This is a genomic window from Streptomyces yerevanensis, assembly GCF_000716805.1.
Classification (GTDB): Bacteria; Actinomycetota; Actinomycetes; order Streptomycetales; family Streptomycetaceae; genus Streptomyces; species Streptomyces flaveus.
The window spans coordinates 1-193,796 of record NZ_JNWJ01000013.1 but is presented as its reverse complement, the minus strand read 5'-3'; the positions used below and the strand labels follow the sequence as shown (position 1 = coordinate 193,796).

General features: G+C 69.7%; 158 protein-coding genes, 5 tRNA genes and 5 pseudogenes. 63 read left to right on the top strand and 105 right to left on the bottom strand.

Going from position 1 to position 193,796, the window contains the following annotated elements:
- The first annotated feature begins 1,484 nt into the window (after window positions 1-1,484).
- A complete protein-coding gene (locus OP79_RS56415; RefSeq protein WP_051744696.1) occupies window positions 1,485-3,704 on the top strand; it encodes a serine/threonine-protein kinase in 2,220 nt (739 codons plus the stop codon).
- Between the two features lie 1,154 nt (window positions 3,705-4,858).
- Here the strand turns inward: OP79_RS56415 and OP79_RS16350 are convergent.
- The 3 genes from OP79_RS16350 to OP79_RS16340 form a co-directional block, all read right to left on the bottom strand.
- Window positions 4,859-4,932 (bottom strand) — tRNA-Ile (locus OP79_RS16350).
- A 167-nt stretch (window positions 4,933-5,099) separates the two neighbouring features.
- Window positions 5,100-5,172 (bottom strand) — tRNA-Asn (locus OP79_RS16345).
- A 5-nt stretch (window positions 5,173-5,177) separates the two neighbouring features.
- A tRNA-Asn gene (locus OP79_RS16340) sits at window positions 5,178-5,250 on the bottom strand.
- 148 nt (window positions 5,251-5,398) lie between these two features.
- Here OP79_RS16340 and OP79_RS16335 point away from each other — a divergent pair.
- The 4 genes from OP79_RS16335 to OP79_RS16320 all read left to right on the top strand — a co-directional run bounded on the left by OP79_RS16335 (window position 5,399) and on the right by OP79_RS16320 (window position 11,259).
- Complete coding sequence (locus tag OP79_RS16335; RefSeq protein ID WP_033320955.1) at window positions 5,399-5,707, top strand: hypothetical protein; 309 nt, start codon at window positions 5,399-5,401, stop codon at window positions 5,705-5,707.
- 246 nt (window positions 5,708-5,953) lie between these two features.
- On the top strand, window positions 5,954-7,405 hold the full coding sequence (locus OP79_RS16330; RefSeq protein WP_033320919.1) for an FGGY family carbohydrate kinase: 1,452 nt from the start codon (window positions 5,954-5,956) through the stop codon (window positions 7,403-7,405).
- A gap of 192 nt (window positions 7,406-7,597) precedes the next feature.
- Window positions 7,598-9,331, top strand: a complete 1,734-nt coding sequence (locus OP79_RS16325; protein ID WP_033320918.1) for an ABC transporter ATP-binding protein — start codon at window positions 7,598-7,600, stop codon at window positions 9,329-9,331.
- Complete coding sequence (locus tag OP79_RS16320) at window positions 9,331-11,259, top strand: ABC transporter ATP-binding protein (RefSeq protein WP_033320917.1); 1,929 nt, start codon at window positions 9,331-9,333, stop codon at window positions 11,257-11,259. Before OP79_RS16325 ends, OP79_RS16320 begins: the two co-directional genes overlap by 1 nt.
- A gap of 45 nt (window positions 11,260-11,304) precedes the next feature.
- Here OP79_RS16320 and OP79_RS16315 read toward each other — a convergent pair.
- From OP79_RS16315 to OP79_RS16295, 5 genes and pseudogenes are all read right to left on the bottom strand, one after another.
- Window positions 11,305-12,632: pseudogene (locus OP79_RS16315) on the bottom strand (RNA polymerase sigma factor).
- A gap of 126 nt (window positions 12,633-12,758) precedes the next feature.
- Window positions 12,759-14,663, bottom strand: coding sequence for a DNA primase (dnaG, locus tag OP79_RS16310; protein WP_033320915.1), 1,905 nt, complete (start codon window positions 14,661-14,663; stop codon window positions 12,759-12,761).
- A gap of 46 nt (window positions 14,664-14,709) precedes the next feature.
- A complete protein-coding gene (locus tag OP79_RS16305; RefSeq protein WP_033320914.1) occupies window positions 14,710-15,975 on the bottom strand; it encodes an NAD(P)/FAD-dependent oxidoreductase in 1,266 nt (421 codons plus the stop codon).
- Window positions 15,976-16,234: 259 nt separating this feature from the next.
- Complete coding sequence (locus OP79_RS16300) at window positions 16,235-17,590, bottom strand: deoxyguanosinetriphosphate triphosphohydrolase (protein WP_033320913.1); 1,356 nt, start codon at window positions 17,588-17,590, stop codon at window positions 16,235-16,237.
- A gap of 218 nt (window positions 17,591-17,808) precedes the next feature.
- A complete protein-coding gene (locus OP79_RS16295; RefSeq protein WP_078491820.1) occupies window positions 17,809-18,711 on the bottom strand; it encodes a sirohydrochlorin chelatase in 903 nt (300 codons plus the stop codon).
- A 174-nt stretch (window positions 18,712-18,885) separates the two neighbouring features.
- On the opposite strand from OP79_RS16295, the gene OP79_RS16290 reads away from it, so the two are divergent.
- Window positions 18,886-19,626: a SanA/YdcF family protein gene (locus tag OP79_RS16290; protein ID WP_078491819.1), complete on the top strand. Its 741-nt coding sequence runs from the start codon at window positions 18,886-18,888 to the stop codon at window positions 19,624-19,626.
- Between the two features lie 13 nt (window positions 19,627-19,639).
- Here OP79_RS16290 and OP79_RS16285 read toward each other — a convergent pair whose 3' ends face one another.
- The 5 genes from OP79_RS16285 to OP79_RS16265 form a co-directional block, all read right to left on the bottom strand.
- Window positions 19,640-20,734, bottom strand: coding sequence for a fatty acid desaturase family protein (locus OP79_RS16285; protein ID WP_033320911.1), 1,095 nt, complete (start codon window positions 20,732-20,734; stop codon window positions 19,640-19,642).
- A gap of 147 nt (window positions 20,735-20,881) precedes the next feature.
- Entirely contained in the window at window positions 20,882-21,085 is a 204-nt protein-coding gene (locus OP79_RS16280) for a cold-shock protein (RefSeq protein ID WP_033320910.1), read from the bottom strand.
- Window positions 21,086-21,383: 298 nt separating this feature from the next.
- The gene (locus OP79_RS16275) at window positions 21,384-22,151 is read right to left on the bottom strand and encodes an enoyl-CoA hydratase-related protein (RefSeq protein WP_033320909.1); all 768 of its coding nucleotides are present in this window, start codon (window positions 22,149-22,151) and stop codon (window positions 21,384-21,386) included.
- Window positions 22,152-22,175: 24 nt separating this feature from the next.
- Window positions 22,176-23,495, bottom strand: a complete 1,320-nt coding sequence (locus OP79_RS16270; protein WP_033320908.1) for a ferredoxin reductase domain-containing protein — start codon at window positions 23,493-23,495, stop codon at window positions 22,176-22,178.
- The gene (locus tag OP79_RS16265) at window positions 23,495-25,093 is read right to left on the bottom strand and encodes an amino acid adenylation domain-containing protein (RefSeq protein WP_033320907.1); all 1,599 of its coding nucleotides are present in this window, start codon (window positions 25,091-25,093) and stop codon (window positions 23,495-23,497) included. The genes OP79_RS16270 and OP79_RS16265 overlap by 1 nt, the downstream gene beginning before the upstream one ends.
- 349 nt (window positions 25,094-25,442) lie before the next feature.
- Between OP79_RS16265 and OP79_RS16260 the strand changes: the two genes are divergently transcribed.
- Complete coding sequence (locus OP79_RS16260) at window positions 25,443-27,668, top strand: molybdopterin oxidoreductase family protein (RefSeq protein WP_033320906.1); 2,226 nt, start codon at window positions 25,443-25,445, stop codon at window positions 27,666-27,668.
- Window positions 27,669-27,770: 102 nt separating this feature from the next.
- Here OP79_RS16260 and OP79_RS16255 read toward each other — a convergent pair whose 3' ends face one another.
- The gene (locus OP79_RS16255; RefSeq protein WP_211270807.1) at window positions 27,771-30,260 is read right to left on the bottom strand and encodes a CBM35 domain-containing protein; all 2,490 of its coding nucleotides are present in this window, start codon (window positions 30,258-30,260) and stop codon (window positions 27,771-27,773) included.
- Between the two features lie 167 nt (window positions 30,261-30,427).
- Between OP79_RS16255 and OP79_RS16250 the strand changes: the two genes are divergently transcribed.
- The 3 genes from OP79_RS16250 to OP79_RS16240 all read left to right on the top strand — a co-directional run bounded on the left by OP79_RS16250 (window position 30,428) and on the right by OP79_RS16240 (window position 34,529).
- Window positions 30,428-31,453 (top strand): LacI family DNA-binding transcriptional regulator, encoded by a 1,026-nt coding sequence (locus OP79_RS16250; RefSeq protein WP_033320904.1) that lies wholly within the window; start codon window positions 30,428-30,430, stop codon window positions 31,451-31,453.
- Between the two features lie 71 nt (window positions 31,454-31,524).
- Window positions 31,525-33,717, top strand: a complete 2,193-nt coding sequence (locus OP79_RS16245) for a glycoside hydrolase family 36 protein (protein WP_078491818.1) — start codon at window positions 31,525-31,527, stop codon at window positions 33,715-33,717.
- Between the two features lie 194 nt (window positions 33,718-33,911).
- Window positions 33,912-34,529 carry a Uma2 family endonuclease gene (locus OP79_RS16240; RefSeq protein ID WP_033320903.1) on the top strand — a complete coding sequence of 206 codons (618 nt, stop codon included), beginning with the start codon at window positions 33,912-33,914 and terminating at the stop codon, window positions 34,527-34,529.
- A 93-nt stretch (window positions 34,530-34,622) separates the two neighbouring features.
- Here OP79_RS16240 and OP79_RS16235 read toward each other — a convergent pair whose 3' ends face one another.
- Window positions 34,623-35,087 (bottom strand): DUF6069 family protein, encoded by a 465-nt coding sequence (locus tag OP79_RS16235; RefSeq protein WP_033320902.1) that lies wholly within the window; start codon window positions 35,085-35,087, stop codon window positions 34,623-34,625.
- A gap of 198 nt (window positions 35,088-35,285) precedes the next feature.
- Between OP79_RS16235 and OP79_RS57025 the strand changes: the two genes are divergently transcribed.
- Entirely contained in the window at window positions 35,286-37,409 is a 2,124-nt protein-coding gene (locus OP79_RS57025) for a CdiA C-terminal domain-containing protein (protein WP_245685345.1), read from the top strand.
- 9 nt (window positions 37,410-37,418) lie between these two features.
- Complete coding sequence (locus OP79_RS16225) at window positions 37,419-37,796, top strand: hypothetical protein (protein ID WP_033320901.1); 378 nt, start codon at window positions 37,419-37,421, stop codon at window positions 37,794-37,796.
- Window positions 37,797-37,969: 173 nt separating this feature from the next.
- Here OP79_RS16225 and OP79_RS16220 read toward each other — a convergent pair whose 3' ends face one another.
- On the bottom strand, window positions 37,970-38,308 hold the full coding sequence (locus tag OP79_RS16220) for a hypothetical protein (RefSeq protein WP_033320900.1): 339 nt from the start codon (window positions 38,306-38,308) through the stop codon (window positions 37,970-37,972).
- A 131-nt stretch (window positions 38,309-38,439) separates the two neighbouring features.
- On the opposite strand from OP79_RS16220, the gene OP79_RS16215 reads away from it, so the two are divergent.
- Entirely contained in the window at window positions 38,440-38,790 is a 351-nt protein-coding gene (locus OP79_RS16215) for an iron chaperone (protein WP_033320899.1), read from the top strand.
- A gap of 12 nt (window positions 38,791-38,802) precedes the next feature.
- Here the strand turns inward: OP79_RS16215 and OP79_RS16210 are convergent, their stop codons facing one another.
- From OP79_RS16210 to OP79_RS51725, 5 genes and pseudogenes are all read right to left on the bottom strand, one after another.
- A complete protein-coding gene (locus tag OP79_RS16210; RefSeq protein WP_033320898.1) occupies window positions 38,803-39,219 on the bottom strand; it encodes a gamma-glutamylcyclotransferase family protein in 417 nt (138 codons plus the stop codon).
- The gene (gene cutA, locus OP79_RS16205; RefSeq protein WP_211270806.1) at window positions 39,216-39,542 is read right to left on the bottom strand and encodes a divalent-cation tolerance protein CutA; all 327 of its coding nucleotides are present in this window, start codon (window positions 39,540-39,542) and stop codon (window positions 39,216-39,218) included. Before cutA ends, OP79_RS16210 begins: the two co-directional genes overlap by 4 nt.
- Window positions 39,543-39,789: 247 nt before the next feature.
- Window positions 39,790-40,032 (bottom strand): hypothetical protein, encoded by a 243-nt coding sequence (locus OP79_RS16200; protein ID WP_033320897.1) that lies wholly within the window; start codon window positions 40,030-40,032, stop codon window positions 39,790-39,792.
- Window positions 40,029-40,277 carry a hypothetical protein gene (locus OP79_RS16195; protein ID WP_078491826.1) on the bottom strand — a complete coding sequence of 83 codons (249 nt, stop codon included), beginning with the start codon at window positions 40,275-40,277 and terminating at the stop codon, window positions 40,029-40,031. Before OP79_RS16195 ends, OP79_RS16200 begins: the two co-directional genes overlap by 4 nt.
- Window positions 40,278-40,376: 99 nt before the next feature.
- Window positions 40,377-40,754: pseudogene (locus tag OP79_RS51725) on the bottom strand (ATP-binding protein); the annotation flags it as partial.
- Window positions 40,755-40,951: 197 nt separating this feature from the next.
- Between OP79_RS51725 and OP79_RS16185 the strand changes: the two are divergent.
- Both OP79_RS16185 and OP79_RS51720 read left to right on the top strand, forming a co-directional pair.
- Window positions 40,952-41,839, top strand: a complete 888-nt coding sequence (locus tag OP79_RS16185; RefSeq protein ID WP_245685344.1) for a helix-turn-helix domain-containing protein — start codon at window positions 40,952-40,954, stop codon at window positions 41,837-41,839.
- On the top strand, window positions 41,836-42,045 hold the full coding sequence (locus tag OP79_RS51720; RefSeq protein ID WP_342669523.1) for a DUF397 domain-containing protein: 210 nt from the start codon (window positions 41,836-41,838) through the stop codon (window positions 42,043-42,045). The genes OP79_RS16185 and OP79_RS51720 overlap by 4 nt, the downstream gene beginning before the upstream one ends.
- A 133-nt stretch (window positions 42,046-42,178) precedes the next feature.
- On the opposite strand, the gene OP79_RS50435 is transcribed toward OP79_RS51720, so the two are convergent.
- The 3 genes from OP79_RS50435 to OP79_RS16165 form a co-directional block, all read right to left on the bottom strand.
- On the bottom strand, window positions 42,179-42,802 hold the full coding sequence (locus tag OP79_RS50435) for a hypothetical protein (protein WP_051744694.1): 624 nt from the start codon (window positions 42,800-42,802) through the stop codon (window positions 42,179-42,181).
- A gap of 152 nt (window positions 42,803-42,954) precedes the next feature.
- On the bottom strand, window positions 42,955-43,392 hold the full coding sequence (locus OP79_RS16170) for a hypothetical protein (RefSeq protein WP_033320896.1): 438 nt from the start codon (window positions 43,390-43,392) through the stop codon (window positions 42,955-42,957).
- 255 nt (window positions 43,393-43,647) lie between these two features.
- A complete protein-coding gene (locus tag OP79_RS16165) occupies window positions 43,648-44,412 on the bottom strand; it encodes an IS5 family transposase (RefSeq protein ID WP_033320945.1) in 765 nt (254 codons plus the stop codon).
- Window positions 44,413-44,640: 228 nt separating this feature from the next.
- Between OP79_RS16165 and OP79_RS58270 the strand changes: the two genes are divergently transcribed.
- Window positions 44,641-44,805, top strand: a complete 165-nt coding sequence (locus OP79_RS58270; protein ID WP_211270805.1) for a hypothetical protein — start codon at window positions 44,641-44,643, stop codon at window positions 44,803-44,805.
- Between the two features lie 77 nt (window positions 44,806-44,882).
- Here the strand turns inward: OP79_RS58270 and OP79_RS16160 are convergent, their stop codons facing one another.
- The 3 genes from OP79_RS16160 to OP79_RS16150 all read right to left on the bottom strand — a co-directional run bounded on the left by OP79_RS16160 (window position 44,883) and on the right by OP79_RS16150 (window position 47,499).
- On the bottom strand, window positions 44,883-45,932 hold the full coding sequence (locus OP79_RS16160; protein WP_033320895.1) for an LLM class flavin-dependent oxidoreductase: 1,050 nt from the start codon (window positions 45,930-45,932) through the stop codon (window positions 44,883-44,885).
- A 145-nt stretch (window positions 45,933-46,077) separates the two neighbouring features.
- Window positions 46,078-46,758, bottom strand: a complete 681-nt coding sequence (locus tag OP79_RS16155) for a Clp protease N-terminal domain-containing protein (protein ID WP_245685343.1) — start codon at window positions 46,756-46,758, stop codon at window positions 46,078-46,080.
- Between the two features lie 129 nt (window positions 46,759-46,887).
- Window positions 46,888-47,499, bottom strand: coding sequence for an NADPH-dependent FMN reductase (locus OP79_RS16150; RefSeq protein ID WP_033320894.1), 612 nt, complete (start codon window positions 47,497-47,499; stop codon window positions 46,888-46,890).
- 314 nt (window positions 47,500-47,813) lie between these two features.
- Here OP79_RS16150 and OP79_RS16145 point away from each other — a divergent pair, with 314 nt between their 5' ends.
- From OP79_RS16145 to nirD, 5 genes are all read left to right on the top strand, one after another.
- A complete protein-coding gene (locus OP79_RS16145; protein WP_033320893.1) occupies window positions 47,814-48,362 on the top strand; it encodes a hypothetical protein in 549 nt (182 codons plus the stop codon).
- Between the two features lie 112 nt (window positions 48,363-48,474).
- The gene (locus OP79_RS16140; protein ID WP_033320892.1) at window positions 48,475-49,095 is read left to right on the top strand and encodes a class F sortase; all 621 of its coding nucleotides are present in this window, start codon (window positions 48,475-48,477) and stop codon (window positions 49,093-49,095) included.
- Between the two features lie 545 nt (window positions 49,096-49,640).
- On the top strand, window positions 49,641-50,855 hold the full coding sequence (locus OP79_RS16135) for an NAD(P)/FAD-dependent oxidoreductase (RefSeq protein ID WP_033320891.1): 1,215 nt from the start codon (window positions 49,641-49,643) through the stop codon (window positions 50,853-50,855).
- Complete coding sequence (nirB, locus tag OP79_RS16130; RefSeq protein ID WP_033320890.1) at window positions 50,855-53,437, top strand: nitrite reductase large subunit NirB; 2,583 nt, start codon at window positions 50,855-50,857, stop codon at window positions 53,435-53,437. Before OP79_RS16135 ends, nirB begins: the two co-directional genes overlap by 1 nt.
- On the top strand, window positions 53,434-53,793 hold the full coding sequence (nirD, locus tag OP79_RS16125) for a nitrite reductase small subunit NirD (protein WP_033320889.1): 360 nt from the start codon (window positions 53,434-53,436) through the stop codon (window positions 53,791-53,793). The genes nirB and nirD overlap by 4 nt, the downstream gene beginning before the upstream one ends.
- Before the next feature lie 6 nt (window positions 53,794-53,799).
- On the opposite strand, the gene OP79_RS16120 is transcribed toward nirD, so the two are convergent.
- The 3 genes from OP79_RS16120 to OP79_RS16110 all read right to left on the bottom strand — a co-directional run bounded on the left by OP79_RS16120 (window position 53,800) and on the right by OP79_RS16110 (window position 57,829).
- Window positions 53,800-54,726 (bottom strand): oxidoreductase, encoded by a 927-nt coding sequence (locus OP79_RS16120; RefSeq protein ID WP_033320888.1) that lies wholly within the window; start codon window positions 54,724-54,726, stop codon window positions 53,800-53,802.
- Between the two features lie 197 nt (window positions 54,727-54,923).
- Window positions 54,924-56,996 (bottom strand): SulP family inorganic anion transporter, encoded by a 2,073-nt coding sequence (locus OP79_RS16115; RefSeq protein WP_425428573.1) that lies wholly within the window; start codon window positions 56,994-56,996, stop codon window positions 54,924-54,926.
- Between the two features lie 218 nt (window positions 56,997-57,214).
- Window positions 57,215-57,829, bottom strand: a complete 615-nt coding sequence (locus OP79_RS16110; protein WP_033320887.1) for a carbonic anhydrase — start codon at window positions 57,827-57,829, stop codon at window positions 57,215-57,217.
- Between the two features lie 291 nt (window positions 57,830-58,120).
- Between OP79_RS16110 and OP79_RS16105 the strand changes: the two genes are divergently transcribed.
- The 7 genes from OP79_RS16105 to OP79_RS16075 all read left to right on the top strand — a co-directional run bounded on the left by OP79_RS16105 (window position 58,121) and on the right by OP79_RS16075 (window position 63,633).
- Window positions 58,121-59,080, top strand: coding sequence for a response regulator transcription factor (locus OP79_RS16105; RefSeq protein WP_245685342.1), 960 nt, complete (start codon window positions 58,121-58,123; stop codon window positions 59,078-59,080).
- The gene (locus tag OP79_RS16100) at window positions 59,077-60,591 is read left to right on the top strand and encodes a sensor histidine kinase (RefSeq protein WP_033320886.1); all 1,515 of its coding nucleotides are present in this window, start codon (window positions 59,077-59,079) and stop codon (window positions 60,589-60,591) included. The genes OP79_RS16105 and OP79_RS16100 overlap by 4 nt, the downstream gene beginning before the upstream one ends.
- 43 nt (window positions 60,592-60,634) lie before the next feature.
- Window positions 60,635-60,970 (top strand): hypothetical protein, encoded by a 336-nt coding sequence (locus tag OP79_RS16095; RefSeq protein WP_033320885.1) that lies wholly within the window; start codon window positions 60,635-60,637, stop codon window positions 60,968-60,970.
- 218 nt (window positions 60,971-61,188) lie between these two features.
- The gene (locus tag OP79_RS16090) at window positions 61,189-61,623 is read left to right on the top strand and encodes an LAETG motif-containing sortase-dependent surface protein (protein ID WP_033320884.1); all 435 of its coding nucleotides are present in this window, start codon (window positions 61,189-61,191) and stop codon (window positions 61,621-61,623) included.
- A 390-nt stretch (window positions 61,624-62,013) separates the two neighbouring features.
- A complete protein-coding gene (locus tag OP79_RS16085; protein WP_033320883.1) occupies window positions 62,014-62,613 on the top strand; it encodes a sulfite oxidase-like oxidoreductase in 600 nt (199 codons plus the stop codon).
- Complete coding sequence (locus OP79_RS16080) at window positions 62,583-63,338, top strand: ferredoxin reductase (protein WP_033320882.1); 756 nt, start codon at window positions 62,583-62,585, stop codon at window positions 63,336-63,338. Before OP79_RS16085 ends, OP79_RS16080 begins: the two co-directional genes overlap by 31 nt.
- A gap of 1 nt (window position 63,339) precedes the next feature.
- The gene (locus OP79_RS16075; protein ID WP_051744693.1) at window positions 63,340-63,633 is read left to right on the top strand and encodes a DUF6510 family protein; all 294 of its coding nucleotides are present in this window, start codon (window positions 63,340-63,342) and stop codon (window positions 63,631-63,633) included.
- A gap of 165 nt (window positions 63,634-63,798) precedes the next feature.
- Here the strand turns inward: OP79_RS16075 and OP79_RS16070 are convergent, their stop codons facing one another.
- The 3 genes from OP79_RS16070 to OP79_RS16060 form a co-directional block, all read right to left on the bottom strand.
- Window positions 63,799-64,407, bottom strand: coding sequence for a GPP34 family phosphoprotein (locus OP79_RS16070; RefSeq protein ID WP_033320881.1), 609 nt, complete (start codon window positions 64,405-64,407; stop codon window positions 63,799-63,801).
- 453 nt (window positions 64,408-64,860) lie between these two features.
- A complete protein-coding gene (ppdK, locus tag OP79_RS16065) occupies window positions 64,861-67,611 on the bottom strand; it encodes a pyruvate, phosphate dikinase (protein ID WP_051744692.1) in 2,751 nt (916 codons plus the stop codon).
- 429 nt (window positions 67,612-68,040) lie between these two features.
- Complete coding sequence (locus OP79_RS16060) at window positions 68,041-69,258, bottom strand: ROK family protein (protein ID WP_033320879.1); 1,218 nt, start codon at window positions 69,256-69,258, stop codon at window positions 68,041-68,043.
- Window positions 69,259-69,404: 146 nt separating this feature from the next.
- Here OP79_RS16060 and OP79_RS16055 point away from each other — a divergent pair, with 146 nt between their 5' ends.
- Both OP79_RS16055 and OP79_RS16050 read left to right on the top strand, forming a co-directional pair.
- The gene (locus OP79_RS16055) at window positions 69,405-70,934 is read left to right on the top strand and encodes an MGH1-like glycoside hydrolase domain-containing protein (RefSeq protein WP_106972403.1); all 1,530 of its coding nucleotides are present in this window, start codon (window positions 69,405-69,407) and stop codon (window positions 70,932-70,934) included.
- Complete coding sequence (locus OP79_RS16050) at window positions 70,931-72,865, top strand: amylo-alpha-1,6-glucosidase (protein ID WP_033320878.1); 1,935 nt, start codon at window positions 70,931-70,933, stop codon at window positions 72,863-72,865. The genes OP79_RS16055 and OP79_RS16050 overlap by 4 nt, the downstream gene beginning before the upstream one ends.
- A gap of 207 nt (window positions 72,866-73,072) precedes the next feature.
- Here OP79_RS16050 and OP79_RS16045 read toward each other — a convergent pair whose 3' ends face one another.
- The 5 genes from OP79_RS16045 to dusB form a co-directional block, all read right to left on the bottom strand.
- Window positions 73,073-74,476 carry a UDP-glucose dehydrogenase family protein gene (locus tag OP79_RS16045; RefSeq protein ID WP_078491815.1) on the bottom strand — a complete coding sequence of 468 codons (1,404 nt, stop codon included), beginning with the start codon at window positions 74,474-74,476 and terminating at the stop codon, window positions 73,073-73,075.
- Between the two features lie 238 nt (window positions 74,477-74,714).
- Entirely contained in the window at window positions 74,715-75,890 is a 1,176-nt protein-coding gene (locus tag OP79_RS16040; RefSeq protein ID WP_033320877.1) for a right-handed parallel beta-helix repeat-containing protein, read from the bottom strand.
- Complete coding sequence (locus OP79_RS16035) at window positions 75,877-77,799, bottom strand: right-handed parallel beta-helix repeat-containing protein (RefSeq protein ID WP_245685341.1); 1,923 nt, start codon at window positions 77,797-77,799, stop codon at window positions 75,877-75,879. The genes OP79_RS16040 and OP79_RS16035 overlap by 14 nt, the downstream gene beginning before the upstream one ends.
- Window positions 77,800-77,999: 200 nt before the next feature.
- The gene (locus OP79_RS16030; protein WP_051744691.1) at window positions 78,000-79,232 is read right to left on the bottom strand and encodes a glycosyltransferase family 2 protein; all 1,233 of its coding nucleotides are present in this window, start codon (window positions 79,230-79,232) and stop codon (window positions 78,000-78,002) included.
- Window positions 79,233-79,861: 629 nt separating this feature from the next.
- Window positions 79,862-81,016: a tRNA dihydrouridine synthase DusB gene (dusB, locus tag OP79_RS16025; RefSeq protein ID WP_033320876.1), complete on the bottom strand. Its 1,155-nt coding sequence runs from the start codon at window positions 81,014-81,016 to the stop codon at window positions 79,862-79,864.
- A gap of 104 nt (window positions 81,017-81,120) precedes the next feature.
- On the opposite strand from dusB, the gene OP79_RS16020 reads away from it, so the two are divergent.
- Entirely contained in the window at window positions 81,121-82,566 is a 1,446-nt protein-coding gene (locus OP79_RS16020) for an MFS transporter (RefSeq protein WP_033320875.1), read from the top strand.
- 5 nt (window positions 82,567-82,571) lie between these two features.
- Here OP79_RS16020 and OP79_RS16015 read toward each other — a convergent pair whose 3' ends face one another.
- Complete coding sequence (locus OP79_RS16015; protein ID WP_051744699.1) at window positions 82,572-83,465, bottom strand: helix-turn-helix transcriptional regulator; 894 nt, start codon at window positions 83,463-83,465, stop codon at window positions 82,572-82,574.
- Window positions 83,466-83,527: 62 nt separating this feature from the next.
- Here OP79_RS16015 and OP79_RS16010 point away from each other — a divergent pair, with 62 nt between their 5' ends.
- Window positions 83,528-85,009, top strand: coding sequence for an MFS transporter (locus OP79_RS16010; protein ID WP_106972402.1), 1,482 nt, complete (start codon window positions 83,528-83,530; stop codon window positions 85,007-85,009).
- A gap of 105 nt (window positions 85,010-85,114) precedes the next feature.
- Entirely contained in the window at window positions 85,115-85,321 is a 207-nt protein-coding gene (locus tag OP79_RS16005) for a hypothetical protein (protein WP_033320872.1), read from the top strand.
- An 11-nt stretch (window positions 85,322-85,332) separates the two neighbouring features.
- Here the strand turns inward: OP79_RS16005 and OP79_RS16000 are convergent, their stop codons facing one another.
- Window positions 85,333-86,229: an AraC family transcriptional regulator gene (locus OP79_RS16000; RefSeq protein ID WP_033320871.1), complete on the bottom strand. Its 897-nt coding sequence runs from the start codon at window positions 86,227-86,229 to the stop codon at window positions 85,333-85,335.
- Window positions 86,230-86,341: 112 nt separating this feature from the next.
- Here OP79_RS16000 and OP79_RS15995 point away from each other — a divergent pair, with 112 nt between their 5' ends.
- Window positions 86,342-87,373 carry an aldo/keto reductase gene (locus OP79_RS15995; RefSeq protein WP_033320870.1) on the top strand — a complete coding sequence of 344 codons (1,032 nt, stop codon included), beginning with the start codon at window positions 86,342-86,344 and terminating at the stop codon, window positions 87,371-87,373.
- Window positions 87,374-87,407: 34 nt separating this feature from the next.
- Here the strand turns inward: OP79_RS15995 and OP79_RS15990 are convergent, their stop codons facing one another.
- The 4 genes from OP79_RS15990 to OP79_RS15975 form a co-directional block, all read right to left on the bottom strand.
- Window positions 87,408-87,992, bottom strand: coding sequence for a TetR/AcrR family transcriptional regulator (locus tag OP79_RS15990; protein ID WP_033320869.1), 585 nt, complete (start codon window positions 87,990-87,992; stop codon window positions 87,408-87,410).
- Between the two features lie 26 nt (window positions 87,993-88,018).
- A complete protein-coding gene (locus OP79_RS15985; RefSeq protein WP_033320868.1) occupies window positions 88,019-89,023 on the bottom strand; it encodes an aldo/keto reductase in 1,005 nt (334 codons plus the stop codon).
- Window positions 89,024-89,172: 149 nt separating this feature from the next.
- Window positions 89,173-90,114 carry a DUF4394 domain-containing protein gene (locus OP79_RS15980; protein WP_033320867.1) on the bottom strand — a complete coding sequence of 314 codons (942 nt, stop codon included), beginning with the start codon at window positions 90,112-90,114 and terminating at the stop codon, window positions 89,173-89,175.
- A 388-nt stretch (window positions 90,115-90,502) separates the two neighbouring features.
- Window positions 90,503-91,885, bottom strand: a complete 1,383-nt coding sequence (locus OP79_RS15975; protein ID WP_033320866.1) for a glycine--tRNA ligase — start codon at window positions 91,883-91,885, stop codon at window positions 90,503-90,505.
- A gap of 208 nt (window positions 91,886-92,093) precedes the next feature.
- Here OP79_RS15975 and OP79_RS15970 point away from each other — a divergent pair, with 208 nt between their 5' ends.
- Genes OP79_RS15970 through OP79_RS15955 form a run of 4 tightly spaced genes read left to right on the top strand, consistent with a single transcriptional unit; the run spans window position 92,094 to window position 95,330 of the window.
- The gene (locus OP79_RS15970; RefSeq protein WP_033320936.1) at window positions 92,094-93,083 is read left to right on the top strand and encodes a metal ABC transporter solute-binding protein, Zn/Mn family; all 990 of its coding nucleotides are present in this window, start codon (window positions 92,094-92,096) and stop codon (window positions 93,081-93,083) included.
- Between the two features lie 60 nt (window positions 93,084-93,143).
- The gene (locus tag OP79_RS15965) at window positions 93,144-93,926 is read left to right on the top strand and encodes a metal ABC transporter ATP-binding protein (RefSeq protein WP_033320865.1); all 783 of its coding nucleotides are present in this window, start codon (window positions 93,144-93,146) and stop codon (window positions 93,924-93,926) included.
- A gap of 19 nt (window positions 93,927-93,945) precedes the next feature.
- A complete protein-coding gene (locus OP79_RS15960) occupies window positions 93,946-94,842 on the top strand; it encodes a metal ABC transporter permease (RefSeq protein ID WP_033320864.1) in 897 nt (298 codons plus the stop codon).
- Between the two features lie 59 nt (window positions 94,843-94,901).
- The gene (locus OP79_RS15955; protein ID WP_033320863.1) at window positions 94,902-95,330 is read left to right on the top strand and encodes a Fur family transcriptional regulator; all 429 of its coding nucleotides are present in this window, start codon (window positions 94,902-94,904) and stop codon (window positions 95,328-95,330) included.
- A gap of 161 nt (window positions 95,331-95,491) precedes the next feature.
- Here the strand turns inward: OP79_RS15955 and OP79_RS15950 are convergent, their stop codons facing one another.
- The 4 genes from OP79_RS15950 to OP79_RS51705 form a co-directional block, all read right to left on the bottom strand.
- Window positions 95,492-96,343, bottom strand: a complete 852-nt coding sequence (locus tag OP79_RS15950) for an isoprenyl transferase (RefSeq protein ID WP_033320862.1) — start codon at window positions 96,341-96,343, stop codon at window positions 95,492-95,494.
- 40 nt (window positions 96,344-96,383) lie between these two features.
- Window positions 96,384-97,130 carry a DNA repair protein RecO gene (gene recO / locus OP79_RS15945; RefSeq protein WP_033320861.1) on the bottom strand — a complete coding sequence of 249 codons (747 nt, stop codon included), beginning with the start codon at window positions 97,128-97,130 and terminating at the stop codon, window positions 96,384-96,386.
- A 177-nt stretch (window positions 97,131-97,307) separates the two neighbouring features.
- A complete protein-coding gene (locus OP79_RS15940; protein WP_033320860.1) occupies window positions 97,308-97,934 on the bottom strand; it encodes a DUF1266 domain-containing protein in 627 nt (208 codons plus the stop codon).
- Between the two features lie 275 nt (window positions 97,935-98,209).
- Window positions 98,210-98,464: a hypothetical protein gene (locus tag OP79_RS51705; RefSeq protein ID WP_425428572.1), complete on the bottom strand. Its 255-nt coding sequence runs from the start codon at window positions 98,462-98,464 to the stop codon at window positions 98,210-98,212.
- Window positions 98,465-98,552: 88 nt separating this feature from the next.
- Here OP79_RS51705 and OP79_RS49740 point away from each other — a divergent pair.
- Together OP79_RS49740 and OP79_RS15925 are read left to right on the top strand one after the other, a co-directional pair.
- A pseudogene (locus tag OP79_RS49740) lies at window positions 98,553-99,385 on the top strand (helix-turn-helix domain-containing protein).
- On the top strand, window positions 99,367-99,645 hold the full coding sequence (locus tag OP79_RS15925; RefSeq protein WP_033320859.1) for a DUF397 domain-containing protein: 279 nt from the start codon (window positions 99,367-99,369) through the stop codon (window positions 99,643-99,645). The pseudogene OP79_RS49740 and the gene OP79_RS15925 overlap by 19 nt, the downstream one beginning before the upstream one ends.
- A gap of 9 nt (window positions 99,646-99,654) precedes the next feature.
- Here the strand turns inward: OP79_RS15925 and OP79_RS15920 are convergent, their stop codons facing one another.
- The gene (locus OP79_RS15920; protein ID WP_033320858.1) at window positions 99,655-100,410 is read right to left on the bottom strand and encodes an AraC family transcriptional regulator; all 756 of its coding nucleotides are present in this window, start codon (window positions 100,408-100,410) and stop codon (window positions 99,655-99,657) included.
- A gap of 55 nt (window positions 100,411-100,465) precedes the next feature.
- On the opposite strand from OP79_RS15920, the gene OP79_RS15915 reads away from it, so the two are divergent.
- Window positions 100,466-101,038, top strand: a complete 573-nt coding sequence (locus OP79_RS15915) for a class I SAM-dependent methyltransferase (protein ID WP_078491814.1) — start codon at window positions 100,466-100,468, stop codon at window positions 101,036-101,038.
- A gap of 237 nt (window positions 101,039-101,275) precedes the next feature.
- Here OP79_RS15915 and OP79_RS49735 read toward each other — a convergent pair.
- Window positions 101,276-102,906 (bottom strand): annotated as a pseudogene (locus tag OP79_RS49735) (IS200/IS605 family accessory protein TnpB-related protein).
- 301 nt (window positions 102,907-103,207) lie between these two features.
- Between OP79_RS49735 and OP79_RS15905 the strand changes: the two are divergent.
- Together OP79_RS15905 and OP79_RS15900 are read left to right on the top strand one after the other, a co-directional pair.
- Window positions 103,208-103,660, top strand: a complete 453-nt coding sequence (locus tag OP79_RS15905; protein ID WP_033320856.1) for an SRPBCC family protein — start codon at window positions 103,208-103,210, stop codon at window positions 103,658-103,660.
- Window positions 103,661-103,900: 240 nt separating this feature from the next.
- A complete protein-coding gene (locus tag OP79_RS15900) occupies window positions 103,901-104,353 on the top strand; it encodes an NUDIX hydrolase (RefSeq protein ID WP_033320855.1) in 453 nt (150 codons plus the stop codon).
- An 87-nt stretch (window positions 104,354-104,440) separates the two neighbouring features.
- Here the strand turns inward: OP79_RS15900 and OP79_RS15895 are convergent, their stop codons facing one another.
- Together OP79_RS15895 and OP79_RS57005 are read right to left on the bottom strand one after the other, a co-directional pair.
- On the bottom strand, window positions 104,441-104,920 hold the full coding sequence (locus tag OP79_RS15895; protein WP_033320854.1) for a protein-tyrosine phosphatase family protein: 480 nt from the start codon (window positions 104,918-104,920) through the stop codon (window positions 104,441-104,443).
- A pseudogene (locus OP79_RS57005) lies at window positions 104,917-105,023 on the bottom strand (GntR family transcriptional regulator); the annotation flags it as partial. The pseudogene OP79_RS57005 and the gene OP79_RS15895, both read right to left, overlap by 4 nt.
- 205 nt (window positions 105,024-105,228) lie before the next feature.
- On the opposite strand from OP79_RS57005, the gene OP79_RS15890 reads away from it, so the two are divergent.
- The 5 genes from OP79_RS15890 to OP79_RS15870 all read left to right on the top strand — a co-directional run bounded on the left by OP79_RS15890 (window position 105,229) and on the right by OP79_RS15870 (window position 112,091).
- Window positions 105,229-106,857, top strand: a complete 1,629-nt coding sequence (locus OP79_RS15890; protein WP_033320853.1) for an ABC transporter substrate-binding protein — start codon at window positions 105,229-105,231, stop codon at window positions 106,855-106,857.
- A gap of 181 nt (window positions 106,858-107,038) precedes the next feature.
- Window positions 107,039-108,001: an ABC transporter permease gene (locus OP79_RS15885; protein WP_033320852.1), complete on the top strand. Its 963-nt coding sequence runs from the start codon at window positions 107,039-107,041 to the stop codon at window positions 107,999-108,001.
- Complete coding sequence (locus OP79_RS15880) at window positions 108,001-110,022, top strand: dipeptide/oligopeptide/nickel ABC transporter permease/ATP-binding protein (RefSeq protein ID WP_106972401.1); 2,022 nt, start codon at window positions 108,001-108,003, stop codon at window positions 110,020-110,022. The genes OP79_RS15885 and OP79_RS15880 overlap by 1 nt, the downstream gene beginning before the upstream one ends.
- 8 nt (window positions 110,023-110,030) lie before the next feature.
- Window positions 110,031-111,131, top strand: a complete 1,101-nt coding sequence (locus OP79_RS15875; RefSeq protein WP_051744689.1) for an oligopeptide/dipeptide ABC transporter ATP-binding protein — start codon at window positions 110,031-110,033, stop codon at window positions 111,129-111,131.
- A 24-nt stretch (window positions 111,132-111,155) separates the two neighbouring features.
- Window positions 111,156-112,091, top strand: a complete 936-nt coding sequence (locus OP79_RS15870) for a dihydrodipicolinate synthase family protein (RefSeq protein ID WP_033320850.1) — start codon at window positions 111,156-111,158, stop codon at window positions 112,089-112,091.
- A 282-nt stretch (window positions 112,092-112,373) separates the two neighbouring features.
- Here OP79_RS15870 and OP79_RS15865 read toward each other — a convergent pair whose 3' ends face one another.
- The 5 genes from OP79_RS15865 to leuA all read right to left on the bottom strand — a co-directional run bounded on the left by OP79_RS15865 (window position 112,374) and on the right by leuA (window position 119,205).
- Window positions 112,374-113,045 (bottom strand): response regulator transcription factor, encoded by a 672-nt coding sequence (locus OP79_RS15865; RefSeq protein WP_033320849.1) that lies wholly within the window; start codon window positions 113,043-113,045, stop codon window positions 112,374-112,376.
- Window positions 113,042-114,313, bottom strand: a complete 1,272-nt coding sequence (locus OP79_RS15860) for a sensor histidine kinase (RefSeq protein WP_078491813.1) — start codon at window positions 114,311-114,313, stop codon at window positions 113,042-113,044. The genes OP79_RS15865 and OP79_RS15860 overlap by 4 nt, the downstream gene beginning before the upstream one ends.
- Before the next feature lie 55 nt (window positions 114,314-114,368).
- Window positions 114,369-116,456, bottom strand: coding sequence for an MMPL family transporter (locus OP79_RS15855; RefSeq protein ID WP_078491812.1), 2,088 nt, complete (start codon window positions 116,454-116,456; stop codon window positions 114,369-114,371).
- A gap of 143 nt (window positions 116,457-116,599) precedes the next feature.
- Window positions 116,600-117,310 carry a TerB family tellurite resistance protein gene (locus OP79_RS15850; RefSeq protein ID WP_033320848.1) on the bottom strand — a complete coding sequence of 237 codons (711 nt, stop codon included), beginning with the start codon at window positions 117,308-117,310 and terminating at the stop codon, window positions 116,600-116,602.
- Window positions 117,311-117,483: 173 nt separating this feature from the next.
- Window positions 117,484-119,205, bottom strand: coding sequence for a 2-isopropylmalate synthase (gene leuA / locus OP79_RS15845; protein WP_033320847.1), 1,722 nt, complete (start codon window positions 119,203-119,205; stop codon window positions 117,484-117,486).
- A 419-nt stretch (window positions 119,206-119,624) separates the two neighbouring features.
- On the opposite strand from leuA, the gene OP79_RS15840 reads away from it, so the two are divergent.
- The 4 genes from OP79_RS15840 (at window position 119,625) to OP79_RS15825 (ending at window position 123,120) form a co-directional block, all read left to right on the top strand.
- Complete coding sequence (locus OP79_RS15840) at window positions 119,625-120,692, top strand: M4 family metallopeptidase (RefSeq protein WP_033320846.1); 1,068 nt, start codon at window positions 119,625-119,627, stop codon at window positions 120,690-120,692.
- Window positions 120,693-120,754: 62 nt separating this feature from the next.
- Window positions 120,755-121,021 carry a protealysin inhibitor emfourin gene (locus tag OP79_RS15835; protein WP_033320845.1) on the top strand — a complete coding sequence of 89 codons (267 nt, stop codon included), beginning with the start codon at window positions 120,755-120,757 and terminating at the stop codon, window positions 121,019-121,021.
- 46 nt (window positions 121,022-121,067) lie between these two features.
- Window positions 121,068-122,414: a GH1 family beta-glucosidase gene (locus OP79_RS15830; RefSeq protein ID WP_211270804.1), complete on the top strand. Its 1,347-nt coding sequence runs from the start codon at window positions 121,068-121,070 to the stop codon at window positions 122,412-122,414.
- A 229-nt stretch (window positions 122,415-122,643) separates the two neighbouring features.
- Window positions 122,644-123,120 carry a hypothetical protein gene (locus OP79_RS15825; RefSeq protein ID WP_033320843.1) on the top strand — a complete coding sequence of 159 codons (477 nt, stop codon included), beginning with the start codon at window positions 122,644-122,646 and terminating at the stop codon, window positions 123,118-123,120.
- Window positions 123,121-123,234: 114 nt separating this feature from the next.
- Here OP79_RS15825 and OP79_RS15820 read toward each other — a convergent pair whose 3' ends face one another.
- Complete coding sequence (locus OP79_RS15820) at window positions 123,235-123,573, bottom strand: P-II family nitrogen regulator (protein WP_033320931.1); 339 nt, start codon at window positions 123,571-123,573, stop codon at window positions 123,235-123,237.
- 116 nt (window positions 123,574-123,689) lie between these two features.
- On the opposite strand from OP79_RS15820, the gene era reads away from it, so the two are divergent.
- On the top strand, window positions 123,690-124,658 hold the full coding sequence (era, locus tag OP79_RS15815) for a GTPase Era (protein ID WP_211270803.1): 969 nt from the start codon (window positions 123,690-123,692) through the stop codon (window positions 124,656-124,658).
- 51 nt (window positions 124,659-124,709) lie between these two features.
- Here the strand turns inward: era and OP79_RS15810 are convergent, their stop codons facing one another.
- The 15 genes from OP79_RS15810 to OP79_RS15740 all read right to left on the bottom strand — a co-directional run bounded on the left by OP79_RS15810 (window position 124,710) and on the right by OP79_RS15740 (window position 143,236).
- Window positions 124,710-125,057 carry a cytidine/deoxycytidylate deaminase family protein gene (locus OP79_RS15810; protein ID WP_033320842.1) on the bottom strand — a complete coding sequence of 116 codons (348 nt, stop codon included), beginning with the start codon at window positions 125,055-125,057 and terminating at the stop codon, window positions 124,710-124,712.
- Between the two features lie 41 nt (window positions 125,058-125,098).
- The gene (locus OP79_RS15805) at window positions 125,099-129,541 is read right to left on the bottom strand and encodes a cation-translocating P-type ATPase (protein WP_033320841.1); all 4,443 of its coding nucleotides are present in this window, start codon (window positions 129,539-129,541) and stop codon (window positions 125,099-125,101) included.
- Between the two features lie 96 nt (window positions 129,542-129,637).
- Window positions 129,638-129,997, bottom strand: a complete 360-nt coding sequence (locus OP79_RS15800; RefSeq protein WP_033320840.1) for an MmcQ/YjbR family DNA-binding protein — start codon at window positions 129,995-129,997, stop codon at window positions 129,638-129,640.
- Complete coding sequence (locus OP79_RS15795; protein WP_033320839.1) at window positions 129,994-131,301, bottom strand: hemolysin family protein; 1,308 nt, start codon at window positions 131,299-131,301, stop codon at window positions 129,994-129,996. The genes OP79_RS15800 and OP79_RS15795 overlap by 4 nt, the downstream gene beginning before the upstream one ends.
- Entirely contained in the window at window positions 131,298-131,795 is a 498-nt protein-coding gene (gene ybeY, locus OP79_RS15790; protein ID WP_033320838.1) for an rRNA maturation RNase YbeY, read from the bottom strand. Before ybeY ends, OP79_RS15795 begins: the two co-directional genes overlap by 4 nt.
- Window positions 131,796-131,808: 13 nt before the next feature.
- A complete protein-coding gene (locus OP79_RS15785) occupies window positions 131,809-132,861 on the bottom strand; it encodes a PhoH family protein (protein ID WP_033320837.1) in 1,053 nt (350 codons plus the stop codon).
- Window positions 132,862-133,016: 155 nt separating this feature from the next.
- Window positions 133,017-134,129: a carbohydrate kinase family protein gene (locus OP79_RS15780; RefSeq protein ID WP_033320836.1), complete on the bottom strand. Its 1,113-nt coding sequence runs from the start codon at window positions 134,127-134,129 to the stop codon at window positions 133,017-133,019.
- A gap of 108 nt (window positions 134,130-134,237) precedes the next feature.
- Complete coding sequence (locus OP79_RS15775; RefSeq protein WP_033320835.1) at window positions 134,238-135,230, bottom strand: adenosine deaminase; 993 nt, start codon at window positions 135,228-135,230, stop codon at window positions 134,238-134,240.
- A gap of 20 nt (window positions 135,231-135,250) precedes the next feature.
- On the bottom strand, window positions 135,251-136,156 hold the full coding sequence (locus OP79_RS15770; protein WP_033320834.1) for a ribonuclease Z: 906 nt from the start codon (window positions 136,154-136,156) through the stop codon (window positions 135,251-135,253).
- Window positions 136,157-136,172: 16 nt separating this feature from the next.
- Window positions 136,173-136,526, bottom strand: coding sequence for a histidine triad nucleotide-binding protein (locus OP79_RS15765; protein ID WP_033320833.1), 354 nt, complete (start codon window positions 136,524-136,526; stop codon window positions 136,173-136,175).
- A 109-nt stretch (window positions 136,527-136,635) separates the two neighbouring features.
- The gene (locus OP79_RS15760) at window positions 136,636-139,935 is read right to left on the bottom strand and encodes a S41 family peptidase (protein WP_483855333.1); all 3,300 of its coding nucleotides are present in this window, start codon (window positions 139,933-139,935) and stop codon (window positions 136,636-136,638) included.
- Window positions 139,936-140,177: 242 nt separating this feature from the next.
- Window positions 140,178-140,573: a nuclear transport factor 2 family protein gene (locus tag OP79_RS15755; RefSeq protein WP_051744697.1), complete on the bottom strand. Its 396-nt coding sequence runs from the start codon at window positions 140,571-140,573 to the stop codon at window positions 140,178-140,180.
- Window positions 140,574-140,697: 124 nt separating this feature from the next.
- Window positions 140,698-141,540 (bottom strand): helix-turn-helix domain-containing protein, encoded by an 843-nt coding sequence (locus OP79_RS15750; protein WP_033320832.1) that lies wholly within the window; start codon window positions 141,538-141,540, stop codon window positions 140,698-140,700.
- Window positions 141,541-141,717: 177 nt separating this feature from the next.
- Entirely contained in the window at window positions 141,718-142,626 is a 909-nt protein-coding gene (locus OP79_RS15745) for a GlxA family transcriptional regulator (protein ID WP_033320831.1), read from the bottom strand.
- 10 nt (window positions 142,627-142,636) lie between these two features.
- Window positions 142,637-143,236: a cysteine hydrolase family protein gene (locus OP79_RS15740; RefSeq protein WP_033320830.1), complete on the bottom strand. Its 600-nt coding sequence runs from the start codon at window positions 143,234-143,236 to the stop codon at window positions 142,637-142,639.
- 76 nt (window positions 143,237-143,312) lie between these two features.
- Here OP79_RS15740 and OP79_RS57000 point away from each other — a divergent pair, with 76 nt between their 5' ends.
- Window positions 143,313-143,666: a hypothetical protein gene (locus tag OP79_RS57000; RefSeq protein WP_051744688.1), complete on the top strand. Its 354-nt coding sequence runs from the start codon at window positions 143,313-143,315 to the stop codon at window positions 143,664-143,666.
- A 247-nt stretch (window positions 143,667-143,913) separates the two neighbouring features.
- Here the strand turns inward: OP79_RS57000 and OP79_RS15730 are convergent, their stop codons facing one another.
- From OP79_RS15730 to hrcA, 4 genes are all read right to left on the bottom strand, one after another.
- On the bottom strand, window positions 143,914-144,660 hold the full coding sequence (locus tag OP79_RS15730; RefSeq protein WP_033320829.1) for a 16S rRNA (uracil(1498)-N(3))-methyltransferase: 747 nt from the start codon (window positions 144,658-144,660) through the stop codon (window positions 143,914-143,916).
- Window positions 144,660-145,742 carry a nitronate monooxygenase gene (locus OP79_RS15725; protein ID WP_033320828.1) on the bottom strand — a complete coding sequence of 361 codons (1,083 nt, stop codon included), beginning with the start codon at window positions 145,740-145,742 and terminating at the stop codon, window positions 144,660-144,662. The genes OP79_RS15730 and OP79_RS15725 overlap by 1 nt, the downstream gene beginning before the upstream one ends.
- A gap of 283 nt (window positions 145,743-146,025) precedes the next feature.
- The gene (gene dnaJ / locus OP79_RS15720) at window positions 146,026-147,162 is read right to left on the bottom strand and encodes a molecular chaperone DnaJ (protein WP_033320827.1); all 1,137 of its coding nucleotides are present in this window, start codon (window positions 147,160-147,162) and stop codon (window positions 146,026-146,028) included.
- A complete protein-coding gene (gene hrcA / locus OP79_RS15715; protein ID WP_033320927.1) occupies window positions 147,163-148,179 on the bottom strand; it encodes a heat-inducible transcriptional repressor HrcA in 1,017 nt (338 codons plus the stop codon).
- Window positions 148,180-148,405: 226 nt separating this feature from the next.
- Here hrcA and OP79_RS15710 point away from each other — a divergent pair, with 226 nt between their 5' ends.
- Window positions 148,406-149,143, top strand: a complete 738-nt coding sequence (locus tag OP79_RS15710) for an MBL fold metallo-hydrolase (protein WP_033320926.1) — start codon at window positions 148,406-148,408, stop codon at window positions 149,141-149,143.
- A gap of 28 nt (window positions 149,144-149,171) precedes the next feature.
- On the top strand, window positions 149,172-149,975 hold the full coding sequence (locus OP79_RS15705; RefSeq protein WP_033320925.1) for a DUF3097 domain-containing protein: 804 nt from the start codon (window positions 149,172-149,174) through the stop codon (window positions 149,973-149,975).
- Between the two features lie 428 nt (window positions 149,976-150,403).
- Here OP79_RS15705 and hemW read toward each other — a convergent pair whose 3' ends face one another.
- On the bottom strand, window positions 150,404-151,636 hold the full coding sequence (gene hemW / locus OP79_RS15700; RefSeq protein WP_033320826.1) for a radical SAM family heme chaperone HemW: 1,233 nt from the start codon (window positions 151,634-151,636) through the stop codon (window positions 150,404-150,406).
- 36 nt (window positions 151,637-151,672) lie between these two features.
- Entirely contained in the window at window positions 151,673-153,592 is a 1,920-nt protein-coding gene (locus OP79_RS15695; RefSeq protein WP_245685339.1) for an ATP-binding SpoIIE family protein phosphatase, read from the bottom strand.
- 210 nt (window positions 153,593-153,802) lie between these two features.
- On the opposite strand from OP79_RS15695, the gene OP79_RS15690 reads away from it, so the two are divergent.
- Both OP79_RS15690 and OP79_RS15685 read left to right on the top strand, forming a co-directional pair.
- Window positions 153,803-157,888, top strand: coding sequence for a HAMP domain-containing protein (locus OP79_RS15690; protein WP_245685338.1), 4,086 nt, complete (start codon window positions 153,803-153,805; stop codon window positions 157,886-157,888).
- An 18-nt stretch (window positions 157,889-157,906) separates the two neighbouring features.
- Complete coding sequence (locus tag OP79_RS15685; protein WP_033320824.1) at window positions 157,907-158,479, top strand: response regulator; 573 nt, start codon at window positions 157,907-157,909, stop codon at window positions 158,477-158,479.
- A 234-nt stretch (window positions 158,480-158,713) separates the two neighbouring features.
- Here OP79_RS15685 and OP79_RS15680 read toward each other — a convergent pair whose 3' ends face one another.
- Together OP79_RS15680 and lepA are read right to left on the bottom strand one after the other, a co-directional pair.
- Window positions 158,714-160,600: an AMP-dependent synthetase/ligase gene (locus OP79_RS15680; RefSeq protein WP_033320823.1), complete on the bottom strand. Its 1,887-nt coding sequence runs from the start codon at window positions 160,598-160,600 to the stop codon at window positions 158,714-158,716.
- Window positions 160,601-160,876: 276 nt separating this feature from the next.
- Window positions 160,877-162,745, bottom strand: a complete 1,869-nt coding sequence (lepA, locus tag OP79_RS15675; RefSeq protein ID WP_033320822.1) for a translation elongation factor 4 — start codon at window positions 162,743-162,745, stop codon at window positions 160,877-160,879.
- Window positions 162,746-163,029: 284 nt separating this feature from the next.
- On the opposite strand from lepA, the gene rpsT reads away from it, so the two are divergent.
- Window positions 163,030-163,296, top strand: a complete 267-nt coding sequence (gene rpsT / locus OP79_RS15670) for a 30S ribosomal protein S20 (protein ID WP_033320821.1) — start codon at window positions 163,030-163,032, stop codon at window positions 163,294-163,296.
- A 344-nt stretch (window positions 163,297-163,640) separates the two neighbouring features.
- On the opposite strand, the gene holA is transcribed toward rpsT, so the two are convergent.
- The 9 genes from holA to leuS all read right to left on the bottom strand — a co-directional run bounded on the left by holA (window position 163,641) and on the right by leuS (window position 175,934).
- Entirely contained in the window at window positions 163,641-164,636 is a 996-nt protein-coding gene (holA, locus tag OP79_RS15665) for a DNA polymerase III subunit delta (RefSeq protein WP_033320820.1), read from the bottom strand.
- 72 nt (window positions 164,637-164,708) lie between these two features.
- Complete coding sequence (locus tag OP79_RS15660) at window positions 164,709-164,954, bottom strand: hypothetical protein (RefSeq protein WP_078491810.1); 246 nt, start codon at window positions 164,952-164,954, stop codon at window positions 164,709-164,711.
- An 87-nt stretch (window positions 164,955-165,041) separates the two neighbouring features.
- Window positions 165,042-165,923: a YceI family protein gene (locus OP79_RS15655; RefSeq protein WP_078491809.1), complete on the bottom strand. Its 882-nt coding sequence runs from the start codon at window positions 165,921-165,923 to the stop codon at window positions 165,042-165,044.
- Window positions 165,924-166,092: 169 nt separating this feature from the next.
- Window positions 166,093-166,920: an arylamine N-acetyltransferase family protein gene (locus OP79_RS15650; RefSeq protein ID WP_033320922.1), complete on the bottom strand. Its 828-nt coding sequence runs from the start codon at window positions 166,918-166,920 to the stop codon at window positions 166,093-166,095.
- Between the two features lie 118 nt (window positions 166,921-167,038).
- The gene (locus OP79_RS15645; RefSeq protein WP_211270802.1) at window positions 167,039-169,735 is read right to left on the bottom strand and encodes a ComEC/Rec2 family competence protein; all 2,697 of its coding nucleotides are present in this window, start codon (window positions 169,733-169,735) and stop codon (window positions 167,039-167,041) included.
- Window positions 169,732-170,817 (bottom strand): ComEA family DNA-binding protein, encoded by a 1,086-nt coding sequence (locus tag OP79_RS51015; protein WP_033320818.1) that lies wholly within the window; start codon window positions 170,815-170,817, stop codon window positions 169,732-169,734. The genes OP79_RS15645 and OP79_RS51015 overlap by 4 nt, the downstream gene beginning before the upstream one ends.
- 225 nt (window positions 170,818-171,042) lie before the next feature.
- Complete coding sequence (locus tag OP79_RS15635) at window positions 171,043-171,888, bottom strand: DegV family protein (RefSeq protein ID WP_033320817.1); 846 nt, start codon at window positions 171,886-171,888, stop codon at window positions 171,043-171,045.
- Between the two features lie 231 nt (window positions 171,889-172,119).
- Window positions 172,120-172,908, bottom strand: a complete 789-nt coding sequence (locus OP79_RS15630) for a hypothetical protein (RefSeq protein WP_033320816.1) — start codon at window positions 172,906-172,908, stop codon at window positions 172,120-172,122.
- 149 nt (window positions 172,909-173,057) lie between these two features.
- On the bottom strand, window positions 173,058-175,934 hold the full coding sequence (leuS, locus tag OP79_RS15625) for a leucine--tRNA ligase (RefSeq protein WP_033320815.1): 2,877 nt from the start codon (window positions 175,932-175,934) through the stop codon (window positions 173,058-173,060).
- 535 nt (window positions 175,935-176,469) lie between these two features.
- Here leuS and OP79_RS15620 point away from each other — a divergent pair.
- Window positions 176,470-177,843, top strand: coding sequence for a ferric reductase-like transmembrane domain-containing protein (locus OP79_RS15620; protein ID WP_033320814.1), 1,374 nt, complete (start codon window positions 176,470-176,472; stop codon window positions 177,841-177,843).
- Window positions 177,843-179,468, top strand: coding sequence for an NADH-quinone oxidoreductase subunit NuoF family protein (locus OP79_RS15615; RefSeq protein WP_033320813.1), 1,626 nt, complete (start codon window positions 177,843-177,845; stop codon window positions 179,466-179,468). Before OP79_RS15620 ends, OP79_RS15615 begins: the two co-directional genes overlap by 1 nt.
- Before the next feature lie 92 nt (window positions 179,469-179,560).
- Here the strand turns inward: OP79_RS15615 and OP79_RS15610 are convergent.
- From OP79_RS15610 to OP79_RS55995, 10 genes are all read right to left on the bottom strand, one after another.
- Window positions 179,561-179,633 (bottom strand) — tRNA-Ala (locus OP79_RS15610).
- A gap of 144 nt (window positions 179,634-179,777) precedes the next feature.
- Entirely contained in the window at window positions 179,778-180,011 is a 234-nt protein-coding gene (locus tag OP79_RS15605) for a hypothetical protein (protein WP_010986886.1), read from the bottom strand.
- Window positions 180,012-180,014: 3 nt separating this feature from the next.
- Window positions 180,015-180,188: a hypothetical protein gene (locus tag OP79_RS53910; RefSeq protein WP_106972398.1), complete on the bottom strand. Its 174-nt coding sequence runs from the start codon at window positions 180,186-180,188 to the stop codon at window positions 180,015-180,017.
- Between the two features lie 274 nt (window positions 180,189-180,462).
- Window positions 180,463-180,535 (bottom strand) — tRNA-Ala (locus tag OP79_RS15600).
- Window positions 180,536-180,695: 160 nt separating this feature from the next.
- On the bottom strand, window positions 180,696-181,394 hold the full coding sequence (locus tag OP79_RS15595; RefSeq protein ID WP_373302142.1) for a histidine phosphatase family protein: 699 nt from the start codon (window positions 181,392-181,394) through the stop codon (window positions 180,696-180,698).
- On the bottom strand, window positions 181,391-181,834 hold the full coding sequence (gene rsfS, locus OP79_RS15590; RefSeq protein WP_033320812.1) for a ribosome silencing factor: 444 nt from the start codon (window positions 181,832-181,834) through the stop codon (window positions 181,391-181,393). The genes OP79_RS15595 and rsfS overlap by 4 nt, the downstream gene beginning before the upstream one ends.
- 105 nt (window positions 181,835-181,939) lie before the next feature.
- Window positions 181,940-183,694 carry an LCP family protein gene (locus OP79_RS15585; RefSeq protein WP_033320811.1) on the bottom strand — a complete coding sequence of 585 codons (1,755 nt, stop codon included), beginning with the start codon at window positions 183,692-183,694 and terminating at the stop codon, window positions 181,940-181,942.
- A gap of 25 nt (window positions 183,695-183,719) precedes the next feature.
- Entirely contained in the window at window positions 183,720-184,382 is a 663-nt protein-coding gene (nadD, locus tag OP79_RS15580) for a nicotinate-nucleotide adenylyltransferase (RefSeq protein ID WP_033320810.1), read from the bottom strand.
- A 47-nt stretch (window positions 184,383-184,429) separates the two neighbouring features.
- On the bottom strand, window positions 184,430-184,594 hold the full coding sequence (locus tag OP79_RS56000) for a hypothetical protein (RefSeq protein ID WP_033320809.1): 165 nt from the start codon (window positions 184,592-184,594) through the stop codon (window positions 184,430-184,432).
- A gap of 173 nt (window positions 184,595-184,767) precedes the next feature.
- Window positions 184,768-184,923, bottom strand: a complete 156-nt coding sequence (locus OP79_RS55995) for a hypothetical protein (protein ID WP_033320808.1) — start codon at window positions 184,921-184,923, stop codon at window positions 184,768-184,770.
- Between the two features lie 100 nt (window positions 184,924-185,023).
- On the opposite strand from OP79_RS55995, the gene OP79_RS15565 reads away from it, so the two are divergent.
- Window positions 185,024-186,133 (top strand): M48 family metallopeptidase, encoded by a 1,110-nt coding sequence (locus OP79_RS15565; RefSeq protein ID WP_373302143.1) that lies wholly within the window; start codon window positions 185,024-185,026, stop codon window positions 186,131-186,133.
- Between the two features lie 22 nt (window positions 186,134-186,155).
- Here the strand turns inward: OP79_RS15565 and OP79_RS15560 are convergent, their stop codons facing one another.
- The 5 genes from OP79_RS15560 to proB all read right to left on the bottom strand — a co-directional run bounded on the left by OP79_RS15560 (window position 186,156) and on the right by proB (window position 191,154).
- A complete protein-coding gene (locus OP79_RS15560; protein WP_033320806.1) occupies window positions 186,156-187,223 on the bottom strand; it encodes an SCO2583 family membrane protein in 1,068 nt (355 codons plus the stop codon).
- A 54-nt stretch (window positions 187,224-187,277) separates the two neighbouring features.
- Window positions 187,278-187,868, bottom strand: a complete 591-nt coding sequence (locus OP79_RS15555; RefSeq protein ID WP_033320805.1) for an SCO2584 family spore wall biosynthesis protein — start codon at window positions 187,866-187,868, stop codon at window positions 187,278-187,280.
- 98 nt (window positions 187,869-187,966) lie between these two features.
- Window positions 187,967-189,253 (bottom strand): glutamate-5-semialdehyde dehydrogenase, encoded by a 1,287-nt coding sequence (locus OP79_RS15550; protein ID WP_033320804.1) that lies wholly within the window; start codon window positions 189,251-189,253, stop codon window positions 187,967-187,969.
- 182 nt (window positions 189,254-189,435) lie between these two features.
- On the bottom strand, window positions 189,436-189,900 hold the full coding sequence (locus tag OP79_RS15545) for a hypothetical protein (RefSeq protein ID WP_033320803.1): 465 nt from the start codon (window positions 189,898-189,900) through the stop codon (window positions 189,436-189,438).
- Between the two features lie 147 nt (window positions 189,901-190,047).
- Window positions 190,048-191,154 carry a glutamate 5-kinase gene (gene proB / locus OP79_RS15540; RefSeq protein ID WP_033320802.1) on the bottom strand — a complete coding sequence of 369 codons (1,107 nt, stop codon included), beginning with the start codon at window positions 191,152-191,154 and terminating at the stop codon, window positions 190,048-190,050.
- A gap of 357 nt (window positions 191,155-191,511) precedes the next feature.
- On the opposite strand from proB, the gene OP79_RS15535 reads away from it, so the two are divergent.
- The gene (locus tag OP79_RS15535; protein ID WP_033320801.1) at window positions 191,512-193,587 is read left to right on the top strand and encodes a hypothetical protein; all 2,076 of its coding nucleotides are present in this window, start codon (window positions 191,512-191,514) and stop codon (window positions 193,585-193,587) included.
- Window positions 193,588-193,796: the final 209 nt, after the last annotated feature.

Sequence of the window (193,796 nt, the reverse complement as noted above, 5' to 3'; positions counted from 1 at the left end):
CCCAGCAGACCACCTGCACCGGACCGGAACGTTCCGGCTTCACCCACACCATCAGGTGATACCAGAACCACTCATAGACTCACGAACCGCCCACTGAGATCCTCGTCGGCCTGGCCGGCGAACTGTTTGCTGTGTAGGACGGAAAACCGGCGTGGGGGTACGGCGGTACCGCCGACGTGGCCCCCTACGTCCAGCGGAACTGGGTTCCGCGCGTGTGCTGTGGCCGGAGGGCGCGACGTGGGAGTAACGATTGCGGCCGTCAGCCAACCGGACCGGACAGGCCGGGGGCTGCGCAAAAACTCAGCCCCCGACCCTCATGAGCCCTGAGTAGACGTAAATTGAAGCACCTTCTCCGTTGGGGTTGACGTAAGCCCTTGCCACTACGAAAGTTCTGGGGAATCTTTCCCGCGACTTCCACGTTGACGTGTACGAGTCCTGCATGTCATAACCCCCACTCGGGCCAGAGACCCACAAATGTGATTCACCTACCCATATGCGGTTGATCTCCGACACTGTCCCCGCGCTGCGAAGTTCATCATCTTCGACGCCGGTGTAGCGAACATTCGTGACGACCCGGAGCCAGGAGCCAAATTTATTGAGCTCCGGATTCATGCCTCGCATGTGTTGCAGGCACGCTTGCGCCTGGATCGATGCACCGGGAACCGAGGTCCAACTGCCACAGACTTCCCGAGCGGGCAAGGCCGAGGCCGGCCCGGGACTGACAAGAGCCAGCGGCACTGCCAGCAGGGGAATTGCCAGAATGCATCGGCGGAAGAAGGTATGTTTCATGTCCGTCATCTCGCTTCGTTGTGAGGCCTCCGGACGAAGGTGGAACCTCTGACTTCAGGATGCTGATGCGATCGGCAGCTGGCCAGTTCCGAAATTTCGGGGCTTGACACCAGCCGGGAAACGGTGCAGAGCACCGGCCTGTGTGCCCAAACAAACTGAGGCTTGATGATCAAGTTTAGAGCTGTCATTGGTCAGCCGCCCCTGCTCGCGGCGCACCGTGCCATCCTGGTAGGTCACGGTGATCCACGCCTGGATGATCCGTACTGAGGCTTCCCGATGCCGAAAGTCGGCAGGGACGAGCCGTCAGGCAGCCGCTTGATGATCAGCGGGATGTGCCGGGCACCGGAGCACAGGGCGATTGCAAAGTCCCGATGAGTACGTGAACGTGCAGGTCACGACGGTATGACGATGTCTGGTCAGCTCGGTCCGAACACAACGAAGCTCCGGTTGATGCTGGTGACCGATCAAGCCGCCTACCCGTCAGCACCGGTTGATCGGACCGCTGACCCTTCGGCTGGAGACCTTGGCCGATTCCCGGCATCGGCGCGGGGAGCGTCACCCGTTCGCGAGCTCCCCTCGTTCCACACGACCCGTTATGTGCAATTTGCCCGTTCTTCAGATGTGTGCGATACCGAGGGAGGAGGCTCTCCCCGATCGCCGGGGAACCCGCTGGTCATCCTGGAAGAGAAAACGCCATGGCAGGAGCAGGCAAGGTCGCCGGGCATGTGATCGCCGGACGCTACCGGCTCCTGCGCCAGCTTGGCGCCGGAGGCATGGGCCGCGTGTGGCTCGCCTACGACCAGGAACTGGCCTGCGAGGTCGCCCTCAAAGAGATCGCCCTGCCGGCGAACCTCCCGGAATCAGAGATGAGCCCCCGCATCACCCGGGCCCGCCGCGAGGCCCAGCACGCCGCCCGGCTGCGCAACCACCCCCATGTCGCCACCGTGCACGACATCCTCGAGGAGGAAGGCCTGCCGTGGATCGTCATGGAATTCGTCCCCGGCGCCACCGACCTGGACGCGATGGTGCACGCCCGCGGCCCGCTGCCACCCGCCGAGGTCGCACGGATCGGGTCGGCGGTCCTGGACGCCCTGACCGAGGGCCACCGGCTCGGCCTCCTGCACCGGGACGTCAAACCGGCCAACATCCTGCTCACCGGCCCCACCCGCGAACCGCGGCCCGGGAACCGCGCCACGGGCGGACGGATACTGCTGACCGACTACGGCATCGCGCTGCAGCAGGACTCCGGCGACACCCGCCTGACCGAGGCCGACATGGTGCAGGGGACCGTGCCCTACCTGGCGCCGGAACGACTCCGCGGCCAGGAACCCACCCCGGCCTCCGATCTGTTCTCACTCGGCGCCACCCTGTTCTTCGCGCTGGAGGGAACCGGCCCCTTCGACCGCAACTCCAACTACGCCATACAGGTCGCCCTGCTCTTCGAAGACCCGCCACCACCGCTCCGGGCCGGCCGCCTGACACCAGTGGTACTCGGGCTGCTGGCCAAGGACCCCGCCCGGCGGATGGACAGTGACGAGGCCGCCGACCGGTTCACCCCCATCGCCGCCCCACCACCCTCCCCGCCTGCGCTGCCACCACCGACTCCCCCGGTGAGGAAGCCACCACCCAAGCCACCACCGTCCCAGCCTTCGCTGCCACCACCGACTACCCCAACGGGGAGGCCGCCGCCCGAGCCACCACCCCCCACCCCGAAACCAACGCGCACCCCGAAGCCGGCCACGCTGACCAAGCCGGACGAACCGGCCAGCCCGCCCCCGCCCGCGCCACCGCGAGCGGGCGGCCCGGCCTGGCCGCCGCGAGCGGGCGGCGCGCCCCGGCCGCGGCCAGGCCCGCCGAGCCCCAGGCGCCGACGGGCCTGGCCGCCGCGCGAGCTACCACCCCCCGCCCCGAAACCGACGCGCCCCCCGAAGCCGGCCACACTGACCAAGCCGGACGAACCAGCCGACCTGCCCCCGCCACCGCGTACGAACGGCCCGCCCCGGCCGCGGCCAGGCCCGCCGAGCCCCAGGCGCCGACGGGCCTGGCTCATCGCAGCGATGGTGCTGACGGTGCTCGCCGCGGTGGGCCTCGGCATCTACCTGACACAGCCCGAGCCCGCGCCCTCGATCCGGGTCGGCTCCGCCCCACAGGACGTGGCGGTCTCCCCGGACGGGCGCCGGGCCTACGTGACCAACAACAGCTCGGGCTCGGTGTCGGTGATCGACACCGCCGCCAACCGCACCGTGGGCGACCCCATCGATGTCGGCTCCCACCCGGAGGGGGTGGCCGTATCCCCGGACGGACGCCGCGCCTACGTGACCAACTACAACTGGGGCTCCCCGGGCTCGGTGTCGGTGATCGACACCGCCGCCAACCGCACCGTGGGCGACCCCATCGATGTCGGCGACAGCCCGACGGGGGTGGCGGTGTCCCCGGACGGACGCCGCGCCTACGTGACCAACCAAGACTCGAACTCGGTATCGGTGATCGACACCGCCGCCAACCGCACCGTGGGAGACCCCATCGATGTCGGCTCCCGCCCGGAGGGGGTGGCCGTATCCCCAGACGGACACCGGGCCTACGTGACCAACAACGCCTCGGGCTCGGTCAACGACTCGGGCTCGGTGTCGGTGATCGACACTGCGACGAACCGCACCGTGGGCCGCCCCATCCCCGTCGGCGCGAACCCGGCGGAGGTGGCGGTGTCCCCAGATGGGCGCCGCGCCTACGTGACCAACAGCGCCGTCAACTCCAGCTCAGGCTCGGTGTCGGTGATCGACACCGCCACGAACAGCACCGTGGGCGACCCCATCGATGTCGGCGAGCAACCGATGGGGGTGGCGGTCTCCCCGGACGGGCGCCGCGCCTACGTGGCCAACTGGGACGCGGACTCGGTGTCAGTGATCACGTTCTAGGGTGTCCGAGAGGAACCACGGGCTGCTCCGTGCTGAAAAGCCCGTCGACCTGCGGCAACGGATGCGGCCGAGAGAAACGGCGGGCCGCCGCTGTGGCCACGGCTGGCCGACGTCTTGGATCTTGACAGGATGAGGGGCGGGGTGACGTACCGCCGCCGACCACCCTCAGCGGCGCACGGGCGGAGAGGACCAGCAGGCCGCAGGCCAGAAGACGGGAAGGGAGGCACACAACGCGGTGGCCGCTCCGGCGCAGGCCCTCACGCGCCTTCGGCACGCCGCGTGGCAGGCACAGCCACGGCTCGTCGACCGCCCACCAGTCTCGCTGTGGGGCGGTCCGCCGAAGCCGGATTCGCCGCAGCTCAAGCCGTGCACCACTGTGATCAGCCGTGCGACATCCTCCGGCAACCAGCAGACGCCGATCCCCCTGCCGACATCCGTGAGGCCCTGGCCCTGGCCCAGCAGGCAGCCGATGCGCTCCACACGCCGCGTGACGGGTGAATGACCTACTTCACGCCCCACCAGGGCGAGCACCCGGCCGACCGCACCGAGAACGCGACCCCGCCAACCGCCCGATCCATCGGTCGACGGACGAGGAACGGCCGCAGCCGGAGACCGTCGCGTCGCGGCCCGACCTCCCCGCTGCGGAGCAGGCGATGATCGACGTGCTCCCGGTCCTGGACCGCCTGCGCCCCCCTGAGGGCTGCACTGTGCCGCGGCGACGCGATCGTCGACGGCGCTGGTGTCGCCGAAAGAGCCAATGCCGCACCGGTGACCACGGGGCGGGACGGCGGCGTCATCGACGCGCCCGCACCTGCCGTCCGCCCATGCGGGGTTTTCTCTTCGGGCCGTTTCTCCGTACCCCAGGACAGTCGCCCGGTCGCCACCTCCGGCCTCACCGCCATGGGAGCCCAGCCCTTCACCGACGCCTTCCAAATACCGGTGTCCCCACAGCGTCCCCACACTACGGACGCATCTACTTCCCACGTCTTGCGCCACGTACGTACCCCGACGCATCTTCGCAGGTCAGGCTCATGTCAGTGGGTGATTGTCTGGCACGCAACGAACTTGCGAGCAGCGGATTCAGTCCGTTGAGGCGAAGTTGACGCCCCGACACCTCACGAGGAACGTTTCCGCAGGTCAGGGCGCTGCTGAGGTGGGGCGGGTGGGACTCGAACCCACGGCCGACGGATTATGAGTCCGCTGCTCTAACCGGCTGAGCTACCGCCCCGTCTACGGCGCGTCGCGCACATTTGTGCGCGCCGTCTGCCGCAGCATAGCCGCTCATACGATCTCCCGCTTCGGGTGGTCGGCTACGCATGACCATGAGGACAGCGCCGCAGGCTGGGCGGTTCCGCCGGACATGAAAAAGGACCCCTGAGGGGTCCTCTTTCGCTGCTCTCCCGACTGGACTCGAACCAGTAACCTGCCGGTTAACAGCCGGCTGCTCTGCCAATTGAGCTACGGAAGACCGAGCTCCCCCGACTGGACTCGAACCAGTAACCTGCCGGTTAACAGCCGGCTGCTCTGCCAATTGAGCTACGGAGGATTGTCTCGTTGCATCGAACGTACCTCCCTGGGTATCCGCCAGAGGGCAGGCGCTCGCTGCGACACATACATTAGCGCAAGCAGGGGGGTGCTTCGCCAATCGGTTCCTCCCCCGTGACCGATGCCGACTCAAGGGAAGGGTGGCCGTCATGCGCTATCGACTGACGTTCGTTGCCGGACTGGCCCTGGGATACGTCCTGGGCACACGTGCCGGGCGTGAGCGTTACGAGCAGTTGAAGAAGTCCGCGCGGGAGATCGCCCAGAACCCCGCGGTGCGCAACACCGCGGAGTCGGCCGCCCAGCAGAGTCGGCAGTTCGCGGGCAAGGCCTACCACGTGGTGAGCGAGCGGGTCGGTGACCGCGTCCCGGACTCGGTGGCCGAGCGCGTACGGCACCTGCGCGAGCGCAACACGAACGGCGCAGCGGCTCACGACGACTGGGGCACCAGCAACACGTAGGCGCTCCGCTGGGTTCGGCGGTTCCAAGCTGCGGGTTCGTCGTGGCTGGTCGCGCAGTTCCCCGCGCCCCTAAGAGGCCTGCGGCCTCCTTAGGGGCGCGGTACCGCACCGGGCAGCCGAACGGAGTGCCCTGCGCCACGTGCACGACTCAGTGCCGGCAACACATAGCAGGTCAGGGCACAAGCGGTACGAGCGCCTCCGGCAGAGCGGCGCGGTGGGCTCCGGCGGTACGGCAGAATTTCCGCCATGGGGATAGTCGCCGGGCTGGACAGTTCGCCCGATTTCACTCGCATCGTCGTCTGCGACGCGGACAGCGGAGCTGTGCTCAGGCAGGGGTACGCTCCGCATCCGCTCGACGGCGCCGAGGGCGGTCGGCCCTCGGACGTCGACCCGCAGGCCTGGCTGCTGTCCCTGGGTGAGGCGGCGGGCGGGGGGCTGCTCGAAGGCGTGCAGGCCATCGGCGTCTCCGCGCAGCAGAACGCGCTCGTCCCATTGGACACGCAGGGCAATACGGTGCGCCCCGCGCTGGTCGGCGGGGACAAGCGGGCGCAGGTCAGCGCCGCCGAACTGGTCGACGCGCTCGGTGGCCGGGAGGCCTGGGCGCAGGCCGTGGGCACTGTGCCGGGGGCCGCGCAGCCGGTGACCAAGCTGCGCTGGATGGTCAAGAACGAGCCGGACGCCGCGCTGCGCACGGCCATGCTCATGCAGGCGCACGACTGGCTGGTGTGGCAGCTGCTCGGCAGACCGGCCCGCCGGACCACGGACCGGGGCGATGCCTCCAGTACGGGGTACTGGTGCGCGGTGAACGGTGCGTACCGGCCCGATCTGGTCGAGCTGGCGCTGGGGCATCAGGCGCTGCTGCCCGACGTGCTCGGTCCTTCGGAGGCCGCGGGGACGACGCCTGAGGGGCTGCTGATCTCGGCGGGGACGGGCGAGACGATGGCCGCGGCGTTCGGCCTGGGGATCGGGCTCGGTGACGCGGTGGTGTCGCTCGGCGCCTCCGGGTCCGTGATGGCCGTACACCACGAGGCGCTGGTCGATCCGTCCGGGATGATCACCTCGCTCGCGGACGCGACGGGCATGCATCTGCCGGTCGTCACCACGCTGAATGCCGTACGGGTACTGCGCGGGAGTGCCGAACTCCTCGGGTTGCCCGACCTGGAGAGCCTGTCGGAGCTGGCGATGAAGTCGACGCCGGGCGCCCATGGACTCGTACTGCTGCCGTATCTGGAAGGTGAGCGGGTGCCCGCTCTGCCGCATGTGGCGGGGACGCTGGCGGGGCTGCGCCGGGAGTCGATGCGGCCCGAGCATCTGGCGCGGGCGGCGTTCGAGGGCATGCTGTGCGGGCTCGCGGACGCGCTGGACGTGCTGCGCCGGCGGGGCGTGGAGGTGCGGCGGATCTTTCTGCTGGGTCCGGCGGCCGAGTTGCCGGCCGTGCAGGCCTGTGCGCCCTCGCTGCTCGGTGTGCAGATCGTGGTGCCGCAGCCCGCGGACTACGCGGCGATCGGTGCGGCACGGCAGGCGGCCTGGGCGCTCGGCGTCTCGCAGGGCACCCTCGACCCGCGGCAGCCGCCCGCCTGGCAGGGCGCGACCGCGCAGGTCCTGGACCCCGGCGACGAGGTGGCGGTGGGGGCGGCGGTGCGGCAGCAGTACACGTCGGTACGGGACCAGACCCACCCGGGGGCTGTCAGGCTCTGACCGCATGGCCCGTCCGTGATCAGCGTGATCAGCGTGATCAGGTGAAGGATGCCGGAATCGGGTGTTCCGGATGCTTTGAGAGGTTCTTGAAGCACTGTCGGGTTAATTGGCTGGGGTAACGCCGGTGGAGTGTCCGACGATGGGGCGTGGTGCGTCACCACTCACCCCTGTCGCCGACTCCGAGAGACCAGCGTGCTCATACGACTCCTCCGTGCCCATCTCAGGCCGTACAAGAAGGCCATCGCCTTACTGGTGCTGCTGCAGTTCCTGCAGACCTGCGCCACCCTCTATCTGCCCACCCTGAACGCGGACATCATCGACGACGGGGTCGTGAAGGGCGACACGGGCTACATCCTGTCCTTCGGGGCGTTGATGATCGGCGTCTCGCTGGCGCAGGTCGTCTGCAACATCGGCGCCGTCTACTACGGCGCCCGTACGGCCTCGGCGGTCGGCCGGGACATCCGGGCCGGCGTCTTCGACCGGGTGCAGTCGTTCTCCGCGCGTGAGGTCGGCCACTTCGGGGCGCCGTCGCTGATCACCCGCACCACGAACGATGTGCAGCAGGTGCAGATGCTGGCCCTGATGACGTTCACGCTGATGGTGTCGGCGCCGATCATGTGCGTGGGCGGCATCGTCATGGCGCTCGGTCTGGACGTACAGCTGTCCGGAGTGCTCGTCGCCGTGGTGCCCGTGCTCGGCATCAGCGTGACGTTGATCGTGCGGCGGCTGCGCCCGCTGTTCCGCACCATGCAGGAGCGGCTCGACAACGTGAACCGGGTGCTGCGCGAGCAGATTACCGGCAACCGCGTCATCCGCGCCTTCGTCCGGGACACGTACGAGGAGGAGCGCTTCCGTAAGGCCAACGTCGACCTCACCGAGGTGTCGCTGGGCACCGGGCGGATTCTGGCGCTGATGTTCCCGATCGTCATGACGGTGGTGAACGTCTCGTCGATCGCGGTGGTGTGGTTCGGCGCGCACCGCATCGACAGCGGCGGGATGGAGATCGGCGCGCTGACCGCGTTTCTCGCCTATCTGATGCAGATCGTGATGGCCGTGATGATGGCCACCTTCATGTTCATGATGGTGCCGCGCGCCGAGGTCTGCGCCGAGCGCATCCAGGAGGTCCTGGACACGAGGAGCAGTGTCGTGCCTCCGAAGGCTCCTGTACGGGAACTGCGGCGGCACGGTCATCTGGAGGTCCGTGGGGCCGGTTTCCGTTACCCGGGTGCCGAGGAGCCGGTGCTGAAGTCCATCGACCTGGTGGCGCAGCCCGGCGAGACGACCGCCGTGATCGGGTCGACCGGCAGCGGCAAGTCGACGCTTCTCGGGCTGGTCCCGCGGCTTTTCGACGCCACGGACGGTGAGGTCCTCGTCGACGGTGTGGACGTACGGACCCTTGAACCGCGGCTGTTGGCGCGGACCGTGGGCCTCGTACCGCAGAAGCCGTATCTCTTCGCGGGCACGGTGGCCACGAACCTGCGGTACGGGAATCCGGACGCGACCGACGAGGAGCTGTGGCACGCGCTGGAGGTGGCGCAGGCCAAGGACTTCGTCCAGCGGCTGGAGAACGGGCTCGACTCCCCCATCGCGCAGGGCGGCACCAATGTGTCGGGTGGTCAGCGACAGCGCCTCGCCATCGCCCGGACCCTCGTACAGCGCCCGGAGATCTACCTCTTCGACGACTCGTTCTCCGCGCTCGACTACGCGACGGACGCGGCCCTGCGTACGGCGCTGGCGCGGGAGACCGCCGAGGCGACCGTCGTGATCGTCGCGCAACGCGTGTCGACCATCCGTGACGCCGACCGGATCGTCGTACTCGACGAGGGGCGGGTCGTGGGGACGGGCCTTCACCACGAGCTGATGGCGGACAACGAGTGCTACCGGGAGATCGTGCTCTCCCAGCTGACGGAAGCGGAGGCAGCCTGATGGCCGGGCCCATGGGGCGGATGATGGCCGGGGGCGGTCCCGACCAGCAGTCGATGGACTTCAAGGGATCCGGGAAACGGCTGCTCGCGCAGTTCAGGCCCGAACGGGCCACGATGTACGGGATGTTGCTCGCCGTCATCCTGAGCGTGGGCCTGTCTGTGCTGGGCCCGTGGATCCTCGGGCGGGCGACCGACCTGGTCTTCGCGGGGATCGTCGGGCGTCAGATGCCGGAAGGCGCCACGAAGGCCGAGGTGTTGGCCTCCATGCGGGAGCGTGGTGACGGCGGTATGGCCGACATGCTCTCCGGTACGGACTTCACGCCGGGCAAGGGCATCGACTTCACCGCGGTCGGCGAGGTGCTGGGGCTCGCGCTGCTGGCGTTCACGGCGGCCGGGCTGCTGATGGCCGTGGCGACGCGGCTGGTCAACCGGGCCGTCAACATGACCGTGTACCGGATGCGGGAGAACGTGCAGACGAAGCTGTCGCGGCTGCCGCTGTCGTACTTCGACCAGCGGCAGCGCGGTGAGGTGCTCAGCCGGGCGACCAACGACATCGACAACATCGGTCAGACGCTTCAGCAGTCGCTGGGCCAGCTCGTCAACTCGTTGCTCACCATCGTCGGCGTACTGGCGATGATGTTCTGGGTGTCGCCGCTGCTGGCGCTGGTCGCGCTGGTGACGGTGCCGCTGTCGTACGTCGTCGCCAAGTCGGTCGGCAAGCGCTCGCAGCCGCACTTCGTGCAGCAGTGGCGGTCCACCGGCAAGCTCAACGCGCACATCGAGGAGATGTACACCGGGCACACGCTCGTCAAGGTCTTCGGGCGGCAGGACGAGTCGGCGGCGCAGTTCGCGGAGCAGAACGACAAGTTGTACGAGGCCGGGTTCAAGGCGCAGTTCAACAGCGGGGTCATGCAGCCGCTGATGATGTTCGTGTCGAACCTCAACTATGTGCTGGTGGCGGTGGTCGGCGGGCTGCGGGTGGCCTCCGGCGCGCTGTCGATCGGTGATGTGCAGGCCTTCATCCAGTACTCGCGGCAGTTCTCGATGCCGCTCACTCAGGTCGCGTCGATGGCGAACCTCGTGCAGTCGGGGATCGCGTCGGCGGAACGCATCTTCGAGCTGCTCGACGCGGAGGAGCAGGAGGCGGATCCCGTGCCCGGGGTTCGGCCGGAGGAGGTACGGGGGCGGGTCGCGCTGGAGCACGTCTCCTTCCGCTACGACCCCGAGAAGCCGCTCATCGAGGACCTGTCGCTGAAGGTCGAGCCCGGCAACACGGTCGCCATCGTGGGCCCGACGGGAGCGGGCAAGACGACGCTGGTGAATCTGCTGATGCGGTTCTACGAGGTCACCGGTGGGCGGATCACGCTCGACGGGGTCGACGTCGCGAAGATGTCCCGCGACGAGCTGCGGGCCGGGATCGGGATGGTGCTCCAGGACACCTGGCTGTTCGGGGGGACGATCGCGGAGAACATCGCGTACGGGGCCTCTCGCGAGGTCACGCGTGGGGAGATCGAGGAGGCGGCGCGGGCCGCGCACGCGGACCGGTTCATTCGTACGCTGCCGGATGGCTACGACACCGTGATCGACGACGAGGGGTCGGGGGTCAGCGCGGGTGAGAAGCAGCTGATCACGATCGCGCGGGCGTTCCTGTCCGATCCGGTGATCCTGGTGCTTGACGAGGCGACGAGCTCGGTCGACACCCGTACCGAGGTGCTGATCCAGAAGGCGATGGCGAAGCTGGCTCATGGGCGGACGTCGTTTGTGATCGCGCATCGGTTGTCGACGATTCGGGACGCCGACACGATTCTGGTGATGGAGAACGGAGCGATTGTGGAACAGGGTGCCCATGGGGAGCTGCTGGCGGCGGACGGTGCGTACGCGCGGCTGTACAAGGCGCAGTTCGCGCAGGCGGCGGTGGAGGTGGACTGAGGAGGCGCCTGGTGCCGCTGCGCGTGTCGCAGCGGCACCCGCGGTTCAGTCCAAGTAGCCCCGCAGCTGGTCCGCGAACGCATGGTCCCGCAGCTTGTTCAGTGTCTTCGACTCGATCTGGCGGATGCGCTCCCGCGTGACGCCGAAGATGCGGCCGATCTCCTCCAGCGTGCGTGGACGCCCGTCCGCGAGGCCGTAGCGGAGTTGGACGACCTTGCGTTCGCGTTCGCCCAGGGTCGACAGGACCGCTTCCAGGTGCTCCCGCAACAGCAGGAACGCCGCCGACTCCACCGGGCTCGTCGCGTCGCCGTCCTCGATCAGGTCGCCCAGCGCCACGTCGTCCTCCTCGCCCACCGGGGCGTGCAGGGACACGGGCTCCTGGGCCAGGCGCAGGACCTCGCTGACCCGCTCGCTCGGCAGGTCCAGCTGGCCGGCGACCTCCTCGGGGGTCGGCTCGTAGCCGCGTTCCTGGAGCATGCGCCGCTGCACGCGGACGACACGGTTGATCAACTCGACGACGTGGACGGGGACTCGTATGGTCCGGGCCTGGTCGGCGAGGGCCCGGGACATGGCCTGCCGGATCCACCAGGTCGCGTACGTCGAGAACTTGTAGCCGCGGGCGTAGTCGAACTTCTCGACGGCCCTGATCAGGCCCAGGTTTCCCTCCTGGACGAGGTCGAGCATGGTGAGCCCGCGGCCCACGTACCGCTTCGCGACCGAGACCACGAGCCGCAGGTTGGCCTCGATGAGGCGGCGCTTGGCCATCCGCCCCATGACCACCAACTTGTCGAGGTCCAGGGCGAGTTGGCTGTTCAGCTCGGGAGCCGGGGTGCGCGCCAGCTTCTCCTCGGCGAAGAGGCCCGCCTCGACACGGCGCGCGAGTTCGACCTCCTCGGCTGCGGTGAGGAGGGGGATGCGGCCTATCTCCCGCAGGTACTGGCGGAACAGGTCCGAGGACGGGCCGCCGGTGTCGGCCGGGCGGCCACGAGGTGGCAGCGTCTCGACGGGCGGCGGCTCGGGAGCCTCGGTCTCGACGGCTGTCTCTACGGCCGTCCCGGCAGCACCGGCACGCGGCTTGTCGGGATCCGGCGGCGGGTCCCCCGACTCGGTTTCGGGATGGTGCGCGACGCGGCTCTGTTGCGGAACCGCCGGGACGACGTCCGCCTCCGCGTCCGTCGTGGTCTCGGTCTGGGTCAGGGTCTGGGTCTGCACGGGGGCGACCTCCAGGGTGATCGCTGCTGAGGCGTGCGGCAGCGGTACTTCGCGAACGGACTCGACGGCCGCGCCGCCATCCGTCCCGTACACGTTGAGCGGAACCGCGGGATGGAGGACCCGTCGCGTTCGGGTCGGCCGCGCTCCGAGGACTCAGGCACCGGAACCCAGTGTGGAGTACGACACATCCTCGCCACGAGGGGCGTGCGGTGACTTTTTGAGTCCGGTCCGTGACCGGGTGGTTACCCACACATACAGCTGGGGTGGACGGAAGGCACAAGGGCCGGTCAGAGCGCTGCCGCGCCCCGTTCGCGCAAGGCCTGTCCATACTGCTGGAGGACCCACAACTCGTTCTGTACGGCGGCCAGATGGGCCGGGTCGCCCTGGGCGCTGGCGCGGGCGAGGGTGCCCTGGACCTCGTGGATGCGGCGGTCGACGGCACGGCGGCGCACCATGACGAGCTGATCGCCCGCATACAGCTCGTCGACGGTCTTGCGCATGATGGCCTCTACGGCCAGCTCCGTGACCATGGCGCGGACCGCGTTGTCGGGGGCGGCCTCGCGGACCCGGATCAGATACTCGTGGGGGTCCTGTACGCCGTACTCCGCGCCGCCCGCGTCCATGATCGCCTGGCGTACGGCCGCGTACGGCGGGGCGGTGAACTCGTCGATCCCGTACGCGTCGAAGGCCGGGGAGACCAGCTCGGGGCGCTGGAGGGCAAGCTTGAGCAGCTCGCGCTCGGTGGCGTACACCGGGTTGCGGAGGTTGAGGGCGGGGCCCGAGGGGGCCGCCTGGCGCGGTGCCATGTCGTACTGGGGCTGGCGGCTCGACGTCGGCGCCGGTCCCCTGCCGCCGCGGTCGCGGGCCCAACGCGCCAGCTGAGCCACCCGCTTGACCACGAACTGCGTGTCCAGGATGCCGAGCATGCCCGCGAGCTGTACGGCGACCTCGTGCTGGGCGCCGCTGTTCTTGATGCGGGCCACGATGGGCGCCGCCTCGTCCAGGGCGGCGGCGCGGCCCGCAGGGGTTTCGAGGTCGTAGCGGGAGGCGATCTGGCGGAGGGCGAACTCGAAGAGCGGGGTGCGGGGTTCGACCAGGTCGGCGACCGCCTCGTCACCCTTGGCGAGACGCAGGTCGCAGGGGTCCATGCCGTCCGGCGCGATGGCGATGTAGGTCTCGGCGGCGAACTTCTGGTCGTCCTCGAAGGCGCGCAGGGCCGCCTTCTGGCCGGCCGCGTCGCCGTCGAAGGTGAAGATGACCCGCGCGCTGCCGTTGTCCATCAGCAGCCGGCGGAGGATCTTGATGTGGTCGCTGCCGAAGGCCGTGCCGCAGGTCGCGATGGCGGTGGTGACGCCGGCGAGGTGGCAGGCCATGACGTCGGTGTAGCCCTCGACCACGACGGCTCGGCTGGCCTTGGCGATGTCCCTCTTGGCGAGATCGATCCCGTACAGGACCTGGGACTTCTTGTAGATCGCCGTGTCGGGGGTGTTGAGGTACTTGGGGCCGTTGTCCGCCTCGTACAGCTTCCGCGCGCCGAAGCCGACGACCTCGCCGCCGATGTCGCGGATCGGCCACATCAGCCGGCCGCGGAAGCGGTCGATGGGGCCGCGGCGGCCCTCCTGGGAGAGGCCGGAGAGGAGGAGCTCCTTGTCGGTGAAGCCCTTGCCGCGCAGATAGCGGGTGAGGTGGTCCCAGCCCTGGGGGCTGTAGCCGACGGAGAAGTGCTCGGCGGCGGACTGGTCGAAGCCGCGCTCGGCGAGGAACTTGCGGCCCGTGTCGGCTTCCGGGCTGGTCGCCAGCTGTTCCACGTACCACTCGGCGGCGATCTTGTGGGCCTCGACCAGGCGGATGCGCTCGCCGCGCTGGTGGGAGGGGTTGTAGCCGCCCTCCTCGTACCGCAGCGTGATGCCCGCCTGGGCGGCCAGGCGCTCGACCGCCTCGGAGAAGGAGAGGTGGTCGATCTTCATCACGAACGTGATGGTGTCGCCGCCCTCCTGGCAGCCGAAGCAGTGGAAGAACCCCTTGCTCGGGCTGACCTGGAAGGAGGGCGACTTCTCGTCGTGGAACGGGCACAGGCCCTTGAGGTTGCCCCCGCCCGCGCCTCTCAGCTGGAGGTACTCGGACACCACGGCGTCGATCGGAACCGCGTCCCGAACCGCCTTCACGTCCTCGTCGTTGATCCTTCCGGCCACGCGTGAATTCTACGGGGGGCGTGTGACAGTCGAGCACCGTCGACGGTCACGAGACCAGGTTGTCCAGCGGAACGTGCGGGTCCGCCAGTGCCTCCATGTCCACCTGAGCCCTTGACCGGATCAGCTGTTGGATCGGCTCCGTGACGTCCCACACATTCACGTTCATCCCGGCGAGCACCTGGCCCTCCTTGATCCAGAAGGCGATGAACTGCCGCTTGCCCGCGTCTCCCCGGATCACCACTTGGTCGTACGAGCCGGGGGGCGCCCAGCCCGAGTACTCGAGCCCCACGTCGTACTGGTCGGAGAAGAAATAGGGCACCCTGTCGTACGTCAGCTCGCGGCCCAGCATCGATCGGGCCGCCGCGGGTCCGCCGTTGAGGGCGTTGGCCCAGTGCTCGACGCGCAGCCGGACGTCGAAGAGGGCGTGGTGGAACGCGGCCACGTCGCCGGCGGCGTAGATGTCGGGGTCCGAGGTGCGCAGCCGCTCGTCGACCGCGATGCCGCCACCCTGCGAGCGGTCGGCCAGGGTGAGGCCCGCGGCCTCAGCGAGGCTGGTGCGCGGGGCGGCGCCGATCGCGGCGAGCACGTCGTGGGCGGGGTGTTCCTCGCCGTCCTCCGTGCGGGCGGCCAGGACCATGCCGTCCTGGCCGATGATCTCGGTGAGCCGGGTGCCGAAGTGGAAACGGACGCCCCGTTCGGCGTGCAGATCGGTGAAGATCTGCCCGATCTCGGGGCCGAAGACCCCGTACAGCGGAGTGGGCTGAGGCGCGACGACGGTGACCTCGGCGCCGTACTCGCGGGCCGCGGCCGCGACCTCCAGGCCGATCCAGCCGGCGCCCGCGATGACGATGTGGCCGTTGTCGCGGCCGAGGGCGGCGAGGACGCCCTTGAGGCGCTCGGCGTGGGCCAGGCGGCGCAGATGGTGGACGCCGGCCAGGCCGGTCCCCGGGATGTCGAGGCGGCGCGGCTCTGCGCCGGTCGCGAGCAGCAGCTTGTCGTAGCGCACGAGCGTGCCGTCGTCGCCGAAGCGGACCGTCTTCGCGGCCGGGTCGACCGCGTCGACGGTCTGGCCGAGATGCAGCTCGATGTCGTTGCGCGCGTACCAGGCGGGCTCGTGCACGAAGACGCTGTTGCGCTCCTCCTTGCCGAGCAGATAGCCCTTGGACAGCGGAGGGCGCTCGTACGGGTGGTCGCGCTCGTCACAGATCAGTATGACGCGGCCGGTGAAGCCCTCCGTCCGGAGCGTCTCGGCCGCTTTCGCGCCAGCCAGCCCTCCTCCGACGATGACGAATGTCTGATCCGCGTCGACCACTTGATGCCTCCTCGTAAATATGCCGCCACATGTGAGCCTCCCGCACGCAGCGTGGTGCGGGAAGAGGGAGTGGCCCGATCAGGCCACGGAGGGGCACGTCTGGGTGTGGGTGTCGCCTGCGGCGGGCTTTGTTCCCCAGTCCCGCCCCTTCCCGAAACTGGGGGCTCCGCCCCCAGGCCCCCGTATCGGCCTGAACGGCCTCGTCCTCAAACGCCGGACGGGCTGATTTATGCCGGTCCTGGCTGCGAAAAGGGAACTCTCAGCGCCCCCTCAGCCGCGCGTGCAGCGACCGTGCCGACGTGTCCGTCAGAGAGGCGATCTGGTCCACGAGCACGCGTTTGCGGGCCCTGTCGTCCGGGGCCTCGTCGAACAGGGCGCGGAACTGCGGGTCCAGGCCTTCGGGCGCGCGGGCCGTGAGCGCCTCGGCCAGTTCAGCGACCATGATCCGCTGGTCGGCGCGCAGTCGCTCCTGCTCGGCGCGCTGCATGACGTACCGGTCGGCGACCGCCTTGAGGACCGCGCACTCCAGGCGGGCGTTTCTCGGTACGACCAGCTCGGCGGCGTATCGCGTGAGCCGCCCCGTGCCGTACGCCGCCCGGGTGGCGCCCTCCGCGGCCAGGCAGAAGCGGCCGATGAGCTGGCTCGTGGCGTCCTTCAGGCGGGCCTGCGCGACGGCCGATCCGTCGTAGCCGTGCGGCCACCACTCCTGGGCGAGGAGCCGGTCGAGGGCCTCGGCGAGCTCGGCGGGGTCGGTGTCGGCGGGTACGTACCGGCCGATCGCCACCGCGAAGACCGACTGCCGCTCGGGCTCCGCGTACAGGCAGCCGGGGTCGATATGGCCCGCGTGCAGTCCGTCCTCGACGTCGTGCACGGAGTACGCCACGTCGTCGGACCAGTCCATGACCTGGGCCTCGAAGCAGGTGCGGTGGTCGGGGGCACCCTTGCGGACCCAGTCGAAGACCGGCCGGTCGTCGTCGTAGACCCCGAACTTGGGTGACGCGGGGTCGGTGGGGTGGGCGCCACGCGGCCAGGGGTATTTGGTGGCGGCGTCGAGGGCCGCACGGGTGAGATTGAGGCCGACGCTGACGAGGTCGCCTGTTTCTTCGCTTCTTTGGAAACGCTTGGGCTCGATGCGCGTCAGCAGTCGCAGTGACTGGGCGTTGCCCTCGAAGCCGCCGCAGTCGTGCGCGAACTCGTTCAGGGCCTGTTCGCCGTTGTGCCCGAAGGGCGGGTGGCCCAGGTCGTGCGAGAGGCAGGCCGCCTCGACGAGGTCCGGGTCGCAGCCGAGGGCGGCGCCCAGCTCGCGGCCGACCTGGGCGCACTCCAGGGAGTGCGTCAGCCGTGTACGGGGGCTTGCGTCCCAGGCCTCGATGGGGGTCTTCCCTGTTCGAGCGGAGTCGAGAACTTGGGGGAGGGTGCCGAGCGTGACCACCTGGGTCTTGCCCGCGAGGCGGCGCAGCGCGGCGGAGTGCAGCACGCGGGCGCGGTCGCGCTGGAAGGCGGTGCGGCCGGGGCGCTTGTCGGGCTCGCCGGCCCAGCGGTCGACTGACGCCGGGTCGTAGCCGGAGGGTGGGAGGTGGTTTTCGTACGGCTGGGCGGGTGCGGTGCCTTCCATGTCTCGACATTAAGCGTCGGCAGTGACAAATGGGCGCTGCCGGCTGGGGGCGCCTACTCGTCTGCCGAGTTCTGATCGCTTGCGGGTGCGGGTTGTCTGTGGCTTGTCGCGCCCACGCGGCGGAGCCGCACATGTCACCGCCCCGCGCCCCTATAGGGGCGCTCCCCTCACCCGGAGTTTTCAGGCGGACGCCAGCTCACGGCGGCCGTATCAGACCCTCAGGCCGAGGCCAGTCGGCGCTCCGGGGCTGCTGCGGGGGCGGCGACGGCCTGGTCGTAGCGGTGCAGGACCAAGCGGGCCATTGCCGGGTGGGCGCCCAGTGGGGCTGCGGCTATCCAGGGGGCCGCCTCGGCGCACTCGGTGGAGAAGCGGCCGGGGGCGGTGAAGTACGAGGCGATCGCGACCCGGTGGCGGCCGCGGGCGGCGAGTGCGCGGACGGCGTGCGGGACGGTGGGTGCGGCGGCGGAGGCGTACGCCGGGACGACGGGCACCCCGAGGCGCTCGGCCAGCAGCTGGGCGGTGCGGCGGGTGTCGACGGCCGCTTCGGGGTCCCGGGAACCGGCGGCGGCCAGCACGATCCCGCTGCTGCGGCGGGCCTCCTCGGTCATCCGCGTCCGCCAGCCGGCCTCGACGAGCCGCGCGTACAGCGTCTCGATCAGGAGGGGGTGCGGGCCGAGCGGGGCGGCCACGCGCGTGCGTGCCTGTGCCGCTGCCGCCGCTTCGGGGATGTCCTGCTTGACGTGGTAGCCGCGGCTGAGCAGCAGCGGCACGAGGACCGCGTCACCGGTGCCGAGGGAGGCGAGCGTGTCGGGCAGCAGGGGCTCGTTCAGCTCGATGTGGCCGAGGTGCACGGGCAGTCCGGGACGCAGTTCTCGAACCTTCTCGATGAGGGCACGGATGGTGCTCAGCGCCCGCGGATCACGGCTGCCGTGGCCCACGAGGACGAGCGCGGGCGGCGCGCTGCGCCGCGTCCCGTCGGGCGAGACGAGGCTGAGCTGGCTGCCGAGCTGGCTGGTGATCCGGTTCATGAGTTGCGCCGTACTGTCGAGGTGAGCGCTCCGGAGGTGCTGGCCACCGGGGCGCGTGGTGGACTCGTCGCGAGGTGTGTTCGACGCCGTCATGAACTGATGGTGGCGGTACGACGTTGCCGCCCCGTTGCGCGGGAATGACGGGTGTTTTCCGGGGGTTCACGGCGAGGGGCGGGAGGTCGTGAGGTGGCTCGGGAGCCGGAGGGGAACCGGATCACCCCTCCCCACGTTCCCTTCTACGAGGCCACTGACCTGGGAGGATACCGGATGCACCACCTGAGGCTGGGCAAGCTGCGGCTGCTTCGACCGCGGTTGCTGCGCCTCCTCCCCCTGCTGAGACCGCGGCTGCCGCGCACCCCTGCCGGGCAGCGGCGGGCCGTGCAGGCGGTGATGCTCGGGTGCGTACTGGCGCTGCTCCCTGCGACCTGGCTGTTCCTGGCGGCGGACGATCGGCTGCGGACCACACGGGATGTGCCGCGGACGGAGGTGGCGATGGTGTTCGGAGCCGGACTGCGCGGCGCGGAGCCCTCCCCGTACCTCGCCCACCGCCTGGACGCGGCGGCCGAGCTGTACCGCTCGGGCCGTATCGAGGTCGTCCTGGTCACCGGCGACAACAGCCGCGAGGACTACGACGAACCGGACACCATGCGCACCTACCTCACCGAGCGCGGCGTCCCCGGCCGCCGCATCGTCAGCGACTACGCCGGCTTCGACACCTGGGACTCCTGCGTCCGCGCCAAGAAGATCTTCGGTGTCGACGAGGCCGTACTCATCAGCCAGGGCTTCCACATCCGCCGAGCGGTCGCCCTGTGCCAGGAGGCGGGCGTCACGTCGTACGGCGTCCCGGCACAAGGTGACCGGAAGAACGCGACCTGGTACTACGGCACCGTCCGGGAGTTCTTCGCGGCGAGCAAGGCGGCGACGGAGGCGCTGTTCGAGCCCGATCCCCGGTTCCTGGGGCCGCGGGAACCGGGGGTGGCACAGGCACTGGCGACGACGAGGTCGTGATCAGTACTCCGGATCAGTACTCCAGCTCGGGGCGCAGAGGGCCGCCGACCGCGTGGAGGTGCCGCAGCACCTGGGCGTAGGACTCGACGAGTCCGGTCTCGTGGTAGGCGATGTCGTGCCGGGCACAGAACGTGCGCACGAGTTCTTGGGCATGGCGCAGGCTGGGCCGCGGCATGGAGGGGAACAGGTGGTGTTCGATCTGGTAGTTCAGCCCGCCGAGCGCGAAGTCGGTGAGCCGTCGGCCGCGGATGTTGCGTGAGGTCAGTACCTGCCGACGCAGGAAGTCGATCTTGTCGTTCTTGGCGAACATCGGCATGCCCTTGTGGTTGGGGGCGAACGAGCACCCCATGTACAGCCCGAACAGTCCCTGGTGCACGGCGATGAAGCACAAGGCCTGGACCGGGGGCAGCACCCAGAACACGGCGGTGAGATAGCCGACGAGGTGCGCCGTCAGCATGCCTGCCTCGGCGATCTTGGTCGTCCGCGAGTCACGGGTACCGCTGCGGTCGAGCATCGCCTTCACCCCGGCGACGTGCAGGGCGAGTCCTTCCAGGAGCAGCATCGGGAAGAACAGCCAGGCCTGGTGACGGCCCAGCCAGGCGTACGCTCCGCTGCGCACGCGGGCCTGGTCCTCGGTGAAGGCGATCGCGCCGTCGGCGATGTCAGGATCGCGGTCGATGTAGTTGGGGTGGGAGTGGTGCCGGTTGTGCTTGGAGATCCACCAGCCGTAGCTGAGACCGATGAGCAGATCGGCGTGCACGCGGCCGAGCAGGTTGTTGACGCGCTTGGAGCCGGCGATCTGGTGATGGCCGGCGTCGTGCCCGATGAACCCGGTCTGGGTGAACATCACCGCGAGGAAGGCGGCGGTCAGCAGCTGCCACCACGACTCTCCGATCAGGGCGAACGCGGTCCATCCGGCGGCCAGCAGAAGCAGGTTCGCGCCGACCTTGACGGAGTAGTAGCCCGGGCGCCGCTTCAGCAGCCCGCGCTGCTTCACCTCGCGGGACAGCGCGGCGTAGTCGCTGCCCCGGCCGCTGGGCGGGGGTTCTGACGTCTCGGGGTACTGGTCCGCCGGATCTGTGCCCCGGTCGATGATTTCAGTGGTCACGGTTTTCCTCTCGGGAAGCGCGGAACGCGCGGGCCGATTCCGTCGGCGCGGGGGCAGGGCGCCGGAGCGGGAAGCCCTTCGGGAAGCTCTTACGGGGACAGCGCGAAGCAGGCCCGCGCGTGCGGGCCTGCTTCGGCGAGGGTGTCCTCAGAGTGCGCGGACCTGGTCGGCCTGCATGCCTTTGGGGCCCTGGGAGGCGGTGAACTCCACCCGCTGGTTCTCCTCCAGGGAGCGGAAACCACCCGTGTCGATCGCCGAGTGGTGAACGAAGAGGTCGGCGCCGCCGTCATCGGGGGCGATGAAGCCGAAACCCTTGTCCGGGTTGAACCACTTCACGGTTCCTTGAGCCATGTGATGTCTCCTTCGAGATGTCGAGATGACGAGTAGTGCGGAATACGCGCGCTCGCGCGATCCCGGGCTGCTGGTCGTCCGCCGTCGAAGAAAACCCCCGAAAACGACGAAGCGCCCGCTGTCAGAACTCCGCGGGCGCTCACACGTTCGCAAACTTCAACTACAACCACTGCCTAGAACGTCTGGAGAGCCGGGAACGTTCCCTGCCCGTGGACTCTCCGGTGAGGGCAGGTGAGGGCATGGGCGGCGGAGCGGGAGAACCCGCCCGCCGCCCGCGCTCAACCGTCTGCAGCCCTGGTCAGCGCCCCTTGAAAACAGGCGTCCTCTTCTCCAGGAACGCGCTCATGCCCTCCCCCTGGTCCTCAGTCGCGAACAGAGCGTGGAACACGCGCCGCTCGAAGACGAGCCCGTCGCGCAGGCCGGTCTCCAGGGCGCGGTCGACCGACTCGCGGGCCGCCGTGACGGCCGGGCGGCCGTAGGAGGCGATGGCTTCGGCTGCTTCCGTCGCCTCGGTCAGAACGCGGTCGTCGGGTACGACCCGCGACACGAGGCCCGCGGTCTCCGCCTCGCGGGCGTCCATCGTGCGGCCCGTGAGGACCAGGTCCATGGCCTTGGCGCGGCCGACCAGGCGGGTCAGCCGCTGGGTGCCGCCGATGCCGGGGATCACGCCGAGCTTGATCTCCGGCTGGCCGAAGACCGCCGACTCGCCCGCGATGATCAGGTCGCACATCATCGCGAGTTCGCAGCCGCCGCCCAGCGCATAGCCGTTGACGGCCGCGATCTTCGGCGTACGGAATCCGGCGAACTCCTCCCAGTCCGCGAAGTAGTCCTCCGCGGCCATGTCCACGGCCGACTTCCCGGCCATCTCCTTGATGTCGGCACCGGCCGCGAAGACCTTCTCCGAACCGGTGACGACGAAGCAGCCGACGTCCGGGTCGCGGTCCAACGGGCGCAGTGCGTCGAGGAGTTCGGCCAGCAGCTCGCTGCTGAGGGCGTTCAGGACGTGCGGCCGGTGGAGTCGTACGGTGACGACGCGGTCATGGCGTTCGATCTTGAGGGTGTTCATCAAGTCCCCTTTCCAGGTGGTCTGTTACGAGTCCCAGATCGCGCCGTACGCGGGAATCCCGCGCCGTTCGAGACCGTGTACGACCTGCCAGGTCAGCTTCTTGTTGGAGATGCAGATGACGGCTTCGGCACCGAAGTCGCGGTAAGCGGTGTACGCGAGCCGCACCATGTCCGGTTTGCCGTGCTGCGAGGTGTCCCAGACCAGCGCGTTCGGCTGGACGGCGAGGATCTCGTCGACCAGTTCGTCGCCATAGGTCCTGCGGGGATCGCGTGTCGCCCACACGAGCCGTGAGGGCACCTCGGCGGCCAGCAGATGGGGCAGGCAGGGACCGATACCGCTGCCGGTGGCGACGTAGATCACCTTGCTGAACAGGGTCTCGATATTGGCGACCCCGGCCGTGGTGATGCCCTTGACCCAGACCTTCGGGGGCGCGTCGTCGATGAACGAGCCCGTCCAGTCGCCCGCGCGGGAGATGGTCAGCCGGAAGCCGGGCCGGCCGGGTGAGGGCACGTTGGCGAAGGAGTGCCACTCGGTGAGCGGGCTGCGGCTGATGGCGGTGGAGGAGCCCGCGAAGGGGGTCACGCCGTGGTCGAAACGGGCCAGCGCGACGTGCGAGGAGGGCCGCTCGATCCGTACGTCCACCTTGCGCAGCCGCAGCCAGGGCAGGGCGACGCTGAAGGTGACCACGGCCAGCACCCCGAGGGCGAGCGGGCCCTGGGCGCCCAGCAGCGTGTGCGTCCAGAACAGCGCGAGGGCACTCCAGCCGCCGAAGCGGTGGATCTTCTCGAAGTGGTCGTGGAAGCGGGAGCGGAAGGGCGGCAGGGCGGTGGCGACGATGCCGACGAGCAGCGCGACGAGTACCCAGCTCACCGTGATGAGCGGCACGTCGGCGCCATCGACGGTCGCCACGACCGCCCCCGCGAGGAACCACACCGCTCCCGCCAGTGCCCCGCCCACGTGCAGTCCGCCGAAGTGGTACACCTTCCCGAGCGTCCACCGCACCTTCAGCGGCCAGCTCGTCGGCGCCCAGGTCGCCAGCCGGAAGAAGAGGTTGATGACGTACTGCTGGCGTACGACCACGGCGAGCGCGAGGTTCACCAGGGACGCGTAGCCGATGGTTTCGGCGCTCGGGGCCCAACTCACCGCCAGAAAGGCGAGGTTGGCGAGAAGCACCAGGGCCGCCAGGCGGTTGTAGTGCATCAGGCGGGGGTGCTTGAGGAGGCGACGGGGTGCGGAGGTGAGCGGAGGGAGTTCGGCGATGTCCGCGGGAGCGGACGAGGTCTCGACGGATGGCGTCTCGACGGATGGCGTCTCAGCGGACGAGGTCTCGACGGACGAGGTCATCAGGCCGCCCCCTCTCGCACCGCCGACACAGGTAGCCGGGGTGCCCCCTCGCCATGAACCGTCGCCGCCCGCGCGGCATCCTCCCGCTCCGCCGCCAGCCGCAGCAGCGCCGCCCGGTCGACCTTGCCCCGGTCCGTCTCCGGCAGCGCGGCCACCGGGAGGACCGTGGCCGGCACGCAGTAGTACGGCAGCGCGTCGGCCACCGCGCGCCGGGCCGTGTCCGGGTCGACGTCGGCCGGGCAGACGAAGGAGACCAGGTTGCGGGCGTCCCGCTTGAGCGTGACGGCGCGGGAGCAGCCCGCCACCGACTCCAGCACCGAGGAGACGGAGTCGAGTTCGACGCGGAAGCCGCGGACCTTGACCTGGTCGTCGGTACGGCCGAGGTGCTCGAGTTCGCCGTCTGGAGTCCAGCGGCCGAGGTCGCGGGTACGGAACATCCGGCGTCCGCTGCCGAGGAAGGGGTCGGGGGCGTAGCGCTCGGCGTTCAGCGCCTCGTTGTTGAGATAGCCCGCCGATACGCAGTCGCCGCCGGCCCACATCTCGCCGACCTCCCCGATGGGCAGCGCACGCCTGTGCTCGTCGAGGACGTACACCGTGTTGTTGGGGGTGGGCCGGCCGATCGTGAGCAGCGGGTCGTCCACGTGGTGGCGGCGCATCGTGTTGACGATGGTCGTCTCCGTGGGCCCGCAGGAGTTGTGGAAGGCGGACCGCCGGGCCCAGGCGTCCGCGAGCGGGCGCGGGCACGGCTCGCCCGCGACCGCCACCGTCCGGACACGGGGGCAGTCCGCCGGGTCGATCCCGGACAGCACCGTCGGCGTCGCGATCAGCACGTCCGCCGTACGGGCCGCAGCCGTGACGTCCTTGCCGCGGACGACGAGCGTGCCGCCGTGGGCGAGGCAGCCGAGGATCTCCCAGGCGGCCATGTCGAAGGCGATGTTGAGGAGCTGGGCGACCCGGTCGCCGGGGCGGATGCCGAGGTCGCCGGGCTCGGTGAGGAGGATGTTCGCGACGTTGCGGTGGGTGACCTTCACGCCGTTGGGCTTGCCGGTCGTGCCGGAGGTGAACAGGACGTAGCACCCGTCGTCGGGGTGTACGGGCCGCTCGAGCCGGACCGGCCCTGCCGAGGCGAGGTCGTCGTCGTCCAGCGTGATCAGCCGGTGTCCGGTGTCAGGCAGAGGCACCCGCAGCGTGTGCTCTGTCTGAGTGAGGACGACCCGCGTTCCGGCGGTACGGATGACGTGCCGTAACTGGGCGGCGGGAGTGAGGCCGATGTCCTGCGGGACGTACGCGGCGCCGGCCTTCAGCGTGCCGAGCAGTCCGACGAGCATCGGGATGGAGCGGCGTACGAAGAGGCCGACGTGATCGCCGGGCCGTACGCCCTCCCGTACGAGTCTGGCCGCGAGCCGGTCGGCACGCCGGTTGAGCTCGCCGTAGGTGATCGTCGTGCCCTGGTGCTCGGCGGCGACGGCGTGCGGCGCGGTGGCGGCCCGCCGTTCGACGGCGTGGTGGACGAGGGGGTCGGGGACGGGGACTTCGGGGCCTTGGCCGAACTGCCAGAACAGGGCCCTGTCTTGGGGGGACAGATGGCTCAGGGGCATGCTTCACAGACCTCCTGGCTGTGTGGGGTGAAGGTGCCTCGGGCGACTGAACGCTGACGTGCGTTTCGACATGTCGAACACCGTGCGGAGGTGTTGCAGGCCGCACCGCCTGTGCGCGGTAGCGACCCCAATAGCTTCAACGTTCAACGTGGTCCGCGTCACTGGCAAAACCAGTCACATGGCTGTACTGACAGCACATCGACAGCTTCCGTACAGGAAGACGACAGGAACCTCACGCGCGGCGCTTCCGGCGCCTCACGCCGCCTGAGCCCCCGCGGGGAGGTCCCCGTGCCTGCCGTGTAACGGGACGCGTTGCGGTGCGTAACACGTGCGACGCACGCTGGACGGTATGCAGACCTCCGTGACGCCCACCCACTGCCCGTACTGCGCCTTGCAGTGCGGAATGAATCTCACGCCCGAGCAGGACGGTGGCGTCGCGGTGGTCGAGCGCCCGGACTTCCCGGTGAACCGCGGCGCGCTGTGCGGCAAGGGCCGGACCGCGCCCGCGGTGCTGTCATCGAGCATCCGCCTGACGACCCCGCTCGTCCGGAACGCCGGTGTTCTGGAGCCCGCCACCTGGGAAGAAGCGCTCGGCCGGATCGCCGACGCCTTGTCCCGCACGCGTACGGAGCATGGCCCGGACGCGTGCGGGGTCTTCGGCGGCGGCGGGCTGACCAACGAGAAGGCGTACACGCTCGGGAAGTTCGCCCGCGTCGTGCTCGGCACCTCGCAGATCGACTACAACGGACGTTTCTGCATGTCGTCCGCGGCGGCCGGCGGGATCAAGGCGTTCGGCCTGGACCGGGGGCTGCCGTTCCCGCTGGAGGACATCCCGAAGACCGGCTGCGTCATCCTCGTCGGCTCGAATCTCGCCGAGACGATGCCGCCCGCGCTGCGCTATCTCACCGAGCTCAAGGCCAACGGCGGCAAGCTGATCGTCATCGACCCGCGCCGCACCCGGACCGCCGAGCAGGCGGACCTGCACCTCGCCCCCCGCCCCGGTACGGATCTCGCCCTCGCACTCGGCCTGCTGCACCTGGTCGTGGCGGAGGGGCGTACGGACGAGGCGTACATCCAGGAGCGTACGAGCGGCTGGGAGGAGGCGCGGGCCGCGGCGATGGCGCACTGGCCGGAGCTGGTGGAGCGGATCACGGGCGTGTCCGTGCCCGAACTCCGGGAGACGGTACAGCTGTTCTGCGAGCCGGAGTCCGCGATGGTGCTCACCGCGCGCGGGCCCGAGCAGCAGTCGAAGGGTACGGACACGGTGGGCGCGTGGATCAACCTGTGCCTGGCGACGGGCCGCGCCGGGCGTCCGCTGTCCGGCTACGGCTGTCTGACCGGGCAGGGCAACGGGCAGGGCGGCCGTGAACACGGCCAGAAGGCCGACCAGTTGCCCGGCTACCGCAAGCTCGACGACCCGGCGGCCCGCCGCCATGTGGCCGAGGTCTGGGGCGTGGACCCGGACTCACTGCCGGGCCCGGGCCGCAGCGCGTACGAGCTCCTCGACGCCCTCGGTACGGACATCCGCGCACTGCTGCTGATGGCCTCGAACCCGGTGGTGTCGGCGCCGCGCGCCGCGCACATCGAGGAACGCATCAAGTCCCTGGACTTCCTGGCGGTCGCGGACGTGGTCCTGTCGGAGACGGCGGCCCTGGCGGACGTCGTCCTCCCGGTCACCCAGTGGGCCGAGGAGACCGGCACGATGACCAACCTGGAGGGCCGCGTGCTGCTCCGCAAGCAGGCGATCACGCCGCCCGAGGGCGTACGCAGCGACCTGCACGTGATGCACGAACTGGCTGCCCGCCTGGGCGTGGAGAAGGGCTTCCCCACGGACCCGGAGGAGATCTTCGAGGAGCTGCGCCGGGCGAGCGCGGGCGGTCCCGCCGACTACTCGGGGATCACGTACCGTCGGCTCATCGAGGAGAACGGGGTCTTCTGGCCGTGCCCGGCACCCGACCCCGCGGAGAGTGTTGAGGGCTCGGAGGACTGCGAGGACTCCGCGCTCGACGTACTGCCGGACGATCCTGCGGGCGAGGCCGAGCCCATGGCCACGGCCGCCGCCGCGCCGGACGCCCGGCCGGGCGGAGCCACGGCTGTCGCCGCGTCGGGCGACCACCCCGGCACCCCCCGCCTCTTCCTCGACCGTTTCGCCACACCCGACGGCCGTGCCCGCTTCGTCGCCGTGACTCATCGGCCGCTCGCCGAGGAGCCCGACGCCGAGTACCCGGTGCTGCTGACCACCGGGCGGGTCGTCTCGCAGTACCAGTCCGGCGCCCAGACGCGTCGGGTGGACGAGCTGAACGCCGCCGCCCCCGGCCCCTTCGTGGAGCTGCACCCGAGGCTCGCCGAGCGGCTCGGGGCGAAGGAGGGCGACCCCCTGGCCGTCGTGTCGCGGCGCGGTCGCGCGACCGCGCCCGCGCGGATCACCACCTCCATCCGCCCCGACACGGTCTTCATGCCCTTCCACTGGCCGGGCGAGGGCCGGGCCAACACACTGACCAACCCGGCCCTCGACCCGACCTCCCGCATGCCGGAGTTCAAGGCGTGCGCGGTACGCGTTGAACTCGCTGGCTAAGCGGTTCCTCGCCCCGTCAGGGGCGCGGGGCTGTGTCGATTTGCGGCTCCGCCGCGCGGGCGCGACCAGCCACAACGCACCCGCAGCTTCAAACCGGCCCAACTAGCCCAGCACTGGCGCCAGTTCGACCCTGTCGATGTTCGGCGCCCACGCGGTGGCATTGCCGAACGTCACCGTGTTCTCGCCCTTCGCCAGGTCGACCGGGACGCCAAGCGTCCAGTAGTCGTCCCAGCCCCACGTGTTCTTGAAGGTCACCTTCCTGGTCGTGCCGCCGACCGTGATGTCCGCCGTGCGGGACATGATGTCGGTGTTGTACGAGTGGCCGTTGTCGCGGCGGTCGTTGTTGGCGTACGAGACGACCAGCATGTAGCGGCCCGCCTTGGGCGCGTCGACCTTGAACTGGGCTGTGCTGGCAGCCGAGTTGCCGAGCCAGCCGATGTACGAGCCCGCCGAGGCGTAGGACGAGGACTCCAGCCGTGCTCCCCCGGCCAGGGTCGCGTCGGCGCCCTCGTACCCGAGCGTGCCCGAGGACGAGCCCGCCCCCGACACGTCCAGCGAGCGCAGTCCGACGCCCGAACCGGTCGCCGTCACACGGTTGTTGCCCGCGACCAGGTACAGCCGGAGCGCCTTGCCGGGCGGTGCCGTCACCGTCTGCCCGTGCAGGGACAGCTTCACGGCCGCCGAGGCCCGCGAGGTCAGCGTGTAGTAGCCGTCACGCGGCGCGTACACGTCGTGGACCGCCTTGTCGCCGGAGCCGAGCCGCAGGGTGCCCGTCCCGGTGCCGGCCGAACTCCCGTAGTCGTACGCAGGCTTGCCCGACACGTCCGCGAGCGTCGCCTCGTACTGCGCCGACGGCGTGGTGCTCGCCGTCAGGTCGACGCGGTCCAGCGTCACCTCCGTGTTGCCCTTGGCCAGCGTCAGCGTGTGGCTGCCCGCCGTGAGGGAGACGGGGACCGTCTGCAGGCCCCGGTACGTCCAGTTCTCCGTCGAGGGGTACGTCACCGTCGTGGCAGCGGCGCCGTCCACCAGGAGCTTCTGCGTGGCGGGCGTCCCGCTCTGGTTGCCGTACAGGATCCCCAGGTCGTACGTCCCCGTGCGCGGCACCGATACCGTGAAGTCCACCTTGCTGGAGGCGGTGTTGAGCGAGCCGACGTCCTTGGTGCCGGAGGCGGCGTACCCGTTGGCGTTGGACACCGTGCCCTGGGTGTAGACCTGCCCGCCGGTGATCGCCGCGTCCTCCGCCTCGTACGACGCCGACCAGGGGACGGACGGCGTGGCGGGCGTGCCGGAGCCGGCCGGGTTGAGGACGACGCGGTACGCCGACATCTTCCGCATGCCGGTGAGCGGAACGGTGACCGTGCCGTCCTTCGCCACCTTCAGCTTCACGCGCTTGAGCACCTGAGGCGCCGCGTGCGCGCCCTCGTACCCGGACCAGGCCGCCTCCGCCACGGTCGCGGTGACCGAGGACCCGAAGACCTTGCGGTCGACGCTCTTGACGACGACGTCCGCGTCGCCCGCCGCGCCGCCGAGCACCACCTGCGCCTGCCGGCGCTTCTTGTCGTACGAGGCGAGGCCCTGGAGCGTGTCGATGGTGTTGGCCTGCGGCGGGGTCACCTTGACGGTGTTGCCGGTCAGGCCCGCGTACCAGCGGAAGAGCCACCAGCCGCCGTTGGGGATGTTCGTACGTACGACATTGCCGTCCATGTTGCCGGCGGCGTCCCAGTAGGCCTGGTTGGCGTACACCTTGTTCCGCTCGAACATCGACACCCACTGCACGAGCTGCCCCGGCACGGACAGATCGCGACGGTTGGCGTACTCATCGATGTTGATCTTCAGCGGTGCGATGCCGAGGTTCTTCTCGATCGAGCGGTAGGTGTCGTAGTGCCCCTGGAAGTCCCGCAGCGAGCCGGAGTCCAGCTCGTGCCAGGTCATGATCTGGGGCAGGACGTTCTCGCGCTTCGCGAAGGTGAGGAAGTCGGTCAACAGGCGTGTGTGGTACGCGGATTCGTTCGGGCCGGCGATCACGGCGTCGGGGTCGATCGCGCGGATCCGCTCGTACACCGTCTTCCAGTCCTTGAAGAACCGGTCGCGGTTGGCCTCGTACTGCGCCTGGTCGGAGGTGCCGAGGTTGTACCAGATCTGGTCGGGCTCGTTGAACGGGATGTAGACGAAGCGGTCGCTGTTCGGGGCGGCCGACACCTCCTTGACGATCTTGTCGACCTTGGGGAGGTAGTCGTCGATGCCGAGGTCCTCGTACGGCCACTTGGTGTAGACGTCCTGCATCATCACGTTGATCTCGCCGCCGCCGTTGCGGAAGAACGACTTGGAGACGGTGATCGCGTCACCGTTGGGGTGCTGGGCACCGCCCTCCGGCTTCTGCGAGATGCTGGTGATCTTCAGGGGCTCCAGCGCGGCATCACTGGGTACGCCGTCGTCGCTGAGCCCGTACAGCGCGCCGTTCGCACCGAGCATCACCGGACCCTCGGAGGCGGCGAGGTCGACGGAGAGGCGGGGCGCCGCCGCACGTTCCGCCCCTCGGGCCGTGGACGTCTGGGCCGCGGACATCTGGGCCGCCGATATGGCCCCTCCCATCAGTGCGAGCGTGAGGACCGCTGTGGTCCATCGTCTGGTGCGCGTTCTCCGACTCATCCACCGGCTCCTGGACTCTTGTGTGAACGGTCACATTCAGCGCATGATTCTCCCGCCGCCGTACCATCTGTCAACACCTGTAGCAGGACTAGCCTGGAGTGACCGTTCACATGAGGAGCGTTCAGGAGCCGACCATCCGGGACGTCGCCCGCGCGGCCGGCGTCTCCCACCAGACCGTCTCGCGCGTCATCAACGGCAACGAACGCGTCGCCGAAGCCACCCGCCGACGGGTACAGGCCGCGATAGGCGAACTCGGCTACCGGCCCAACCGGGCCGCGCGCGAACTCGCAGGCAAGGCGGTCCGCTCGCTGACCGTGCTCACCTCCGACACCTCCCTGTACGGCAACGCGGCGGCGCTGCGCGGCATCGAGGAGGCCGCGCGCACGGCGGGGTTCGCGGTCTCGATCAGCGTGCTCGACCGGCACGCGGCCCTGGACGCCGAGGAGTTGCGGGCCCGGCTGGTCCGCCCGGGCGAGCCCGTGATCGTCATCGCCTTCGACGCGGCGGGCGCCCGGGCGCTGGAGCTGCTGCCCCCGGACGTACCGGTGACGGCGCTGGTCGAGCGGCCACCGGGCGACGACCCGGACCCCCGGCACGTATGGCTCGACGACCGCCTCGCCGCCACCCGCGCCACCCGCCATCTGCTCGGCCTCGGCCATCCGACCGTGCACTGCCTCGCGCTCCCGTCGTCCACGGCACACACCGCACAGCGGACGGAGGGCTGGCTGGACGCCCTGCGGGAAGCGGGAGTCGAGGCCCCCACGCCGGTCGAGGGCGGCTGGACGCCGCGCTCCGGTTACCTGGCAGCGCGCGGGCTGCTGGAACACCACCCCGACACCACCGCCGTACTGTGCGGCAACGACGACCTGGCGCTCGGGATGCTGCGGGCGGCACGGGAGGCGGGGCGCCGGGTGCCGGACGAGTTGAGCGTCGTGGGCTTCGACGACACGCCCGCGTCCGCGTATCTCGCTCCGGCTCTGACCACGGTACGGCTGGACTTCGAGGGGCTCGGGCGTACGTGTTTCGGTCTGCTGCACCGCCTGCTGGATCCGTCGGCTCCTGGGCAGGAGCCTTGTGCGGAGCCGGAGTTGATCGTGCGGGAGAGTTCGGGGCCGGGTGGCAGGGGTAACGGTTGACTTGGTGACTTGAAGATCACGGCATCACGGCATCAGGACATGAGTCATCAGGGCTATCGCGGGGAGATCGGGTGACGCAGGACCACGGCAACGGCGTACGGCACTATCGCTGGGGGCATTCGGAGCTCGCGGTCGACTTCGACTTCGGCGGGTCCGGTGAGGTGGGTGACACCGGCGGGCCCAGCGGGGCCGCTTGGGCCGCCGGTGTCGGCGGGGACTCGGCTCGGCTGCTCCGGGTGGGGCGGCCGGGCGATCCGGAACCGAAGGACGAGGATGCCGAGGTCCGCGCCGCGTTGCCGCTGGTCGATCTGGTGCTGGCCGGTGAGGGTACGGGGTTCTCGGGGCCGCGGTTCACCGGGACAGCGCTGGGGCCGCGACTGAGGTACCGGGCGCACGTCGCCACGTACGACGACGGCTGGCACCGCCTGACCGTCGAACTCCACGATCCGGCAAGCGAGTTGGTGGTCTTCGCGGAGTACGCCTCGCCCGACGGGGTGCCGGTGCTGCGCTCCCGGGTACGGCTCCGCAACGACGGCTCCGCGCCGGTCACCCTGCGCTCGGTCAGCAGTCTGCTGCTGGGCGCCCTGCCCTCCCCCGACGACCTGCTCGTGTTCCGCGCGCGCAACGACTGGCTCGCCGAATGCCGTTGGTACACCGAGCCGCTGAGGGCGTCCGTGCCCGACATCGGCCGGGACGTCCACGAACACGACAGCCGGGCCGCGGTACGCCTGGCCGGGCGGGGCAGCTGGCCCACCGACGGACACCTGGCGATGGGCGCCCTCAACCACCGTACGGACGAACGCAGTTGGCTGTGGCAGATCGAGTCCGCGGCGAGCTGGTCCTGGGAGGCGGGGGAAGCCGGTGGGCACACGTATCTGACGCTCGGCGGGCCGACCTCGGACGAGCACGGCTGGCGTGAAGTCCTTGAGCCGGGCGGGGAGTTCGGCAGCGAGTGGGCGGCACTGGCCCTCGGCACCTGCTTCGACGGAGCGCTGGCCGCGCTGACGACGTACCGCCGTCTCGTCCGCCGCCCGCACCCCGACCACGAGCGGCTCCCCGTCATCTTCAACGACTACATGAACACGTTGATGGGCGACCCGACCACCGAGAAGCTCCTGCCGCTGATCGACGCGGCGGCCTCGGCCGGGGCGGAGTACTTCTGTATCGACACCGGCTGGTACGACGATGACGCGGCGGGCTGGTGGGACAGCGTCGGCGCCTGGCTGCCGTCCTCCGGGCGCTTCCCCGGCGGAGGGCTCGGGGCAGTGCTCGACCGTATCCGCTCACGCGGGATGGTGCCGGGGCTGTGGCTGGAGCCGGAGGTCGTGGGCGTCCGCAGCACCGTCGCGCGCGAACTGCCGGATGCCGCGTTCCTGCGCCACGAGGGCGGTATCCGGGTCACCGAACAGGGCCGCCACCAACTGGACCTGACGCATCCGGCGGCTCGCGCCCACCTCGACGAGGCGGTGGACCGGATCGTGGGTGAGTGGGGTGTGGGCTACCTGAAGCTGGACTACAACATCACCACGTCCGTGCCGGGGCTGCTCTCGCATACGCGGGCGTGGCTGTCGTGGCTGTCGTCGGTCCTAGACCGCCATCCCTCGCTGGTGATCGAGAACTGCGGGTCCGGCGGTATGCGCATGGACGGCGCTTCCCTGGCCGTCGCGCAGGTGCAGTCCACGTCGGACCAGCAGGATCCGCTCCGCTATCCGCCGATCGCTGCCGCGGCGCCGACGGCTGTGCCGCCGGAGCAGGGGGCGGTGTGGGCGTATCCGCAGCCCGAGTTCTCGGATGACGAGATCAACTTCACGCTGGGGACGGCGCTGCTGGGGCGGGTGCATCTGTCGGGGCATCTTGATCGGATGTCGCCGGGGCAGCTGTCGTTGGTACGGGACGCTGTGGCGACGTACAAGTCGATCCGGGGTGACCTGCGGGCGGGGGTGCCGTTCTGGCCGCTCGGGTTGCCGGGGTGGGCTGATGAGTGGGTGGCGTTGGGGGTGCGGGTGCCGGGGGCGGAGTCGGTTGCGGGGCCGGTGTATCTGTCGGTGTGGCGGAGGGGTGGGGAAGCCGCCGAACAGACGTTGTCCTTGCCGCAGTTGGCGGGCCGGGACGACGTACGGGTGGAGGTTCTGCATCCGTCGGCGTCGGCGTCGGGATTGGGCGGTACGGCGGAGTGGGACGGGGAGTCGGGGGCGCTGCGGGTGGTGTTGCCGACGGCTCCGGGGGTGCTGTTGGTCCGGATTGCTTCCGCCGGTTGTTCGTGAGCTGCGGGTTTGTGGGTGGCTTGTCGCGCCCACGTGGAGGAGCCGAGAGTCGGGGCGCAGCCCCAGTTTCGGGAAGGGGCGGGGGTGGGGACCGGACCGAATGATCACTTTCGGGTGAACGGGCCGGAACAGGACACAGCGTCTGCGGCCTGCCTACGATGATGCTCTCGACACCAGCCCCTAGGAGGCACGCGATGTCCGCTGCATCCGTCGAGCAGCCCTTCGACGATGATGAGCCGTTCTCCCTCACGGCCATCGCCGACGAGATCATGGAGCGCCATCCGGGCTACCGCGTCGAGATCATCGGAGGCCACCTCCTCGTGACCCCATCACCGGATGCCCCGCACGCCTTCGTCCTCACCGACCTCATGGTTCCCTTCCTCGCCGCTGGACTGCATGGCGAGGAAACTAAGGTCGGCCAGAACGTCGGCCTCTGGCTGCCCACCGGCGCCGAGGACTATGCCATCCCCGACCTCGTGGTGGTGGACTCCGACATCGAAGACCACCTCGTCGAGAACAACGCCTACGACCCGGTCTGCTTCCGCCTCGTCCTGGAGGTGACCTCCGGCAACTGGCGCGACGACCTGAAGACCAAGGTCGCCGCTTATGCCGAGGCGAAGGTGCCGGTCTACGTCGTAGTCGACCGCAAGCACCAGCGCCTCCACGTACTCACCGAGCCGGCCGGGAGTGCTTACAACAGCCATCGCGTACACGCTCCCGGCGAGACCGTTACGCTGCCTGCCACAATCGGCGCCGAAGTCGCCCTCGACGTGGAGCAGCTCATCAAGGCCGGGCAGAAGAAGGCTAATTGACCGCCCCATATGCGCCCCTACGCCAACCACCTGTAGTCGCACCCTCGGCTGATACCGAGGGTGCGACTACAGGTGGTTGGCGCTGTCCACTCGTCACCGGTGATGCCGGGCAAGGCGCCGGGCCAGTACAGGAATGATCACGGCGGCGGCGACCACGTGGGACACGGCCAGGACGATCTGGGTGGACGTGGCGGTGTGCGGGGCGGCGGCCGGGCCGGCCATGGACAGCGCGGTGAGTGCGACGGTGACCACCACGAAGGTACGGGCGGGCCGCTTGGCCCAGCGGGCGAGAACCACCGCGAGAACGATCCCGGCGATCGACCAGAACACCACGCCCCCGGCAAAGCCGCCCACCGGAATCTCCGCGGCCTCCTTGGCCCCGGGACTTGCCGCCTCCATCGGTACGCCGGCGCCGCGAGCGATCAGCGCGAACACCTCGGTCACGACAGCACCGGCGAGGGTGGCCAGGACACCGACCAGCCATACGGGCCACGTGGCGAGGGACCGGGTCGAGGAGGGGGAGGACTGGGCGATGGTCTGGGGCGTGGTCGCGGTCATGGCTCTGACTCCTGTTTGTCGTACGGGGGTTGGTGTGCCTTTCGTTGATGTAGACCGAGAGGCGCGACAGAACTGAGCGGTGACTGGACGACTTTTTTAGGCGTGAGCGAACTCGAGGCAATGGGCTCTTGCTCCTGCCTCGTTGATCCCTCTAGCCTCATGCGTTCCGTCAATGACGCCTGATCCGCGGGGGCTTGTGTGTCGTTCGTCATGGTTGCCGCCGCTTTATATGGGGTGCTGCAGCTCACGGTGCTGGCCTCGCCGGTGCGGTCACTACGACTGTCGACGGTCCTGCTGACCATCGCGGTCGGCGCGTACGGCAGCGGAGTGGTCGCCGCTCTCATCGAGCTCGGATACGCCCACACCGCCGTGTCACACGCCGGACAGCCACTGCGCGAAGCGATGGGACAGGGCGCCTACACCTTGGTGCCGGTCGTCGAGGAACTCGCCAAGTTGGCCCCGCTGTTACTGGCCGGGCTAAGCCTCAAGATCCGCTACCAGCTGGGTCTTGCCGACTACGTCGTCCTCGGAGCAGCGACAGGCGCCGGACTGGGACTGTTCGAGGTGATGCTCTCCCACCTCCTGGATGCCCAGCGAGCGACCCCGCTGCCGGACGGCGGATGGATGCTCTCCGGCGGCATCGGACTGGGGGGAGCCACGTACATCCCCGACTGGTCCACGGTGTTGACCACATGGCTCCCGGCCTCGCTGGGCAGTCTGGACCTGAGCTTCACCCAGGCCAGTCTGGGCACCAGCCTCCACCTCGCCTGGGGTGCCGTCGGCGCGTTGGGTGCCGGGCTGCTGCTGCGGGGTAAGGGCTGGCGCCGCCTGCTGGGCTTCCTGCCCATCGCCTACGCGATCGGCCACCACGCGCTGGTCAACTACAACGGACAACGTGACCGTCACCCGTCCGACTGGGCGGACTCCCTGCTCGGGACGGCCGACGACATGGTGGGCTACGCGCCACTGATCTGCCTGGTCATCGCCATGGCCGTCGACTACCGCCAGCTGCGGCGCAGCAAGCAGGCCATGCCCGGAGTGCTCCTGGACGCCGAGCGAGCCGGTGCCACGGGCATGACGGCACTGACCGGGTTCGGCATGTGGTGCGTGCCCTGGACGGCACTGATCGCGCTCCGCTTCGCCCGCCTGCGCAGAGCTCTCCTCTACGCCGCCGGACGCACCCGCCCGGAACGGCTCGAGGCCCTCCACCAGGCGGTCATGGACACCGCGGGTCGTATGGACGCCGCCAGCCACGAGAGCGCCTGGAACGCAGGCCGAATACGCGCTCACTTCAAGGCAGCTCGCCCCAGGCACCCTTGGCGCCGCCGCTGGCCGTTCCTGCTGATTTCCCTCCTGTTGATGCTGCCGTCCCTGATCTTCCTGGGCCTCGGCTCATTCACCGCAACCAAGGACCTCCAGGAGCGCTTCACCACTGGCAACGGCCCTCGCCTCCTGATGTGGTTCGGCATCGCCGCGCTGATCTGGACCCTCTTCCAGCTCGTACTCCTGCTGCGCGCATGGCGCACCACCGCCGAGCAACCCTTGGCCGAACCCCAAGCCGTTCTGCGGCTACGCGTCGCCACCGCACTCGGCGCCTCGCTCACCATCGGCCTGCTGCTCATCAGCCACTACCGCGGTACCTCCCTCGACGACGAGCCCACCGACTCCCTGGCGATGCTCCTCGCCGCACTGGAGAACCTCGAACTGTATGCGGGCATCGCGCTCACGATCCTGGCTCTCGCAGCCCTGATCATGTTGTTCCCGCCCGGCGGCCTCGCACTTGCCGGAGGCGGTGTCCTCGCGGGAGCAGCCACCGCACAAGCGGCCCAGGCTGCCGCCCTGGGCACGGCAGGCATCGCTCTCATGGTGCAGGGCTCCCAAGGCGGCGGAGAGGGCGGGAACTCATCTCAGCCACGCGAAGTGGAGGGTTCGCCACAAAAGGGGCGTGGCTCTATCGATGAGTCCGAGAAGTCGTTCAGCCCAAAGGAGCGGAGGATAGCTGAACACCTTCAGTCGGAGGGCAAGAACGTGAAAGCGCTCAGGGAGTCGACGACTGAGGGGCAGAAGACGCCGGATTCACTCGTGGACGGGGTGCCCACAGAATTCAAGACCCTGCAACCCGACGCTTCGCCGAACTCGGTCAAGAACACTCTCAACACGGCAAAGAAGCAAGCGCAGAATGCCGTGGTCGATGCACGAGGCAGCGGCCTCGGAGAGAGCGGCGCGCAGGAGGGATTGGTCAAGTTCCTTCGCAACAACCCGCCGGACCGCATGAAATCCATCAGAATCATCGGTGATGATTACATCATCCGCTGGCCTTAGAGGTGTCACATGAGTCAATACCACTACATCTTCATCCATCCCGGAACCCCCCGGGAGCAGTTGTTGGCTGACATCTCCTTCGCCTGCGGTGTCCAACTCGCTCCCGTCAGCTCCGAATACATCGACTACGCCGCCAACCTGGGGCAGGCTGCCGTGGAAGTGGAGTTCTCACACGAGTACGAAGAAGATTACGGAATCCCTTTCGAGCGATACGAATCGCTCTTCACCATCCGGGATTTCGGTTCCGACCTTGCCCGCCAGGAAGCGCTGGCCCGAGAAATCTTTGGGCGTCTCGCTTCCTTGGGCAGGTACTCGCTCATGCTCGTCCTGGACCTGCAGCAGCTCATCGAAACTGCTACCCCCCGCGATATAGGGTCGGCAAAGTAGTGGGTCATGGTCTGAACCTTCTGCGAGGCGTGGACCAGCCGCCCGATGGGCCACAGGGCACGGCACTCATGCGGACGTCTCCGCGGCACTCTCACTGAGCGTTTTCCAACCTCAGTGCCTGTGCCAGATCCCTGTATTCCAATGCGCCTCCGATGGCTGTGACTACATCTGGATCAGGGCCAGGACCCCAGCGTGTGGACTACCAGGAAAACGCAGAGCGTCAGCTGCACCGCCCCGATAACTCGGTGTCCGATCCGCAGCAGCACGACGGCCGTTACACCGACCGCCAGGGCCAGAGCGCCGAAGCCCAGCACTGGCGCCCAGTCCAGGGGCGGCACGCTGGTCGCTGTCTGTCCGGAGCTGGCGTCCATCCGGCCCAGTCCCCGGACGGCGAGCACGATGACGACCAACAGCCCGGCCGCCACGTCAGCCACCAGTACGAGAAGCAGGAGACAACCTGCGGTGAGGGCACCCTCTACGCCGGAGGGCTGCTTGTCGGCAAGTTCGGGCATGGCTCAACGATCGCCCGGAATCCACCCTTCCGAACGGTCCGTCGCCGACTCGCAACTCAGGCGTACTCCGCTCTTCATGGTCCTATCCGATCCCGGTGATCTCTCACAGGCACTCAGTTTGAGCAGGCCAGGTGGAGGGTGAGGGCGGCTACCTCGCCGAGGTGCCCGACGAACGCAAAGAGGCCCTCGCCCGGCTGCGTGAGCTGTGCCGTGCAGAGCTGCGGGGATTCACCGAGGTGATGGCGTACGGGATGCCCGCCTACGAGCGAGACGGCATCGGGGAGATCAGCTTCGCGAGTCAGAAGCAGTACATCTCCGTCTATCTGCTGCGCAGTGACGTCCGGGAAGCCTTTGCGGAGCGGCTGGCGGGCCATGACATGGGCAAGGGTTGCCTGCGCTTCCGCACGCCGGAGAAGATCGGCTTCGTACTCCTCCGGGGTCTGCTGCGAGCCACGGCGGCCAGACCGGGCAAAGTCTGCTGACCGCACCGCACCTCAACAGCCCCGCCCCCGCCAGTCCCCGCCCTCAATGAGCTTGCCGCGCGCCCGCAGTCGAGCCGCCACCGCAGGCGCAGCCACGTACACCCAGGCCTGGACACTCGTGCCGTCCCCAAGCGTCACGTCGCGGGCCACGCGCTCGTACAAGTTGCGAGGGTCACCCGGCGCGTAGTCCTCCAACCGGTCGAGAGCGAGGAGGAGTTGCCCGTACTGCTCGGGGACGGAAGTGATCAGCTCGCCGCACACCACACCCCCGGCTTCCTCCACGGCGTACGGATAGCCGGGCCCCTCGTACAGCACCGCCCCCACCAACCGCCCCGGCACCTCGGAAACGGTGCGGCCGAGCAGGAAGAGATCGTGGTTGGGCTCGCCAGGCAGCAGCGTCCCGTACACGAAGAAGGGCAGACGGCTCACCCCGCCGTCTCCTGCTCCAGCCACTCCAGATACGCCGCACTCCCCCGCACCACCGGCGTGGCGATGATCTCCGGCGTGTCGTAGTCGTGCGCCTCGCGCAGATACGCCTCCAGCTCCGCGTACCGCGTGTCCGTCGTCTTGAACAGCACCTGCCACTCGGACGCGGTCTCGATCTCCCCCTTCCACCGGTATACGGACGTCACCGGCCCGGAGATCTGCGCGCACGCGGCGACACGCGCCGCGACCGCGCCCCTCGCGAGGGCGTTCGCCTTCTCCGGGGCGTCCGTGGTCGTCAGGACGGTGAGCCAGTCGGCCATGGTCATGATCGTTCTCCTTTCCAGACCTTCGCAGAACGATTCTCACTCCTCACACGTACGGTGGCCTCGGCTTACGTCCGGGGCGACGGCCGTACGTCGGGAAACACGGGCGTCCGTCCCGGCGTCCTCCATGACCTTGCTGACCTCGATGACCGAGAAGTCGATCTCCCCTCAGCAACCATCCGCCGCATCCGCTCCACCGCCGCCGCACGCCGCTGCCGGACGCCGATCTCCTCGGAGCCGAGACCCTCGCTCACAGCCCAGGAACGAGCCTGACCACGGTCACGGTCAGCACGGATCCCGAGACGTAGTAGAGAACGATGGCACCGAGGACGGTCACCTCCCGCCGGTCTCGCTCGCCCCTGACGGCGGTCGATCCGTGGCCGTACGGATCTCGGCCGATGGTCCGCCCCATGGCGTCCCTGAACGCTTCGGCATTCCGCATCTTGGCCAGGGTGTCGTCGGCGGGCGGCGCGTAGCTGATGCGGTAGCTCAAGCGACGCCCCGCCTCTCGGCCTCATCCGCGGCGAGCCGCGCCAGCAGCGCGTCGGCCTCCGGGTCGGGCACGGCCTCCAGCATCCAGTGCCGCATGACGGCGTGGATGTCATGCACGCCGGCCTCGTTCACAGCGCGGTCGAACTCCTCGCGCCGCCCTTCCGGGAGAGCGGCGCGGATGTCGGGGATGCTGTTGGGCACCTCGACCTCGACACCATTGACGAAGGTCTTCAGCGGTTCGGCCATCGTCGTCCTCCTATGGAGCCCGGATTCGCTGGGCTCACGGTAGTGGGTGGAGGCCGCCTGGCGTACCACGTCCAGCTCGCACCATACGGACTTGCCGACCTTCAGCTCGGACACGCCCCACCGGTCGGCGACTTCCCTGACGATCAGCAGCCCGCGCCCGAACATGTCGTCCGCGGTCGCCTCTCGAAGGCTCGGCTGCACCTCGCCCTTCGGGTCGGAGACGGAGACGCGTACGGCTCGCTCGGTGAGGGCGAGTTCCACCCTGAAGAGCCGGTCGCGCAGGCATCCGTGCAGTACGGCGTTCCCGCCCAACTCGGACACCAACAGGGCGGTGTCGGCAGCGAGTTCGGGATGGCCCCAGTCGATGAGCAGCCGGTGGGCGCGGCGGCGGGCGAGGGTGACGCTCTTGGGGAGGGGTGTGTAGTCGAGGCGGTCGTACTGGAGTGGGGCCTCGTCGGGCTCTTTGGGGGCGACCATGTCGCTCACCTCCGGGCAGGATTGAGCTGCGCCATGCACCAACTGGCGCCACTCTGCGATCAGTTCGTCACCGACGGTAGGAGTAGTACGTCATTGCTCGCAAGTTCCTCTTGGAGGATTTCCTCCGATTGAGGTTTGCTTGGCTGACACGCACCGCGCCAGACTGACGGCGCAACAACGCCAGGAGGAGCACCAACGTGACCGCGAGCCAGTCGATGCAGGGCAACAGCACCTCCACCGTCCTGGGGCGTCGACTGGGCGGTGAACTCATCAAGTTGCGCATCGCCGCTGGTATGACACAGACCCACGCGGCCAGGGCCCTCACGGCGTCCACCACGAAGATCGCGAAAATGGAGCGCGGCTGGGTACCCATGCGCGACCCGGATGTCCGTGCCCTGTGCGAGCTGTACGGAGTTCACGACCCCGGTACCGTCGGAGGGCTCCTGGAGCTCGCGAAGGTCGATCGTGAGCGTCGTAAAGCCAAGGGCTGGTGGGACGACTACACAATCCGCGGCGTCATGCAGGAATACGTCACTCTGGAGAGCGCCGCAACGACGATCAAGGTGTGGCAACCCGCGTTCGTTCCTGGACTGCTTCAAACCGCCGAATACGTACGGGCTCTGCGCAGCAACCCCATCACGTCAGCGGCCACGAACAGGCAGTCCGACGAGGAGTTCGTCGCTGCACGGCTCGCACGGCAACAGCGCCTCTCGGAGGACCCACTCCTCTCGCTGCGGACTGTGATCTACGAGGCAGTGCTCCGGAACTTCCCCGGCGGAACGGAAGAGGCGCGCAGGCAACTCGACCACCTGGCGCAGATGGCCGACTTGCCGAACGTCGGTCTCCAGATCTTCCCGTTCAGTGCAGGCACGCACTTCGGCTTGAACGGCTCGTTCAACATCATCTCGTTCGCCGAGCCCGGAGCCATGGACATCGTCTACGTGGAGGCCCCCTTCACTCAGCGGTGGGTGGAAGGCGGAGAGGGCGCTGCTGCCTACGATGAGCTGTTCGAGATGATCGCCGAACGCTCCCTCGATCAACGGGAGTCCGTGCTGTTCCTCCACAAGCTCCGTAAGGAACTGTGACCGTGCCTGAATTCCACTACTGCAAGTCCACCTATAGCGACCCCGAAGCCGAGTGCGTCGAAGTAGCCACCAACATCCCCGCCACCATCGCCATACGCGACTCGAAGAACCCCACCGGCCCGTCCCTCCACGTCCGCCCTGCCACCTGGACGGCCTTCCAAACAGCCCTGCTTACAAAGAGGTTGACGACTGGAGCGGCACACTGACTTGGTGGGTCAGCGCACGGGAAACACGCTCTGCACGAAGGTTCGGGCTTCCCGAACGCGTTGCCCCCATTCCGCGGGCTGCAGCAGATGGCCTGTCTGACCGAACTCATCGCCATTCCGGCTCGCGGGAAGATCAGCTGACGCGATACTTGCCGAACACGTGCAGCACCCCCGCGATCAGGAACTTTCCGCGGCCACCCAACACCCCGTAGATCTCGACGAAGGCGTCTCTCGAATCCGGCACTGCTGCGATCCGCAGGGTGAACGTGCGTCGGCCGGTCAGCCGGTGGCTGTACCACTCATCACGCTCGATGTCCGTTTCCGGCAGGGCCGCCTCGACGACCTCCCATTCGGAGTCCCCGAAGTCGTGCTCGGCGAAGTACGCCAACACCTCGCACAGGGGCCGTAGGTTCTCGCCGTGGATCCGCCGCTTGGCCATGGCGCGGGTCCAGCCCACCGGGTACGCGTGGACACCGTCCCAGACTCCCAGGCGCACGAGCCGGCGCTGGCGGCCCCTTTCGATCCGGGCGAACATCGCCAACAATCCGCCGAACAGCACGCCGATGCCCAGCGCGGGCAGAACGTCTCCCTCGAGGAGGAGGATGAAGAGGCCCCACCACAAGATCCCTGCCACAAGCCAGACGACGAGCGGCCGCCTCGCTGCGAACATCTGAGACCTGGTCGGAGGCTGCTGTCCTCCGAGGACGCGGTCGACAGCCCAGAAGGCACGCGCCAGATCCCCACCCTTGATCGGCATGGCGGGATCGTAGCCCGTCCCCTGCAGAAGTAGGCCCATGGCGAGCGCATGCAGGTACGGACCCGCCCTATGGGCACATGACCGCGGACTCCTGAACGCCCCGGCATGCACTCAGCCTTTTCCAACCTCGCGCTGCGGTGCAGTGAACTACCTCAGTAGAAGATGATCGCGAGCAGCGCGCCCACGGCAATGCACGTCAGTCCAGGAACCCAGAACAGCTTCACGTAGAGCCGTTCCTCGGACTGATCGATGCCGGCGATGTCCGCGAGCGTTCCCGTCCTGGCCCGGCTCGGCTTCCTACGGTCGTACACCACTGGCACGACGGTGCCCACCGGCCCGCGCGGCTCTACACCGAGCTCGATGAACCGGGGCGGCCGGCTCTGGGGCGACCTCCCGGGCAGAAGGATGTCGTAGTAGACGCGATGTCCGCTGCTGATCCATTCCTGCAGTGTGGAGACGGCCTCGCCCTGCACTCCACGCCGTTTCAGATTCCGCAGTTTCAGGAACTTCTGGAGACCAGCGGCATCAACGAAGCAGATCAGCGCGCCGATGCCCATGAGGACGAATCCCACGCCCGCGACGTTGCCCATCGCACCCCCCTTTGCCAGGACCTAAGGGTGTGGACGCTATCAACGGGCTCGCGCGCCTCGGCCGCTGCCCCGCAACCCGCCGGCGCTGTCGGCGGGTTGGCCCGGTTACCGCGGCGGCGAAGCGTCCTGGTGGACCGGCTTCCCACCGAGATCACACATACGTACCGGGAACTTCCGTGCTCGTCTTCTCGGCGGCGATCGATCTGTCCAACGCTCACCTGCGTCACCTCGCCCACCAACTGAGCCCTTCCATCCTCAAGCTGAGTTGGCCAGATGAAGGGTGAGGACGGCCTGGACGAGGCTCGTGATCCGGGTCGTCGAGCAGCGGAGCTTGCGCAGGAGCCGCCAGGACTTGAGCCTGGCGATGGCTTGCTCGACCAGTGCCCGGACCTTCGCATGCGACCGATTGACGGCCTGCTGACCGGTGGAGAGACCGTCCCATCGGCCGCGGTAAGGAAGGCGGATTGTGCCGCCCGCACCCAGGTAGCCCTTGTCTGCCCAGCAGGTGATGCCGGCCTCTGCGAGAGCGTCAATGATGCCGTGCTCGCGCGCGGCCCGGACATCGTGGACGGCACCGGCCAGGGCCGGTGAAGCCCACAGGAGACGGCCCTTCGGGTCGGCTATGACCTGCACGTTCATGCCGTGCTTCTTGTGCTTGCCCGAGTAGAACGGACGGTCGGCGGCGATCCGGTCGATCGGCAGCAGCGTCCCGTCCAGGATCAGATACGCCTTCATCGACGCGGCCCGTACGGCTTCGGCGAGCGTGGGGGCGAGGGCGGCCAGGAGCTCGACGGCCTCGGTGACGTACCGGTAGACGGTAGTGGTGCCGATCCCGAAGCCGGCCGCGAGTTGGGCATAGGGCTGGCCGTTGCGGAGGTAGACGAGGGTGAGCAAGGCCTGTCGGCCCGCGCTCAGGCGCCGCCATCGGGTGCCGAGAACGCGCCGACGTTCCCTCAGACGGCTCGCCAGGAAACGGAGGGCAGAGCCGGACACGTCGACGCCGGACGGGTAGACAAGCATGCGAAGCCTCTGGTGCAGACGGTTCTCTTGGTCGAAACCCATCTACCAGGGGCTTCATCCGCCTGTCAGGCCAACGGCTCAGCCGAGGCAGGAGGTTGGAAAAGGCTCACTGAACTTCCTTTCCGAGCCCGCCGTGGCCGAGATGGTCAGGGGCGTCCGACCGGGCGTCCTGGTCGCGGCGTATGTGTGGGACCACGCCGGGGGCATGGGTTTCCTGCACCGGGCTACGTGGCCACCCTCGCCCCCGCGGACCGGAACCGGGTGCGTGACGTGTTCAGCGCAGCTGTCTCCAGGATGCCGGACGGTTCCATCGCGTTCACCGCCCGGGCCTGGGCGGTGCGTGGCCGCAGGCCGGTCCGCGCCGAGGTGAGCCAGGCGCTGTCCCAGCAATAGTCGTCGGGCCGGTCCTCGCCACGACGCTTGCCGTTCTGCGCGGTACCGATCCCGGCCAGTCGGAGACCCCCGACCGATCACGCGAACGCCGGCATGATCCCGTCGTGGATCAGGCGGAGCTGGGAGTTCACGTCGGCCACCTCCGGGAGGTCGCGCCCTGTGAAGGCCTTGACCAGGGTGCGGTCGGTGATGGCGCAGATCATGTGGTTGACGCCGGTGGGGGCGATTTCTCGTTGGATTTTGTCGCGGCATTCCTCGGGCGTGCCCGCTATCGAGAGGCGTTCGGCCAGCTCCGGGGTGGTCAGTTCGATGCCGCGGGGCAGGTCGCCGGAGGCGATGGCGTCGATGATCGGTTTGAGTTCGGTCGGGTCGACGCCGTTGCGGCGTAGTTGTTCCTCGGGCATCGAGGAGGCGTAGATGCCGACCATGCTGCGGGCCGCGTCCTTGGCGGCGGCGGAGTCGGGGCCGGTGGCGAAGACGACCCAGGCGCCGATGTCCAGGGACTGCCAGTCCTTGCCGGCGCGCTCCGCTCCGGTCCGGATGTGCCGCACCGCGTACTCGTACGCCTCGCGGGTGTAGCTCAGCGCGTGATGGCAGCCGTCGGACAACTCGCCCGCCGCTTCGAAGGACTTGGGCCCGCGCATCGCGCCGAGCTTCAGCGGCACCCGGCTCTGGACCGGTCGCGCGAAGGTGAACAGGCCCTCGTACGAGAAGAATTCGCCGTCGTACGAGATCGTCCCCTCGTCCAGCAGCGTGCGCACCACATGCAGCGCTTCCTTGACCCGGGACAGCGGGCGGGTGCGGGCCCAGTCGATGCCGTACTGGGCCAGGAGCCCGAAGTTGCCGCTGGACAGTACGGCCTCCGCGCGGCCGTCGGAGAGTTCGTCGAGGGTGGCCACGGCCTGGGCGATCAGGGTCGGTTCGCGGAGTGTGACCGGGGAGACGCTCGGGCCCAGGCGGATTCGGCTGGTCCGGCCGGCGGCCGCGGCGAAGAGCAGCCATAGGTCCTTGTGCCAGGTCTCGTCGGCGGCGTAGCAGGCGTGGAAGCCGAGTTCGTCGGCGAGTTTGATGGAGTCCAGTGACTCTGTGAGGGGGTAGTCGGGGAGCATTGCGTAACTGAACTTCACGAATGTCACCTTCCGAAGACGGGGACCGCGGTCAGTACGGGTGTCCTCACCAGGCTAGGAAAACGGCGCCCAACTCTCCAGCATGCCAAGCCAGTTGTGGAGCCATCCCCACATTTGAGGAGTCGACGCAGAGGGATGGCTGCGCCTACGCCTCCTCCAGTGCCCCCACCTTGAAGCCCGCCTCCGTCAGTACCGTCGCCGCCACCCCGCGGCCGACCCGGCCGAGGCCCGTCAGCAGGTGGTCGCAGTCGATGAGGGCGGTGCCCGCTTGTTCTTCCGCCAGGGCGATGGCCTTGCGGGAGTAGGGAGTCCAGGCGATCCGTTCGGCGGCCTGTGAGGCGCCCATGCTCAGGTGGGCCTCGACCGAACGGTGTACGGCATCGGGGGCGACACCGGACGCCTCAAGGAGCCGGGTGGCGTTGTTGGGCGTCGCGGTGAGGCCCCACAACAGGTGCTCGGTGCCTATGTAGTTGTTGCGGTGCTGCACCGCGGCCCGCTTGACGTGGGTCATCGCCTCGCGGAGGTCGTCGGTCATCGTGTCGGGGGCGTATCGCTTGTGGGGGGCGTGGAAGCGCTGCTGCACCGCCTGCCGGGTCACGCCCAGGGCGGCGCCGATGTCGGTCCACGAGCAGCCGTGCATCCGGCAGTGTTCGACGTAGTCCTCGACCAAGTCGTCTGCCAGGGCCTGCAGTTGGCCCGAGAGCTGCGCGGCCACGGTCAGCAGGGCGAGCCAGTCGGGCTGCTCCGTGCCGCTGCCGGGCCGGTGTGCGGTGTCGCAGGTGCGGTCCACTTCCGCGATGAGTTCGTCCAGGTCTGGAAGAGTCATGAGGCAAGTGCGCCTTGACAATCCCGAACTGTCAAGGCGCACTTGCCTCTCTCCTCAGAGCGAGGGGCGAATACTCGCCACCCGCCGCCGGACAGCATGTCCGCCGTCATGCGGTTACGGCGGGCAGCGTCACCCCGCGTACGGTCGCACCGCCTTCGCTTCCCTCAACGTCCGTCCCCACCACACCAGTTGGTCCAGCATCCCCTTCGCGGCGGCGTCCGGAGCCGCCGGATCCCTGTGGCGGCCCTCGTCGTCGAAGTGGGCGCCCGCGTTGTGGAAGGAGACCGTGTCGCGGACGGTGACGGCGTGGAGTTCGGCGAAGACCTGGCGGAGGTGTTCGACGGCGCGGAGGCCGCCGGAGAGTCCGCCGTACGAGACGAAGGCGACGGGCTTGGCGCGCCACTCGGTGTAGTGCCAGTCGATGAGGTTCTTCAGGGGGGCCGGGAACGAGTGGTTGTACTCGGGAGTGAGGACCACGAACGCGTCGGCGCCGGCGAGCGTCGGCCCGACCTTGGCGAGCTCGGCGGTCACCTCGGCGGACGGCGAGTAGGACAGGGCCGTCGGCAGTCGTACGTCGGCGGTGTCGACGACGTCGGCCTCGATGTCGTCGCGCTCGCGGATCCGGCTCAGCAGCCAGTCGGCGATCACGGGTCCGAAGCGGCCCTCACGGTTGCTGCCGATGATCAAGCCGAGACGGACGGGTTCGTCTGTAGCGGAGTTCCTGGGGTTCGTGGAGTTCATGGGGACAGGCTCGTATCTCAACCAAAGTTGAGGTCAAGTCCCGACCGGACCACCCGATCGGGCCACTCGACCGAACCGCCGGTGGAGCCGTCCCCGAGCCTTCGTCCGAGAGGCCGGTCACCCGTTCACACCCTCCCCCACACTCCGCCGATACTTTTTTACACGTACGCCTGTGACCTGCCGAAACACCCTGGGAACGTCGGCCGGTGCACCCGCCCGACACCCGTTCTGACGCCTCATCAGGAGGCGTGTCGGGCCGACTGCCACTTACCTCGACAGAGCAGGGGTGCAACCGAGGCGGAGGAGCGAGCACGATGCGAACAGGCCGTCTGCTGACCGGTACCGCGTTGGCTCTCGCCGCCGCGGGCCTCCCCGTCGCGCCCGCGTACGCCCACGTGTTCGGCGAGGACACCGGCGCGCTGGAGGTGTACCCGTCGACCGTCGCGCCCGGTGCCGAGGTCACGGTGAACACGGCCAAGTGCGGTGCGGACGGCGCGATGAAGGGGGACGCGAGCGCGGTGGGCGCGGGCGCCTTCACGCTGACGCCCAGCACGCACGAGCGGAACGCGGTCGGGCGGTTCCGGGTGCCGCCGTCCGCACAGCCCGGAACGTACGAGATCGTCGCGCGTTGTTCCAGCGGCACGCGGCTGACGGGGGACCTGAGGGTCGCGCTGGCCCCCAGGGCGGGGGCCGAGAAGGCGGCCGACGAACAGACGCATCCGAGAGGAAGCGTGAAGACGGGGGTCGGTGGCGCACTCGGCCCCGACCCCGTACAGACCGCGGCGGGAGTGGCGGCACTCGCCGTCGCCGCCGCGGGCGGTACCTGGCTCCTGCATCGCCGGGCGAGAGGCGACGGGATCTGACGGACACCTCCGCTGTCCACCGGTACCGCCGTCCCCTCCCCCTCCGGGTCCGACGCCCCTCGCGGCCCGGAGGGGGAAGCGGGACGCATCTCTTGTTTCAGAGGGGGCGTACGTGCGCAGGTTCAGCAATGCCGCCATAGCCGCCGTGACAGTGGTGGCCTTCGGATCGGGTGCGTGGCTGGTGCGCAGTGGCGCCGAGGCGCACGCCCCGCCGCAGCCGTCTGCTGCGCAGAGCCGCACGGACGCCCATGTCGACCGGCCCGCGGCCGCCCCGCTCCCGCCCTCCCTTCCCGACCGCGTCCGCATCCCGTCCATCCGGGTGGACGCCCCCCTCACGGGCCTCGGCCTCACTCCGCAAGGCGGCCTCGACGTGCCGCCGGCATCGCGGCGGAATCTCGCGGGCTGGTACGCGGGTGGCGCCACCCCGGGCGAGCGGGGCACCGCGATTGTCGTCGGCCATGTCGACAACGCGGACGGGCCCGCCGTCTTCTTCCGCCTCGGCGCGCTGGAGATGGCCGACACGATCGAGATCTCGCGGCGGGACGGCACGGTCGCCGTCTTCTCCGTCGACGCGGTCGAGGTGTACGACGCCCACGACTTCCCGGACGAGAAGGTGTACGGGGCCTCTCACGAGGCGGAGCTACGCGTGATCACGTGCGGGGGTGGCTACTCGGAGGCCACGGGCTACCGGGGCAACGTGGTGGTGTTCGCCCACCTGGCCTCCGGCGGGTAGGTGGGATTCTTTCCCCAGCCCCGCCCCTTCCCGGCTGTATCAATTTGCGGCTCCGCCGCGTGAGGGGGCTGCGCCCCCAGACCCCCGCCAGGGGGTGGGGAGTGACACTGCGTGTCGCGGCTGCGGGCCCGTCGTGGCTGGTCGCGCAGTTCCCCGCGCCCCTGAAAAGCCTGCGGCTGCCCGCACCCGAGCAAGGACGCGCCCCGGGGAAGCCCGCACCCCCAACTGCCCGCAGTTTCCCTCCGGCGGGAGGGGGCGTGGGCCGGTGCGTCGTATGCCCGTCGCTTAGGTTCTGTCTCGGAGAACCCGCACCGTGTACCAGGCCAGGGCCGTATGCCCGCCCTGCGACGGGCTGACGCACCGGCCCACGGCCCCGCACCCCCCACCCACCCAGGGGCGCGAGGAACGGCGCGACCAGCCACCCACCAACCCGCACCCGCCCAAGAAACCCTCACACCCCGAACCCCGCCCCGCTGAGCGCAGCGTTCCTCGCGGGAAACAGTTGTGATGCGGCCGGGTAACACCGGCACCGCACGCTCGTCACCATGACCTCGAATACGCGTGTGGTGGTGATCGGCGCCGGCCTCGCGGGCGTACGGCTCGCCCGGCGGCTCGGCGAGCTCGGGCTGTCCGCCGTGCTCATCGGTGAGGAGGAGCACACCCCGTACAACCGGGTCCTGCTCGCCGAAGTGCTGGCCGGGCGGTACGCCCCCGACGTGATCGCCCTGCCCGCGCCCGCGGAGCTGGTGCGCGCCCGGGTCACCGGCATCGACCGCGACCAGCGGCAGGTGCACTGCTCGGACGGCTCGGTGATCGCATACGACACGCTGGTCCTGGCGACCGGGTCGAACGCGAAGCTGCCGCCGCTGCGCGGGCTCTTCACCGCGGATCACATGCTGCCGGAGGGCATCCACGCCTTCCGCACGATGGACGACTGCCTGGGCCTGTCCAAGGCGGTACGCCCGAACGCCCGCGCCGTCGTCATCGGCGGCGGTCTCCTCGGCGTCTCAGCCGCCCGCGCGCTCGCCGCACGCGGCGCGCAGGTCGTGCTCGCCCAGCAGGCCGAGCGGCTGATGGAACGCCAACTCGACCCTTCCGCCTCGAAGTTGGTGCTCCGGCACCTGAAGGACCTGGGCGTCGAGGTGCACACCGAGTGCCGGGTACGGGACGTGCGCTGCGTCGGCGGAGCCGTCCGCTCGGTCGAGCTGGCCGACGGGTACGCGCTCGACGCCGACCTGGTGGTGCTGACCTGTGGCGTGCACCCGCGCGTGGGCCTCGCCCAGGACGCGGGTCTCGCCGTGCACAAGGGCGTCATCGTCGACGACGAGCTGCGTACGTCCGACCCGCACATCCGGGCGATCGGCGACTGCGCGCAGCACGCGGGCACCGTCTACGGTCTCGCGACGCCCGCCCTCGAACAGGCCGAAGCGCTGGCCGAGCTGCTGGCGACGGGCGAGGGCGCCGCGCGCTACACCGGCACCCGCGCCCTCACCCGGCTGACCCTCGCCTCCGGCACCCCGCTCGACCTCGCCGCCTTCGGCGAGCCCACCCCGCAGCCCGGTGACGACGTCATCCAGCTCGCCGACGCGACTCGCGGCACCTACCGCAAGGTCGTCGTCCGCAACGACCGCGTGGTCGGCGGCGTACTCGTCGGCGAACTCGGCACCGTAGGCGCGCTCGCCCGCGCCTGGGAGGGAGCAGAGCCGCTCCCCGAGACCGGCCCTCTGCTCCACCTGCTCACCAACGATGGAGGCTCCTGATGTCCACGACCCCCACGATCGTGCTCGTCGGCCACGGCATGGTCGGCCAGCGCTTCCTCGAAGCGCTCGCCGAGCGCGGCCTGACCGCCACGCACCGCGTGGTCGTGCTGTGCGAGGAGCCGCGGCCCGCCTACGACCGCGTCCAGCTGACCTCGTACTTCTCGGGCAAGACGCCCGAGGACCTCTCGATGACCGACATGGCGTTCATCGAGAAGGAGGGCATCGAGCTGTACGTCGGCGACCCGGCCGAGACCATCGACCGTGAAGCCCGCAGGGTGACCGCCCGCTCCGGTCTTGTCGTCGACTACGACGTCCTCGTCATGGCCACCGGCTCGTACCCGTTCGTGCCGCCGGTCCCGAACAAGGACGCCGAGGGCTGCTTCGTCTACCGCACGATCGAGGACCTTCTCGCGATCGAGGAGTACGCGAAGAAGGCGACGACCGGCGCGGTGGTCGGCGGCGGTCTGCTCGGCCTGGAGGCCGCGGGCGCGCTGAAGGGTCTCGGGCTCACCGCCCACATCGTGGAGTTCGCGCCCCGCCTGATGCCGGTGCAGGTCGACGAGGGTGGCGGCGCCGCCCTGCTGCGCACCATCGCGGACATGGGCCTGTCCGTCCACACGGGCGTGGGCACGCAGGAGATCGTGACCGACGACTCGGGCGCCGTCACGGGCATGAAGCTGTCCGACGGCTCCGAACTGGCCACCGACATGGTGGTGTTCAGCGCCGGTGTCCGCCCCCGCGACCAGCTCGCCCGCGACTGCGGCCTCACGGTCGGCGAGCGCGGCGGCATCTCGGTCGACGAGCAGTGCCGTACGGTCTCCGACCCGCACGTCTTCGCGATCGGCGAGTGCGCGCTGGCCTCCGACGGCAAGGTGTACGGCCTGGTGGCGCCCGGCTACGAGCAGGCCGAGACCGTGGCGGCGACGATCGCGGCGGATGAGGCCTCCTTCACCGGTGCCGACATGTCGACCAAGCTCAAGCTGCTCGGCGTCGACGTGGCCTCCTTCGGTGACGCGCACGGCGCGACCGAGGACTGCCTGGACGTCGTCTACGCGGACTCCCGCTCCGGCACGTACAAGAAGCTGGTCATCGGCCGCGACGGCGAGCTGCTCGGCGGCATCCTGGTCGGCGACGCGGATGCGTACGGCACGCTGCGCGCGCTCACCGGTTCCGTACCGCCCGTCTCCCCCGAGCAGCTGGTGCTTCCGGCGGGCTCGGCCGGCGGCGCCCAGCTCGGCCCGTCCGCGCTGCCCGACGAGGCGGTCATCTGCTCCTGCCACAACGTCACCAAGGGCACGATCCGCGGCGCGGTCACCGACCACCAGTGCACGACGGTGCCCGAGGTCAAGAAGTGCACCAAGGCCGGTACGGGCTGCGGCAGTTGCGTCAAGGTCCTCGGCCAGCTGGTCAACGCCGAGCTGGAGGCCAGCGGCGTCGAGGTCGACAAGGGCCTGTGCGGCTGCTTCTCGCAGACCCGCGAGGAGCTGTACGAGATCGTCCTCGCCCTGCGCATCAACAAGTACCAGGACCTGCTGGACCGTTACGGCCGTGAGACCGCCCGCGGCGGCGACGGCTGCGAGATCTGCAAGCCGACGGTCGGCTCGATCATCGCCTCCCTCGCCCCGACGATCGGCGCGAGCGGCTACGTACTGGAGGGCGAGCAGGCGGCCCTGCAGGACAGCAACGACCACTTCCTCGCCAACCTGCAGAAGAACGGCTCGTACTCGATCGTGCCGCGCATCCCGGGTGGGGAGATCACCCCCGAGAAGCTCATCGTGATCGGGGAAGTGGCGCGCGACTTCGGCCTCTACACGAAGATCACGGGTGGCCAGCGCATCGACATGTTCGGCGCACGCGTCGAACAACTCCCGCTGATCTGGGCTCGGTTGGTGGACGCGGGCTTCGAGTCCGGTCACGCGTACGGAAAGGCGCTGCGTACGGTGAAGTCGTGCGTCGGCCAGACCTGGTGCCGCTACGGCGTCCAGGACTCCGTACGCATGGCGATCGACCTGGAGCTGCGCTACCGGGGGCTTCGTTCCCCGCACAAGCTGAAGTCGGCGGTCTCCGGCTGCCAGCGCGAGTGCGCCGAGGCCCAGTCGAAGGACTTCGGCGTGATCGCCACGGCCAACGGCTGGAACCTGTACGTGGCCGGCAACGGCGGCGCCACCCCGCGCCACGCGGACCTGCTCGCACAGGACCTCTCCGACGCCGAACTGATCCGCCTGATCGACCGTTTCCTGATGTTCTACATCCGCACGGCCGACCGCCTGGAGCGCACCTCGACCTGGCTGGAGCGGATCCCCGGCGGCCTGGACCACGTACGCGACGTGGTCGTGGACGACTCCCTGGGCATCTGCGAGGAACTGGAGTCCCTGATGGCCGCGCATGTCGCGAACTACCGCGACGAGTGGGCCGAGACCATCAACGACCCGGAGAAGCTGTCCCGCTTCGTCTCCTTCGTGAACGCGCCGGACACCCCCGACCCCGTCGTCGGCTTCGTCCCCGAGCGCGACCAGATCAAGCCCGACCTGCCGCTGCTGACCATCGGCACCCGTCCCCTGGAAGGAAGCGCCCAGCGATGACCCTCGCACCCGAGACGACGACCCTGAAGGTCCAGCTTCGCGTCGACGACGCGGCGGACGACTGGTTCACGGTCTGCGACATCAGCGCGCTGATGCCCGGCCGCGGGGTGGCGGCCCTGCTCCCCGACGGCCGCCAGGTCGCCCTCTTCCAGGACCGCGCGGGCCGCCTGTACGCCATCGACAACCGCGACCCGTTCAGCGGCGCCGCCGTCCTCTCCCGCGGCCTCGTCGGCTCCCACCAGGGCCGCCCGTTCGTGGCCTCGCCCCTGCTCAAGCAGCGCTTCGAGCTGGAGTCGGGGCGGTGCCTGGACGACGATGCGGTGACGGTGGCGACGTACGAGGTGCGTACGTCCTGACGCCTCTCACACCTTCAAGGCGTCGTACGTCACTCCCGTGAGCCGTTCTGATTCCGCCCAGAGGCGTTCCCCCGCCGTGTCGTTGAGCGTCCACTTGGCGCGGCGGGACTTGGCGGGTGAGCCACGCCAGTCGGCGAACGAGGGGCCGGTGAAGGAGTCGGGTTCGACGCCGGGTGCGGTGGCCGCGTACAGGATGGGCCGGGCGCCGGCTTCGGCGGACTGGGCGAAGAAGCGGTTGCCGATCTGCATGAACAGTTCGGCGGCCTTGCGGCGCTCCATCCTGGGGCCTTTGGTCTGCAGGTTCGTGGCCGCGTAACCGGGGTGGGCGGCGGCCGCCACGACGTCCGAGCCGGTCGCGCCGAGGCGGCGGGCGAGTTCGTGCGTGAAGAGCAGGTTGGCCGTCTTGGAACGGGCGTAGGCGAGCCAACGGCTGTAGCGGCGCTCGCTGTTGAGGTCGTTGATGTCGATGTTGGCCACCGAGTGCATGGTGCTGGACACGGTGACGATCCGCGCGCCCGGCGTCTTCAGGAGCAGCGGCAACAGGAGTCCGGTGAGCGCGAAGTGCCCGAGGTGGTTGACCCCGAACTGGGTCTCGAAGCCGTCCGCTGTGCGTCCGTGGGGCAGGGCCATCACACCCGCGTTGTTGATGAGCAGGTCGAGCCGCTCGTGACCGTAGGAATCCGCGAACTCCCGTACGGATTCCAGGCGTCCGAGGTCGAGAGCCCTCAACTCGACCTGCGCGTCAGGGATTTCCCCAAGGATCCGGTCGCGAGCGCGGGCCCCCCGCTCCTCACTCCGGCAGGCGAGCACCACATGGGCCCCACGCCGGGCCAGCTCACGCGAGGTGGCCAGCCCGAGCCCACTGTTGGCACCGGTCACGACGGCGATGCGCCCGCCCTGGTCAGGGATGTCCTGCACACTCCAGCCGGCCATGACGGCTCCCTCTCGCTGTGCCCTGAGGACCCTCTCAACTCCGCATGAGACGTACGGTTTCAGGTTAGCGGCGGTTCCGCTTTTCTTCATGGGCTGGTTGGTGGCGGGCATGCACTCTGCGTAGGGGGTGAACACGTTCCCGGAAAGTGTCCACCCCCTACGCACGTGGTGCCCAGCAGAGGGGTTGGCCGACTGACTCAGACCCGGTCGGTCGTCGGCCTGCCGCGGCGGAACAGGGGCATGACGGGCGGCGGGGGCGTGCCGGGCATGGGCTCCGTGTCCAGGTAGAACCACTCGGCCGTTGGGCCCGGGACAGGGGCCGGATCCGCTGACCGGTCGGCGGTGGCTCGGTCGTGGGACGGATCGGTGAGCGGGTCGGCGTCCTGGGCGCGGTCCGTGGTCCAGGGGCGGCCGGTGTCCCATGCCTGGTCGGGGTCCCGTGCCCGGTCGGTGCCCCACGCCTGGTCGGGATCCCAGGTCGCAGGCCCGTCCAGAGCCGGGTTCGTTCCCCGGCCGGGGGCGGCGTCCCGGGCCGAGCCGGTGGACCCGTCCGCTTCCCAAGCGGGGCCGCTGGAGGAGTCCGCTTCCCAGGCCCGGTTCGTAACCCTCTCCCTCTCCCACGCCGGGCTCGCCGCCCCGACGGAGGTCGAAGCCTCTCCCCACGCCCGGTTCGCCTCCCCGTCAGGGGCGGCAGGGACCGAGGCAAGCACCCGCTCCCTCTCCGAATCAGGGCCCGGCGCCGATGCCGACGCCGAGACCCCGGCGGCAGCCGCCACTTCCGGCTCCGGCGACGGCGGCACCTTCGCCCCCGCCCCCGTAACCGCCGGCCCCGGCATGAGCAACTCCACCCGCAACCCCGCCCCCCGATGCTGCGCGACGAACTCGTCGATCTGACTGCGGCAGGCGTGGTCCAGGTGGGTCACTCCCGTGAGGTCGAGGCGGATGCGGGGCTTGCCGGAGGCAGCCGCGGACTCGAGGGCGTCGATCAGGCGCGGCAGGCGCAGGAACGTGGCGTTGCCCGCCATGACGACCTTCGCCGTGTCGTTGTCGATGTGCTGCCGGACGACCGTCTGCGACATCCGCAGCGCCGCCAGGATCACACCGGCCGCGAGGCCGATCAGTACGCCCTCAAGCAGCGCCGTGGCCACGATGACCAGCGTCGTGGTGGTCATCACCGCGAACTCGCCGCGGTCCTGCCGCCACATCTTCGGGAACTCCTCGGGCGCGAACAGCTTCCACCCGCTGTGGACGAGGACACCCGCGAGCACCGAGATCGGGATCAGCGCGAGTACCTGCGGCAGCAGCAGCGCGAAGGCGAGCAGCCACAGGCCGTGCAGCGTACGGGAGAGCCGGGTCTTGGCTCCGGCCTGCACATTGGCCGAGCTGCGGGCCACGACCGCCGTGATGGGCAGCGCTCCGAGGACGCCGGCCACCGTGTTTCCGGCGCCCTGGGCGATGAGTTCGGTGTTGTAGCGGGTGCGCGGGCCGTTGTGCATCCGGTCCACGGCCGCCGCGGTGAACAGGCTCTCCGCCGAGGCGATGACCGTGAAGGTGAGGATCGCGGTGATGATCCCGGCGTTGGCCAGGCCCGCGAACTGCTCCGCCCCCGGCACCTGGACGGAAGCCAGCAGGTTGCCCACCTGGAGCGTCTTCACGTCCACGCCCGGCAGCGAGGCCACCCCGATACCGATGCCCACGGCCACGAGCGCCGCCGGGACCTTCTTCACCGGCCCCGGCATCTTCTTCCACATGAAGCTGAGCACGATCGTCACGATGCCGAGCAGCGCCGCGATCCCCGCCTGGGGGTTCGCCAGGGTGTCCACGACAAGGCCGGGAACTCCGGCGATGTTCTCGATCGGCATGCCGGGCGCCTTGGCGTCGGCCATCGGGTACGCCTGGCTGAACATCAGCGGCAGTCCGATCCCGGCGAGCATGCCCTGGACGACGGCAAGGGAGATCGCCTGGAACATGCGGCCGAGCCTGACCATCCCCAGAATGATCTGCAGGATGCCGGAGAAGAGAACGATCACGCCGAGCATGGCGACGCCGAACTCCATCACCGTCTCCGCGACCAGCGCGGCGAGCCCGGCGGCCGGTCCGCTGACCTGGAGCGTGCTGCCCCGGGCCGCCCCGACCACCAGTCCGCCGATGACCCCGGAGATGATCCCCAGCTCGGCGGGCACCCCGGACGCCACGGCCACCCCGATGCACAGCGGCAACGCGACGAGGAACACGACGAGCGAAGCGGTGATCTCGGTGGCGAAGTCCACGCCACCGCCACCGCCATCGTCTCCGCCGCGCCCCTTGCGCAAGCTCGGGGAAGTCGGAGGACCAGCAGGACCGGCAGACCCCTCCTCGGTACTTCGGGCCCCCGGAGGGTTCTGAGGGCTCTGACTGCGAGGGCTCGTGGTCTCCATCGTGAGCGTCGACGACGAAGACCTCGAGTCTCCCGTACCGCGTCCGCGCGCCCGCCGCGCATGCTGCCCGCTCATGACGCGTGCACCCGGAACAGACCGTCCTCGTCCAGCTCCTGGACCTGGCCGGTGTCGATCTCGTAGTACCAGCCGTGCAGCCGTAGCCGCCCGGAGTCCAGGAGTTGACGGGCCGTCGGGTACTCGCGCAGTGCGGCCAACTGGTTGCGCACGTTCATCTGCACGACCTCCCGCAGAGCCGGGTCCTCGGGCTCGACGGCGTCCCCCAGCAGTGAGGTGAGCCCCGGCCGGGCGAGGTCGAGCCAGGCGTCCACCCGCGGCAGCGCGGAGAGATCCGCGCCGTGCTTCAGCGCACCCATGGCGCCGCAGTGGGAATGGCCACACACCACGACGTCCTGAACGCCGAGCACCTCCAGTGCGTACTCGATGGTGGCGGCCTCGCCGGAGGCCGCTCCGTGCTCATCGTGCGGCGGCACGATATTGCCCGCATTGCGCAGCTCGAATATCTCGCCGGGCCTTGCGCCGGTGATCAGAGCGGGTATCACCCGCGAGTCCGAGCAGGTGATGAACAGCGCTTCCGGAAATTGACCTTCGGCCAGCTTCCGGTATTCACCGCTCTCGAAGTCGACCCGGCGCTTGAACGACCGGGCGCGATCCAGCAATGCCTTCACGTTTCCTCCCTCAAACCTGTTCTGAACTGGCCTTATGAACCGTATGGGAGACCTGGCCAGAGAAAGGTTAAGGGGACACTAAGGCGACACCAGGTTTGCCACATATTTCAGCCAGGCACCTCACCGAAGCCGCCGGAACCAGTCGAATCGGACAGATACAAGCGCTTACTGAGCGCCTTTTCACAAACCCCGCATTCATGGGACACGCACATGAGGAGTCTTGTAGCGTGGCGACTCCACAGCACGGGATTCGTGTTGTCCGGATTCATGTTTCATGGAGAGACAGGACGCATGGGCGTACGAGTGCTGCTCATCGAGGACGACGAGACGATCGCCGAACCGCTGACCGAGGGGCTGCGCCACTTCGGGCTGACGGTCAGCCATGTCGCCACCGGCGCCGACGGGCTGAGAGGACCGCACGGCGACGTCGTCCTGCTGGACCTGGGCCTGCCCGACCTGGACGGCATCGACGTCTGCCGCGGCATCCGCCAGACCTCCGACGTGCCCATCATCATCCTCAGCGCGCGCGGCGAGGAGGCCGACCGTGTGCTGGGTCTGGAGCTCGGTGCGGACGACTATCTGGCGAAACCGTTCAGCATCCGCGAACTCGTCGCCCGCATCCGAGCCGTGACGCGCCGGCTGCACCGCGCGGGGGCGCCGGGCGACGCAACTCCCGCGGCGGGTACGTACGTTGGTCCCGCAGCCGGTACGTACATTCCTGATCCGTACGCGCCCCAGTCGGCGACGTACGATCCGAACGCGTACGAACCTGCCGTGCCCGCGTACGACCCGGGCGCCTACGAACCGCCCAGGCCAGGGGCCTACGAACCGCCCCGGTACGAGCAGTCCCCGCCCGACCCCGGCGAGCCGGCGGGCGACGCCCCGGCGCCCGGACCGCTCGTGGTGGACCGGCGGACGCGGCAGGTCTGGGTGGGCGAGGTGCCGGTCCCTCTCACCCCCAAGGAGTTCGAACTGCTCGCGCTGCTCTCCGAGGACCCCGGCGCGGTGTACTCGCGGCAGCAGATCCTCAACCGGGTCTGGGACACGCACTATCAGGGCCCGACCAAGACCCTGGACGTGCATGTCGCCACCCTGCGCCGCAAGCTCGGCGACCCGGCGTGGATCCAGACGCTGCGCGGGGTGGGGTTCCGGCTCGCCGTACGCACCCCGGGTCGGTCGAGCCCGGGGCGCGGCGGCCACGACGAAGCCTCCGACAACCCCGAAACCTCCGAGGAGGCCGCGGTGTCATGACCCGCCGTCTGCTGCTGACCTACCTCAGCCTCGCCACCTTCGTCCTGCTGTGCCTGGAGATCCCGTTGGGGATCGTCTACTCGCGGGCCGAGCGGGAACGAATCGTCAACTCCGCCGTCGACGAGGCCGAGTCGGTGGCCGCGTTCGCCGCACTGTCCCTCTCGGCGGGGCGGAAGGGCGAGCTCGACAAGCGAGTCGTCCACTGCGCCGAGCGTATCGGCGGACAGGTGGTCGTCCTCGACGCGGACGGCGATCTGCTGGCCACCTCGCATCCGCTGTCCGATCCGGAGAAACGCGAACTTCCGTCGCGTACCGAAGTGGCCGCCGCACTCGACGGCACGGCCACCAGCGATGTCCGTACGTCCACCATGGGCGGCGTGCAGTATCTGTCCGTCGCCGCCCCGGTCGTCGCGCCCGGCGGGCCTCAGGCAGCGGGCGACGAGCGGGCGCGGGGCGCGGTGCGGATCACGCTGCCCACGGAGATGGTCGCCGACCGGGTCGGCCGGGTGTGGCTGCTGCTGGGGTTCACCGGATGCTCGGCCCTGACCGCGGTCGCCGCGCTGGCCTTCGCGTTCGCCCGGTGGGCCGGGCGCCCCATCCGCCAACTCGAGGAGGCCACACACCAGTTGGCCGACGGCGGCCAGGCGACTCCGGTGGCGGTCACCTCCGGCCCGCCGGAAATACGCAGCCTGGCGGCGGCCTTCAACCGGACCGCCGCCCGCCTCGAACACCTCCTGGCCTCACAACGCGCCTTCGCCGGCGAGGCCTCGCACCAGCTGAAGACCCCGCTCGCGGCCCTGCGGCTGCGGCTGGAGAACCTGGAGCCCGACACGGCCCAGGGCGCCCGGGGCAGCCTCGCCGCCGCCGTGACCGAGACGGACCGGCTGTCGCGGATGGTCGAGGGGCTGCTGGCGATGGCCCGCCTCGAGGACAGCGCGGCGAGCCCGGGTCCGGTCGACGTGGGCGAGATCTGTGCGGAACGGCACCGGACGTGGGCGCCGTTGTTCGAGCGGCACGATGTCTCGCTCGTACTGTTCGCCGGCAGCATGGGTCAGGTGCTCGCGCTCCCGGGAGCGGTGGAGCAGATCCTGGACAACCTGCTCTCCAACGCCCTTCGGGCTTCACCGCCCGGCAGCACCGTGTCGATGGAGCTCCGTCTCTCGGCACCCGCCCGTCGGCACCCCCTGCACCATCTCCACCACCTCCGCGAAAGCCGCGCCTCCTGGGTCGACCTGCACGTCACGGACGAGGGCCCCGGCATGAGCCCGGAACAGCGCAGCCGCGCCTTCGACCGCTTCTGGCGCGCCCCCGGAGCCCCCAAGGGCGGCACCGGCCTCGGCCTCTCCCTGGTCCAACGCCTCGCCCACGCCAGCGGCGGCGAGGTGACCCTGCACGCCGCGGCGACCGGTGGCCTGGACGCGGTGGTCCGTCTCCCGTCCGCGCAATCGCACGAGCCGCTGGCCGGAAAACCCGGGCCCCGCCGCCGCGAGGCCCCGGCGCTGCCCGCCTGACGTAACCTGGCGCCGACGACTCGGGCGGAGGTGCCGGACGTACATGCGCGAGACCGATCCGCACATCCACGTCGAGGAGAAGGTGGCGCAGGCCGGCGCCGCCCACCGCAACACGATCGCGTCGACGCTTGGCCGCGTGCCCGACGCGCCGAGCGTCGTCACCACCGGTTGCGCACGCCGGGTGCCGTACGCGATGACCTCTCCCCACCCGGAACGCGTCACCTGCCTGGCCTGCCGGGAACACGCCCACCGGGAGCATCTGCGCTTCGCCGACCAGGTCGAACGCCTGAGCCGGATGCCCGGCGCGATCATCACCGGCGACCAGGCGGCCGAGGCCGCGCAGTGGCACCGGGACCTGGCGAGAAGGTTCTCCGGCTGATTCTCGGGTTGAACGCGGCGGTGTTCGCACGCCCCGAGGTTTACAAAGCCGTACCCCATGAGCGGAGAGTTACCTTCCAGTCACGTCACGTTCGCATCACGGGTCCTTCATATCGCCTCCACATCGGCAGCCCCTCAATACGTTGATCACCTCAAATCTGCTCGATCGCCACTTCGTGATCACGCGTACGGATATCCGCACATATCTGGGGGCTCTCCATGAACCTGTTCCGCAGACCTGCCGCCGTGGCCGTCGCAGCCCTGGCGCTGGCCGCCCTGCCGGCGACCGCCGAGGCCCATGACGGCGATCACCCGTTCAAGAACTGCACCGAGGCGTACGACAACGGGTACTCCAACATCCTCGAGGGCGACGAGCACTACGCCGAACGCCTCGACCGCGACAAGGACGGCATCGGCTGCGACCAGCCGCCCGCGGGCTTCGTCCCGGCCGAGGACAACACCGGCGACGAGGACGAGAGCGCCGGAGCCGACGAGTCCAACGGCACGGACGACACCGCGGGCGACCAGGGCACCGACCTGGCCGCGACGGGCGGCAGCAGCGCGACCCCCTACCTCGCGGGCGGCGGTGCGGCCGTCCTGCTCGCCGGCGGCGGCGTACTGCTGGCGGCCCGTAAGCGCCGCACCACCCGCTGATCTGTGGTCGCCTGACAGGACGACGGAATGACCGACGGACTCCGCTGGGTGTCGAGGCGTATCCCTTCGGCTACAGCCTCGTCTTTTACGCGGACCTCGCGCCGAGGAGGTACTCGTACGACTCGGTGCCCGGCGAGAGTCCGTCTTCTCGCTGACCCTGGAGCAGGCCCGTCCCGGACGTCTTGATTCTGTTGATGTGACCCTCGACGGCGCCGGAGCTGTAGGACAGGGTGAGGTCGACGGTGATGGCGTGGAGGTCCTGGCGTCAGTCGTGAATGATGAAGCCCCGCTGCGTGTGCCGCCGTATCGCTTCTTCCTCCGCCAGATGCTCTGATGGGCCATGTCATGAACAATGGCGGATGGTGCACCTTCGGAGAAGGGCGGCACAGCATGGCCATCGTTTCGCGCGGATTCCGCGGCCGACCAGGCGATACGCACCATAAACTGCCTCCCGGGCAATACGAGACCACCGACTTCCCGGTACTGTCCGCCGGGCCCACGCCGAGGGTCGACCCTGACGCGTGGGAGTTCACCATCCGCACCGAGACGGGCGCGCGGCACAGCTGGAACTGGGCTCAGGTCATGGCGTTGCCCAGCCAGACGCCGACGGTGGACCTGCACTGCGTCACGAAGTGGTCCAAGTTCGCCACCGAGTGGCAGGGCGTCTCCCTGGATGTCCTGCTGGAGGACGTGGAGACCGCTGCCGACTTCGCGCTCGTCCACTCCTACGGTGGCTACACGACCAACCTGCCCCTGGAGGACCTGCTCGACGGGAAGGCGTGGCTCGCCTACCGCTACGACGGGGAGGAGCTGGCGCCCGAGCACGGCGGCCCGGCCAGGCTGCTGGTCCCGCACCTGTATCTGTGGAAGTCCGCGAAGTGGGTGCGCGGGATCCATCTGCTCCTCGAGGACGAACCGGGCTTCTGGGAGAGCGTCGGCTATCACGACTACGGGGACCCATGGCGCGAGCAGCGGTACCAGGGCGACTAGGCGACCGGCTGCGCTGGACGACGGCCCGGCTGGCCGACCGGCGCCCCGAGTCCGCCGCCGCGCACACCCTGGTCTTCGACGTACCCGGCTGGCCGGGGCATCTGGCGGGCCAGCATGTCGATGTGCGGCTCACCGCCGAGGATGGCTACAGCACACAGCGCAGCTACTCCCTGGCATCGGCGCCGGACGGCGAGCGCATCGAGCTGACCGTGCAGCGCGTCACCGACGGTGAGGTGTCCCCGTACCTCACGGACGAACTCGCGGTCGGAGACCTGGTGGAACTACGCGGACCGGTCGGCGGCTGGTTCGTGTGGCGCCCCGAGCAGAAGGAACCGGTCCTGCTCGTGGCCGGCGGCTCCGGCCTGGTGCCGCTGATGGCGATGATCCGCCACCGCCGCGCGGTCGGCAGCCGCGCACCCTTCCGGCTGGTGTACTCCGTGCGCACACCCACGGACCAGTTCTACGCACCGGAGTTGAGACGGGACGAGCCCGGCCTCGACAAGACGTACCTCTACACCCGCTCCACCCCACCGCAGTGGCCAAGACCTGCCGGGCGCCTCACCTCAGCAGACCTCACGCGCGCCGGGTGGCCGCCGGATTTCGAACCCACCTGCTACGTCTGCGGGCCCACCGGCTTCGTCGAAACGGCCGCCGACCTGCTGGTAGCCCTGGGCCACGCCCCTGACCGTATCCGCACCGAACGTTTCGGCCCCAGTGGAGGATGAAATGCCCCACAACCCCGACGAGGACCCTTACACCGGCCAGTACGAGGACGGCAACGCCCTGGCCGGGCCCCTCTCCGAAATCCTCGCGGTCGACCCGACCACCGCTCTCGGCCGCTGCACCGGCTGCGGCAGCGACTGGCCTCTGGCGCGGCTGCACGTCTACGCGCACGCCCCGGGATACGTCGGCCGCTGTCCCGACTGCGACCACGTGATCCTCCGCCTCGTCCGCAGCCCCGACAAAGCCTGGCTCGACCTCCGCGGCACCGTCGCCCTCACCTTCCCCCTCGGCACCTGACCGCTCAGAACGGACGGGGGGATCGCTCCTTCCGGGCGACGTTCCCCGTGATCTCGCGGTCGGGAGCCCTGGTGGCCGGCCACCACGGTGGCCCCGTTGTGGCGGCCTGCTGGCGAACACTCTCCTGGCCAGGACTTGGCTGTGCAGAGTGCGCCCAGCGGGTTCCTATTCACCCCGCCAGATGTTGTCGAAGGCCGCTTCGTCGAGGGCTCGCCGCTGCCGTTCGGCCTCCAGACCCCTTACCGCATCATGGACGGCGGCGAGCACTGTCGCCACGGCATCGTCGGCCACGCTCGGTGACTCTGCCGTCGGCTTGTCGCCAATCCCGACGGCCTCCGCGAGGGCGGCGATGATGGGCTCACCCGATGCATAGCGGTCAGCCGCGTGGCGGCGTGCGGGCGAATCCACCAGCACCACGTGAGTGGGCTGGAAGATCATCCAGCGGCGGTGGCGTTGCCGTCTGAGCTGCCCTGCCGCTTCAAGCGCGGCCAGATAGGCCGCGGACAGGTCGCGGCCCCTGCGCCACAGCCAGTCGTCGACTGAGTCGTGCGGCGCTTGTCGCGCGAGCGACGACACAGCCTCGTCCAACATCCGATCAGCCACGGCGTGCCGGTCACTCGGCACGATGTGATCACCGGCCAGTGTGATGGCTTGGGCATCCAGGAGGTCGATCAGCTCGGCACCCGCCAGCGCAAGTGACAGATCGCCTCGTTCCGGGGCGCGACTGGCCGCCACATCCATGGCGATGATCAAAAGGTCCCGCGGCGTGGTCATGAATGACTCCACTCACCTCAAGGAGCTGGAGGCGAGCGACGCGGTGCGCCAGGTGTACCTCGGCCCGCCGGCAACACTCCGTACGAGCCTACGGAGCGAGGACGACAGCCGCACCCCAAGTGAGCAGCCACCGGGCATTTCGTCACCTTCGAGCCCCTCGTCGGAACGCGGAGACCCCACAGGTCACCGAGCCAGTCCCCGATCCTGCTGCTCGCCGAGGAGAGACGGAGTCAGGTGCCCCGGACAGCCTGTGACGGCCGGTCTTGCTCGGCGCTCCTGCACACAGTGCGCTGACCTCGGCCGTCACGCCGAGAGGGCGGCGCCTCCGCACAGGCGCCGCCCTCTTTCCTTTCACGCACCGGAGCCGCCATCGCGTCGGTGAGGGTCGGGGTGACCGACGGCGGCTCCGGAGTCCGGAGGAGCAGCGGTGATCGCTGCCCCTCGACGTGGGGGTCAGCGGTGGTCGCTGCCCTTCGACGAGGATGCCGCGCGGCCGGCCTCAAGCCGCGCCACCGGAATCCGGAACGGCGAGCAGGACACGTAGTCCAGTCCCACCTCGTGGAAGAAGTGGACCGACTCCGGGTCGCCGCCGTGCTCGCCGCAGACGCCGAGTTTCAGGTCGGGGCGGGTGGCGCGACCGGCCTCGGCGGCGAGCTTCACCAGGGAGCCGACGCCGTCCTTGTCGATCGTCTCGAAGGGGGAGACGCCGAAGATGCCCTTCTCCAGGTACGCCGTGAAGAACGAGGCCTCCACGTCATCCCGGCTGAAGCCCCACACCGTCTGCGTCAGGTCGTTCGTGCCGAAGGAGAAGAACTCGGCCGCCTCCGCGATCTGGCCCGCCGTCAGCGCGGCCCGCGGCAGTTCGATCATCGTGCCGATCGACAGCTTCAGGTCCGTGCCCGTCGCCGCCTCGACCTCCGCGACGACCTGGTCGGCCTCCTCGCGGACGATCTCCAGCTCCTGGACCGTGCCGACCAGCGGGATCATGATCTCGGCCCGCGGGTCGCCCTTGGCGTTCTTGCGCTCCGCCGCGGCCTCGGCGATCGCCCGTACCTGCATGGTGAACAGGCCGGGGATGACCAGGCCCAGGCGTACGCCGCGCAGACCCAGCATCGGGTTCTGCTCGTGCAGGCGGTGCACCGCCTGGAGGAGGCGGAGGAGGTTCTCGTGCGGCTCCTGGCGGGACTCCGCCAGGGCGACCCGGACCGAGAGCTCGGTGATGTCGGGCAGGAACTCGTGCAGCGGCGGGTCGAGGAGACGGACCGTCACCGGCAGGCCGTCCATCGCCGAGAACAGCTCCACGAAGTCCTGCTTCTGCAGCGGCAGCAGCTGCTTCAGCGACTCCTCGCGCTCGACCTCCGTGTCGGCCAGGATGAGGCGCTCGACCAGCTCACGACGGTCACCGAGGAACATGTGCTCCGTGCGGCACAGGCCGATGCCCTGCGCGCCGAAGCGACGGGCGCGCATCGCGTCCTCGGCGTTGTCCGCGTTGGCGCGCACCCGCAGGCGACGCTTGCGGTCGGCGAACGCCATGATCCGGTGCACGGCCTCGACCAGTTCGTCGGCGTCCTGGGCGCCCGCGTGCATCCGGCCCTCGAAGTACTCCACGACGGGAGACGGGACGACCGGGACCTCGCCCAGGTAGACCTTGCCCGACGACCCGTCGATCGAGATCAGGTCGCCCTCCTCCACCACATGACCGCCCGGGACAGTCATCCGACGGCGCTTGGTGTCGACCTCGAGCTCCTCCGCGCCGCACACACACGTCTTGCCCATGCCGCGCGCCACCACGGCGGCGTGCGAGGTCTTGCCGCCCCGCGACGTCAGAATCCCCTCCGCCGCGATCATGCCGTCCAGGTCGTCCGGGTTCGTCTCGCGGCGGACCAGGATCACCTTCTCGCCCGAACGCGACCACTTCACCGCCGTGTACGAGTCGAAGACCGCCTTGCCGACCGCCGCACCCGGCGACGCCGCGATGCCCCGGCCGACCGTCTGGACCTTCGTGTCCTCGTCGAAGCGAGGGAACATCAGCTGCGCGAGCTGAGCGCCCGTGACGCGCTGCAGCGCCTCGGCCTCGTCGATCAGCCCCTGGTCCACCAGCTGGGTCGCGATACGGAAGGCCGCACCCGCCGTCCGCTTGCCGACGCGCGTCTGGAGCATCCACAACTGGCCGCGCTCGATGGTGAATTCGATGTCGCAGAGATCCTTGTAGTGGTTCTCCAGGGTCGACATGATCTGCATCAGCTGGTCGTACGACTTCTTGTCGATCTTCTCCAGATCGGCGAGCGGGACCGTGTTGCGGATGCCGGCCACGACGTCCTCGCCCTGCGCGTTCTGCAGGTAGTCGCCGTACACGCCCTGGTGGCCGGAGGCCGGGTCGCGGGTGAAGGCGACGCCCGTACCCGAGTCCGGGCCGAGGTTGCCGAAGACCATCGAGCAGACGTTGACGGCCGTGCCGAGGTCGTGCGGGATGCGCTCCTGGCGGCGGTAGAGCTTCGCGCGGTCGGTGTTCCACGAGTCGAAGACCGCGTGGATGGCGAGGTCCATCTGCTCGCGCGGGTCCTGCGGGAAGTCACGCCCGGCCTCGGTCTTGACGATCTTCTTGAACTTGGTGACGAGCTTCTTCAGGTCGGCCGCTTCGAGTTCGGTGTCGACCGTGACCTTCTTGGCCTCCTTCGCCGCCTCCAGCGCGTCCTCGAAGAGTTCGCCCTCGACGCCGAGGACGGTCTTGCCGAACATCTGGATGAGCCTGCGGTACGAGTCCCAGGCGAAGCGCTCATCACCGGCCTGCTGGGCCAGGCCCTGGACCGACTTGTCGGAGAGCCCGATGTTCAGGACGGTGTCCATCATGCCCGGCATGGAGAACTTCGCCCCTGAACGGACCGATACGAGCAGGGGGTTGTCGGCCTGCCCGAGCTTCTTGCCCATCGCCTCTTCGAGCGCGTCGAGGTGTGCGCTCACCTCGTCACGCAGTGCCGCCGGCTCCTCGCCACTGTCGAGGTACGTCTTGCAGGCCTCGGTGGTGATCGTGAAGCCCGGTGGGACGGGAAGACCCAGGTTGGTCATCTCGGCGAGGTTCGCGCCTTTGCCGCCGAGGAGGTCCTTGAGGTCCTTGTTGCCTTCGGTGAAGTCGTAAACGAACTTCACTCCGCCGACAACACTGTCGCCGCTACCAGTTACGTGGGGATCTTTGTTTTCCGACACGGATCTCGACTCCTCGAGGACGCGCTGGCTGCCCTGACGGCGAGAACATACCCAGATCGAAGGTACCTCGGTACGTCCACTTGCGCGTCATGCGGCCGTAACCGCTCGTCCGCCAACAGATCGCAAGTCAAGACCTGGCAATGAGTCGGAAGTTGGTGTTTTCACTTCCCGAACGAGTCAACGCCCGTAGACCCCCTAAGGTGCTCACATGAGCGGCACTCCGTACGTGTGAGTTCACATCGTGAACGATCAAAGGGTGGCACTCAGTGCCACCCTTTGGAGAAGTGCAGTTGCCCAAGATCCGCTCATCTGAGCGCAACCCTTATCAAGGGTGGCAAGAATCACGCCGATTCGAGCGGCCAGATTTCACCATGCGGACGCGTACGCGGACCGTAACGCGGATGTCACACGCCGATCCGCACTCACACCTCACATGCCCATCGCCCGCAGTCGCTCCTCCGCCCGCCCGGGCGCGTACAGGTGCTCCACCACCAGCAGCCCCGCCCCCACCAGGCCCGCCCGGTCCCCGAGCCGTGAGGTGACCACGTCCAGGTGGGCGGTGGAGCGGGGCAGGGCACGCTGGTAGAGCAGCTCGCGTACGCCCGTGAGGAACGGGGTTCCGGCCAGATCCCCGGCGATCATCAGCACTCCGGGGTTGAGGAGCGTCACCACGGTCGCCAGTACGTCGCCGACCTGCCGCCCGGCGTCTCGCGCGAGCGCCACCGCCCCCGGATGCCCGGCGGTCAGCAGATCCCGCACATCTGAGCCGGAGGAAGCCGGCACGCCGGTCTCCGCGAGCCGCCGCGCCACGGCACCGCCACTGGCGACGGCGGCGAGACAGCCGTACGAACCGCACTTGCACAAGGTGTCGGCGCCCTCCGGGACTCGTATATGCCCGATGTCCCCGGCGCCTCCGTCTATGCCCCGGTAGATGGTGCCGCCGACGACGACGCCCGCGCCGATGCCGGTGGAGACCTTGATCAGGACGAAGGCCGAACAGTCCGGGTGGCCGGTGCGCTGTTCGCCGTACGCCATGAGGTTGGCGTCGTTGTCCACAAGTACGGGGACGGATTCGGCGCCCGTGTGCTCGGCGAAGGAGCGGGCCAGCCGGGTTCTTATGTCGTAGCCGTCCCAGCCGGGCATCATCGGCGGCTGGACCACGCGGCCGGTGTCGCTGTCGACCGGCCCTGGCACGGACAGCCCGATCCCGCACACCTCGTGCGCCCGGTGCCCGGCCTTCTCCAGCAGCTCGCCGAACCAGCGGCCGAGTTCGCCGAGCACCACGTCCGGGCCGTCCTCGATGAGCAGCGACCCCGTGTGCTCGGCCAGCAGCTCGCCGGTGAGGGAGAGGACCGCGGTGCGCGCGTGCCGGGTGTCGAGGTCGGCGGCGAGGACGACGGCATGTGAGTCATCGAACTCAAGTCGGACCGAGGGCCGGCCGCCGAGCGGCGAGTCCACCGGGCCCGCGGCGCCCTCGCGCAGCCAGCCCGCCCGGAAGAGCCGGTCCAGGCGCTGGCCGACCGTGGCCCGGGACAGGCCCGTGACCTGCTGCAAGGCACCGCGTGTGGTGGCACGCCCGCTGCGCACCAGCGCCAGCAGCTCGCCGGCGCTCGCCTGGCTGCCCGCCCTTGTGGCCCGTCCTGCCATACCGGTCCTCCCGGCGTTCCCGGTCATGCACACCCTCTTGCATTCCTCAACTCTGCATTACATATTGAGTTTTGCGTGTTAAATAGACGTAACCCTACGGTAGCTACAGCCGAACTGGCCGGACATACGTCTTCGTGGAGACCCGAGTGAACCGCTCGACCCAGCTCACAGCCCGCCGCACCGGATACCCGGAGCCCGTACGCACCTCGGCCTCACCCCCATTTTCCGGCCACGGTGAGATCGGCCGTTCGGGGACGGCCGTATACGATCCGGGCCCCGCCTCGCGCTCGCTGCACCTGAAGGCCGCGCGCGTCCTGCACGACAACTGGACCGGGACGTCCACGGTGCCCTCGCGCGGTCTGTATCCCCACCAGTGGTCCTGGGACTCGGCGTTCATCGCGATCGGGCTGCGCCATCTGTCGCCGCTCAGGGCCCAGGTCGAGCTGGAGACGCTCCTGGACGCGCAGTGGGGCGACGGCCGGATTCCGCACATCGTCTTCAACCCCTCCGTCCCGCTCGACGCGTACTTCCCGAGCCCCGACTTCTGGCGCTCCTCCACCGCGGGACGCGCCGCGGGCGCCCCGCGCACCGTACAGACGTCGGGCATCGTGCAGCCACCGGTGCACGCGCTCGCCGCCTGGCTGGTGCATGTCGCCGACCCGGGCCTGTCGCGGGCCCGGGGCTTCCTGTCCCGCCTGTATCCGCGGCTCGCGGCCTGGCATCGCTATCTGCTGCACCGCCGGGACCTGGGCGGCGGGGGCCTGGCCTCCGTGGTCCACCCGTGGGAGCAGGGGATGGACAACGCCCCGTCCTGGGACGCCCCGCTCAGCCGCGTCACGCCTGCCTCGCCCCGCACCTTCCGCCGCGCCGACCTGGACCACGGGGCCGCCTCGGACCGGCCGACGGATCTGGACTACGGGCGGTATGTGGCGCTCGCGAGCGACTACCGGGACCGTGAATACGCCGATGGGGCGGGCGATTTCGCGGTCGAGGACCCGGCGTTCAACGCACTCCTCATCGCCTCCGAGTACGCGCTGGCCCGGATCGCCCAAGAACTGGGCGCCACGGCCACGGCCCGCCGCGCGCGGGCGGAGCGGCTGACGGCGGCGCTGGTGGAGCGGCTGTGGGACCCGGCGGAGGGCATGTTCTTCTGCCGGGACGTACGGACCGGGGAACTCATCCCCGAGCGCGGCGTGGCCGGACTCGTCCCGCTGCTCCTGCCCGCCCTGCCCCGCGAGATCGCCGACAGTCTCGTACGGACCCTGCGCGGCCCGCACTTCGGGCTCGGCGGCACCACCCGGCTCGTACCGAGCTACGACCTGACCGGCGAGGCCTTCGATCCGCACCGGTACTGGCGGGGCCCGGCCTGGTTCAACACCAACTGGATGCTGGAGCGCGGCCTGAGGCTGCACGGGGAGCAGGCCCTCGCGGGCAGCCTGCGTGCCGCACTGCTCGACACGGCGGGCGAGTCCGGATTCGCGGAGTACGTGACCCCGTACAGCGGCGAAGCCTGCGGAGCGCTCGGCTTCAGCTGGACCGCCGCGCTGACACTCGATCTGCTGCACGACCACGACCACCAGCATGAGCCGGGCCCTTCACTGAGCGCGGCGCAGCACGTAAGCGATCACGTAGGCGAAGAGATCGGCAAGGGTGCCAAGGGAGGGGACCAGGTATGACGGACCGGCAGCATCTGCTCGTGCACGGTGGGACGTTCGCGGCCGTGGGCGACGGCGGGGACATCAGCGGAGTGCGCGGCAGCGGCTCCCCCGACGGGCTGTTCGTACGCGACGCCCGGCATCTGAGCCGCTGGCAGCTGACCGTCGACGGCGCGGTGCCCGAGGCACTGTCGCCGGTCACGGACGGCGACTCGGCGCGCTGCGTCCTCGTACCGCGCGGTGGCCGCCAGGAGCCGCCCGCGTACACGCTCTTCCGTGAACAGGCCGTCGCCGACGGCGCGTTCGTCGAGGCGCTGCGCGTCACCAGCAACCGCCCGGTGCCGACGACGGTCCGGATCGCGGTCACCGCGGACGCCGACTTCTCGGACCAGTTCGAGCTGCGCTCCGACCACCGTACGTACGCGAAAATCGGCGCCGTCCGCTCCCGCGAAATCCTGGACGACGGCGTCGAGTTCAGCTACCGGCGCGGCGAGTGGCGTTCCTGTACGACGGTCACCGCCGAGCCCGCGCCTGACGGCGTCGAGGAGACGGGAACGGGCGCCCGCCGCCTGGTCTGGTCCCTCGACCTCGAACCGCACGGTTCCGCAGAGCTGGCCCTGAGGGTCGCGGCCCACCCGCACGGCACACCGCACCCGGAGGTGCCCGCCTCCCCGTCCGCCGTGAACGAGCAAGTCCGCGCGCTGGAGGACGAGTTCACCGAGGGCGTGCCCTTCCCGACGGGCTGGCCGGAACTGTCCGCGGCCTGCGCGCGGGGCCTCGCCGACCTGGCCGTCCTCCAGGTTCCGGCAACGGGCCCCGACGGAGAGGAACTTCGCGTCCCGGCGGCCGGAGTCCCCTGGTTCCTGACGCTGCTCGGCCGCGACGCGCTCCTCACCTCCCTCTTCGCGCTCCCCTACCGCCCCCAGCTCGCCGCCGCCACCCTGCCCGCGCTCGCCGCGGCCCAGGCGACCGCGACCGGCACCGGGGCGGTGGCCCAGCCGGGCAAGATCGTGCACGAGGTACGGCACGGGGAGCTGGCGCACTTCGGGCAGGTGCCGTACGGGCGTTACTACGGCTCGGTCGACGCCACGCCGCTGTTCCTGGTGCTGCTCGGCGCGTACGTCGAGCAGACCGGCGATGTCGCCACCGCCCGCCGCCTCGAGCCGCACGCCCGCGCGGCGATCGGCTGGATGCTGGACCACGGCGGGCTCACCTCGCGCGGCTACCTCGTCTACCGCGCCGACGAGGGCGGCCTCGCCAACCAGAACTGGAAGGACTCCCCCGGCGCCATCTGCTCCGCCGACGGCAGCCGCGCCACCGGCCCGGTGATGGCCGCGGGTGCGCAGGGGTACGCGTACGACGCCCTGCGCCGCACCGCGCACCTGTCGCGCACGGTGTGGGAGGACGAGGTGTACGCGGCGCTGCTGGAGCAGGCGGCGGGCGACCTCCGTGATCGCTTCCAGCGGGACTTCTGGATGCCCGAACGCGCCTTCCCCGCGCTGGCGTTGGACGGTGACGGCAACCAGGTGGACGCGCTCGCCTCCGACGCCGGGCACCTGCTGTGGTCGGGGCTGCTGGACAAGGAGTACGGGGAGTTGGTGGGGCGGCGGTTGCTGGAGCCGGACTTCTTCTCCGGGTGGGGGGTACGGACGGTGGCCTCCGGCCAGGCTGCGTACCACCCGCTGTCGTACCACCGGGGGTCGGTCTGGCCGCATGACAACGCGTTGATCACGCTGGGGCTGGCGCGGTACGGGCTCCATGACGAGGCCCGGACGGTGGCCCACGCGTTGGTGGACGCGGCGACGGCCTCCGGGAGCCGGCTCCCGGAGGTCCTCGCGGGGTACGGCCGCGACACCCATGGGGAGCCGGTGCCGTATCCGCACGCGTGCGTGCGGGAGTCTCGGTCAGCTGCGGCTCCTTTGGCCTTGCTGACGGCTGTGGGCGGTGCCTAATAGCTCGGGGCTGAGGGTTGGTTCGCGGCTGCGGGTGCGTTGTGGCTGGTCGCGCAGTTCCCCGCGCCCCTGAAAGACGGGACTGCGCCCCGGTCTTTAGGGGCGCAGCCCCGTGCATCTAGGGGCGCGGGGAACTGCGCGACCAGCCGAGAACCACCCGCACTCGACACACCACGCCAGACCCCCGCCCAGGGGCGAAGTCCCGAGTCAAGGGCGGCCCAGGGCTCGGTATTCCCAGCCGGCCGCGCGCCACTGGGCTGGGTTCAGGGCATGGCGGCCGTCGACTATGCGGCGGTGGGACACCACGGCGGCCATGGCGTGCGGGTCGATCTCGCGGAACTGGGTCCACTCGGTGAGCAGGACCACCACGTCCGCTCCGGCGGCGGCCGTGAGGGCGTCGGAGCCGTAGGTCAGTTCCGGGAAGGTGCGGCGGGCGTTCTCCGTGGCCGCCGGGTCGACGACCGTGACGTGGGCGCCCGCTTGGTGCAGGGTCCGGGCCACGTCCAGGGCGGGGGCGTCGCGGATGTCGTCCGAGTTGGGTTTGAACGCGGCGCCGAGGGCGGTGATGCGGGCGCCTGCCAGGTTGCCGCCGACGAGTTCGCGGACCAGGTCGACGGTGCGGGCCCGGCGGCGCTTGTTGATGGCGTCCACCTCGCGCAGGAAGGCGACGGCCTGGCCGACGCCCAGTTCCTCGGCGCGGTGGCTGAAGGCGCGGATGTCCTTGGGCAGGCAGCCTCCGCCGAAGCCCAGGCCCGGCTTGAGGAAGCGTCCGCCGATCCGGTCGTCGTAGGAGAGTGCCTCGGCGAGGCCCGTCACATCGGCGCCGGTGGCCTCGCAGACCTCGGCCATGGCGTTGATGTACGAGATCTTGGTGGCGAGGAAGGAGTTGGCGGCGACCTTGACCAGTTCGGCCGTGCTGAGGTCGGTGACGACCACCGGGGTGTCGCGGGCGATGACGGGGGCGAACGCGGCCCTCAGCCGTTCCTCGGCCCATGCCGACTCCGTGCCGAAGACCAGCCGGTCGGGGCGCAGGGTGTCGTCGATGGCGTAGCCCTCGCGCAGGAACTCCGGATTCCAGGCCAGTTCGACGTCGGCTCCCGCGGGGGCGAGCCGCTGCACCAGTTCCGTCAGCCGGGCCGCGGTGCCCACCGGCACCGTGGACTTGCCGACCACCAGCGTGCGGCGGCGCAAGTGCCCCGCGAGTTCGGTCACCGCGCTGTCGACGTAGCGCAGGTCCGCCGCGTCGGAGCCCTTCTGCTGGGGGGTGCCGACGCAGAGGAAATGGACATCGCCGAAGTCACCGGCCTCGGCGAAGTTGGTCGTGAAGCGCAGCCGGCCGGAGTCCAGAGCCTTGGCCAGCAGTTCGGGCAGGCCCGGCTCGAAGAAGGGGACCCGACCCGAGTTCAGCCACTCGACCTTGACCGGGTCGACGTCCACGCCCAGGACCTCGTAGCCGAGGACGGCCATGCAGATGGCGTGCGTGGCGCCGAGATAGCCGGTGCCGATGACGGTGAGTCGGGGGACGGGGGCGCCGGAGACGTCGAATACGGCGGCCGTGTCGGCGTCGGGTCTCAGGGCGCTGTCCGGCCTCAGGTCGGTGGCGAGGGTCATGGCGTGCTCCTTGTGAAAGGTGAGGGTGTGCTCGCTTTGGGGATGGGTGAGCCGGCACAGGGGCCTTTGGCCGGAAGCTGCGGTGGCTCCTCGGGCCCTGCGTGGAAGCGGTGTGTGATGGTTCTGTTGTGGCGTTGCGCGGTGTGCTCAGGTGCAGGGACGGAGCACGGGATGGCGCATGGAGACGGTGCCGGCCCGGGGGACGGCGTGCGGCCGGCTCGGGGTCGCCGTAGGCCGGTCAGGAACGGGCGCAGTCGACGTTGGCCAGGCCCTCGGCCGCCCCTTCCGCCTTGTTGTCGCAGGCGACCTTGTTGCCCTCGACGGGGGTGAGCTTGAAGCCGTAGCCGGGTCCGTTCACATCCGCGGTGTTGCCCTTGAACGTGTTGTCGGTGCCCCAGCCGTCGACGATCTCGTGGGTCTGGAAGCCGTCCTGGAGTGCGTTGCGGCCGGTGTTGCCCTGGATCAGCCAGCCGTTGCCCTTGACGTCGACCCAGGAGTCGTTGTGGGAGCCGCTCAGGAGTGAGCCGTCGAAGGTGTTGCCGATGACCTTGCCGTCGCTGGTGCCCTCCTTGATGTCGATGGACTCGGCGGTCGTGGCGCTGATGTCGTTGCCGCTGATCATGTTGCGGTTGCTCGCGTCGGGCTTGCAGTCCGAGACGGTGCACCAGTTGGACTCGGCGGAGCCGATGTAGACGCCCTCGCCGAACTTCTCCTTGCGCTTGCCGGTGTCGCGGACGGTGTTGTTCAGCACGAGGTTGTCGGTGCTGAAGTTCCGCAGGTGGATGGCCTCGTCGCCGATCTGCTCGACGGTGAGGCCCTGGATGACCGAGCCCTGCACACGGTCGGCCATCACGCCCTTCTGGCTGTTGCGGACGGTGAAGCCGACCAGGCGCCAGTGGCTGGCGCCGTCCAGGTGGAAGCCGTAGTCGCCGTCGGTGCCACCGCCGTCGATCACCGCGCCGGGGCCGCCACAGACGTAGACCGGCCGGTCCGCGGTGCCCGGGGTGGTGGCCTTGAAGCGGCCCTCGTACGTGCCGTCGGCGAGCCGGATGCTGTCCCCGGGCCCGGCGTCGGCCAGGGCCTGCTCCAGCGAGGCGGCGTCGTTCACCGTGGCGGTGGCCGCCGGGCAGCTGACCTCCTTGGCGGACGCGGTGCCGCCGCCGGACGTCGCGCCCGGGGCGGACCCGGTGGCGGGGGTGGTGGACGGCGCGGACGGTTCGGCGGTGTCCGTCGGTGCGTCGTCCGTCGAGGCGGTCGGCTTGCGGGTGGTCGAAGTGGGGCCGACCGCACCGGTGGCCCCGGCCGTGTCCGGGGTGGCCGAGTCCCCGCCGGAGGTCAGGGCCACGATGAGGGCGATCACGGAGCAGATGAACGCCCCCGTCGCCAGCCACAGCACGCGGTTACCACTGGTCATGAGTCATCACCGGAACCCGGTTGTGGGGGTTGTGTGCGGCCAGGTGGATCTCCGTGGGCGGAGGGGCCGGCAGGGTCTGCTTGTCGGCGTAGGGGTGGACGCGTCCGCGGCGGCCTCGTCCCCGGCTGGCGTGCCGTCGCTGCCCCATCACCGCCGACAGGAGGATGAGCAGCAGGATGAAGGTCCACAGCAGGGTCATCGGGCTGGCGTAGTGCCGGAACTTGGTCCAGAAGGAACTGGTGTCGTGCCAGGCGAAGGTCTGGTTCTTCTTGATGTCCGTGTCGCCGCCCGCGCGGACGGTGTCCAGGGCGCTCGGCCCGACGCCGGCGATGACGTTGTACGAGATCGTCGAGCCACCGACGCCGCCCACCATGGAGACGCCGTGGTTGGTGGCGTCCTGGATGGTGTTGCCGCGCACCTCGGCGACCGAGTCGCGGATGTAGACGCCGGTGTCGGCGTTCTCGACGATGTTGCCGGTGACCTGCGCCGCCGTCACGCCGTCGCGTACCGAGATGCCCTGCCGGATCTGGCCCTTCAGACGGTTCCCGGTGATCGCCACCTTCGCGGCGTCCTTGCGGGCGACGATGCCCATGTCACCGCCGCGGATGTTGTTGTTCTGCACGCCGACGTCCACCCCGCCGAGGATCTCGATGCCGTAGCGGCCGTTGTCCTCGGCGGTGCTGTTGGACACCGAGTTGTTGCCGTAGCTGCTGATGGACTCGCCGGAGGCGGAGGGACCGCTCGCCAGGGGCCGGCCGCTGAGGATGAAACCGTTGCCGCCGTTGTCCCGCGCGGTGGATCCGGTGATCTTGACCTGCTGGGTGGCGCGGGCGAGGACGAAGCCGTTGCCGCCGTTGTCCTTGGAGGTGGTCCGTTCGACGTCGGCGTTGGTGACGTAGCGGTGCAGTACGAGGCCGTCCTGGAAGCTCTTCAGCACCTTGGTGTCGGTGATGCTGACCCCGGTGGCACCGGAGACGAACAGTCCGTAGGTGTTGCCCGTGACCGTGGAGTGGTCGACCTCCGCCGACACATATGACATGTCGGGGACGGTGAACCTGCTGTCCGGTGTGGTCAGTTCGCCGGGCGGCTGGGCGAGCACTCCGCCGCTGCTGGGCGTCTCCTCCGCCTCCTCCTCCGCCTTGTCCGCGGCCTCCGCCCGCTCGCGCTGGTTGAGGTCGTCGCCGGTCGGGGTGTCCGGGCCGTCGATGTTCCCGGTGTCGGGGCGGTCGGTTCCGGTGAGGCTGAGGCCGCCGGTGCGGCCGCTCCAGAAGCCGAGGCTGCTGACAGTGGCGTACTTCATGGAGAACTGGCCGCCGATGGCGCGGATGTAGGCCCTGCCGTCCCGTACGTCGATGTCCGGCTTGTTGGTACGGGTGTCCCAGCTGCCGATCTTCATCTGCGCCTGTGCGGTGCCCTCCAGGGTCAGTCGGCCGCCGAAGGAGACGATGGAGACGAAGCCCTTGTTGCTGCTGGCCATCCGTATCGTCAGGCCGCCCGGGTTGGACAGTTTCAGCTTGGCGCCGGCGTTGAGGTAGAGGTTCTCGGTCAGCAGGTAGGAACCGTCGCGCTTGCGGACGAAGGTCTGCGGGGCGAGGGAGAGCAGGTCGGAGATGCTGTACGGCTTGGTGCGCGCGGTGAGGACCAGCGTGTAGCCGCTTCCGGTGTCCAGCCGGTACGGCTGCGACCACTTGGCGCCCTTGAGCGGGGCGACCGCGGCGACGGCGCGGACCTGGTCAAGCCGTTTGTCCTCGGCGGCGACCAGGGCCGCCTGGGTCTCGGACTCCTCGGGGGTGAACGCCTGTTCCTCGCCGTCGTCCGCGGCGCCGGCACGGGCTCCGGCCAGGACACTCTCCGCGACGGCCGTCTTCGGCGCGGCATGGGCGACGGGCGCGGACCCGAGGAGCGCCACGGCGACCAGGGGCAGGAAGGCGGCGGCTGTCGCCGTGCCGCGCAGCGTTCGGAAGGCGTGAGCGGTTCGCAGAACGGACCCCGGTGAGAATCGAGAGCGGTGTCCCGACCCGCGGGCGGTCCGCTCTGTCTGAAGGTGTGCCTGGTGGCCTCGCCGAGGGTGTGCCTCATGGTCTCGCCGAGGGTGTGCCTGATGGAGTGTCACGGCTGGAACACCCCCTCGCGGCGGCCGCCGGCGGCGGGCGGCCGCTGGGGGCCGTTGCCCGAGAGGGACGCGGCGTTCTGGCCCTCGCCGCCGATACTGCTGCTGGTACGGGTCAGCCAACCCTGCTTGTTCATGGTGATGAAGGCCCACAGTTTGATCGGCAGGGAGATCATCACGACCACGAGGGCCAGCAGCGGCAGCACCAGCACATCCCGCGGATGTCTGCGCAAGTGCGAGTAGCCGCGGATACCGCGTCCCACGAAGAGCCAGATCAGGACCAGGACCACCCCGCGGCCGGTCAACTCCAGTCGGCTGAGCAGCAGATAGCCCAGCGCCATGCCCATGGTCACAGGCGTCAGCAGGATCTGCAGCACGGTGATCTTGGTGACCAGCGGGACCCGCCACAGCCAGCCCTTGTAGATCGCCGTCAGATAGCAGCGGTAGGAGTTGCGGCTCCAGCGCACCCGCTGCTTGACGAAGGCCCGGAACGAGGACGGGAACATGGACAGCGCCCGCGCGCTGCTCTGGTGCACGGTCTTGTACCCGGAGGCCAGTACCAGCCAGGTCAGCCGGCCGTCGTCACCGGCGACGCAACGCCGGCCGAGGAAGAACTCGTTCTCCAGGTTCTCCAGAACGGGGTCTATCGCGGCCTTGCGGTAGGCGGCCGTGCGGCCGGACAGACACGCGACGGCACCGGCGCGGCCCATGGCTGGCACGTAGTCGTAGTAGCGCAGGTTGACCAGCCAGTCGGCGATGCGCCGCCAGACGCTGCTCCGGCGCATGAAGACGTTCTGCTGGGTGCCGACTCCGCCGACCTTGGGGTCGACGAAGGGCATCTGCACGGCGTCGAGCAGCCCCGGCTGCCAGCGGGTGTCCGAGTCGACCAGCACCACGAGTTCGCCGCGCGCGGCCCGGATCCCCACACCCAGCGCGGACCGCTTGCCCCGGTGCTCGAACGCGAGCACCCGCACCCGCCGGTCCATCACCTCCGACAGCCTGCGGAGCACCTCGTGGTCCTCGATGTCGGGGACGATGATCACCTCGTCGGGTCCCTGGGCCAGCCAGGTCTCCAGACAGTCGAGCAGGATGTCCGGGTCCTCGCGGTAGGCGGGGACCACGACGGACACGGAGGTCCGGTAGTTGTTCACGACCGGCCTGGCGAAGCGGGAAAGGATCGCCCGGTAGAGCCAGAGCCCCCAGACGAACGCACCGGCGATGCCCAGCGGCATCACCTCACGCCACGACGTTTCCCCAACCGCCGCAACGGTCCATGACCAAAAAGCGTCGAAGTAGTCCGAGATCAACAGGTCCCCCCCAGGAACACACCGGGACCGATCAAGATCCCAAAAGTGCGGTCTGCGTCATATATGGCGGGGACTCTAGAGGGGGATTCATCTTTTCTTCACAGCAGAAACACAAATGTCATCGAGTCACTGGGGTCTGGCGGGGTGAAGGCGGGCGCCCGGGACCGGACTTGACGACGGAAGAAGGGCTGTTTTCAGCCGCGTGCACATGACCTAACAAGTAGCCATATCCCGTTCCATGCAGGGAAGTTACCTGCGGTAGCGGACATTACGCCTGTTGTCGGCATGCCGGACGGGGTCAGTGAGGAGAAGGGCAGCGCCCGAGGCGAATGTGGCGTAAGTCACGGCAACGTAATCGTCATTGGTGGCCACAGGGTTCGTCAGCACCTGACACTCCGGCCGTCAGTCCGCCCGAGGCGATGCACTGGAACACGGCGAAGACACAGACAAACGGGACACCGATGAGAGTGGCGGTGGCCATCAGGGCGCGCCAGGGCGCTCCGTGACGGCCGACGAAGGCCCGTTATGGGTTGAACGGCAGGCCCCCGAACAACTCAGCCCCCGGACGTGTCCAACTCCGCGTCCTCGCCGACTCCCGCGCAGTCGTACGGGTCCTTCAGCCAACCGTCCGGCAGGACAACCCTGTTGTTGCCGGACGTGCGGCCGCGGGGCCCGTCGGCGCCCGTCGGCCACGGCTGGTCGAGGTCCAACTCGTCGAGCCCGGAACGGAGTTCGGCCAGGGACGACGTGATCGCAAGGCGCTTGCGCATTTCGGAGCCGACCGCGAAACCCTTCAGGTACCAGGCCACGTGCTTGCGGAAGTCGATGACTCCGCGCGCCTCGTCGCCGATCCACTCCCCGAGCAGGGTCGCGTGGCGGACCATCACCGTCGCCACCTCACGAAGCGTCGGACGAACGTAATCCGCCGTACGGCCCTCGAACGCCGCCACCAAGTCCGAGAACAACCACGGCCGCCCGAGACAACCCCGGCCGACAACCACCCCGTCGCAACCAGTCGTCCGCACCATCCGCAACGCGTCGTCGGCCGACCAGATGTCGCCGTTGCCGAGTACCGGGATCTCCGGCACGTGCTCCTTGAGGCGGGCGATCGCGTCCCAGTCCGCCGTACCGCCGTAGTGCTGTGCGGCCGTCCTGCCGTGGAGGGCGATCGCCGTCACGCCCTCCTCCACGGCGATCCGCCCCGCGTCCAGGTACGTGATGTGGTCGTCGTCGATGCCCTTGCGCATCTTCATCGTGACCGGCAGGTCCCCGGCACCGCTCACCGCCTCGTGCAGGATCGCGCGCAACAGGTGGCGCTTGTACGGGAGGGCCGAGCCGCCGCCCTTGCGCGTCACCTTCGGTACCGGGCAGCCGAAGTTGAGGTCGATGTGGTCGGCGAGGTCCTCCTCCGCGATCATGCGGACGGCCTTGCCGACGGTCGCCGGGTCGACCCCGTACAACTGGATCGAGCGCGGAGTCTCCGAGGCGTCGAAGTGGATCAGCTGCATGGTCTTCTCGTTGCGCTCGACCAGCGCCCGGGTCGTGATCATCTCGCTGACGAACAGGCCCTTGCCACCACTGAACTCCCTGCACAGCGTGCGGAACGGCGCGTTCGTGATCCCGGCCATGGGGGCGAGGACGACGGGCGGCCGCACCGGGTGCGGGCCGATCGACAGCGGGGAGTTCACGAGGGGTGTGGGCGTGGGCATGCGACCCATTGTCCCGTACGCCGACGGGCACGAGCCACGGCCTTTCGACGATCGACCAGAGTCGTTAGTTAGGCGCACTACCGAAATCGGCGTACCCTGATGGAATGCCTGAGCTCAACCACCGCCGACGCATGCTGGTTCTCGCGATCTGCTGTATGAGCCTGCTGATCGTGAGCCTCGACAACACCGTGCTGAACGTCGCACTGCCCTCGATGCAGAGAGAACTGCACGCGAGTACGGCCGGCCTCCAGTGGACGATCGACGCGTACACGCTGGTGCTCGCCTCGCTGCTGATGCTCGCGGGGTCGACGGCCGACCGTATCGGCCGCAAGCGGGTCTTCATGGCGGGCCTTGTCGTCTTCACGATCGGCTCGGTGCTGTGTTCCCTCGCACCGAACCTCGAATCGCTCATCGCCTTCCGGATGGTGCAGGCGGTGGGCGGTTCGATGCTCAACCCGGTCGCGATGTCGATCATCACCAACACGTTCACGGAGCCGCGCGAGCGCGCTCGCGCCATCGGGGTGTGGGGCGGTGTCGTCGGCATATCGATGGCGGCCGGCCCTCTGATCGGCGGCCTTCTCGTGGACTCGGTCGGCTGGCGCTCGATCTTCTGGATCAACCTCCCGGTGGGCCTGGTAGCGCTCCTGCTCACCCTCCGGTACGTCCCCGAGTCCCGCGCCCCGAAGGCCCGCCGCCCCGACCCGGTGGGCCAGCTCCTGGTGATCGCGCTGCTCGGCTCCCTGACGTACGCGATCATCGAGGCTCCCCACTCGAGCGCCCCCAAGGTCATCGCCTTCGGCGCCCTGGCCCTGGCCGCCCTGCTGAGCCTCCTGTGGTACGAACCTCGCCGCGCCGAACCCCTCATCGACCTGCGCTTCTTCCGTTCGGCGCCGTTCAGCGGGGCCACGGTCGTGGCGATCAGCGCGTTCGCGGCGCTCGGCGGCTTCCTCTTCCTCTCGACGCTCTATCTGCAGAACGTACGCGGCCTGACCGCCCTGAACGCGGGCCTGTGGATGCTCCCCATGGCCGCCCTGACCTTCGTCTCCGCCCCGCTGTCCGGCCGCCTCGTCGGCAGCCGCGGCCCTCGGCTCTCCCTCCTCGTCGCCGGGGTGGCGATGACCGCGAGCGGGGTGCTCTTCGCCGCCTTCGAGGCCGAGACGTCGAACGTGACGCTCGTCATCGGATACGTCCTCTTCGGCCTCGGCTTCGGCTTCGTCAACGCCCCCATCACCAACACCGCCGTCTCCGGCATGCCCCGCGCCCAGGCCGGCGTCGCCGCCGCGGTCGCCTCCACCAGCCGCCAGATCGGCCAGACCCTGGGCGTCGCCGTGATCGGTGCCGTACTGGCCGCGGGTGTGGGCGCGTCCCCGCACCGCGAGGTCTTCGTCTCAGCCGCCCGCCCCGGCTGGTGGATCATCGCGGCCTGCGGCCTCTCGGTCCTGGTCGTCGGCGCCCTGACGAGCGGCCGCTGGGCCCGCCGGACCGCCGAACGCACCGCGGAGCGGCTGGAGTCGGCGGAGGTCAAGGAGCAGGCGGACGTACTGGCCTGAGGCTTTTACCCTCGCGCGAGAGCGATCGCATGCAGCTTCTCCAGGCGTTCGCGGGACTCGGCGTCGGCCGGTGCGAACGTCACCATGAGGGGGCCGCTGTGCGGGCCGAGCCACAAGTCGGTGTTGTCCACGGTGAGCTTGCCGACATGGGCGTTGGTGAACTGCTTGCGTTTGCTGCTGGCGCTCACGACCTCGTGCCGCTCCCAGATCTCGCGGAACTCCGGCGACTGATCGCGCAGCCGCTTGAGCAGCATCTTCCAGGCGGGCTCGGCGAGATGACCGGCCATCGAGGCGCGGAACTTGGCGGCCATGACCCGCATGGTCTCCTCCAGCCGCACGATCGACGACTGCCAGTCCTCGTTCGTGAAGCACAGGAGCATGCAGTTGCGGTCCTGAGGCGGGATGGCGTCGAGGTCGCAGAACAGCAGCCCGTACGTGCGGTTGTAGGCGAGGACGTCGTACCGGCTGTTCCGGACGCAGGCCGGGATTGGGTCCAGCTGCCGCAGGAGTACGCGCTGGGCGTCGGTGACCGACGCGCAGTGCGCGCCGGGTGCGGGGTCGACGGCTCCGGCCAGCTTGAACAGGTGGGCGCGCTCGCTGGCGTCGAGCATCAGGGTGCGGGCGAGGGCGTCGAGGACCTGGACGGAGACCTGGATGTCCCGGGCCTGTTCGAGCCACGTGTACCAGGTGACGCCGACCGCGGAGAGCTGCGCGACCTCCTCACGGCGCAGGCCGGGCGTACGGCGCCGGGGCCCGCGCGGCAGACCGACCTGCTCGGGGGTGACGTGCTCGCGGCGGTGACGCAGAAACGCGGCGAGTTCGTGCCGCCGGATCGCCGACTCCCGCGCTTCCCGAGTCCGGGGCGCCCCGGACTCCCGTACCGCCGCGTCCTGGGCCATGGTCGTCATGCGACCAGCATGCCGTCGGCCGGATCCTGTTTCCAGGTACTCCTGGTACCAGGATGAGAAGACTCTGGTACCAGCCTGGGAGTTGGCCGACGCTGAGGTACGTGACCGAAACAGGAACTCTCGACAGCAGTGCCACCCGCTCCCCCGCCGCCCCACCCGCGCTCGGCAGCCTCGGACTCTTCACCGTGCTCCTCGGCGCGGCACTCCCCCTCATCGACTTCTTCATCGTCAACGTCGCCCTGCCGACCATCGCCCGGGACCTGTCCGCGAGCGAGGCGGTCCTGGAACTCGTCGTCGCCGGGTACGGAGTCTCGTACGCCGTGCTCCTCGTCCTCGGCGGACGGCTCGGCGACATGTTCGGCCGGCGTCGGCTCTTCCTCGTCGGCATGGCTGCCTTCGGGCTGACCTCGCTGGCGTGCGGCCTTGCGCCCACCGCCTGGACGCTGGTCGCGGCGCGCGTCGCGCAGGGTGCGGCAGCCGCGGCGATGCTGCCGCAGGTCCTCGCCACCATCCAGTCGGCGACGGAGGGCCCGCGCCGCGCCAAGGCCATGGGCCTGTACGGCGCGACAGCCGGGCTCTCCATGGTGGCCGGGCAGATCCTCGGCGGCGTCCTGGTCGCGGCGAACATCGCCGGCACGGAATGGCGCTCGGTGTTCCTGGTGAACGTACCCGTGGTGCTGCTCGGCCTGGTCCTGGCCGCACGCGCCGTCCCCGAGACCCGCTCGCAGCACCCGGAGCCGGTGGACATCCCCGGCACGCTGCTGCTGGGCGCCTCGCTGCTGGCCCTCCTCGCCCCGCTCACCGAGGGCCGGGCGGCGGGCTGGCCGCTGTGGACGTGGCTGGCGCTGGCGGCGTTCCCCTTCGCGGCGGCGGCCTTCTACCTCGTCGAGCGCCGGGAGGACCGCCAGGGCCGTACGCCCCTGGTGCCGCCGAGTCTGTTCGCGCTGACGTCGCTGCGCCGGGGCCTCGCCATGGTGGTGCCGTTCTCGATCGGCTTCAGCGGGTTCATGTTCGTGATCGCGGTGGCGCTGCAGCAGGGTGCCGGGCTCGGCCCGGTCCCGGCCGGGCTCGCGCTGGCGCCCATGGCGGTGGTCTTCTTCGCCGTCTCGCTCTGGGGCCCGCGGCTCGTCACCCGCTACGGCACGCGCGTCGTGACCGCCGGCGGCCTCGTCCAGGCGGTCGGCGTGGCCCTCATCGCCCTCGCCGCCTGGCGCTCCTGGCCGGACCTCGGCGTCGTGGAACTGCTGCCGGGCGCGGCCGTGGCCGGCGCGGGCCAGGCCCTCCAACTCCCCGTCATCTTCCGCGTCATCCTCTCCGAGGTCCCGCCCGCCCGTGGCGGAGTCGGCAGCGGCGTCATGATCACCGCCCAGCAGTCGGCCCTCGCCCTGGGCGTCGCCACCCTCGGCTCCCTCTTCCTGGCTCTGATCCCCGGCATGGGCATGCGAGACGCCCTGGTCACAACGCTGCTGGTCCAGCTGGCGGGCATCGCCCTGACGACCCTCCTGAGCCTGCGCCTGCCTCGTACGATCAGTTAGCCTGCCGTATTCGGGAGTTCAACTCTCGTCACATGTGCCCCTGTTGATGTTGGTCTTGCTGCACACTCCTTGCTGCGAGCCACCACCCCACAGGAGGAGTTCGTCATGCTGCAGATCAACACGAGCAAGGTCAGCCGCTGGGACCAGCACGGCCGCGAACATGTCGTACGGGTCCAACGCGCGGGCATGCAGCGCACCATCAGATGCGATACGTGCGGCTGGCGGAAGGGCGCCCAGTTCCTGCCCTGGCTGAAGGCGGAGGAGCACCTCGCGGAAGCGCATCAGGCGACGGTGAATCCGTCGGAGGGATAGGGAGCCGATCCCTACCGTGCCCGTCCGGCGTTCACCAACCGGTCCCGCAGCCGGGCCGCGTCCTGGGCGGGCGGCAGTCCGTACGCCCGCCGGTACTCGCGGTTGAACTGGGTCGCGCTCACATAGCCGACCGCCTCCGCGACCAGGGCAGCCGTGGTGTCGCCGGCGAGCAGACGGCGGCGGGCCTCCTGAAGCCGCAGGTGTTTCTGGAAACGCAGCGGGCTCATTCCGGTGGCGGACTTGAAGTGGCGGTGGAGGGTGGCGGGGCTCATGTGGGCCACCCCCGCGATCGCCTCGATACTGAGCGGCTCGGTGAAGTGGGCGCAGATCCACCTGGCCGCCGTGCGGACCCGGGCGGCGGCGGTGTCGGCAAGCGTGAAGTGACGCAGGGTCGGGCCGAGGGGACTGCCGAGCAGGCGGTAGAGGATCTCGCCCTCGATACGGTTCGCCAGGGGGCGGATGTCGTCCGGAGTGTCGAGCAGCCGTACCCATCGGGTGACCGCGTCGACGATCTCGGGTGTCATCGGTGCGGTGATCTGCCCGCCGGGCTCGGGCTCGGGCCCGGCGAGCGTGACAGGGTCCGTGCCGTCCAGTTCCAGCAGGAGGTCGGCGAGCATCGTGCCGTCGAGGCGCATCACCGCCGAGCGGTACGGCAGCCGCTCGAACGTGGAAGTGACCGGCAGCACGAGCGAGTTGAAGAGCATCTCCCCGCTCCCGGTCGTCCAGCTCCTCTCGCCCGCGACACTGCTCTTGGAGCCGTCGACGATGAAGCAGATCATCGGCTCGTACAGCAGGTCGATGGGGGTGATGGGCTCGTCCAGCCTCACCAGCCGGAGACGTGGCACCGCGGTCTCGGACCACCAGTCGTCGCCGTGCCGGGCGATGGCCGCCGCGAGCTCGTCCACCATGAAGCGCTCCCTGGGTAGCGTGTTCCTGGGCCGGGGTCCTGAGAGGATCAGGCAATCCTATGCGGTCCCCGGCCCATGACCGCGCGGCGCCCGCCCTCATAGCGTCGATGGCATGACACAGCAGGAACAGCAGGACAAGAACCAGAGCAGCAACCTGCCGACGCGCAAGCTCGGCACGCAGGGCCTTCAGGCCGGGGCGATCGGCCTCGGCACGATGGGCATGACCATGGCGTACGGTGCCGGTGACGAGCCCGGCGGTATCGCCACCATCCGCAGGGCGTACGAACTCGGCGTCACCCTCTTCGACACCGCCGAGCTGTACGGCATGGGCACCGGAAGCAACGAGCAGCTGCTCGGCCGGGCCGTGAAGGATTTCCGCGACGACGTCGTCATCGCCACCAAGTTCGGCTTCGACATGAGCGCCCCGCAGAACGGCGCGGGCTTCGCGCTGAACAGCCGCCCGGACCACATCCGCGAGGTCACCGAGAACAGCCTGCGCCACCTCGGCACCGACTACATCGACGTCCTGTACCAGCACCGCGTCGACCCGGACGTGCCCATCGAGGACGTGGCGGGCACGATCGGCGAGCTGATCGCCGAAGGCAAGGTGCGGTACCTCGGGCTCAGCGAGGCCGGCCCCGACATCCTCCGCCGCGCCCACGCCGTCCACCCGGTGTCCGTGCTGCAGACCGAGTACTCGGTGTTCGAGCGGGCGGTGGAGGCCGAAGTACTGCCCGTGGTACGGGAGTTGGGCATCGGCTTCGTACCGTACTCACCGCTGGGCCGCGGATTCCTCACCGGCGCGGTGAAGCCCGCCGCCGAGTACCCCGCGGACGACATGCGCAGCTGGGACGACCGCTGGCAGCCCGGCAACTACGAGAAGAACCTGGCCGCCATCCGCGAGCTGACCGCGCTGGCCGACGCCAAGGACATCACAGTGACGCAACTTGCTCTGGCCTGGCTCCTTGCCCAGGGCGACGACATCGTGCCCATCCCGGGCACCCGCAGCCCGCAGCGCCTCGCCGAGAACGTCGCGGCGGCACATGTCACGCTCACGCCGCAGGACCTCGCCCGCGTCCAGGAGATCCTGCCGCGGGGCGCGGCCGGGTCCCGCTATCCCGAGGCGATCATGCCGTCCTGGTGAGGCCGGGAGATCCTTTACGGGTTCGGGGAGGCGGTCAGGCGCGCAGCCCTCGTAGCACCAGGTCCATGACCGCCTCGAACTCCGCGTCGATCCCCGGCTGTTCCCATTCGGGGGCGTAGACGGGGTCGTGGAAGCGGCCCGTGGCGTGGAAGAGGGCGCGGGCGGCGGTCGCCGGGTCGGCGGTGGTGAAGACGCCGGCGTCGACACCGGCCCGGACGATCTCCGTCAGCTGGCCGGTGAGGTCGGCGAGGTGCCGACCGGTAGCCTCGCCGTTCTCGCCGGCCAGCACCCTGTACGTGGCGAAGAGCTCGGGATCGTCCCCCGCTTTACGGCGCTTGGCGGCGAACAGGGCAGCGAGCCAGTCACGCAGCCGGGCCTCCGGGTCACGGTCCGCGGCGACGATACCGGCGAGTTCCTCGGACGTACGGTCCAGCCACCGCTTGGTCACCGCCTCCCGCAGCGCCGCCTTCGTACGGAAGTGCCGGTAGACGCTGCCGTGACTGACGCCGAGCACGCGGGCCACATCCACCACGGTGGCCTTGGCCGGGCCATGGCGACGCAGCACCTCCTCGGTGGCTTCGAGGATGCGCTCGGCGGTCAGGATCTCGGTGGTCGCCATGTCGTTGACCGTACCCGGCGGCAGGGTCAGCGCTCGCTGTCGAGGTGTGCCATCTGCTGCTCGGGGTAGCGCTCGCCCGCGGCGGCGCCGGGCGGTACGGCGTCCTCGATCGCGGCCAGGTCGGCGGCGTCCAGCGTGACGTCCAGCGCACCCAGCGCCTCCGTCAGCCGGTCCCGGCGCCGCGCGCCGATCAACGGCACGATGTCCTCACCGCGGGACAGCACCCAGGCGATGGCGATCTGCGCGACGCTGACGCCCTTCTGCTCGGCGATCTTCCGCAGCGCATCGACGAGGCCCAGGTTGTGCTGGAGGTTCTCGCCCTGGAAGCGGGGCGAGAACGCGCGGAAGTCGTTCGGCGCCAGCTGCCGGTCCGCGGTGAAGTGCCCGGAGATCAGCCCACGGGAGAGCACGCCGTACGCCGTGATGCCGATCCCCAGCTCACGGGTGACCGGCAGCACCTTGTCCTCGATGCCGCGCGAGATGAGCGAGTACTCGATCTGAAGGTCCGAAATCGGCGCGGTCGCGGCGGCCCGGCGGATCGTCTCGGCGCCGACCTCACTCAGGCCGATGTGCCGGACGTACCCCTTCTCGACCAGTTCGGCGATCGCCCCCACCGTCTCCTCGATCGGGACGTCCGGGTCGACGCGCGCGATCCGGTACACGTCGATGTGGTCCACGCCGAGCCGCTGCAACGAGTACGCGGCGAAGTTCTTCACCGCGGCCGGCCGTCCGTCGTAGCCGACCCAGCCGCCGTCCGGGTCACGCAGCGCCCCGAACTTCACGCTGATGAGCGCCTGTTCGCGCCGCGCGGCGGGCGCGGTTCGCAACGCCTCGCCGATCAGCATCTCGTTGTGGCCCATGCCGTAGAAGTCACCGGTGTCGATCAGGGTCACGCCCTCTTCGAGGGCGGCGTGGATGGTCGCGATGGACTCGGCACGGTCGGCGTCGCCGTACAACGCCGACATGCCCATGGCGCCGAGACCGAGGGCGGAGACCTGAGGGCCGGTGGATCCGAGGGGACGGGTTTGCATGTGGACTCCTTGGGTGTCCGGAAGGGGTGCCCCAGGAGGGCGTACACCCACCTTGACATGACAGATGACAGATTTCAATATCTGTCATCTGTCATGTGTCAGCCCTCAGGTCCCTCAGACCTCTCAGATCTCAGCCTTCTGTCGTCGGCTCAGCCCTGTCGCAGCGGCAGCGCCAGATCCACCACCGCCCGGCCGCTGTCGAAGGTCCCGGTCCGCGCCACCGAGCCGTTCAGCAGGTCTGCCCGGTACAGCCGCTGCTTGCCGTCGACGCGCAGGACGGCGTACGCGGTGTTCGAGCCGGACCGGGTCGAGGTGTAGATGTCGAAGCCCGCGCTCGGGCCGGCGTCCACGCCCAGCTTGCCGGTGGGCGCGAGGTTGCCCGCGTTGGCCGGGGACTGGACGGAGATCTGGTCGAGAGCCGTGTCCACATCGAAGAGGGTGGTGGCGGTCGCCGCGGCGAGGTCGTTGTTCGTGTATGCCGCCCCGGTCACCCCCTGCGCCGTAGCCCCGGTCGTGGCGGGCGGAACCGGCGGGTTGGCGAGGGTGCCGTCGACCGCGGTGGCGCCCGCGGCCGGGGCTCCGGCCGGGTCGTCGATGTTGTGGCGGAGGTTCTGGCCTGTGTCGCTGATGACCCGCAGCCGGTTCGCGGCCGGGTTGAAGTCGACGCCGAAGGAGCCGCCCTGCAGGGCAACGCTCAGCTGCGAGACCTTGGTCGCCTTGGCGCCGATCTCGCGGATCGTGTAGATGCCGCCGCGGTCGCCGACGCCGTACAGCTTGTTGTTCTGTACGCGATAGTCGATCCCGATCAGCTTGCTGTCACCCTTGAGACCGTCCACCTTGCCGAGCGGGAGGGTGCGGCCGGGCTGGTCGACCCGGAACTTGACGAGCCGCTGGTTGTCGGTGAGCCCGATGGCGCTGAGCCGCCCGCCCGAGACCGCCGGCAGCCCCGCCCCGGCACCGCCCTTGGCCTCGATCGCCGAGCCGGCCGAAGAGGAGTCGCTCCCCTGCTCCCCGTCACTCGCCGCCACATAGCCGACGGTACCGATGGCCAGCGCCATGGTCGCGACGCCGATGATTGCCTGCTTACGCATGATGCCCCCGTGAGAGGTTCGCAGCGACCCACCCCCTGCGGGCCGCGTATGCCCACCTCTTCGGAACGGTTTGGGCTTTGGATTGCGAATCCGCCGGTTCTGTTACATCCGTTACGGACGGGACAGAACCGGGGCATTTAAAGCGGGCAGCTCCCCGCTAAAAAACGCGCGGTTCCCCGCCCTGTACGGGGCGGGGAACCGCGCGTTTTTAGGGGCGCGGGGCTGTATCGATTTGCGGCTCCGCCGCGTGGGCGCGACAAGCCACGACGAACCCGCAGCCGCCAGAACAACCCAACCAGGCAGACGCAGGCGGGTCTGGGGCGCAGCCCCAGTGGGGCCCTCCGGGGCGCAGCCCCAGGCATGGGACGTGTAAGGGCGGCGGGGCGACCTAACAGCCGATCAACCGACTCGCCAGGTACCCCTCGATCTGCCCCAGCGAAACACGCTCCTGCTTCATCGAGTCCCGCTCGCGCACAGTGACCGCGTCATCGTCGAGCGTGTCGAAGTCAACGGTCACACAGAACGGCGTACCGATCTCATCCTGCCGCCGGTAACGGCGCCCAATGGCACCGGCATCGTCGAACTCGATGTTCCAGTGCTGCCGCAGCGCCGAAGCCAGCCCCTTGGCCTTCGGGGACAGCTCAGGGTTCCGCGACAGCGGCAGCACCGCCACCTTGACCGGCGCAAGCCGCGGGTCAAGACGCAGCACCGTACGCTTCTCCATCTTGCCCTTGGCGTTGGGCGCCTCGTCCTCGATGTACGCGTCCAGCAGGAAGGCGAGCATCGCGCGGCCGACACCGGCCGCGGGCTCGATGACGTACGGAGTCCAGCGCTCGCCGGCCTCCTGGTCGAAGTAGGAGAGGTCCTGGCCGGAGGCCTTGGAGTGGGCGCCGAGGTCGTAGTCGGTGCGGTTGGCGACGCCCTCCAGTTCACCCCATTCGTTGCCGCCGAACTGGAAGCGGTACTCGATGTCGGCGGTGCGCTTGGAGTAGTGGGAGAGCTTCTCGGCCGGGTGCTCGTACCAGCGCATGTTCTCCTCGCGCAGGCCCAGGCCGGTGTACCAGTTCCAGCGCTCCTGCATCCAGTACTCCTGCCACTTCTCGTCCTCGCCCGGCTTGACGAAGAACTCCATCTCCATCTGCTCGAACTCGCGGGTGCGGAAGATGAAGTTGCCGGGCGTGATCTCGTTGCGGAAGGACTTGCCCATCTGGCCGATGCCGAACGGCGGCTTGCGGCGCGAGGTCTGCTGGACCTGGGCGAAGTTGGTGAAGATGCCTTGCGCGGTCTCGGGGCGCAGGTAGGCGACGGAGCCGCTGTCCTGGGTAGGACCGAGGTGCGTGGAGAGGAGGCCGGAGAACTGCTTGGGCTCGGTGAACTGGCCCTTGTTGCCGCAGTTCGGGCAGTTGATGTCCGCGAGGCCGTTCTCGGGCACCCTGCCGTGCTTGGCCTCGTACGCCTCCTCAAGGTGGTCGGCGCGGTACCGCTTGTGACAGGAGGTGCACTCGGTGAGCGGGTCGGAGAAGGTGGCGACGTGACCGGAGGCCACCCAGACCTCGGTCGCAAGGATCACCGAGGAGTCGATACCGACTACGTCCTCGCGCGACGTCACCATGTAGCGCCACCACTGGCGCTTGATGTTCTCCTTGAGCTCGACACCCAGCGGCCCGTAGTCCCAGGCGGCCTTCTGGCCGCCGTAGATCTCACTGCACGGGTAGACGAAGCCACGGCGCTTGCTCAGGCTGACGATGGTGTCGATCTTGTCGGCGGCCACGGTGCTCTCTTCATTACGACGACGGCGACGAAGCGGTTGCTTCAGGAGCAGATGCTTCAGGTGCGAATGCTTCAGATTACCGGCGGTCCCGCCCCCCGGATCAAATCGGTTCGGGTTGCGGGCGGACAGAGCGCCCACGCAGGGTTTACTCGCCTCTCACCAGGACGCTTGTTGACAATCGTTTCCACTTTCATTGAAAATGGGTGTCATGAACGTACGACGACGCCTTGCCGCCTCTCGAATAAACACCGCCGGGACCGCGGCACTGGCGGCCACCGCCCTTGCGATCGGCACCCTCTCCGCCTGCTCGTCCGACTCCAACGCCGCGGAGGGGGAGAGCGGTGGTGGGAAGCTCGACGTCGTGGCGTCGTTCTATCCGCTGCAGTTCCTCGCGGAGGAGATCGGCGGGGACCATGTCAGTGTGACCTCCCTGACGGAGCCCGGCCAGGAGCCGCACGACCTGGAGATCAGCGCCCAGCAGACCGCGCAGCTCCAGGAGGCGGACACGGTCCTCTATCTCAAGGGTCTGCAGCCCTCCGTCGACGAGGCGGTGGGGCAGTCCGAGGTCAAGACGAAGGTCGACGCGGCCACACTGACGAAGCTCGAGGACCTCGGCACCGAGGAAGGCCACGAGCACGGCGAGGGGGAAGAGGAGCCCGCGGGCGAGGAGGAGCACGCCCTCGATCCGCACGTCTGGCTGGACCCGGTGAAGTACGCCGAGATCGCCGAGGGCGTGGGCAAGGCCCTCGAAAAGGAGGACCCGGACAACGCGGCGGACTACAAGAAGAACACCGCGGACCTCGTGAAGAAGCTGGACGATCTCAACACGGCGTACGAGGACGGCCTCAAGAACACCAAGACCAAGGTCTTCTTCACCAACCACGCGGCCTTCGGCTATCTCGCCGAGCGCTACGGCCTGACCATGGAGGCCATCGCCGGCCTGGAGCCGGACAGCGAGCCGAGCGCGGCGCGGGTCAAGGAACTCCAGCAGGAGGCGAAGGCGGACGGCGTCACCACCGTCTTCTACGAGACACTGGTCTCCGACAAGACCGCGAAGACCCTGGCCGCGGACGCCGGTCTCAAGACTGATGTACTCGACCCTCTCGAGGGCATCACCGACAAGTCCAAGGGCGACGACTACTTCCAGGTCATGCAGGCGAACCTGACGGCGCTGGAGAAGGCTCTCGGCACGAAGTGATCGCGTTCGGTGCACGCGAGGGTGCACGCGATATGAAGCAGCGAACGGAAGGCGCGAGCCATGAAGGCTGACCGGCCCGGGGAACCCGTCATTTCCCTGCGCGGAGTGACGGCCGAACTCGGCTCACGCCCCGTCCTGCGCGGCATCGACCTCACCGTCCACCACGGTGAGGTCGTCGCCCTGCTCGGCGCCAACGGCTCCGGCAAGTCCACTGCCGTCCGCACGGTCATCGGTCAGGTCCCGGTCACCCGCGGCGAGATCGAGCTGTTCGGCACACCGCGGCGCCGTTTCAGCGACTGGGGGCGCGTGGGGTACGTACCGCAGCGCACGACGGCCGCGGGCGGGGTGCCCGCGACGGTGACCGAGGTCGTGTTGTCCGGGCGGCTGTCCCGGGCCCGCTTCGGGATCCTGCGCAAGGCGGACCGTGAGGCCGTCCAGCAGGCCCTCGAACTGGTCGGCATGGCGGACCACGCCAAGCAGTCCGTCGACGCGCTGTCGGGCGGCCAGCATCAGCGCGTACTCATCGCCCGTGCCCTCGCCTCCCAGCCCGACCTGCTGATCATGGACGAGCCGATGGCGGGCGTCGATCACGCCAGTCAGGAGATGCTCGCCGAGACCCTGCGCGAGCAGGTCGGCCAGGGTGCGTCCGTACTCCTGGTGCTGCACGAGTTGGGCCCGCTGGAACCGTTGATCAACCGCGCGGTCGTCCTGCGCGACGGCTGCGTGGCGCACGACGGCCCGCCGCCTCCCGCTGTCGGCCAGCACGCGCTGCCCGGCCACGACCACGTACACCCGCACGCGGCACACGGCGCCGAACCGGTCCGCACGGGCCTGCTGAGCTGAGGAAGCAAAAGGACCGGCCATGGACATCCTCGATTACGCCTTCATGCAGCGGGCCCTGCTCGCCGCCGTACTCGTCGGCATCACCGCACCCGCCGTCGGCATCTACCTCGTGCAGCGCCGCCAGGCCCTGATGGGCGACGGAATCGGCCACGTAGCGATGACGGGCGTGGGCCTGGGCTTTCTGCTGTCCTGGTCCCCGGTCTGGATGGCGACGCTCGTGTCGGTGGTGGGCGCGGTGATGATGGAGCTGATCCGCTGGTATGGCAGGACGCGCGGCGACATCGCCCTCGCCATGCTCTTCTACGGCGGTATGGCAGGCGGCGTGATGTTCATCAACCTCGCGCCGGGCGGTTCCAACGCCAACCTGACCTCGTATCTCTTCGGCTCGCTGTCGACGGTGAGCGAGAGCGACGTCACGGCGATCTGCCTGCTGGCGGCTTTCGTGGTTCTCGTCACTGTGGGCCTGCGCCGGCAGCTGTTCGCGGTGAGCCAGGACGAGGAGTTCGCGCGGGTGACCGGGCTGCCGGTGCGCGCCCTGAACCTTCTGACGGCGGTCACGGCGGCCGTCACGGTGACGGTCGCGATGCGGGTCGTCGGCCTGCTCCTGGTCTCGGCCCTGATGGTCGTACCTGTCGCGGCCGCGCAGCAGTTGAGCCGCAGCTTCGCGGCCACGTTCGCGATCGCCGTGGCCATCGGGGTGAGCGTGACCATCGGCGGCACGGTCACCTCGTACTACCAGGACGTGCCGCCCGGCGCGACAATTGTCCTGCTGACCATCGGGGCGTTCATCGCGCTGACGGCACTGGCCACACCGCTGAACCGGCGCCGGGCGCGGGCCATGGCACAGGCCACCGGGGACCCGGCGGAATGCGCGATTCCGGCCACCCGTGACTCGTCCGGGAAGATCGGCGTCTGACTGCCCTCAGTTCGGGCTGGCACAATGGCCCGGCGAGCCGCAGTTCTAAGGAGGCAACGGTGACGACCGCTGGACCGCCCGTTCGGGGCCGTTCGACCCGGCAGCGCGCCGCTGTGGCGGCGGCGCTCGACGAGGTCGACGAGTTCCGCAGCGCGCAGGATCTCCACGACATGCTCAAACACAAGGGCGACTCCGTCGGCCTCACCACTGTGTACCGCACACTCCAGTCCCTGGCCGACGCCGGCGAGGTGGACGTGCTGCGCACGTCCGACGGCGAGTCGGTGTACCGCCGCTGCTCGACCGGTGATCACCATCACCACCTCGTCTGCCGTGTGTGCGGCAAGGCGGTGGAGGTCGAGGGTCCGGCGGTCGAGAAGTGGGCGGAGGCGATCGCGGCGGAGCACGGGTATGTGAACGTGGCGCACACGGTGGAGATCTTCGGTACGTGTGCGCAGTGCGCGGCGGCGCGGGTTGCCTCCGGCGGTTGAACGGGGCGCCTACGGGGAGGGTGAGTTCGGTTCGCTGGCGGCTGCGGGTTCGTCGTGGCTTGTCGCGCCCGCGCGGCGGAGCCGCACATTGATACAGCCCCGCGCCCCTGAGGGGCGCGCCCCAGGAGCCGCAACGAACCCTCAGCCGCCGTACTGCGGGTTCACCCCGTTTCGGGGCGGCCCTTCATCGCCTGCTCCATCTCCAGCAGCTGCTCATTGGGAACCGCCCCGCCGAAGCGCCGGTCGCGCTGGGCGTACTCCACACACGCCCGCCATAGATCACGCCGGTCGAAGTCCGGCCACAGCACGTCCTGGAACACCATCTCGGCGTAACTCGACTGCCAGAGAAGGTAGTTGGACGTGCGCTGCTCGCCACTCGGGCGAAGGAAGAGATCGACGTCCGGCATGTCCGGGTAGTACAGATACTTCTGCACGGTCTTCTCGGTGACCTTCTCCGGATCAAGCTTGCCGGAGGCCACGTCCGCGGCCAACGCCTTCGCCGCGTCGGCGAGTTCGGCCCGCCCGCCGTAGTTGACGCAGAAGTACAGCGTCATCGCGTCGTTCTGCTTCGTCTGCTCCTGTGCGACCTGGAGCTCCTGGACGACGGACTTCCACAGCTTGGGCATACGGCCCACCCAGCGGATCCGGATCCCCAGTTCATCCATCTCGTCACGCCGGCGCCGGATGACGTCCCGGTTGAAGTTCATCAGGAAGCGGACCTCTTCCGGTGACCGCTTCCAGTTCTCCGTCGAGAAGGCGTACAGGGAGAGGTTCTTGACGCCCATCTCGATGCAGCCCTTGAGAACGTCCATCACGACGCCCTCCCCCACCCGGTGCCCCTCGGTCCGCGGCAACCCCCGTTCCTTGGCCCACCGCCCGTTCCCGTCCATGACGATCGCCACATGGTTCGGGATCAGCTCGCCGGGAAGCTTCGGCGCGCGGGCGCCGGACGGATGCGGCTCCGGCGTCTTGTACTCGCGGCGCTGGCGCCCCAGGATCCCGCGTACCACCATGTGCTTCTCGTCTCCTAGATCTCGTACTTCACTTACGTCGCTACTTCTCGACGTAACGCAGCGACCGCAATCCACGCTCCAGATGCCAGTGCAGATAGGCCGACACCAGCCCACTGCCCTCCCGGACGTACCGCGACTCGCACGCGTCAGCCGTGGCCCAGTCCCCCGTCAGCAACGCACTGAGCAGTTCGAGGGCCCCCGCCGAGGGTACGACGCTGCCGGGCACCCGGCAGTCCGCGCAGACGGAACCTCCCGCGGCGACCGAGAAGAACCGGTTCGGTCCCGCCATCCCGCATTTCGCGCAGTCGCTGAAACTGGGCGCGTACCCGTTCACGGCGAGCGAGCGCAGCAGAAAGGCGTCGAGGACGAGATGCGGCTCGTGCTCGCCGCGGGCCAGCGTCCGCAGCCCGCCGACGAGCAGCAGATACTGCTGCACGGCCGGTTCGCCCTCGTGGTCCGTGAACCGCTCGGCCGTCTCCAGCATGGCTGTCCCGGCGGTGTAGCGGGCGTAGTCGGCGACGATCCCGCCACCGTACGGAGCGATCGTCTCGCTCTGCGTGCACAGCGGCAGCCCGCGCCCCACCAGCTCGCTCCCGCGCGCGAAGAACTGCACGTCCACATGCGAGAACGGTTCGAGCCGCGCCCCGAACTTCGACTTCGTACGCCGTACTCCACGGGCCACGGCCCGCACTCGCCCATGCCCGCGTGTGAGCAAGGTGATGATGCGGTCTGCCTCGCCGAGCTTCTGCGTCCGCAGCACGACCCCGTCATCCCGAAAAAGACTCATCGCGCGCCCCCGAGGGTTTCCTGCTGGGGGCGCGGGGGTCGCCCCCCGCGAGACAGCAGCATGATGCGGTCGGCTTCGCCGAGCTTCTGCGTCCGCAGCACGACACCGTCATCCCGGAAGAGACTCATCGCACGCCCCCGCAGCCCATACTCATATGGCCCATTCTCGCCTATGGAGTCAGCGAGCGCGGTCGGGATGGCTGATCGTCTCCCAGGGCGCCATGTTCCAGGGGCTGGACTTGTTCATCGGGTCCAGCAGGGATTGCAGGTGGGCGTCGGAGACCTCCTGCGGGGCCGGCAGGTCCGCGTCCCGTGCGCTCTGGAGGCCCTCGCGCCACACCATCCGCCCCAGCTGATAGTGCTCGGCATACTCCTTCCAGGAGCCGTATGTCCGCACCACCGCCGGCACGATGTTCTTGAGCGCGGTCCACGCCTCGGCTTCGCTCAGCAGCCCGCACGCGAAGCCCCGCCGGGTGATGTCCACGTACAGCCCGGCGTCCCATGCCAGCGGTTCGAATCCGAGCCGCAGTCGCGCCCGCGCGCGGTAACCGCTCCGCGAGAGACCGTCGAGCCGGCCGGCCAGCGCCTCACGCGAAGTGATCTCCCACTGGTCGGCCAGCCACCGCCGGGCCTTCTCGTCGTCGATGCGGGTGAAGGGGTACAGCGTCGTCCGCGAGGTGTCCCGGTCGCGGTTCACGGGTGCACTGAGCGACACCATCCACAGCTGGTGCATGGTGAGCGGCACGGGGTACTTGCGAGCCGTCTTCGGCTTGCGAAGGTTCCGTATCGGGTTCCATATCGCCATGTGGCCGCACCCTATGTCACACCGACCTCAGGGGTTATCCCCGGTCACGGTCGCGGTCCCGCTTCAAGGGACCTCCCCGCGGCTGCGTGCATTCGCGTACGCCGTCGCCGCGCGGAGGCGTTCCGCTTGGGTGGCCGCGCGGACCGAGCCCGGTTCGCAGTCCCACTCGCGGCCGCCGCCGATCGGTCTGAGCTGTACATACGGTCCCTCGTGCCCCATCACCACACCCACCTTCCCCGTCTTCGTATCGAAGGCGTACGCCCCGATCGGCAGCCTCACCGGATCACCGCCGCCAGCCGTGCCGCCGTCTCGACGGAACACCGACCCAATTCGATGAGCGGGCAAGGCGTCTCCCGCGCCAAACTCGCCGGGTCGATCCGGAGTGTCGGCAACTTGATTCCTGCGTTCGCGAGTGCTTCACGCAACTCTTTCACCGTTTCCTCCGCCTCCTCGACGCATCGCGTCGAGTGCCGTACGCCGTGACCTTCATAGTCAGCCATCGTGCTGATCCCCTCGCTTTCGAGTTTCACGCTTTTCATCTCCACGGTGGCGCTGGCCGCTTAGACTTTGGAAGACCTCTACGCTCAGCAACGACGGTGCAGTACAAGGGGATTGGCCATGGCCAATGGTTCGCGGCAGGCGGCTTGGGAGTTCTTCGGTACGGAGCTGAAACGGCGGCGCGAGGAGGCCGGATTCACTCAGTCCGACTTGGGTTCTCGCGTTTTTGTGTCGGGCGGCTACATTGGGCAATTCGAACAGGCTATTCGGAAGCCGCAGTTGGATGTGGCGCAGCGGATCGACGGCGTCCTACAAACCGAGGGTTTTTTCGAGAGGCTTTGGCGAAAGCTCATCAAGGAGCAGCCGTATACGGAGTACTTCGCGCATGCGGCCGAGCTTGAGCGACTGGCGACGAAGCTCTGCGAGCACGCACCAGCAGTCGTACCGGGGCTGCTCCAGACAGCCGAGTACGCACGCGCCATCTATCTGTCGAGCAACCCGCTCGCCGCCGACGAGTACATCGAGGAGATGGTCAGGCTGCGCATGGACCGCACCCAGCTCCTCAAGGACGCTACACGGCCGGTGTATTGGGCGGTTTTGCACGAGACGGTGCTGCGCGTCCCGGTCGGCGGTCCCGCCGCGATGGCTCGGCAGCTGGACCACATCGCGGCGATGATCCGCGAGCGCAAGGCGCTGGTGCAAGTGCTCCCGTTCTCAGCCGGGCCCATCCGCAGATGGGCAAGATGATGACGCTCATGGAGTTCGAAGACGCCCCGCCAACTGTCTATACAGAGGGCGTGCTTTCGGGGAATCTGCTGGATGATCCCGCAGTAGTGAAGGGGGCACAGGCGGATTACGATCTACTCAGGGCCGCCGCGCTGTCGCCGGAGGCGTCCCTGGCCCTGATCGAGTCGGTGGCGGAGGACTACAGACGATGCGCGAGTACGACCTGAGCAACGCCTGCTGGCGCAAAAGCAGTTACAGCGGCGGCAGCGGCGGCGAGTCGTGCGTCGAGGTCGCGTACGACTTCGTGGGCGCAGCCCGCTGGCGCAAGAGCACCTACAGCGGCGGCGCTGGTGGGGAGGACTGCGTCGAGGTAGCCGACGGAGTCCCCGGCATCGTCCCCGTCCGGGACAGCAAGGTCGTGGAGGGCCCCGTCCTGGTGATCGGTGCGGCGGCCTGGACGGAGTTCATCGGCGCCGTGGCGGAGTAACACAGTCCCTCAGTCGCGAACCGGAAAGTACTGCCGTGGCGTGACCCCCACCACCCGCCGAAACGCCGCGACGAACGAGCTGGCGGAGCCGTAACCGACCCTCCGGGCCACGGCTTCCACCGTCATGCCTTCGGCGAGCAACGGCATCGCGGACTGCATGCGCAACTGCTCGCGCCACTGGCCGAAGGCCAGCCCCGTTTCAGCGACGAACAGCCGGGCCAACGTCCGTGCGCTGGCGCCGACTTCCGTACCCCACGCCTCCAACGGCCGTCCGTCCGCGGGGTCTTGGACGAGCGCCCGTGCCACCGTCCGCGCCCGCGGATCACGGGGTTCGGTCACCGACACGCTCGTCACCGGCACGGGGTGTAGCACATCGAGGAGTACGGCCTCCGCGCGCGACCGTGCGTCCGGGGCGAGGCCGGTCCGTCCCAGGTGGTCGATGAGCGCCTGGAGCAGTGGGCCCGCGGCGACCACCGTCGGCTCGGGCCACCGGATCTCCGGGGATGCGGCGGGGTCGACGTACGCGCTGCGCATGACCGTGTCGCCCGCGGACTCGGTCGTATGGGGCACCCAGGCCGGGATCCACAGGGCCAGCGAGGGCGGCAGCAGCCAGGCCCCGCGTTCGCTGCTCACGCGCAGCAACCCCTTTGCGGCCCAGGCGAGTTGGTGGAAGGAGTGCCAGTGTCGGCCGTACGTCGTCCCCCTCGGCATGGTGAAGTGGCCGATGAAGATCGCGGTGGCGGCCGGGTGTCCGTCTGGCGACATGGGACGGCAGCGTAGCCCGTGTCGGACACGGTGGCTGCGCTCATACTGTCGCCGTATGCCGATGAATCTCATGCACCGCAGACTGTGCAGCTCCGAGAAGTGGGCTCGGACCACCAAGGACCTCATCCTCCCGTGGACCCTCGACGGCGTGGACCTGGGAGACGACGTACTGGAGATCGGTCCGGGTTACGGCGCCAATCTCCGCGTACTGGTCGAGCAGGCGCCCCGCGTCACGGCCGCGGAGATCGACGAGACCACCGCGGCCCTGCTGGAGCAGAAGTGGGGAGACAGGGCGCGCATCCTGCACGCGGACGGAGCAGCGGTCCCCGTGCCGGACGAGAGCTTCTCCTCGGTCGTCTGCTTCGTCATGCTGCACCATGTGCCGACGGCCGCCCACCAGGACCGGATCTTCGCGGAGGCGTACCGCGTGCTGCGTCCCGGCGGTGTCTTCGCCGGCTGCGACAGCCAGCCGAGTTTCCGGTTCCGGCTGCTCCACTTCCGCGACACGATGAACACGCTGGAGCCGACCGGCCTCCCGGACCGCCTGACGAAGGCCGGCTTCAGCGACGTATCGGTGCAGCGGCACCCGGAGTCGGGCGCCCTCCGCTTCCGGGCCCGGCGTCCCTGAACTGGGCGTTTGCTTTCAGCAGCGTGCCCGGTCGTAGTGGCGGGCGACGGCGTGGAAGGCCTGCTTGGGTTCCCAGTGCCAGTCGGAGGCGGGGTCACAATCCGCGCTCGGCCACCTCACTTGCCGTGGCGTTGAGCCGCTCGACGCCGTCCCCAGTGACCTCGACGGAGTCGGCGTGCAGTTCGCCCCCGATCACGCGGACGTCCTCGCTCACTCACGGTGTAGACGACACCGTTCCTAGAGACTGAGCGGGAGTGAGTCCTGCTGCCAGGACCCATGCTCAGCCGAACGCCCCGAACGGTGCTGGGCGTTCTGGTTCCCCACGTTCGCTCCGCACCCGGCGCCAACGGATCGTGTCCGTGGTCCGGGAATGCGGGGGCGGGGTCCCTCACGCCCGGGAACGCCGGATGAGGCCTGGACGGTCCGATGCCCCACCGCACCACTCCGGTGCTGTGGGGGCGGTGCCGTCCGTCGCCGGATCCGGTGTCCCAGGGCGCGCCTGCCGATCGCCACGGCGGCCGCGTCGTGGCGTGTGGTGGTGCGGTTCTTGCTGGTGAGGGGCTTTTCCAGTGCTGGGCGCCCCACTTCGAGGTGTACGCGGGGTCGACCGCGATGACGGCGATGCCGATGGCGTCGGCCATCGAGGACAGCCGGGCACGCAGCCTGCCGGTGGGCATGCCGGAGATCAGCTGCCTGAACCGCTTGCGGCGTCCGTGCTTCTCACGGGTCTTCTCCGCCGTGAAGTCCAGATCTTCGACGGCGATCGCGGCCACGCCGCAAGCCTTCGCCCAGTGCAGCAGCCGGGTCAGGGCGTGCCGGACCTGCGCGTCGCGGTGACCTGCGGTGCCGGACAGGTCGTAGAAGAAGCGCCGGGGATTGCCGACCGGGTTGCCGTGCACGTCCAGACGCCAGGCGGCCAGATGATCGGCGTTGGTGTCCACCGCGATCACCCCGCCGGCAAGGGCGGACTCCAGCGGGATGATCCGGGCCGGCGGAGACTGCCAGGCAGCGGTCACATACCAGCGGTTGCGGCCGGTGTCGTAGTGAATGCGGTAGGCGACGGCCCTGTTGACCTCGATGCGGTCGGCCCACTCGGTGCCCCGGTGGGCGAAGCGGACCGTGCCGGTGAGGACGTACCGGCCGTGCGGGGCGTTCGCCAGGTCCTTCAGCGGAGCGGGCAGCTTGATGCTCAACCGGCCCTCGGGCGTGACACGGAGGGTCTCATTGCCGTACCGCTTGCCGGACTCGCCGTCGGCCTGGAGGAACCAGCGCTCGCACTCCCACCGCTCGCGCCATGTGGCCTCGGTCAGCTGCGCTGCCTCCAGATGGTGCCGGGTACGGGCCAGCCGCTTGCCGCCGCGCACCACGTGCACGCTCCCGGCCTGGCGATCGGACCGCGCCCGCTGCAGCTGGTCCTGAAGGACGTGCAGGCGGCGGGACTTGGCGAACCACTCCTGCCTGCTGCGATAGCCACCCGGCGTATTCTTCGACCCCTTCTGCCCCACTGGTTGTGCCAGCCGGTCCGTGATCATGGCGACACCGGCCTCCAGGCTCTGGATGTGGGCGAGCTGGCCGCGGCGGGCCAGCGCCCACTGGTCGTGCGATGCCTTGGTGATCGCCCCGGCCCAGCGCGAAGACGCCACCGGCGTCAGCACGCGCTTCCTGACCGCCCAGGTCTCGGTGGAGTGCTCCAGACCGTCCGCGCACCGGGCCTTGAGGTCCTTCGAGGCCAGCGCGCCCAGATGCGCGCCCACCAGGCGCAGCACCGTCTCGTCCTGGGGCGTCAGCTGCTTGATCCGGGTACGGATCACGACCCCGGCCGGGCCGGACGCCACGAACGGCTCCACCACATCCCGCAGCCCGCCCATCCGTCACCCCCGCCCAGCTCAGCCTCGAAAACCCCGACCCTGTCACCGCATCCAACGAAGCCAGCCCATAAAGGTCACGCATTCGACACCAGTACCTCCGTTCCCCTCCCGAAAGACCGGCACGATGACCGACCGACACATCACGCCAAGGACCGCCAGGACTCACCCCCGCTCACCAGAACACTCTGAGCACACCCCAGATGAAACAGCTCGGCACCCTCCGACAGACCGATGAGTTTCCGCGCCCTCGGGCGTCTACTTGTGCGACAGCCCGACCAAGGGCGAGACGAGGAGACGAAACATGAGCACCGAGCAGACGTCTGCGGCCAACAGTTTCTCCTACACGCTGACCCGAACGCTGGACGCCCCGGCAGCGACGGTGTGGCAGGCATGGACCACCACCGATCAGTACGCCCAGTGGGCCTACGCCGCTGCCGGCTCCGTCGAGATGGACGTACGGCCCGGCGGAGCGTGGAAGGCCACGATGCTCACCCCCGACGGCGGGCAGTTCCCGCTGACCGGCAGCTATCTCGAGGTCGCCGAAAACCGCCGTCTGGTGATCGGCATGGACGTCCCCGGCAAGCCCGAGCCCGCAGTCATGACCCTGGAACTCGACGGGCAGGACGACCACCACACCCGGATCGTGCTCAGCCAGACTTGCGACACCGCCGAGGAACGCGACATGGCCGAGCAGGGCAGCACCATGCTTCTCGACAGCCTGAGCGCTTTCCTGGCCGAAAAGGCGAAGGGCTGAACCCTCTCAGAACTCACCAGCGGGCCGTGGAACACAGGGCGGCCGGGCAGCACGCACCAGCCTGCCGCCCCGGCCGCCGTCGGTGCCGAGCATCACCGAGTGCGGCGCGAACTCGCGCCTCCTACGGGTCTCGCTCGACGGGACGCGTCGCCGACGGGGTACCGTCCGTAGGGGCGAAGGCCCCGCCCGACCGCCACCCGTTCGCGGGGAGCGACATCCCCGTACCCCCTCGGAGGCCCCGTGAGGCGACTCCTTGCCCGCCTTTGGCGCGCCCTGCGCCCGGTGCAAAGCCGTGTGATGTGGTGCTTGAACGCGAAGTTCGTGGTCGGCGTGACCGGTGTCGTGCGTGATGACGAAGGCCGGGTGCTGCTCTTACGGCACCGGATGTGGCCGCCGGGACGCCAGTGGGGCCTGCCGAGTGGCTTCGCGCACAAGGGCGAGGACTTCCGGCGGACCGTGGTCCGCGAGATCAAGGAGGAGACCAACCTCGATGTGGAGGCGGGCCGCCTCGTCCTGCTGAACAGCGGCTTCCGCACCCGTCTCGAAGTGGCCTACGAAGCGCGCCTGCTGGGCGGCGAACTGCGCATCGACCCCTTCGAGATCCTGGAGGCCCGCTGGTTCCGCCCGGACGAACTCCCCGGCGACCTCCAGCCGGTGTGCCACCCGCTCGTACGGGGCGAGACCGCCCCCTGAGCGGCTCCGGCTCGGCTCAGTCGAGCGGTACGTGCTGCCGGGCGACACCGTGCCCTGGATCACCTTGCGCCTCGCCTGAGTGACGCCTCACCTGACCTGGGACGGCTCCGCGAAACCCCGTACATACCTCCGCTGCCACGGCGTCTCCACCGCATGCCGGTCGTAGTTCCGGCGTACGAAGTCCACTGCCTCCTCCGGCGGTACGCCGTCCAGGACCGCCAGGCAGGCGAGGGCCGTACCCGTACGTCCGCGGCCACCCCCGCAGGCGATCTCGAGCCGCTCGCCCGGAGACGCCGCCCGGTTCCACGCCTCCGTCAGCACCTCGCGGGCGTATGCGCGGTCACGGGGCAGCCAGAAGTCCGGCCAGCGGATCCAGCGGGTTTCCCAGGGGACTTCGGGTGGGTTTTTGCCCAGTAGATAGACGGCGTACGTGGGTGCCGGCGCCGACGGCGCGAGCGGGCGCCGCAGCCCCCGGCCCCGTACCAGCCGACCGGACGGCAGCCTCAGTACACCGGCCGCCTCGCCCGCCCAGCCCCCGTCTCGAGCCGTATCCCCGAACCCGCTCACCCGACCCCCCTCGACTCCTGTGCCGCCCGCGCCTCGATCCCCCGGAAATGTACCGCCATCGCCCGCTGCGCCCCTCCACATCCCGTGCCCTGAAGGCAACGACCTCCTGGCTGAACTTCTTTCACGACTCGTCAGACACGGGGCTCAATTCCCCTGCCTTCACACCGACATTGGTCGCACCTATGGAAGAAGCGGCACCCGTGCGCGAGCTCTTGACCGCCCCCATACCCCCTCCTATGGTCACGCTGCACCCATGACATAGGACGTCGTATCTCCCGCCGTATCTCCCACTGCTTGCTGGAGGAACCGTGCGCGACGCGACCCACGCACCGGCGCTGCACCGCCGGTCGTTCCTGAAGTACTCCGGCGCGCTGGGCGCGGCCGCCGCGATCAGCTCGACGCTGTCCGCCTGCTCGTCGGGGCCTCAGTCCACGAACGAGACGGGCGGCGGGGGCGAGGGCGCCGACCGGACGCTCACGGCGGTGATCGGCTACGGCAACGACCAGAGCTGGGACCCGCTGATGACGGCGTCGGCGTTCTCGATGGCCGCCAACCACCACATCTACGAGGGGCTGCTGGACACCGATCCGATCAGCCGTGAGCCGTACGCGGCCCTCGCGACCGAGATCCCGGCCGACCTCCAGGCGACCACCTGGAGGTTCACGCTGCGGGACGGCGCGAAGTGGCACGACGGGCAGCCCGTCACCGCCGACGACGTGATCTTCACCTTCGACCGTGTCCTGGACCCCAAGACGACGACGCTCGCCAAGAACTTCTTCGGCTCCTGGCTGCAGGAGGTACGGAAGGTCGACGAGAAGTCGGTGGAGCTGGTGCTCAAGTTCCCGTTCCCGGACGGGGTCCAGCGGATGACGCTCGCGAAGATCATGCCGAAGCACGTCTTCTCCAAGGCGGGTGCGCTGGACGAGGCGACGGCGGGGAAGGCGGTCGGTTCGGGGCCGTACCGGCAGACCGCGCACAATCCGAAGTCCAACACGTCGTTCGAGGCCTTCGCCGACTACAACGGGCCGCGAAAAGCCACGTTCAAGAAGATGAACTGGCTGTCGATCGTGGACGCCGCGCCGCGCGTCGCCAAGATCTCCGGTTCGAGCGCGGGCGCGCAGATCTCCGACAACATTCCGTACGCCAATATCTCCCAGTTGGAGAAGGGCGGCCTGAAGGTCGAGGGCGGGGCGGGGATGAACCATCTGTTCCTGCTCTTCAACACCGCCCACAAGCCGTTCGACGACGTACGGGTGCGGCAGGCGCTGCACTACGCGATCGACACGGAGAAGATGATCGAGGCCGCACTGCGCGGTCACGGGAAGCCGGCGAGCTCGTTCCTCAACGAGGGGAATCCGAGCTACCGGAAGGCCAAGACGGTCTACACGTACGACCCCGACAAGGCCCGGGATCTGCTGCGGGAAGCCGGAGTCAGCGGGCTGACGGTCAACCTCATGGCGGTGAACGTGAGTTGGATCGTGGACTGTCTGCCGACCATCAAGGCCTCGTGGGACGCCATCGGCGTCAAGACGACCCTCCAGCCGCAGGAAACCGCCGCGCTGTTCACCAAACTCGACCAGAAACAGGATTTCCAGGTCGTCGCCGCCGCCTCGAATCCGAACCAGTTCGGCCTCGACGCGGACCTGATCATGCATTACAACTACGGGCCCGAGAACACCTGGATGCGGTACGCCCGTTGGACGGACAACTCCGTGGCCAAGGACCTCTTCAAGCGCATGGACGAGGCCACACGGGAACCAGACGCCGAGACGAAGAAGCAGATGACGCAGGAATACATCGACATCGTCGCGGAGAACGCCGTGATCTATCCGGTCGTCCACAACGAGCTGATGACTGCCTGGAACGCGAAGGAACTTTCGGGTATTCGGCCACAGCCATACCCGGGAATAAACCTTCTCCAAGCGAAGTGGGTGTAAGCGCCGTACGAGGCTGCGGATTCGTTGTGGCTGGTCGCTCCCCCACTCTCGGCTGCGCTCGAGCGGGGGGACCCCCATCGCGGCGGAGCCGCATATCGACACGGCCCCGCGCCCCTTACGGGGCTTCAGTGGGGCCAGCCCGATTAGCGGACCGGCCGGATTAGCGAGGAGATAACCACCCGTGGTCGCGATCGCCAGAATTCTGGCCCGCCGCATTGCCCTGCTCGTCCCGCTCGTACTCGGCATCGTCCTGTTCGTGTTTCTCGTGATGCGGTTCTCGGACAGCGATCCGGCGTCCGCGTATTTCCAGGGCGCCAACCCCACCGAGGAGCAGCTGCACGACTTCCGGGAGCGCAACGGGCTACTCGACCCGCTTCCGGTGCGTTACGTCGCCTTCGTCGCGGACCTGGCCCGGGGTGACATGGGCGTCAGCGCGCTGACCAGGGCGCCTGTCGTCGAGCAGGTCACCACCGCGCTGCCGCTCACCATGCAGCTGACGTTCATGGGGCTCGGCATCGCGGTGGTGCTGTCCCTGCTCGGCGGGGTCACGGCCGCGATCTACCGGGACCGGCTGCCCGACCAGCTGATCCGGGTCGTCTCGCTGACCGGTGTCGCGGCGCCCGGCTTCTGGCTGGCGCTGCTGATGATCCAGTACCTGGCGGTGGACCTGGGCTGGTTCCCGACCAGCGGATACGTCAACCCGGCCGACTCGTTCAGCGGCTGGCTGAAGACCATGACACTGCCGGCGTTCGCGCTGTCGCTGCCGGTCGCCGCGAAGCTCACCCGGATCGTACGGACCGCCGTGGTCGAGGAGCTGGACAAGGACTACGTACGAACGGCCGTCGGCAGCGGTCTGCCACCGGTGGTCGTGGTCGGCCGGAACGTACTGCGCAACGCGCTGATCAACCCGATGACCGTGCTCGGACTCCAGGTCGGCTATCTGCTCGGCGGCGCCGTCGTCATCGAGACGATCTTCTCGCTGCCGGGGATGGGGAAGCTGATGATCGACGCCGTGAAGAACGGTGACCCGGCCGTCGTGCAGGGCGTCGTCCTGACGACCGCCTTCGGGTTCGTGATCGTGAACCTCGTCATCGACATCCTCTATCTGCTGGTCAACCCGCGTCTGAGGGGTGCCGAAGCATGATGCCGCTGTCGCGAAAGCGGATGACCGAGGCCCTCTCCCGGCCGGGTATCCGGCTGAGGGGATTCAGGCGCCTCCCCGTGATGTCGCGGGTCGCAGTCGTCGTGATCGGGATCGTCGTCCTGACGGCCCTGTTCGCACCGCTGATCGCCCCGCACGACCCGCTCGACCAGGCCACCCTGATCGACAACGGTCACGGCGAGGGCGCGCCCTCCGGTGAGCACTGGATGGGCCAGGACAGCCTGGGCCGCGACATCCTCAGCAGGCTGATGTACGGGGCCCGCTGGTCCCTGGCGATCGGTCTCGGTGCGACCGGGCTCGCGCTCGTCGTGGGCGCGGTCCTCGGCGCGATCGCGGCGACCTCGCGCAAGGCGGTCGACGAGACGGTGATGCGCTGCCTGGACGTCATCATGGCGTTCCCTGGCATCGCGCTCGCGGCCGTGCTCATCGCGGTGTTCGGCGGCAGCATCCCGGTCCTCATCGGGGCGATCGCGTTCCTCTACACGCCGCCCATCGCACGGGTCGTACGGGCCAATGTGATGGACCAGTACGGCGAGGACTACGTGACCGCGGAACGCGTCATCGGGGCGCGTACCACGCACATCGTGCTGAAGCACGTCGCCATCAACTGCGCTGCCCCGGTGCTGGTGTTCTGCACCGTGCAGGTCGCCGAGGCCATCGTCTTCGAGGCGTCGCTGTCGTTCATCGGCGCGGGCGTACGGCCCCCGGACCCGTCCTGGGGCAGCGTCATCGCGGACGGCAAGAACATGGTGCTGACCGGCGGCTGGTGGGCGACCGTGTTCCCCGGACTGCTGATGCTGATCACGGTGCTGTCGCTGAACATCCTCTCCGAGGGCGTGTCGGACGCATGGGCCGCGCCCACCGCGCGGGACGTCGAGGCGGCGCGTACGTCCGTGGAGAAGGACCGCCTGGAGGCCCCCGAGCCGGGCAGCGGCAAGGTCCTCGAACTGCCGGGCCTTACGGAGGCGGCCCAGCGGCTGCGCAGCCGGGCCCGGCCCCTGCGCGAGGGGCAGCCGGTGCTCGCCGTCGAGAACCTGGCCATCGGCTTCGATGCCCGCCACGGAGGTGTGGACATCGTCGACGGCATCAGCTTCGACGTACAGCCCGGTGAAGTGCTCGGCCTGGTCGGCGAGTCGGGCTGCGGCAAGTCGCTGACCGCGCTCGCGGTGATGGGCCTGGAACCGAAGGGCGCCCGGGTACGCGGCCATGTCCGGTTCGACCAACGGCAGTTGGTCGGCGAGCCGATGCGCGTACGCCGCAAACTCCTCGGCCACGACATGGCGATGATCTACCAGGACGCCCTGTCGTCCCTGAACCCCGCGATGACGATCCGCGCCCAGCTGAAGCAGGTGATACGGCGCGGAGGCAAGCGCACCGGCGCCGAACTCCTGGAACTCGTCGGCCTCGACCCGGAACGCACCCTGCGCAGCTACCCGCACGAACTCTCCGGCGGCCAGCGCCAGCGCGTACTGATCGCCATGGCCCTCTCCCGCCGGCCGAAGCTGATCGTCGCCGACGAGCCGACCACAGCCCTGGACGTCACGGTCCAGGCGCAGATCATCGAACTGCTGCTGCGGCTGCGCGAAGAGCTGGACTTCGCGCTGATCCTCGTCTCGCACGACCTGGCGCTGATCGCGGACGTCACCGACCGGGTCGTGGTGATGTACGGCGGCCAGATCGTGGAGTCGGGGGTGACGGCGGACCTGGTGGAGTCGCCCTCCCACCACTACACGCGCGGGCTGCTCGGCAGCGTGCTCTCCCTGGAGGGCGCGGCAGAACGGATGATGCAGATCAAGGGCGTCGTCCCCTCCCCCGCCGACTTCCCGGCGGGCTGCCGGTTCGCCGACCGCTGCCCGATGGCGACCGAGGTGTGCCGTACGACCGCGCCCCGACTGGTCGGCCCGCACCGCCACCACGAGGTCGCCTGCCACCACCCGGCGCTCCCCCTGCCCACGAGCACTGGGGCGACGACCGAGCCGACGGAAAGCGAGGCCATGAATTGAGCGAGGCCATGAAGGGGGACGGTGAGGCGACGCAGGGCCCTGAAGCGGGCCCCGTCATCACCCTCTCCGACACCCACGTCGTCCACAAGGCGCGCACCGGCGGCCTGTTCTCGCGCGATCGCGTGTACGCCCTCACCGGCGCCGACCTCGCCATCGCGCCCGGCGAGACGGTCGGCGTCGTCGGCGAGTCCGGCTGCGGGAAGTCGACACTCGCCAAGGTCCTGGTGGGCGTACAGAAGCCGACGTCCGGGACGGTGTCCTTCCGCGGCCGCGACCTGTGGACGATGAAGCCGCCCGAGCGCCGGGCCACGGTCGGCGCCCACACCGGCATGATCTTCCAGGACCCGTCGACCGCCCTGAACCGCCGCCTGACGGTACGGCAGATCCTGCGGGACCCGCTCGATGTACACAAGCGGGGCACGGGCCGACAACGGGAGGAGCGTGTACGGGAGTTGATGTCCCTCGTCGGACTGCCGCGCGTACTGGCCGAAGGGCTCCCCGGACAGCTCTCCGGCGGCCAGCGCCAACGCGTCGCGATCGCACGGGCGTTGGCACTCGACCCCGACCTGATGGTGGCGGACGAACCGACGAGCGCGCTGGACGTGTCGGTACGCGCCCAGATCCTGAACCTCCTCCTGGACCTGAAGGAACGCCTCGGCCTGGCCCTCGTCTTCGTCTCGCACGACATCCAGACCGTGCGGCGGATGAGCGACCGCGTCATCACGATGTATCTGGGACGGATCGTCGAGGAGTCCCCGGCCGACGAGGTGACGGACCGGGCCCGGCATCCGTACACCCGCGCGCTGTTCTCCGCGACTCCCGGGCTGCTGGACCCGATCGACCCGATTCCGCTGGTGGGCCCCGTCCCGTCGGCGACCCGTCCCCCGAGCGGCTGCCCCTTCCGTACGCGCTGCTGGAAGGCCGACTCCGTGTGCGCCGAGGCCATGCCCGGCTTCGCGGGCGCGTCGAGTCCCGGGCATCGCTTTCGTTGCCATCATCCTGTGGAGGAGGAGCAGTCGACTCGTGAGTTGGTGGCGCAGGCCGTCAACGCGGTTCCGGAGGCCACCGCCATGGCCGATGCCCCTGTTGTCCCCATCGAGAAGTCGTAGAGCAGCAGTACCAGGGAGCCCTTGATGACCCTTCCCGCCCCGCTGACCGGTGTCGTTCCACCCGTCTGCACGCCCCTGACACCGGACCGCGAGGTGGACGTACCCTCGCTCATCAGGCTCGTCGATCACCTGGTGGAGGGCGGGGTGCACGGGCTCTTCGTCCTCGGCTCCTCGTCCGAAGCCGCGTACCTGACCGACCGTCATCGGCGTCTTGTCGTCGAAACGGTCGTCGCCCACGTGGGTGGTCAGCTGCCCATTCTCGCGGGGGCCATCGACATGACGACTCCTCGGGTTCTCGATCATGTCCGGTACGTCACGGACGCGGGGGCCGATGCGGTGGTCGTCACGGCGCCGTTCTACACGCGGACGCATCCGGCGGAGATCTCCCGCCACTACCGCCTCATCGCTTCGCGGTCTTCGGTGCCGGTCTTCGCGTACGACCTTCCGGTGTCCGTCCATACCAAGCTGAGTGCGGAGTTGGTGCTGGAGCTGGCCGCTGACGGGGTGTTGGCCGGTCTGAAGGACTCCAGTGGGGACGAGGGTGGGTTCCGGGCCGTTGTGATGGGGGCGCGTATGGATCCCGCTGTGGCCGGGTTCAGTGTGCTGACCGGGTCCGAGCTTGTCGTCGACACGGCGCTGGCGATGGGCGCGGATGGGGCGGTGCCGGGGTTGGCGAACGTGGATCCTCAGGGGTACGTACGCCTCTGCCGCCTCTGCCGGGAGGGGGACTGGGAGCGGGCTCGGGCCGAGCAGGAGCGGTTGTGTGCGTTGTTCGGGATGGTCCACGTCGGCGACCGGGCTCGGATGGGAGGGAGTTCGTCAGGACTCGGCGCTTTCAAGGCCGCGCTGTATCTGCGGGGGGTCATCGACTGTCCGGTGACCGCGGAGCCGCAGGTCCCGTTGGCGGCGGGTGAGGTGGAGCGGGTGGGGAAGTTTTTGGCGGCGGCGGGGTTGCTGTAGGGGGTTTTTCTTTCCCCAAACCCGCCCCTTCCCGAAACCAAGGGGGCTGCGCCCCTGGACCCCCTCGAAGGGTTGTGTGTCGGCTGCGGGCCGGTCGTGGCTGGTCGCGCAGTTCCCCGCGCCCCTGAAGGGCAAGGTCAGCTATCCAGCCCAGGCCAGGCACAACCAGCCCGTCCGGCGTTTGAGGACGAGGCCGTTCAGGCCGATACGGGGGTCTGGGGGCGGAGCCCCCAGTTTCGGGAAGGGGCGGGGCTGGGGAGAAGCCCGCCGCAGGCGCCCCCGTCACACCTCGCCCGGCACCACCAGCCCCGACTCATACGCCACCATCACCAACTGCGCCCGATCCCGCGCCCCCAACTTCCCCATGATCCGGCTGACATGAGTCTTCGCCGTGAGCGGGCTCAACCCCAACGCCTCAGCGATCTCGGTGTTGTTGAGCCCACGCGCGACCAAAGTCAGAACCTGGCGTTCCCGCTCGGAGAGCTCCTCGGGACCACCCGTCGCGGAAGCCACGGCATGCGGCGCGCGCAGGAAGCGGGCGATCAGGCGCGAGGTCGGGCCGGGCGACAGGAGCGACTCGCCGGCGGCCACCGTGCGGATGGCGTCGAGGAGTTCGGCGGGCTTGGTGTCCTTCACGAGGAACCCGGAGGCTCCGGCCCGTAGCGCTTCGACGATGTGCTCGTCGGTGTCGTACGTCGTCAGGACCAGGACCTTGACGCCGGCCAGGTCCTCGTCGGCGGCGATGAGCCGGGTCGCTTCGATGCCGTCGAGGTCGGGCATGCGGATGTCCATCACCACCAGATCCGCCCGCTCCGACCGAGCCAGCTCCACAGCCTCCCGGCCGGTACCCGCCTGCCCCACGACTTCCATGTCCCCGGCCGACTCGACGAGCATCGCGAAGGCGGACCGTACGAGGGTCTGATCGTCGGCGAGCAGAACACGGATCAGGGTCATCGGGCCTCTTCTGGACGCATGGATGGCGGGGGCGGCGCGGGTGACGGGGGCGGCGCGGACAGTACAGGCAGCTCAGGCAGTACGGCACTCACCTCGAACCCCCCGGCGGCCCCCGGCCCGGCGTCCAGTGTGCCGCCCACACTCCGCGCCCGCTCCCGCATCCCGACGAGACCGAACCCGGGGGTGTCCGTGGAGCACGGCCCCGCGCCGTCGTCGGCGACCGAGACGTGCAGGGCGCCGTCCTTCTCGTACACGTGCACCTGGATCGAAAGCCCCGGTCCCCCGTGCCGTACCGAGTTGGTCAGCGCCTCCTGCACGATGCGGTACGCGGCGGCGCCCACGGCGGGCGGCGCGCCCTCGGACCGTACGGTCAACTCGACCCTCGCTCCCGCCGTGCGGGCGGTCTCCGCGAGGTGGGCGATGCCGTCGAGGCCGGGCAGCGGTCCGCGGCCGTCGCCGTGCTCGGCGGCGCGCAGCACCTCCAGGGTGGTGCGGAGTTCGCCGCGGGCGGTGCGGCAGGTGTCGGAGATGTCGTCGAGCGCCTTCGCGACGGCCTCGCGGTCGAGGCGGTCCGGGTCGGCGGTCAGGACGTGGGCGGCGACGGAGGTCTGCACGCCGATGAGCGTGATGCTGTGGGCGAGCAGGTCGTGCAGGTCGCGGGCGATGCGCAGCCGCTCCTCGGCGACCCGGCGGCGGGCCTCCTCCTCGCGGGTGCGTTCGGCGCGTACGGCGCGTTCGACGATGGCGGCGACGTACTGGCGGTAGTAGCGGACGTCGATGCCGATGAAGAGGACCGCGACGACCCAGCCGGAGATCCGCAGGAGCTCCACCACCCCGTCGGGGTTGGTGAGGGCGTTCATGATCAGCGTCACGCCGAGGACCGTGGTGCCGGTGAGCAGCGTACGGCGCACCGTGCCGGTCGCCGCGATCGTGTACAGCACCACCATGGTCGCCGGAATGGGCGCGGTGTGGTTGTTGTCGAGGGCGTGGTACGGAGCGATGCAGGCCAGCGCCACGAGCAGCACCGGCACGGGGTGGCGGCGCCGCCACACGAGCGGCATGTGCGCGGCGAGCAGCAGGCTCCAGCCGAGCGCGTCGGGCCGCAGCCCGTCGTTGACGAGCAGGGCGAGGGCCATGGCGACGACGGCGAGCACCCCGGCCAGCAGCGCGTCGTTGCGCATGCCGTGCGGGGCGGTGCGGGGGTCGCGGTTGATCGCCGCCATGACCCGCTCGCCGAGGCGGGGAGGTGCCGTGGTGGTTGCCTGCACAGGGTCATCTTCCGTGAGGAGGGCGCCCCTCCGGGAGGGAGGGGCGCCTTTCGGGTCAGTGGGCGGACGCGGTCACCGGCTCGGGTTCCTTCGGCGGCATTGGCGGTTCGGGCTCGCGGGAGAGGCGGCCCGGCCACCACACCTTGCGGCGCAGCGCGACGCTCGCGCTGGTGACCAGGTAGGTGCGGACGAGGAAGGTGTCGAGCAGGACGCCCACCGCGATGACGAAGCCCAGCTCGACGAGTTGGACGAGCGGCATGTTGATGAGCACCGCGAAGGTGGCCGCGAGGACCAGTCCCGCGGAGGCGATGACCCCGCCCGTCGTCCGCAGCGCGGTGAGGGCGGCCGCCACGGGCTCGGCGCCCTTCAACGCCTCCTCCCGCATCCGGTGCATCAGGAAGATGCCGTAGTCGACGCCGAGGGCGACGAGGAACACGAAGGACAGCAGCCCGAGTCCGGGGTCGGTGCCCTCGAAGCCGAACACCGGCCCGAAGACCAGCCCGCCGATGCCGAGCGCCGCGCCCCACACCGCGACCACGGCGGCCACCAGCAGCAGCGGGGCGACCAGGCTGCGCAGCAGCGCGATCAGGATCAGCAGTACGGAGGCGAGGACGAGCGGCACGACGACCTTCGTGTCGCTCGCATTGGTGTCCTTCAGGTCGATCTGCTCGGCGCTCACTCCGCCGACGTAGGAGCCGTCGAGCCGGTCGCGCAGATCCTCGATGGTGCGGGTCTCGCCCGGGGACTCCGGCGGGGCGGCGGCGAGTACGGAGATCTCGGTCCAGCCGTCGCCGCTGCGATCGCGTTCGGCGCTCTCCACGCCGGCCGTGTCGCGGATGTCGGCCAGGGCGGCGTCGGCGCGGTCGGTGGGCGCGATGACGCTGATGGGCTGCGTGCCCTGCTCGGGGTAGGCCTTGGCCAGGGTCTCCATGGCGGCCACGGCTTCGGGCTTGTTGGTGAAGGAGTCCTCCTGCTTGATGGTGCCGGGCAGGTTCAGTGTGCCCAGCGCGAGCGCCCCGAGCAGGACGGCGCCACCGGCAAGCACGGTCAGCGGGCGTCGCCCGGCGGAGCTGCCCATCGCGGAGAACAGCGACCGGCGGACCTTGGGTGTACTGCCGTAGCGCGGCACCAGCGGCCAGAACACCCGCCGGCCCAGCAGCACCAGCAGCGCGGGCAGCAGGGTCAGCATGGCCACCAGCGCGCACAGCACGCCGAGGGCGCCGAGCGGGCCCATGCCCCGGCTGGAGTTGAGGTCGGCGGCGAGCAGGCACAGCAGTCCGGCGGCGACGGTGCCCGAGGAGGCGAGCACGGCGGGCCCGCAGCCGCGCAGGGCGGTGACCATGGCGTCGTACGGCCGCTCGATGCGCCGCAGTTCCTCCCGGTACCGGGAGACGAGCAGCAACGCGTAGTCGGTCCCCGCGCCGATCACGAGGATCGTCATGATGCCGGAACTCTGGCCGGACACGGACGTCCCGAACCACTGGTTGAGCCCGTAGGCGAGGCCCATCGACAGATAGTCGGCCAAACCGGCGACGAAGAGCGGCAGCAGCCACAGGAACGGGCTGCGGTAGATGAGGATCAGCAGCAGCGCGACGACCGCGAGGGCGGTGTAGAGCAGCGGTCCGTCGAGCGAGTCGTAGACCTCGGAGGCGTCCGTGTCGAGCGCCTCCGGACCGCCGACGTCGACGCTCAGCCCGTCGCTGCCCTGCGCGATGTCCCGTACATCGATGACCATCTCCTCCCGGGCCTTCTCGTCCATACCGGGCTCGGTGCTGGCCACCGGGTAGATCAGGGTGGTGCCGTCCCGGGACGGCACTCCGGCCGGTTCGTCGGTCAGGGTGTACGCGTCGGCGATCCGGTCGATCTGGCCGGCGGCGGTGGCCTTGTCGGCGGCGGTCAGTCCGCCGTCGCGGTGGTAGACGACGACCATTTCGGTGGCCTCACCACCGGGCAGCCGCTCCTCGATCTTGGCGGCCTGGGTGGAGTCGGCACTGGCCGGCAGATAGTCGACGGCGCGGTCACGCTGGACGTCGCCGAGTTTCGCGGCGAACGGCGAGGCGATCGCCAGTACGGCGATCCACAGCCCGAGCACCAGCCAGGGCACGGCTCGCCGCCGCCGTACGGATGTCTTTGCGGCCCCCATATGACGGGCCTCCCTCCGGTCGGGGTGTCTGGGTCGTTCTCCAGACTCCCGGCGGGAGGAGGGCGATTCGTCGCGCGTGAGGGCGAGTTGAGGGGTACTGCCAGGGGCGTCACGCGGGCCGCGTTACTCCCCGGGGAGTACGGCTACGACGGCGTACGCGCCGCCGCCAGCAACCGGCTCACATCGTCCGCGCAGATCGTCAGCGCCGCGCCCACCGTCGCGAGGGTGTCGCGTTCGGCGGGGGTGTACGGGCCGTCGGCGAGGGCGATGCGGGCGCCCTGGAGGAGGATCGACTCGCGACCGGTGGGGGCGAGGTGCGGGGCCAGCGGGTCCAGTGCCTCGTGGAGCTCTATGGCCAGGCCCGGTCCGCAGGGTCCGGCGTGGACGCGGCCGGTGTCGGCGGCGAGGGCTTCGACGAGCGCGGCGAGCTGGTCCTCGGTGCAGTCCTCGAAGCCGGCCGCGCGTACGGCGTCGGCGGCCGTCTCCAGGGACGTACGGGAGCAGGTGCCGCCCGCGGCCAGGATCGCGAGGGCGACGGTGTGGACGGCGTCGCGCAGCATCGCGGAGAAGCGGGTGGTGGTGGGGTGGTCGAGGACGTCCGCGCCGAAGTGGTCGTGGCAGGCGGCGCACTCCACGACGGGCCCGGTGACGCCGCGCGGCAGGACCGGCATGCCGAGCAGAGTGAAGCGGCGGCGGCCCGCGAGGCGCTGGTAGTTGCGGTCGCCTCCGCAGCCGGGGCAGAAGAACTCGCCGTCGCCGACGGCGGCCCACGCGGTACGGGTCCCCAGGACGCGGGAAACGCCGAGCGCGCGAGCGCGGACAAACCGGCCGTTTCGTCCCCATCCTGGCAGCACGTCGCACCTCCCTGACCCCGCGGCACCATCGCCGCGCTGGCGTGATGTTAGCCACATCGTCGACTCGGAGTCAGTACCCCGTACGAGGTCACTGTGCGACATGGCCGGTTATCGCGCGGCGGCCCCGCCCGCCGAAGTGGCGGACGGGGCCGGAGAAAGGCAGGTGAACGGGCTTATCGGGCCGCGCGGTTGACCGCGGAGACGACCGCCTTCAGCGAGGCGCGTGTCGTATTCGCGTCGACGCCGATGCCCCACAGCACCTTGTCGCCGATCGCGACCTCGATGTACGAGGCGGCCTGCGCGGAGGCGCCCTCGCTCATCGTGTGCTCCTGGTAGTCCAGCAGGCGTGCGTCGACGCCGATGCCCTGCAGTGCGTGGAAGAACGCGGAGATCGGGCCGTTCCCCGTACCCACCAGGGTGGTCTCGACGCCGTCCACCTCGGCCTCGACGGTCAGTGTGTCCACGCCGTCCTTGTCGGTGGTGGACTGGCCGTTCTTGAGCTGGATACGGCCCCAGGCGTTCTCGGCGTTGGGCAGATACTCGTCCCGGAAGATCTCCCCGATGGCCTTCGGCGTGACCTCGCCGCCCTCGGCGTCCGTCTTCGCCTGGATGATCTTCGAGAACTCGATCTGCATCCGGCGCGGCAGGTCCAGCTTGTGGTCGTTCTTCAGGACGTACGCGATACCGCCCTTGCCGGACTGCGAGTTGACGCGGATGACCGCCTCGTACGAGCGGCCGACGTCCTTCGGGTCGATCGGCAGGTACGGGACCGCCCACTCGATGTCGTCGACCGTCTTGCCCTGCTCCTTCGCGGACGCCTCCATGGCGTCGAAGCCCTTCTTGATGGCGTCCTGGTGGGAGCCGGAGAAGGAGGTGTAGACGAGGTCGCCGACGTACGGGTGGCGGGCGTGGACCTCCATCTGGTTGCAGTACTCGGCGGTGCGCCGGACCTCGTCGATGTTGGAGAAGTCGATCTGCGGGTCGACGCCCTGCGAGAACAGGTTCATGCCCAGCGTGACCAGGTCGACGTTGCCGGTGCGCTCGCCCTGCCCGAACAGGCAGCCCTCGATGCGGTCGGCGCCGGCCATCAGCGCCAGCTCGGCGGCGGCGACGGCCGTACCGCGGTCGTTGTGCGGGTGCACGGACAGGCAGACGTACTCGCGGCGGGAGAGGTTGCGGCTCATCCACTCGAAGCGGTCCGCGTGCGTGGACGGGGTCGAACGCTCCACGGTGGCAGGCAGGTTGAGGATGATCTCGCGGTCCGGGCCCGGCTGCCATACGTCCATGACGGCCTCGCAGACCTCCAGGGCGAAGTCCAGCTCGGTGTCGGTGAAGATCTCGGGGCTGTACTGGTAGCCGAAGGTGGTCCGCTCGTCCAGCAGCTTCTCGGCGTACTCCATCACCAGCCGCGTACCGTCGACGGCGATCTGCTTGATCTGGTCCTTGGAGCCACGGAAGACGACCCGGCGGAACACGGGCGCCGTGGCGTTGTAGAGGTGCACGGTGGCGCGCTTGGCGCCGACCAGGGACTCGACGGTCCGCTCGATCAGGTCCTCGCGGGCCTGGGTCAGTACGGAGATCGTGACGTCATCGGGGATCGCGCCCTCTTCCTCGATGATCGAGCGTACGAAGTCGAAGTCGGTCTGCCCGGAGGCGGGGAACCCGACCTCGATCTCCTTGTAGCCCATCCTCACCAGCAGATCGAACATCTCGCGCTTGCGGGCGGGCGACATGGGGTCGATCAGGGCCTGGTTGCCGTCGCGCAGGTCCGTGGAGAGCCAGCGGGGGGCGACGGTGATCCGGTTGTCCGGCCACGTGCGGTCGGGGATGTCGACCTGGTCGTACGGGCGGTACTTGTGGATCGGCATGGACGTGGGCTGCTGGCGGTTCGCCATGATGCGTGGGCTCCTCGTGGTGTCCGGAAGGACGGCCGACGGCGCAACGCCAGACTCCGCGGGGAGGGGGTCGGCCTCGACTACAGGCCCTCGCCGCGGCAGCTAAGGAGAAGCAGCCCGAAACGCATGATGTTCGGCATGCTAGCCGAGTCACGCTCCACTCGGGGGGCGTGTATCAGTATGCGGGACCACGGAGGAATCCGACACAAAAGGTGCACAAGGTCACAAGGGTCCACTGAAGCGACCCCGTCAGGGGCGCGGGGCTGTGACATATGCGGCTCCGCCGCGGGTCGCGACAAGCCACAACGAACCCGCGGCCATAACACAACGAGTAACCCCCACGGCGCCCATATCCCCACGTTTCACCAATCATGGTTGCGCCTAGTGACACCAAAAGCACTCAGTGCAAAGGTGCGGTCATGACCGCGAACCGTGGCTTCGAGCCCACCTTCTGCACCATCGTGCCGCCCCACGTCCTCGACACCCTCGCCCGGTCCGAGGACCCCGCGCTCGCGGGCCCCGCCCGCCGCACCTTGGAGCGCGACGCCCTGGAGCGCACCCACCGCCGCCTGACCACGGTCATCGGCGCCCCCGCCCTCGCCCCGCCGGAGGCCCTCGCCGACCAGCCGAACCGCACCATCCACGACGCCAAACACAAGCAGGACCTCCCCGGCAAAAAGGTCCGCGGCGAGGGCGACAAGCCCGGCAAGGACGCCACGGTCAACCGCGCGTACGCCGGCCTCGGCGCGACCTTCGACCTGTTCCTGAAGGCGTACGAGCGCAACTCGATCAACGGCGAGGGCCTGCCGCTGAGCGCGACCGTGCACTTCGGCGAGGACTACAACAACGCCTTCTGGAACGGCGAACAGATGGTCTTCGGCGACGGTGACGGCGAGATCTTCCTCGACTTCACGATCCCCGTCGACGTCATCGGCCATGAACTCGCCCACGGTGTCACGCAGTACACCGCGAACCTCACCTACTTCGGCCAGCCGGGCGCCCTGAACGAGTCGATGTCGGACGTCTTCGGCTCGCTGATCAAGCAGTACACGCTCGGCCAGAGTGCCGCCGACGCCGACTGGCTGATCGGCGCGGGCCTGCTCGCGCCGCGCGTCACCGGCAAGGCGCTGCGTTCCATGAAGGAGCCGGGCACGGCGTACGACGACGATGTGCTCGGCAAGGACCCGCAGCCCGCGACGATGGACGACTATGTGCAGACGGGTCGCGACAACGGCGGCGTCCACATCAACTCCGGCATCCCCAACCACGCCTTCTACCTCACCGCGACCACCCTCGGCGGCAACGCCTGGGAGCGTGCGGGGCAGATCTGGTACGACGTACTGACCGGCGGCGAGCTGGACTCCGAGGCGAACTTCTCCGACTTCGCGAACCTGACCCTGGCGCAGGCCCGCGCCACGTACGGCGAGGGTGAGGAACTCCAGGCCGTCACGAAGGCGTGGGAGCAGGTCGGGGTGCTCACGGCCTGAGCACGGGGCGCGGGCGCGGACCCGGAGTGGCCGGGCGGGCGCTTTCGTACTAGACAGGAAGCATGCGTATCCAGGTGAAGCGCACAGGCGGATTCGCGGGCATCGACCGTCACGCCTCGGTGGAGACGGCGGGGCGGGCCGATGCCCAGGAGTGGCACGACTTGGCGAAGCAGGCCGTCGCCGCCGGCCGTCAGACGCCCCCGATCGGCGTGCCGGACGGCTTCAGCTACCAGATCACCGTCGACGAGAAGACGGTGTACTGCTCGGATCCCCGCTTGACGGAGGAGCAACGGAAGCTGATTTCAAGGGTGTTGAAGGAGGGCGCGTAACGGGCAGTTCACGCTGGACTGTTGACTTCCGTTACCGCCGGTAAGGATGATCCGGTGCATGGCGACTGACACGCGCGGCGGGACGAACCCGATACCCCAGTTCCCGGCCGACTTCCTCTGGGGCGTATCCACCTCGGCCCACCAGATCGAGGGAGCCGCGGACAAGCGCGAGCCCTCCGTGTGGGACGCCTTCACGGAGGAGCCGGGGCGGATCAAGGACGGCTCGACGGCCGCGGTGGCCTGCGACCACTACCACCGCTACCCCGAGGACGTGGCCCTCCTGCGCGACCTGGGCGTGGGCGCGTACCGCTTCTCGATCTCCTGGCCCCGCGCACTCTCCCCCGGCGGCCTCGACTTCTACGACCGGCTGGTGGACGAGCTGGTGGCGGCGGGCATACGACCCGTTCCGACGCTCTTCCACTGGGATCTGCCGCTCGCCGTGGACAAGGAAGGCGGCTGGCTGAACCGGGACACCGCCGAGCGTTTCGCCGAGTACGCCGCCGTCGTCGCCGAACGCCTCGGTGACCGGATCACCAAGTGGATCACCCTCAACGAGCCCGCCGAACACACCCTGTTGGGCCACGCCCTCGGCACCCACGCGCCCGGCAGGCAGCTGATGTTCGACGCCCTCCCCGCCGCCCATCACCAACTGTTGGCCCACGGTCTGGCCGTACGGGCCCTGCGCGCGGCCGGAGTCGCGGACATCGGGATCGCCAACTCGCACGGCCCGACGTGGCCCGCGTCCGACGAGGCAGCCGATGTGGAGGCCGCCGGTTTCTACGACCTGCTCCTCAACCGGCTGTTCGCCGACCCCGTCCTGCTGGGCCAATACCCGGAAGGACTGGGCGAGTTGATGCCGGGGGACGTCGACGCCGACCTGAAGGTGATCGCCGAGCCGCTGGACTGGTACGGCATCAACTACTACGCACCGACCAGGGTGGGCGCACCTCAGGGCGCCGACATCCAGTTCGGCGGCTTCACACTTCCGGCCGAACTCCCCTTCTCCGTAAGGGAGATCGAGGGATACCCGGTCACCGACTTCGGCTGGCCCGTGGCCCCGGAAGGGCTGACGGAGCTGCTGACCAGCTTCCGTGACCGCTACGGCGACCGCCTCCCGCCCATCGTCATCACCGAGAACGGCTGCTCGTACGAGGGGATCGACGACCAGGAGCGGATCGCGTTCCTGAACGGCCATCTCCGGGCGCTGCACCGGGCGTTGGAGGCGGGCGTCGACGTACGCGGGTACTTCGTGTGGTCGCTGCTGGACAACTTCGAGTGGGCGGAAGGCTACGCACGCCGGTTTGGGCTGGTGCACGTGGACTTCGACACGCTGGAGCGGACACCGAAGGCGTCGTACGGGTGGCTGCGGGACGTACTGCGCACACAGTCCTGAGACAGAGCCCGTTTCCGGGCAATCGTCGACTGCCTTCGGCCACTTCCTCCAACCATCGGAAGAATCCCTTCCGCATCTCTTGCCAACACGCGCCACTCAGGCCTCAATAGACCTCGGCTCTTTCCGACGGACCGTCAGATCTGACACCCGCGCAGCATTTCGCGCCCCACCCGTGGGCGGTCCGTCAACCGTTCCCACATGGCAACTCCCCACCAAGGAAAGGGAATTCATGAGACGCAAGCGGATCGGAATCGGTGCGGCCGTCGCGGCCGGCACCCTCGCAATGACCGGCTTCGTCCTGGCCCCCAGCGCCGCCGCGGTGGTCCCGCAGTCGGCGACCATCAACGCGGAATGCAGCCTCCTCGGCGGCGGCGAGGCCACCCTCACCGCCACGCAGGACGGCACCTCCGCCACCATCACCGTCAGCTCCACCGAGATCACCTCGCCGATCGCCCTCGGCGAGGACTCCATCCAGGCCTCGCTCACCCTGGTGAAGGCGAGCGGCGGCACCACCACGTTCACCGGCACCGAGAACCCCGCGATAGCCGCCGGTGAGGGGGTCACCGTCGGGCCCCTGACCGGCACGGTCGCCGCCGGGGACAGCCTTGAGACGTTCGGCGGCTCCCTGGATCTGACGGTCATCGGGATCGGCATCACGTGCACCGCCCAGGCACCACAGTCGCCCGGCCCGTTCGTGTTCGAGTAAGCCCAAGCCCCACAGCAAGTTACGTACGCCCCGCACAACTCCGTACGTGGTGATCGGTGCCGTCCGCGCGCAGACGGCACCGATCAGCCGGCGAGATGCCGATGACGCGGCGCTTCAGAGCGCATCCGGGCCGCGCTCCCCCGTCCGTACCCGCACCACCGTCTCCACCGGCAACATCCACACCTTGCCGTCGCCGATCTTCCCCGTCCGCGCCGCCTGGACGATCGCGTCGGTGACGGCGTCGGCGTCCGCGTCGTCGACGACGACCTCGATACGGACCTTGGGGACGAGGTCGACCTGGTACTCGGCCCCTCGGTACACCTCGGTGTGTCCGCGCTGACGCCCGTAGCCGCTGGCCTCCGTGACGGTCAGGCCTTGGACGCCGAGCTCCTGGAGCGCGGTCTTGACCTCGTCGAGGCGGTACGGCTTGATGATCGCGATGATGAGCTTCATGAACCCGTGATCGTAAGTGGTCGCGGCGTGCACCGTAAGGCCCGTGAGGCTTCGGACGTGGAGGTCCGGGCATCCGAACGTGAGCACGTGCGGCAGGACTCCGATGATCAGGGACAATGGGCGGCATGAGCGTTCGTACCCAGTCATCCGAGCCGCCGGAATCCTCGGGGGCCACCCATCGCGCGGGCTTCGCCTGCTTCGTGGGCCGCCCGAACGCGGGCAAGTCCACCCTCACGAACGCTCTGGTCGGCCAGAAGGTGGCGATCACCGCCAACCAGCCGCAGACCACGCGGCACACGGTACGGGGCATCGTGCACCGGCCGGACGCGCAGCTGATCCTGGTGGACACCCCAGGGCTGCACAAGCCGCGCACCCTGCTCGGTGAGCGGCTCAACGACATCGTCCGCACCACCTGGGCCGAGGTCGACGTGATCGGCTTCTGTCTGCCGGCGAACGAGAAGCTGGGGCCGGGCGACCGTTTCATCGCCAAGGAACTGGCGTCGATCAAGAAGACGCCGAAGATCGCGATCGTCACGAAGACCGACCTGGTGGACGGGAAGACTCTCGCCGAGCAACTCATCGCCATCGACCTGCTCGGCAAGGAACTCGGCTTCGAGTGGGCGGAGATCGTGCCGGTGTCGGCGGTCGCGGACAAGCAGGTGGATCTGCTCGCCGATCTGATCGTGCCTCTGCTGCCGGAGGGGCCCGCCCTGTATCCGGAGGGCGACCTCACGGACGAGCCCGAGCAGGTCATGGTGGCCGAGCTGATCCGCGAGGCCGCCCTGGAGGGCGTACGCGACGAGCTGCCCCACTCCATCGCGGTCGTGGTCGAGGAGATGCTGCCCCGCGAGGACCGGCCCGCCGACCGGCCTCTCCTCGACATCCACGCCTTCGTCTACATCGAGCGCCCCAGCCAGAAGGGCATCATCATCGGCCCCAAGGGCAAGCGTCTGAAGGAAGTCGGCATCAAGTCACGCAAGCAGATCGAGGCGCTGCTGGGTACGCCGGTCTTCCTCGACCTCCATGTGAAGGTCGCGAAGGACTGGCAGCGGGATCCTCGGCAGCTGCGGAAGCTGGGGTTCTGAGGGCGGAGCCCTTGGCTTCGGGAAGGGGCGGGCTTGGGGGAGGAAAACCCCTCACCCAGCCGTCGCCGACACCCGTACCGCCCCGTCCACCCCCGCCAGCAACACCGGCGTGGAGGCCCCGCCAAGGTCCCGCACAGCCGCAAGGTCGCCGTCCGCCAGGGACTCCGCCTCGCTCACCACCGCCGCCGCCTCCAGCGACTTCGCCCCCGACGCCACGGCCATGGCGACCGCGGTCTGCAGGGCACTGAGCCGCAGGGAGTCCAGGGCGACGGTCCCGGCGACGTACGTACGCCCGGTCTCGTCCCGTACTGCCGCCCCCTCGGGCACACCGTTGCGCGCCCGCGCGGAACGGGCCAGGGTGACGATCTTGCGGTCCTCGGGATCAAGGGTGTCGGTCATGCCCTGAGCATACGAAGAGCCGGCAGGACAAGAACGCGCACCTACCCCGTCACGGGATGCATGGCCCTTGTCCACCTCGCCCACGCCTCGCCGGACGGCCCGTGCCGGAGGACCACCTCTTCGAGACGCGGCAAGGCCCGTTGCCCCGCCAACGCGAGTGCTATGGCCGCGACGACGCCGCCCCAGGCGACCGGGCCCAGGGGGGTGCAGCCGAAGAACTGGCTGGGGCCCGGCGTCTGGATCAGGGCGACGAGGGCGGCGGCGGAGCCGAGGGCAGTGACGCGGACCAGAGGACTGTCGCGGCGGTCGGCCAGGGTCTGGGCGAGCTGCGTACCGACCACGCCGCACAGAGCCATCGTCGTGGAGCGGCGGGCCGTACCCGGGGTGAAGCGGCCGGCCAGCCAGGCCGCCGTCGCGCCCACGCACGTGGTCAGGGCACGGTGGCGGATCTGGCGGATCAGCGGCGCGCCGAGAAGCGACGCACCGAGCGGCTCGCTGCCCGGACCGGCGCCGCCTTCCGCCTCCCCGGGTGCCGTACGTTCCCCCTCGGCCGGTGTCGTGCCGTCGCCCTCCGCCGCGGAGGCCTCCTCCTGCGGCGTCACCGCCACCGCCATCGCCGGGAACAGGTCCGTGAACAGGTTCACCAGCAGCATCTGGCGGGTGGAGAGCGGGGCCGCGCCCGAGAGGAGGGTTCCGAGGACGCCGAAGCCGACCTCTCCCGCGTTGCCGCCGATCAGGATGGCGATGGCGTCGGCGACGCCGTGCCACAGCGCACGGCCTTCGGTGACCGCCTCGATGAGGACCGTGAGGTCGTCGTCGGTGAGGACGATGTCGGCCGCGTTGCGTGCGGCCGCCGAGCCACGGGCGCTGATGCCCACGCCGACGTCGGCGGCGCGGATGGCCGCGGCGTCGTTGGCGCCGTCGCCGACCATCCCGACCACCCGGCCCGCGTCCCGCAACGCCTCGACGACCTGGAGCTTCTGCTCGGGTGCGACACGGGCCACCACACTCGCGTCGCGCAGCATCCGGGACCGTGCCGACCGGTCCGCGGCCGCCAGTTCGTCGCCCGTGACCACGGTCGTGTCGTCCGGCCAGCCCAGGTCGGCGGCGATCGCCCGGGCGGTCTGCGGGTGGTCGCCGGTCAGCATGACGGGTCGTACGCCCGCCTGCCGCAGACCGTGCACCAGGGCGGTGGACGTGTCGCGCGCCACGTCCGCCAGCGCGAGCAGGCCGGTGAACTCCAGCTCGGCAAGGGGCTCTTCCAGTACGTCCGTCGCTTCCTCGCCCTCCGCCAGCGGGCGCCCGGCCACCGCGAGGACCCGCAGTCCGTCGCGGGCCAGCGACTGCGCCGCGTCGGACGCGTGGCCGGGGAGGTCGCGGCACGCGGGCAGGACGGTCTCCGGGGCGCCCTTGACCACGAGCACCGATGAGCCGTCCGCAGCCCGGCCGACGGCGGCGGCGTACCCGCGGGCGGCCTCGAACGGGCGGCCCTCGGTCTGCGTCCACTCCGGATCGGGACCGGCCGCGTCCAGGACCGCCTCGTCGGTGGCGTGTGCCGGCCGGGTGGAGTCGCCGTTCAGGCGCGGGCAGGCACGCGCGGCGTCGCGCAGCGTGCGCCCGGACTCCGCCTCGTCCAGGGTGTGGGACGTACCGTCGGCGTCGGTCACCCGCACCAGCCGTAGCCGGTTCTCGGTCAGGGTGCCCGTCTTGTCGAAGCAGATCGTGTCCATGCGGCCCAGCGCCTCCAGCGTGCGCGGAGTGCGGACGAGGACGCCGCGGCGGCTCAGCCGCCGGGCCGCCGCGAGTTGCGCCACCGTGGCCACCAGCGGCAGGCCTTCAGGTACGGCGGCCACGGCGACCGCCACACCGCCGCTCACCGCCTGGCGTATCGGCGTGCCGCGCAGCAGCGAAAGACCCGTCACCGCCGCCCCGCCCGCCAGCGTCAACGGCAGCGCCTTGCGGGTGAGTTCCTGCAGCCTGGCCTGTACCCCGCCGGACGGCGGGGTACGAGCGGCGAGGGAGACAGCACGGGCCGCCTCGGTACGGTCGCCGGTGTCCACCACGACAGCTTGGGCATGCCCGGCCACCACGGTCGTGCCCTCGAACACCATGCAGCCGCGGTCGGGCACAGGAGCTCGCGGAGTCGGGTCCGTCTGCTTGTCCGCCGGCAGGGACTCGCCGGTCAGCGCGGACTCGTCCACCTCCAGGCCGTCCTCCCACAGGAGGCGGGCGTCGGCGGGCACGACATCGTCCGACTGGAGCTCGATCACATCGCCGGGGACGAGCTTGGCGGCGTCGACGATGTGTGCTTCGGCGGATGTGACAGGTGCTTCGGTGAACGGGCCGCCCTCTGTCCGGTCCGTCACGCGCGCCTTCTGTTTCTGCCCCGCGAGCAGCCCGGACAGCGCCCGCTCGGCCCGCAGCCGCTGTACGCCTCCGACCAGCGCGTTCAGGTCGAGCGCGCCCACGACCAGCAGGGCGTCCACGACGGAGCCGAGGATGGCCGAGGCGGCCGAACCGACCGCCAGCACCGGGGTGAGCGGATCGTCCAGTTCACCGCGCACGGCCCGGGCGAGCCGCACCGACCACCGCGCCGGGGCCAGGACGGGATGACGGCCGACGGTGGCCACCGCCTCACGCACCTGGGCGGTCGCCTGCTGGACGGCACTCTCGTCGGGGTGCGGTTCGTGCTCCAGCCGGGACAGGACGTCCGACGGTTCCAGCGCATGCCAGGCCACCCGCGGACGGGGGTGCGGGGCCCGGGTCACCGCGACGCCGAGCGCCGCTCGCGCCCCGGACAGCAGCGCCACCGCCGCCGCGGCGTCGACCGGTGCATGCCGCAAGCCGGGCAGCAACGGCGAGCGGCGCCCCCGCCCGGACTCGCCGACGGCCACCAGCAGGCCCGACAGCGCGGCGCCCGACCGGGCCAGCGTCTGCGACCTGTGGCCGGTCACGCGGGCAGCCCGCACGGCGGTCAGCAGCCGCCACACGTCGGCCAGACCGTGCAGGGCCACGACGTCCGCTCCCCATACGACTGTGCTCTCCTGGTCCGCGAGAGCGACGGCCACGTCACCGCCGAGCAGCCCGGACAGTACGTCGCTGTCGTCGGCCGACAGCAACCGGGCGACCGTGACGACGGTGCCGTCCCCCTCCCGCAGCCCGTTCACCACCTCGCTCAACGGGCGGTCACCGCCCACGACTTGGTCGGCGAGACTCGTGAACTCGCTCAGCGCGGAATCCGCCGGATCGTCCACCACCACGACACGCAGCCCGGCGCGCCGAGCCGCGTCCAGTACGGTCTCTGCCCACGGATCCGCCCCCGCGCCCGGAGTACGCAGCGCGCTCGGATGCAGGACGACCGTGTCGGCCATCTCCAGCTGCCGCAGCCGCTCCGGGTCCCGCACCAGCACGCCAGTGCGGGACAGCGCGCCGCTCAGCACGGCGTGGAAAGCAGCAGGCCCGTAGCGCGCGGCCTTCGGCGAGCCCGCGAGGACCGCTTCCGCCGCCTCCGCACCGTCGTGCTTGACCAGCAGCGTCGCCGCGGCGCCCGCCACACTGCCGGCGGAGGCATGGGCGGCGTACTCCTGGGCCGGGGAGGTCCGCAGCGGTGGGCGTGGGATGTGGTCCGCCGCCGCGCTGGTCCGCTCCGGCGTGCACACCTGGTCGTGGACCGCGTCGAAGGCGGCCAGGCGCGCCACCGTCTCCGCCAGCTGGCAGGCGCGCAGCGCCCCGTCGAGCAGCAGGGAGGTCGGCGTCTGGCCCGCGCCATGGGCGGCCGCGTTCGCCGCGGCCAGCACCATGTCCATCCGGGAGCGGCCGAGCCGGGCGCGCAGCAGGCCACGGAAGCGCGGGTTCTCGCGCAGCAGCGTCACCACCGCGGTCACCAGCCGGGGCGAGGGCGGCAGGCGCAGGGCGCCCGCGATCAGCGCGGCTCCGGTACCCACGGCGTCGATGGCGACCGCCGCCGCGGCGGCTCGTACTCCGGACGGGTCACCCGGATGCGTGAACTCCTCCACCGACTCGTCCGACGACGCGAGTCCGTGCCGGGCCGCGAGAGCGGTCGCCTTCTCCACCACCCGGTCGGTGAGCGCCTCCTCGGTGGCGACCACCACCAGCCGCGCCAGGCCACCGTCCCAGTACGCGAACGCCACGTCCGGCCGCTCCGCCAGCGCGGCGGCCACCCGTCGCGCCCGATGCTCCCTCCCGTCCTCCCCTCGCACCCCTTCCGCCGCGGACGGCCGCAGCGCGAGGTGCGCCCGCGTGCCGGACCGCCAGTGGGGCGAGCCTCCGGGCAACGCGTTACGGGCGACGCGCCCGACCCGCACCGCGGAATCCACGCCCCGTACGCCGGCCCGCGCCGTGCCCGCCACCGCTGCGGCAGCCGCGCCCACCACGGGCGCGACCCCCCGCGCGAGCAGCCGGGGCCCCGCCAACACGAAACCGCCGGCCGAAGGAGTCGTCGTCAACAGCAGTCCCAGACCCATCGCACGGCTCCCCACCTCTCGTGACAGCGCTCTCGTGACGGCGCCGTTCGCGCCGTCCGAGTGCCCGCAACTCGGGTGGTCATCCAGGCGAGATCCTCAGGGACGGTCCAGGCGGAGCCGCTCGGCACGCGGCAGACCAGCCACCACCAGGTCGTACGAGTCCTCGATCAGCTCCCGTACGAGCCGGTCCGGGAGCTCCCCGTCCACCGTGACCGTGTTCCAGTGCCGCTTGTTCATGTGCCAGCCGGGGATGATCAGCCCGGGGTACTCGCCCCGCAGACGAATCGCGTCCTCCGGGGCGCACTTGAGGTTCACGGTGAGAGGGCGGGCGTCCAGGCTCGTCAGCGCGAACAGCTTGCCCAGCACCTTGAAGACGGACAACTCCGGGTTGAACGGGAAGTCCTCCACCGCCGCGTTGAAGGACAGGCAGAAGGTACGCAGTTCCTGAGGGGTCACTCCGGCTTCTTCTCCTCCTCCGGCGGCTCTGCCGGACCCATCGGCTCCACCAGCACGGTCACGATCTTGTTCCGGCGGCCCGCCGCGGTCTCCGCGGTGAGCCGCAGCCCGCGCTCGTCCGGCAGCGACACCACCGACGAGGCACCCGCGATCGGCACCCGCCCCAGCGCCTTGGCCAGCAGCCCGCCCACCGTCTCCACATCCTCGTCGTCGTACGCCTCGAAGCCGTACAGCTCACCGAGGTCGCCGATGTCCAGGCGGGCCGTCACGCGGTAGCGGTCGTCGCCGAGGTTCTCGACCGGCGGCAGTTCACGGTCGTACTCGTCCGTGATCTCGCCGACGATCTCCTCCAGGATGTCCTCGATGGTGACGATGCCGGCCGTGCCGCCGTACTCGTCGATGACGACGGCGACGTGATTGCGGTGCTGCTGCATCTCGCGCAGCAGATCGCCCGCGTTCTTCGTGTCCGGTACGAAGGCCGCAGGCCGCATCGCCGTCGAGACGAGCTCGCTCTCCGCGTCCCGACTGATGTGCGTCTTACGGGCCAGATCCTTCAGATACACGATCCCCACGACGTCGTCCTCGCTCTCCCCGGTGACGGGGATACGCGAGAAACCCGACCGCAGCGCCAGCGTCAGCGCCTGCCGGATCGTCTTGTAACGCTCGATGACCACCAGGTCCGTACGCGGCACCATCACCTCCCGCACGAGCGTGTCGCCCAGTTCGAAGACGGAGTGCACCATCCGGCGCTCATCGTCCTCGATGAGCGACTCCTTCTCGGCGAGGTCGACCAGGGCGCGCAACTCGGCCTCGGAGGCGAACGGGCCGCGGCGGAAGCCCTTGCCGGGCGTCAGCGCGTTGCCGATGAGGATCAGCAGGGGCGGGATCGGGCCCATGACACGCGCCAGGGGCAGCAGGATGTACGCCGCCGCCGTCGCCGTGTTCAGCGGATGCTGGCGGCCGATCGTGCGCGGGGAGACCCCGACCGCGACATACGAGACGAGGACCATCACGCCGATCGCGATCGACAGGGCCTCCCAGGTCTCGTCGAACTCCATCAGGCAGGCGTACGTGACGAGCGCCGCGGCGGCCATCTCGCAGGCGACGCGCACCAGCAGCGCGACGTTCAGATAGCGGGTCGGGTCCGCGGCGACCTGGGCCAGCTTGGCGCTGCCGCGGCGGCCGGACCGTACGGCCTCCTCCGCGCGGAAACTGGAGACGCGCGCCAGACCCGCCTCCGCGCAGGCGGCGAGCCAGGCCACGACGACCAGCGCTGTCGCGCCGAGAACGATCTGGGGGTTCATGACACGGTCGGGGCCGGGGACGGGCCGGTCAGGCCCTTCTCCGCGCGCCAGCCGTCCACGATGGCGGCCTGCAGACCGAACATCTCGGTCTTCTCGTTCGCCTGCTCATGGTCGTAACCGAGCAGATGCAGCACCCCATGCACCGTGAGGAGCTGAAGCTCCTCGTCCATGGAGTGCTGCGTCGCCGCCTCCTTGCCCTGCCGCTCGGCGACCTCGGGGCAGAGCACGATGTCACCGAGCAGCCCCTGCGGCGGCTCGTCGCCGTCCTTCGACGGCGGACGCAGCTCGTCCATCGGGAAGGACATCACGTCCGTCGGTCCCGGCAGCTCCATCCACTGGATATGGAGCTGCTCCATGGCATCGGCGTCCACGACGATCACCGAGAGCTCGGAGAGCGGGTGGATACGCATCCGCGCGAGCGCGTAACGGGCGATGTCGAGGATCGCCTGCTCGTCGACCTCGGTTCCGGACTCGTTGTTGACGTCGATCGACATGATCGGGCTTGGTCTACTTCCGTTTGTCACGGCCCTTGTGAGAGCCGTTCTGCGTGCCGTTCTCGCTGTCGTACTTCTCGTACGCGTCGACGATACGGCCGACCAGCTTGTGCCGTACGACATCCTGCGACGACAGCCGCGAGAAGTGGACGTCGTCGAGTCCCTCCAGGATCTCCTGGACCTGACGCAGACCGGACTTCGTGCCCGCCGGGAGGTCGACCTGCGTGACGTCACCGGTGATCACGATCTTCGAGTCGAAGCCAAGCCGGGTGAGGAACATCTTCATCTGCTCGGCGCTCGTGTTCTGGGCCTCGTCCAGGATGATGAAGGCGTCATTCAAGGTGCGACCACGCATGTATGCGAGGGGCGCCACCTCTATCGTCCCCGCCGCCATCAACCGCGGAATCGAGTCCGGGTCCAGCATGTCGTGCAGCGCGTCGTAGAGGGGGCGCAGGTACGGGTCGATCTTCTCGTACAGCGTGCCGGGCAGGAAGCCGAGCCGCTCGCCCGCCTCTACCGCCGGGCGGGTCAGGATGATGCGGTTGACCTGCTTGGACTGGAGGGCCTGGACCGCCTTGGCCATGGCGAGGTAGGTCTTGCCGGTGCCCGCGGGGCCGATGCCGAAGACGACGGTGTGCTTGTCGATGGCGTCGACGTACCGCTTCTGGTTGAGGGTCTTGGGGCGGATCGTGCGGCCGCGCGAGGACAGGATGTTCTGGGTGAGCACCTCGGCCGGGGTCTCCTCCGGGCCGTTGCCGTCCTCACTTGCCCTCAGCATGGCGATCGAGCGTTCCACCGCGTCCTCCGTCATCGGCTGTCCGGTGCGGAGCACCAGCATCATCTCGTCGAACAGGCGCTGGACGAGGGCCACCTCGCGGGCGTCGCCGACCGCGCTGATCTCGTTGCCCCGGACGTGGATGTCGGCCGCCGGGAAGGCCTTCTCGATCACGCGCAGGAGGGCGTCTCCTGAGCCCAGCACGGTCACCATGGGGTGCTTGGGCGGAACGGTGAACTGCGCTTTCGCTTGGCCCTGGACGGGGCTGTGCGCTGTGGGTGTGTCAGTCATGGGCCGGCTCGTAGGCCTTGCTCGTCCTCCTCGGCAGGGTCCGCAGTCGGTGGACTGCCTTTGCACTGCCCAGGGTACGTCGGAGCACTGACAACGCCGTAGGCGTTTTCGAGGGCCGTTACCGGAGGGGTATGGGACGGGGATCCGCGCCGCCCTCACGCCGACGTACGGAACCCAATCGTCGGCACCGCCCGCCGCAGTGGCCAGGGCCTGGCGTCCTCCGGGAGCAGTGCCTCCAGGAAGGCATACCGTCTGAGCGCGGCCGGGTCCTGGTCGTCGTACGACTGGACTCGGCGCCACCAGGCGGCGATCTCGGTCCAGCCGGGGGCGGAGAGGGAGCCACCGAACTCCTGGACGGAGAGGGCGGCCGTGAGGCCGGCGAAGGCGAGGCGGTCGGCGAGGGGCCAGCCGGCCAGGGTGCCGGTGACGAAGCCGGCCACGAAGACGTCGCCGGCGCCGGTGGGGTCGAGGGCCTCGACGGCGATGGCGGGGACGTCGGCGGTCTCTCCGGTGCGGCCGTCGACGGCGTACGCGCCTTCCGCGCCGAGGGTGACGACGGCGAGCGGTACGTGGTCGGTGAGGGCGCGGGCGGCGGCGCGGGGGCAGGGGGTGCGCGTGTAGCGCATGGCCTCCTCGGCGTTCGGCAGGAAGGCCTCGCAGTGCTCCAGGTCGGGGAGGGCGGCGAGGTCCCAGCGGCCGGTGTCGTCCCAGCCGACGTCGGCGAAGATCCTGGCTCCCTTGCGCGCGGCTTGCGCGATCCAGGGCGCGCGTGTGCCCGGCGTCAGGGAGGCGATGGCGGCACGCGCGCGTGGCGGGCAGTCGGGCGCCGGCTCCTCCGGGGGCGGTTCGTGGCCGTGGCTGACCATGGTCCGCTCGCCCTCGTACGCCATGGAGACGGTGACCGGGGAGTGCCAGTGGGGCACCGTGCGTGACGTGGACAGGTCGATGTGCTCGCCCTGTTCCAGGGCGTCCCAGCAGTACTCCCCGTAGTGGTCGTCCCCGAAGGCAGCCGCCAGGGAGGTCTTCAGGCCGAGGCGGGCCAGCGCGGTCGCCATGTTGGCGACGCCTCCGGGGCTCGAGCCCATGCCGCGCGCCCAGGACTCGGTGCCGCGTACGGGGGCGGAGTCGAGCCCGGTGAAGATGATGTCCAGGAAGACGGTGCCCGTGAGGTAGACGTCCCAGGGCGGGTCGCCGGGTGTGCGCAGCCCGGCGAGCGGATCGACGTCGGCGTGGCGGCGGTACGGGCCCTCTCCGTGGGGCGTGGTCACGGTGCGCTCCCCTGAGGTGGTGCGATTTCCAGCCAGTGTGCACCACAGCACTGACAGCCGCCCTTGCGGCAGCGGGCGCACCCCGCGCACTTACGCCCCCTACGTCCGCTACTCGAACGCGTAAGCGTCCACCTCGGCGAGGTACCGTCCCCGCCGCTCCTCGTCATGCTCGAGGAACGACGCGAGGAACGAGTTCCGCGCCAGTTCCCGCAGCCGATCGTGCGAGAGCCCCAGCGTCTCGTGCACGGCGTGGAAGTTGTCGTCGACGTAGCCGCCGAAGTACGCGGGATCGTCGGAGTTGACCGTGCACAGCAGCCCGGCGTCGAGCATCGCGGGCAGCGGATGTTCCGCCAGGGTGTCGACGGCTCGCAGCCGTACGTTCGACAGGGGACAGACCGTCAGCGGCACCCGCTCCCGTACGAGCCGCTCGACCAGCGCCGGGTCCTCCATGCAGCTCAGCCCGTGGTCGATCCGCTCGGCGCCGAGTACGTCGAGTGCCTCGGTGATGTACGCGGGCGGCCCCTCCTCCCCCGCGTGGGCGACCCGCCGCAGCCCGAGCGCGGCGGCGGCCTCGTACACCTCGCGGAACTTCCCCGGCGGATGCCCGACCTCGGCGGAGTCGAGGCCGACGCCGACGATCCGGTCGAGATACGGCCCGGCGGCGTCCAGGGTCCGCATCGCGGACTCGGCGGACTCGTCCCGCAGGAAGCACATGATCAGCTGCGTGGAGACACCATGCACGGCCTGGCTCCGGCCGAGGGCCCGCCAGAGCCCTTCCACCACCGTCCCCATGTCGACGCCGCGTGCGAGGTGCGCCTGCGGATCGAAGAAGATCTCCGCATGCCGCACTCCCTGCGCCGCGGCCCGCGCGAGATAGGCGTCGGCCAGCTCCTCGAAGTCCCGCTCGGTCCGGAGTCCGGCCATCAGCTCGTAGTAAAGATGCAGGAAGGACTGGAGGTCGCTGAACTGGTACGCCTTGCGGAGCTCTTCCGTATCGGCGTACGGCAGCTCGACGCCGTTGCGCGCGGCGAGCGCGAGGGCCAGCTCGGGTTCGAGGGTGCCTTCGATGTGCACGTGCAGTTCGGCTTTGGGCAGGGGCATTCAGGCATCGTACGACCGGGTCACCGGCGTTTCGGAAGCGGTACCCGCAGCAGATCGTGCGCCACCGTCAGCTCCCCTTCGAACCCGGCGGCCCGCGCCTGCCGCTCGAATTCATCGGGGTCGTCGTACCGCTGGCTGAAGTGCGTCAGCACGAGATGCCGTACGCCCGCGTCCCGGGCGACACCACCCGCCTGACCGGCGGTCAAGTGGCCGTGTTCGACGGCGAGTTCGATGTCCGCGTCGAGGAACGTCGACTCGATGACGAGCATGTCGGCCCCCTCCGCGAGCGCGTACACGCCGTCGCACAGCCGGGTGTCCATGACGAATGCGAACCGCTGCCCCCGCCGCACCACGCTCACGTCCTCCAACGTGACATCGCCCAGCGCCCCCTCCCGCTGGATCCGCCCCACGTCCGGCCCTTTGATCCCGTACGAGGCGAGCCGCTCGGGCAGCATCCGCCGCCCGTCGGGTTCGACTAGCCGGTAGCCGTACGACTCGACGGGGTGGGCCAGCTTGCGGGCTTCCAGGGTGTACGCCTTCGAGGCCGTGAGTACGCCGTCGGCGGCGACCGGTGCTTCGGTGAGCTGGACGCTCTCGCGGTAGGCGGTGGCGTACCGCAGCCGTTCGAAGAAGTGCCGCCCTGAGCGCGGATAGTGGGCGGTGATCTCGTGCGGCACCCGGTCGAGGTTGATGCGCTGGATCACTCCGGCGAGGCCGAGCGAGTGGTCGCCGTGGAAGTGCGTGACGCAGATCCGGTGCAGGTCATGGGCCGCGACCCCGGCACGCAGCATCTGCCGCTGCGTGCCCTCGCCGGGGTCGAAGAGCAGCCCCTCCCCGTCCCAGCGCAGCAGATAGCCGTTGTGGTTGCGGTGTCGGGTGGGGACCTGGCTGGCGGTGCCGAGGACCACCAATTCGCGTACGGACACGGTGAGTTGTCCCGGCCTATCCCGGCGGCCACTGCATGCCGCGGCCGCCCAGGACGTGGGCGTGCACGTGCCAGACGGTCTGGCCCGCACCGCTTCCGGTGTTGAAGACGACGCGGTAACTGTCCAGCTTCTCGTCAGCCGCGACCTCACCGGCCTCGCGCACCACGTCGGCGAGGGCCGCGGGGTCGCCGGCGGCGAGCGAGGCGGCGTCCCGGTAGTGGACCTTCGGGATCACCAGGACATGTGTGGGCGCCTGCGGGTTGATGTCCCGGAAGGCAACAGTCGTCTCCGTCTCACGGACGACGGTCGCCGGCACCTTCCCTGCGACGATCTTGCAGAACAGACAGTCGTCCTGCGGTTCCCCTGTCATGCGCGGCCTCCTCACGCTGGATGATCGTTACGTCGGCATCGTAGCGACCGGCGGGGGCGGGCAGGATGCCCGCGGCCCGGCCGTAAGCCCCTCGTCATTCACTCCGGACTCACTCCCCCGGCAAAGGCGGAGCCGTCTTCGCCGGGTTCTCCGTCAGCGCCGCCAGCGCGATACGGATCGCCTCGTCCAGTTGGACGTCGCGTCCCGCCGCGTAGTCCTGTGGCGCCTGGATCACCTCGACGTCCGGATCGACGCCGTGGTTCTCCACGCCCCACTCGTAACCCTCGAGCCAGAACGCGTACTTGGGCTGGGTGACGAGCGTGCCGTCGACGAGGCGGTAGCGGCTGTCGATGCCTACGACGCCGCCCCAGGTGCGCGTGCCCACCACCGGTCCGATGCCGAGCGCCTTGATCGCCGCGTTGACGATGTCGCCGTCCGAGCCGGAGAACTCGTTGGCGACGGCGACGACCGGGCCGCGCGGCGCGTCCTCGGGGTAGCTGTACGGGCGCATTCCGCGCGGCAGGTCCCAGCCGACGATGCGCCTCGCGAGCTTTTCGACGACGAGCTGGGACGTATGGCCGCCGCGGTTCTCGCGGAGGTCGACGACCAGGCCCTCCTTGGCGACCTCGATCCGCAGGTCGCGGTGGAGCTGCGCCCAGCCGGAGCCGACCATGTCGGGCACGTGGAGGTAGCCGAGCCGGCCCTCGGACTTCTCGTGGACGTACGCACGCCGGTCGGCCACCCACGCGTGGTAGCGCAGCGGCTCCTCGTCGGAGATGGGGACGACCACGGCGTGGCGTGGATCGCCGCCGCCGGACGGGGAGATGGTCAGCTCGACCGGCTTTCCGGCCGTACCGACGAGCAGCGGGCCCGGTCCGGTCACCGGGTCGACCGGCCGCCCGGAGACGGCGACGATCGCGTCGCCGGCGCGCACCGCGACGCCGGGCGCGGCGAGCGGTGCCTGTGCGTCCGGGTCGGAGGTCTCCGACGGCAGGATCCGGTCGATACGCCAACTGCCGTCCTCGTGACGGGAGATGTCCGCGCCGAGCAGCCCCTGCCGCTCCCCGCTGCCGAAGCCGCCGCGCGGAGTGACGTAAGCGTGGGAGGTGCCGAGCTCGCCCTGCACCTCCCACAGCAGGTCCACCAGGTCGTCGTGCGCGGCAACCCGGTCGAGCACCGGCCGGTAGCGGTCGAGTACGCCGTCCCAGTCGACCCCGCCGAGGTCGGGACGCCAGAAGTTGTCGCGCATGAGGCGGCCGGCCTCGTCGTACATCTGCCGCCACTCTGCGGCCGGGTCGACGCTCTGGCGGACCCGCGACAGGTCGACGGTGATGTTGGTGTCGCTCTCGTCGTCGTTCGAGGCGCGCCGGTCGCTCGGTACGACCTTGAGCTTGCTGTCGGTCCACAGCAGGATCCGCTTGCCGTCGCCGGTGACCGCGAAGCGGTCGGCGTCCGAGGCGAGATGCTCGATGCGCTGCTGCACGAGGTCGTAGCGCTCGAGGTCGGTCTTCGGGTCCGGGTCGTCCGGGGTGGCGCGGGAGGCGCCGAGTACGCCGATCACCGGGTGGCGCAGCCACAGCAGCCCGTCCTTGGCAGCGCGCAGCTGCGAGTAGCGGGCGGCCTCGACCGGGAACGGCACGATGCGGTCGGCGAGTCCGTCCAGGTCGATACGGGTCGTCGGGGCGCCCTCGCTGTCGGGCGTCTCCTCCTTGTCGGGGGCGTCGAAGGGACGGCCGTGCCGCTGCGGCCCGAAGGGGGACGGGGTGGTGGCGGCGAGCGTGATCAGGTGCGGCCGCGAACCGCCGACGAAGGCCAGGTCGAAGACGTGCTCGTCGTAGACCGGGTCGAAGGAGCGGGCCGACAGGAAGGCGAGGTGTTTGCCGTCCAGCGTGAACGCGGGCGCGTAGTCCCGGAAACGGAGCGGGGTCGCCTCGGTCACCGACAGGTCGGCGGTGTTGGCGAGCTTGAGCTGGCGCAGCGGGCGCGGGCCGGGATGCGACCAGGCGAGCCAGGCCGAGTCGGGCGAGAACACGAGCCCGGAGACGTCGCCGTCATCGCTGCGGTCGACCTCCCGTACCTCTCCCGTCTCCCGCTCGACGAGCAGCACCCGCCCGTCGTGCGAGGCCACGGCGGCCCGGCTGCCGTCGGGCGCCACCGCGAGCCCGAGCACCCTGCCCAGCTGCCCGGCGGCGAGCCGGCGCGGTGTCGCACCGGGTGCGGCTCCGGTGGCGGGCGCGAACTCCAGCGCGTCCTCGCCCTCCGCGTCCGTCACCCACACCACGTGCTCCTCGCCGTCCACGCGGAACGTACGCGGCAGCCGGGCCCGTACGCCCTGCTCGGCGGCCAGTGCCCGGGCGGGCCCCGAACGGTGGGTGACCCAGTGGACGGCGCCGCGCACGGCGATCGCGCTGCCGCGTCCGGTGTGGTCGGGGGCGCCCGCGCCGAACCAGCGGGCCGCGTTCACGGGGTGCGGCTGCAGATCGACGCGCTGCCCGCCGAGCCGGATGTCGAGCCGCCGCGGCTCGGCCCCGTCCAGGTCGTCGAGGATCCACAGCTCACCGGCGGACGCGTACACGACGCGCGTCCCGTCGGTCGCCGCGTGCCGGGCATAAAACCCTCCCCCACTCTCGGCTTCGCTCGAGCGGGAGGTGCCCCCACCTGCCGTGTGCCGCCGCAGATCCGACCCGTCGGCGAGGGAGGAGTACACGGCCCCCACACCCTCGTGGTCGGAGAGGAAGACGACCCGGTCCCCGACCCACGACGGGTACTCGATGTTCCCGTCCAGGTCGGCATGCAGCCGTACGAACTCACCGTCGCCCTCGCGATCGATCCACAGCTTGCCCGCCGTGCCGCCTCGGTACCGCTTCCACCAGGCGGCCTCGCGGCCCATGGGCGCGGAGATCAGGACGATGCCGTCGCCGGGTCCGTGGGCGACGCCGCCGACAGGCCCGTACGGAAGGGTGGTTGCGGGACCGCCGTCGAGCGGTACGGCCCGCGCCCAGCTGCGCCGCAGGCTGGCCTGCCCGTAGGTGCTGAGCGCGAGGACCTGGCCGTCCGGGGTCCAGCCGCGTACCTGGGTCCGCCAACTGCCCCAGTGCGTAAGGCGCTTGGAGGGGCCGCCGTCGATGGGGGCGATGTGCACCTCGGGGGCGCCGTCGCGGGTGGACGTCCAGGCCAGGGTCGTACCGTCCGGGGAGATGCGCGGATGGTTCACAGGGACGTTGTCGGCGCTGACTCGCCAGGCGCGACCGCCGTCGAGGGGCGCGACCCAGACGTCGTCCTCGGCGGTGAAGGTGATCAACTCGCCGTGGAGATGCGGATACCGGAGATACGTCGCAGACGCCGAGGACGTGGCGGACTCCGAGGACGCAGCGGAGGCATGGGATGCAGCGGATGCGGTCTGTGTCACCCGATCACCCTATGCAGCGGTCCTTCCTCCGGCCAGAGCTTTGGATCACTTCCCCGGTTGGCAGGAGCAGGTGGGGCTCGGGTGCACGGTGACGGTGGTGGTCACGGTGACCGTGACGGTGGGCCCGGACTGCTCGTGCGGCGGGGTGGTCCCGTGGTCATCAGGCGGCGTCGTCTCGTGGTCGACGGGCGGGGTGGAGCCGTGATTGTGCCTCCCCCGAATTTCGGGGGAGGCACACGTGGCTATCCATCTGCTTCAGTGGCGTCCTCGACGTTGTCCAGGTAGAACCGCACCGATGCCAGCTTTCCGTCGCGGAGGCGATGGATGGCCGCACCACGAGCCAGGTACGGCATTCCGGTCTGGGTGTTCCCGCGGATCTCCCACTCGCTCCAGATCTGGTCGTCGTCCACAACGGACTGCAGGACAGTCCCCACGAGGTCCGGAACGTGCGCGAAGAGTCCGCCCCAGTTCTTCCGGACGGTCTCGCGACCGACGAAATTCCGCTGGGGATGGAGTGGAAGCTCCGAGACGAAGTCCTCGGTGAAGCAGTCGACAAATGCGTCCAAGTCGTGCGCGTTCATGGCCTTTTCCATGCGCTGCAGGATTTCCGTACCGCTCACCGAGTTCTCCGTCTTCATCAATGGGGGAATTGCACTGTGAGAAGCCCGGTCGGCTCCTGGCTTGCGCCTTGGCGACGCCGACCGGCTCTCCTTGTCGATCAAGGATGGCAACGGGTCTGCGGGCTTAGCCTGGGCCAAACTGTCACACCTTTGACGTCGGCCCGCGCCCTGAACCGCCGACGAGTTCCCTGAGCCGCTCGGCGTCGTCGGAACCCGGCTGTGCAGTGAAGATCATGGCCCGCAGGTCGCTGTCACGAACCGCCAACAGGTCGCAGTCCAGGGCGATGTCACCTGCCTCGGGATGGCTGAGTACGGAACGGTCATCCTGGTGGGTAACGGCCCCCGCCCTGCTCCACAAAGTGGAGAACGAAGCACTCGTGCTCCGCAGCTCGTCGATCAGGGCGGCGAGAGTGTCGTCCGCGGGGTAGCGCAGTGACGCGGTCCGAAGCTCCGCCGCCAGCATCGCTTCGAACCTGGCTGCCTGTTCGGCAGACCTGCGGACGCGACCGGAATCCGGATGGAAGACCCGCCACGCGAGGTTCCGATCCCAGGTGTGTGACGTCTGTTCTCCGCACTGCAGCGCCTCCCATGCGCTGTTCCAGGCGACCACCGTCCACGACGCATCGCAGATGCACACCGGCGTGCCCTCAAGACGTTCAAGCAGCCGTCGCGCGCCCGGACCTGTGTCACGAGGGACCGGTCCGTCAGCGGGGGCGTGCCCCGCCAGCGCACAGAAATACTCGTACTCGGCCCGGTCCACGCGTAACGCCCGGGCGAGGGAGTTCACGACACTGGCCGAGGGGTGGCTCCAGCCCTGCTCCAGCCGCCTGATGTAGTCCGCCGAGACGCCGGCCAGGTCGGCAAGTTCCTCTCTGCGCAGTCCGCGAGTGCGACGTCGGCCCCCTGCGGTGAGGGCAACCGCGGCAGGGCCGGTACTTTCACGCCGCGCCCGAAGTGCGGCACCGAAGAGATTGTGTTGCCTCATGGACCGAGTGTGGCTCACGAACGCTGCGCCACAGTACGGCGGTTGGCGCGTCCGGCTCGAAGCCCGGGGCTCGCGGTGCCCAGCGCGGGTGACGGGGTGATCGGGTGGCCCACATACGCAGGGCCGGGGCACAAGGGGGCGTCCCCACGCCTGAAGGGGAGCCACCCACTGACGCAGTCAGGCCGTGCGGGCGCGGAGGCGGCGCAGCATGCGGGGGTCCTCGAAGCCGACCGAGCGGGCGGCGGCGTCGATCGTCGCGCCGTGGCTGATGAGGTGTTGGGCGCGTTCGAGGCGGAGTGTCTGCTGGTAGCGCAGTGGGGTGAGCCCGATGGCACGGGTGAAGAGGCGGGTGAGGGTGCGTTCGCTGACGCCGACGGCCGAGGCCAGGGTGGGCAGCGGGAGTCGTTGGTCGAAGCGGGCGTCGATGAGGTCCTGGGCACGGTGCACGGTGTCGTCGAGGTGGGAGCGATGGCGGAACATCGCGCTGGACTGCGGCTCATGGCCGTTGCGGCGGGCGTAGACGACCATGTTCCGGGCCACCCGGGCGGCGACGGCCGGGCCGTGCCGGGTCGCGACCAGGTGCAGGGCCAGATCGATGCCGCTGGCGATTCCGGCCGAGGTGATCACCCGGTCGTCGGCGGTGAACAGGACGTCGCGGACGACCACCGCCCTGGGGTGGCGCAGGGCCAGCTCGTCCTGCACGTCGTGGTGGGTGGTGCAGTGGCGGCCGTCGAGCAGGCCGGCCCGGCCGAGCGCCTCGGCTCCGGCGCAGACGCTGGCCACCGTCCCGCCCCTGGCGTGGTGGTCCCGGAGGACTTGCAGGGAGGCGGCGCCGATGGCGGGGGCGTCGGCCAGGGTGACTGCCCGCCAGCCGGGCACCACGATCAGATCCTCGGGTCCGAGCTCGGGCCAGTCCAGCCCGGCCACCAGCGGCAGCCCCTGGGCGGTGGGGACCTGTGGCTGCTCGGCGACGTAGGTGAGCGTGTAGGGGTGCCCGAAGTCGGCGGCCGTGGAGAAGACCTGCGCGGGACCGGCCAGGTCCAGCAAGTGCACTCCGGGCACCAGGAGGAAGACGACGTGGCTCACGATTCGGTCATCATGCCCGAGGTTCTGCCGCTGCCTCCATCTGGTCGACCGTCGCGATGGTGGCGAAGCGTCCGGCGAGGGCGTACTCGGTGCGCTTGATGACGTCTTCGGCGGGCAGCGTGCGGGGGTCGGCCAGCAGTTCGGCGACGCTCTGGTCGGCGGGTGCGTCGCGGTGCGGGATGGGGTTGGTCGCGGTCGCGTCGGTGACGAAGGTGACCTGGTAGCCGAGGTCGCTCGCGACGCGGGTGGTGGTCTCCACGCACTGCTCGGTGCGGATGCCGCAGACGGTGAGCTCGCGGATGCCGCGCTCGGTGAGGAGTTGCTGCAGGTTGGTGGTGGTGAAGGCGTTGTGCGAGGTCTTGTGGATCAGCGGCTCGCCATCCGCTCGCTCCAGCTCCTCCATCAGCCGGACATGGCCGACGGCCGGGTCGAAGACATCGCCGGTGCCGGGCGCGGTGTGCAGTACCCACACCACCAGGTCCCCGACCTGACGGGCGAGCCGGACCAGGCGGTTCACCTGGTCGGCGATCTTGGGGTCGGAGATGGTCGCCCACAGCGGACGGGCGCGGAAGGACTCCTGGACATCGATGACGATCAGTGCTCGGGTCATGTCCCCGAGTCTGGGCCGCGCTGGCGGGGCGGCGACAGGCCACATCGGGTCCGGCACCGGACCGATCCGGTCATTGGTGTCAGGTGACCTGGACCGCCGGACGCAGCAGGTGCGGCGGGCCAGCCGGCCCTCGGGCGGCTCGAAGAACTTCACCCAGTGCGAGCAGATCTCGATGAGCGCCGACGGCCGTAAGGTCGCTTATCCGGAGGGCTACTCGGGGCCGAGCGACAACGATCAGGGCGACATCCTGGTGTACGACCGGGTGACCGGGCAGACGGTGCAGGCCAATGGCACCCACGACGGCGTCCCGGCCGGCAGATCGGCGATCGCTCCGGTACTGAGCGCCGACGGCTCCAAGGTCGGCTTCAACTCGGTGGCCACCAACCTGGTCCACAGCAGCGACCTCAACGGGAACACCAGCACCTCCTGAAACGCCTTCGTACGTGATCTGCGCGCCGGCCACGAAGAGCTCCTGTCACCAGGACAGGACGGCAATCCCGTCACGGTGGGGTGAGCGGCCCTGAGCGCCGACGAGTCGACGGCCGTCTTCGACTCGTACTACCCGGGCCTGGTGCCTGACGACACGAACCATCGGGGACGTGTTCGTCCGCACGTTGCGCTAAGCCGCTGGCTCCATGGGCGGGGGCAGGGGCGTCGGGGGCGAGAGCCCCCCGCCCTCAGGACCACCGCCCCGTACGCCCCAGCAGCAGCGCCGTCGCCGCCGTGCCCGCCGTCGACGTACGCAGCACACTGCGCCCCAGCCGGTACGCCCTCGCGCCCGACTGAGCGAAGACCTCCAACTCCTCGGGAGACACGCCCCCTTCGGGCCCCACCACGAGCACGATCGAGCCGGAGGTGGGGAGTTCGGCGGTGGCGAGCGGCTCGCTCGGGTGGGCACGGTCCTCGTGCAACACCGCCGCGAAGTCCGCCGTAGTGAGAAGTGCGGCGACCTGCTTGGTCGTCATCGCGTCCGCGACCTGCGGGAAACGCACCCGGCGCGACTGTTTGCCCGCCTCCCTCGCCGTCGCCCGCCACTTGGCGAGGGCCTTGAGGCCACGGTCGCCCTTCCACTGTGTGATGCAGCGGGCGGCGGACCAGGGGACGATCTCGTCGACGCCCGTCTCCGTCATCGTCTCGACGGCGAGTTCGCCCCGGTCGCCCTTGGGGAGGGCCTGGACGACGGTGATACGGGGCGTCGGCTCCGGCTCCTCGTGGAGCTCGTGGAGTTCGGCGACCACCAGCCGGTCCTTGCCCTCGGCCGACTTCACCACGCCTTCCGACCAGTGCCCGCACCCGTCCGTCAGCACCACGTCCTCGCCCGGCCGGAGCCGCTTGACGGACACGGCGTGCCGCCCCTCGGGGCCGTCGAGGACGAACTCCGGGCCGACCGGCACGGCGTCCACCACGAACACCGGCGCGGTCATCAGGCGGCACCCCCGCCGGGCAGCGCCGCCAAGGCGGACTTCGCCGCGACCAGTTCGTCCGCGAGCACCTCGACCAGCTGCTGCGCTGGCAGATCGCGGGCGAGCCGGTGCCCCTGCCCCGCCCACAGCGCCATCCCCTGCGCGTCCCCCGCCTTGGCCGCCGCCTTGCGCAGACCGGAGGTGAGGTGGTGGATCTGGGGGTATGCGGCGGGGGCGTACGGGCCGTGCTCGCGCATGAAGCGGTTCACCAGGCCGCGGGCCGGGCGGCCGGAGAAGGCGCGCGTCAGCTCCGTACGTACGAAGAGGGGGTTGGTGAGCGCCTGCTTGTGCAGGGCGTTGGCGCCGGACTCGTGTGTGGCGAGGAAGGCCGTGCCGAGCTGAGCGGCGGTGGCGCCCGCGGCGAGCACGGCGGCGATCTGGCTGCCGCGCATGATGCCGCCGGCCGCGACGATCGGGATCTGCACGGCCTCGCGGACCTGCGCGATCAGGGAGAGCAGTCCGATGCCGGCGCCGTCCGTCTCGGGGTTGTCGCGGTGGGTGCCCTGGTGGCCGCCCGCCTCCACGCCCTGCACGATCACCGCGCCGGCGCCTGCCCGCTGCACGGACTGCGCCTCGTCGACGGTGGTCGCGGTGACCATGGTGAACGTGCCGGCGCGGGCGAGGGAGTCCAGGACCTCGCGGGTGGGGCAGCCGAAGTGGAAGGAGACGATCGGCACCGGGTTGTCGAGGAGTACGGCGAGTTTGGCGTCGTAGCCGTCGTCGCGTCCGCTGTCGGGGTCGCCCAGCTTGGTCTCGTACCAGGCGGACTCGCCGGCGAGCTGGTTGGCGTAGACCTCGACGGCGGCGGGGTCGGCGTACTCGGGCTGCGGCATGAAGAGGTTCACGCCGAAGGGCCGGTTCGTCGCCCCGCGCAGCTGCTTGATCTCCTGGTACATGCCGTCGGCCGTTTTGTAGCCGGCGGCGAGAAAACCGAGCCCCCCTGCCCCGGACACGGCCGCGGCGAGCTGCGGCACGGAGACGCCGCCCGCCATCGGGGCCTGCACGATCGGTAGGGGGAAAAGATCGGTCAGCGCGGAGGACATGACGGCATGTTGTCACGTCCTCCGAAGAGGACCGAATCCGGCCTTCCCACCGGCATACGCCACCGGAATGGGCACCGGTCAGCACGTACGGCGAAGCCCTCCGGGCACGAGAACAAGCCCCGGTCGACCAGCCCGCCGCCCGGCGTCAGCGACCGTTGAAGGCATCCTTCAACCGCGAGAACAGCCCCTGCTGCCCCGGCTGACTGTGCTCACCCGGGGGCCGCTGCATCCCATTGCCGCTGCGCGGCGGGGCCGGACCCCCGGCCGACCGGCCCGCCCACCGTCAGCGCCCGTTGAACGCGTCCTTGAGGCGCGAGAACAACCCCTGCTGCCCCGGCTGGAACTGCCCCGTAGGCCGTTCCTCCCCCCGCAGCTTCGCCAGCTCGCGCAGCAGCCGCTCCTGCTCCACGTCCAGCTTGCTCGGAGTCTGGACCTCGACGTGCACGATGAGGTCGCCGCGACCGCCGCCGCGCAGATGCGTGACACCGCGGCCGTGCAGCGGGATCGACTGGCCGGACTGGGTGCCGGGGCGGATGTCGATCTCCTCCATGCCGTCGAGCGTCTCCAGCGGGACCTTCGTGCCGAGCGACGCCGCGGTCATCGGGAGGGTGACCGTGCAGTGCAGATCGTCGCCGCGGCGCTGGAAGGCGGGGTGCGGGACCTCGTGGATCTCGACGTAGAGGTCACCGGCGGGCCCGCCACCGGGGCCGACCTCGCCCTCTCCGGCGAGCTGGATCCGCGTGCCGTTGTCGACACCGGCCGGGATCTTCACGGTCAGGGTCCGGCGGGAGCGTACGCGTCCGTCGCCCGCGCACTCCGGGCACGGGTTCGGTACTACCGTGCCGAAGCCCTGGCACTGCGGGCAGGGCCGGGACGTCATGACCTGGCCGAGGAAGGACCGCGTGACCTGCGAGACCTCACCGCGGCCGCGGCACATGTCACACGTCTGGGCCGAGGTACCCGGAGCCGCGCCCTCGCCGCTGCACGTGGTGCAGACGATGGCCGTGTCGACCTGGATGTCCTTCGTCGTCCCGAAGGCCGCCTCGTCGAGCTCGATGTCCAGACGGATCATCGCGTCCTGGCCGCGACGGGTGCGCGAGCGCGGGCCGCGCTGGGACGCCGTACCGAAGAACGCGTCCATGATGTCCGAGAAGTTCCCGAACCCGCCCGCGCCGAATCCGCCCGCGCCACCGCCGCCCGCCTGGGACAGCGGGTCGCCGCCGAGGTCGTAGACCTGCTTCTTCTGCGGGTCCGACAACACCTCGTACGCGGCGTTGATCTCCTTGAACCGCTCCTGCGTCTTCGGATCGGGATTGACGTCCGGATGCAGCTCGCGGGCGAGTCTCCGGAAGGCCTTCTTGATCTCGTCCTGTGACGCGTCGCGGCGCACGCCGAGTACGGCGTAGTAGTCCGTGGCCACTTACGACTCCGCCAGGATCTGTCCGACGTACCGTGCCACCGCTCGTACCGCTCCCATCGTTCCCGGGTAATCCATGCGGGTCGGTCCGACCACGCCGAGTTTGGCTACTGCCTCGCCGCCCGAACCGTAACCGACAGAGACGACCGACGTGGAGTTGAGTCCCTCATAGGCGTTCTCATGACCGATCCGCACCGTCATGCCCGAATCGCTTGCCTCACCAAGGAGTTTGAGCAGGACGACCTGCTCCTCCAATGCTTCCAGAACGGGCCGGATCGTGAGGGGAAAGTCATGTCCGAAGCGGGTGAGATTGGCGGTGCCGCCGATCATCAGCCGCTCCTCGGTCTCCTCGACGAGCGTCTCCAGAAGGGTGGAGAGCACCGTCGAGACCGTGCCGCGGTCCTCGGCCTCGAAGGCCTCCGGCAGGTCCTGCACCAGCTGCGGGACGTCCGTGAACCGGCGGCCCGCGACCCGGCTGTTGAGCCGCGCGCGTAGATCCGCCAGAGACGTCTCCCCGAACGGCGCCGGGCAGTCGACCATGCGCTGCTCGACCCGTCCCGTGTCCGTGATCAGTACGAGCATGACGCGGGCCGGAGCCAGCGACAGCAGCTCCACATGCCGCACCGTCGAACGCGTCAGCGACGGATACTGCACAACCGCCACCTGCCGGGTGAGCTGCGCCAGCAGCCGTACGGTCCGCCCCACCACGTCGTCGAGATCGACGGCGCCGTCGAGGAAGTTCTGGATCGCCCGTCGCTCGGGCGCCGTCATCGGCTTGACGCCCGCGAGTTTGTCGACGAAGAGGCGGTAGCCCTTGTCCGTGGGGATGCGTCCGGCGCTGGTGTGTGGCTGCGCGATGTAGCCCTCGTCCTCCAGCGCCGCCATGTCGTTGCGCACGGTCGCCGGGGAGACTCCGAGGTTGTGCCGCTCGGTGAGTGCCTTGGAACCCACCGGCTCTTCCGTGCCCACGTAGTCCTGGACGATGGCGCGGAGCACTTCGAGCCTGCGTTCACTGAGCATCGCGCACACCTCCAGCTGGTCTTTCCCGTGGTCGTCGCCTGTCTTCGGTTGGCACTCATCGCGCACGAGTGCCAGCATCCCGGCTCAAGTGTACGGCCGTGGGGTGGCGCCCCGGCAAGGGCGGACCTGAGCCGCTGATCCGAGGTGTACGGGCATGTCCTGCTCTGTCGGGGACATACAGCTAGCGTCGTTGCATGACGGTGACTTGGGAAGAGGCTGCGGGGTGCTGAACACGGTCTGGGCAGCTGCGGGGTGGGAGGAGCTGGCCCCCGGAGCCGGGCGGTGCCGTCTTCCCGTGTGGGACTGCACGGTCGGTCTTGTCGTGGGCGAGGGCGCGGCGCTCATGATCGACGCCGGTTCGAGCGTGCGGGAGGGCGTGCGGCTGCGTACGGAGGCGCAACGGCTCCTCGGAGGCGGCAGGGTCACCCATCTCGCGCTCACGCATCCCCACTTCGACCATGTCCTCGGGGCGGCGGCGTTCGCGGGGGCCGAGGTGTTCGGCGCGGTGGGCGTGGACCGAGTGCTCGTTCACGACCGCGAAGAGCTGCGCGCGGACGCCGTACGCCACGGCGCCGATCCGCTCGAGGCGGCCGAGGCGGCGGATCTCCTCGTCCGGCCGCGGCACCTGGTGTCCGGCGAGTGGACCCTGGATCTGGGCGGCGGCCGGCAGGTCCTGCTGGCGAACGTGGGCCCCGGCCATACGCCCCACGATCTGGCGGTCCTGGTCCCCGGCCCGCCCGGGGCGGAGGGCCCGGAGGTCGTCTTCTGCGGCGACCTGGTCGAGGAGTCCGGCGAACCCCAGGCCGGCTCCGACGCCGTACCGTCCCACTGGCCCGCGGCCCTGGACCGCCTGCTGTCCCTGGGCGGCGAGGACGCGGTGTACGTCCCCGGGCACGGCGCCGCGGTGGACGCGGGCTTCGTCCGGGCCCAACGGGACGCGCTGGCAAGGCGTTTCGGGGTGTGATGAAGGTCGTATGGGTATCGTCTGCCGAATGCGCCAGTACTCACCGGATCTGACCCCTCCCTGGAAGAAGTCCCAGCCCGTACCAGAGGTCGCGGCCGAGCCCGGCCTGGTCGTCGAGGAACCCGGCACCGGCTTCTGCGGCGCCGTGATCCGCTGCGAGGCGGCCACGGTCACGCTGGAGGACCGCTTCGGCAAACACCGCGTGTTCCCGCTGGAGCCGCGCGGCTTCCTGCTGGAGGGCCGGGTGGTGACGCTCGTACGTCCGTCGTCGGCGCCGGCACGTCCTACCCGTACGGCATCCGGCTCGGTGGCCGTCCCCGGCGCCCGCGCCCGCGTCGCCCGTGCCGGGCGCATCTACGTGGAGGGCCGACACGACGCGGAACTGGTCGAGAAGGTGTGGGGCGACGACCTGCGCATCGAGGGCGTGGTCGTGGAGTACCTGGAGGGCATCGACGACCTTCCGTCGATCGTCGAGGGCTTCGCCCCTGGTCCCGACGCCCGCCTGGGCGTCCTGGTCGACCACCTGGTGCCGGGCAGCAAGGAGTCGCGTATCGCGGAGGCGGTGACGAGTGAGTACGCGTTGGTGGTGGGCCATCCGTACATCGACGTCTGGGAGGCGGTGAAGCCGTCGTCGGTGGGGATTGCGGGCTGGCCTCGTGTCCCGCACGGGCAGGACTGGAAGACGGGGGTGTGCCGGGCGCTGGGGTGGCCGGAGAACACGGGGGCGGCGTGGGGGCGGATCCTTGGCTCGGTGCGCTCGTACCGGGATCTGGAGCCGGCGCTGCTGGGGCGGGTGGAGGAACTGATCGACTTTGTCACGGCGCCGGAGTGACGGCTGCGTGCAGCGGGATTCGCCCCCGCCGCCCTTACCCGTCCCATGCCAAGGGGCTCCGCCCCTGGACCCCGCTGGGGGCTGCGCCCCCAGACCCCGCGTCGGCCTGAACGGCCTCGTCCTCAAGCGCCGGACGGGCTGGTTGGTGCGGGACTGGGCTGCAAAGTTCCGCCTGGGTAGCGGAACCCGCTTGGGCAGCCGAACCCCAGCTGCGGAAATCAGCCCAGGTCCGCGCAAAATCAGCCCCTCCGGCGTTTGAGGAGCGGGGGTCCGGGGGCCGGCCCCCGGAAACGGGGTCCGGGGCGGAGCCCCGAAGGGGGTCTGGGGGCGCAGCCCTCAGCGGGGTCCAGGGGCAGCGCCCCTGGCGGGGATCCGGGGCGAAGCCCCGAGGATGGGACGGGTAAGGGCGGCGGGGGCGAAACCAACCCTCAGTCCACCAGATCCCGCACCACCGCATCCGCCAGCAACCTCCCCCGCAGCGTAAGAACAGCCCGCCCCTCCCCATACGGCCCCGTCTCCAGCAGCCCCTCGGCCAGCGCCCGCCGAGACGCCGCGAGCCCGTCCGGCCTCAGCAAGGACAACGGGCACCCCTCCCGGAGCCGCAGCTCCAACAGGATCCGCTCCACGCGGCGGTCCTCCTCGGAGAGGAGCTCGCGCCCGGCGCCGGGCGACCTGCCCGCCGCCAAGGCGCCCGCATACGCCCCCGGATGCTTCACGTTCCACCACCGCACACCCCCCACATGGCTGTGCGCCCCCGGCCCGGCCCCCCACCAGTCGGCCCCCCGCCAGTACAGCTCGTTGTGCAGACACCGCCCCGCCCCGGACGTGGCCCAGTTCGACACCTCGTACCAGTCGAACCCCGCCCCCGCCAGCACCTCGTCCGCGATCAGGTACCGGTCCGCGTGGACGTCGTCGTCCGTCATCGGGACCTCACCCCGCCGGATCCGGCGCGCCAGCTGCGTCCCTTCCTCAACGATCAACGCGTACGCCGACACATGGTCAGGGCCGGCCCCCAGAGCCGCCTCCAACGACGCCCGCCAGTCGTCGTCCGACTCCCCCGGCGTCCCGTAGATCAGGTCCAGGTTCACATGCTCGAACCCCGCCGCACGCGCCTCGGCGACGCACGCCTCGGGACGCCCGGGCGTATGCGTACGGTCCAGCACCTTCAGCACATGCTGCCGGGCACTCTGCATCCCGAACGAGACCCGGTTGAAGCCTCCGGCCCGCAGTGCGGCCAGATACGCCGGATCCACCGACTCCGGGTTCGCCTCCGTCGTGATCTCCGCATCCTCCGCGAGCCCGAACTCCTCCCGGATCGCCCCCAGCATCCGTACGAGATCATCGGCGGCCAGCAGCGTGGGCGTACCGCCGCCGACGAAGACCGTGCGCACCGGACGGGGGTCGTCGCCCAGGACCTTGCGAGCCAACCGAATTTCGTCGATCAGGGTCGAGGCGTAGTTGTCGCGGGAGGCGAGGACGCCCCCGCTGCCTCGCAGCTCGGTCGCGGTGTACGTGTTGAAGTCGCAGTAGCCGCAGCGCGTCGCGCAGTACGGCACGTGCAGATAGAACCCGAGGGGGCGCGAGGCCGCGCCCGCCAGGGCGTGCGCGGGGAGCGTCCCGTCGTGGGGGACGGGTTCACCGTCGGGAAGTGCGGAAGGCATGCCTTCCATTGTCCAGCACCGCCGACAGTCCCCGGCCTACTCCGCCTGCAGCACCAGCAGCGCGAGATCGTCCTCCGGCGGTTTCGACCCGAACTCGTGCACCAGACGCCGGACCCGCTCCGCGATCAGCTCGGCGCTCAGCCCCGCACAGCTGCTGAGGACGGTGGCGAGACCGTCGGAGTCGTCGAACTGGTGGGTCCCGCTGCGCCGCTCCGTCACCCCGTCCGTGACGCACAGGAGGCTGTCGCCGGGGCGCAGCTCGAAGCTGTCGCTGGTGTACGTCGCGTCCTCGAAGACGCCGAGGAGCGTCTGCGGCTGGGCCACCTCGGTCAGCACCGAGCCGCAGGGTTCCAGAACCAGCGGCAGCGGATGCCCGGCGGAGGCGAGGGTGCAGTGCACACCGCCGTCGTAGGGGACCAGCTCGCCGTACAGCAGGGAGAGGAACCGGTTCTGCGGCCCCTCGTCGGCAAGGCCGGAGCCGCCGGCCGCCACCAGGGAACGGGCGGCGGCGTCCGCGGCCTCGGTCGCGTCGTCGAGGAGCAGCTGGTTGAGACGGTCGAGGACGTCGGGCACCTCGTAGCCCTCGCGGGCGAGCAGCCGCAGCCAGGGCCGGGCCAGACCGATGACCACCGCGGCCTCGGGACCCTTGCCCTGGACGTCGCCGAGCGCGAAGCACCAGCGTCCGTCCCCGGCCGGGAACAGGTCGTAGAAGTCACCGCTCGGCCCGCCCTTGTCGCACGGTTCGTACACGAGCGCGCTGCGTACGCCCGGTATTTCGGCGACCGCCCCGGGCAGCAGGCCACGCTGCAGTACGCGGCTGATGGTGGCCTGGCGCGCGTACTGCCGGGCCGCACCGACGGCGAGCGAGACCCGGCGGCTGAGGTCCTCGACGAGCCCGGTGATCTCGTCGGGGAAACGGACGAGTCCGGCCCGCCCGATGACGAGTGTGCCGAGCGGCCGGCCGCCCGCGATCAGCCGGTACGCGAGTGCCGTCCCGCTCTCCGCGCCCGCACCGAGCGCTTGGCCGGGCCAGGGCACGGTGACGGGGCTGGAGCCCGCCGAGTCGGGCACGCGCGGCGGATCCTTCTCAAGGAACAGGCGCAGTTCCTCGATGCGGTTCTCGCTGCCGTGCCAGACGCGGGCGAGCCGTTGCCCGCCGACCAGGCCCCAGTCGGACCGGCCCGGCGCCTCGTCCTCCAGCCACACCGCGCACCAGTCGGCGAGCCGTGGCACGAGCAGTTGCCCGGTGAGTGCGGCGACCAGGTCCTCGTCGAGCTGTCCGGCGAGCAGGTCGGAGGCCTCGGCGAGGAAGCAGAGGGCGCCGCGGTTGAGCCATTCCCGGTCCTGCAGCGGTACGCCGCGCCGGGGCGCGGGGGTGAGGATCTCGGCGGCCCGCACCCCGCGCAGCAGGGCGTGTTCACCGGCGTACGCCTCTGGCTCGGCCGTCTCCTCGACGGGCGCCACCTCGTCGACGGGTAGCCGCGCCCACACCATCTTGGTGCCGGTGCGGTAGGTGATGCCCCAGGACTCGGCGAGCGCGGAGACGAGCCGCAGACCACGCCCGTACTCGAGGGTGTCGGACGATCGTTCTACGCCGTCGTCGCGCACCACGCGCGCGGGGTGGTGGTCGGCGACCTCGATGACGAGCACACCGGCCGGCCCCCCGCCGGCGTCCTCAGTGGTCTCGGCGGCCTCGGCGGACTCGATGCGCGTCTGAAGGTCCACGTCCGTGCCGGCGTGCACGACCGCGTTGGTGACGAGTTCGCTGACCACCACCACGGCGTCGTTGACCAGCCGGTCGGTGATGAACTCGACGCCGGGAAGGGCGAGTTCGGTCCACTCCGCGAGGGCGGTGCGGACGAAGCGGCGGGCGGCTCCCGGCGCGAGAGGGTTGCCCGGCAGCGACGTACGCGCGGTCGGGCGCGGGCGCTCAGGCGTAACAGGAGCACGAGACATGGCATCCCGTCGCGTTGGTGTGGCCCCCACTGTGCGGCTCCCTGAGCAGTTGGACGAATAGGCCTCAGGCGGCATCGACAGAGTGACAGACTGGCCCGGCCCATAAGCGCCGAGTTACCGAAGTGGGCTCGCATGAGTGAGAACAGTGCTACGCATGTGCTCGAAGACGGACAGATTCGGGCATCAGATCTACGTCCTCTGCTCGCCGCCATGACCGCCACCCGGGACGGCGACTTCACGAAGGTGCCGGAGTCGGGGCAGGGTCTGGTGGCCGAGCTCAACACGGTGTTCAACCAGATCATGGGCCGTGACGCGCACTTCAACTCCGAGGTGCAGCGCGTCCGCCGGGAACTGGTGCGCCACGGCCGCCTTGACGAGCGGCTCTCCGCGAGCCCCGGTCAGGGCCAGTGGACGACCAGGGTCGACGAGGTGAACCAGCTGCTCGACGCGCTGGTGGCGCCCGCCGCGAACGCGACGCGTGTGCTGGACGCGGTGGCGGGAGGCGATCTGACCCAGCGGGTCGACCTGCATGACGGAAACCGTCAACTCCGGGGCGACCTACGCCGGTTGGGACGAGCGGTCAACAAGATGGTCGATCAGTTGTCCCTCTTCACCGGAGAGGTGACCCGGGTCGCGCGCGAGGTCGGCACGGAGGGGCGGCTGGGCGGTCGCGCCAAGGTGACGGGCCTGTCCGGGAGTTGGCGGGACGTCACCGAGGCCGTCAACACGATGGCGTCCCGGCTGACGGCCCAGGTGCGGGACATCGCCCTGGTGACGACGGCGGTGGCGCAGGGCGACCTGACCCGCACGGTGACGGTGGAGGCGACGGGCGAGCTGCTCGAACTGAAGCTGACCGTGAACACGATGGTCGACCAGCTGTCCGCCTTCGCCGACGAGGTCACGCGGGTGGCGCGGGAGGTGGGCACGGAGGGCCAGCTGGGCGGCCGGGCACAGGTGCGCGGTGTCTCCGGGGTCTGGAAGGACCTGACGGACAACGTGAACTTCATGGCGTCCAACCTGACCAGTCAGGTCCGCAATATCGCCCAGGTGACGACGGCCGTGGCCAACGGCGACCTCAGCCAGAAGATCACGGTCGACGCACAGGGCGAGATCCTCGAACTCAAGTCGACGATCAACACGATGGTGGACCAGCTCTCCGCCTTCGCCGACGAGGTGACCCGCGTGGCCCGCGAGGTCGGCACCGAGGGCAACCTGGGAGGTCGCGCTCAGGTCCGTGGCGTATCGGGGGTCTGGAAGGACCTCACCGACAACGTCAACTTCATGGCCGACAACCTGACTTCACAGGTACGGAACATCGCCCTCGTCTCGACCGCCGTCGCCCAGGGCGACCTCGGCAAGAAGATCACGGTGGAGGCGAAGGGCGAGATCCTGGAGCTGAAGTCGACGATCAACACGATGGTCGACCAGCTCTCCGCGTTCGCGGACGAAGTGACGAGGGTGGCCCGCGAGGTCGGCACCGAGGGCAACCTGGGAGGTCAGGCCCAGGTCCGTGGCGTATCGGGGGTCTGGAAAGACCTCACCGACAACGTCAACTTCATGGCCCTGAACCTGACTTCGCAGGTCCGCAACATCGCCCAGGTGACGACAGCGGTCGCGAACGGCAACCTGTCCAAGAAGATCACCGTCGACGCCCGCGGCGAGATCCTCGAACTCAAGGACACCGTCAACACGATGGTGGAGCAGCTGCGCGCCTTCGCCGACGAGGTGACCCGCGTGGCCCGCGAGGTCGGCACGGACGGGCGGCTCGGCGGGCGTGCCCAGGTCCTCGGCGTCTCGGGTGTGTGGCGGGACCTGACCGACAACGTCAACTACATGGCGGACAACCTCACTTCGCAGGTACGGAACATCGCACAGGTCGCCACCGCCGTGGCCCAGGGTGACCTCTCCAAGAAGATCGACGTGGACGCGCGCGGCGAGATCCTGGAGCTGAAGACCACGATCAACACGATGGTGGACACCCTGTCGTCGTTCTCGTCCGAGGTGACGAGGGTGGCCCGCGAGGTGGGCTCGGAGGGCCAACTCGGCGGTCAGGCAAGGGTCGAGGGCGTGTACGGCACCTGGAAGCGCCTGACGACGAACGTGAACGAACTCGCCTCCAATCTCACCACCCAGGTACGCGCCATCGCCGAGGTGGCGTCCGCGGTGGCCCAGGGCGACATGTCCCGCTCCATCTCGGTGGAGACCCGCGGCGAGGTCACCGAGCTGAAGGACAACATCAACCTGATGGTGGCCAACCTCCGCGAGACGACCCGCGCGAAGGACTGGCTGGAGTCGAACCTCGCCCGCCTCGCCGCCCTGATGCAGGGCCACCGCGACCTGATGGAGGTCGCCGACCTGCTCCTGCGCGAGCTGACGCCGCTGGTCAACGCCCAGTACGGCGCGTTCTATCTGGCCGACCCCGACGAGGACAGCCCGGCGGGGCGAACGGCCGTACCCGGCAAGGGACTTGCCTTCATCGCCGGGTACGGGGCGGCACAGGGCGCGACCGTGGAGACCGGTGGACTCCCGGTGCACGGCCTTGTGGCGCAGGCGGCCCGGGAGAAGAAGCGGATCCTCGTCGAGGAGGCCCCGCCGGACTACATCAAGATCAACAGCGGTCTTGGCGAGGCGTCCCCGTCCAGCGTCGTCATCATCCCGATCCTCTTCGAGGACAAGCTCCTCGGCGTGATCGAACTGGCGTCCTTCTCCCGCTTCTCCGACGTCCACCTCGCGTTCTTCGACCAGTTCGTGAACACCATCGCCGTCGCGATCAACACCATCATCGCCAACTCCCGTACGGAGTCCCTGCTCGGCCAGTCCCAGCAGCTGGCCACCCAGCTCCAGGAACGCTCCGACGAACTCCAGCGCCAGCAAGCCGAGTTGCAGCGCTCGAACGCCGAACTGGAGGAGAAGGCAGCACTCCTGGCGACCTCGTCGCAGTACAAGTCGGAGTTCCTGGCGAACATGTCGCACGAACTGCGCACACCGCTGAACTCCCTCCTCATCCTGGCCCGCCTGCTCTCCGACAACCCGGACGGTCATCTCTCCGACCAGGAGGTGCAGTTCGCGTCCACGATCCACCGTTCGGGCTCGGACCTGCTTCAGCTGATCAACGACATCCTCGACCTGTCGAAGATCGAGGCCGGCCGGATGGACGTACGCCCGAAGAAGCTGCCGCTGATCAAACTGCTCGACTACGTCCACGCCACGTTCCGGCCGCTCACGCTGGACCGGGGGCTCGCCTTCGAGGTGGCGGTCGGCGAGGACGTACCGCGCGAGATGTACTCGGACGAGCAGCGCCTCCAGCAGATCCTGCGCAATCTGCTGTCCAACGCGATCAAGTTCACCGCGAACGGCCGGGTCGAGCTGCGCGTCAACCGCGTCAAGGACCCCGACCACCGCTACACGCGCGGCGACCACGACGATGTGGTCGCCTTCACGGTCACCGACACCGGTATCGGTATCGCACCGGAGAAACTCCCGGTGATCTTCGAGGCGTTCCAGCAGGCCGACGGAACCACCAACCGCAAGTACGGCGGCACGGGCCTCGGCCTGTCCATCAGCCGGGAGATCGCCAGGCTGCTCGGCGGCCGCATCATCGCCGAGAGCGAGCCGGGCAAGGGCTCCACCTTCACGCTGTACGTCCCTGTCGCCAGCCCCGGACACTCGGCGACCGGGCCCGTACCCGAGGAGCGCCAGGCTCCCGCACCCGAGCAGTTGTCCATCGAGTCCACCGAGCCGCACACCGCCCAGGACACGGACGACACCTGGCCCACGCCCACCAAGCTGGAGGCCTGGAAGGCGGGCCGGGCGGGTCAACTCCTGCCAGGGCGCCGGGTGTTGATCGTGGACGACGACATCCGCAACGTCTTCGCGCTCACCCATGTACTGGGGCGGGTCGGTATGCCCGTCCTGTACGCGGAGAACGGGCGCGAGGGCATCGAGACCCTGGAGCGCAATCCCGATGTCGAACTCGTCCTGATGGACATCATGATGCCGGAGATGGACGGTTACGAGACCATCGCCGCCATCCGCCGCACCCCGCGCTGGGCCGGCCTTCCCATCGTCGCCCTCACCGCCAAGGCGATGCCGGGCGACCGCGAGAAGTCCATCGCCCGCGGCGCCAACGACTACGTACCCAAGCCGGTGGACGTCGATCAACTGCTGACCGTCGTCTGCACCCTCCTGGACCCGGCCGGACAAGACGACGAACAAGACGACGACGCGAAGGCGGAGGGACCCGGCGAGGAGACAGAAACCGTCGGCCCCGTCCCCGTCCCGTCGCCGAACGACTGAGGCAGGCAGACCAACACCATGAGTACTGAGGCATCGACCGACGAGCGCGCCAACATACTCCTCGTGGACGACATGGAGGACAACCTGATCGCGCTGGAGGCGGTCCTGGGGTCCCTCAACGAGCCGCTGGTACGGGCCCGTTCGGGCGAGGAGGCGATGAAGGCGCTGCTGCGGCAGCGGTTCGCCGTCGTGCTGCTCGACATCCGTATGCCGGGCATGGACGGCTTCGAGACCGCCGCGAACATCAAGCGGCTCGACCAGACCAAGGACGTCCCGATCATCTTCCTGACAGGCACGGACGCCGACGCGGGCTACGCCTTCCGCGGCTACGCCACCGGCGCCGCCGACTACCTCACCAAGCCCTTCGACCCCTGGGTCCTACGCGCCAAGGTCACGGTCTTCCTGGACCTCCACCGCAAGAACCGGCAGCTGGAACGGATGCTGGCCCAGCAGCGGGCACATGGCGCGCAAGTGAATGCCCGCCTGGACGCCGTGGAGAAGCAACTGGCGGAGGAAACCCCGGACTTGGCGGAGTTGCGCACACAGGTCATAGACCTACGGGCCTTGGTGACGGGAAACGGCGCCCTGTGACGTCGGGGTGCAAGGTGCGCGCCCCTTGAAGAGGCCGGAGACCTCTTTAGGGGCGCGGGGCTGTGTCATTTTGCGGCTCCGCCGCATGGGCGCGACCAGCCACGTACGGCCCGCAGGGTGCGCCCCGTCAGGGGCGCGGGGAACTGCACGACCAGCCACGTACAACCCGCAGCCAACAGCCGAACCGCAGTTCCCCACTCCTCCTGGAGGAAACGCCCGCTGAAAACGCTCAGCTCACGCCTCGCGAGAGCCGGCGTACATCTCATCGATCAGGTGCTTGTACTCCCGCTCGACAACCGGCCGCTTCAACTTCAGACTCGGCGTCAGCTCACCATGCTCGATGTCGAGGTCCCGCGGCAGGATCTTGAACTTCTTGATGGTCTGCCACCGCTGAAGCCCTTCGTTGAGCTGCTTGACGTACCCGTCGATGAGCTCGACCGTCGCGGGGGCGGCGACGACCTCGGCGTACGACTTGCCCTCCATGCCGTTCTCCTTGGCCCAGCCGAGGATGGACGGCTCGTCGAGCGCGATGAGCGCGGTGCAGAAGTTCCGGTCGGCGCCGTGCACGAGGATGTTGGAGACGTACGGGCACACCGCCTTGAACCGGCCCTCGACCTCGGCGGGCGCGATGTACTTGCCGCCGGACGTCTTGATGAGGTCCTTCTTGCGGTCGGTGATCTTCAGATAGCCGTCGGGGGACAGCTCGCCGATGTCACCGGTGTGGAACCAGCCGTCCGGCTCCAGGACTTCGGCGGTCTTGTCGGGCAGCTTGTGGTAGCCCTCCATGATCCCGGGCCCGCGCAGCAGGATCTCGCCGTCGTCCGCGATGCGCACCTCCGTGCCGGGGAGCGGCTTGCCGACCGTGCCGGTGCGGTAGGCCTCGCCGGGGTTGACGAAGGACGCGGCGGACGACTCCGTCAGTCCGTACCCCTCAAGGATGTGCACACCGGCGCCGGCGAAGAAGTAGCCGATGTCGGGCGCGAGCGCGGCCGATCCGGAGACACAGGCGCGCATGTTGCCACCGAAGGCCTCACGCAGCTTGGAGTACACGAGCGCGTCCGCGATCTTGTGCTTGGCGCCGAGGCCGAAGGGCACGGAGGCCGTACCGGTCCTGCGGAAGTTGTCCTGGCTGACCTTCGCGTACTCGCGCGCGACCCCCGCCGCCCACTGGAAGATCTTGTACTTGGCGGGACCACCGGCACGGGCCTTGGCCGCGACGCCGTTGTAGACCTTCTCGAAGATGCGGGGCACGGCCGCCATGTACGTCGGCTTCACCACCGGCAGATTCTCGATGATCTTGTCCACCCGGCCGTCGACGGCGGTGACGTGCCCGACGTCGATCTGCCCGGACGTGAGCACCTTGCCGAAGACGTGGGCGAGCGGCAGCCACAGGTACTGCACGTCCTCGGCGCTGATCAGGCCGGTCGCGGAGGTCGCCTTCGCCATGTACGACCAGTTGTCGTGCGGCAGCCGTACGCCCTTGGGGCGGCCGGTGGTGCCGGAGGTGTAGATCAGCGTGGCGAGCTGGTCGGAGGTGATCGCGGCGACCTTCTCCTTGATCAGGTCGGGGTTCTTCTCCAGGACGGCGGCGCCGCGCTTCTCCAGCTCGGCGAGGGTGAGTACCCAGTCGCCCTCGTCCTGGGAGGAGTCCACGCCGGTGCCGTCGATGACGACGACATGGCTCAGTTCGGGGAGTTCGGCCCGCTTCTCGCGCGCCTTGGCGAGCTGTGCGGCATCCTCCGCGACCAGGACCTTGCTCTCGGAGTCGGAGAGGATGAAGGCCGATTCCTCGGCGTTCGTCTGCGGGTAGACGGTCGTCGTCGCCGCGCCCGCGCACAGGATGCCGAGGTCGGCGAGGATCCACTCGACCCGGGTGGCGGAGGACAGCGCGACGCGCTGCTCGGGCTGAACGCCCAGTTCGATCAGGCCCGCGGCGATGGCGAAGACCCGCTCGGCCGCCTGCGCCCAGCTCAGCGACTTCCAGTCGTCCGGGCCTTCGCCGGATGCGGGGGGTACGGGGTAGCGGTAGGCCTCGGCGTCCGGTGTGGCCGCCACCCGCTCCAAGAAGAGGGCCGCCACGGACGGCGGACGGTTCTCGATCAGGGTTTGTGTGTCGCTCACGACATCCTCCGGGCCCGCGACAGTGTGCGGCTGGCTCTTTGCGGCTGTTGTGTCACTCGCGGCCGCTGTTTAACTCGCGAGTAACCATCGAGTGGTGATCAGAGTAGAGCGCGGCTGGCCGGTGTGTAAGGGGTGGCGGGCTGTCACTTCCTACAAGACTCCTACGCAGAGCGACCCTACGCACGCGTACGGGCTCGTCGCGCCGAAACGCGACGAGCCCGCATTGTGCCCGAGTTCCAGGGGTGACGGTGGCCGGCTGCCCCGGAATGGTGCCTGCTACTTCTTGCCCTTGCCGGAGCCCGCGTTCTCCTCGCTGGACAGCACCGCGATGAAGGCCTCCTGCGGAACCTCCACAGAGCCCACCATCTTCATCCGCTTCTTGCCTTCCTTCTGCTTCTCCAGCAGCTTCCGCTTACGGGAGATGTCACCGCCGTAGCACTTGGCGAGGACATCCTTGCGGATGGCGCGGATGGTCTCGCGGGCGATGACCCGAGAGCCGATGGCCGCCTGGATGGGCACCTCGAAGGCCTGCCGCGGGATGAGCTCGCGCAGCTTGGCCACGAGTCGCACGCCGTATGCGTACGCCTGGTCCTTGTGGGTGATCGCGGAGAACGCGTCCACCTTGTCGCCGTGCAGCAGGATGTCGACCTTGACGAGGCTGGAGGTCTGCTCGCCGGTGGGCTCGTAGTCGAGGGAGGCGTAGCCGCGGGTCTTGGACTTCAGCTGGTCGAAGAAGTCGAAGACGATCTCCGCGAGCGGCAGTGTGTAGCGGATCTCGACGCGGTCCTCGGAGAGGTAGTCCATGCCGAGCATGGTGCCGCGGCGGGTCTGGCACAGCTCCATGATCGAGCCGATGAACTCGCTCGGGGCGAGGATCGTGGCGCGTACGACCGGCTCGTACACCTCGCTGATCTTCCCCTCGGGGAACTCGCTCGGGTTCGTCACCGTGTGCTCGGTGCCGTCCTCCATGAGCACGCGGTAGACCACGTTCGGCGCGGTGGCGATCAGGTCGAGCCCGAACTCGCGCTCGAGCCGCTCCCGGATCACGTCCAGGTGCAGCAGTCCGAGGAAGCCGACGCGGAAGCCGAAGCCGAGGGCGGCGGAGGTCTCCGGCTCGTAGACCAGCGCGGCGTCGTTGAGCTGGAGCTTGTCGAGGGCGTCGCGCAGCTCGGGGTAGTCGGAGCCGTCGAGGGGATAGAGGCCGGAGAACACCATCGGCTTGGGTTCCTTGTACCCGCCGAGGGCTTCGACGGCGCCCTTGTGCAGGCTGGTGATCGTGTCACCGACCTTGGACTGCCGGACGTCCTTCACACCGGTGATGATGTAGCCGACCTCGCCGACGCCGAGCCCGTCGGCGGAGAGCATCTCGGGCGAGTTCGTCCCGATCTCGAGCAGCTCGTGGGTGGCGTTGGTGGACATCATCCGGATCCGCTCGCGCTTGTTGAGCTGCCCGTCGATGACTCGTACGTACGTCACGACGCCGCGGTAGGAGTCGTACACCGAGTCGAAGATCATGGCGCGCGCCGGGGCGTCCTCGACGCCCACGGGTGCGGGGACCTCGGCGACGACCTTGTCGAGCAGCGCCTCGACGCCGAGTCCGGTCTTGGCGGAGACCTTCAGGACATCGCCGGGGTCGCATCCGATGAGGTGGGCGAGTTCCTCGGCGAACTTCTCGGGCTGCGCGGCGGGCAGATCGATCTTGTTGAGCACGGGGATGATCGTGAGCTCGTTCTCCATCGCCAGATAGAGATTGGCGAGGGTCTGGGCCTCGATGCCCTGAGCGGCGTCGACGAGCAGGATCGTCCCCTCGCACGCGGCGAGCGACCGGGACACCTCGTACGTGAAGTCCACGTGCCCCGGAGTGTCGATCATGTTGAGGATGTGGGTGTTGCCCTTGTCCTCGGTCGGGGCCCAGGGCAGACGGACCGCCTGGGACTTGATCGTGATGCCGCGCTCGCGCTCGATGTCCATACGGTCGAGGTACTGAGCACGCATCTGCCGCTGCTCGACCACCCCGGTCAGCTGGAGCATCCGGTCGGCGAGCGTGGACTTGCCGTGGTCGATGTGCGCGATGATGCAGAAATTGCGGATCAGAGCCGGGTCGGTACGGCTCGGCTCGGGCACATTGTTAGGGGTCGCGGGCACGCAGGGTCCTGATTCTTGAGATATCCGCAGGGGGCAGCGGCTCGGGTCGGATCGATACGTAGCTTCCATGGTCCCACGGGCGGGGACCGGCGACGGGTTTGGGCCGGTAGGACTGCGGCTGCTAGTCTGAGCAGCTGTGTCTCATGCCGCCTGGGGTGCCCTCAGCGGGCAGCTCTCTGCGGGAGGCACAGACGGCTCCACCGGGTCACCGGTGGGCCACTCGAAGATCAATCACCGGCATATGAGGCTGGCCCTCGTGTGCCTGAACCTGAAAAGGCTCATTCGTGGCGAACATCAAGTCCCAGATGAAGCGGATCAAGACCAACGAGAAGGCGCGGCTGCGCAACAAGGCCGTGAAGTCCTCGCTGAAGACCGCGATCCGCAAGGCCCGTGAGGCCGCTGCCGCGGGTGACGTCGAGAAGGCCACCGAGTTGCAGCGCGTTGCCGCGCGCAAGCTCGACAAGGCCGCCTCGAAGGGCGTCATCCACAAGAACCAGGCCGCCAACAAGAAGTCGGCGCTTGCTTCCCAGGTCGCTTCCCTCAAGGGCTGAACCTGCCGGGTGACTCGGCTGCGCCGAGCGCCCACTTGATTCGAACGCCGGAAGGACTCTGAGCGGGCCCTCTCTCTTCCGCTCCCGACCGGCACTCCGGGTTCATGCGCGGCCTGCGTTCGCCACGCGGGCATGGACCCACCGGCTTACACCGAAGGCCCCGCTTTCCACCCTTCCCCAGGGCGGAAAGCGGGGCCTTCGGCTTGGGCGCCTACGGGAGTGGTGGGTTTGGGCTCCAGGCGCGTGCGGGCTGATCGTGGCTGGTCGCTCCCCCACTCTCGAACAGGCTCGAGCGGGGGGACCCCCATCGCGGCGGAGCCGTAAATCGATACAGCCCCGCGCCCCTAACTGCGTCGGGACCGTGCCGCCCGGGCAATCGCAACGACCGCCTTTTCAAGGGCGTACTCAGGATCGTCCCCCCCGCCCTTGACCCCCGCATCCGCTTCGGCCACCGCCCGGAGGGCGACCGCGACGCCGTCCGGAGTCCAGCCCTTCATCTGCTGCCGCACCCGGTCGATCTTCCACGGCGGCATCCCGAGCTCACGAGCCAGATCGGCCGGACGCCCCCCACGCGCGGAGGAAAGCTTGCCGATGGCCCGCACCCCCTGCGCCAGCGCGCTGGTGATCAGCACCGGCGCAACCCCCGTCGACAAGGACCACCGCAGCGCCTCGAGCGCCTCCGCCGCCCGCCCTTCAACGGCCCGATCGGCAACGGTGAAGCTGGAGGCCTCGGCCCGCCCCGTGTAGTACCGCCCGACGACCGCATCGTCGATCGTCCCCTCGACATCCGCGACCAGCTGCGCCACGGCGGACGCCAGCTCCCGCAGATCACTCCCGATCGCATCGACAAGGGCCTGACACGCCTCGGGCGTGGCCGACCGCCCGAGCGTACGGAACTCACCGCGCACGAAGGCCAGCCGGTCCGCCGGCTTGGTCATCTTGGGGCAGGCGACCTCCCGCGCCCCCGCCTTTCGCGCGGCGTCGAGCAGCCCCTTGCCCTTGGCCGCGCCGGCATGCAGCAACACCAGCGTGATCTCTTCGGCGGGCGCCCCGAAATACGCCTTCACGTCCTTGATCGTGTCCGCCGACAGATCCTGCGCACCGCGCACGATCACGACCTTCCGCTCGGCGAACAGCGAGGGACTCGTCAGCTCGGCGAGCGTCCCCGGCTGCAACTGGTCCGACGTGAGGTCCCGTACATCCGTGTCCGGATCGGCGGCCCGCGCGGCGGTCACCACCTCCCGCACGGCGCGGTCGAGCAGCAGATCCTCCTGCCCCACGGCGATCGTGACGGGGGCGAGTACGTCTGCTGCGTCTGCGGATTCAGTCTTCCTGGCCATCGCGCTCAAGCATCCCACGCACCACTGACAACGCCCCTCGGCCGAGGCCGCTCAGGCACCCCGGCCCCGCGGCTACGGCTCCTCCCGCCAGCCGTCCCACTCGCCCGCGAACTCGTCCAGCTCCCCGGCGTCCAGCCGTTCCTCGGCATCCCGCAGGACCACCAGCCACTGCGCGTCCTCGGCATCGTCCTCACCGGCCAGGGCATCCCGTACGAGCTGCGGCTCCTCGTCGATCCCGAACCGCTCCCCGAGCGCCTCCGACGCCTCCTGCGCGGCATCGCGATCGGGCAGCACCAGCACATGTCTCACATCGCTCACACGGACATTTTCCGGTACGCGCCGAGCACCCCGCGCCGCGGCTCAGCCCTCGTGCTCAGCCCTCGCTGTTCTGTCAGCTCTCGCTGTTCAGCTCTTGGGGACGATCTGTATGTCCAAGGCGACCCGGATGCTGGGCCCGACCACGGCGATGCCACGGGCGAGCATCGTCTGCCAGCTCACCGTGAAGTCGTCGCGCCGCAACTCGGTGGTGGCCCGGCACGCCCCCCGCACCTCGCCCTCCATGCCGTTGCCGATCCCGAGGTACTCGGTGTCGAGCGTGACCGTACGCGTCACGCCGTGCAGCGACAGCGCCCCGGTGACTGCCCACCGGTTGCCACCCTTGTGCACAAAGCGGTCGCTGTAGAACTCCAGCGTGGGGAAACGGTCCACGTCGAGGAAGTCCGCCGACCGCAGATGGTCGTCCCGCATCTTGACGTTGGTGTCGATGGACGAGGCGTCGATCACCACGTGCATCGCCGTCTGCTCCACCTGCTCGGCGATCCGTATCACCCCGGCGAAGGTGTTGAACCGGCCATGAACCCGTGCCAGTCCGATGTGCCGCGCGGTGAACCCGATCGAGGAATGCGCCGGCTCGATCTCCCAGTCCCCCGGCTCGGGCAGCGCGGGGGGCTGGGCGACCCGAAGCGCCACATCGCCGAGCGAGGTCACCGCGTTCTCCCGCACCGTGGCGCTCTCACGGAGCGGCGTGTACCCCTCCGCCGTCACCCCGAGCCGGTACTCACCCGCGGGAACCGTCGCCACGAACGACCCGAACGGATCCGCGCCGCCACCGACCACTTTGCGTCCCATGACGTCACTGACCGTGAACTCCGCATGCGACACCGGCTGATTGACCGGATCCATCACCCGGCAGCTGAGCAACCCGGCGCCGGTCGGCACCGACATGGCAGTGAGGAGATTCGTCCCTTGCACTCGGTTCTTACCGATTCCCAGCCAACGGCCGACCATCTACGACACACCTCGCGCAATATGAAACAAGACAAAATCTAGTGGCGATGCATTCGACCACCGATGCGGCTTTCGAGGCAAGACTCGACCACATCACGGGAATCAAGCAGTTGTGCTGGGTATAAGTATGATGAGTCCGAGTTGGCCGTTCCGCTTGTGTTTTCCTACCTCAGGAACCCGCTCTCCCGACGACCGGGACGCGCTCCAGCGAGATTCCGAATCGCTCCTGGTACACCTCCAGAACCTCCTCGTCCGTGGCCAGATCTGATCCCTCTTTCGTCCCTTCGGGCGCCGTAACGGTGAACTTTCGCCCGCTGAGCGTGATCCGCCCGCCGTCGTCGGTGACTCGCGAGCAGACGAGCGACCGTGTGAAATGCGACACCGGCGAGGTGCTGTGCCACCAGGCACCACTCACGCAGTCCCCGAGCACCCTCGGCCGCAGCTCCAGCCGGTACTGAGATCTGCCGTCCCGCAGGACATCCAGGTCCCCGGAGCCCGCGGCTCCCCCACGCACCCCAGCCGGATCCGCCCCGGCCTCGACCAGCCGGAACGTGCCGGCCGGATCCATCTGCTCGCCCCGCTCCCCGAAGGCCAGCGGATAGTGGCTGTTCGCCCCGAACCCTACGTCAACCAGCCAGTCACCCCCGTCCACCGTCCCCACCCGCAGCGCGAGGTGATCGAACGGAATGCCCAGCCGCTCCCCCTCCCCGTACACCCGCGCCGCGAGCAGCTCCACCTCGAAGCCCAACTCCGCGAGCAGCGCCCCGAACGCCCCGTTCAGCTCATAACAGAAGCCGCCCCGTCGGGCGCCCACCACCTTGTCCAGGAGCTGTTTCTCCTCCAGCACGATCTCCTCTCCCAAGTGGATCGACAGATTCTCGAACGGCACGGTCAGCAGATGTCGCAGTTGCAGTTCTCGAAGCGCCTCGACCGTGGGCAGCGCGGGGCGCTCGGCCCCGATCCGACGGAGATAGGCGTCTGCCTGTACGGATTCCATGCCTTCCAGTCTCTTGGACACGGAGCCCCGGGGCGCGGTCTCGGCCTCCGGCTCCGGGTTCCGGAAGCCTGAGACACCCGGGCCGGAGAGTCCCGGGGACTGAGAGACCACCGGGGCCTCAGACGCCCGCCACCCACAGGCGGTCCCCCTCTCCGGCGACGGCCATCGCCCCGTCCTCGTCCGTACGCAGCACCGTGGCACCCCCGGTACGCAGCGCCGCCACCGTGCTCGGTGCCGGATGTCCGTACGGGTTGTCCGCACCGCATGAAATGAGCGCCAGGCGTGGTGCCGCCCGGCGTATGAGCTCCGGGTCCTGGTAGGCCGAGCCGTGATGGGCGACCTTGAGGACGTCCACGCCTCCCAGTTCGGCGTCGGCCGGGGATCTCAACAAGGCCTGCTGGGCGGGCGGTTCGAGGTCACCGAGCAGGAGCAGGGTCAGCCCGGCCGACCGTACGAACAGGGTGACGCTGGCATCGTTCGGGCCCTCCGGAGTCGGGGCCGGACGCGGCGGCGGCCACAGCACCCGCCAGTCGAGCGCCCCCGTACGCCGCCGCTCCCCCGCCACCGCCCGGGTCACCGGGATACGTCGGGCCGCCGCCTGCCGGTGCACGAACTCCGCCTGGTCCAGCGGCTCTTCGAAGCCCGTCGCCTCGATCGCGCCCACCGAACGCCCGCGCAGCACGCCCGCCAGCCCCGCCACATGGTCCGCGTGGAAGTGGGTCAGCACGACGAGGGGGATCCGGGTGATGCCCAGCGTGCGCAGGCATCGGTCGATGAGGACCGGGTCGGGTCCCGCGTCGACCACCACACCGGCGCCGTCGCCCGCCGCGAGCACCATCGCGTCGCCCTGTCCCACGTCGCACATCGCGAACCGCCAGCCCGGTGGCGGCCACCCCGTGATCACCCGGGTGAGCGGCGCCGGCTGCACCAGCACCAGCAGGAGCAGCATCGCGCAGGCACCGCTCAGCCAGGGGTGCCTCAGGAGTCTCCGGCCGATGAGTACGAGCAGCACGGTCACGCAGGCGAGCAGCAGCGCGCCCGGCCAGTTGTCCGGCCAGTCCACGCCGGCGCCGGGCAGGGCGGCTCCGGTGCGGGCGATGTCCGCGATCCAGCCTGCCGGCCAACTCGCGCACCACGCCAGCGCCTTGGCGACCGGCATCGCCCACAGGGCCGTGGCCAGCGTCGCGAAGCCCAGCACCGTGGCGGGCGCGACCGCGAACTCCGCGAGCAGATTGCACGGCACCGCCACCAGGCTCACCCGAGCCGAGAGGACGACGACAACGGGCGCGCACACGGCCTGCGCCGCGCCCGCCGCGGCCAACGCCTCGGCGAGCCGCGGTGGGACCCGCCGCCTCTGGAGTGCGGCGCTCCACCTCGGGGCCAGGGTGAGCAGGGCGCCGGTCGCGAGTACGGAGAGCAGGAAGCCGTAACTCCGGGACAACCAGGGGTCGTACAGCACCAGCAGCAGGACCGCCGTGGCCAGCGCCGGAATCAGCGACCTGCGGCGGCCGGTGGCGATGGCCAGCAACGCGATCGATCCGCAGGCCGCGGCCCGCAGCACACTCGGGTCCGGCCTGCACACGATGACGAAGCCGAGCGAGAGCGTGCCACCGAGTACGGCGGTCGCCCGCAGCGGGATGCCGAGTCTGGGGGCGAGGCCTCTGCGCTCGACGTGCTGTGCACGACCCGGCGGTCCGATGAGCAGAGCGAGCAAGATCGTGAAATTGGCCCCGCTGACGGCCAGAAGGTGAGTGAGATCAGTCGCCTTGAACGCCTCGTCCAGCTCCGGCGTGATCCGCGAGGTGTCCCCCACCACCAGTCCCGGCAGCAACGCCCGCGCATCCGGCTCCAGCCCCTCGGTCGCCGCACGCAGCCCACCGCGCAACTCCCCCGCGAACCGCTGCGCCCCCGACGGCTCCTCCACCACCTGCGGCGGCCCACTGCCCTGCACCCGCAACACGGCTGCGACCCGCCCTCCATCCCCCAACTCAGGCACGACCCGCGCCGCCACGCGCACCTTCGTGGAGGGCAGGAGGGAGAGCCAGGGCGAGCCGTGCGCCTTCCCGGAAGGGGCGCCGGATTCCGGTCCCGCCCCTGAACTGTCGCCGGACACCGCGGATTCCGAACCCGGCGACACGATCACCAGTACTGGTGTCCGCGTCGCGGTCACCGTCCCGTCCGGCTGCTCGATACGGCGGACCTCGGCGTTGAGCAGCACGGCGGTCGGGACGGCGTGGGCTCCCCTGATCCGCGGGCGGGTGAGCCGGGGGTCCGAGGTGACCTCCACGTCGGCGGTCACCTCGGCGTACTGGCGCGCCAACTCAGGTACGGGGCCACGGCGCAGGTCCGCCCCGTGCAGCCCGCCGGAGGCAGCCGCTGCGGCCACGCAGAGCAGCACGGCGGCGACGGAGGCCTTCGGCCAGGTACGCCACAGGGGCCGCCGCGCGCGGTTGGGCTCCGGCTCGCCGCGCGTGGGCTCCGCCTCGCCATGTGTGCGCTCCGGCTCACCGCGCGCGGGTTCCGGCTCACCGCGACTGCGCCTCCGGTGCCTCCGGCCCGTGACCAGTAACGCGCCTGCCGCGACCAGGCAGACGACCACCACACCGATGGTCCAGCCCGCTGACGCGCCCAGCGTCAGTGCCGCCGTCGCCCATGCCGCCAGGGCGGGCGGCACCAACCGCAGGTCGGTCGGCCCCTCTTGACGAGGACACGCGGCACCGCGCGGGTTCCCGGAGGCGGCGTGCACGGCCGGGCGGTCGCGCACGCCGGAATCGGGCACGGCGCGGCTGGGCTCTTGAACCTCCGGCCCGTTCATGGTCGTACGAGATTCTGCAGATCGGCGAAACGACGTTCACCAATGCCGTTCACTTCCCGGAGTTCGTCGACCGAGCGGAAACCGCCGTGCTGCGTGCGGTAGTCGATGATGTGCTGGGCCAGCACCGGGCCGACGCCCGGCAATGTGTCGAGCTGCTCAAGGGTGGCCGTATTGAGGGCGACCGGAGCGGCCGCACCGGCGGCTCCCCCGGGACCCACAGCGCCCGAGGCACCGGCAGCTCCAGCGGCGCCCGTGCCTCCGGTCACGCCAACTCCCGCCCCGACAGGCGGAGCACCGACCACCACCTGCTCACCGTCCACAAGAAGCCGGGCGCGGTTCAGCCCCACGGTGTCCGTGCCCGGGCGCACTCCTCCGGCGGCCCGCAGCGCATCCGCGACCCGGGAACCGGCCGGCAGCCGGTGGATACCGGGTTCGCGCACCTTGCCGCTGACGTCCACCACGATCGCGGTGCCGGCCGCACCCACAGGGTCCCGCGCGGCTGTTGAGGATCCGGGTGCCACCGCCGCTTCCTCATGCGGAGCCGGGGGTGCCGCCCGCACCACCTCCGGTGGACGCACGGGCTGGGTCCGGCCCGACCAGAAGTGCTGACCGGCGAAGACGGCGGCCACCACGAGCACCGCCGAGAGCGCGACCACGCTCTTCCGCTCCAGCCCGCATCTCGACTGCAGCCACAACGGCATCCGCTCCCGCACAGCAAGCCCAACCCGCTCCCGCCACACGGCTTCAGCTCCGGCCGGAGCGCCGGCCGCCCCGCCCCCGTGCCTGTCTGCCTCGGCGCCGACGGCCCCAACCGCGTCGCCGCCAACTGCCCGGTCGCGATGGGCCACACGCGCCCTCGGACCACCGTCGGGCGGTGGCCCATGCCCCAACCCCCGCCGCTCTCCCGCCCGTTCGGCGAAGATCGCCTCCGCGCGCAGGCGGAGCGCCTCCGCCGAGGCCTGGTGGCGGCGGGCCCTGCTTCGGTAAGGGCGGCGGCGGTGCCGGATGCGGCCGTCGGAGACGGGGCCGCGGCCCGGGCCACTGGTAGCGGTCGTTGTCCGTGAAGGTGATCGAAGTGCCATGCGACGAGAATCGGGCACGCCAGCACCCTCGCGATGATCTTGCTCAATTCCCGTGGATTACCACCCAGTTGTGGATAACTCCGTCACCCACACGAGGCGCCTGACGGGGCGCCCAGCACGAAGCCCGGCGAAGCACCCGCGCACCCAACACACGACTCCTCCACACAAACCACATACTTTGCGAGATACATCACAGTGAAAAACTTCACCGACCACCGTGAAAACTCACCGAGGCGAGACCACAGCCCCCAGCAACCCGGGCCCGGTATGCGCCCCGATGACCGCACCGACCTCGCTCACATGCAGATCGGCCAACCCCGGCACCCGCGCCCGCAACCGCTCCGCAAGCGCCGACGCCCGCTCAGGCGCGGCGAGATGATGGACCGCGATGTCTACCTGGGCGCTCCCCGCCCGACCGGCCACGATCTCCTCGAGGCGGGCAATCGCCCTCGACGCGGTCCGCACCTTCTCCAGCAGTTCGATCCGGCCGCCGTCGAGCTCCAGCAGCGGTTTCACCGCCAGCGCGGACCCGAACAGGGCCTGCGCCGCCCCGATCCGGCCGCCCCGGCGCAGATAGTCCAGCGTGTCGACGTAGAAGTACGCGGACGTGCCGGCGGCCCGCTTCTCCGCCGCGGTCACCGCCTCGTCGATCGTGCCGTCCGCCTCCGCGGACTCGGCCGCGGCCAGGGCGCAGAAGCCGAGAGCCATGGCGACCATGCCCGTGTCCACGACCCGTACGGGCACCGGAGCCTCGCGCGAGGCGAGGACCGCCGCGTCGTACGTACCCGAGAACTCGGCGGACAGATGCAGCGAGACGATGCCGGTGGCGCCCGACTCGGCGACCTTGCGGTAGGTCTCGGCGAAGACCTCGGGGCTGGGCCGGGACGTGGTGACGGGGCGTCGCTTCTGCAGTGCCTGGACCAGCGAGCGTGCCGAGATCTCGGTGCCGTCCTCGAGCGCCCGGTCGCCCAGAACCACGGTCAAGGGCACCGCGGTGATGCCGTGGCGCTCCATCGTCCGCGGCGGCAGGTAGGCCGTTGAATCGGTGACGATCGCGACATGGCGGGACATGATCTGGAGATTACCCGCAGGAACCCGCGGACGGCAGCCCGGCACTAAGCGCTCCGCTGGAAATGCGGTGAGGGAACTGCGGGCCGTCGGTGGCTGGTCGCGCCCACGCGGCGGAGCCGCATATGTCACAGCCCCGCGCCCCTGAAGGGGCGCGGTACCGCACCGGACTTTGCCAAGGCCGCTTAGGCGCCTGCCGCTGCCGAATCGGCCGGATCACCTCGCGCTCCCGGCTCAAGTCGTGCTCTCCGGACGGCGTTTCTTCTCCCAGGGGTAGGTAGGCCGCGCTGCCGGCGGGGTGATGGCGGGCCGGGTGGGCGTGGGCTCCTCCGCGGCGGCCTCCTCGGCGGTGCGCGATGGCGCCGTGTCCGGCCAGGTCTGCTGGTCGCCCGCGGCGGCCGGTGCCTCCGGCCACGGGGGCGGCGGCGATGGGGGTCCCCCCGCGCGAGCGGAGCCGAGCGTGGGGGAGGGCGCCGGCTCCTTCGTCCAGTGCCGCAACGCGCCCGCCTCCATGTCTATCTGCTGGCTCAGTGAGTCCAAGTCGTCGCCCGCGAACCGCCGGGCCCGGTCGCGCGCCGCCGACCGCAGGGCGTCGGCCGACTTCGTGATCTGCTCCGTACGCTCCCGCAGCTTGGGCAGCTGTTCGACGAGGTGGGCCCTGTTCGGCTCGCGCTCCAGTCGCTTCATGTCGGCGTCCAGTTCGTGGCCGTGTGCGCTGAGTCGCTGGAAGAGGGCCAGGGACTCCTTCAGTGACTCGTCCTCGCCCACGCCCGCGTGCAGCGCGTCCTGGGTGGCACGCATCGACGTCCGCAAGGAGAGCCGCAGTTGGGCGAGCTCACCGAACGCTCCCGGCTGTGCGAGGGTCTTCGCCCTGAGTGTGGAGTCCTCCACCGTGCGGCGGGCCTGGGCGACGGTACGGTCCACTCCACGCTTGGCGGCGCCGACCGCCTTCACCGTCGCATACGTCCCCAGGACCACGAACAGCACGAAGATCAGCGCCACGATTGCTGCCACGGCTTCCATGACGAAGTTCCTCTCGGGTCCTGCTTGCCGGTACTGCTTCCAGGTCCTGCTTGAAGTGCCTGCGGGCTCTTCCACGGTAAACGGAAAAGGCAGGCCGAGGGTTCCAGCGGAACCCCCAACCTGCCCGTAGGGGACTACCCCGACCCGCGTTACGCAGGAACGATGTTCACCAGCTTCGGCGCCCGCACGATCACCTTGCGGATCCCCGCGCCGTCCAGCGCCGCCACGACCTTGTCGTCACCCAGCGCCGCCTTCTCCAGCTCCTCGTCGGAGATCGACGGGGACACCTCCAGGCGCGCCTTGACCTTGCCCTTGACCTGCACGACACAGGTCACGGTCTCGTCCACGACATACGCCGGGTCGGCCACCGGGAAGTCCTGGTGGACGACCGAGTCGGTGTGCCCCAGCTTGCGCCACAGTTCCTCGGCGATGTGCGGGGCCAGCGGCGCGACCAGCAGCACCAGGGACTCGGCGACCGTACGCGCGACCGGGCCCCCCGTCTTCGTCAGGTGATTGTTCAGCTCGGTGACCTTGGCGATGGCGGTGTTGAAGCGCAGGCCCTCCAGGTCCTGGCGTACGCCGTCGATCGCCTTGTGCAGGGCACGCAGCGTGGCCTCGTCCGGCTCGCTGTCCACCACCGTCACCGCGCCGGTGGCCTCGTCCACGACGTTGCGCCACAGCCGCTGCAGCAGCCGGAACTGGCCCACCACCGCGCGCGTGTCCCACGGCCGCGACACGTCCAGGGGGCCCATCGCCATCTCGTACAGACGCAGCGTGTCCGCCCCGTACTCGGCACTGATCTCGTCCGGAGTGACCGCGTTCTTCAGGGACTTGCCCATCTTGCCCAGCAGCCGGGTGACCTTCTCGCCCTCGTAGTAGTACGCGCCGTCGCGCTCCTCCACATCGACGGCGGGCACCGCGATGCCCCGGCTGTCGCGGTAGACGAAGGCCTGGATCATGCCCTGGTTGTACAGCTTGTGGAACGGCTCGGCCGACGAGACGTGCCCCAGGTCGTACAGGACCTTGGACCAGAAGCGCGCGTACAGCAGGTGCAGCACAGCATGCTCCGCGCCGCCCACGTACAGGTCGACGCCGCCGTGCGGCATGCCGTCGCGCGGGCCCATCCAGTAGCGCTCGTTCTCCGGGTCGACCAGCTTCTCGCTGTTGTGCGGGTCCAGGTAACGCAGCTCGTACCAGCAGGAACCGGCCCAGTTGGGCATGGTGTTGGTCTCGCGGCGGTACTTGCGCGGGCCGCGGCCGTCGCCCAGGTCCAGGGTGACGTTCACCCAGTCCTGGTTGCGGGACAGCGGGGTCTCCGGCTCGGTGTTCGCGTCGTCCGGGTCGAAGGTGCGCGGCGAGTAGTCCTCGACCTCCGGCAGCTCCAGGGGCAGCATCGACTCGGGCAGCGGGTGGGCGATGCCCTCCTCGTCGTAGACGATCGGGAAGGGCTCGCCCCAGTAGCGCTGGCGGCTGAACAGCCAGTCGCGCAGGCGGAAGTTGACGGTGCCCTCGCCGATGCCCCTGCGCTCCAGCCACTCGGTGATGCGGGCCTTGGCCTCGACGACGCCCAGGCCGTCCAGGGAGACGTCTTCACCGGAGGAGTTCACGATCTTCGCGTCGTACGAGACGAACGCGTCGTCCCAGGTAGACGGGTCCGTGCCCCGGTCGTCGTTGGGCTCGACCACGCAGCGGATCGGCAGCTCGAAGGCGCGCGCGAACGCGAAGTCGCGTGTGTCGTGCGCCGGGACGGCCATGATCGCGCCGGTGCCGTAGCCCATCAGTACGTAGTCGGCGATGAAGACGGGCACCTGTTCGCCGCTGACCGGGTTGGTGGCGTACGAGCCGGTGAAGACGCCGGTCTTGTCCTTGGCCTCGGCCTGCCGCTCGACGTCGGACTTGGAGGCGGCCTGCGCGCGGTAGGCGGCGACGGCCTCGGCCGGGGTCGCGTGGCCGCCGGTCCACACCTCGTGCGTGCCCTCGGGCCATTCCTGGGGCGTGAACTTCTCGACCAGCGGGTGCTCGGGGGCCAGCACCATGTAGGTCGCGCCGAACAGGGTGTCCTGGCGCGTGGTGAAGACCGTGATGTTCTCGCCGTCGATCGGGAAGTCGACGCGGGCGCCCTCGGAGCGGCCGATCCAGTTGCGCTGCTGCAGCTTGATGGCCTCGGGCCAGTCCAGCTCCTCCAGGTCGTCCAGCAGCCGGTCGGCGTACGCGGTGATGCGCATGTTCCACTGGCGCAGCTTGGCCTTGAAGACGGGGAAGTTGCCGCGCTCGGAGCGGCCGTCCGCGGTCACCTCCTCGTTCGCCAGTACGGTGCCCAGGCCGGGGCACCAGTTGACGGGCGCGTCGGAGGCGTACGCCAGCCGGAACCCGCTCAGGACGTCGGCGCGCTCGGTGGCCGTCAGCTCGTTCCAGGAACGCCCACCGGGCACCGCTCGCTCGCCACTCGCGAACCGGTCGACCAGCTCGGCGATCGGGCGGGCCTTCTTCGCCTCGTCGTCGTACCAGGAGTTGAAGATCTGCAGGAAGATCCACTGGGTCCACTTGTAGTAGTCCGGGTCGATCGTCGCGAACGAGCGGCGGTTGTCGTGACCCAGGCCCAGCCGGCGCAGCTGCACCTGCATGTTCTTCATGTTGGCTTCGGTGGACGCGCGCGGGTGTGTGCCGGTCTGCACGGCGTACTGCTCGGCGGGCAGGCCGAAGGCGTCGAAGCCCAGGGTGTGCAGGACGTTGTGGCCGGTCATGCGCTGGTACCGGGCGTACACATCGGTGGCGATGTAGCCCAGGGGGTGGCCGACGTGCAGGCCCGCACCGGAGGGGTACGGGAACATGTCCATGATGAACTTCTTGGGCTTGGCCACCAGGGCGGGGTCAGCGGCCAGGTCGCCGGTGGGGTTCGGCGCCGCGTAAGTGGCGTTCGCCTCCCAGAAGTCCTGCCAGCGTGCCTCGATCTCGTTGGCCATGGCGGCCGTGTAGCGGTGCGGCGCCACCACCTCGGAGGCAGCGGCGGGGTTCGTCTCGCTCATGATCCTCAAAGCTCCATCGATCGTCTCTGCCAGCGGCTTGGGAAATGAAAAAGCCCCTCGCACAGGAGGGGTCGCCGCGCTGAGTCCGGCCACGAATTCGTCGAGGGCCGGTACGGGTCAGCGCGGCTCGCTAAGCAGAAGGCGTACGGCACGCATGGCGTCAGGGTACCGCAGCCGCCGAGTGGGCCGCGACGGAGATTTCGGGGGCACATGACACGGCGTGCCACACTCTTGTTGCGGCACCCAAAGCTGAACAAAGGTCAAGGGTTACTCGGCGTAAGGGAATCTAAGGGACATCGCAACTCCCTCAGGACCCTTTGATAACAGCGCAATAACTCAAACCTCGTACCCCTCGGTATGTCTCGGCCTAGAGTGCGGCATCGGGACCGCTTCCCCGAACTGTTTGGGAGACACCCCCCATGAACACTCGACGCAGTAACAGCCCGGTTCCCCGACCGGGCTGCTCGGCCCGCGGTGGGATCACCGCGGCCGCGTTGTCGCTCATACCCTTCGTCGTGATGTTGGGAGGCAGGTCGTGACGGACGACAGCACGGTGGATGACTCGTTCGCCGCGTTCCTCGACTTCGGTACAGGCGTCCTGTCCCTCGTCTGCCTCAGCGCCTCGGTGATCTGGGGGCTCGTCGCCCAGGACAGGATCTTCCTCGACGCCCGCCAGCGGATGCTGGCGCAGGCGGTGCACCGGACCACCGCGGTCGCCGCGGTCGTGTTCCTCTTCGTGCACATCGGGACCAAGCTCGCGCTGGACCACACCTCGTGGATCGCCGCGATCATCCCGTTCGGACTCGTCGGCTCGAACGACGAGATGCTGGGCAGGGCCTTCCTCATCGGTCTGGGCACCCTGGCCAGCCTGATGATGATCTTCGTGGCCATCACCGGCATCCTGCGCAATCGCTTCGCGGCCTCGGCACCCGTCGCGTCCCGCTGGCGCATGATGCACAGCCTGGCCTACCCGGCCTGGTGCTTCGCGCTGGTCCACGGCCTGTTCGCCGGCCGCCAGGCGAAACCGGTCTTCGTGATCCTTTACGTCCTGAGCCTGGTGGCGGTCGGCGGGGCGCTGGCCCTGCGGGCGTCCCCGCCGCCGTTCAGGCGCAAGGTCGCCCAGCGCATCCGGGAACTGATCGGCAACAACAACGGCGGACTACGCGCGGAGCCCCCGGGGCGTCGTACCGCGGCCGAGGCCCGGCAGACGGGCGGCGCCGGTTCACGTCCGGGCTTCCCGGAGGGGAAGGTGCCCCGGCAGCGGACAGGTCCCCCGTCGAACGCCTCGCTGTACGACACCGGCCAGCGCGCCGCTCTCACGGACACGGGGGTGGGCGCCTCGCTGTACGACACCGGCCAGCGCGCCGCGTTCACGGACACGGGGGCGGGCGCCTCGCTGTACGACACCGGCCAGCGCGCCGCGTTCACGGACACCGGGTCCAACCCGCTCACCGACACCGGCGGCTTCTCGGCCGCCTACCGCGCCGTGTCCAACACCGGCAGCATCCCGCGCATCCAGGACCCCCTCGGCCAGCCCGAGCCGCAGCGCATGCAGGGGCTCCCGACGGACATGCAGCCCACGGAGGCGATCCCTCGCGTCGACGACAACGCCCCGCGCTGGCCGGCCCCGTCCCCGCCGCTGTACGAGGCCCCGCCGCGCCCCTCCGAGGCACCCACCACGTACAACGGCCCGGTCTACGACACGGGCAACATGCCCTACGTGACTCCCGGCACCCCCTCGCCGTACGGAAACAATGATTTCTACGGCACCGGTGAGTCGAACGACCCCCTTGGTACGTACAACCCGAATGACACGTACGACAGCGGTCCCGCCACTGAAACGCTGCCCGGTGCTTACGACGCACCCAGCTCCGGCGAACCCTGGAACGCGCCTTCCGGAGGCTTTTAGTGAACGCCGCTCTCCCCGATGTCCCCGAGGTCCGTGTGGTCGGACTTCCCCAGCTCACCTCGGGTTTCGACCTGGTCGAAAGACTCGATCTGGACATGCACCTCAAGGTGCACGGTCCGCTCGAGCCGATGGGCGGAGAACAGCTCGCGCAACTCGCCGAGCGCATATCCCTGAAGGGCCGCGGCGGCGCGGGCTTCCCCTTCCACAAGAAGCTGCGGTCGGTCGCCGAGTCGGCGATCAAGCGTGGCGTCCGGCCCGTGGTCGTCGTCAACGGCAGTGAGGACGAGCCGGCCTGCCGCAAGGACACGGTGCTGATCAACCGTGCTCCACACCTCATCCTCGACGGCGCCCTGCTGGTCGCGGAGGCACTCGGTGCCCGCACCCTCGTGGTCGGTGTGACCCGCGAGTCCACCCAGCAGTCCATGGAGGCCGCACTCGCCGAGCGGGGCCTGAACAACCGGCGCGGCTCTGTCCTCCGCGCACGTGTGCAGCGCAATCCGGTGCGGATGGTGACCGGAGCCGCCGCCTCGCTGATCCGCTCCATCGACGGCGGGCCTGCGATCCCGCCCGGCCGCAAGGTCAGCGCCTCGCAGACCGGCGTCGGCGGTGCTCCCACGCTGCTGTCCAACGCCGAGACGTTCGCGCAGCTGGCGATCGCCGCCCGCATCGGCTCCGAGCGCTACGGCAACACCGGCCTGTACGACGAGCCCGGCACCGTCATGGTCACCGTCTCCGGCGCCGTCGCCCGTCCCATGGTGATCGAGATGCCCACCGGGGTGCCGCTGCGGTACGTCCTCCAGCTCGCCGGCGCCCCGCCGGTCCCGCAGGGCGTGCTGACCGGCGGCTACCACGGCAAGTGGATCGACGCGGCCACGGTCAACGAGGCGATCGTCTCGCGTGACTCCCTTGCCGCGGTGGGCGGTTCGCTCGGCGCGGGCGCCATCCTCCCGATCAGCCAGGAGACCTGCCCGCTGGGCGAGTCGCTGCGCGTGGCGCAGTGGCTGGCCGAGGAGAGCGCGGGACAGTGCGGTCCCTGCTACCTCGGTCTGCCCGCCGCGGCACGGGGCATGGAGGACATCCTCAACGGCGGCGGCCCCGCCGCCCTGGAAGCGGTGAAACAGGTCGCCCACGCCGTGAAGCGACGTGGTGCGTGCTCGCACCCGGACGGCTCCGCGATGTTCCTCGAGTCGACCCTCAAGGCGTTCACCGACGACCTGGCCGCGCACGTCCTCGGCAACGGCTGCGGCAGGCCCGTGGAGGGCGTACTGCCGCTCTTCGAGGGCGGCGGCGTCCCGACCGGAATCCCGGGCGGCCAGGGGCAGTTGGAGGCGGGCCCCAGCCGGCAGAAGATCTACGTCGACTGGACGCTGTGCCGGGGCCACGGCCTGTGCGCCGACATCCTCCCGGAGGTCTTCGAACTGGGCGCAGACGGGTTCCCGACCGTCGCCCAGGCGCAGGTGCCGCGCTACGCCGAGCAGAAGGCCATGCGCGCCGTACGCCGCTGCCCGGCGCTCGCGCTGCGCATCGAGGAAGACAACTCCGGGGGCCCGGCCCGCAACAACCTGCCCGTCCTGTCGCAGCGCGGCCAGGGCCGTGGCCGCCGCGCGCTCGGCAGCGGCCGCTGAACGCGACGTAACGACGCACGAGGCAGTACGCACAGAAGAGGGCGGGCCATCCGATCGGATGGCCCGCCCTCTTCTGATCTCTTCATCTGCTGTGGAGCTAAGGAGATTTGAACTCCTGACCCCCTGCATGCCATGCAGGTGCTCTACCAACTGAGCTATAGCCCCTTGCCTGGTCCGCCCGGTCGCCCGCGCGGCGACGCCAACATTACACGGTCCTACCGGTGCACCACCAAATCGTTTACGGGGCGCACGCAGCGGGCCGACACAGGGTCGGCGCAGGGCCCGGACCGAGCCCGGACCGCGCCCTGTTCAGGCCGTGGCGAACGAATAGAACCGCTTGAGCGTGCAGTGCTCGTCGAGAAGCCGGCCGTAGATCGGCTCGCCCTCCAGCTCGCGGTACGTCTCGATCGGGTCGCCTTTTATGATCAGCGCCCGCGCGCATTCCTCGCACCAGTACTGGTAGTCGTGGTTGACCGGTTCCATGTCGCGGACGATGGGCGTACCACTGCCGCACCAATCGCACTTCCGCCTGTGTGCACCCATCGATCAGCTCCAGCTGTGGCCGCAGGCCGTGCACACGTAGGAAACCCCGCCGTTGTCGCCGAGAACCAGGGCGACGTGGGCCGAACCACAGGAAGGGCAGTCGAGGCGGGTGATCCGGTCCCGTATCACCTCTGCGTCGAGGAGGTCGTCGACCTCCTCGAGGATGCTCGCAGGCATCGCCACTCCTCCCGTCGGGCCGCGCCCCCTTCCGGCCGTTTGATTCTGCCACGGCCGGACCAATACGGTCAGCGACGCCTTCGTACCAGTCCGGCCACGGCACCCGCGACACCTGTCACGGACAGCGCGAACGTACACACGAGGAGCGCCTCTGAAGAGGTATACGCCTCCGGGGCCCAAGTGACTCAAGCCGGTTCAAGAAGACTGTGCTGATCGACAACGAAAAATCCCGCTCCCCTGTGGGGAACGGGATCCTCGCGCCGGAGCGCTTGGGTGGAGCTAAGGAGATTTGAACTCCTGACCCCCTGCATGCCATGCAGGTGCTCTACCAACTGAGCTATAGCCCCTCGCGTTCACCCGCCGGGGCGGGCTGAACAAGAGGAACTTTATCCTGCGGCCTGCCGGAAAGTGAAATCCGGGTCCATGGGTCCACGGGCACGGGTCCACGGACACCTGGAGCCGAGGCCCACCGTCGATGATCTCCGTGCCAGTCGCCGTCTGACGGGGTCAGTCGTCGTCTCCCAGGACCGGCTCCGGCAGCGTGCCCGCGTTGTGCTCCAGCAGGCGCCAGCCGCGGGCGCCCTCGCCCAGGACGGACCAGCAACAGTTGGAGAGACCGCCGAGGCTTTCCCAGTGGTGGGAGTCGAGGCCGAGGAGGCGGCCGATGGTGGTGCGGATGGTGCCGCCGTGGCTGACCACCACGAGCGTGCCGTCGTCGGGGAGCTTCTCCGCGTGCCGGAGCACCACGGGGGCGGCTCGTTCGGCGACCTCGGTCTCCAGTTCGCCACCACCACGGCGCACCGGCTCACCGCGCTTCCACGCCGCGTACTCGTCGCCGTAGCGCGCGATGATCTCCTCGTGCGTCAGCCCCTGCCAGACACCCGCGTACGTCTCGCGCAGGCCCTCGTCGTGGGTCACGTCCAGGGCGGTGAGGGCGGCCAGTTCGCCCGCCGTGTGGGCCGCCCGCTTCAGGTCCGAGGCGACGATCGCGGCGGGCTTCAGGGAGGCGAGCAGCCGGGCGGCGCGGCGGGCCTGCTCGATACCGATCTCGGTGAGCTCGACGTCGGTCGTGCCCTGGAAGCGGCGCTCCACGTTCCACGAGGTCTGTCCGTGGCGCCACAGGATGACCCGGCGGCCTCGGCCGGCCTTCTGCCCGGTCTCGGACAGCGGCCTGCCGTCCGCCGAGGCCTCCGCTCCCGCGCTCAACGCAGCTCACCGTCCAGTCCGGCGTCCTGAGCCTCCTGGTGCTTGGCGTGCTCGGCGGCCTTGCCGCGGGTGGCCTTGGCGTCGGCGGGCAGCTCGAGCTCCGGGCAGTCCTTCCAGAGCCGCTCCAGGGCGTAGAAGACGCGCTCCTCGCTGTGCTGGACGTGCACCACGATGTCGACGTAGTCGAGCAGCACCCAGCGGGCCTCGCGGTCGCCTTCGCGGCGCACCGGCTTGGTGTCGAGTTCCTTGTTGAGCCGCTCCTCGATCTCGTCGACGATCGACTTGACCTGGCGGTCGTTGGGCGCGGAGGCCAGCAGGAAGGCGTCCGTGATCGACAGCACGTCGCTGACGTCGTACGCGATGATGTCGTGCGCGAGCTTGTCGGCGGCCGCTTGCGCGGCGGCGGTGATGAGCTCGAGAGAGCGGTCAGTGGCGGTCACTACCAAGGCTTTCCGTCGGCGGTCAGGTCTCCCCGAGGGGATACCCCAAGGGTCTCACGGACCGCCGACAGCACCTCACGGATTAGTCCGTCGAGCCGCCCGCCCTCACTGACCCGCCGAGCCGCCCACTTCGTAGTCCTGCCCGAGCACCACCGACACCTCCGCGTTCGAGGCGCCCTTGCCCTTCTTCACGGAACTGGCCGGCAGCCCCAGCGTCTTGGCGACCTCCACCGCGTCCGCCTTCTGCGCGGCGTCGGCGTAGGTGATCCGAGACACCGTCTGGGCGGCATCGGCCTTGCCGGCGTCGACGAAGGCGTAGCCGCCGTTGAGCAGGACGACGCGGGCCTGCTCGGTGGCGTCCTCCTTGCCGGTGGCGTTGCGGATGCCGACCTGGACGGCTGCGTCCTTCTCGGGGCTCTTCGCGGCCCCGCCGAGTACGTCCTTGACCACGCTGTCGCTCGCCTTCGTACTCAGCCTGCCGTCCGACTGGACCGGCAGCAGCACGGACTTGTAGTCGCCGCCCTTGGCGTGGTCCGCGAGCTTGGCGAGGAAGGTGCCCAGGTCCTTGTCGGTCAAGGGGGGCTCGATGATCTGCGCGAGCGTCTGCACGGTGGTCGTCGCGGCCTGCGGATCCGACGACACCTTGCGCAGCACGCCCTGCATGACCTGCCCGAACCGCTGCAGCTGCGCGCTCTGTGACTCCCCGGAGCCACGGTAGGTGGCGTACGCGATGGCCATCTTTCCGCTGAGCGTCTGGCCCTCGCCCTTGTTGACCAGGGGTGCTTCGCCCTTCCTCTTGGCGTCGGGGTCCGGCACGGCCGCGTTGGTGTCGATGTCGATGTTGCCGACGAGGTCGACGAGGTTGCTGAGGTAGGGGGTGTCGAGGCGCCAGGTGCCCTCGATGTCCGTGCCGAGCACGGTGTCGATCGCGTCGCGCGTCCCGGAGGTGCCGTCGTCGTCCACGGACTTGGCGAGCGTGGTCGTGGTGCCGTTGTCGTCCGACACGGAAAGGGAGTTGGGGACCAGGACGGTGGTTCCCTGCTTGGTGGTGGTGTTGTTGACGAGCAGCGCGGTCGAGGTGCCGCCGCCCTTGGTGTTGTGCAGGTGGACGACTATCACGTCGCGGTTCTGGGCGCCCGCAGCCGTCGCGGTGCCGGTCTTCGCATCCGACGACGTGCCGGGCAGCTTCCCCGCGTACCAGAGGTAGCCGACACCGCCGGCGGCGACCAGGGCGAACACCACGACCAGGGCGACGACGCGACCGCGGGCCCGGCGGCGGGCCTCCTCGCGCCGCTCGGTGCGGTTCTCGGTGAACTTCAGCCAGTCGATGACGTCTTCGGAGTCGTCGGTCGGCTCCTCGACGAAGGTGAACTGCTCGGTGCGGTAGTCCCGTTCGCCCTGCTGCCCGTCCGCCGGCTCCTCGGCCGCCGTGCGCTCCGGGGGCCCCGCCTGCTGCGGGATGTAGGCGGTCTGCTCGGCGACGCGCGGCTGCTGACCGCTGCCCGCGGGCTGCCCGTAGGGGTCGTACGAAGCCGGAGTGGTCGGAGCGGGCCCCTGGGCAGTCGCGCCGTACGGGTCGTACGAGCCCTGCGAGCCGTATGACCCGTACGAGGCGCCGGGCTGCTGATGGCCGTTGCCGGTGTCGTACGACGGCGCCTGCTGCTGCCCGTTCGGGTACGGGTCGTACCCGTACCCCTGCTGCTGCGAGCCGTAGGTGTCGTACCCCTGCGGCGGCTGGGAAGGCGGTGGCACCTGCCGGTACACCGGCTGGCCGAATTCGTCGTATCCGACGAGTTCGTAACTCTGATCACCTTGGTAACTCTGGTCGCCCCCGTACCCAGCGTCGTATCGGTCGTTCACCGGTGCCCCTCTCGGCTCACTCGCCTCACTCGCCGCGGTACAGCTCACGCTTGTCGATGTAGCGCACCACACCGTCCGGCACCAGATACCAGACCGGGTCACCCTTGGCGACCCTCGCTCGGCAGTCCGTGGACGAGATGGCGAGCGCGGGGACCTCGACGAGCGAGACACCGCCTTCCGGGAGTCCCGGGTCCGTCAGCGCGTGGCCGGGCCGGGTGACCCCGATGAAGTGCGCGAGGGAGAACAGCTCTTCGGCATCGCGCCAGGTGAGGATCTGGGCGAGCGCGTCGGCGCCGGTGATGAAGAAGAGATCCGTGTCGGGGTTGAGCGCGCGCAGATCGCGCAGCGTGTCCGTGGTGTACGTCGGGCCGCCGCGGTCGATGTCGATACGGCTCACCGAGAACTGCGGGTTCTCGGCGGTCGCGATGACCGTCATCAGATAGCGGTCCTCGGCCGGGGAGACCTTGCGGTCGGTCTTCTGCCACGGCTGTCCGGTCGGCACGAACACCACCTCGTCGAGGTGGAACTGCGCGGCGACCTCACTGGCCGCGACGAGGTGGCCGTGGTGAATCGGGTCATACGTTCCGCCCATGACGCCGAGGCGGCGCTTGCCCGGGTTCGACGGGCCGGGGGCCGGGCTGTTGCCCTGGCCCCTCACCGGACCGTTTGGCATGTCCTGCTCTCCCATGCGTGCAGACCTTACCGGCCCGGTCCCTGAGCCCCGCCCCGCGGACGTCAGCGGTCCCGGTTGAAGCGGGTGGTGATCCACAGCAGCAGAAGGAGGACGAAGAGCGCGCCGCCGCCGGTCAGGTAGGGGCTGAGGCTCTCGTGGCCGCCGCCGTGCTCCTCGCCCTCGGCGGCGAGGTGGACCAACTGGGCAGCGGTGCTGTGGAAGCTCATCTTCGGCAGAACCTATCCGGTGTGGGCGGGATGCGGGATACAGACGTATGGCCATCGTAAGCGGGCGCCGCCGCCCGGATCACGTCGGCTCCGTCACGCCGATCCCATCACGCCGACTCCGACACGCCGACCCCATCACGCCGGATTCCGCTACCGGGAACTTCGGCCGGGTCTCAGTCGTCCCGCTTGTAGCCACGCAGCAGGAACCAGGCAACCAAAACGCAGCCGACGACCATCACTATGAGCACGACACGGAGCAGATTCCCGGGTCCCTGCTGCTGCGCGGCGCTCGCTGCCTCGGCGAGCCAGGCTTGGGGGTGGTGCTCCATGACGTGCGACTCCTTCGCTGTACTGCACGTCCACGGTATATCCGCCTAGGCTGTACCCCGCCTTGGGGGCACAGGAGGCAACAGACGCATGGGGGACCACATGCCAGAAGAAAGCCACGAGAACGTACCGAGCAGGCAGCGCAGGCGCTTCGAGGGGATCTCCTCCCGGGCGTACGAACACCCCGCGGACCGCTCGGCCCTGGTCGCCCTGCGCAAGCTCAGCGGCTTCGACACGGTGTTCAAGGCGCTCAGCGGACTGCTCCCGGAGCGCAGCCTGAGGCTGCTGTTCCTGTCCGATTCCGTACGGGTCTCGGACGCCCAGTTCGCGCACCTGAACGACATGCTGCGGGACGCCTGTTACATCCTGGACCTGGAGAAGGTCCCGCCGATGTACGTGAGCCAGAACCCCCAGCCGAACGCGATGTGCATCGGCATGGACGAGCCGATCATCGTCGTCACCACCGGACTGGTCGAGCTGCTCGACGAGGAGGAGATGCGGGCCGTCATCGGCCACGAGGTCGGCCACGCGCTGTCCGGCCACTCGGTGTACCGCACCATCCTGCTGTTCCTCACGAGCCTCGCGCTGAAGGTGGCCTGGATCCCGCTCGGCAACCTCGCGATCATGGCGATCGTGACGGCCCTGCGCGAGTGGTTCCGCAAGTCGGAGCTGTCCTCGGACCGCGCGGGCCTCCTGGTCGGCCAGGATCTGCAGGCCTCGATGCGCGGCCTGATGAAGATCGCGGGCGGCAACCACCTGCACGAGATGAACGTGGACGCGTTCCTCGCCCAGGCCGAGGAGTACGAGGCCGGGGGCGATCTCCGCGACTCCGTCCTCAAGATCCTCAACGTCCTCCCCCGCTCCCACCCCTTCACCACGGTGCGCGCCGCCGAGCTGAAGAAGTGGGCCGAGTCCCGCGAATACCAGCGGATCATGGACGGCCACTACCCGCGCCGCGACGAGGACCGCGACACCAAGGTCACGGACTCCTTCCGCGAGTCGGCCTCCGCCTACGCCACCCATGTGCGCAGCTCCAAGGACCCGCTGATGAAGCTGGTCACGGACATCGCGGGCGGCGCGGGCGACATCGGCGGCCGGGTACGGCGCGGGTTCGGGGGCTTCGCGAGCAGCACGGGCGGCTCGAGCGGCTCCCCCAAGGACCGTCCGCAGGACGACCGTCCCGACGACGAGAGCCCCAACGGCAGCAGCTGATACCGACAAGACCGACTGCTGATCACACCCTGGGCTGCGCACTGGCCGACAGCGACCCGCACAGCGCCGTGGCACTGCCCGTCGCATACGGGTCGGTGCCGGCCGGTCCGCCCGCCTTGGCCGTCTGCCCCGCGAGCAGCGGGCGCAGCCGGCTCGTCGCGTCCTCGGCGCAGGCGAGCGGCCCTGCCTGGACGTACGAGACGACCAGCTCGGCCTGGTGCATCCGCAGATCGTCGCGGTCGAACCGGAAATGCAGCTCGCGCCGGACGGTGAACAGCGAGGCCTTGGCGCCGTCGTCCGAACCCGTCGGCCGCAGCGCGTAGACGAAGGTGTGGTCGGCCGTCACCTCAAGGGTGTCGGAGTCGGTCTCGGCGGCCTGCAGCGTGCCCTGCACCCGGATCCTGGGGTCGGCCAGCTGGGCGTGGGTGGGGTCGAAGCGGACCAGCCAGCCGGTGGGCGCGTGCCGCCCGTCCGCGGTCGGACGGTCGAAGCTCTGGTCGAACTGGTCGAGCTGCTGCGGATCGAGCAGGATCCGTACGGGCCGGGTGGCGCCGCCGGTGAGCACGTCCGGGTCGAGCGCCGACTCGACGAGGTAGTCCTTCGCCGTGGTGAGCGCGGTGACGACCTGGCTGTCCGAGAAATGCGCCGTGCGCCGGGAGGCGGGCATCGTGATCCCGTCGGCGCCGATACGGAACTGATCGGCCGGGCTGCGCGCGTACAGCAGCCCGGTGTCGGCGGCGCCCGGCACCGCGCCCTGCGGCGCCAGGGGGATGACCGTCATCCGCAGCGGCTCGGGCGGCTTCGCGGCGGGCGTCTGATACGGGTGACGTACACCCATGTAGATCGCCGTGCCGAAGGCGACAGCGATCAACAGGACGAGGATCAGTGCCTGCCGGGACAGGCCGCGACGCATCGGCGGGCGGCGGCGTACGGCCGGGGTGTGGTCGGCGATCCGCTCCTGCGCGGAGAACTCCTGGAGACGGGCAGCTCGAACGAACGACTCGTCGAAGACGACGGATCGATACTCTTCCTCACCACCACCGGGAGCGCCGTCGGGTGTCCCCTCCGGTGGGTCTCCTAGCCCGCCCATACTTTCAGAGTAGGTCTCTGGGACCTCACGTAAACGCTGCCGTACACGTCAAGTTCACGGCGTACGCGGTTCCGCCGGGACGGGTGGCTGGGAGAAGTCGGCCGAAGCCGAGGGGCGCGTTCCGCTGCCTTGTTCCACGCCCGTCGAGGCGGGCGGCGAAATCTGGGGCTGGCGGCCCGATGAAGCACCCCGGTAGACCGCCGTGAAGGCGAGCGCGACCATGCCGATGCCCATCAGGAGAGCGAGCATCCAGGCGACGGGGCGGTGCCAGCGGGCCTGCTTTCCGTACATCCCCGAGTGGCCGTAGCGACCGTCGAGGGCGTCACGGTCGTCGAGATCGTCCAGGTCCGGATCATGGCCGAAATCGTGGCGCCCGTCGGGCCCCCACCCGTCTTCGTACCGCTCGTCATCACCGCGCGCACGGTGGGTGCGCCCCCGGCGCGCCTCGGCCTCGGAGGCCTCCGCGCGGGCCTGCGCGGCGGCAAGGAGGCGTTCGACGGCGGTCGGCTCATGAACCCTGGCCGCCCGCACGAAGGCCTCGTCGAAGACCACGGAGGCGAACTCTTCGTCCGAGCCTCCGCGGTCGCGGTCGTCGTCGGGCTCCCAGCCGTCAGGAAACGGCGTGCCCCCCACGTCCTCCGGCACAGACCCAGAGTAGACCTGGGGGTTCAATTTGGGCAGACGGTACGGAAATTCATCCACCTGGCGAGACAGCTTCTTCGAGACCCGGCCGAGGGGCCTGCTCAGCGCCGGATGTGCCCGTCGCCCGTGACGATGTACTTCGTGCTCGTCAGCTCCGGCAGCCCCATCGGACCCCGCGCGTGCAGCTTCTGCGTGGAGATGCCGATCTCGGCGCCGAAGCCGAACTGGCCGCCGTCCGTGAAGCGCGTGGACGCGTTCACGGCGACCGTCGTGGAATCGACCAGTTGGGTGAAGCGGCGGGCGGCCGGCTGGGAGGTGGTGACGATGGCCTCGGTGTGGCCGGAACTCCACAGCCGGATGTGCCCCACGGCCTTGTCCAGCGAGTCGACGACGGCGGCGGCGATGTCGTACGAGAGGTACTCGGTGTCCCAGTCGTCGGTGGTGGCCTCGACGACGGTGGCCTTGGAGCCCTTGGCGTACGCCAGCACCCGCTCGTCGGCGTGCACGGTGACCCCGGCCTCGGCGAGGGCGTCCAGGGCGCGCGGCAGGAACTCGGAGGCGATGTCCTGGTGCACGAGGAGCGTCTCGGCGGCGTTGCACACGCTCGGCCGCTGCGCCTTGGAGTTGATCAGGATCTCGATCGCCATGTCGAGGTCGGCGTGCGCGTCCACGTACACGTGGCAGTTGCCGGTGCCGGTCTCGATGACCGGGACGATGGACTCCTGCACGACGGTACGGATCAGGGAGGCGCCGCCGCGCGGGATGAGTACGTCGACGAGGCCGCGGGCGCGCATCAACTCCTGTACGGATTCGCGGCTTTCGCCCGGTACGAGTTGTACGGCGTCGGCGGGCAGTCCCGAGCCGCCGACGGCGTCGCGCAGGACGCGTACGAGGGCGGTGTTGGACTCGTACGCGGAGGACGAGCCGCGCAGCAGTACCGCGTTGCCGGACTTCAGGCAGAGCGCGGCGGCGTCGACCGTGACGTTCGGGCGGGCTTCGTAGATGATCCCGACGACGCCGAGCGGTACGCGGACCTGGCGCAGGTCGATGCCGTTCGGGAGCGTGGAGCCTCGGACGACCTCGCCGACCGGGTCGGGCAGCGCCACCACGTCGCGTACGTCGGAGGCGATGGCGCGGATCCGCTCGGGCGTGAGCGTGAGCCGGTCGACGATGGACTCGCTGGTGCCGGCCTCACGGGCGCGCTCGACGTCCTTGGCGTTGGCCTCGACGATTTCGCTCGTACGGACCTCCAGGGCGTCCGCGATCGCGAGCAGCGCGTCGTCCTTCTCGGCCCGCGGCAGCGGAGCGAGGTCGGCGGCGGCGGACTTGGCGCGGTAGGCGGCCTGGGTGACCGGGGACATCGAGTCGTACGGCGAGAGCGTGGTCATGGAGGAAGCGTAATGCTCGCCGCAGGGCCGTCCAGCGCTCGTTCCATAACCCGAGACAGGACCGAAAACGCCCCCCCACGCACCGCAACCATCAATTGAGGAACCACGACGGCGATCAACCAGGTCCGCGAGAGCGGCGCCGGTTTAGGCGCAAAGGGGGGCGCGGCGCCGGTTTAGGCGCACTAGAACGGGTGTACGCCCACTGGCGTCGCGGGCTGTGGGCCGTAGCCCTCGGCGATGCGCTGGTGGTAGGTCTCGCGGTCGATGACCTCCAGGCCGACGATCTCCCAGGGCGGGAGTTTCGCGGTCTGCCGGTGTTCGCCCCACAGGCGCAGCGCGACGGCCGCGGCGTCGTGCAGGTCGCGGGCCTCTTCCCAGTAGCGGATCTCCGCGTGGTCGCCGGCGTACCGGCTGGTCAGCAGAAAGGGGTGGTCGTGGGCGAGCTGTTCGAGCGATCGCCGCACGTCGTTCAGCGGGGCCTCGTCGCCCGAGACGCTCAGCGTGACGTGCCAAAGGCGCGGCAGGTCCTTCGGTTCCTCGGCCTCGTACGTGTCTCCGGCCGCGACGCTGGTGAGGGTCCGCTCCTCACCGGCCGCGCGGGAGGTGCCACCACCGCGGGACGCCGCCCCGGGGCGTACTCGTCTCACGACGGCCTCCTTTACGCAATGGGTTCGCCATGGGTTGCTGCATCACTGGATCCCGGGGGCTCCTTGAATCAAAGTTGAGCAGGCGGGGCGGCTTCGTGGGGCGGTTTTGCCGAACGTGGCCCTGCGGAGGCTGTCCCTTTCAGCCGTTTACGCGTGCAGCAGCACCAGATCGTCCCTGTGTACGACCTCGCGTTCGTACGCGGGACCAAGCTCGCGGGCCAGCTCGCGGGTGGAGCGGCCGAGCAGCTGCGGGATCTCCTTGGCGTCGAAGTTGACGAGCCCGCGCGCCACCGCCCGGCCCGTGCCGTCGCGCAGCTCGACGGGGTCGCCCGCGGTGAACTCGCCCTCGACCGCCGCGATACCCGCGGGCAGCAGCGACTTACGGCGCTCGACGACCGCGCGCACCGCCCCGTCGTCGAGCGTGAGCGCGCCCTGCGGGGTGGACGCGTGCTGGAGCCAGAGGAGACGGTCGGCGGAGCGGCGCCCTGTGGCGTGGAAGTGCGTACCGGTGTCCCGTCCCGCGAGGGCGTCGGAGGCGTGCACGGCGGAGGTGAGGACGACCGGGATGCCGGCCGCCGCCGCGATCCGGGCCGCCTCGATCTTGGTGACCATGCCGCCGGTGCCGACGCCGGCCCGGCCCGCGCTGCCGATCTCGACGTGCGCGAGGTCCGCCGGAGCGTGTACCTCCGCGATCCGCGACGTACCGGGCCTGCTGGGGTCGCCGTCGTAGACGCCGTCCACGTCGGAGAGGAGGACCAGCAGATCGGCGCGTACGAGATGGGCCACCAGGGCGGCGAGCCGGTCGTTGTCGCCGAAGCGGATCTCGTCGGTGGCGACCGTGTCGTTCTCGTTGACGACGGGCAGGGCGCCCATGGCCAGGAGCTTGTCGAGGGTGCGCTGGGCGTTGCGGTGGTGGGCGCGGCGGCTCATGTCGTCGCTGGTGAGCAGGACCTGGCCGACGCGGACGCCGTAGCGCGCGAAGGAGGCGTTGTAGCGGGCGACGAGCAGGCCCTGTCCGACGCTGGCGGCGGCCTGCTGGCGGGCCAGGTCCTTGGGGCGGCGACGCAGGCCCAGCGGAGCGAGACCGGCGGCGATGGCACCGGAGGAGACGAGGATGATCTCCTTCTCTCCTCCACTGCGGCATTTCGCGAGTACGTCGACCAAGGCGTCCACGCGGTCCGCGTCGAGGCCTCCCGACGCGGTGGTCAGGGAGGAGGAACCCACCTTGACGACGACCCTGCGGGCCTCCGCCACGCCGTTCCTCACCGCTTGCCCCGCCCTCGCCTGCCCTGCCGCTGACACGCTCTTCCCCAATGTTCCGACCAGCCCCGTCCGTGCAATCTACGGGATTACGGGCAGGGGGTGCCGCCGCGTTTCGAGGGGCGGACGTGCGGCGGGTATCCGGCGGGCGCGTGCCGGGCGCGGTGCGTACGCGTGACATGCGCCCCATAAGTTCACCGTGGTTTCATCCGATATCCAGCGATAGCTCCTTCGGAAGATTGCTTGGCGGGCCGCCCAGGTCATACGGTCAGGGATCGGCCTCGTAGTGTTCGGCCGACCGAACCCGTTGCTTCCCCTCATCCGCCGTATCCCTTCGCAGGAGCTCAGCCCGTGCCTTCCGCAGGCCTCAACCCCCGCCGCACCACGCAGCTTGCCGCGCTGCTGTCGATGTTCGTGCTCTTCACGGCCCAGATCGTCTCAGCGCTGCTGCCGAACGTCCCGGTGCTCATCGCCGCGAGCGCGGGGGGCCTCGCCCTCGACGTATATCTGCAGTACCGCAGTCCCGGGCTGCTCACGCTGCTGGGCAAGGTCCGCTTCGATGTCACGGTCCGTCAGTTGCTGCGCGACATGCTGGTCATGGTGGGGCTTCTGCGGATCGACGGCATCGACCCGTCGAGCGAGCACGCGCCGCTGCTGGTCGCCGTATGCGCCTTCTACGCCCTGCACTTCGCCTGCCAGGCCGCCGCGGTCCTGGTCCGCCGCACTCGTACGCTGCCGATCGTCACCCGCAACATCGACGCGTCCGCGCTGCACCTGACCGCCGCGCCGCCGCGCATCCTGGCCCGCCGTCAGAGCCACCGGCTGCTGACCTTCTCCATCCCGACGACGGTCGGCCTGCTGATCACGGCGGCCACCGCGGACGGGTACTGGGGCGGTATCGGTGTCGGCGTCGCCCTCGCGCTGGTCGGCGGCGGCACGGCGTACCTCGCCACCTGGCTGCTCCCCAAGAAGCGCGCCAAGAACGAGCAGAAGGTCATGCAGTGGGTGGACAAGTGGCTGGCCGACTACCGGCCGACGGTCGGCATGTACTTCTCGGGCGGTACGACCTCCGCCTACCAGGCGAACATGTGGCTCTCCACGCTCTCCTCGATCGACGCGAGGCCGCTGATCGTGCTGCGTGAGCGGTTCATGGTGCAGAAGATCGACGCGACGGACGTACCGATCATCTGCTTCCCGAAGGTCACGACGATGTTCTCGCTGGAGAACTCGACGCTGAAGATGATGCTGCACCCGGCCAACGCCGCGAAGACCTCGCAGGTGCTGCGCATCCCCACCATCAAGCACGCCTTCATCAATCACGGAGAGAGCGACAAGCTGTCCTCCGTCAACCCGTACGCGAAGGCGTACGACGAGGTATGGGTGGCGGGACCCGCGGCCCGCGAGCGCTACGCGCTGGCGGAGGTCGGCGTCGAGGACAAGGACATCGTGGAGGTGGGCCGCCCGCAGCTCGCGCCCATCCGGCCGTACGCGGGTCCGCCGACCGGTCCGTACACGACCGTGCTGTACGCGCCCACCTGGGAGGGCTGGGACGGGAACCCCGGCAACACCTCGGTGGTGCTGGCCGGCGAGAACATCGTGCGGCAGCTGCTCGCAGACGACGGGGTACGGCTCCTCTACAAGCCGCACCCGATGACGGGTTCCGTCGATCCGCGTGCGGGAGCGGCGAACGAGCGCATCAAGGCAATGATCCGCGAGGCCAACGCCAAGCGGTCGGGTGCCCGGCCGGACGCGGAGGCCGCGGCCGAACTGGTGCGCCGCGCCGCCGAGTTGGACCAGCTGACGAAGACGGCCTTCCGGCCTGGTGCGGACGAGATGGAGCGCATGCTGCTCCAGGGGACGCCGCGGGGTGACCGTGAGGCGGCGATCGCCGAGGCCACGCTGGCCTGGGACAAGGCGTACTGGGCGTCCTTCCCGGAGTGGGAGCACCAGATCATCACGGACGCGCGTCCCGCGATCTTCGCCTGCTTCAACCAGGCGGACCTGCTGATCAGCGATGTGTCGTCGGTTGTCTCCGACTGGCTCTCGAGCGAGAAGCCGTACGCGGTCGCCAACACGTCCGGGATGCCGGAGGAGGCCTTCCGGACCGGCTTCCCCACGGTGTCCGCGGGCGTCATCCTCACGCCCTCGGCGGACGGCGTCCCGGAGCTTTTGGAGTCGGTACGCCACCCGGAGAAGGACCGCTTCACGGTGGCTCGCGCCGAGCTGAAGGAGCACCTGCTGGGGCCCTCGGACCCGCCGTCGTTGGCCCGCTTCAACGCCGCGATCTCCGCGCTGTGCACGGCGGCTGACGAGCGCCGCCTGCGCATGGAGTCGCGCCTGTCCTCGGAGGTTCCCTCGCCACGCGAGGAGGCGGCCGAGGAGACGGCCCAGGACCCGAACGAGGCGGAGGAGACTGCCGTCGGCTAGGCGGTTGGGTTCGTTTTCGGGTGCGGGTGTGTGGGTGGCTGGTCGCGCAGTTCCCCGCGCCCCTGGGGTGGGTGGGGGGTGCGGGGTCGTGGGCCGGTGCGTCAGCCCGCCGCAGGGCGGGCATACGACCCTGGCCCGGTACACGGCCCTGGTCCTCCGAGACCGGACCTAAGCGACGGGCATACGACGCACCGGCCCACGCCCCCTCC

What these genes read in the sequence shown, in the direction of transcription:
- OP79_RS15645 (WP_211270802.1), bottom strand. Translation starts at nt 169,735, where the DNA reads ATGAACGGGCCGGAGGTTCAAGAGCCCAGCCGCGCCGTGCCCGATTCC.
- OP79_RS15875 (WP_051744689.1), top strand. Translation starts at nt 110,031, where the DNA reads ATGAAGGGGGACGGTGAGGCGACGCAGGGCCCTGAAGCGGGCCCCGTC.
- OP79_RS16265 (WP_033320907.1), bottom strand. Translation starts at nt 25,093, where the DNA reads ATGCCCCTGAGCCATCTGTCCCCCCAAGACAGGGCCCTGTTCTGGCAG.
- OP79_RS15865 (WP_033320849.1), bottom strand. Translation starts at nt 113,045, where the DNA reads ATGACCCTGATCCGTGTTCTGCTCGCCGACGATCAGACCCTCGTACGG.
- OP79_RS15695 (WP_245685339.1), bottom strand. Translation starts at nt 153,592, where the DNA reads ATGTCTCGTGCTCCTGTTACGCCTGAGCGCCCGCGCCCGACCGCGCGT.
- OP79_RS16255 (WP_211270807.1), bottom strand. Translation starts at nt 30,260, where the DNA reads ATGGGAGGGGCCATATCGGCGGCCCAGATGTCCGCGGCCCAGACGTCC.
- OP79_RS15920 (WP_033320858.1), bottom strand. Translation starts at nt 100,410, where the DNA reads ATGTCGCCAGACGGACACCCGGCCGCCACCGCGATCTTCATCGGCCAC.
- hrcA (WP_033320927.1), bottom strand. Translation starts at nt 148,179, where the DNA reads ATGCTCAGTGAACGCAGGCTCGAAGTGCTCCGCGCCATCGTCCAGGAC.
- OP79_RS16005 (WP_033320872.1), top strand. Translation starts at nt 85,115, where the DNA reads ATGCTGCAGATCAACACGAGCAAGGTCAGCCGCTGGGACCAGCACGGC.
- OP79_RS16040 (WP_033320877.1), bottom strand. Translation starts at nt 75,890, where the DNA reads ATGACCAGTGGTAACCGCGTGCTGTGGCTGGCGACGGGGGCGTTCATC.
- OP79_RS16010 (WP_106972402.1), top strand. Translation starts at nt 83,528, where the DNA reads ATGAGAAGACTCTGGTACCAGCCTGGGAGTTGGCCGACGCTGAGGTAC.
- nirB (WP_033320890.1), top strand. Translation starts at nt 50,855, where the DNA reads ATGTCCACGACCCCCACGATCGTGCTCGTCGGCCACGGCATGGTCGGC.
- OP79_RS16225 (WP_033320901.1), top strand. Translation starts at nt 37,419, where the DNA reads ATGAGTCAATACCACTACATCTTCATCCATCCCGGAACCCCCCGGGAG.
- OP79_RS16020 (WP_033320875.1), top strand. Translation starts at nt 81,121, where the DNA reads ATGCCTGAGCTCAACCACCGCCGACGCATGCTGGTTCTCGCGATCTGC.
- OP79_RS15940 (WP_033320860.1), bottom strand. Translation starts at nt 97,934, where the DNA reads ATGGCGATATGGAACCCGATACGGAACCTTCGCAAGCCGAAGACGGCT.
- nadD (WP_033320810.1), bottom strand. Translation starts at nt 184,382, where the DNA reads ATGGGAGAGCAGGACATGCCAAACGGTCCGGTGAGGGGCCAGGGCAAC.
- OP79_RS15705 (WP_033320925.1), top strand. Translation starts at nt 149,172, where the DNA reads ATGCGCCAGTACTCACCGGATCTGACCCCTCCCTGGAAGAAGTCCCAG.
- OP79_RS15880 (WP_106972401.1), top strand. Translation starts at nt 108,001, where the DNA reads ATGCCGCTGTCGCGAAAGCGGATGACCGAGGCCCTCTCCCGGCCGGGT.
- OP79_RS16330 (WP_033320919.1), top strand. Translation starts at nt 5,954, where the DNA reads ATGGGGATAGTCGCCGGGCTGGACAGTTCGCCCGATTTCACTCGCATC.
- OP79_RS16070 (WP_033320881.1), bottom strand. Translation starts at nt 64,407, where the DNA reads ATGACCACGCCGCGGGACCTTTTGATCATCGCCATGGATGTGGCGGCC.
- OP79_RS15655 (WP_078491809.1), bottom strand. Translation starts at nt 165,923, where the DNA reads ATGGTCGGCCGTTGGCTGGGAATCGGTAAGAACCGAGTGCAAGGGACG.
- hemW (WP_033320826.1), bottom strand. Translation starts at nt 151,636, where the DNA reads ATGCCTTCCGCACTTCCCGACGGTGAACCCGTCCCCCACGACGGGACG.
- OP79_RS15835 (WP_033320845.1), top strand. Translation starts at nt 120,755, where the DNA reads ATGCGTATCCAGGTGAAGCGCACAGGCGGATTCGCGGGCATCGACCGT.
- recO (WP_033320861.1), bottom strand. Translation starts at nt 97,130, where the DNA reads ATGAGTCTTTTTCGGGATGACGGGGTCGTGCTGCGGACGCAGAAGCTC.
- OP79_RS15995 (WP_033320870.1), top strand. Translation starts at nt 86,342, where the DNA reads ATGACACAGCAGGAACAGCAGGACAAGAACCAGAGCAGCAACCTGCCG.
- OP79_RS16320 (WP_033320917.1), top strand. Translation starts at nt 9,331, where the DNA reads ATGGCCGGGCCCATGGGGCGGATGATGGCCGGGGGCGGTCCCGACCAG.
- OP79_RS15820 (WP_033320931.1), bottom strand. Translation starts at nt 123,573, where the DNA reads ATGAAGCTCATCATCGCGATCATCAAGCCGTACCGCCTCGACGAGGTC.
- OP79_RS16135 (WP_033320891.1), top strand. Translation starts at nt 49,641, where the DNA reads ATGACCTCGAATACGCGTGTGGTGGTGATCGGCGCCGGCCTCGCGGGC.
- OP79_RS16150 (WP_033320894.1), bottom strand. Translation starts at nt 47,499, where the DNA reads ATGAACTCCACGAACCCCAGGAACTCCGCTACAGACGAACCCGTCCGT.
- ybeY (WP_033320838.1), bottom strand. Translation starts at nt 131,795, where the DNA reads ATGTCGATCGACGTCAACAACGAGTCCGGAACCGAGGTCGACGAGCAG.
- OP79_RS15990 (WP_033320869.1), bottom strand. Translation starts at nt 87,992, where the DNA reads ATGGCGACCACCGAGATCCTGACCGCCGAGCGCATCCTCGAAGCCACC.
- OP79_RS15960 (WP_033320864.1), top strand. Translation starts at nt 93,946, where the DNA reads ATGGACATCCTCGATTACGCCTTCATGCAGCGGGCCCTGCTCGCCGCC.
- OP79_RS15685 (WP_033320824.1), top strand. Translation starts at nt 157,907, where the DNA reads ATGAGTACTGAGGCATCGACCGACGAGCGCGCCAACATACTCCTCGTG.
- OP79_RS56415 (WP_051744696.1), top strand. Translation starts at nt 1,485, where the DNA reads ATGGCAGGAGCAGGCAAGGTCGCCGGGCATGTGATCGCCGGACGCTAC.
- OP79_RS15550 (WP_033320804.1), bottom strand. Translation starts at nt 189,253, where the DNA reads ATGACCACGCTCTCGCCGTACGACTCGATGTCCCCGGTCACCCAGGCC.
- OP79_RS16045 (WP_078491815.1), bottom strand. Translation starts at nt 74,476, where the DNA reads ATGACCCTCGCCACCGACCTGAGGCCGGACAGCGCCCTGAGACCCGAC.
- leuS (WP_033320815.1), bottom strand. Translation starts at nt 175,934, where the DNA reads ATGAGCGAGACGAACCCCGCCGCTGCCTCCGAGGTGGTGGCGCCGCAC.
- OP79_RS15635 (WP_033320817.1), bottom strand. Translation starts at nt 171,888, where the DNA reads ATGTCCCGCCATGTCGCGATCGTCACCGATTCAACGGCCTACCTGCCG.
- OP79_RS16335 (WP_033320955.1), top strand. Translation starts at nt 5,399, where the DNA reads ATGCGCTATCGACTGACGTTCGTTGCCGGACTGGCCCTGGGATACGTC.
- OP79_RS15605 (WP_010986886.1), bottom strand. Translation starts at nt 180,011, where the DNA reads ATGGGTGCACACAGGCGGAAGTGCGATTGGTGCGGCAGTGGTACGCCC.
- OP79_RS15970 (WP_033320936.1), top strand. Translation starts at nt 92,094, where the DNA reads ATGAACGTACGACGACGCCTTGCCGCCTCTCGAATAAACACCGCCGGG.
- OP79_RS16105 (WP_245685342.1), top strand. Translation starts at nt 58,121, where the DNA reads ATGGGCGTACGAGTGCTGCTCATCGAGGACGACGAGACGATCGCCGAA.
- OP79_RS16095 (WP_033320885.1), top strand. Translation starts at nt 60,635, where the DNA reads ATGCGCGAGACCGATCCGCACATCCACGTCGAGGAGAAGGTGGCGCAG.
- OP79_RS16250 (WP_033320904.1), top strand. Translation starts at nt 30,428, where the DNA reads ATGAGGAGCGTTCAGGAGCCGACCATCCGGGACGTCGCCCGCGCGGCC.
- OP79_RS15840 (WP_033320846.1), top strand. Translation starts at nt 119,625, where the DNA reads ATGACCGCGAACCGTGGCTTCGAGCCCACCTTCTGCACCATCGTGCCG.
- OP79_RS16280 (WP_033320910.1), bottom strand. Translation starts at nt 21,085, where the DNA reads ATGGCTCAAGGAACCGTGAAGTGGTTCAACCCGGACAAGGGTTTCGGC.
- OP79_RS16085 (WP_033320883.1), top strand. Translation starts at nt 62,014, where the DNA reads ATGGCCATCGTTTCGCGCGGATTCCGCGGCCGACCAGGCGATACGCAC.
- dusB (WP_033320876.1), bottom strand. Translation starts at nt 81,016, where the DNA reads ATGCCCACGCCCACACCCCTCGTGAACTCCCCGCTGTCGATCGGCCCG.
- OP79_RS16295 (WP_078491820.1), bottom strand. Translation starts at nt 18,711, where the DNA reads ATGACGGCGTCGAACACACCTCGCGACGAGTCCACCACGCGCCCCGGT.
- OP79_RS50435 (WP_051744694.1), bottom strand. Translation starts at nt 42,802, where the DNA reads ATGCCGATCAAGGGTGGGGATCTGGCGCGTGCCTTCTGGGCTGTCGAC.
- OP79_RS16030 (WP_051744691.1), bottom strand. Translation starts at nt 79,232, where the DNA reads ATGCCGCTGGGCATCGCCGGTGCGTTCGTCTGGGGGCTCTGGCTCTAC.
- OP79_RS16260 (WP_033320906.1), top strand. Translation starts at nt 25,443, where the DNA reads ATGCAGACCTCCGTGACGCCCACCCACTGCCCGTACTGCGCCTTGCAG.
- OP79_RS16300 (WP_033320913.1), bottom strand. Translation starts at nt 17,590, where the DNA reads ATGGAAGGCACCGCACCCGCCCAGCCGTACGAAAACCACCTCCCACCC.
- OP79_RS16170 (WP_033320896.1), bottom strand. Translation starts at nt 43,392, where the DNA reads ATGGGCAACGTCGCGGGCGTGGGATTCGTCCTCATGGGCATCGGCGCG.
- OP79_RS15560 (WP_033320806.1), bottom strand. Translation starts at nt 187,223, where the DNA reads ATGGGCGGGCTAGGAGACCCACCGGAGGGGACACCCGACGGCGCTCCC.
- OP79_RS55995 (WP_033320808.1), bottom strand. Translation starts at nt 184,923, where the DNA reads ATGGAGCACCACCCCCAAGCCTGGCTCGCCGAGGCAGCGAGCGCCGCG.
- OP79_RS15985 (WP_033320868.1), bottom strand. Translation starts at nt 89,023, where the DNA reads ATGCAAACCCGTCCCCTCGGATCCACCGGCCCTCAGGTCTCCGCCCTC.
- OP79_RS15965 (WP_033320865.1), top strand. Translation starts at nt 93,144, where the DNA reads ATGAAGGCTGACCGGCCCGGGGAACCCGTCATTTCCCTGCGCGGAGTG.
- OP79_RS16220 (WP_033320900.1), bottom strand. Translation starts at nt 38,308, where the DNA reads ATGCCCGAACTTGCCGACAAGCAGCCCTCCGGCGTAGAGGGTGCCCTC.
- OP79_RS15795 (WP_033320839.1), bottom strand. Translation starts at nt 131,301, where the DNA reads ATGAACCCCCAGATCGTTCTCGGCGCGACAGCGCTGGTCGTCGTGGCC.
- cutA (WP_211270806.1), bottom strand. Translation starts at nt 39,542, where the DNA reads ATGACCATGGCCGACTGGCTCACCGTCCTGACGACCACGGACGCCCCG.
- OP79_RS15950 (WP_033320862.1), bottom strand. Translation starts at nt 96,343, where the DNA reads ATGGTGGTACGCGGGATCCTGGGGCGCCAGCGCCGCGAGTACAAGACG.
- OP79_RS15755 (WP_051744697.1), bottom strand. Translation starts at nt 140,573, where the DNA reads ATGAAGACGGAGAACTCGGTGAGCGGTACGGAAATCCTGCAGCGCATG.
- OP79_RS16155 (WP_245685343.1), bottom strand. Translation starts at nt 46,758, where the DNA reads ATGACTCTTCCAGACCTGGACGAACTCATCGCGGAAGTGGACCGCACC.
- OP79_RS15630 (WP_033320816.1), bottom strand. Translation starts at nt 172,908, where the DNA reads ATGGAAGCCGTGGCAGCAATCGTGGCGCTGATCTTCGTGCTGTTCGTG.
- OP79_RS16240 (WP_033320903.1), top strand. Translation starts at nt 33,912, where the DNA reads ATGTCCGCTGCATCCGTCGAGCAGCCCTTCGACGATGATGAGCCGTTC.
- OP79_RS15925 (WP_033320859.1), top strand. Translation starts at nt 99,367, where the DNA reads ATGCGCGAGTACGACCTGAGCAACGCCTGCTGGCGCAAAAGCAGTTAC.
- OP79_RS15565 (WP_373302143.1), top strand. Translation starts at nt 185,024, where the DNA reads ATGCCAGAAGAAAGCCACGAGAACGTACCGAGCAGGCAGCGCAGGCGC.
- OP79_RS16060 (WP_033320879.1), bottom strand. Translation starts at nt 69,258, where the DNA reads ATGGCAGGACGGGCCACAAGGGCGGGCAGCCAGGCGAGCGCCGGCGAG.
- era (WP_211270803.1), top strand. Translation starts at nt 123,690, where the DNA reads ATGGGCGGCATGAGCGTTCGTACCCAGTCATCCGAGCCGCCGGAATCC.
- OP79_RS16100 (WP_033320886.1), top strand. Translation starts at nt 59,077, where the DNA reads ATGACCCGCCGTCTGCTGCTGACCTACCTCAGCCTCGCCACCTTCGTC.
- OP79_RS16050 (WP_033320878.1), top strand. Translation starts at nt 70,931, where the DNA reads ATGACGGACCGGCAGCATCTGCTCGTGCACGGTGGGACGTTCGCGGCC.
- OP79_RS16090 (WP_033320884.1), top strand. Translation starts at nt 61,189, where the DNA reads ATGAACCTGTTCCGCAGACCTGCCGCCGTGGCCGTCGCAGCCCTGGCG.
- OP79_RS15775 (WP_033320835.1), bottom strand. Translation starts at nt 135,230, where the DNA reads ATGCCCCTGCCCAAAGCCGAACTGCACGTGCACATCGAAGGCACCCTC.
- leuA (WP_033320847.1), bottom strand. Translation starts at nt 119,205, where the DNA reads ATGGCGAACCGCCAGCAGCCCACGTCCATGCCGATCCACAAGTACCGC.
- OP79_RS15650 (WP_033320922.1), bottom strand. Translation starts at nt 166,920, where the DNA reads ATGGAATCCGTACAGGCAGACGCCTATCTCCGTCGGATCGGGGCCGAG.
- OP79_RS16235 (WP_033320902.1), bottom strand. Translation starts at nt 35,087, where the DNA reads ATGACCGCGACCACGCCCCAGACCATCGCCCAGTCCTCCCCCTCCTCG.
- OP79_RS16080 (WP_033320882.1), top strand. Translation starts at nt 62,583, where the DNA reads ATGGCGCGAGCAGCGGTACCAGGGCGACTAGGCGACCGGCTGCGCTGG.
- nirD (WP_033320889.1), top strand. Translation starts at nt 53,434, where the DNA reads ATGACCCTCGCACCCGAGACGACGACCCTGAAGGTCCAGCTTCGCGTC.
- OP79_RS16195 (WP_078491826.1), bottom strand. Translation starts at nt 40,277, where the DNA reads ATGGCCGAACCGCTGAAGACCTTCGTCAATGGTGTCGAGGTCGAGGTG.
- OP79_RS16120 (WP_033320888.1), bottom strand. Translation starts at nt 54,726, where the DNA reads ATGGCCGGCTGGAGTGTGCAGGACATCCCTGACCAGGGCGGGCGCATC.
- OP79_RS15915 (WP_078491814.1), top strand. Translation starts at nt 100,466, where the DNA reads ATGCCGATGAATCTCATGCACCGCAGACTGTGCAGCTCCGAGAAGTGG.
- OP79_RS15730 (WP_033320829.1), bottom strand. Translation starts at nt 144,660, where the DNA reads ATGACCGCGCCGGTGTTCGTGGTGGACGCCGTGCCGGTCGGCCCGGAG.
- OP79_RS51015 (WP_033320818.1), bottom strand. Translation starts at nt 170,817, where the DNA reads ATGGCACTTCGATCACCTTCACGGACAACGACCGCTACCAGTGGCCCG.
- OP79_RS15830 (WP_211270804.1), top strand. Translation starts at nt 121,068, where the DNA reads ATGATCCGGTGCATGGCGACTGACACGCGCGGCGGGACGAACCCGATA.
- OP79_RS16075 (WP_051744693.1), top strand. Translation starts at nt 63,340, where the DNA reads ATGCCCCACAACCCCGACGAGGACCCTTACACCGGCCAGTACGAGGAC.
- OP79_RS16145 (WP_033320893.1), top strand. Translation starts at nt 47,814, where the DNA reads ATGCGAACAGGCCGTCTGCTGACCGGTACCGCGTTGGCTCTCGCCGCC.
- OP79_RS15740 (WP_033320830.1), bottom strand. Translation starts at nt 143,236, where the DNA reads ATGACCCGAGCACTGATCGTCATCGATGTCCAGGAGTCCTTCCGCGCC.
- OP79_RS16165 (WP_033320945.1), bottom strand. Translation starts at nt 44,412, where the DNA reads ATGCTTGTCTACCCGTCCGGCGTCGACGTGTCCGGCTCTGCCCTCCGT.
- OP79_RS15750 (WP_033320832.1), bottom strand. Translation starts at nt 141,540, where the DNA reads ATGAGGCAACACAATCTCTTCGGTGCCGCACTTCGGGCGCGGCGTGAA.
- OP79_RS16270 (WP_033320908.1), bottom strand. Translation starts at nt 23,495, where the DNA reads ATGACCTCGTCCGTCGAGACCTCGTCCGCTGAGACGCCATCCGTCGAG.
- OP79_RS53910 (WP_106972398.1), bottom strand. Translation starts at nt 180,188, where the DNA reads ATGCCTGCGAGCATCCTCGAGGAGGTCGACGACCTCCTCGACGCAGAG.
- holA (WP_033320820.1), bottom strand. Translation starts at nt 164,636, where the DNA reads ATGGCCAGGAAGACTGAATCCGCAGACGCAGCAGACGTACTCGCCCCC.
- OP79_RS16000 (WP_033320871.1), bottom strand. Translation starts at nt 86,229, where the DNA reads ATGGTGGACGAGCTCGCGGCGGCCATCGCCCGGCACGGCGACGACTGG.
- OP79_RS15785 (WP_033320837.1), bottom strand. Translation starts at nt 132,861, where the DNA reads ATGACTGACACACCCACAGCGCACAGCCCCGTCCAGGGCCAAGCGAAA.
- OP79_RS15690 (WP_245685338.1), top strand. Translation starts at nt 153,803, where the DNA reads ATGACCGCCACCCGGGACGGCGACTTCACGAAGGTGCCGGAGTCGGGG.
- OP79_RS15980 (WP_033320867.1), bottom strand. Translation starts at nt 90,114, where the DNA reads ATGCGTAAGCAGGCAATCATCGGCGTCGCGACCATGGCGCTGGCCATC.
- OP79_RS15905 (WP_033320856.1), top strand. Translation starts at nt 103,208, where the DNA reads ATGAGCACCGAGCAGACGTCTGCGGCCAACAGTTTCTCCTACACGCTG.
- OP79_RS15810 (WP_033320842.1), bottom strand. Translation starts at nt 125,057, where the DNA reads ATGACCGACACCCTTGATCCCGAGGACCGCAAGATCGTCACCCTGGCC.
- OP79_RS16015 (WP_051744699.1), bottom strand. Translation starts at nt 83,465, where the DNA reads ATGGCCCAGGACGCGGCGGTACGGGAGTCCGGGGCGCCCCGGACTCGG.
- OP79_RS16275 (WP_033320909.1), bottom strand. Translation starts at nt 22,151, where the DNA reads ATGAACACCCTCAAGATCGAACGCCATGACCGCGTCGTCACCGTACGA.
- OP79_RS15805 (WP_033320841.1), bottom strand. Translation starts at nt 129,541, where the DNA reads ATGGGTCTGGGACTGCTGTTGACGACGACTCCTTCGGCCGGCGGTTTC.
- OP79_RS15765 (WP_033320833.1), bottom strand. Translation starts at nt 136,526, where the DNA reads ATGACAGGGGAACCGCAGGACGACTGTCTGTTCTGCAAGATCGTCGCA.
- OP79_RS56000 (WP_033320809.1), bottom strand. Translation starts at nt 184,594, where the DNA reads ATGAGCTTCCACAGCACCGCTGCCCAGTTGGTCCACCTCGCCGCCGAG.
- OP79_RS15825 (WP_033320843.1), top strand. Translation starts at nt 122,644, where the DNA reads ATGAGACGCAAGCGGATCGGAATCGGTGCGGCCGTCGCGGCCGGCACC.
- OP79_RS15870 (WP_033320850.1), top strand. Translation starts at nt 111,156, where the DNA reads ATGACCCTTCCCGCCCCGCTGACCGGTGTCGTTCCACCCGTCTGCACG.
- OP79_RS15855 (WP_078491812.1), bottom strand. Translation starts at nt 116,456, where the DNA reads ATGGGGGCCGCAAAGACATCCGTACGGCGGCGGCGAGCCGTGCCCTGG.
- OP79_RS16290 (WP_078491819.1), top strand. Translation starts at nt 18,886, where the DNA reads ATGCACCACCTGAGGCTGGGCAAGCTGCGGCTGCTTCGACCGCGGTTG.
- OP79_RS15725 (WP_033320828.1), bottom strand. Translation starts at nt 145,742, where the DNA reads ATGTCCTCCGCGCTGACCGATCTTTTCCCCCTACCGATCGTGCAGGCC.